The sequence below is a fragment of the Raoultibacter massiliensis genome, from assembly GCF_900199545.1.
GTDB lineage: Bacteria > Actinomycetota > Coriobacteriia > Coriobacteriales > Eggerthellaceae > Raoultibacter > Raoultibacter massiliensis.
Genome location: NZ_LT962670.1, coordinates 724,279 through 954,964 on the forward strand (window position 1 = coordinate 724,279; position 230,686 = coordinate 954,964).

Here is a 230,686-nt window from a genome sequence, read left to right on the forward strand (position 1 = left end):
GCGTTTCACGGAGGCCTTTCTCGCGTTGTCGTAGAGTTCGCAGTATACAGCCTAATGCGCGATGCGGTTGCGGATATATGGGTTCTGCCGTTCGCAAAAGCGGCCGAACGCGTGCAAAATGCACGGAACGCAATCCCTCACCTGCAATGTTGCAAAATTAGCATCAATTATATGTTTAATAATAATATATAAGTAAAAAGATGGTATAATTTCAACGGGTTTTACCTGTCCTCGTGTTTGTTGGTACGACGGATTGGGATCCTACCATGTGCACGGCGCGAACGGCATATCTGAAAACGTATGAGCGAATCGAAAACGGCTACCAGCTTAAGGTAAGAAAAGGCTGAGGATTCGGTGATACGTATGGGTATGTTTGAGGCATTCGGCAACGCAAAGAACACGGTACAGGGCAAGGCGCTCGCGGTTTTCATGTCGCTCGCACTGGCTTTGTCGTTCATCAGCGTTTCGGCGTTTGCAAGCGAAGGGGAATCCGATCATCCGGATGCGCCCGTCGTACAAGCCGAAAGCGCAGCCGATAAGCCAGCTGCCAATCCGGAGGCGGACGATGCGGCGGCCGGGGCCGAAGAGCCCGCGACTGCGACCGAGCCCGAGACGGCTCCGTCCGAGAAAGCCCCTCGGATTGAATCCGGTTCGGGGGGGGGCGCAATCACCGAAAGCGGTTCCTCCGATGCCAGCATTGCGCTCGAGCTGCAAAACGCTTCTATCGAATATCTCGACCAGCGCATCTCCCTTCCCGCCGATCGCGTCGATTATCCGCAGTCCAGGGAATTCAGGTTCAAGGCATTTGCCGACCAAGGTTACGAACTCGAATCCGTGGCGATGGCGGTCGATGGATTCGAGACCGTGCTCGAACCCGACGGTGAAGGTTTTTACACAATCGGAGCGCCCGCCGTCGCAAGCGGGCTTACCGTTAAGGTGAAGGCGGCCGCCGCCGAAGATTTCTCCGGTGCCGAATCCGAAGATCCGTCTGCAACTCCCATCGATTCCGAAACGGTTATCGAGCCCGAAGGCAATGCCGCCGCCTCAGGCGAGGTGGGCGGGAGGGCCGCCGAGGGTGAAACCGTTGCGGGCGAAGAGGCCGTTGCGGTCATCGCTGATGTGAGCAGCCCCGCATTCGAAGGATACGCGTACGTCGGAAACATCATCGTGAAGGTGACCGCCGGCGAAGGGGCGCTTCCCGAAGGAACTACCGTGCAGGCTTCCGAAGTCGAACGCGAGGATGTGGCCGAGGCCGTAGCTTCCGAAGTCGAAAGCCGGGGCAAGCAGCTGCAGGACATGGTTGCCATCGACGTCACGCTGCTTGATGAAGACGGCAATGCCATCCAGCCCGAAACCCCCGTCAACGTTTGCTTCTTCGACGCCAACGTGGAAGGCGAAGAGGTGGGCGTGTATCGCGTGTCCGACGACGCTTCGACGGTTGAGGCCATCGGGGCCCGTCAGGCCGACGCAGCCATCCAGAGCTTCGATGTGGACCACTTCAGCATTTATGTGGCTGCTGGCGAAGCGTCTCAGTTGGGCAGGGCTTCGCATGGAAACTCCCTGAGTGGTAACACCCTGACGATTGGCAATAACTATGCGAGCGGAACGACGACGTCGCTCGGCTCGTGGTCTCATGCGTTCAACGTCGATAGCGGAGCGGGACTTTCCGATGAGGCTTTGGCATCCGATTTGGCTGAGGAGTTCATCGATGATCTGGGCGGCGGCTACTTGTTCGAAGGGGCATATTATGGGGACATCCAAATCATGCGGTTATCCGTCGACGATTGGCGTGGCGCGCTATGGTACAGTACGCAGGACTCGGGCTATGACTGGAAGAGCATACCTGCATCTAGCGTGGCGAGCATCGCCTTCTACTACAGCGCAGCTGATTCAACGAATTCGCCGTCCGGGCCTTCGCTTACGCTTGACAAAAGCAGTTTGACCATTGCGGTCAACAGCACGGCAACGATCAAGGCGACTACTGTGCCGTCGGGCAAATCGGTATTGTGGAGTTCCAGCAACACGAGTGTTGCAACGGTATCCAGCAAAGGCGTGGTGACGGCAAAGGGCCTTGGAACCGCCGTTGTTACCGCGTCAATGACCGTGAACGGGACTAGATATACCGCTTCGGCGACTGTGAACGTCGTACGCGATAGCCAGGGCGACACTGTGCAGAATGCCTACTTCTATCTCTGGATTCCCGGAGCGATCGAGGGGGCGCAATATCAGGACACGTGGTTGTATGCGGGTTTGGGGCAGATCACGGCTCCGAGCAATCTTTTTCAATACGCGAGTCCCAACCAGATAACCAACCTCAATGGCGTGGTGACCGATTCGGGCGTTCCCGATTATTTCAAAACAAAGAAAATTCAATATGAGGGCCATCTGTATACCTATAGCGCATCGGGGGAGGGCGATTACACGTTCACGGTGGTTTGGGACTACGCCGTCGCCTCGAACGGTGCGAACGACGGCCGTAATTGGTATGGAGAAAACGGTCAAAACACGATAATTTACCCGTCGGGCCCGAATGTAAATTGCTGGCATGTGGATGGCCACGTGATCCTCAATACCCTGGAGAAGGTCACTGTTGATTTTCAGGTGCAGCAGCCCGGAAGCGATGGGTTCGCTTCTACGGGAAAGCCGTATCCTGCTACCATCAGCAAAGGTACGGCCTTGTCGTCTATTTCGATTCCCAATCAACCCGAGACCAAAATTTACAATGGCATCACCTATAACTTCGATGGGTGGTACTACGACCAGGCATGCACCAAACGCGTTGATTTCGCCACCGGAACCATAACCGACCATACGGTTTTCTATGCGCGCTATATTGCCCAGTTCGTGCAAACGATAAGCGTTGACGGTGCGGTGGTTGACACCCAGACAGTCGAGCAAGGCGGAAGCTGGGTTGAATATGAATATGAAGCACCTGATGGGCGTCATATAGCATCGGTTTCGATAAACGGCGTGGAGCAAAAGATCGAAGAGGGTCTTACTTCGTATACCACTGATGCTCTTAACAACGTCAAAGCCGGTCGGACCATCGAGATAGTCACGGAAGCCGATTCTTACGCCGTGTCCTACCGGTTCGCCTCCGACACCGCGGGCATGACCCTGCCCGCCGGGGTCACCGACCAGCTCGGCCAGGCGTCGGTCACGAGCGCCTACAAGTACTCCACGGTCGAAAACGAGTTCTGGGCCGAGGCCTACGAGCCCGTCGAGGTCACCGACCCCGACACCGGCGCGCTGCAGGGGACCTGGACCTTCGCGCCCGGCTGGGACAAGGAGCGCGCCTACCGGGTCGCCGGGGACGTGGCGTTCACCGGCCACTGGACCTACACCGAGGCCGAGGCGCCCATTCCTCTTCCGACGCCGACGCCGACGCCCACCGACACGCCGACACCGACGCCTGCTCCGGCGGCAACCCCTGCGCCGGGCGTGCTGCCCGCCGATGATCCGGTCGCGCCGATTGCCGGGGCTCTCGCTGATCTGGCTGAAACCGTCATAGGCGAAGACGAGACTCCGCTTGCCGAAAGCAATATCAACGATGACGAGACGCCGCTTGCAACGTTCGATTACGTTCACTGCTGGGTGCATTACTACTTGATTCTCGGAATCATCCTTACCGTTTTGTATGGCGCCGGCGTCCTGATTCGCCGGATACGCTTCACGAGCAAGCTCAAAGGATACGAAGACGATATTCTCGGCATCGACGAGGGCGGGGTAGCCGCACCTTCCGCCGCACCGGTGGCGACGGAAGGAAAGGAGGCTTAGCATGAAAAAGAGCAACTGGATCATATTGGCTGTTCTTGCCGTAGCATGTGGGTTCTTCTTGTGGCTGTGGTACTACCTGGATTTCAACCTTGTCGATGATCCGCTTGATTTGCTGGTGGCCATCGCGTGGTGGGCTGTCGTGGCAGCCCTCGTCTTTGGCATTCGCTTTGTCGAGAAAAGGCGCGAGGAGCGCATCCGCACGGCGTTCGTCGCGCCCAACGCGCTTTTCAACAGCGAGGCTGGGTTTGTAATGCTCGGTGGCGGGGAATCTCCCGTGATGGCTCTTCAGCAAGTGCTCAAAGAGTTGAAGTACCATTTCGATCGCGCCGATTTGCCCGAAGGGGAGCGCGCATCGTTCGTCTACATCGTTCGGACGAAGAAGTTCGCTGAGGGAGGCGATGCTTGGGAGGGCGAGGTAGTCGTCATCGATCGCTCCGACAGCGAACCTCTGCCGTTTGCCAACCGCGACGAGTTGCTCAACATCGTGGAAGGCGTGCCGCTGCCGAGCGACACGCCTTCGACTTCGTCGATGGGTTCGGGTTCTGCCGTGACTGTTCCCGTGGGAGTCTAAGGCGTTTGAGAGACCGATCGATAAACAAGAAAGCGAGCCGCGTCCGATGATGCGGCTCGCTTTCTTTGGCTTGGCCGAGCCGGCTAGTCGTCAACCCCGATCATGACGCTCGACGCCTTGATGACGGCGTAGACTTCTTTGCCGACCTCAAGCTCGAGATCCTTGAGGGATCCCATCGAGAGGGTCGAGGTGATCTGCTCGCCTCCTGCGAGCTCCATGATCACGATGGCGTTCACCGCTCCCGGATGAATTGCAACGATGGTGCCTTTGAGCTGGTTGCGTGCCGATAGCTTCATGTTTGATTCCCCTTTCAAACGCCTTGCATGAATCCATTGTAACGGTAAGCTGCGGTTTCTCAAGGAAGTCGTCGATTGTTTCTCAAAAAGCCGTCCCTTTCGCTGTTTTTAGCAAAACTTTACTCAGATTTGACGAACGCCGAACAGGCATTTGATCGAGGCGCGCGACTATGGTTGCAGCACGAAAGTTGCAGTACAAAACGAAAACACCAACGGTTCAACGGTTTGATAGGTTTGAAAGGAAAGAAATGAAAAAGAAGGTTATCGGGGTTTTGATGTGTGCGCTGCTTGCGTTCGGCGTCCTGGGCTTTGCGGGCTGCGCGGGCGGCGGCAGCGGCGATTCGGGCACGAGCGGCTCGGGCGAGGGCTCGTCGTCGGCGAGCGAAACGTCGCCTTCGGGTCAGATTTCGGTGTACTCCCGCGAAGACGGGTCGGGTACGCGCGGCGCTTTCGTCGAGCTGTTCGGCATCGAAGAGAAAGATGCGAGCGGCGAGAAGGTCGATATGACCACCACTTCCGCCTCCATCACCAACTCCACGTCGGTCATGATGACTTCGGTTTCCGGCGACGAGCGCGGCATCGGCTACATTTCGCTCGGCTCGCTGAACGACACCGTGAAGGCACTCAAGATCGACGGCGCTGAAGCCACTGCTGAAAACGTGAAGAGCGGCACCTACAAGATCGCACGTCCCTTCAACATCGCAACCAAAGACGATGTATCCGATGTCACCCAGGATTTCATCAATTTCATCATGAGCGCCGATGGCCAGAAGGTCATCGAGGACAACGGCTACATCGCGGTTGAGGATTCGGCGGCCTCCTACACCGCCTCGGGCAAGAGCGGAAAGATCGTCGTTGCCGGGTCTTCTTCGATCTCTCCGGTTATGGAGAAGCTCTCCGAAGCGTACAAGGCGCTTAATCCCGATGTGACCATCGAGGTGCAGACCTCCGACTCCACGACGGGCATGAACATGGCGACCGAGGGAACCTGCGATATCGGCATGGCTTCCCGCGAGCTCAAGGATTCCGAGATTTCGGGTGGCCTCAAGCCCACGGTCATCGCTCAGGACGGCATTGCGGTCATCGTCAACAAGGGTGCTTCGATCGACGAGCTTTCCAGCGAGCAGGTCAAGGCCATCTATACCGGCGAGGTTGCCAAGTGGGAAGACGCGCTCGCCTAGTGCGGGGCGTTTTCTCGGCCACCAGCAACGGAGCTTGACGCAATGGCGAAATTACACATAAAAGAAGGCGTGGCGAAGGCGTTCTTCATGGTTGCCGCAGGGGTTTCGATCCTTGCGGTTGCCCTTATCTGCATCTTCCTCTTCGCAAACGGCGTGCCTGCCATCGCCCAGATCGGATTGCCTGATTTCCTGTTCGGAACGACCTGGCGGCCTTCGAACGATATCTACGGAATCTTCCCCATGATCATCGGCAGCATTTACGTGACGGCTGGCGCGATGATCGTGGGCGTGCCGACGGGCATCCTGTGCGCCATCTTCCTATCCCGTTTCGCGAGCGGACGCATTGCCCGGGTTCTCAAGCCGGGCGTGGAACTGCTTGCGGGCATTCCCTCGGTCGTCTACGGCTTTTTCGGACTCGTGATCGTCGTGCCGTTCATTCGTGCGACGGCTCCCGACGGCAACGGGCTCTCGCTTCTCGCAGCCGCGATCATTTTGGGAATCATGATCCTTCCCACCATCATCACGGTTGCGCAAAGCGCGCTCGACGCCGTTCCCCAGAAATACTACGAAGGGGCTTTGGCTTTGGGCGCCGATCATGAGCGCGCAACGTTTCGCGTGCTCGTTCCCGCAGCGGCTTCGGGCATCGTCGCCGCGATCGTCCTCGGAGTGGGCAGGGCTATCGGTGAAACGATGGCGGTCATCATGATCGCGGGCAACCAGCCGGTCATCCCCGAGAGCATCTTTTCGGGCGTGCGCACCATGACGGCGAACATCGTGCTCGAAATGGGCTACGCAGCCGATCTGCACCGTGGTGCCCTGGTGGCAACCGGCGTCGTTTTGTTCGTGTTCATTCTGCTCATCACCATGCTGCTCAACGTGATCAAGAGAAGAGGCGAGGTGAAATGACGCCGAATACGAGTATTTCTTCCGAAGCGGTTTCCGAGGTTTCGCTGAATGCGGCGCTCTCGGGCGCCGATGTCTGCGAGCGCATCGAGGCCATGTTCGCCGAACGCGAGGCGGCGCATGCGAAAAACCGCGTGATCGTCTCGCTGCTGCTTCGCCTGCTCGTGTACTTGGGCGCCCTTCTGACTGCAGGCGTGCTCGCGTTCATCGTCGGGTACATCCTCGTCATGGGCGTGCCCTACATCACGCCGAGCCTGTTCGAATGGGAATACACCTCTGAAAACGTGTCGCTCATGCCGGCATTGGTGAACACGCTCATCATGGCGGGCCTTTCGCTTGCGATGGCCGTGCCTCTCGGTGTGGGATCTGCAATCTATCTGGTTGAATACGCGCCGCGCGGAAGCAGGTTCGTAGCCGTTGTGCGCACGACCACCGAAACGCTCCAGGGCATCCCCTCGATCATCTACGGCCTGTTCGGCATGCTGTTCTTCGTGACGGCGCTCAAGTGGAACCTCTCGCTGCTCGCCGGGGCGTGTACGCTCGCCATCATGATCTTGCCGGTGATCATGCGCACGAGCGAAGAGGCGCTGCTCGCGGTTCCTGATGCGTACCGGGAAGGCGGCTTTGGGTTGGGGGCAGGGCGTTTGCGCACCGTGTTTCGCTGCGTGCTGCCTTCGGCTGTGCCCAGTATCTTGGGCGGCGTGATCCTCGGCCTCGGCCGCGTGGTAGGGGAGGTTGCGGCGCTTCTTTTCACGGCGGGCTCGATCGCTCAGATTCCCGGCTTCGCCACCGAGGGCATCGCCGCGGTATTCGATTCGACGCGGACGCTCGCCGTCCATATGTACGTGCTTGCAAGCGAAGGGCTGCATATCAACGAAACGTATGCGACTGCCGTGGTGCTGCTTGTTCTGGTGGTGCTGCTCAACATGTTCGCAACGTTTGCCGCCCGCAGGATGAAAAAAGGAAACAGAGATGACTGAAGTATTGGTTGAAAAGAAGTCTGCAAACCAAGAGGTCCAGGTGGACGGCTCGATCGCCTACCGTCCGCATATCGAAGTCAGGCATGCGAGCGCTGCGAGCGTTTCGGATGCGAACGCCGCCCCGAAAATGGGCGTGTACGACCTCGATCTGTATTACAAAGATTTCAAAGCGCTCAAGCACATCAACCTCGAATTTCCCGAAAACCAGGTGACGGCTCTTATCGGGCCTTCGGGCTGCGGCAAGTCGACGCTGCTTAAAAGCCTTAACCGCATGAACGATCTGGTGGAAGGCTGCCGCATCGAGGGCAAGATAACGCTCGACGGCAAAAACGCCTACCGCGATGTCGACGTGAACGCGCTGCGCCGTCGCGTCGGCATGGTGTTCCAGCAGCCCAATCCCTTCCCGATGTCGGTGTACGACAACATCGCGTTCGGCCCGCGCACGCACGGCATCAAGAGACGCGAGGATCTCGATATCATCGTCGAGCAATCGCTTCGCGATGCGGCGATCTGGGATGAGCTCAAGGATCGCCTCAAGAAGAACGCGCTCGGCCTTTCCGGCGGGCAGCAGCAACGTTTGTGCATAGCGCGCGCCTTGGCGGTTCGGCCCGAGGTTCTGCTCATGGACGAGGCCACAAGCGCGCTCGACCCCATTTCCACGGGCAAGATCGAGGAACTCGTAGGCGAACTCAAGAGCAAGTACACGGTCATCATGGTCACGCACAACATGCTTCAAGCGCTCCGCGTTTCGGATAAAACCGCGTTTTTCCTGCTGGGCGAGATGGTGGAAGCGGGATCGACCGACGATATCTTCACGAGCCCGCACGATAAGCGCACTGAGGATTACGTATCGGGTCGTTTCGGGTAGAATAGCGATTATGATCTACTACGTTGAAGACGACACCAATATACGTGATCTGACGATCTACGCGCTCAAGCAGGCCGGGTTCGAAGCGGTCGGGTTCTCGTGCGCCTCGGAGTTCTTTTCCGCATGCGCAAACCGGGTTCCGCGGCTTGTATTGCTCGACATCATGCTGCCTGAAACCGACGGCATCGAGATACTCAAGATGCTGCGCGAAGATCCCGCCATCAAGCACGTGCCCGTCATGATGCTTACGGCCAAGGGCACCGAGTACGATACCGTGTGCGGGCTCGATGCGGGCGCTGACGATTACCTTGCCAAGCCATTCGGCATGATGGAGCTGGTATCGCGGGTGAACGCTCTCTTGCGCCGCGCAGGCGAGCCCTCAAGCAATACCCAAGATACGATCACCTGCGGAAAGCTGTCCCTTTCGGCTTCTGCGCATACCGTTGAAGCCGATGGGATCCCCGTGGAGCTTACCCTCAAGGAATTCGACCTTTTACGAGCTCTCATGCAGAACAACGGCCAAGTGCTATCGCGCAGTCAGCTGCTCGAAGACGTGTGGGGCATGACGTACGCGGGCGGAACCCGTACGGTCGACGTGCACGTGCAGACGTTGCGTCAGAAGCTTGCGGCCGCGGCGCCCGGCGTCGAAGCGTGCATCCAAACGGTGCGCGGCGTAGGCTACTGCGTGAAAACGCCCTCATGAGGCACCCGCGATGAGTCCAACCCATTTCAGCGTCAAGAGCCTTTCCGGAAAGATATTCAACACCGTCCTCGTTTTCACGATTGCCGTCATCCTGGCGTTCTCGGCGATCATCACGGTGCTGTTCTACTTCAGCTACGAACGGGAAGCCGAAGCGTCGTTGGCAGAGCAGGCTCGCGACGCGGCAACGTACCTCAACGAAACTCCCAGCGACGAGAACGTACCGGCTCTGCTCGCCCAATTCGCCGGCCAAGTTCGCTATACGCTGATAGCTTCCGACGGCGACGTGCTGTTCGATAGCGCCTCCGACGAGGGGGAGGCTGAAAACCACGGAAACCGACCCGAGGTGAAAGAGGCGCTCGCCGACGGGCACGGCAGCGTTTTCCGATATTCCGAAACCCTTAAAACCGATACGCTCTACTCGGCTGTCAAGCTCGACGATGGCAGCGTGATTCGACTGGCGGAGACCCGCCATTCGCTCGTGGCGTTTGCGGCGACCATGATCGGGCCGTTGGCGGTTGCCCTTGCGGTGGTCGTGCTGTCGGTATTCGTGCTCTCGCGATTGCTTACGCGCCGTATCATGAAACCCATCGATGCGCTCAACTTCACCGAGCCGCTTGAGAACGAGATCTACGAGGAGATGGATCCGCTGCTTGAGCGGATCGACGAACAGCAGCGGATGCTCAAGCAGCAAACGCGCGAGATCGCCCGGGCGGAAACGATGCGGCGCGATTTCTCATCGAATGTAAGCCACGAGATGAAAACGCCGCTGCAGGTTATTTCGGGTTACGCCGAGCTCATGAAGAACGGCTTGGTGGATCCGGAAGACAACAGGAAATTCGCCGGCCTCATTTACGAAGAAGCCCAGGCGATGCGTTCGCTGATCAACGACGTGCTCATCCTTTCGCGTTTGGACGAAGCTGCGGTAGGCGATCGCGATCAGGCGATCGATTTGTACGCTGTCGCCCAGTCGGTGGCGAATCGCCTGGTGTCGTTTTCCGATGCGGAGGGCGTGAGCGTGGTGATCGAAGGCGAGTCGGCTTGCATTGCGGGCACCGATACGCTTGTCGAGGAGATGCTCTACAACCTCATCGAGAACGGCATCCGCTACAACCACGAAGGCGGCAACGTTACGGTGAGGGTCGGCAACGATGGCGCCGGTCCGATCGTGCGGGTGTCCGATACGGGCGTGGGCATACCGGAAGAGATGCACGATAAGGTGTTCGAGCGCTTCTTCCGCGTCGATAAGAGCCGTTCGAAGGAAACGGGCGGCACGGGGCTCGGCCTTGCCATCGTGAAGCATGCCGTCATGTACCATGGCGGGTCGATCGAGGTCAAAAGCAAACTCGGCGAAGGAACCTCGTTCATTTTGAGGTTCCCCGAAATGGACGGGGGAGCGAGGGGCCGAAGCGCGGCAACCGGCCGCTGATCGAGCGAACGGATTGCGCACTGTCGGATCGAGACTGGCCGAAGGCCAGGTTCGGTCGAGAGCCGGCTGGGGCCGGGCCGATGCTGAAAGAGCCGGGTGGAAACAAGGCTCTCGGGGCGGAGCCTGCGGGTGGTTCTAAACTCCCTCGAGCAGATCTGCGAGCGCGATGCCGAGGGCCTTGGCTATGGCGAGCAGCTTGTTGATGGTCGCGTTGGCGATGCCTTTTTCGATTTCGCAGAGATAACCCTCGTTGATTTCGGCCATGAGCGCAAGTCTGCTCTGCGTCAGATTCTGACGCTTGCGCTCTTCGGCGATCGCGCGTCCGATCGCTTCTCTTTCGGCCAAAAATTCCATGGTGCGAGGCTACGGTAGGCTTCTGGGAGCAACTTTGGATATAACCGAATAATTCGGATATAATAGAAATTCTCTTAAGTGGCTTCGATCAGGACAGATGTCGAAAAGGAGTCGGCTATGGCGAAAAACGAGGTTGAGTTCACGCCGAACATGGCAACGGCCGTCATCGATGTGCACCACCGCATCACCATGCATCTCAAAGAGGAGCACGGGCTTCCGTTTCTGCCCTGCTGCGTGCTCGCGTCGCTGAGATCGCACGGCGGTACCATGCTGATCCCCGATTTTCCGTCCGCGATGATTTCGAACGAGAACACGGTCGTCGCTGCGGCGATAAGGCTCGAGCAGAGGGGCCTTGTGGAAAAGACCCGCAGGGAAAGCGACCGTCGGGTTGTTGTGCTGCATGAAACGCCCGAAGGCGCGGCGCTTGTCAAGCGCGCGTTCGACGGCGTGTATCGGCAGATGACGACGACGGTGTGGAGACGGTATTCCGATGGGTCGATCGACGAGGTGCTGCAAGCGTTTCATGCATCGGCGGCCGGACTCGGGATATCCGATATCGAGGTCAACCATGAGGTACACGAAACCCTGGCGCCCGCCTTCTTCATGGCGATCGCATCGTTGGTGCGGCAATGGACACAGGCGGCATCGATTGCCGGGAGCACGTCTTTGACGGAATACCGCTGCCTTGCGTTGCTTGAGGATCGGCGAAAGCCGCTGCCGTGTTCGGAGCTCGCCGACACGCTGCTGATCGATCGGAGCACGGTTTCCGCAGCAGTCAAATCGCTGCTTGCCAAGAGGCTCGTGCGGGTCAAGAGGGGGAAAGACGGGCGGCAGCGCATCGTTTCGGCCACCGAAAGCGGGAAGGCGAACGCGGCTCGCGCGAAGGCCGAACTTGAAAAGCGGACGGCAGCCTGCTATGCCGATGCGGCTCCGCAGCTCAGGGCGAAGGCCAACGAGGTCTATACGCGTATGTACATCGAACTTGTCGAGTGGACGGGCGTCGAAGGTTTGCTGATCGTCTGAAACCATGAGGGTCGTTCGCCTTGCTGTATCGTAGCCTCCATAACAATGTAAGAACTTATAATATTGGGGGAGATCCGTCAAATCAGCATGCGGCTCTCGCGTTGAGGGCGCAGTATTCGTCATGAGGGCAAACGCCCGCGCGGGCAGTTCGGCGCTTCGTCTTGCCGCGCGATGATAGCGGAATGCGCTTGACGGCAGAAAGGACCGACGCGCATGGAAGCCATCGGGGGGGCGCCTTGCCGTCGAGCCGCACCGCCCGGGCTGCAATCGAAAAGGCGCCCGTAAACGGACGCCTTCTATAAGCCCCACCCCTGGTCTAGGATGAACCCACCTCAAAAGGTGGGTGCTCGCAGCCGGCTTCCTGGCTTTCGCATCAACGGATGCGAATCTCCATTCCACCTGCTATCTTGAGCTCCCTAAAAGTTAGCATCGGTCCATCGCAAATGTGTGACCGAGGAGCAGAGCGTACCCTGAGTATATGGTTCCTTTTCAAGGAATAAAAGTCTTGACATGAACCTGTAATCTTGCATTCGGGATCTGCGCCATGCCATCTCCATAATGCGAACAAAAGTTTGTGTTTGCGGGCGTCTCACGCTACAATGGGCGGATGGATAATCTGTTCACCGAAATGGAAAACGATGTGAAACGGTCGGTCGCTCCGCTGGCGGTGCGCATGCGCCCGCGTTCTCTCGACGAACTTGTGGGGCAGGAGCAGGCCGTCGGTCCTGGAAGCTGGCTTCGCACGGCCATCGAGCACGATGCTCTGAGCTCGGTCATATTGTTCGGCCCCGCCGGTACGGGTAAAACCTCGCTTGCCCACGTCATCGCCGAAACTACGAGGGCCACGTTTGTGGAGGTGTCCGCCGTCGGCGGTACGGTTTCCGATCTGCGCCGAGAAATCGATGCGGCGGAAAAACGCCTTACGATGAGCAATCTGCGCACGATACTGTTCGTCGACGAGATCCACCGCTTCAATCGCAGCCAGCAGGATGCGCTGCTTCATGCGGTGGAGGATCGCATCGTGGTGCTCGTGGGGGCCACAACCGAGAATCCGTTCTTCGAAGTCAACTCCGCGCTCATCTCGCGTTCGCGCGTGGTCGAGCTCAAAGGCCTTTCCGATGACGATATCCGCGAGCTTTTGGGCCGGGCTCTTTCCGACGAGCGCGGTCTGGGAGGGCTCTACGAGCTCGAAGAGCTTGCCGAAGATGCAATCGTTCTGCTTGCGGGGGGCGATGGGCGCGGCGCGCTCACGACGCTCGAGCTTGCCGCCGGCATGGTGAAGCCCGGTACGAAGAAGAAACCCGCAGTCATCAAAGAGGAATCCGTGCGAGCCGCGACGCCGCACCGGTCGCTTCCTTACGACAAGAACAAGGATATGCACTACGACATCATATCCGCCTTCATCAAGTCGATGCGCGGAAGCGACCCCGATGCGACGCTGTACTGGCTCGCTCGCATGATCGACGGGGGAGAAGACCCCAAGTTCATCGCGCGCCGCATCTTCATCCTTGCTGCGGAAGACATCGGCAACGCCGATCCCCAGGCCCTGCTTGTAGCCGAAGCGGCTTTCAAGTCGGCTGAGGTTATCGGCTATCCCGAATGCCAGCTCATCCTGGCGCAGGCCGCCACCTACATGGCGCTTGCTCCCAAGTCGAATGCGGCGTGCGGTATATTCGACGCTTTGGCTGAAGTGCGCAACGGCCCCTTGCGCAACGTGCCGAACAACCTTCGCGACCGTCATCGCCCCGGATCGGAAGACTACGGCGAGTACAAGTACCCGCACAACTATCCCGGCGGCTGGGTCGATCAGCAGTATCTTCCCGATGGGCTCGAGCGGGGATCGTTCTACCGGCCCGGCGAGCGCGGCTGGGAGGCGTACCGCACCGAGGCGGTTTCGCGCGACCGCAAGCCGCGCGCGTAGCGAAAACGGGAGCTTGCGCGCCGCGTTTGGTTCTGCCTGCTCGCTCGCCTCGGTTTTCCATCCCTTGGCCCTGCGCTTTCTTCATGCAGGTAACATGACAGAAACGCACTATGAACGCACCATGAAAACGGCCTTCCTTACATATAGAATCTACTACCAACGTGGTATAGTTGTGAACTCGAACTGCGAGGAGGAGTTCAATGGATTTCGCTGAAATAGTACAAATCGCGCTTCCGGTCGTTTACGTCTTGGTGGGCGCCGCTCTCGTGTGGCTCGTCATCGAGCTTGTTCTTACGATCAGGAAAACGCGCAAAACCGTCGACGACGTGCAACGCCAGATCGAGCCTACGCTCGCCAACGTCGAGGAGATCACCGAATCCCTCAAGCCCGTTGTGGCGAAGGTCGATCCCCTTGTCGAGCGCGTGTCGCTGACGGTGGATGCGGCCAACCTCGAGATCATGCGCGTTGATCAGATTCTCGAGGACGTCAACGACATCACCGGCTCGCTCTCTTCGGCCGTCGATGCGGTCGACACGGCGGCAAACGCCCCTCTCGAACTTGTGAACAGCGTATCGAGCAAGGTTCGCAACGTATTCAAAACGCGCAAAGCCAGCACCGAATCGGTTACGCTCGGCCACGACAGGAAGGCTCCGGCGGCCGAGCCGAAGCACGGCGTTCACGAGGAGAAAACGGTTGTCGAAACCGCGCAGGATACCGTGAGGGCTGCAGGCGCCGTTGCCCAAGACGCGGTGCATGTTGCGCGCGACGTTGCGCAGGCGGCAAGCGACGGGGCCGACGAAGCCCACGAGCGCACCCAGGAGCGCAAGGCGGAACGCGAGGCTGCGGCCGCCGAGCGCAAAGCGGCGGCGGATAAGGCCAACGACGCCGCTTCCCAGATGGCCGATGCGGTGCATGCCGTTGTCGAGGCAGACGCTTCGGCTGCGAAGGAAAAGTACTTCACCTACGGCAACGACGCCGCTTCCGCGCCCGCGACCGAAGCGAAATAGCCGCTCCCATGCGCAAAGCAGACGCCGCGCTCGCCGACGATGCGAGCGAAGAGACGCCCGAGCGGGAGCGGATGCTGAAGGCCCGCAAGCGCTACTATCAGGTGTGGACCGTAGTCGCCGCTATCTTGCTCACCGGCGTTTTCGCCTATCTCATGAACGTGCTCTCGGTGCCCGTGGGCATCGTCGTGTGGACGTGCATAATAGTATTCTGCCTGCGCACGCCCGTAAACCGACTTGAAAAGCTCGGTTTGAACCGCGGCATAGGCACGACCATCGCCTACGTGCTCATGTTCGTCGTGCTCATAGGGCTCGGCGCGCTCATGTTCTCGCCGGTGTTCGGCGTGGGCGATCAGTTCATGAATCTCGTCCAGTCGATCCCTACGTACGTGCAGCAGATCACCGATTGGTACAACAGCGTCTATCCGCAGTACGAGCATTTGTTCCAAAACGATTTCGTGAAGAACTGGATCAACGATTTGACGAGCTCGCTCGGCGGCTGGGCAAGCGAAACGGCCAAGGTGAGCGCCGAGGGCATCGTTACCGTCGGCGGCACGATTGCGAACAGCTTCATGGTGTTCGGCTTCGCGATGGTCGTGGCGTTCTGGATACTCATGGAGTTGCCGGCCCTGGGGCGCGAGTGCCGCCGCCTCATCGGCACCAAGCACAAGGAAGACGCGGAGATGCTCCACATCACGTTCACGCGCGTGATGGGCGGCTACATCAAAGCGACGCTTGTGCAATGCTTTCTCATCGGATTGGCCTGCGGCATCGCGTTCGCCATCATCGGGGTCCCCAACTACGCGGCGCTCGGCGGCATCACGGGGCTTCTCAACATCATCCCCGTGGTCGGGCCGTGGCTCGGAGGCGCGCTTGCGGCGATCGCCTGCGTATTCGTGAGTCCGCTTGTGGCTCTGATCGCGGTTATCGTGACCATCGCCATCCAGCAGTTCGTGTACACGTTCGTATCGCCGAAGCTCATGTCGAACTCCGTCGACGTGCATCCGGCGCTTGTCATCATCGCCCTGCTTGCAGGATCTGCGATCGGCAGCGCAATGAGCGGTTTTATGGGAGGCCTTGTGGGAATGCTCGCTTCGATCCCCGCTGTGGCTGTTGCGAAGTCGGTTTTCGTGTACTATTTCGAAAAGAGAACCGGACGGCGTATCGTTGCGAAGGACGGGGTGTTCTTCAAAGGCACGCCGACCGAGAAGGAAGGCATGCTCGTCGATCCGCTTGCCGATATGTCCTCGCCGGAGGGTGCGGGCAGGAGGAGGGCTCATCGGCGCGAGCATGCAAGGGGACCGAAAGGTTCCGCCGAACGGGAGCAGGGTAGCCAAGACGGCGAGCCGCCTGCGAGCCAAGGCGAAAAGCCCGAGTCCTCGCAGGGCAGCGGGTCTGCCGGAAACGAAGACGACTGATATCGAGAAAGAGTACGAACGACAATGGAATACATGAGCACTGCTGACATCCGCGAAAAATACCTGCGCTTTTTCGAGGCGAAGGGCTGCAAACGCATGCCTTCTTCCTCGCTGATCCCCGACGATCCGTCGCTTCTGCTGACGAGTGCGGGCATGGTGCAGTTCAAGCCTTACTTCCTTCAGCAAAAGCATCTTGAAGCTCCCTATGTCGGAACGACGACGGCTCAGAAGTGCGTGCGTACCAACGATATCGATATCATCGGCACTACGGGCCGCCATCTGAGCTTTTTCGAGATGCTCGGCAACTTCAGCTTCGGCGATTACTTCAAAGAGGAAATGTGCGCGTGGGCACTCGAATTCTCGACCGAGGTTTTAGGCCTTCCGGTCGAGCGCCTCTACTTCACCGTATTCACCGATGACGATGAGACCATCGAAATCTGGAAATCGCTCGGCATCCCCGAGGAGCGCATTTCGCGCTTGGGCGAAGAGGACAACTTCTGGCGCGCCGGGCCTACCGGCCCGTGCGGCCCCTGCTCCGAGCTGTATTACGACCAGGGTCCTGAATTCGGCTGCGGCAGCCCCGATTGCGCCCCCGGATGCGATTGCGACCGTTATCTTGAGTACTGGAACCTCGTGTTCACGCAATACGACGGCCAGGAGGACGGCACGCTCGTCCCGCTTCCGAAAAAGAACATCGACACCGGCATGGGCCTCGAGCGCATCGCCGCCATCATGCAGGGCGTCCAATCGAATTACGAGATCGATCTCATGCGCGATCTTCTGGCGGTGGGCGAGCGCTTGACGGGCAAGACCTACGGCGAAAACGCCGAGGACGATCTGAGCCTGCGCATCATCGCTGACCACAGCCGATCGGTCACCTTCATGATTTCCGACGGGATCCTTCCCTCCAACGAGGGGCGCGGCTACGTGCTTCGCCGGCTTTTGCGCCGTGCGGTCATGAAGGGGCATCTGCTCGGCATCGAAGGCACGTTCCTGAACGAATACATCGACGAAGTCGTGAAGCTGATGGGCGACGTGTACCCCGAAATCGTAGAGAATCGCGAACTCACCCGTCGCGTCGTTCTTTCCGAGGAAGAGCGATTCGGCTCCACGCTGCGCCAGGGTCAAGCCTATCTCGACGAAGCGCTGTCCGAACTCGACGGCGACGTGCTGTCGGGAGAAACCGCATTCACCCTGCACGATACCTACGGATTCCCGATTGAGGTGACCGAGGAGATAACGAGCGCCCGCGGCATATCGGTGGATCTCGACGGGTTCGAGCGTTCCATGGCCGAGCAGCGCGCCCGCGCCCGCGCCAACGCCAAGGATGCCGACAAGGCATGGTCGACTTACGGCGGCGTCATGAGCGAGATTCTCGAAGAGGCGGGCCCGACCGAGTTTTTGGGCTATGCGAAAGATGCCTCCGACGTGACCGTGCTCGCGCTCGCCCAGGACGGCAAGCGCGTAAGCGAGCTTTCCGCTGGCGAATCGGGCGAGATCGTCTGCGATAAAACGCCGTTCTACGCCGAAAAGGGCGGGCAAGTCGGCGATGAGGGCACGATGGAGGCGCCGGGCGTTTCGGTGACGGTCGCCGATGCCCAGGAGCCCGAGAAGGGCCTGATCGCCCACTCGGTTACCATTGAGGAGGGCACGGTGCGCGCCGGGGATGTTCTGCACGCGGCCATCAACGTGCCGCGCCGCGAGCGCATCCGTCGCAACCATACGGCGACCCACATCCTGCATTGGGCGCTGCGCCAGGTGCTCGGCGAGCACGTGAAACAGGCCGGCAGCTACGTTGCCCCGAACAGGCTTCGCTTCGACTTCACGCATTTCGAGGGCATGACCGCCGAGCAGATCGCCGAGGTGGAGCGCTTGTCCAACGAAAAGATCATGGAAAACCACGCCGTGCGCGCATACGAGACCTCGATCACGTCGGCACGCGAGGCGGGCGTCATCGCGTTGTTCGGCGAGAAGTACGGCGAATTCGTGCGCGTGCTCGATATCGAGGGCGTCTCGCAGGAGCTATGCGGCGGCACCCACGTGTCCGCCACGAGCGAGATCGGCTTCGTGAAGGTGACAAGCGAATCGAGCGTGGGCGCGAATCTGCGACGCATCGAGGCGGTGACGAGCTTCGACGCCTTGGCGTACATGAACAAGGTGGAAGGCGAGCTCAAGGAAACCGCCGCCGAACTCAAGGTTCCGATATTCGATGTGAGCGAACGCACCGCCGCTAACCTTAAGACGATGAAGGAGCTTGCCGACAAGCGCAAGCATAACAAGCAGGCCGCGACTAACGGCGAAGTGCTCGCAGTGCTCGAAAACGTACTCGACGCCGGCTATCCGTTGGTCGTTGCCAACATGGGCACCGTCGATGCCGGCGGGTTGCGCAATGCGTGGGATATCATCCGCGCTCGCATGGCCGCGCCGGGGGCCGTCGTTTTGGCCGCCGATAACGACGGCACGCCGATCCTGCTCGCGGCGGGAACGCCCGAAGCGGTGGACGCCGGGTTCGATGCCGGCGCCGTCATCAAGGCGATATCGCCCGCCATCAAGGGCGGCGGCGGCGGGAAGGCCGCTATGGCGCAGGCAGGCGGAAAAGACGTCGCTGGGCTCGACGAGGCGCTTGACAAGGCCCGCGCCTTGCTGGTCAAGGCGTAAGAGGACGGTTTCCGAACGCGATGAGGGTCATGGCGCTTGATATCGGGCAGGTGCGCATCGGCGTGGCCATCAGCGATCCAGCTGAGAAGGTTGCCACGCCCGTTGCGGTGCTGCCCGCAGCCGAAGTCGTCGGCTATGCGACGCCGTTTCGCCGCCTGCTCGAAGATTGGGAGCCCGAGCTGTTCGTGTGCGGATTGCCCTATACGATGGGCGCCCAAGAGGGCCCGCAGGCGAAGGGCATAAAGGCCACGGCCGAGAAAATCACCGATGCAACGGGCATTCCCCACGTGTTCGCCGACGAGCGGCTAAGTTCGAAGGAAGCCAAACGGAGTTTGCGTGAAAAGGGTTTAGGCGAACGGGAAATGCGCGGAAAAGTGGATATGATAGCTGCGAGCTTATTCCTCCAAGCATGGCTCGATGCTCGCCGTGCTTAAGGCGCGCCCTTCCGGCGCTTTAGCCCAATAGAAAGGTTTTCGATGACCCCTCGTAAACAGGTCACGTATTCGAGCCGTCCGAACCATGCTGCACGCGCGGCGCATCGGGCGGGCGAACGCCAGTTCAAGACCTATGACACGAGCCACATTCGCCCCAAAAAGAGCAAGGCTCCCATCGTGTTCGCCATCATCCTCGCCATCATTGTGATCGGCGGACTGGGCTGGGGCGGCTATACGCTGTTCACCAGCTGCTCCGCTTCCCAAACGGCGGCCGAGACGCTTGCCGAGGGCGAAAGCGTTACGGTGACGATTCCCGAAGGCTCGGGTGCGCGCACCATTGCCGAGCTTTTGCTGGATAACAAGGTCATCGGCGATTCCACCGAATTCGTGAACCGCGTTACCGAGGGCGGGCATGATTCCGCTCTCAAGCCCGGCACCTATACGTTTACCGGGCCCCTCACGCTCGACGAGGTGATCGGGCAGTTGGTGGGCGGGCCGAACGCAAACGGCGTATCGCTGACGATTCCCGAGGGGTATACCATTGCGCGCACGGCCGAGGCCGTTGCCGAGGCGACGGGCGGTTCGGTGAGCGCCGAGGACTTCACGGCCGCTGCGAACAATGCGACGGCATATGAGGCCGATTACCCGTTCGTGGCGGGCGCCTACAACGGCTCGCTCGAGGGATTCCTGTTCCCCAAGACATACCCGATCGAGGGGGATGCGACGGCTGATTCGATCATTCGTCAGATGCTTTCCCAGTACCAGACCGAGGTCGCTTCACTCGATTATTCGCATGCGGAAGAAGCCGGCTTGTCTGAATACGACGTTCTCAAGCTCGCGTCCATCATCGAGAAGGAGGCGGCGGCCGATAACCGCGCAACGGTTTCGTCCGTGTTCTACAACCGCCTTGCGATCGACATGCCGCTGCAGTCCGATGCCACTACCGCCTACGAGGTGGGCAGGGAACCGACGGCCGACGATGTGGCGACCGACGGCCCGTTCAACACGTACACGAACAACGGGCTCACTCCATCGCCCATTTGCTCGCCCGGGCTCGAGAGCATCCAGGCTGCGCTTGCTCCCGAAACGACGAATTACCTGTACTTCTACTTCGTGCCCAACGATTCGGGCGGGTTGGATTACTACTTCAGCGAAACCTACGACGAGCATCTTGCCGCTATCGCCGGCGCGTAGGCTCTGCGGCGGATTCGGCGGTTGTCCATGTCCTTTGTCGAGCCTGAAAGGTACTTCTCCCGCATCTCGATGATCGATATCCAAAAGGATATCCTCGATGCGGGGTTTACCCATGTGCTGCTTGATATCGACAATACGATTCTCACGCGAGATACGCACGAGGTTCCGCGCGACGTGTCGTTTTGGCTGTCGAAGGCGCGCAGTGCCGGACTGACGTTTTGCCTGGTGTCGAACAACTGGCACGAAGGCGTCTACGATTTGGCCCGGCGGCTCGATCTTCCCATCGTCGCCAAGGCGGTGAAGCCTTTGCCGCCTGCGTTCCTCGTTGCCCTTCGCAAGATCGGCGCGAAGCGCAAGACCACGGTTATGATCGGCGATCAGCTGATCACCGATGTGCTCGGGGCGCATTTCCTCGGCATGACGGCTTACATGCTGCAGCCGCTTGTCGAGCAGGACCTCAAGCACACGCTGCTGCTTCGCAACGTCGAGCGGGCGTTCATGGGCGATCGCGAGCCCGAAGGCGCCTCGGTGCAGGCTGCAGAAGAGCTGTCTGACGAGTCGAGCGCACAGGCGATTAACCAAGGATAGGGCGAAAGGATCGCTATGGGCGAGAACCTGTATCTGCTCGGTCATCCGATCGGGCATTCGAAATCTCCGATCATGTACAACGCACTGTACGAAAAGCTCGGATTGCCGTGGGCCTACGAGCCGATGGACTGCGTCGATGCCGACGAAGCGCGCGCATTTCTCGACGCGCGGGAATTTTTCAGCATCAACATCACAACGCCCTACAAGCCCCTCGCGTTCGAGGCGGCAACCGTGCGCGCCGCTACGGCGAAGCTTGCGCGCGGAGCTAACGTGCTCGTGCAGAAGAACGGCGCGCTTATCGCCTACAACGTCGATGGCGAGGGGTGCGTGGATTACCTGGAGCGGGCCGGGGTTCGCTTCGCGGGCAGCCAGGTGGTCGTGTGCGGCACGGGTCCGACGGCTCTCTCGATCCTGCATGCCTGCGCCCTTGCGGGGGCCAAACGGGTTGTGCTCGTGGGCCGCGACAAGGAGCGGGCGCGCGCGACTCTCGAGGCGTATGTCGAGCAATACCGGACGCTCGCTTTCGCGACCGTCGATCCGCCGGCTGCGCGCGAGGGGCGGCTGAGCTTTCGCGCAGCCTACGAACAGGTTGATTTCGCTTTCGGGGGCTACGCTTCGGCGACACAGGTTTTTTCGGCGGCGGATGTTGTCATCAATGCAACGCCGCTCGGCATGACCGAGGGCGATCCTGCGCCGTTCGATACCGCCTTGCTCCGTGGGGGGCAGACTGTGTTCGATGCGGTGTACGGGCATGGAACCACGGCGCTTGTCGCGGGTGCGCAAAAAGCCGGGTGCGCCGTGTTCGACGGGCAGGGCATGCTCGTCGCGCAGGCGGTCGCCACGGCGGTCATGCTTCTGGAAATCGCGGGGGTGGAAACCGGTCTATCGCGTGAAGAGATGTTCGACATCATGGCCGACGCCGCGGGATTCGCTCTGTAGCGGTATAATCACCTTCGAAAGAACGCCGATCGGCGTCAAGGCGACCTGCATGATCGGGACCGAAGCCAGGAGAAGCATATGCACTACATTACAGCGGGAGAGAGCCATGGTCCGGCACTGACGGCTATCGTCGATGGCGTGCCGGCGGGATTGAAGGTATCGCTTCGCCAAATCGATAGCGACCTCGCACGGCGCCAGTCGGGTTACGGACGCGGCGGCAGGCAGGCTATCGAGAAGGACCACGCCGAAATACTGTCCGGCGTGCGTTTCGGAAAAACGCTCGGGACCCCCATTGCGCTGCAGATCAGAAACAGGGATTGGGAGAATTGGACCGAGCGGATGGCTCCGTTCGGCGACGTGCCCGACGAACTGGTGCGCGAGGTGACGCCGCGTCCGGGCCATGCCGATCTGGTGGGCGCGCTCAAGACGAACACCGACGACTGCCGCAACATCCTCGAGCGCGCGAGCGCCCGTGAGACGGCGGCGCGCGTTGCCGCTGCGGGAATCGCCCGCGAGTTTCTCGCTGATCTGGGGGTGGAGATATTCTCGTACGTTACGCGCATCGGTTCGGCAAGGTTCGTCGAGGACGAGCCGATGCTTGCCGCCCCCGACTACAAGCCGCTCGACATCGAGATGAGCGATGTGCGTTGCCCCGACGAAGAGGCGAGCGAAGCCATGAAGGCCGCCATCGATGCCGCGCGCGACGCGGGCGAGAGCCTTGGCGGCACGTTCCGCGTCGTTGTTCTAGGCCTTCTGCCGGGTATCGGGGGCTATGCGACGCCTTCGGAGCGCCTGACTTCGCGCATCGGAGCCGCACTGTTTTCCATCCCCGCCATCAAGGGCGTCGAATTCGGCAAAGGCTTCGCCACGGCATCCGAGGTGGGCTCGCGAGTGCACGATCCCATCATCCAATCTTCGAAGGACGGGTTCTCTCGTTCGAGCAACAACGCGGGCGGTCTCGAAGGCGGCATGACGACGGGCATGCCCCTCATCGTAACGGCGGCTATGAAGCCGATCCCCACGCTTGCGAATCCGCTCACGACCGTCAACATGGACACGCTCGAGGTCGAGGAGGCCTCGAAGGAGCGCAGCGACGTGTGCGCCGTTCCCGCCTGTGCGGTTGTGGCCGAAAGCGAAGTGGCGTTTGTGCTCGCCAACGCCTATCTCGAGCGGTTCGGCGATGCGAACATGACTGACATCAGGGCGGCGGTCAAAGCGTATCGCCAGCGCATCAAGACCATGTCGCGGTAGGCGGATACCCGCATGGCGAACAAGAGGCAACAGCGTCCGATCCATCAAGGGCCGCCTTCCGACCGAGGCAACGCGCAGGGCCCGCAAGGCAAAGGTTCGCCTGTTCAGACGGGCAAGCCGAACCGCCAAGCTCCGAGCCCGAAGGCTCAGGCGGGGCGCCCCAAGCAACGTACGCAGCCGGCGCAGAGGCCTCCCTGCACTCTTGGACGACCCGTGTTCTTCGTCGGTTTCATGGGCGCGGGCAAGACCTCGGTTTCGCGCCGTCTTGCGCGGATGTGCCGCATCTCGTCGATCGACCTCGATACTTATATCGAGAGGCGGGAGGACAAGAAGGTCAAAGAGATTTTCGCAGCGGTGGGCGAGGGGGGATTTCGCGCGATGGAAACAGAAGTGCTTCGCGAATTCACAGCTGCTGAACCCGCGCTGGTATCATGCGGCGGCGGCATCGTGAAAGCCGCTGAGAACCGCGAAATTCTCAAGCGCGGCGGATTCGTCGTGTACCTCAAGGTTTCCGCTGACGAGGCCCAGAGCCGCATCAGCGACCTTTCAACGCGCCCGCTGTTCAACGATCTGGCGCAGGCGCGCAAGACCAATGAGGAAAGGCTGCCCTTATACGAAGAAGTAGCCGATGTCGTGATCGACACGGCAGGCAAGAGCGTGGGCAGAATCGCCGCCGAAGTAAGAGACGTGTTGAAGAAAGAGGGAATCTTGTGGCAGTCGCACGAATAGTGGTCAACATCGCCAATGCCCCGAGCTACGACGTTCGCATAGGCGGCAACCTTGTCGAAAAGCTCGGCGGCTACCTGAGGGAGGTCAACCAGTCGGATACCGCCCTTGTCATCACCGATGAAAATGTCGGACCGCTCTACCTCGCCGCCGCGAAGGCGTCGCTTGTCGATGCGGGATACCGTACGCTTGACATCACCGTTCCGGCAGGCGAGGGGTCGAAGTCCGTTGCGGTTTCGAGCGAGATCTGGACGGCTATGGCCGACCTCAAGCTCGGGCGCGACGTGCTCGTCGTGGCGCTCGGCGGCGGCGTGGTAGGCGATCTTGCCGGATTCGTTGCGGCGACCTACATGCGCGGAGTCGCGTTCGCCCAGGTGCCGACAACGCTGCTCGCGATGGTGGATTCTTCGGTGGGCGGGAAAACGGGGATCAACCTCGAACAGGGAAAGAACCTGGTCGGATCGTTCAAACAGCCGATTCAGGTGTGTGCAAGCGCCTCGGTGCTCGCCACGCTTCCCGAACGCGAATGGGCGTGCGGGTGCGCTGAGATCGCCAAATCGGCGGTTATCGACTCCGACGAGTTCTTCTTCTGGCTTACCGATGCGGCGGAGGCGCTTGCTGCACGCGACGAGGGCGTGGTTGCCGAAGCAATCGCTCGCTCGGTCGTGTTCAAGGCGAACGTGGTTGCCGAAGACGAAACGGAAAGCAGGGGCGTGCGCGAATGCCTCAACTACGGGCATACGCTCGGTCACGCCATCGAGGCGCTTGCCGGGTTCGGCGCGTTCTCGCATGGCGCGGCCGTGGCCGAGGGCATGCGGTTCGCCGCGCGGCTCGGCGCGGCTTGCGTCGGCACTCCGACCGATCTGATCTTCGCGCAAGACGAACTGCTTGACGCGCTTGGGCTGCCTTCGCTCGACTGGTCGGCAAAGCCCGAAGAACTGCTTGCAGCTATGAAGGGCGACAAGAAGGTGCGCGGCGGACATCTGCGCTTCGTGCTTCCGCGAGAAGTGGGGCTGTGGGAAGTGGTCGAGGTCGATGACGAAACGGTGCTCGAGCATCTTGGCGCCTGGGTCCGCTCGAAGGAGACGCAGATCGTGCAGTAACGCATCGATCTTGCCCTGCTTCCGGTCGGGCCAAGCGCTGCCTCTGGATGCCATCTCCGAAGCGCTACCCCGAAGGGCGGCTCTCGAAGGGCGGCTCCCAAAAGGCCGTCTCCGAAGTGCCATCCCAAAGGGCTCCTCCCAAAGGGCCGCCTCTGAAATGCACGCTTTTGCCCGAAATGTTGCGTTTTTTCGGTTTCGCGGGCTGGCCGGCGACCCTCAAGGCGGGAATCGCGGAAACGGCGAATTGCTGAAAGCGATTGACCTGGTTTTATGCCGAGCATGAGTGCGGGCGGTTTTGTCAGCGCGCTTCGGAGCGCAACATTTCGAGCAAAAGCGTGCATCTTACGCGCCGCCCTGCATCCGTAGCGGCGCGTAAGATTCTTCGTGATATACTCGCCCGTGCCGGTGCGTGGCGGGCTGCGGCAGGCTGTTGTTGCGATCGAGATGCAAAGGAGTTTCTGGTGAACAAAATCCTTCTGTTGAACGGGCCGAACCTCAACATGCTCGGAGTTCGCGAACCCGAGGTGTACGGCCGCGATACGCTCGAGTCGATCGAAGCCGAGGTAAGCGCGTATGGAGCCGAAAGGGGCGTTGCCGTCGATTGCTTTCAGTCGAACCACGAAGGAGCACTCATCGATAAGCTCCACGAGGCGCATACGGCTTACGACGGCGTTATCTACAATCCCGGTGCCCATACGCATTACTCGTATGCGTTGCGTGACGCGATCGGGTCAATCGGCACGCCGGTTGTCGAGGTGCATCTTTCCGATATCGAAGCGCGTGAGGAGTTCAGGCGCATTTCGGTGATTGCGCCGGTGTGCGTCGCGCAGATCAAGGGCAAGGGAAAGCTCGGATACAAGGAGGCGCTCGATGTCTTGCTCGAACTCGAGAATCGGTAGGCTTCGCGACCGCATGGCCGACTTGAAGGCCGATGCGATCTACGTCCGCGACCAGTCGAATCTAAGATGGCTGACCGCTTTCGACGGCGTGTTCGATGACGAAGACGCCCATGCGATGGTTGTAACGCCAGGTTGTGCCGTGCTTCACACCGATTCGCGCTACGACGAGGCATTCGGCCGCGCGGCGAAGGGTACCGAGGTGCGGATCGACGGCTCGAGGAAGACCCATGCGGCGTTTGCGAAAGCGGCCATCGGCGATGCGGCTGCGACGCTGGCCATCGAAACGTCGATCGAATTGGGCGAATACCGAAGCCTTGAAAAAGAGTTCGCCGATGCGCCCATCCGCATGCTCGAAACGAGCGGCGTGATCGTCGGCCTGCGCGAGGTGAAAGACGCCGACGAGGTCGCCCGCATGAAAGCAGCCCAGGCTATCACCGATGCCGCATTCGCTCATATCGCCGCATTCGCGAAGCCGGGCATGACCGAGCGCGAAGTGCAGATCGAGCTCGAGGATTTCATGCTGCGCCATGGGGCCGAGGGCCTGGCGTTTTCCTCGATCGTGGCGACGGGCGCCAACGGCGCATCGCCCCATGCCATCCCCGGCGAGACGATGCTCGAGGCGGGGCAGTGCGTCGTGCTCGATTTCGGAGCGCGAGCGCGGGGATACTGTTCCGATATGACGCGCATGCTTTTTCTGGGCGAACCCGACGAGCGCATGAGACGCGCTTACGAGATCATCCGCGAAGCGAACGAACGCGTGGAAGACGCTTTGAGGCCCGGCGTGATCGGTGCCGACATGCATCAACTTGCCGAAGACGTGCTTGTCCAAGGCGGCTTTGGCAACAAGATGGGTCACGGCCTCGGGCACGGCGTGGGCATCGACATCCATGAAGAGCCGGTTTTATCGCCTCGAAACAAGAAGCCGCTTGCGCCGGGTAACGTGGTCACCGTCGAACCGGGCATCTACGTGGCGGGCGAGTTCGGCATGCGTTTGGAGGATTTCGGCGTTGTCACGCATGACGGATTCGAGGTTTTTACGCAATCCACTCATGAGATGGTTATAATATAGCGGCTTTAAGTTACGTGTGGGATGCAGGGCATATGATCCTCGTGTCCTGAATCTGAAAGGATTTGATAGATGGCAATTTCAACCGCCGATTTCAAAAACGGCATCTGCATCGAGTACAACGGAAGACTTTGCACGATCGTCGAGTTTCAGCATGTGAAACCCGGAAAGGGCGGCGCATTCGTGCGCACGAAGCTTCGCGACATCAAAACCGGACGCGTGATCGACAACACGTTCAACGCCGGCGTTAAGGTCGAGCAGGTTCGTCTTGACAACAAGAAGATGCAGTACCTCTACAACGACGGCTCCGATTACTATTTCATGGACAACGACACCTTCGAGCAGATGTCCGTTCCCTCCGAGATCATCGGCGACAATTCGCAGTGGCTCAAGGAAAACGACGAAGCTTCGATCCTCTATGCGGGCGACGAGCTCATCAGCATCGAACCCCAGATGTTCGTCGAGCTCGAGGTTACCGAAACCGAGCCCGGCTTCAAGGGCGACACCGCCACGAACACCACCAAGCCCGCAACGCTCGAGACCGGTGCGACCATCCAGGTCCCCACGTTCGTCGAGATCGGCGACGTGCTGCAGATCGACACGCGTGACGGGCGCTTCATCAAGCGCGTGTAAGCGCAGGGCAAGGCAAGCAAATCATAGAAAAAGGAACGGGTCGTCGGCCCGTTCCTTTTTCTAAGGTGCATGGCTGTACGACATGCACCTCGCATGCTCGGCAGACGGTTGTCAGCCGACTCGAGCGAGGAGAATCGAATCCGACGGTCGAAACGCTCGAGGCGATTGCGCACGGGCTTGGAAGAAGACTCATCATCGCGCTGCAGTAGGGAAGAGGCGACGGGCGCAGCTTTTGCATTGTGCAGTCCCGCCTGCGCCTTCCACCCCTCGAATATGTTACTTGTCCACGAAATCCGAGCCTCCCTGATGGATTCAGTCCGCATTCTTATATAATGCTCTAATGCCTGAATGGCGCGTTGCCGTATGGTTCGGGAAAACCACCGCATAACGAGGCTTTGTGGGTGCCGTTCAGGTCCGTTCTTTGACTATTACCAAGAAGGGGGTGTGAGTTCATGCCAAGACTTCAGATTATGGATACCACCATCCGCGACGGCCAGCAGAGCCTGTGGGCTACCCGCATGCAGATCGGCGATATGCTTCCGATTCTGCCGAAGATGGACCGTGTTGGATATTGGGCCATCGAGGCGTGGGGCGGTGCGACGTTCGATACCTGCCTGCGCTTTTTGGACGAGAACCCGTGGGAGCGTTTGCGTTCTATCAAGGCCAAGACGCCTAATACGCCGCTTTCGATGCTTTCTCGCGGCCAGAACTTGGTAGGGTACAAACATTATTCGCGCGAGATATGCAACCGCTTCATCAAGGCGGCTCACCGCAACGGCGTCGAGGTGTTCCGCGTATTCGATGCCTTGAACGACATTCGCAACGTCGTCGATAACGCCGAAGCCATCAAGGAAAGCGGCGCTCATTTCGAAGGCGCTATCTCGTATACGATGTCCCCGGTTCACACGCTCGACAGTTTTCTCGAGTACGGCCAGGCCATGAAAGATCTCGGAGCCGATTCCATCGCCATCAAGGATATGGCCGGCATGCTGACTCCGTATCGCACCGAGCGCATGGTCAAGGCGTTCAATGCCGAAATCGGCCTGCCGGTTCACATCCATTGCCATTACGTCGGCGGCATGGCTCCCGCAAATATCATCAAAGCGGCCGAAGCGGGTGCGGCGATCGCCGATACCGCTCATGCGCCGCTCGCGTTCGGCAACAGCCATCCGGCGGTCGAGATGATCGTGGCCGCCCTGCAAGAGAGCCGCTACGATACGGGGCTCGATCTCGATCTGCTGTTCGAAATCGCCGAGTACTGGGAAGAGGTTCGCAAGCGCGGCCACTACAAGCGCGGAGTCTCTTCGCTCATCCACATGCAGGTGTACTCCCATCAGGTGCCCGGCGGCATGATGTCGAACCTCGTTTCGCAGCTCGAGATTCAAAACGCCGGCGACCGTTTGGCCGAAGTCATGAAAGAGATTCCGAAGGTGCGCGCCGAGGTAGGCTATCCGCCGCTCGTAACGCCGCTTTCGCAGATCGTCGGCACCCAGGCGGTGTTCAACGTGCTTACGGGCAAGCGCTGGAGCGTTGTGTCCAAGGAGATGAAAGACTACATCTGCGGATACTACGGCAAAGCTCCCGGTCCTATGGACAAGGAGATCGTCAAGAAGGTCGTCGGCGATTCCGAGATCCTGCCTCCCGAGGTGGCTCCCGGGTCTCTTGTTACGACGACGTACGACGAGGTTGCCGAAGAGATAGGCGATCTCGCAAAAACCGAGGAAGATGTTCTGATGTACGCGTTGTTCCCCAATGAGGCGCGTACGTATTTGAGCAAGCACCGTACATCCGAAAAAGTCGATTTTCTGCTGGAGCAGGAATCGAGCGGTACCAAGGAGGACGATTACGTGGATATCAATCAGATTCGCGAGCTGGTTCGCGTGGCCGAGGAGAGCGGCGTCGGCGAGATCGTCGTCGAAGAAGAGGGCACGCGCATTGCCGTTCGCATGCCCGGCGCCGCCCCCGCCGAAGCGGCCGCGCCTGCGGCAGCACCGGTTGCTGCGGTAGCCGCCGCCGATCAGGCTGCCAGCCAGGCTCCCGCATCCGCCGCAGCCGATAACGTCGACCGACCTGCCACCTGGAAGCCCGTTATCGCGCCTATGGTGGGTACGTTCTACGTGGCCCCTGGCCCCAACGAGCCTCCGTTCGTCCAGGTTGGCGATGAGGTAGCGGCCAATCAAACGCTGTGCATCGTCGAGGCCATGAAGCTCATGAACGAGATCGGGGCCGACGAGATGGGTACGGTGCGCGAGGTTTGCCTCGAGGACGCAAGCCCGGTCGAGTTCGGAACCGTGATGTTCTACATCGAGCCTTTGGGAACCCCCGCTCCCGCACCGGAGACTGCCTAATGTTTAGCAAGATATTGATCGCAAACCGCGGCGAAGTGGCGCTGCGGATCATGCGTGCGTGCAAAGAGCTTGGCGTGAAAACCGTGGCGGTTTACTCCACCGAGGATGCCGATACCTATCCGGTGCAGTATGCCGACGAGGCAGTCTGCATCGGGCCTGCCCCCGCAAACAAGAGCTACCTCATACAGTCGAGCATCATCGCTGCGGCGATAAACTCCGGGGCCGAAGCAATACACCCCGGATACGGATTCTTGGCTGAAAACGCCGATTTCGCCCGCGCCTGCGGCGACAACGGCATCGTGTTCATCGGCCCGAGCCCCGAATGCATCGAGCGCATGGGCGATAAGAGCGAAGCCCGCGAAACCATGAAGATGTGCGGCGTGCCCACGGTGCCCGGCTCCGATGGGTGCATCGATACCGTCGAGGAGGCGCAGGAGTTCGCCCGCCGTGTCGGGTATCCTGTTCTCATCAAGGCCACTGCGGGCGGCGGCGGCAAGGGCATGCGCGAAGTGCATCATCCCAACGATCTCGAGGCCCAGTACAAGGCGGCTCGCAACGAGGCGGGTGCGGCGTTCGGCAACGACGGCGTGTACCTCGAGAAGCTCGTTCTGAGGCCCCGCCATGTCGAGATTCAGGTGCTGGCAGACGATTTCGGCAATCGCGTGGCCCTGTGCGAGCGCGATTGCTCCATCCAGCGGCGTCACCAGAAGCTGCTCGAAGAGGCTCCGAGCCCGGCTCTGACCGATGAGATCCGCCGGTCTATGGGCGTTGCCGCACTGAAAGCCGTACGGGCGGTGGATTATAAGAATGCCGGCACGATCGAGTTTCTGCTCGATCAAGACGGGCGCTTCTATTTCATGGAAATGAATACGCGCGTACAGGTCGAGCATCCGGTAACCGAGCAGATCACGGGAACCGATATCATCAAAGAGCAGCTTCGCATAGCTGCGGGCGAGCCGATGAGCTGCGCCGATCGTGCGCCGTTCACGCCGATGGGCCATGCGATAGAGTTTCGCATCAACGCCGAGGACCCCGATCACGATTTCCGTCCGTGCCCGGGTACCGTTACGGTATTCGACATGCCGGCGGGCCCTGGTGTTCGTGTGGAGAGTTACGTTCGTGCGGGCACGAAGATTTCCCCGTATTATGATTCGTTGGTAGCGAAGCTCATTGTATACGGACAGGATCGCGAAGAGGCGATCGCCCGTGGCAAGCGAGCGCTTGACGAGTTTGTAATCGAAGGAATCAAGACGACCATTCCCTTCCACAAGAAGGTGCTGGAAAACGAAGCGTTTGTAAAGGGCGACTTCTCGACTGATTTCTTGGAAACGCAGATGGGAGATGCTAGCAATGGCTGATCTGAACGTTGACGGCATGGCGCTTGCGCCTGGTGTCGTGGAAACCATAATCTCGATTGCTGCGAAAGAGGTGCAGGGCGTTGCCTCCGTCGGTCCTTCCGGCGTGGGCGGCCTGCGTTCCGTTTTCGGATCGAAGCCTTCGACGCAGGGCATCGAAGTCGATGTCGACGACAACGACGCGCTGCATGTTTCGGTGCGGGTCGACGTGTACTACGGCCACGTGCTCCCCGAGGTCGCCGATGCGTTGCGCACCGCTATCTCGGATGCCGTTGCAAGCCAGATCGGTATTCCCGTCGGCAGCGTCGACGTGTACATCGACGGCATCCAGTTCGCCGAATAAGCAATTCATTAAAAAGGTAGTGATGCATGTCTGCTAAGCGACACGAAAGGACCCTCGCGCGCCGCGCGGCGCTGCAGGTCCTTTACCAGGGTGAGATCCTCGACGAATCGGCGGCGGCAATCGTCGCCGATGATCGTTATTTGGCCGACGACGGTCCGCTTCCCGCCTATGCGTGCGATCTGCTCCGCGCGATCGAAGAGCATAAAAGCGATATCGACAGTCATCTCAAGGCGACTTCGGAGAACTGGGCGCTTGAGCGCATGCCGGTTGTCGACCGCTCGATTCTGCGACTGGCAACCTGTGAGATGATGTATGTGGACGATGTGCCGCTTTCGGTTTCGATCAACGAAGCGGTCGAGCTTGCGAAAGATTTCGGGGGCGAAGATGATTCGCCCCGGTTCGTCAACGGCGTGCTCGGTCGCATTGCGACGTCGTTGGAAGAGGAATGCGATGGCAAGTGAGACGAATATCACGTTCGAAAACGTGAAGGAGCGCCTTGACGAGATCGTCGATGCTGTCAACGACGAGAGCATTTCGCTTGACGACGCGCTCGATCTGTACGAAGAGGCCGTCAAGCTCGGCATGCAGGCAAGCACGCTGCTCGAAGAGGGCCTCGCCCAACAGGATGCCGAGGCGGAAGCCGACGGCGGTTCGATCGACGAGGCGAACGCGGCGTCCGTTTCCGGTACGGAGCAAAGCGCCGTGTCGGAAGACGCAGGCGCGGCGGATGCAGACGAGCGGGCGGAAGATGCCGTCTCCCGACTTCAGTAGGTGAGCGTATGGACGACCGTATTCTCGACATAATCAGCTCTCCGAGCGATCTCAAGCTTCTCACCGATGAGGAGCTTGCGCTTTTGGCGACCGAGATCCGCGAGGAAATCGTAACCGTGACGTCCCAGACCGGCGGCCATGTCGCATCGAGTCTCGGCGCGGTGGAGATCATCCTCGCCGCCCATTCGCTGCTCGATTGCCCAACCGACAAGCTTGTTTTCGATGTGGGCCATCAGGCTTATGCGCACAAGCTTTTGACGGGTCGTCAGGATGCGTTTGACACGCTGCGCTGTTACGGCGGCGTATCGGGCTTCCCGAAGCCCGGAGAAAGCGAATACGACGTGCATCCCTCGGGGCATGCCTCCGACTCCCTTTCAACGGCGCTCGGCCTTGCGCTGGCCCGCGATCTGAGGGGAACCCATGAGCGCATCGTCGCCGTGATCGGCGATGCAGCGCTTTCGGGCGGCATGGCGTTCGAAGCCCTCAACCATATCGGCCAAGCGCAGACGCCCATGGTCATCATTCTCAACGATAACGAGATGTCGATTTCGCGCAATGTCGGCGCCCTCATGAAGCACTTGGGCTACATGCGCGCATCGAGCCAGTACAGGCAGACGCGCGATTCGGTTCAAGAAAAGCTCGAGAGCAGCGGTTGGCTCGGCAACGCCATGGCGAACTTCGGACGCAACATGAAGGAATCGATGAAGCAATTCGTGATTCCCCGTTCGATGATTTTCGAGCAGCTGGGCATTCTGTGCACCGCCCCGATCGACGGACACGATATACCGCTGCTCAGGGAAACGCTCGCCAACGTGGTTGACACCGATGTGCCGGTTTTGGTGCATGTGGTTACGAAGAAGGGCATCGGCTACGGTCCGGCGGAGCGCTCGCCCGAGGTATTCCACGGCGTGGCGCCGTTCGACATCGAAACGGGCGCAGTTAAGAAGAAATCGGCCAAAGCGCCCTCGTACACATCGGTGTTCTCGAAGGCCCTCGTCGCCGAGGCGGCAAAGGACGACGACATAGTTGCCATTACGGCGGCGATGAAGGACGGGACCGGCTTGGCCGAATTCGCGGAGCTGTTCCCCGATCGGTTCATCGATGCGGGCATCGCCGAAGAGCACGCCGTCGGGCTCGCGTCGGGCTTGGCGGTTGGCGGCAAGAAGCCGGTCGTCGCCATCTACTCGACGTTCTTGCAGCGTGCGATCGATCAGATGATCATCAACAACGCGCTTCCCGAACTCAACGTGGTGTTCGCCATCGATCGGGCGGGGATTGTCGGCGAAGACGGGCCGACGCATCACGGCATGTTCGATATCGCGTATACGCGCATGATTCCCCACATGAAAGTGCTCGCGCCCTCGAACGAGGCAGAGCTCGTGCGCTCGCTGCGGACGGCGCTCGCTTTCGGAGGTCCGTTTGCGATCCGCTACCCACGCGGTGAAGCCGAAGGCGTCGAGATACCTGCGGAGTCCGAGCCGTTCGATCTGGGAAAAAGCAGGCTTGTGCGCGAAGGGTCCGATGCCGCTGTTCTCGCATTTGGGCGTATGGTGGGCAAAGCGGAGGAAGCTGCGTGCATCCTTGCCCGGGAAGGCATCGAAGTGCGGGTCGTCGACATGCGTTGGGTCAAACCGCTCGATACGGAGGCCATCCGCGAGGCTGCGAAGCTGCCGCTTGTCGTTACGGTCGAAGGCGGCGTGATCGCCGGGGGAGCGGGCGAAGGGGTTCTCGGCGAACTCGCGAGGCTGCAGGCGAGCGTTCCCTCGCTGACGCTCGGCATCGACGACACGTTCGTGAGCCAGGGCAAAACCGATCTGCTACTGCATGATCTTGGCCTCGATGGCGAAGGCATTGCGAAGTCGGTGAGGAAAGCGCTCGGGCGGTAGGAGCCTCCGCGTTCGCTGCCGATGACGTGTGCCGCTTCGTTTGGCTATCCGACGAGGTGGATTGTTTCGTCGAACGTTTCGGCGAGCTTCCAGGGACCGAAGAGATCGGCTGATGCAAACGATGCTTTAGCCGTTCCCGAATTGCCTTGTCCGAGGGTCATCAGATACCAACCGTCTTCGTAAGCGAGGCTGTCGATGGTGGAGAGGTATTGCACCTTCGGCGGCAGATCGCCATAGGGCAGCTGCACGCTATGCCAGGTATCGCCCGTGTCGGAAGTTGCATACAGTACAGGATACGATCCGTCCATCCCGTCGTTGAGTGCGACGATGCCGTTTCTCTCATCGGCCATGGCGATGTCTGCGAGCGTGCTGCTCGTCATGGTGAGGGGAAGCTCTTTTTCCGTCCAGCTCGTTCCTCCGTCGAAGGAGAAATAGCACAGCTTGTGCTCTCCGGCGCCCATCGACCAATCGGTTCCGAGCGCCGCGTAGGCGAAGTCGGGCGAGGTGAACCCGATAGCGCGCTTCGTGATGGCTCGTCCGAATTCCGCGGCAGACGAGAGCGGCACGGTTGTCCACGACGCTCCGTCATCGAAGGTCATCTTCAAAGTGGGTGCCCCGCCAAAGAAAAACGCGATCGGCAATTCGGCGTCGGTCGACACGAATACGCTCTCCGGTGGGAGAAGCAGGCCGTTTCGGTAGAATTCGAGGGTTTCCGCAAGCTCTTCTTCGGTGAGGTCGGACTCGATCCAGCTCTGCCCGTAGTCTTTTGTGAATCGCAGGGTTTCGCCGCTGATCGCATAGTCGCATTGCATGGTCGATTGCTGGTTTCCCGTTGCCGTTTCGGCTTCTGCGGGGTCGAACGCGTACAGGTACTGCTGTCCTTCAATCGTGCTCATCCCATCGAAGAGGCGGATTACGACGTTCGTGTTGCCGTCGCTGACCCCACCTCTTCCTGCATTGTATGCTTGCTGGTCGAGTACGGGAAAGGCCGCGTTGTTTCTGCCGTCGAAGATGGGCGTGCCTTCCGGGATTACCGTATGAGGTTGGTAGCTGACGACGAAGCGGTCGAGTCCGCTGACCTTGATTTGGTCGGCTAAGGGGATTTTCCCGAGTTGCTCGTCCAAGTAATCGAGCGTGCTGTTCGGGTTGGCGGTGTGCACGATGTTCGAGCTGTCGGGCTGCATGCGCTCGTATGAAAGGACGATGCCCGAATAAACGTATTGCGCCATCCCTCGGTAGTTCCCGTTTTCAAACACGTCGAGCGAAAGAGTGAAGCTTTCGACGAAGCCGTTTTCGTCGACCGTAGCTTCAAAGGCGGCAACGGTGCAATCTTGCGGCGTTTCTCCCGATTGCTCGATCAGGTCCTGAAAACCCGATAATCCCTTTTCGGAAAGGGGATAGGAGTTAAGCGAATAGAAGTTATCGCCGCGAACGATGACGCCTGGGTGGATGACCGCAAGAACGAACGCAACGGCTATCGCGATGCAGGTTAGCGCGATAGCCGCGATGATGATCGGTGCCTTTCGCCTCGAATTCGCGGGGCTTTTGCTTTCGCGAGCGTGTCGGGGCTTTGCGGGATGGGCGTCCGTCAGTCGGCCTTTCTCTCCATGATGTAGTCATCCATGACGAATCCGCCTCCGATATCGGTTTCGGCGGCTTCGATCGTTTCGAAGCCCTTCGCCTCGTATGCGCGAATCGCGATGTCGTTTTGCTTGTTGACGGTCAGGTACATGGCGCTGAGGCCGCGCATGCCGCACAGGCGATTGTAGAAGCGGATGACGCGGGTTGCGTAGCCCTTGCCCCGTTCCGATTCGTAGAGGTAGATCTTCGATATGAAGAACCGTTTGGTTTCGGGTTCGACCTTGCCTCCGGTGTAGCCTACAATGCGCTCTTCATCTGCTTCGTCGTCGACGAGAAACCAGTACTCGTATTCGCCGTTTCTGATATCGCGGATGAGCGCTTCGAAGCTTTGGAACTGGTCCACCATGTAGTCGGTCTGGTCTTTCCCTATACGCGGCGGCCAATACTCGTGCCAGATCTCATCTGCCATGGCGGCAAGCTGCTTTATCTGCTCTTCGGTTCCCACGGGTTCGAATCTCATATGCATCCTCCTTGGCGCATGCCCCGGTGTATCGTCGTGTTTCCGTATTGTAACGCGGGGGCTTCCCGTTTGTTAAAAGACTTTTCCGAATCCGTTAACAGTCCCGTTCGAGCCGCTCGCGGCAAAGGTGGCGTGCAATTATCGAGATGTAAAACAACTGATCGGCGAAAACAGAGGAGGCAAGGAAATGTTCGATACAGGTTCGACGGGCTTCATGATCGCTTGCGCGATGCTCGTTCTCCTGATGACGCCTGGTTTGGCGTTTTTCTACGGGGGATTGAGTCGTCGTAAGAACGTCGTGAATGCCATGATCATGGTGTTTGCGGTGATCGGGATCGTCGCTATCACGTGGACGCTTTTCGGATGGTCGTTCGCATACGGCGGCGACGGGTCGATTCCCTTTTTCGGAGGCTTTGACCAGATCGGGTGCTTCGGAGTGGTTCAGGGTGTGCTCGCCGAGGCGCAGGCAGTTCCCGAAGGGGCGGTTTATCCGAGTATCGTCGACATCGTATTTCAGATGGCGTTCTGCATGATAACTACGGCGATCATCACCGGCGCGGTGGCGGGTCGCATCAAGTTCGGCGCGATCTGCGCGTTTCTGGCGGTTTGGACCATCGTGGTGTATCCGCCGCTTGCCCATATGGTGTGGGGCGGCGAGGGCAGCCTGATCGGCGATGCCATCGGTGCGCTTGACTTTGCGGGCGGCGATGTCGTCCATATCTCATCGGGCCTTACGGGGCTGATCCTGTGCCTCATTGCGGGCAAGCGCAAGGGCTTCGGCATGATGAGTTACCGCCCCCACAACGTTCCGTTCGTGGCTTTGGGTGCGACGCTTCTGTGGTTCGGGTGGTTCGGCTTCAACGCAGGATCCGAGTTCGCGGCTGATGGCATCGCCGCTCTTGCGCTGGTCAACACTGTGGTTGCATCGGGCTCGGCGCTCGTGTCGTGGATGGTGGTCGAGCGGTTGAAGGTCGGCAAGCCAACGCTTGTCGGCGCGGCGACCGGCTTGGTGGCGGGACTTGTGGTGATTACGCCTGCGGCAGGGTTCGTCGAGCCGTGGGCGGCGATCGTCATGGGACTCATAGTTTCCCCTGTTTGCTACTTTGCCATCTCGTTCTGCAAAAAGAAACTCGGCTACGACGATGCGCTCGATGCGTTTGGCTGCCACTGCGTCGGCGGCATCGTGGGCGGTGTGCTCACGGGCCTGTTCTGCGTTCCCGGGCTCTCATGGACCGAATTCGGCGGCCTGCTGTATACCGGCGATCCTTCGCTGCTCGCGAGCCAGGTCCTCGGCATTCTCATCACTGTGGTGTTTGTGGGGGTGGCCGACGTCGTTCTCGGGCTCATTGTCAAGGCGGCATTCGGGGGAAGCCTGCGGGTGAGCGAAGATAAGGAAGCGGCCGGCCTTGACGTTGCGGAGCACGGCGAGAGCGCGTATCCGGCATACATCGGCCTCGATTAGAGTAGGGAGGATTACGTATGAAAAAGATTTCGGCGATCGTTCGCCCTGAAAAGCTCGAACCCCTCAAAGACGCCCTCTTTGCGGCGAAGGTTTCGGGGATGACCATATCGCAGGTGCATGGCTGCGGAAACCAGCATGGATGGAAAGAATACTATCGCGGTACCGAGGTTATGCTCAACATGGTTCCGAAGGTGAAGTTCGAGATCATCGTCGACGACGACCTCGTCGACGCTGTTGTCGATCTTATCTGCCGAACCGCGAAGACCGGCGAAGTGGGAGATGGCAAGATATTCATTTTCCCCGTCGATGAGGTCGTGCGCATCAGAACGGGCGAGCGGGGGGATGCTGCGATTTAGGGCAGGAAGATTTTCGGGCTGTACGCAGGCGGGTTGGACTCGGGAGAGTTCTTCAAGGATAACTACAATCACGGCTTTTCCGGCGGTTGCTCGGGTTACTCTTACTTCACCGGGTTCTATGCCGCGGACCAGGCTAAGGAGTATGTTGAATCGCTGTAGGGCTTCGACGCTTCGCGCAGGGGATCGGCCGAATTGCGGCCGACCCCCATTTTGGAGCGGTTCTGTTGATTGCTCTTTTCTGCACCATGGGGCATCATTATCTCAGGATGCTGCCCGCGCATCGTCGCGAGCGGTTATGCATGCAGCGCTCAAAGGAGGCACGTATGGCGAACCTCGGTGATGGATTCAAAGACATTTTCTTGGCCGGAGTCGGCGCGATGGCGATCACAGGCGAAAAGGCCCAGGATCTTATCGGTCAGCTTATCGAAAAAGGCGAGATCACCGTCGATCAGGGAAAGCAGATCAACAGCGAGCTCAAGCACAAAGCCGAAGATGTTGCGGCAACGCTTCGCTACGATGCGCTCGAAGCGCGCATGGCGGTTATGACGCCCGAAGAGCGTACCGCATTTGCCGCACGGGCTGCCGAGCTGGCTGCGAAGGCGAACGCCGAATCGACGGCGCAGGATGCTGCCGTGGGAGATGCTTCCGAGGCGTCTGCGGCCGATACGCCCTCTGAAACCGCAAAGGCTGCGGGGAATGCTCCCGAGGCGGATGACGATGCTTCCGCTCCGACGGCATAGCCTCGGCGCAACCGAACAGAAGCCATGGCAGGCAATACCCTTCTCCGGTACTTTTTCAGCTCCGATGCGGGTATCGATCCCGAGAATCGCTTCCACCTGAATCGCAAGACGAGGGCAAGAAGGCTTCGGGAAATTTCGAGCATCCTTCGGAAGCATAAATTTTTGCGTGGTTTTTCGCCTGAAGAATTCCGCGCCATGCTCGAAGATCTTGGTCCGAGTTTCGTGAAGATAGGCCAAACGCTTTCAACGCGTTCGGAGATACTGCCGAAGGCCTTTTGCGACGAGCTCGAAAAGCTGCAGATGGCATGCGAGCCGTTGCCGTTCGACGAGATGCTCGCGGCGCTTGACGCGCAGTTCGGAAGCCGGCGTGAGGAGATATTCGTTACGATCGATCCAACGCCGCTTGGCAGCGCATCGCTTGCACAAGTCCATCGGGCCGTTCTCGAAACGGGCGATATCGTGGCCGTGAAGATCCAGCGTCCCGGCGTCAAGGAAACGATGGCGCTCGATATAGACATCATGCGCATGTTCGCCCGTCAGGCTTCGCGCTTCATGAAGGACGAGCAGATGCTCGATTTGCGCGACGTGGTCGAAGAGCTGTGGGCGACGTTTCTCGAGGAAACCGACTTTCGGCGGGAAGCGGAAAATCTTTCGGAGTTTGCAAGCCTCAACAAAGACGTGGCGTTCATCGACTGCCCGAAGGTGTACCCCGAACTATGCAGCGAATACGTTCTCGTAATGGAGTACATCGACGGCATTCCCATCTACAGCGCCGATAAGCTGATCGAGCAGGACTACGATCTCAAGGAGATCGGCAGCAAGATGCTCGACAACTACGCAACGCAGATACTCGACCATGGGTTCTTTCACGCCGATCCGCATCCTGGCAACGTGTTGATACGCGCAGGCAAGATCGTTTACATCGATCTTGGCAATATGGGCAAGCTTTCCGCGCGCGATCGTGCAGGGTTCGGCGATATCATCGAGGCTGTGGGCAAGTTGGACGCATCCGAGTTGAAGGATGCCCTCATGCGATTCGCCATCTCCAAGGACAACGCGGTCATCGACCATACGCGCTTTCTCGCCGATCTCGACCTGCTCCTTGCCGATTACGGCTCGTGCGACGTCGCGGAGATCGACATAGGTGCATTCCTCAACGATATCCTTGCTCTGACGCGGCAGTGCAAAGTAACGCTGCCCTCGTCGATCACGAGCGTATCGCGGGGAATCGTTACGATCGAGGGCACGGTGGGGCCGTTCATTCCCAATCTCAACATCGTCGCCATCATAAACGACCATATCCGCCACAGCAAAAGCGAACGCGACGAGCTGATAGCGGCGTTTCAGGACCTTGCGCGGTCTTTGCGGTCGTCTGCGAGCGGCTCGCTCGATGCAGCCGCGTATTCCGGCGACGCTCTGAAGATGCTCACGCGCGGACAGCTGAAGATGAACATGGAGGTGCTGGGGTCGGAAGCGCCGCTCACGCGCATTTCGAAGATAGTCAACCGCCTGACGATCGCTCTCATCATCGCCGGATTGTTCATCGGATCGAGCATGCTTTCTCTTTCGACCATGGAGCCGCGTTTGCTCGGGGTTCCCGTGCTGGCTTTCTTCGGCTATCTGGGTGCTGCCATCCTTTCCCTGTGGGTCGTTTTCGACATTGCGCGGAGAAAGTGAACCGCAGCAATCGGGGGCGAAGCCTTGCATAGCTCTCTGATCTGCGGATCAGCCAGATCGGGTCATCCTGTATGCAGCCGCTCGCGATGCGCTTCTGCGCGCACTTGCGTTGCGTTGCTCCACGTGTTATCTTAACGATATAGAATCCTAATAGGATGCATGTCTAATTTGATTCCGCGCGGTCGAAAACAACAGCGAGCGTTTGCATCGGGAACCGGCCGGCGGATTTTGAGAGAAAGAAGCTGTTATGGCTACGGTTACCAATCAGGTTGAGGAGCGCAAGCCGGTTACGCGCAACACCATTCAACGGGCTCTCGTCCTCGAAGCGGTTCAATCCCTTCACGAGCACCCGACGTCAGCCGATGTGTACGAGGCGGTGCGTGCGAAGCATCCGAACATTTCGCGGGCGACGGTCTATCGCAACCTCGGAGTGCTTGCCGATAAGGGCGAAGTGCTGCGCGTTGAGGTGGCCGGCGGAGCCGATCGCTACGATTTCTTCAACGAGCCCCATTACCATGCACGGTGCAGGCAATGCGGAATGATATTCGATGTGGATATGCCGTATCGGTCTGATTTGACCGAGGACGTCATCGATTCCCACGGTTTCAAAATCGAAGGCCATCAGATCATGTTCGATGGCGTTTGCCCTGATTGTCAAAAGAAATAGGAAAACGGAAGAGCTTCGCATAAATCTTTATACAATAGTTAAAGATATGCTATACACTAATATATAACTGTTAGAGGGACTTCTTCCAGCGGGAGGCTGCTGGGGGGGGGTTCTATGCGAGGTTATATGCCCAATCCGTTTGATATTTTCGATGCGCTATCGGAACTCGTCTATGTAAGCGATATAGAAACACACGATCTCCTCTATGTGAACGAGTCGACCTCCTGCATGATCGAAGGCTCTTGGCGGGGGCGCAAGTGCTACGATGCCCTGCAGGGGTTCGATGCCCCGTGCGATTTCTGCAACAACGACAAGCTGACGGCGGATGGCTTCTTCTCCTGGTCTCGCTATAACGCCCAGTTCGGAAAGCATTATGCGTTGAAGGATAAGCTCATCGATTGGGATGGGCGTCCTGCGCGTTTCGAGGTTGCGTTCGACGTAACCGATGACGTGCGGCAAAAGGCCGTTCTGGAAAACCAGCTGGGCCTCGAGACGCTGTTGGTCGATTGCATCATGGGGTTTCGCCGCTCCGATGGGTTCGAGGGCGATCTCATGCCTGCGTTCGAGAGGATGGGCCGGTTCTTCAAGGCCGATCGCGTTTACATCATCGAGGTTTACGAGAACGGGCGCATGAAAAACACTACCGAGTGGTGTGCAGAGGGCGTCGAATCGGAAATCGACGAGCTGCAGGACGTCCCTATCGAATGCATCGAGCGATGGCTTCCGCATTTCGAGCGTCGCGACTGCGTGATAATCGAAGACATCGAAGGCCTTCGTAGCGTTTCGCCCGCCGAATACGGCATCCTCAAGCCGCAGGGCATCTCCTGTCTCGTGGTCGCTCCCATTTTCGACGGCGACGATCTGTGCGGCTATATCGGCGTCGATAACCCTGAAATCGAACGCCTCGATCTGAGCGCTTCGTTTTTCAAGACGGTGGGGATGTTTCTTTCGATGGAGGTCGAGCAGGGCAAGATTCGGGAGAAGCTGCGCCGCATGAGCTTCGAGGATTCGCTTACGGGCGTGTGGAACCGAAACCGATTCATCGAGGATATACAGCAGATCGACGATGAGGGTCCCCGCGATCGGTTCGGCGTCATGTACATCGATTTGAACGGATTGAAAGACGTCAATGATAGGGAAGGCCATGCCGTAGGAGATCGCTCCTTGGTGGAAGCGGCCGATATCCTCACTCAAACGTTCAAACGTTCCAGCGTTTACCGGCTGGGCGGCGACGAGTTCCTCGTTCTATCGCTCGATAAGGATAAGGATACGTTTGAGAGGCGCGTCGAGGAGGCATCGCGAAAGCTGAGCGCACGGGCGTGCCCCTCGGCTATCGGCACGCACTATGCCGTGGAGGCCTGCACGATCGACGAGGCGGTCAAGCTGGCTGATGGGCGCATGTATCAAGACAAGCGCATGTTCTACAGCGAAGCCCCCGAATTGAGCCGCCATCGCAACATGTACAGAACGGCCGAGTAGGCCGTCTTTCGCATTCGCTTTACGTCTCGGGTTGCGGTTCGATCGAGCCGTGATCGAGCAACTCGCTCACGGTGCTTTGCGGGACGGGTCGAGAATACAGGTATCCTTGGGCGATGCTGCGGGGATCCATCGCTTCGATGACCTGGGCGTGTTCTAGGGTTTCGATGCCTTCGACCACGATTTCCGTGCCGAGTCTCTCGGCGATGTCGATGATGCCTTCGAGGATCGTTTTGCTACGCGAGCCGTTGCTGGACGACGAGAGCAGGAAAGATTGATCGATCTTCAGGATGTCGACCGGCAGGTTCTGCAGGGCTCCGAGTGACGAGTATCCGCTTCCGAAATCGTCGATGGCAATGCGAAACCCGAGATCGCTCAGGCGCTGGCACATGGCTTCGGCTCTTGACAGGTCTTCCATGACGATGCTCTCGGTCAGTTCGAGTTCGAGCATGTCGACGGGCACCCGATGGGCGTCGACGATGGTCTTGAGCGTGTTTGGGAACCGATCGTCGAGCAGGTGGAGACGGGAGAAGTTGCAGGCGATGGGGACGATCGTGCGATTTTCGTCAATGCGTGCTCGGATGAAGGCGCAAGCCTGATCGAACATCTCGAAATCGATTTCGGTGATGAATCCGTTGCGTTCGAACAGGCTGACGAAATCTGCCGGACTGCGCATGCCCCGTTTGGGCGCGATCCATCGAACGAGCGCTTCAAGGCCGACGATCTCTCCTGTTTCTATGGCGACTTTCGGCTGGTAGTATGCGACAAACTCGCCGTTTGCGAGAGCTTCGACCGCCTCGATTTGCAAAGCTCTCTGCGCTATGTCGTTTTCCCTCATACTGTCCGTGTAGCAGGCTGTTATGCTGTGGGACGAATCCCCTATGCTTTCGCGCGCATAGCGGGCCTGGTCGATAAGGTCCGAAATGGAGTCGTCGGCACCTTTCGTTCCCGCTTCGAGCAGCGCGACGCCGCCGAACAAAAGCACGCGGTAACTCCTCTTTTTGAGGATGTCGAGATCGTTCAGGTTGTCGTCGAACTGGGAGAACCTTTGTTTGAAATCCTCCATTCCGTTCCACCGAAGGAGGGCGACGAACTGATCGGCGCTGATCCGGGCATGGCATTCTTTGTCGCGACAGAAAGAATCGAGCAGCTTGCTCAAGGCGAGCAGAAGGCGGTCTCCCTCAGCGTAGCCGAACGCCGCATTGAAGCTCTTGAAACGGCTGATGTCGAAGAACAGCATCGCGTGATCGCGCGTCGCATCCTCGTTGATGGCTTTGGCTGCTTCCACCTGGAAACGATTGAGGTTCCATCCTTCGGTGAGCGCGTCGGTGTAGACGAGGTGCGTGATGCGCGCGGCGTTGCGCACCTTGCTGCGGTAGATATAGGCGAAGACGGCGATAACGCAGAGCAGCAGGGCAATCAGTCCGCCGACGATCTGCAAGGGGTATTGGCGCAGAATATCGGTGACCGTGGCGGGGTGCGAGGCGAGCGCCGTTTCGGTGATCCACCGAGTTATCGTCGAATCGGAGGTGAACTGCACGCACCGATCGAGGATGCTTGCGAGGAGGGGGTCGGCGGACGAGGACACGCCGATCGCCATGTTGTTGGTGTAGTCGGTCAGGGCGAGCAGGCTGAGGGATTCGTACTGCGGTTCGGAAAGGAGGTAGTCGGCCACATGGATGTCGGCATAGGCGATATCGGCCTTTCCGTCGAGTATCGCATCGAAGCAATCCTTTGGCGTGTCGTAATACGCCACCTCGTTGCCTTTGGCGTCTTCCGCCATGACCGCTGCAAGCGAGAACCCTTCGGGCAGGGCGACGCGGGAGCCGGTGGGGTTGCTGCCGACCACCTGTGCCATGGGGTCTCTCAGATACGATCCCGTTGCCCGAATCAAGCCGTCGGGCGAAAGCTCGATCGAATGGTCGACGGCGTACACGATGTCCGCTTCGCCCGCTTCGACCATGGAGATCCCGCCTGCATGATCGTCCGTTGGGATGAACTCGAACTGCAACCCTGTGATGCGGGTGATGTCTTCGAACAGCAGCGCAGCAACGCCGGCGAACTCGCCCGTTGCCGGATCGGTGTAGGAAAGCGGGGTTCTGAACGAGTCGTATACGACGCGAAGGGTCGGCGCGCTTTCCATGTAATCGTATTCCTCGCGCGTGAAGACGGGGTCTTGGTTCGTGTTGATGCTGAAATACGTTTTGTAGAGATCGGTGAAGAAGTCGGGGTTGCGAATGGACAGGCTGTCGATGGCGTCGTCGATGTCTTCCTTGAGCTCGGGTTTGTTTTTCGCGACGGTGATGTAGAGGGGCTCGGGGGAGAATTGGGCTACGGTTTTGAACTCCGTGTTGCCTCCCAGGTAGGTTATCGCTATGGCGTCGAGGGTTCCGTTTCGCAGGTCGTCGATCAGGTTGGTGGTTTCTCCGTATGGTATCGTTTCGACGGCGAGACCGTGCTTTTCGCAATACGCAGCGAACGCTTCGGCATCGAGGCCTCCCTCGATAACGCCGGCTTTCATCCCCTGGAACGCATCGAAATCGTCGTAGGCGAAGCGCGAATCGTCGGTTCGGGTGCTGATGGTTGTGTAGATGCTGCAAACCGATGCCTTCGAGAACAGGAAATCTCGCTCGCGTTCTTCGGAATGGTAGACCGACGGAAGGATGTCGACTTCGCCTGAGGCTACGGCGGCGTACGCCTCTTCCCATGTTGCATATTCGACGAACCTGTACGCCCAATCCGTGTACGCGGTGATCTGATCGAGGTAGTCGACGTTGAATCCCGAGTACGTTCCGTTTGCATCGCGCTTCATGTAGTCGCCGTCTTCGTAGTAGGCGACGGTGACGGTTCTTTCGGCTTGCGAGCCGGCGGCGTTCTGCTCTTCGGCCAAGGCCGGGGTGGCGCACGCTCCCAGCATGATGCAGGCGGCAAAAACGATGGCCTCGAGGAGGCGTCGGGCGGACCGTGCGATAGGTGCCGTTGTCTGGATGATGGTGATCTCGCTTTGTTCTCGCTCTAACGCGTGTCGCTTTTTGCCACGTGTGCAGCAAAAGGCTGCGCCGTCTATAATAATATAAGTAGATTGATCATACTACGGCGTTTGCGGATTTCGATGGGCATCTGCCGAGACGAAGCGGTTTGGGGGCGAGTACCGTATGGGCGGCTCACGCGTTGATGCAACGGGAAGACTCGATGAATTTCCCGTTGCGCTGTCCGTTGCGCCGTATTGCGCGGCAGCGGGCGGCGCAATACGGCGCAGTGTCGGGGGTTTAGGCGGACTGTGTTCTGGACCTCTTTACCAAATCGGCTTGTCGGGGTCGGACAGCTCCATGCCTTCGGGCAACGATTGGAAGCTCACCTCCGATAATCCGTAGGCGTTCGAAACGTAATCAACGGCATTCAATGCGGCCATGCGGCCTCCCGTCTGATTCCATCCGGCGGCGATCGCGGGGAAGACGGTATAGTTTTGATTCGGGTTGAGCAGATTGCCGAGCGAGTCGCACCCGAATGCGTAAAGACCGTTTATGGGAGTCTTGTCGTCGGTTTTGCATACTCTGATTTCGGAGTCGACGGTGAGGCCTCCGCAGGTTGCGAAAATGACGTTATTCAGCTTGATCGCATAAAAGGGGCCTTCGACGAGAGGGTCGAGCAGTTCGGCCTCTTTGCCGTACTCTTCATCGGATCCGTCATTGCAGAAGCCGTTGTATGCATCGACGGTGCTTCGTACCGTGCTTGGATCGAGGCCGATTTGCGAGGCCAGGTCTTCGATTGTATCGGACTTCCAGGCCATGCCTTCGTCGATGCACGCGTCGAGGCATTCGAATATCTCGGGAACGGGCATCTCTCGGGGAACGCCGCCCTGACATTGGTACACCTCCCATCGCGATACTTTGTTCAGCCCCTGCTCCGCCACTTCGTCGAGCATTTTCTTCGACCAGATCGAATAGAAGTAGTGGCCGCATTTGAATGAGGGCCATGAGGATACGTGAACACCCGTGGAGAAAAGCTGCATGAGGGTGTTCTCGTTGGCGAAGCGCTTGCCGTCTGGCCCGATGGCAAGCTGGTTGCCGCTAAGGCCCAATCCGAGGGGAGCGTCGTTGATGGTCCACGTCTCGTATCGTCCGGTGAAATTGTTCAGCGCTTCCTTGTTGACGTTGATCGGGTATTTCGTGAGGAAATGGGGAAGGCCGATATGCATGACGATGGGGGACATGCCGATGTTGCGGGTTCCGGCGCCGATGTCGATGGCCGCTTGCACCATGAGCCCCGTGTCGGTTCCCACTCCGAGGAACGGGTAGGGTCCATTGTAGGGTTCGCTGAGCAGGTTCGTGAGCATTTCGCCGTTGGCCCCAAAGCCGCCTGTTCCCATGACTACGGCACCGGCGTTGATGACGTATTGTTTTCCCGTTGCGGTGTTCCGCGCTTTGACGCCCTTGACGGTGCTTGTCGCCTCATCGTAAATGAACTCGTACCCTTCCGTTTCGAGCTCAACTCGGGCTCCTTGGGCGACCGCACCTGCAACGAAGCTCTTGAGGTAGCCGTCGACGATGACGCGGCGATCTTCGAATGTGCCGGGATCATGCATGGGGGCGGGGTTGGTATGAAAGGAGACCGGTCCATCTTGGCATCCTTCGGGGTCGGCGCTGCTTATACGCCACCCGTTTCCTATTTGCCAGTCGAGGGTGTCTCCCGAATTGTCGATGAACATGCGGATGACTTCCGGATCGGCAAGGGGGGTGCCGTCCTCTCCCGTAATCCATTCCATCCAAAGGTTGTAGTAGTCGTCAGGATCAATGAATCGCTCGCCATTGTTCAGATGGTCTACGGGCCATTGGGGATTGACGGATTGGACCATGTGCGTCAGGCACGAGCGGCCTCCGATTTTGCCGGCGCGATCGATTGCCATCAGGCTTACCCGCTTGTTGCCATTCAGCTCCTGCATTTTTTCCGTTGCCGCCTTGAGCGCGAAGCAGCCGCCGATGCTTAAACCGACAATCAGCACATCGACATCGACTTCCTCGGTGGTGCCCTCTTCTGGTTTGTCAACCGATTTATGAAATGCGGAAACGTCTTTTTCGTCCGATCCCCCCGCAACGAGCGCCTGTTTCAAGGCATCTTCGACGGCGTTTTTTACCGTCATGCTTGAGCTGGTCGCCCCGGTGATGGAGTCGACGTCAAGAGATTGGCTGGCTAGTATTCGGGGAATCATGTTATCGCGCACGCTGTGAAGGATGGGCGTTGTTTCTCCGTGTTCGAACCGGTTTTCGGGAATTTCGATATCGAGGATGGCGTTTTCGCTTACCGTTACGGTGACGGGAAGCTCGAAAAGCCCTTTATGTCCAAGGGCCTTCCCGACGTAAGCCCCCGGCGCCATAGTTATCTCTGAGTTCGAAGAGGCGTCCGCTTGGTCTTTTGCCGCACAGCCGCCGAGCGCTGCGGCGCCCACTGCGCCCAGCGCGGTGACCGCCCCCAGCTTAAGGGCGTCGCGCCGATTGATAACTCCCTTGGGTTTGTTGTCCATGACAATCCTTTCGATTCGTTGAACTCCGAGTGGTGATCCGCCATCTCTTCGATGATTTCGATGGCATGAACCGAGCATGGCCGAAGCGCCTGTTTTTCTCTTCGGCAAAAAGATGCGAATGGCAGATGGCGTATCGGCAGAAAGGTGTGGTTTTTCGAATCGGACAGATTTCGTCTGTGTTTGAGGGGACCTTGTAGTAGCATGTGCCCAAGGGATGGGTTTTCAATGTGGGGGCGGTAGTGGATTTCCTTGGAAAGCAGATGAGCAAGCCCTGGCGGCTTCTGGGCTTCGGATACTTTCAAACATGGGTTTATCTGATTGCCTTGAGTCCTGCGCTGATGGTTCCCGAGGGCATGTACGAGGCGGATCCCTCCGTGGTCGGCATGATGCTTTCGGGCTTTCTGTTTGCCAGTGCGCTGGCTGTCGTGGTTGCGAACGCGTTGAGGAGCTTGCTGGAAAACAGCTTCGTGCTTATCGGAGCGTGTCTTGTGGGGGGAGCCGGAACGCTCTTGATGATCTGGGCGCCCGGCGGTGATGCGGCGCGTGTTCTCGGCATAGTTCTAGCCGACGCGGGATCGGTGGTCTTGAGCCTTTGGTGGGGAAAGTTTTGGTCGGTCGCAGATACCGAACGGATGAGCTGGCACCTTGTCGTTTCGAGCTTGTTCTCCTGCGTCCTGTACCTCCTGCTCGTATCGCTGCCTCCCTTTGTCTTGGCATTTATCGTGCCGGTCCTTCCGTTGTTTTCAGCCGGGGTGCTTCTGCTCAGCAAAGACGAACCGCGCAGAATCGTTGTTCCATCCGACATCACGATTCTCCCATCGCGATGGAAGCTTGTAGCCGCCTTTCTCGTGATTCCCATTGCATATAGCTTGATCAGGGCGTTTTTTGCCCAGGGAAACCTTGCGGTTTTCGGTGCCTCCCATAGCATGGTTATGGTGTCGTTCGCGGTTTTCGCTCTCATCATGGCCGCTATCGTTGCTGCGAGTGGCAAGCGCCGAGCCATCGCCCGGCTCTACCGTACGGTCATGACGCTCATGCTGCTCGGATTCATATCCCTTATGGTTCTGCCGCTTGATCTGAGATGGGTGGCGCTTGGTGCGGTTATGCTGTGCTACCCTATTTTCGAAGAGCTGATTTGGCTCATGAACCCCAATGTTAGGGTATCGGTAGGGGATCGCGTTCTCGATATCTTCGGGTGGGGGAAGATCGTTTTTCGTGCAGCCGCCTTTTTCGGCGTGTTGCTCGGTAGCTGGCTTCTCCACCAGACGTGGATCCCGGGGGAGGCGACAACGGTTGCGTGCATGCTTATGACCGGCCTCGTTGTAATACTGTCTGCCAATGTGCTGACCGAAAAGGACTTTACGCTGTTCCTCGATCCCATCAAAGTCGAGAATACCGAGAGGAGATCCCTTCTATCGGAGAGGTCTGTCGAGCAGAGCTGTCTTATCTTAGCCGATGAGTACGGGCTCTCGAAACGCGAGTCGGAAGTGTTTCAATTGCTGGCTCGCGGAAGATCGCTTTCGTTTATAGAGGGGCAATTGTTCATATCCAATTCCACGGCTCGAACCCACACGAGAAGCATTTACCGCAAGCTCGATGTTCACACCAAGCAAGCTCTTATCGACCTCGTTGAGGAAAAGTGCCGTGAAATAGAAGCTTCCGCATAATCGAGCGAAATCGCTATCGGGTGCGTTGAAGGCCAGTCGGATGCGAGTGCTTCCGCGCGATTTGTGAAATACCGCATCGGAGGAGCGAATCTGAGCATCGGGCGAAAACCCCTGTGCTATACTAATTCAGCTTATATCGAAGAGCGGTGTAAGCGTGAAAACTGTAGGCCCCCGAGACATGTTTGTAGCACGGTGATAAGCCAGGCTTCATTGCATAAGCGAACATGGTGAATGTAGCAAGCAATCATGACGAAGGGTCCCCGATTTTTGTTTTGAAAGGGGTCCGTTTTGACCGAAATCAAGAACACGTCCGTTATCGAGTTCGATGACATCTCCGATGAGCAGATGAACCAGATGATCGACGGAACTCTGACCGAGTTCGACGAGGGCGATCTGGTCGGTGGCACGGTCGTTAAGATCGAGCATGACGAAGTGCTCGTGGACATCGGCTTCAAGAGCGAGGGCGTCATTCCCTCTCGCGAGCTGTCCATCCGCAAGGATGCCGATCCTGCCGATATCGTTAACTTGGGCGATGAGATCGAAGCTCTTGTTCTCCAGAAGGAAGACAAGGACGGCCGTCTCATCCTCTCGAAGAAGCGTGCCGAGTACGAGCGTGCTTGGATTCAGGTCGAAGATAAGTTCAAGGCTGGCGAAGTTGTTACCGGCGAGGTTATCGAAGTCGTCAAGGGCGGCCTCATCCTCGATATCGGCCTGCGTGGCTTCCTGCCTGCGTCTTTGGTCGACCTTCGCCGTGTGAAGGATCTCGACATGTACCTCGGCACCGAAATCGAAGCTCGCGTCATCGAGATGGACCGCAACCGCAACAACGTTGTTCTGTCTCGCCGCGTGCTCCTCGAAGAGGGCCGCAAGAACGAGCGCGCCGAGATTCTCGAGAAGCTCAGCAAGGGCATGCGCCTCAAGGGTACCGTTTCCTCGATCGTCGACTTCGGCGCATTCGTCGATCTTGGCGGCATCGACGGCCTGGTTCACATCTCCGAGCTCTCTTGGAACCATGTCAACCATCCTTCCGAAGTCGTCAAGGTTGGCGATGAGGTGGAGGTTGAGGTTCTCGATGTCGATCTGCAGCGCGAGCGCATCTCGCTCGGCCTCAAGCAGACCACCGAGGATCCGTGGATCAAACTCGTCGAGGCTTATCCGCTGGGCACCATCGTCGATGGCAAGGTTACCAAGATCGTTCCGTTCGGCGCATTCGTCGAGCTGGGTGAAAACGTCGAGGGTCTCGTGCACATTTCCGAGATGTCGCTGAAGCACATCGACTCGCCGGCTCAGGTCGTGCATGCCGGTGACGAAGTGAAGGTCAAGGTCATGGAGATCAACCCCGAGCGTCGCCGCATCTCCCTGTCCATGAAGGCCGCCGCCGAAGAGCTCGGTTTCGAGATCGAGGTCGACGAAAGCGTTGTCGTCGAGGAGAAGCCTGCCAAGAAGAAGGCCGAGAAGACCGAAGAGGCTCCGAAGGCCGACGCCGAGGCCGAGGCTCCCGCAGCCGAATAGCGTGCGATAGCATAAACGCAGCAAGGGACGTCCGAGAGGGCGTCCCTTTTTCATATGAGCAGGACATTGTCGAGAGGCATAATCGGGCCTGGCTCCGCGAACACGAGGCTAGGCTTCTCTATCTCAACCCTCCTGCGACGGCCTCAGCGTGTCTTTCCGACGTTGTTCGAAAGGCACGTTTCATCGTGGTGCATTTCATGGGTTGGCGCGCTGTGACGTTTGACGGCGTTGCGGTGTTGCGGTGTTGCGCGGCAACGCTGGGTGTTTCGGGGGCGCCCTCTGTCGGGCGGAATCAAAAATGGGAACATAGCACCATGCACACTTTTTCTCGATGTGTTGCGTTCGCCCGCTTTTTTCTGGCCTTGAACGGCCACTTTGTGCTCCAACACCTGGGGAAATGCTTGTGATTTGCGCGAGTCGATCCTTTTGACGGTGGATTAGGATGCGAAAACGCAACACTTCGTGGAAAAACGTGCGTTTTGGCTCGGGTTATCGCTGGAATTGGATGGGGAACTCCGAACGAGCAACGTCGAGCAGCTCTTGTTGCGAGTGGATATCGAGCTTCGCAAACGCATTCTTGATGTGGGTGTTCACCGTGTTGAGGGAGATGAACAGCGCATCGCGAATGTAGGGACGGTTCCTTCCCGCAAGAAGGTAGGCGATGATCTCTTCTTCGCGAGGCGACAGCTTGTAGACTTCCGCTATGCGACGAGCCTGGTCTTTTAGCGCTGTATCGAGCATATCTTCAGGGGTGCCGCTCTCTGTGCTGTCGGCGATGGGGGTTGCTGCTTTGTCGTCGGAGCCGAAGCGTCGCGCTCTGCCTTCGAGCGCCATGGTCGCCGCTACCAGAGCACAGCCGACAAAGGGAAGTGCTTGCCATGCGCTTTCAGGGCTGAGCGCCGACAGCATTCCGAGCCCGACGGAGACGCCGATTGCCATGCCGAGGCATAGGCCCACCAGGTAGCATGAGAAGAAGAACGTACCGCTCCCCGGTCTTTTATGCGCCGCTTTGGCGAGAATGATCCAGAAGAAGGCTTGCAGGATCATCGAGGCAATGGAGTTCGCTGCGCGCGCGTACTGGTGTCCGACTTCGCCGTCGACGGGAAGGAGGGCGAGCGCTAAGAGGAGGATCGGAAGCATCCACCTCGTCACAAGTGAGGTTGTAAGCGAGCGAGCCGCCGTGAGTGCAAGAACGACGAATATGCCGAATACGGCGATCGGCAGGACGAATACGGAAAGGAAGTACCAGATACCCTCAGAGCTCGATCCCGCCTCGATTGCGCGAATGATCCCGTAGCCTATGCGGAAGACGAGCAGAACCATTGTCGCGGCGACAACGCCTTTGATGCGGATGAGAGGCGTTGCTGCGAGGGGGCTGTTCGTTTCTGGTTCGCGCAGGGGATCTTGGGCGTTGCCCGAGCGAGCCGCGGCGAAGAGCTTCGTGCCGCCTCCGAGAAACAGGATCGATACGAGAGGGAGAAGTGCCACGAGCGCAAAGGAGATCGAGGGATCGGTTAGCCCGATGAGAGCGAACACGATGCGCGCGATGATGAACGACATGGGAACCGAGAACTCGATCATGGCGTCGTTGCATTCGGATATGCGGTTGCCCCAGGCAAGCGTGAGCGCCGAGAACCCGACCGCCGCGAAGGCGGCGCCGACTGCTACGAGGATGGGCGAGGGGTTGTCGGCACGCGAGCAGCTTGCTACCGCGATGGTGCCGATGGCGCACGCTACGGCGGCGCCGGCGAAAGCCCACGGGCGAGTTCGTATGGGCTGCGGTGCCTTCAAGCCGAGGGCGAGGCACCCTGCAATGCCGATCAAACCCGATGTCGCCATCGAGATGATCCAGGGGTATTCGCTCGCAATCCCCTGGGATTCACCTACCCATATTAGCGTCGAATAGAACGTCGCGTAGATCCACGCCATGAAAAACGAAAGTCCGAAAGGCCCTTCGAAGTATTCCCGCACAAGGGACACTATGCTGTCGGATTCAAGCTTAGTCACGTACAGTCCTAATCGTTATCCCAGTTCAATTCATGGTGTCACCAGGTTGTGGTGAGGGTTTCCTTCTGCGATTGCCCCCGATTTCACCGCATCGCAGCGATGGGCTGAACCGTCTTGCCCGATTATAACAGACTCGCAATCGATGCTGATCCAGTCGCATCTACCGAGAATCGAGGTGGGCTTGCGGTTGCTGGAATGCGGATGTTCGCCGAACCGTCGAACGGGGAGGTGCACGGATGCGGCATCGGCTTTTCGAACAAGATTCAAGGAGGCAACACATGGTTGGAAGAGAAAAAGAAGCGGCGATCGTGTCTCGCCGTAGCTTCTTGGCTGGAGCGGCGGCGCTGGGAGCGGTTTCCGCTTTGGGGTTCGCAGGATGCGCACCCGCATCCGAGAAGGGCTCGGATGCGGGTGCAAGCGTCGAGGGCGACGCGGTCGTGGCGACCGGGTCGGGTGCGGGACGCATGGGCGACATCATGGTGAAGATGAGCCTTGTGGGAAGCACTATCACCGGCATCGAAGTGATCAAGCAGCATGAGACTCCGATGATCGCGAACTCCGCTCTGTCGAGGATTCCCGAGCTCGTCATCAGGAACCAATCGCTTGACGTCGATGCCGTAGCGGGTGCCACGATAACGAGCTTCGGGCTCAAGGCGGCGATCGAGGATGCTTTGGCGAACGCGGGGCTCAGCAAATCCGACCTTGCGAAGACCGGCTCCGACAGCGGCATCCTGGTCGAAGAGCCCATCGAGGCGGATATCGCCGTCGTCGGCGGCGGCCTGACGGGGCTGGTTGCAACCGCGCGTGCGTTGCAGAACGGCAAGAAGGTCGTCTTGTTCGAGGAGACGGCGCACCTCGGGGGATCGTCGTGCGTTTCGGACGGTTGGATAACGGGAGCCGACACCATCATGGAGCGGGCCGAGGGTGTCGAGGACTCGGCGGAGCAGTTCTACGCGTTTTTGACCCAGGGAAGCGATGATCCCGCGATCGTGCCCTATCCCGAGAACACGCGCAAGTACGCCGAAATGGCTGGCCCCGTGCTCGATTGGCTCGACACGTACGCGAACGTCGACTTCGGCGACCGAGCTGGCGGCTACGGATTGTACACGCCGCCGGATCAGCCGCGAATCTACGGCGTGAACAACGGCGGCGGGGCGCTCGATATGGCTCTGATTCAGCTTATCCAAGACGGGATAAGAGACGGGAACGCCTCGGTCGTCCTCGAGGCGCGGGCGACGAGCATCCTGAAAGACGAGTCGGGCGCGGTGTCCGGCCTGGAGATCACCTATGCGGACTCGACGGTGAGGGAGTACGCCTTCAAGGCGGTCGTTCTCGCTACGGGCGGCTATAGCCACAACGAGGAAATGATGCCGTACGAGAACTGCGGCACGTGCTCGCCCTCGACGGCTTCCGGCCACGGATTCGAGCTCGCTGAAGCCGCTGGGGCGAACATGCTGCCTCCGGAGATCTACGCTCCCTATGCGGGCGGCATTCCCAACGCGGGTTTCGAGATGCGGTACCAGGCGAACCTCAAGCTGCCGGGCGAGATCTGGGTCAACCAGGAAGGTGCGCGCATGGCGAACGAGGACTACCCGCTTCTGGCGAAAGCCGCATGGGGGAAGGCATCAGGCAACATCGGCTTCGTGGTGTTTTCGGAGGCTCAGCTTGTCGAAGGCCTTCGCCCCATCGTGATGACCAGCTACCTCGAGGGCGAGCTCACCCCGTGGCAGAGCCGCGATCTCCTCGACGAGCTGGTTGCCGAAGGAGACGTCGCGTGGAAGGCCGACTCGGCTTCGGAGCTTGCGAAAGCCGCGGGCATCGACGGCGCGCTCGCCGAAACCCTCGAGGCGTATGCCGGCTATTGCGATGCGGGCGAGGACCCCGACTTCGGACGCACCAAGATGCAGAAGTTCGAAGGCGCGCTGTACGCCATCAAAACCATCCCGTACCAACTGCAATGCACGGGTGGCGCGCGCGTCGATCCGAGCGCGGCGGTGCTTGACGAGAAGGACGAGCCGATTGCCGGCTTGTTCGCCGGTGGCGAGGCTATCGGCATGCGCCAAAGCTCCGCCGGGGGACAGGGCGGCTGCGGCTTGGGCAACGCTGCTACATGGGGCTACATCGCAGCCGATTCCGCAAGCGAGTACGTTTCCTGAGGCTTGCGGCGCCGATAGGGACGCCGAGAAGGAAGGAGTCCGGACGAATCGCCGTCCGGGCTCCTTGTTCGCTTCAGGCCTGTCTCAGTAGCCGAGAACTTCTTTGATCATGTCGACGTAGACCTGCGCGGCTTCTTCGGTAAGATGGGTGCCGTCCCCATCGAAATACTGCTCCTGTCCCGCGCTTATCGCCGCCCAATCGATGATGCTCACGTTTTCATAGCGACTCGAAGCCGACCAGAGGGCGGTGTTGGTGGCATCGATCCACGACTCGGGGGCGCGGGCGGTGATGAAGTAGATCTGCCGCTCGCTTCCGACTGCGGCTACAAGATCATCGATCTGATCATCGGTTGCCACGCCGTTGGTTCCGAGTGCGAATATGACGGTCTTTCCGACGACGCCGAGCTCCTCGTAGTAGGAAAACACGTCGATTCCCGTATAGAACTGACGGCTGACCTGGGCATCGATGAGGCCGTCGGGAAACGCTTCCTCGAAGTAGGGGATGATGCGAACCGAGACGGAATCGCCTATCATCACCGGGTTGTATTTTTTGACCACGGGATCGGGCTTCGGCAGCTCGATCACATCGCCCACATGGCGGCTTCCGATAAGGGGCATGAGGGAGACGTCGAGCCCGTTTTGCTTCTGTATCAGGGAGGCGCGGCTCTGCACGGGTTCCTTCATCTCGTCGATGCCCCCCACTGCCGAGGTGGGCGGAACGATTGCGATTCCCCCGATTGCGACAACGGCGACGATGCCGCATCCGGCGATGGGCACAACGTACTTCTGGGCGAAGGCATGTATGTTGATTTCGCCCGACATGACGCCTTTGACGAACTTCCCGATGGCTCCTTTTCGAATGGGGTCCTCGATGAACTTGTACGAAAACGCCGATACGGCGAAGATGGCAACGAGTTGCAGGAGGCAGGAAAGCAGATCGATCTCCCCGGTGGCGTTGCGAGGGTTCATGAGGAGCAGGATGGGATAGTGCCAAAGGTACATGCCGTACGAGCGCTTGCCGATCCAGACGAGCGGCCGCGCCGAGGCGAGCAATCCGAACCTGCTGCGCGGATTCGCTATGACGGCAATGACTGCTGCGGTGAGAACCGACGCGATAACGAGGCCACCCCAGTACAAAAACGGGGAGAACCCGTCGGTGAACGCAACCATGAGCACGAGTCCGACGAATGCGGCTATGCCGATGCCATCCATGGCCATGCGTCCCTGTTTGGTAAGGCGAACGCCTACTTTTCCCATTCGGCTTGCAGGCATTTTGAACGCGAGCCAGGCACCTATGAGCAGAGAAAACGCGCGCGTATCCGTACCGTAGTAGACACGGCTCGGATCGTCGATCGGGTTGTAGAGCAGCGCCATGGCGAGTGCGGAAGCGGCTGCGAGCACGATGGCGATGCGGCGCAGGAGCGGGCGTTTGGCACCGAGCTTGAACGCGATGAGCAGCGCGATCGGCCAGACGAGGTAGAACTGCTCTTCTATGGCCAGCGACCAAAAATGGTTGAGAGGCGAGGGCGCGCCGAGCGCCTCGAAGTAGGAAAGGTCGTGGAATATGTACCACCAGTTGCTGAAAAACAGCAGGGCGGGGGGAATGTCGGGACGCATTTTGGTGAGAAGCTCGTGGTTGAAGATCGTGCAGAGCGCAGCGACCGCAACGATCACGAATACGATGGCGGGCACGAGCCTGCGAATGCGGCGGAGCCAGAAGTTCTTCAGATCGATCGTTTTCGTTTGAGCCCATTCGGTTACCAGCAATCCGGTGATCAGGTAACCGGACAGAACGAAGAAAACCGTGACGCCCAAAAGGCCGCCTTTTGCCCAAGAGAAATTCATGTGATAGGCGATGACGGCGAGTACGGCGAATGCGCGCAGGCCGTCCAAGGCGGGAATGTATCGCGATTTGGAGCCTGCCATGCCTCGGTTCTTCCTTGCTTCGGGGTTTGCTTGCTTCCCGTAAAAACGGGAGCCGATGCATTATATCACCAGAGCGCAAAGGCGATGGGCATCCGAGCCGTTTTCCCCTACGGGAGATCATGCCGAGACGGCAGGCGCATTGCCCTCTGGACGGGCTTGTCGACTGCCGAGCACGGGTTCGGCAATTCTCAACTGATTCGATGCCGTTTTTCCATCGAAGGCGGGCGGCGTCCGCGAAATCGCGCATGTGACGAGCCCTCTCTTGCACGAAAATCGCCGGAGTACTACATGTGGAAAGCCCGAAGGCGCTTTCGCCGCCCGCCTTTGCATGCGAGGTGCAGCATATGCCCAGCTCGCTGAAACCAGATGTCGATACGGTGGCGTGTGCGGGGCCAGGGGAGGCTCGAGCTTGTAATAATCTGACGAAAACCGTGCAGAATAAGGGCTTGGAGCTTCTCGGGCGTCCGTGCGCACAGATATCTTCCCCAACCCCCTTGACAGTTCGCTCTCTGTCCTTATACTTATGAACAGTTGTTCATATGTTTGAAAGGTGGAGCCGTGGAACAGGAGACCGATCGCATGCCTGCGTCCGAAGATGCGCCCGCGTGCGGCTGCGGTGCCGCGCGCACAGAGGAAGCGCCCGAATGCATGCCCGATGAGGAGCTGCTGTACGATTTGGCGGACCTCTTCAAGGTGTTTGGCGATACGACGCGGATCAAGATTTTGTATGCCCTGATGGGCAATGAGCTGTGCGTGGCCGACATTGCGGAAACGATCGGGGCGACGCAGAGCGCCGTATCCCATCAGCTGCGCACGCTCAAGCAATCGCGGCTCGTGCGGGCCAAGCGCGACGGGAAGAACGTCATCTACTCGCTTTCGGACGATCATGTATACACGATGCTCGCTCAGGGCATGACGCATATTTGCGAATAAAGGGAACAATCGGGTGGGCCTGCACGCGTGGGTGCGAGGCGAAGCCCGGATCTGCATACCGTTTCAACGAAGGGATTTCACATGCGTAAGACATTCAAGCTTCAAGACCTCGATTGCGCGAACTGCGCGGCGAAGATGGAGAACGGCATTAAGAAGATCGACGGCGTAAACGATGCCGCGATGAACTTCATGACGCAGAAACTCATGCTCGATGCCGACGATTCCCGCTTCAGCGAGATTCTCGACGAGGTTGTAAGCGTGTGCAAGAAGGTAGAACCTGACATGGTGATCCTTCGCTAGCGAGTAAACCGCATTGCCGCAGGGATTGAAAGACGGGCCTGCGGCTCATCGATTAAGACGCTTTCGCCGAGAGCGAGGTTTGCTCGCGCACCCGAATCTCTTGGCGAACGGAGGAGAGAATCCATGAACAAGAAACAGAAACGAACGCTTGCGCGCATAGTCGTTGCGCTCGTGCTGTTCGCTATCATCTATCCATTGCCGCTTGAAGACTGGTTCGGAAGCCCGATGGGGCTCTACGTCGAGTTCGCGCTGTTCCTGGTGCCGTATCTCATTGCCGGCTACGATGTGCTGCTCAAGGCCGCCCGCAACATAGGGCATGGCCAGATATTCGACGAGAACTTTCTGATGAGCGTGGCGACGATCGGCGCATTTGCGCTCGTGTTGTTTCCCGATTCTGACCCGCATATGGCCGAAGGTGCCGCGGTTATGCTGTTTTACCAGGTAGGAGAGTTGTTCCAGAGCTATGCGGTCGGTAAGTCGCGCAAGTCGATCGCCGATATGATGGATATCGCGCCCGATTACGCCAACGTCATGCGCGAAGGCGAGCTTGTGCAGGTTGATCCGTACGAGGTTGCCGTTGGCGACGAGATAGTCGTGAAGCCTGGCGAGCGCGTTCCACTCGATGGCGTGGTGCTCGACGGCACGTCGCAGCTTGACACCGCTGCGCTTACCGGCGAATCGGTGCCGCGCCATGTGGAGGCGGGAGCCGAGGTTATCTCGGGGTGCGTTAACATGACGGGTGTTTTGACCGTGCGCGTGAGCAAGCCCTTCGGCGAGTCGACCGTTTCCCGCATCCTCGAGCTTGTGGAAAACGCAAGCGAGAAGAAGGCCCGCACTGAAAATTTCATCACCCGCTTCGCGCGCTATTACACGCCTGCGGTCGTGATCATCGCCGTGCTTTTGGCGATTGTGCCGCCGCTCTTCTTCGGTCAAAGCTGGTCTGATTGGGTGCAGCGCGGGCTTATCTTCCTGGTGGTCTCGTGCCCGTGCGCACTTGTCATCTCCGTGCCCCTCTCGTTCTTCGGCGGCATCGGCGGCGCGTCAAGGCTCGGCATTCTGGTGAAGGGGAGCAACTACCTCGAAGCGCTCGGCGATACCGAAACGGTGGTGTTCGACAAGACCGGCACGCTCACCGACGGCACGTTCAGCGTGGTGGCGGTTCATCCCGAGGCCGATGTCGATCCCGATCTCATTCTCTCGATCGCCGCGCATGCCGAAGCGTACTCCGATCATCCGATCGCTCTGTCGGTCAAGGAGGCCTACTCGGGGCAGATCGATCGCGCGCGCATCGCGGATGTGGAAGAGAAGGGCGGTCACGGCGTGCGGGCTACGATCGACGAACGCGTTGTGCTCGTAGGCAACGACAAGCTGATGGCCGAAGGCGGCGTGGATTATCACGATTGCAGCCTGACTGGCACGATTCTCCATGTATCGCTTGGCGGTGAATACATCGGGCACATCGTGATCGCGGATGTCGTGAAGGAAGATGCGGCTCAGGCCATCGCTGATTTGCACGCGGCTGGCGTCAAGCGTACCGTCATGCTGACGGGCGACCGCAAAGAGGTGGCTGCAGCCGTAGCCGAGCAGCTGGGAATAGACGAGTACCGAGCGCAGCTGCTGCCGCAGGACAAGGTGTCGGAGGTCGAGAAGCTGTTGGCCGAGGCAACCGGCAAGGGCAAGCTCGCCTTCGTGGGCGACGGCATCAACGACGCGCCGGTGCTCACCCGTGCCGACATCGGCATCGCGATGGGAGCCATGGGGTCGGATGCGGCGATCGAGGCGGCCGACATCGTGCTGATGGACGACCGGCCGACCAACATTGCGAAGGCCATCCATGTTGCCCGCAAGACCATGCGCATCGTGCGCCAGAACATCGTGTTCGCGCTTGCCGTGAAGTTCCTTGTGCTGATTCTGGCGGCTGTGGGCGTAGCCAACATGTGGCTTGCGGTGTTTGCCGACGTGGGCGTGGCTGTGCTTGCGATCTTGAATGCCATGCGCGCCATGAACGTGAAAAAGGATTAGCTTGCGGGCGCTTGTACCGTAGGCTCTGGTTTTACAGGTGTTCGAAGCGCGGCCGGGCGGAAAACGCTGCTTGGCCGCAGGAGGCCGGCGAGATCCGTGCGATCGTCGGGATCGGCGTTGCCTGCATCGCCTTCGCCCGCATCGCTGCTGCCGTTGCCCGGGCCGCTTCCGGCTAGACTGCCGCGATGCCGCGATCGAACGCGAGGAGCTGCCGATAGCGGGAGCTTTTCTCTTCGAGTTCGGCGGGAGATCCCGAAAGGGCGAGCTTCCCGTCCTCTACGAACACGACGCGGTCCATCATGGCGACGCCCTGAAGGTGATGGGTGACCATGATGAGCGTCTTGTCCCTCGTTGTTTCGAAGAACGTTTCGAGCAGCGCTTTCTCGGTTGCGGGATCGAGGCCGACCGTCGGCTCGTCGAGCATGATGATGGGAACGTTTTGCAGCAGCACGCGAGCGAGTGCGATCCGGTGCCTCTCTCCGCCTGAGAAGCGCATGCCCGCTTCATCGACGAGCGTGTCGAGCCCTTCGGGCAGCCGCTCGACCATGGGTTTGAGTCCCACTTTGTCGAGAACGTCCCATATCTCGGCATCCGAGGCATCGCCTCTGCCGATCTGCAGGTTTTCGCGCAGGGTTCTGTTGAACAGGTATGTTTGCTGTTGGATGACGCCGATGTAGCGCGCCATGGCATCGCCGAGCAGATGGGCGGGCACGCCGCCGAGGGCGACGCTGCCGCTCGATGGCACGAGATCCCCTCTGATAAGCGAGGTGAGAGTGCTTTTTCCCGATCCGCTTTTCCCAAGGATCGCAAGGCGTTCGCCATGCTTTACGGAAAGGGTTACGCTGTCGAGCACGTCTTTTTCGGTACCTGGGTAGCGAAACGCGAGATTCTCGATTACGATGTCCAGGCTTTCGGCCGGCTCGGGCGCGGCGGCGCCGGTTTGCTTTTCAACGGGAAGCGCGTTGAGCCGGACAACCGAGTCGCGATATGCGCTCGCCTCGGTGGCGGCGGCCGGAAGGGGAGCGAAGGCGTCGATAAGCGGGAAGAAGCCGAGCACGAACGCCGCGATCCAGTTTGCGGCACCTCCGTGGGCGCCGCCGAACAGGCTTCCGGCCCAAACGAGCAGCATGACGGCGACCGTTGCGTACAGCACGCTTGCGACGAGATCGCGCCTGCGGGCGAACCGCTCCATCGATTCGTCAAGCGCGCGCATGGCCTGCTCTGTGGCCTTGTAGCGCTTGAGGTACTCGTCGCCGCGATGCGAGAAGATCCAATCCGATACGCCGAGCACGTTGTCGGTCAACTCGCTGTAAAGCTCGTTCTTCATGGCTTTGCGCCTCATCAGACGCGCCCCGTTGGCGAGTGCCGAGACGAGGGGAACCAGGAACACGATCACGCCCAGCACGAGCAGTACGGCAAGGGCGAACCACAGCGAGAAGAAGCCGAGTCCGATGACTATGACGATGTAGAGCAGATAGGCGACGATCGTCGGGAACACCGTGCGAAGATACAGGTTTTGGATATGTCCGATATCCTCGGCCAAAAGCCCGAGCACATCGCCGGTGCGGCGCGAGCGCTTGAAGAACACCGCATCGCCTTCGAGGGAGGCGTACAGCTTGAGCCTGAGGCTCGAGGTCATGCGCAACACCCAGTCGTGGCTTGTGAGCCGCTCGAAATACTGGAAGATCGGCTTGCCGATGCCGAACACGCGCACGAAGATGACGGGCAGATGGATCATCAGAATGTTGCCTGGCATTTCGGCTGCGCGGCTGATGAGGTAGCCGGAGGTGAACATGAGAGCGCCGGCGAACACGAAGGTGGCAAGCCCCAGCACCAGCGCCAGCACCAGCGCACGCCGATACTGCTTGAAGAACGGTTTGATCCACCGGTCCGTTTTGAGGGTCGTTGTCCAGCTGCCGCTCATCGCTTGTCCGTCCATTCGGATAGGGCGGCAAGCGCCGCGAAGCTTTCGTTGTTCGAGCGCAGGTCTTCAAGCGTTCCCGTGCCAGCGATGCGGCCGTGGTCCACGACGAGGACCTGGTCCATGTTGTGCATCCAGTGCAACCGATGCGTCGCGAAGAAGACGAGGCGGCCTTCCATAAGGGGAAGCATGCGCTCTTTCAGATCCATTTCCGTTTCTATATCGAGATGGGCGGTGGGCTCGTCGAACAGCAGGATCTTCCGCGAGTCGTCGAGAAACGCCCGCGCGAGCGCGATGCGCTGCGCCTGTCCGCCCGAAAGCGGGCGGGCTCCTTCGCCGACCACGGTATCGAGGCCTTGGTCCAGCTCTTTGACGAGATCGTCCAGGCCGACGATCTTGACGGCTCGGGCGATGTCTTCTGCCGAGGCGTCCGGGTGGTAGAACGCGATGTTGTCGCGCAGGGTGGCGTGAAATATGTAGGGGTCTTGGGGAATGTAGATGACCTGCTTCTGCCAATCGGACTGTCGTAGATCGGAGACCGCCTTCCCGTCGATGTCGATGCTGCCCGTATCGGGAGTGCAGAAGCCGCCGAGCACGTTGACGAGCGTGCTCTTGCCGGCGCCGCTCGCGCCGACGATGCCGTACTTCTTGAAGCCGCATGCCTGCAGCGAGATGTTGTCGAGCGTGGGGTGTTCGGCGTAGGCAAAGCCGATGTTGCGCAACGAAAGCTTCGAGGTCTCCGACCAAGGCGCAAGGGGTGTTTCGGCTGGAGCATCGTCGGACTTGCCGACGAGGTTGAGGATGGAGGAAAGCGCGTTCTTTCCGTCGAGCGATGCGTGGTAATCGGAAGCGAAGTTCCTGATGGGGCGGAAGTACTCCGGTGCAAGAACGAGTATGGCCAGTGCCGGGAACAGCACGAGCGTTCCATCGAGCAGCCTCATGCCCAGCATGAAGGCGACAGCTGCGATCGACAGGGTCGAAAAGAGGTCGAGCACGAAGCTCGAGAGGGTGGCTACGCCGAGGGTTTTCATGGTGGCAATACGGAACCGCTCGCTTACTTCGAAAATCGTTTTGCCGTAGCCTTGGCTCGCGCCGAACAGCTTGAGCGTATCGATGCCGCGCAGCGTATCGATGAAGTGGTTCGACATGAGCTGGAAGGTGCGGTGCTGCTTCGAGGCCTTTTCCTTGGCGGTGCGTCCGAGAATGGCCATGTAGAGGATGATGAACGGGAAGGCGACGAGCATGATGACGCCCGATACCCAGTCGAGCGGAAACGCCACGATAAGCAACATGACGGGGATGACGACGAGCGCGCACATCTTGGGCAGAATGAGGCGGAAGTACGTTTCAACCTGGTCGATGCCTTCGAGCACCGCCGCCGTTACGCTTCCCGTGCCGTTTTCCTGCACGAGCTTGGCCTTCGAGGTGAATATCTTGCGCAAAAGCTTGGAGCGCAGCGCATCGGCCTGTTCGTAGGCGTAGCGGTCCATGAAGCCGTCCTGCGCATACGTCAGAGCCTGCTTGCCGACGAAGCAAGCGAAGAACAGTGCGATCCAGAGCGCTTGGTCGGGCAGGGCGCCTCCGTACCAGAGGTTCGTGATCGCGCTTGAGAGCGACCATGCTTCGCCGATAACGCAGAGCGCTTGGCCTGCGGAAAGAGCCGACAAGACGCTGAAGACGCGCTTGATGCCCGGCAGCTCGAAAACCGCTTTGTCGATCATCCCCGCCATGCCAGTTCGTACGACCCCCGGTTGCTCGCGTTTTTCCGAAATCAAAGTGTAGCACGGTATATGCCGCCGCGCCCCGATGATGCTTTGCTGAAACCATTAATGATATTTATATAGTAGCATTTAGAGGGGGAGGGCGCTACCGATTTGTCGGGCTTCATTCGGTTTCGCTGTCGAAGCACGCGGTTCCAAGCTTTTTTTGCTCGGCATACCATAAGCTTGGGGCGACGGCCCAAGCGCGCTCAGTACCCCATAAGCTTGGGAACAACAACGACGCAGAACAAATACACGCAGAGGATAACCAGAAGCACGATGGTAGCCCTGCGGTCGAGTCTGACGTTTTCGCTTTGCGAAGGATCCTTTGCCATGAGTTCGTTTTCGGCGTTGCGGCGCTCCCTGCTCATCGCGACGAACATCAAGACGATGTACGCGATGAGGGCAACCGTGCTCGCTCCGCACAAGGTCGCCCCAAGGGTGTAGAGCGTTTCGTTGCCGAGAAAACCGCCGAAGCCGATCATCGGGATGGTCGCCGACATTGCGCAGGCGATGATCATGGCAACCGAAACCTGCCGTCCGAGCTTCCGCTGCTCGGGGCTTGCGTATTCCTCTTCGGGGACGAAGTTGTTGCCTGCGATGGATCGAAGCCACTGCCCGTGCCAGTATTTCCACGCCAAGACTGCGAAGAGGGCTGCAAGCGCAACGGAGATAACGAGTCCGATCGCGAGTGCGCCGACGTCTCCTTCGTTTTTCATGATGCTCCTTCTGGACGCGCGACTGACCCATGGCGGTGGTCTGGGATTACGCAGTTCGCCTGGTTTGCAGTATAGCAAAGGGGCAGAGGTTTTTCGGGCGCGGTTCCGCTCTCGCCGCTGGGGGTTTCTCATGGTTGGCGTTGCCGGGTTTCTGGGAAGGGCATCCCTGTTGAAAAAGGGCCCGAAAATGGCGGTCAAGGCAAGCTTCTGTCGCTATTATGGGCGGCTGATGGACGTTTCGGGCGTCTTTTAAGCGAGGGCGCAAGCGTTTCCCCAGATCACAGATTGGAAACAGGTTACTAATCTGGTTCGAAATTGACGGAAGCGTCCCTTGACCGCCATTTTGCCAGAGCTGTGCGCGATTGCGATGCCGCGCTAACCGGCGGCGATCCGTAATTTAGCTGCCGAAGTTGGGAAGCGGTTGCCGAATTGACACTTGACTATACCTGTAGGGGGTATATAGTATCAAAAGGAATTATACCCCCTGGGGGCATATGAAGCGAAGCGGCAAAGGATGCGACATGAGCGAACGCGAAACGATCGATATCACAGCCGATGCACGGCGAGACTCGCGCGCGGCGGAAGGCTGCTGCCACCATAAAGAAACGCCGCGCAGCACCGAATTTCAAGCCGATCTGCAAAAGCGGCTCAACCGGGCTATCGGGCAGCTCAACGGTGTGAAGGGCATGCTCGACGACAATCGCTATTGCGGCGATGTCCTCGTGCAGCTTGCAGCGGTCGAAAGCGCCATCCGCAGCATATCGGCCATGTTGCTGCAAGACCACCTCGAAACCTGCGTGGTCGAACAGGTTAGACAGGGAAACGACGAGGTGATTGACGAAGTAATGCAGCTGATGAAGCGGTTTTCTCGTCTCTAGCGCGGGTTGGAAACCGAGAAGGACCCTTCTCCGAGAGCGCCGAGCGGCATGGTCGGCTCGCAGGGCGCGGCGAGCCAAGGCGATTCGGCGAATAAGGCAAGGAGCGAATCTATGAAACAGACATTCGACGTGACGGGCATGACGTGCGCAGCGTGTTCGTCGCGTGTGGAAAAAACGGCAAACGGGGTTCCCGGGGTCGAGAGGGCCACCGTGAACCTGCTCAAGAATTCGATGGAAGTCGATTACGACGGCGCACCTGAAACGCTTGCCGCCGTCAGCGCCGCCGTGGGCAAGGCGGGCTACGGTGCTCAGCCGCGCGTCGAGACGTCAGTCGGCGGCTCGGCTGCTTCGCGAGCGTCCGCGGCGCCGGTCAATGTGGCAGCCGAAGAGGCCAAAGCGGTCAAGACGCGGCTTATCGTCTCATTCATCTTCACCATCCCGTTGTTCTATCTGTCGATGGGCCACATGTTCGGATGGCCCCTGCCGAACGTGTTTTTGGGCGATGAAAACGTGCTCGTGTTCGCATTTACGCAGTTCTTGCTGCTTTTGCCGGTTATCTTCGTAAACTTCAAGTTTTTCCGCGTGGGTTTCAAATCGCTTTTCCACGGTTCCCCCAATATGGATTCGCTCATCGCGCTCGGCTCGACGGCCTCGGCCGTGTACGGCATCTACGCGATCTACAAGATCGGGTGGGCGCTCGGTGCGGGCGATATGCACGTGGCGCATGCAGCGGCGATGGACCTGTATTTCGAATCGGCGGCGATGATCCTCACGCTTATCACCCTCGGAAAGTATTTCGAGGCAAGGGCGAAGGGCAAAACCACCGATGCCATCGCCAAGCTCATGGATCTTTCGCCGAAAACCGCGACGCGGCTCGTCGACGGTGCAGAGGAGGTCGTTCCCGCCGATAGCGTGCGCGCAGGCGACATCCTTGTCGTGAAGGCAGGGGAGGGCGTGCCGGCCGACGGCGTTCTCGTCGAAGGGGCGGGTGAGCTCGGCGGATCGGGGGTCAACGGCTGGCCTTTTTTCACATTCAGATTTGTATTAGAGCATAAGGGGGGGTCGAAGAGGGGTGTGNCGGCGTTCTCGTCGAAGGGGCGGGTACGCTCGACGAATCGGTGATCACCGGCGAAAGCGTTCCTGTCGAGAAAGGCCCGGGCGATCCGGTTACGGGGGCGACGGTCAACCGGTCGGGCTGGTTCACCATGCGAGCCGAGAAGGTTGGCGAGGAAACGGCGCTTGCGAACATCATTCGCCTGGTCGATGAGGCGACGAGCTCGAAGGCACCCATTGAGAAGATGGCCGATAGGATCTCCGGCGTGTTCGTGCCCGTGGTCATCGTGATTGCCATCGTCACGTTCATCGTGTGGATGGTCATCGGCGGCACGCTCGAAGCGGCGCTTTCGCATGCCGTTACCGTGCTCGTGATTTCGTGTCCGTGCGCGCTCGGCCTTGCCACGCCGACGGCCATCATGGTGGGTACCGGGCGCGGCGCGGCAAGCGGCATTCTCGTGAAGTCGGCCGAAGCGCTTGAGACGGCGCACGACATCGGCACGGTTGTGCTTGACAAGACGGGTACGATCACGCAGGGGAAACCCGAAGTGACCGATGTGATCGAGGTTGGGCTTGACGAGGCGTCGTCGAGCGGCGGCATCGGCGCGAAGGGCGCGAGCGGTCCCGCATCGTTCCTGTCGTTTGCGGCGGGCATCGAAAAGCGCTCGGAGCATCCGCTTGCGCAGGCCATCGTGAGCTACGCCGATGCGCAGGGTGTCGAGGGCGTTGCGGTCGAAGGTTTCGAGCAGGTGCCCGGCGAGGGCATTGCGGCGACGGTCGATGGCGAGGAGTGCCTTGCCGGGAACCTGCGCATGATGGAGGCGCGCAGCATCGACGCCTCTGCATATGCCGATCGCGCTCAGGCGTTCGCCGACGACGGCAAGACCGTGCTCTACTTCGCGCGGGCTGGACGCCTGGCGGGTCTTATCGCTGTTGCCGATGTGGTGAAGCCTACGAGCAAACTTGCGATCGGCGAGTTGCGGCGCATGGGCATCTCGACGGTTATGCTCACCGGTGACAATGAGCGCACGGCAAAGGCCATCCAGCGGCGCGTAGGGGTCGACACCGTGATTGCGGGCGTGTTGCCGCAGGATAAGGAAAAGACGGTGCGCGATCTCTCCTCTCAAGGCACGGTTGCCATGGTGGGCGACGGCATCAACGATGCGCCGGCCCTTGCGCGCGCCGATGTGGGCATCGCAATCGGGGCGGGTACCGACATCGCCATCGAGAGCGCCGACATCGTGCTCATGCACAGCGATCTGGCCGACGTACCCGCCGCGATCGGGCTTTCGCGGGCGACCATGCGCAACATCAAACAGAATCTGTTTTGGGCGCTGTTCTACAACGTCATCTGCATACCCGTTGCAGCGGGCGTGCTTGTGGGAATCGGCATCAACCTCAACCCCATGATCGCGGCTGCGGCCATGAGCTTGAGTTCGGTGTGCGTGGTGTCCAATGCGCTTCGCCTGCGCACGTGGAAGCCCGCATTCGCATCGAGCGGCGAGGTCGAAGCTCCGGTCGCTGGTTTGGCTGGCGGATCGGACGGTGCGGTTAGCGCGAAGCAGGATGTCGGCACCGAAGCGAAAGGCAATACCGAGAATACGGAAGAAACAGGAAAGGACGTCATCATGGAGAAAACTCTAAGCGTTGAAGGCATGATGTGCCAGCATTGCGTGGCGCATGTGAAGAAGGCCCTTGAGGGAATCGACGGCGTCGAGGCTGCCGAGGTGGATCTCGATGCGGGCACGGCTACGGCGAGGCTCTCGGCCGACGTTGCCGACGATGCGCTTATCGCCGCTGTGGTCGATGCGGGTTACGAAGCGAAAATCGCCTAACGGGCTGGATTCAAGAGGCTCAGGCAAAAGCGGATGTTCGGCAGGGGCTTGCTTCGATGGCATTGGCGGCCAGGTGGTGCATGTGGAGCATGGGCGTGCTTGACCGGAGGTCTCGATAGCGAGCGTGCGTGAGCGAGAATGCGACCGCGGATACAAGTGCGGTTACGAAGGCCGTCGGCAACGCGGGCGCCGCAATCGGGCTTGCGCGGAACGGAAAACCGAGGAGAACGCAGCGAAGCGGCTGCTTTTTGGAAGACTCCGATGGCGTGCGCAGCCGTGAGCTCCTTCCGTTCCCCATCGAAGGATTCGGCTGCGTGCGAAGCCGAATCCCGCTCCGTGGAAAACCGTTCGCTTCCGCCTTGAAACTCCAATTCGCTGTCAGGGCTGCGCCGCGGGGCGGCAGGTTGGGGTTGGGCCGCGGAGCAGGGCGGGAGCTTGGGAGCAGCCAACGAGCCGAAAAGTCGTATAAGCCACAATTGTCACGCGTCACGTTACATGGTACAATTACGTTGTCGAAAGGATGCCTCGCGGTGATTAAGACGTTTGCCGACAGGGAAACGGAGTCGCTGTTCTGCGACGGCTGCGCGCGTAAGCTTCCGCGCGACATATGGTCGCGTGCTCTGCGCAAGCTCGATATGATCGACAACGCGTATGCAGTCGATGATTTACGGGTGCCGCCCGGCAACCGTCTCCATCGACTGCAGGGCGACCGGTTCGGACTCTACTCGATCTCGATCAACGATCAGTGGCGAATATGTTTCTCCTTCCGCGAAGAAAATGCTTACGACGTAGAGATATGCGATTACCATTGAGAGTAGGGAAAAGGTCATGAATGCCAAGGAAATGCTTCTCATCGCCCGCAGGCCCACGCATCCGGGCGAAATGCTGCGCGAGGAATTCATGCCCGATTTCGGCTTGAGCGTGGCGGCGCTTGCGAAGCGGTTGGCGGTATCGCGCCAGTCGGTCAACGAACTGGTGCACGAGCGTCGGGCGGTGAGCGCCGATATGGCCTTGCGTTTGGCGCGGGTGTTCGGTACGACTCCCCAGTACTGGTCGAATATGCAGCGCAATGTGGATCTTTGGGATTCGCTTGAGCTGCACTCTGAAGAAATCGAAGCGCTTGAACCGCTGTCGGGGGTGGCGGCGCAGTAGGGCGGCGACGAAACGGGTGTCTGGCGGCTTTCTCGGCGGCAGGGTCGAACTGTCGGTTAATCCTTCTGAACGGCTGAAAGGCTTTTGCCAAGCGGATTTGACAGAGTTCCCAAGGGATTTGCTTTCTTCCGCAATGCGCTTGCCTCACAATGGAGACCGTCGAAAGGAGAGAGCGTGCTCGGAGAGAAGCTTATGAGGCTGCGCCGGAAACAGGGGTTGAGCCAGCAGGAGGTTGCCGATCTGCTCGGCGTGACGCGGCAGACGATATCGAATTGGGAATGCGGTCAGGGCTCGCCTGCGCTCGATAAAGCCGCAGAGCTCGCGCGTTTGTATCATCTCGGTCTCGACGACCTGGTGGCTGACGAGGTGGAAGTGGTGATGGCACCTGAATCTGCGCCCAAGGATCTGCACGTTGCGCGAACGCTTGTGGGTAAGATCTGCAGGATTTCCTTCACCGATGACATGCTGATGGTAGTGGTTGGGTCGGGCGATCCTCGTATGACGGTGCTCGATGTGAGCGACCAGTGGCTGCGCGTCGAATACGAGCGAACAAATGCGATGCTGAAGAAAGAGACCGTGGTGCAGCTGATCGACATCGATGCGATCGGCAGCATCAGGATATGCGGTGATGCGTCATGACCGAAATCCTACTGCTGGTCATCGCCATCACGCTGCTCTACATTGCATGGAAGATACCCAAGAACCCCGAGCGGAAGAAAGAGGAGGCGGATACGGCTTCGAGGAAGGAAGCGCTGATCGTGCAGCAGTTGCCCGCCCTTAAAGGCAAGTTCTGCGAATTCACGGCGAAGGATTTGAATTCAGCGTTCGACTACGGACTGTCAGGCAAGGGGACCGTCGTCGACTTCGACGACGTGTGGGTGCTCCTTGCCACCAATCGGAAAAACGAAGTCGGGCGCATGGTGCGAATCGCCGACCTGAGCGAAGTGATCGAGGTGCGCGAGCACTGAGGCTGTCGTGCGGCGCGCGGCAGGTGTCCGACCGCGTGGAGCGCTTCCGATTTGTCGGTATTGTGCATAAATGCGGCGCAAGATGCCAGACCCCCTGTTTTTTTGGGGGGGGGTGCTTCGCGCGGCGCCAGTGCGAAGTTTTCCGATACGGTGTGCCCCGCGTGCGGAGCGGATCTGCCGGCGGGGGCGGGAGTTCCCGGCGCCCCTGGAGCGCCTGGCGCCCCGAAGGCTCCAGGGGCGCCTGGGGCTCCCGGAGCCCCGAAGGCTCCCGGCGCCCCTGGAGCGGCGCAATCGGAAAAGTAAAAGATCGAACCGCGTGAAAAAATGCTTCCTGAAAACGTCGGCCTGATGAGGGCTGGCGTTTTTGCTTTTGTCCGCGAACTCGATTCGGCATGCCAGCCTTCCGGCGGCAGCTGCGGATGCTTTTCGGGAAAGCTCTGCACGATGCACCTGCGCATGCTATTGGATGGCGGGATGCGATCTCGGGGCCGTGAGTCTCGACCGGCATAAGAAGGGCATCATAGCAATTTCAACAGGTAATATGGAGAACTCTTCATAAAATAAACGGTACCTGTTAGAAATGTTAGGAGCACGCTCATGGAACCAACGATGAACGTCAATATGCACTTGTATGAAAAACTGGCAACCTTGCAGCATCTTTTGATGCGCCGTCGGTTCGCCCGTAAAGGCGCCAGCCCCCTTGCCGATCCCATGCGGGGGCAGGGGCGGATCCTCGCCCTCCTGAAGATAAAGGACGGGGTGAGCACCAAAGACATGTCAAGCGTATTGGGCATCCGCACATCTTCCCTCAACGAGCTTCTCTCCAAGCTTGAATCCAAGGGGTACATTGTGCGGGAACAGTCGGAAGAGGATAAGCGCGTAATGGTGGTTAAGCTGACCGAAAAGGGCCGTGAAGTCGAGCAGCCGTCGGGTGCCGCGGGAGGAGCCGACATGTTCGATTGCCTGAGCGATGATGAGAAAAACGCCCTTGGCGAGTATCTCGATCGCATGATTGCCCATGTCAGTGCCGAGATTGGCGATTGCAGCGAGGATTTTGAGGCAATGGCCCGCAATCGCGAGAAGGCGTTCAGGAAGTTCTTCGCCGACGGTGGATGCACGACCGACGAGGGCGGCTTCCCCCCGTTTGAGGCATTCGGGCCGCATGCGGGATTCGGGGGTTTCGATCCTCGCGGCGGTGGACGGCACGGCGGCGGACGGCATCAGGGCGGTTTCGGACGCGAATAGCGAAACCGGCGACGTTTCAGCGTAGCATGATGATTATGGAATCCGGTGCGGCTGCACCGAGGCGGGCAGGAGGCTGGCGTGGAAGACAACATGAGCGAGTTGCAGCAGGCGAACGGCGCGGGAAAAGCATCCGTCGGCTTGCAGGAAGAGGATGGCTACTCTCGGGAGATCAGAGATTTGGCGTTGAATCTCGTCATTCGGGTTCCCTCCGCCCCGGCGGCGCTGCGCGCGGCTTCCAACGATGATCGTCTGGCAGCGGTCGGCGAGGCGACCATCCGACTCGCCGAGGCCAAGGACATCGAGACGATTTGCGCGTTTCGTTGCGCTCAATCGATGGAGTGCTGGGGCCTCTCGGCGACGGAGGAATCGCATCGTTTGTTTCGTGCTGAAACGGAGGCGTATGTACGTCGCAACCTCGACAAGGTCGTGCATTTCGCCCTTGTCGAGGTTGCCGGCGAAGCGGTTTCGATGTCGGGACTTGAAATCGTCGATCGGATGCCTGCCATCGGCGTTCGCGGTGGGGCGGAGCAGGGTGCGACGGTGGTTGCGTGCTATACGCTTCCCCAGCACCGAGGAAAGGGCTATATGAGCCAGATGCTGTCGATGTGGTCGGCGCTTGCTCCGATGCTCGGTGTCGATGCCGTGTACCTCGAAAGCCATAATCCGTCGATGCAGATGCTTGCGCTTGATGAAGGCTACGACTACGTTTCCGAGAAGTACCGGCTCGACCTTGCGTCGCTTCGCCGGGCAGATAGCGCCGTGCAGCTGGGGGCCGTGAGCTCGGTCCCGGAACCTGCGTACTTGCCGGCCGGATAGATGGCGACCCAACGGGATATCGAATCCAAAAGCGTCAGCGCGGTACGGGAATGACGACATTGAGCGTGAATGTTCCGCCCTCGGCGTCAAAGCTCATGGCTCCGCCGTGTTTCCTGGCTATCGCGTCGATGCTCTCCATGCCGAACCCATGCCTTTCGCTGTTCGGCTTCGTCGTTGCAAGGCGGCCGTCTTTTTTCGGGAGGTCGCCTGCGTATCGGTTCGCGAGGCGCATGACCATAAGGTCGTGATCGTAGGATACTTTGAGCGAGATCTCGCGCAGCGATTCGTCATCAAGGGGGATTGTCGCTTCGATGGCGTTGTCGAGCGCGTTGCCGAACAGCGCGCAAAGCTCGAAGCTGCTCATGAAATTCAGGCGGCTTGCGTCGACGTAGGGAACGAGCCTGATGCGCTCACGTTGGCATAGCCCCGCTTTATCGGCAAGGATGATGTCGACTGCTTCGTTGCCGGTTTCGACGAATGCTTCGAAGGGGGAGATGGTTTGACTCATGCCCTCGACAAAAGCCCGGACCTGCCTGATGTCGCGACTCTCTTCAAGGGTCCCCAGATAATGCTTCAGGTCGTGGTACTGCCTGCGCACCGCATCGACGGCGCTTTTTTTCATCGCGTAGTGCTGGTGCTGCTCGTTGAGCAGCGCCTCCATCTGCAGCAGATCCGCTTTCTTCACCACCGAAGACAGATTGGCTGCGTTGACTACGATGATGACGATAATCGAGCCTATAAGCATGAGCAGGATGAGCACCATATCTTGATAGAGGGGCTGATCGGGATTCTCGTAAGCGTAGCTGCGCGAGCGAAGGAACATGAAGGGGATGATGGGCAGCAGAATGGAAACGCATTGAGTCCATGAAAGATTCTCTGCGCCGCTGTCGAACAGCCAACGGCTTGCGATGAATGCGACGATGGAGAGCACTGCGAAGGTGAGCCCGAAATTCAGGAGCGTGACGGCGAGGGGGGACCATTGCGACAGCGCGCCTACGATCGGTTGCATGAGCAGGTCGAGGGCGACGATTTTGCCTGCTTCGACACAGAGCAGGAACACGCAGCTCACATAGAGGTTCTGCTGTCTGCTCGAGCATTTTTCATATGTGAGGTAGACGAAGTAGCCGGCAAGGCAAAGCACGAAATCGAGGTAGAACTGCTGATGCAGGTACGTTATCAGCATTTGATAGGCGATCAGGGCGATTGCGGCGGCGGCATCTTTCCATCCGAAGGGGTTCTTGCTGCCCAGAGGCTTGATGAGAAAGAAGAACACGAGGCATTCGAGCAGGCAGGGCACGTACCAGATGATGCCCGTCGTTTCCAGGAAGTATGCGGTTATCACAGAAACCGTCCTTTGTAATCGGCAAGCACCTTCATGAAGAAGCGCTTGCGGTGCTTGCTTATGGGAATGGCCGTGCCCCGCACGATGACGTCTTTGGGCGTGACCGTATCGACGTAGGCCAGGTTTACGAGAAAGGACGCATGCACGCGGAAGAATTGACCGGAATCAAGCTTTTTCTCGATCGCTTGCAGCGCTTCCGAACAAAAGATGCTGTTCGCATCGGTGTGGACGAGCGATCTTTTCTGGGACGTCTCGACGTACATGATCTTGTTGCTGTTCACGAACACTTGCTCGCGACCGCTTCGCAGTGTGACGAAATGCTCTTTCCTGTGTTCGATTGCCTGGACGGCTCGTGCCATGTGGGCGCTGAAAAGGGGATAACGAAGGGGCTTGACGATGTAGGCGGTTGCGTTGACGGTATAGCCTTCGAGAGCGAATTGGATCATGTTGGTAACGAAGAAGATGATGACCTCTTCGTCGCGGGCGCGGATGGCGCGCGCTGCGGAGAGCCCGTCGAGTCCGCCCATTTCGATATCGAGGAATACTATATCGAGATCGGGAGGGTAGTTATCGACTATTTCCGCGCCGTCGCGCAGCACTATGGCATCGATGCTCGCATCGTTCTCGTCTGCGAACCGATCGAGCGCTTGCTGCAATATCAGCGCATCGCGCTCATCGTCCTCAACTATGCAGATGCGAATGGAATCCATGATCCTCCCGAGCCGCGACGGCGTTTGGGAAGCCGTCATCGTCTGAGCAAAGTATAGCAAGTCGGCGAAACGCCCTTTGGCCCAATCGTTCCTTTCTCGCGCCCAAACATCCGATATCCGTTGAACCGCGTGGGGTCGCTTGTCATGATGGGCGCGCAACGGGGTCGGCATGCGGTTTTGCTGCGCGTTTGCTCAGACGCATGCGCGTCCTGGTTTGGGAACTGCGATGAGCGTGTCGACCGAAAACAAGAGAAGGGGTTTAGATATGGGCAATTCCGAATTCAAGCAGAGTGCGGGGCTATCGCGTCGGTCGTTTTTGATGGGCTTGGCGGTTACGGGCACGGCGGCTGTGGGCGCCGGTCTTGTGGGCTGCAGCCCCAGCAGCACGGGTGCTTCTGGGGCGGAAGAGGCGCCGGCGGGCAGTGCGGCGAGTCCCGCTGCATCGGCGTCGAACGTGGGCGCCGATGCGAACGGCAACACGGTGTACTACTCCATGCGCCGCGATTGGCTTGGGGAGGCGCCGAGCATTTCGGACGATGAGATAACCGAAACCCATGAAGCCGATGTAGTCATCGTGGGTGCGGGTTACGCGGGATCGCAGTGCTTTCGCATGGCGTGCGAGAAGGGCCTTACCTGCATCGTTATCGACGCGCAGCAAAAAGACGGGTTCGAAACGTACGGCGGTCAGCTCGGCCACTTTAATTCGACCTGGCAGGAAGAGGTGCTGGGCGTTCCGAAGGATACGTTCGATCCGGTTGATTTCATCGATAGCTACCAGCTCCAATCCGCCGGCCGCGCCCATCCCGATCTCATCAAGCAGTTCGCTCACCGCAATGGTGAGATGGTCGATTGGATGATGGAGCTGCAGCCTGACCTTTCGGCGGTGACGGGAGTCAACTCGCTCAATTCGAGCGGCACCTACGATTACAAGAAAGGGTACTTCTGGACGTATCCGGCGGTTATCAACCTTGGCTCGGGAGCATTCGAGACTTCAGGCGCCTTCTGTACCGCATCGGTTGACAAGGGGATCGAAGCGAGCCCCGATTCGCAGGCGTTTTACGGGTACAGTGCCAAGGTGCTTGTCAAAGACGGCGAGGCTGTGACGGGCGTCATCGCCCAAAACGATGCCGACGAGACGTATGGCAAGTTCACGGCCAGAAAGGGCGTTGTGCTGGCAACGGGCGATTTCAGCTCCAATTCTGAAATGTACAGCGCTCTGTGCACCGAGGTCCAGGAATCGAATCCCTATACCGAGCTCGTGGGATCGGGCCGCGATGGCTACGGCATCCGCATGGGCATGTGGGCGGGTGGCGTGATGGAGCTCGGTCCGCGTGCGGCGATGGGCGGCTGCACGTCGGCGCTTCCCATGGGCACGTTCGGGGCTGCTTCGGGTTTGTGGATTAACAAATACGGAAAACGATACTGCAACGAGGCGTTCGGCGTGCCGTTCGTTGCCGGCGTTCAGTCTGCGCGCCAGCCCATCGACAGCAATATCATCCAGGTATGGGACAACGGCCATTGGCGCGAGTTCGTGCAGAACCAAGCCCTTGGTCATTTCAACCTGAGCGACATAAGCGACGCGAAGATGGACGAGCTCGCCGCTACGCTGCAATCCGCCGTCGATGCGGGATCTGCCGGTGTGAACGAGAGCTTGTTTGCTGCCGATACGCTTGAGGAGCTTGCCGGATATCTGGGATTCGAGGGAGAAGCCGCCGACAACTTCGTCGAAGCCGTGCAGACGTACGATTCGTATGCCGCTGCCGGCAAAGACGAGGATTATGCCAAGCCTGCCGATATGATGTTCCGCATCAGCGAGCCTCCGTATTACGCCGAGAAGCTTCAGCGCAATGCCAACATCGTGCTTGTTACGCTTGCGGGTTTGTTCATCGACGGCGACGGTCGGTGCCTCGATCAGAACTTCGAGCCGATCGAAGGCCTTTACGCGACCGGCAATGCGTCGGGCGGCCGCTTCCCCTTGCAGTACACCGCTCCGATGAACGGGATCAGCATCGGATTTGCCACTGTGTTCGGCGCGCTTTTGGGCGAACATCTGGCCGAACAGGCGTAAAACTCGGTTCGTTCGGTGCATTTGCGATGATCGGGTGCTGTGGCGCGCCCGATCATCGCTTTTGCCGATGACCGCTTTTCGGATACGCTGTGAAATGAAGAGAGGATGCGGCATGGCTGCTGACAAGAGGGCGATTGCGTTGCGCCTGAACATTCCGTTTCGACCGGCTCCTTGTTCCTATCGCGGCGGCGTCACGCTTCCTGCGGGGGATGCGCGGCATCGGCGCGCCTACTTCGAAGCGCTGCATCGCGAAGTCGAGGCAGCCGCCCCTGATTTCGACGATTGCATCGTTTCTGCCGTATGGGTGGGCGAGGGGATCGCAGGCCATATGTGCGATGAGGGTCTTGCCGAGCTTCTGCGCGCGCTGCCGCGGATGTTTGCGATGGCGGATGATGCGGAAATCACCGTGACGGCGCATCCCGGCATGGTGAGCGTCGAGACTCTCAACGCATGCAAGCGCGGGCGAGTTACGAGGCTTGCCATAGAGTACGATACGGCAAGCCCCTCCGAATGGATGGCGCTCGGGCGCTTTCTTGATCCATCGGCTATGGATACGACTTCTATGGTGCTGGGAAGGTCGGCCCGCGAAACGCTGGCTCTTGATTTCAGCATTGCGATCGGAGCGCCGGGGCAAACGTACGCATCGCTTCGCCGCAGCATCGAAAAGGCGATCGGCTTCGGGGCCTCGCACGTGACGTTGCAGATGATCGGCCAAGATCGGCTGGACGGAGCAGCTTCGGCACGTGCGTCTCGAAACGAAACGCACGTGCAATTGCTCGGTTATGCCACAGCCTTCTTGACCGCGCGCGGCTTCGATCAGTACCTTCCGCGGCTTTTCGCTCGGAAGGGTGCATCGTGTTGCTATGCGATGATGGAATCGGGGGGCAGCGATATTTTGGGCTTCGGTCTCGGGGCAAAGACACGATTTCTGGGGGCGCTTGCCGAAAACACTTCCGACCTGGGTGTTTACCAGGCGTACTCAGCTGTTCCCGAAAGGTGCATAGCGTGGGTGATGCAGCCTTCTACCGCTTCGTAGGGCATCGCCGCCGCCCATCGCTGTAGGTATCTCTCGCATGTAAAGTATTCTCCGTTAAGCGAAATCCCAGCCAAGACGCAAAGAAGTAATGGATAATACTCACGATACGCTTTATTATGGTAAAGCGATTGCTCAGTAGTACGAAACGCATGTGGAGCATGCAAAGAGGGAGGGATACCTATGAACATCAAGAAAATGGGCGTGTTCGCCGTTGCCGGCGCACTCGTCGCGGCTCTTGCGCTGTTCGGCTGCTCGTCGGGTGACGGTGGTCAGGCGAAGACCGAAGGCGGAGATTCTGCGGGAACCGCCGAGTCGGGCTATGCGCTCATCAACGACGGCAAGCTGACCGTTGCCGCATCGCTCGATTTTCCGCCGTTCGAAAACCTCAACGGCGATCAGCCCGAGGGTTTCGAAGTCGAGCTTATGCAGGCGCTCGCTGAAGAAATGGGCATCGAGTGCGAATACCTGCCGTCCACGAAGTTCGACACCATCGTGCCGCTTATCCAGACCGGCGGCAAAGCCGATGTGGGCGTGTCCGGTATCACCATCAACGATGAGCGTCTCGAGCAGGTTGATTTCACCGATCCGATCTGCGATGTGAACCAGGGCATCACGGTTCTCAAAGAATCCGGCATCACCGAGGTCGACCAGCTTGAGGGCAAGAAGGTCGGTGCCCAAACCGGCACGACCGGCTACGAGTGGGCCGCCGAGAACATCAAAGATGTCGAGATGGCCGGCTTCGACGAGATGACCGCTGTTTACGCGGCGCTGCAGTCGGGTCAGATCGACGCCATCGCCGTCGATCTTCCGGTCACGAACTACTATGTGAAGACGGCTTACACCGATTGCGAAGTCATCGCCGAGATTCCGACGGGCGAACAGTACGGCATCGCTGTCAGCAAGGAAAACCCCGAGCTCACCAAGGCGCTCAACGATGCGCTCAAGGCAGTGCGCGATAGCGGCAAGTACGACGAAATCGCCGCTAAATGGCTTCAGTAACCAACGGATAGGGTGACGATGCAGACCGCTATTCAATTTGCGCGGAAACACATTCTTGGCGCCGCGGCGATTCTCTTCGCCGCGGCGCTCGCCCTTTCGTTCGCCTTGCCGGTCCAGGCGCATGCCCTTGATGTGGAGCGCTGGACCGCCAAGCCGAACAAAGACGGCGACAGCACGACCGTTCTGGGCGCAACGGCTACGCGTGTTACATGGCAGGGTCAGTCTGCCGAAGACGAATCGGTTACGGGTGTGGTTCTCGAACTGCCCGAAGGCTCGACGGTCGAGGCCGAAAACGTCAAGGTGACGGTGCTCGCCGGGCTCGACCGCCTGGATGTCGAGGCCGAAGCCAACGTCGACGGCTCCTCGGTTGCGGTGGCGTTTCCCGAGCCGACACCGGCTGGCTCGCTTGTCATGATCGAGTGCAACCGAACGCTTCTGCCCGCCGAGGGCGGGACGTACGGGGTGGCTGGCAGTTACACGACGGCCGATGGCCAGCAGCACGAGATGCCTGCAACCGATCAGATCATCACCGTTTCGAGCACCTCGCCGGTCGAGCAGGCTTCCTCGTGGCTTAACGAGCAGGAGTGGGTCAAGGCGTGGAACTCCAACAAGTTCCTCCACCTCTTCTTCGATCCCGCGCTTATCGTCACGTCGGTTCCCGCGCTGTTCTCGGGCTGGCTCATGTCTTTGGGCCTTGTCATCGTCAGCTTCCCCTTGGCTATTCCGCTCGGTCTCATCTGGTCGTTTCTTCGCATGGCGAAACATCGCCTGCCGCGCGCCATCGGGGCGACCTATATCAACATAGTCCGTGGCACGCCGCTGTTCCTGCAGCTCTACATCGCGTTTTTCGGATTGCCTCTCATGGGCGTGCAAATGGATCCGTTTATGATGGGCGCCATCGTTCTTATCATGAACTCGAGCGCGTATTTGGCTGAGATATTCCGTGCGGGCATCCAGTCCATCAACAAGGGGCAGTCGGAGGCCGCCCGCTCGCTGGGCATGAGCGGCATGCAGACCATGTTCTTCGTGATCATTCCGCAGACGGTGCGTCGCGTCATTCCGACGATGACGAGCGAATTCATCCTCATGTACAAGGACACGTCGCTTCTGGCCGCCGTAGGCGTCATGGAGTTGATGATGTACGCGAAGACCATCACCGCAGCTACGGGCAACGTGACTCCCTACATCGTTGCGGCGGGATTCTACCTTGTCGTGACCATTCCCATGACCAAATTCATCAACTCGATGGAAGCGCGCATGGCGAACGGCCGCCGCAAGCACAAGAAGGCCGAGGCCGCTGCCGACGGCTCGACGGGCGCGGTGTTCGAGCCGGGCACCGAGGCCGCCGTTGCGCGGTCCATCCGCATGTCCGAAACGTTTGCCGGTCCGACCGAGGCCGATGCTGCAGCGCGCATCAAGGAAGACGCGCGGCGCAATGGCAACCATGTCAGTCGTTAGAGGTGAGCGGATATGAGCGATCAGAATAACGAAATAGTCGTCCGCATCGAAGGACTGCGCAAGAGCTTCGACGACAACGAGGTGTTGCGCGGCATTGATTTGGAAGTGCGCCGCGGCGAGGTGGTCGTCATCCTCGGACCTTCGGGTTCGGGCAAATCGACTATGCTGCGGTGCGTGAACCTTTTGGAGAAGCCCACGGGCGGGCGTATATTCTTCGAGGACACCGAGATCACCGCGAAGAAAACCGACATCAACGCCGTGCGCGCCAAGGTGGGCATGGTGTTCCAGAGCTTCAACCTCTTCCCTCATTTGACCGCGAAGAAAAACGTCATGCTGGCGCAGCAGAAGGTTTTGAAGCGCAACAAAGAGGAGGCGGAGCGCATTGCGATCGAGCAGCTGACCAAGGTCGGCCTCGGCGACCGCGTCGATTACAAGCCTGCGGAGCTTTCAGGCGGTCAACAGCAGCGCGTGGCCATCGCCCGCGCGCTTGCTATGGATCCGCACGTCATGTTGTTCGACGAGGCTACGAGCGCGCTCGATCCCGAGCTCGTGCGCGATGTGCTCGGCGTTATGAAAGAGCTTGCGCGCGGTGGCATGACCATGATGGTCGTCACGCACGAGATGGGCTTTGCCCGCGATGTTGCCGATCGCGTCATCTTCATGGATGGCGGCGTGATCGTGGAGCAGGGCACCCCCGAAGAGGTGTTCGACAACCCGCAATCCGAGCGCACCCAAGATTTCCTCGGGCATATTTCCTAGGCGAGCAAATACGCTTTCTGCAGGCGGCGACTGTCCATGCGGCAGCCGCCGTCTTTGCTTAGGGCGGATTCGCACGCCGAGCGGGCGGTGGCCGCCGGACGGCGGCGGTCGTTGCTGCGGTTTTTGGTTGCAAGGCGATGGCCGGGTGGTATGGGCGATGCTTGCGAGGGGCCGGTTGGCTTCGAGAATTCCGGGTGCGGCGTATCGGTAAAAACCGTGCGTTTTGAGATCGCGGAACGCTTCGCAGGCTCGCCAAGAGTTTAAAGTGCTAGAATCGGCCCATTCAGAGCCAATGCAGGTGCCCTTTGCTCTGCAAAGCGGTCCACTGGGAAACGGTGCCCTCGTTTCCTTTACCATGCTTGCAAGATCCTCTTAAACAAAGGGTAGGGAGGATCCATGTCTATTTCATCTGCGCATGCACCGATATCCGCTTCGCATTCATGCTCGTCGGAGGTTTTCGGTATCTATTTCGGATACAAAACGGCATTGCAGATAGTGCGAGCAGCGAGGGGCCGGCCGCTTGCCAAATTGAGCGGGGCCCGCCATGCGGTTCCCGAGCGGGCGCTTGGGAAAAGCCGGATAGAGGAAGCGATCAGGCGGGTGGAATCGGCTTATCTCGATGTCCCCCTCGAAAGACCCGCTCATGTTCTCGTCGGCAGTCCATCGAGATGCAGGGCGTCAGGCGAGTACGCGCTGCATGTGTGTACTTCTCGCTTCAAGGGCGATTCGTTTCTGCGTCTTGGCGATGGCATTTGCGCGAGCGCTCCCGCTCTTGCCTTTATTCAGGAGGCGGCTCGTTGCGAGGACGAGATATCCCTCATCGAACTTGGTTTTGAGCTGTGCGGAACGTATCAGAGTTGGCGAACGGGGGTGCCGACGCGCTATCGGGCGAAGCCTCTTGCCTCGGTTCGCGCGCTGAGCGATTACGTATCCGATAATCCGTCCGTGAGGGGTTCGGGAAAGGCCGCGCGTGCGCTTCGCTATCTTGCCGACGGATCGGCGTCTCCGCGCGAAACGAAGCAGGCTCTCGTTTTGGGGTTGCCTATGGGATACGGGGGCCATGGGCTCGGGATCCCCCGTATGAACTACGAAGTTCGCGCGAACGCTGCGGCGCGGGCGATATCGGGGAGGTCGAGCTTTCGCTGCGATCTGTGTTGGCCGGAACACAAGATCGACGTGGAGTACCAGAGCAGGGAGTGGCACGAAGGGGAGGCCAGCAGACTAGCCGATTCGAGGAGGACGAATGCCTTGATGGCTATGGGTTGGACGGTGATTGGCGTTACCAACGATGAGTTGGAAAGCTTTGCTGCGACGGAGGGGATAGCGCAGACGATTCGCCGACATCTTGGGAAACGTTTGCAGGTTCGTGTTTCTGATTACCACGCAAGGAAGCTGAAGCTTAGGCGGCAACTGTGCCTTCCTTCGAACGAATGAGGTGGTTCGAGCTTTCGAAGCGCGCCCTAGAACTTTTGAAATGCACACTTTTTGTCGAAGTGTTGCGTTTGAGGTCGTGGGTTTGCGGGTTGGGATCTGATTCAATATTACCGGAGATGCGTTTTCCCAGGTGGCGAAAATCAAGTGGTCGGCAGGGATGCATGCATAGGTGCGCCGAGTGTGATTGAGCGCAACACTTCGACGAAAAGTGTGCATATTAATATATTACCTGTTTTGTCGGAGGTGTTGCGATGGCGTAACAGTCCGATGATGCGGCATGGGGCGGCGCTACGGCATGGGACGGCGCTGCGGCATGGGGCGACGCTGCGGCATGGGGGGCGACGATGCGGCGAATGGCCCGAACCGCCGCTTGTCTGGCTGTGGGAGAGATTCTTACGCCAGGGCATATAATGGACGCTTGAGGATGCGAAAGGACGGTTGCCCGGTGGCACGAAAAATTCTCATTGTCGAAGACGATCCGGACATCAACGCTTTGCTCGCAAGGATCATGCAGCAGCAAGGTTACGAAATCGTCCAGGCGTATTCGGGTACCGAGGGGCTGCTTCGCGTCGAGGGCGATGCGTTCGATCTCGTGCTGCTCGACATGATGCTGCCGGGCGCAGACGGTACGGCGTTCGTGTCGCGGCTGCGCGGCGAGCTGCGATCGGGTACGCCCGTCATCGTCGTGTCGGCGAAGGCGGGTCTTTCCGACAAGGTGGACATGCTTTCCCTTGGAGCCGACGACTACATCGTGAAGCCGTTCGAGCCCGAGGAGGTTGCCGTGCGCGTGCAGGCGGTCCTGCGACGCAGCGAGGGCACATCGCACGCCGCCGCGGAATCCGGTGATGGCGAAGAACGCTACGTCTTCAAGGATCTGGAGCTGAACGCGGCGACGCGCAGGGTGACGCTCGGCGGATGCGAGATCGTGCTCACCGCATCGGAGTTCGATATTCTTCGGGTGCTCATTCAGGCTCCCGACAAGGTGTTCTCTCGAGAACGGCTTTACGAGATGGTGTGGCGGAGCGGCTATTACGGGGAAGACAACGCCATCAACGTTCACGTGAGCAACATTCGCAAGAAGCTCGCAGCGGTGTGCCCTGGCGAAGAGTACATCAAGACGGTGTGGGGCATCGGGTTCAAGCTTTCGTGATGCACCGCGTGCTCGCTTTCGCGATGCACCGCACACCCGCTTTAGTGCGCAGTGCCCTCGCTTTCGCACGCAGCGTCCATTGCGAGCCGACGGCCTCTCGGTGGCTCGCCCTGGCTGCGCGCTCGCATCTTTACGATTTCCTTAGACTTCTTTGAGGACTTATTAATTGCTCGAACGGTACAGTTCTCCCATGCAATCGGAGTACGGAAGAAAGGAAGAACCGACCATATGGATGCAGTGATAGAAACACGGGGTCTGACGAAGCGCTACGGTGATTTCGCCGCCTTGGACGGCGTTGGCGTTTCGGTGCGTCGCGGCGAAATATTCGGGCTTATCGGCGATAACGGGGCCGGCAAGACAACGCTGTTCAAGCTGTTGTGCGGGCTGTCGTTTCCGAGTGCCGGCGAAGTGCGCCTCTTCGGCGTAACGGAACAAGCCGAGCTCGAAAGACAGCGGTCGCGCATAGGGGCCATCGTAGAGCAGCCGGGGTTCTACCCGAATCTGAGCGTAGAGAAAAACCTCGAGTACTATCGGATACAAAAGGGTGTTCCGGGCCAAGGGGTGGTTTCGGAACTGCTGGATCTCATGCGGCTCACCCATGCGAAAAGCCGGGCCTGCAAAGACCTTTCGATGGGAATGAAGCAGCGGCTGGGGATTGCGATGGCTCTTTTAGGCGAACCGGAGATCCTCATCTTAGACGAACCGATCACGGGGCTCGATCCGAGCGGCATCGTCGAGGTTCGAGCGCTTTTGCAGCGCCTTAACCGCGAGCGCGGCATCACCGTCATGCTTTCGAGTCACAACCTCGCCGAGCTCGAGCAGCTGGCGACCACATATGCGTTCATGAGCCATGGACGCATATTGGAGCAGGTGAGCGCTGAGCGTCTTGTTGCGCGGTGCGCCGATTGCATCGATATCGCGGTGAGCGATGCCGAGCGCTACACGGCGTTGCTTGAGAAAGATCTCGGGCAGGAGCATTATCAGGTGCTTCCCGACAAGACGGTGCGCATCTTCGACCCGCAGCTCGGCATAGAGGCGTATAGCGCGTTGGCGAGCGAGCAGGGGATGGGCATCTTCAAGCTCGAACGGCATCGTACCTCGCTCGAGCAGTACTACTTGAGCCTGAAGGAAAGGGGCGCCGCGTAATGATGAACTATCTGAAAAGCGAGTGGTATCGCGTTATCCACGGCAGCGAGCTGTACCGCATGACGGGCATTCTGTGCGCGGTTGTGCTCGCGATGAACGTTCTTCTGTATGCCATGACGTTTACAGACGATACGTTTCCCTATGCGACGGTGCGGTTCTCGCTCAGCAACCTTATGTATACGCTGACTGCGCTGTTCGTGCTCGGGAGCGTGCTCGCCGCCATGCTGTACGCCGATGACCGAAAGAACGGCACGATGAAAAACGCGATCGTCCACGGTTGTTCCCGAACGAGCCTGTTCATCGGCAAGTGCATCGTTTCGCTGGCGGCTGGGTTTATCTGCATGGTGGTCGTGTTGGTCGTCTATATTGGGAGCGCAGCGCTTTTGCTCGAGGGCCCTGCCGTAGAGCCTTCGGTCGATTTGCTGGTTGCCATCGTGGCGGCACTTCCCTCGACTGCGGCGATCGTGGTTCTTGCGGTGGCGCTCGACGGGTTCTTTTCGAAGACGACCAGCGCTGTGGTCGCGTTCGTGGCCATCGTGTTCGTCATTCCGCAGGCAATTGCCATCGTCGGCATGCGTTACGAGCCGATTGCGGAGTTGGCCAGCTGGTTGCCGTCGGTTTTGCACGGTTACAACGTGGGCGTCTTTCCTTTGGATTTCGCCAAGCCGTGGGAGCAGGCGTTCGGATGGGCAAAATGCATGATCGTCGGATTCGGGTGGTTGGCGGTGTTCGCGGGCATCGGTCTTTGGCGGGCTCGCCGGATCGAGCTGTAGAAAGGAAGGCGTATGGTCGAAGGGATTCTGATCGGTGCTCTTGTGGCGGCCCTTGCGGCTGCGGGATACTTCTTCCTGCGGTACTCCCTGTTGCGCCGGTCGCTTCGGGATGCCGATCGCGAGCTGAGCGAGATCGTGGAGGATTTGGGAGAGAACCGCATCGTCAAGCTGGCAGCACCCGATCGTGATCTGGAGGCGCTTCTCGGGACCGTCAACCGGGCGCTTGCGCGCATCCGAAGCGAAGCGGTGCGTTATGCGCGGCGGGAAGCCGATCTGAAATCCCAGATCGAGCGCATCAGCCACGACCTGCGCACGCCTTTGACTTCAATTCTCGGTTACTTGGCGCTTGTGGACGAGCGCGGTTTGAGCGAAGAGACGCGCGAATCCCTTGCGATCGTGCGACGCAAGGCCGATTCTCTGCAGCGGCTGATCGGACAGTTTTACGAACTTTCCTGCGTGAGGGGCGAGGATTATCTCCTTGACTTGGGCGAGGTCGAGGTTGGGCGGCTGGTGAAGGAATCGATTGCAGGGCAGTACCGCCTGCTTTCCGAAACCGGGCTCGATGTGTCTGTGTCTGTTCCCCCCGATGCGGTGATCGCATGGGCGAACGATGCCGCCGTCGAACGCGTGGTTGCGAACTTGGTGCACAATGCGGGCAGGTATGCAAAGACGACGTTCGAGGTACGGGTCTTCGGGGATTCAGATGAAGGCATCGTGCTGCTTTCGTTTGCGAACGACGTCGAGTCGCTCGACGAAGGAGATGTCTCGCGTCTGTTCGAGCCGTTCTACATGGTCGATGGTTCGCGCACGCAGGAAAGCTCGGGACTGGGCTTGACCATAGCGCAGCATCTCGTCGAGCGTATGGGCGGCACCCTGACGGCTCAAACCGAGGTGCGCGACGGCGCGCAATGGCTGCGATTCGAGGTTGCGCTCGCCTTGGCCGCCTCGACAGGCGTGAAGGAATAGATGGTGCGCTTTGTCGCGGAGTGCGTGTACGTGCGCGATCTGGCAGGTCGCGCACGTACGTGACGGCTGTGCTGCTAGCGCAGATCGACTGTCGTGCCTTCGATGCTCAGGGCGACCACGTCGTCGAAGTTCTCGATGGGGCTCACGAAGTAGAGGGTTCCCTCCTTCGTGTCCTCGTTAAGGGAAGAACCGCCGCTTATCGTTTTGCCGACTTCACTGGTCGAGCCGTTGCGGTACACGAGCTGCACCGCGGCTTGGACGTCGTGCGGGTCGGTCGCCGATTCGTAGGTGAAAGAGAGGATGACGCTGAGCGGCGACACTTCGACGGTGTTGACGACGAAGCCTTCTCCCGGACCGGGCAGCGCCGCTCGCGTTTCGGCCGTGAGAATTTCGACGCTGTCGGGCACGGTGAAGGAAACTTCCCAATCCCCCTCGATCAGGGTGTCGAAGGAGTGCCCGAAGACGTGCAACCGGAGGTACGGCAGGTCGGCGGCATCGACGCGGAAAACTTCTTCTTGATAGTCGCCAACTGCCTGAGCTGAGCCGTCGACCTGGCGTGATCCGTACCGTGCTCCGTAGTAACTGCCAACCTCTTTGCCTGTTCGAGTGTCGATGAGGTCGTACAACTGCGCCGACGCCCAGCCGCTGCTTACTGAATCGGCGGGGTTCATCTGAATATGGAGGAAGCCGTCGCGATAGGCGATGTTGGAGATGTAGCTGGTGTCGAGTCCGGGAATCTCGATGTGCATCTGGTCGCGGACCAGCACCTCCTCGATGTCTTCGGGCGCGGCAAGCCCGTCGCTGAGGAACTCCGTGCTCACGCCCCCGCTGAAACCGCGTTCGGCGTTCCAATCGATCGGCTCGAATGTGCCGCCACGGTCGAGCAGGTCAGCGAGGTTCAAATCGTCGGCGACGAGGTCGTGGTCGGTCTTGTTCGTGTAGATCTGCGAGAGGGACAACGTGGCGGTTTCGCCGGATGCGAGTCCTTCGCCTGTCACCATAAGCGTTGCGGTTCTGGTTTCGGGGTCGAAAGCGAGAGTCTCTTCGCCGTAACCGTATGGACCATCGGCATTCTCGCCGATCAAACGCATACCGCTCAAGGGCGAATCGCCGAAGAACAAATCCTCGGTCAGGCGATCGCCGGTTGCGTCCACAAGATCGACGATCAGGTAGACGGTGTCGCCGTCGTTGATCGCCGAGACCGTGTCGAGGCGAATGCCCTGATCGGTAGCTGTCGCGCCGACGGGCTGCGCCTGTTTTGCCACGTTGGAACCTCCTCCGAAGTACGAGACGAACAGCTCTTGGATGCGGTCGGCGTAGGTGAAGCCCGCCAGTACGACAAGCGCGGCGGCCGCAAGCAGCGCAACGAGGCGCCCGGTTCTGCGATGCGTGGTCTCGGAAGCCCGATCCTCTGCTCCCGCGGTTGCTGCTAGCGCTGCGGTCGGGGCGGCCGGCATGGTGCTTCGCTCGGTTCGGTCGCAAGCGCCATCGCGCTGCGCCGTCTTTGCAGTGGCGATTTTGCCGGCGAAGCGCGCGGCGATGCGAGCGGTAGCTCCTTCGTCGAAAGCGTGCTCGTAGGCCGCAAGGTCGGCGAGGGCTTCTGCTGACAGGTTTTCGAGGGGGTTCTTCATGGATGTCATCGTCGGTCCTCCTGATCGCCGGACAGTAAGATGGAGAGGGTTTTCTTTGCGCGGTACAGCCGGTTCTCCACTTCTTTCTTCGGAATCCCCATCGCTTCGGCGATAGCGGCCGGCTTTTGCTCGTAGAAGTAGCGGCGCGCAAGGATTTCGCGGGAAGGTTCGGGGAGATCGGCAAGCGCTTCGTAGAGTTCCTGGTAGTCAATCGGCTCTTCGGGCGGCTGAGCGAAGGTTTGCGCAAGTGCGTCATCGAAGCTTACGGCAACGGTGCCTGATCGTTTGCGGAACAGGTCGACGGCGAGGTTTTTCGTTATCGTGCACAGGTAGGTTTTCAGGCTGGCCTTTTCCGGGTCGAAGCGCTCGGGGTGTTGCCAGAAGCGGAAGAACGCCTCGCTCACGCACTCTTCGACGTCTTCGGTCGAAAACCCAGCGGATTTCGCCAGATGGCGCCCTGCGACCGTCCAGAGCAACCGGGAGTATTCGCCGATGATTTCTTCGTATGCGCGTTGGTCGCGGCGTCGCAGCCGCTCGATGAGCTCTTGCGAGTTCAATCGTCCTCCTTCGGTATGCTGCTTTGCGCGCCGCATTCGGTCGCGCTGCCGGCCTTTCGTAAGCTTACATACCCGTATTCGCAGCGATGGGGTGAAAACACTCGCCGTTTCGAGGATTCGACAGAAAATGTGCAAAGGGGCCAAGGAAAGAGCAGGTGCGGGAGACGGAGTGCGGTTCGTGGCGGTCCCGAGTCGCTGACGCTGCCAGTTCGATGCGGCTCACGCATCGAAAAGCATACGGTGGAGCTCCCTTCTTTTTTCGAGGGTTTCCTCATCGGCTTCGGGAAGTTCGACGCCGAGATGGCTGGCGACCGTTCGAGCGATCTCGTCGAGGCTCTCGAGGTTCTCGAGGTCTTCTTGTGTGACGGAAAGCACGGTGGCATCCGGATGGGCTGCAGCATCGAAGGGATTGCGGTTCGGGTCGTCGACGATATCGATTGCGATGTTGCCTTCGGGCCAATAGAGGCTCATGGGTTTCCCTTTCGTCGTTTTTTCTGTTGACGAGAAGCATAGCAGCACCGTTATAGCCAATCGAACTGATATTTTGCCCAGAAATCCAGCACGGAGCGAAGGTGCGCACGACTTCGCTCCAACCGATTTTCTGCTCATGGGGATACGGATCTGACGCCGATTGCCTGCAAACCTTATACGGATTGCGCTGAAGCGCGGGCGAGGTCGGTTGAGGAAGAGGGCGTGGCCGAACGCGGCAGTTTCATCGTGAACCCCGAGGGAAAAATCGTGTGTTACGAGGTGAACGCAGGCAACATCGGCCGCAACGCCGCGGAGCTTCTGCGTCGCGTACAGGCGAGCCAGTTCGTCGCCGCACGCGGCGACGCGGTGTGCCCGGCTCGCTGGATGCCGGGTGCTGAAGTACTCCATCCGGGTATCGATCTGGTTGGCAAGCTGTAGGCGCGCATCCAATCGGATAAGCGGTAAATCGCGGTGCCGGGGAACCCGGGGCCGCGGTACAATGGCTGCGAGAGAAAAGGATACGCGCATGTACGACGGAATAACGCAGCCCGGTCGCAACGGCGAGTGCTGGTGCGGCAGCGGCAGGAAATACAAGAAGTGCCATCTCGGCTTCGACGAGCGGCTTCAAGGACTTTACGATCAAGGGTTCGAGGTTCCCTTCCGCAGTTTGATCAAGACGCCCGAGGATATCGAGGGAATCAAGCGAAGCGCGAAGGTGAACGTCGGTGTGCTCGACTACGTGGCAGAACGCATCGGACCGGGCGTGACGACGGGCGAAATCGACCGCTGGGTGCACGACTACACGGTCGAACGCGGGGCGATACCGGCCCCGCTTGATTACGAAGGCTACCCGAAAAGCGTCTGCACATCGATCAACGAGGTCGTCTGCCACGGCATTCCATCCGATGACGAGGTGCTTGTCGAGGGCGATATCGTCAACATCGACTGCTCGACCATTTTGGACGGCTATTTCTCCGATTCGTCGCGCATGTTCTGCATCGGCGAGGTCGATGCAGAGAAAAAGCGGCTCGTCGATGTAACGAAGGAAGCAGTCGACAGGGCGCTTGCGCAGGTGAGGCCCTGGGGCTTGCTTGGCGATGTGGGGCATGTCGTGAACAAGTTCGCGAAAGAGAACGGCTACACGGTCGTGCGCGAGTTCGGCGGGCACGGCATCGGTCTCGAGTTCCATGAGGATCCGTTCGTGAGCTTCGTGGCCGAGGCTAACTCGGGTATGGTGCTCGTTCCCGGACTCGTGTTCACCATCGAGCCGATGATCAACATGGGTGCGCAGGAAATCGATATGAGCGATCCGAACGGATGGACCGTGCGCACGCTCGACCGCCAGCCGACCGCCCAGTGGGAGGTCCAGATCGTCGTAACCGAGGACGGCTACGAGCTTTTGTCCTGGTAGGGCGATCGATCGCGGTTGATCGGCGCTGGCTGCGGATAAAGCTCACTCTATCTTGTCGAGCAGATCGATGAGCTCGTCGCGCGAATGGACTCCTGCTTTCTGGTAGATGTGGCTGACATGGGTCTTCACGGTGTTGTACGAAAGGAACGTTTCGTTGGCGATCGATTGCAGCGTTCGTCCTTTCAGCAGGTATTCGAGCACATCCTGCTCGCGTGCGGAAAGCCCGTACATCCTCGCGACAACGCCGCATCGTCCTTCTATGTCGTGCAAAGGGTTGCCGCCCGACGCTCCGCTTCCGCCTACTCCGCTTCGCAGTTTTAAAACGGCCGCCTTGTCGCGCTCGCGGTTCTCCACGCTTTCGAACACCTTCGGGAAAAGCAAAATGCCAACGAGCAGCAATAGGTAGACGACGCCGAATGTGATTCCTATGGCCCATGTGCTCGAAAAATGCTGGATGGCTGAAACGAGTGCGGTTCCGGCGATGAGCCCTATGTCGATGGCGCTTGTTCCCCATGCAAACACGCGATGCGCCGGCACCCGTGCTTCCGATGCAAGCAACCCGAATTCGGTATAGGCGTAAACCAAAAACAAGTGGTATCCCGTAAGGGTCAGCACGCCCGCCCAAGATTCGAAACCGGAGAGGGAGGTGCTTTTGCCGGACGCAAGCGAGGGGATGATGAGCAGTCCTCCCGCAATAAGGGGTATGACCAGTCGGGAGAATACGAAGGTGCTGCGTTTTTCCATGAAGTAGTAGTCAAGGCAAATCGCAATCACTATCAGCATGCAGACACAAGAGAGGATGGTGTTCCATCCCGACGGGTTTCCTCCTGCCTCTGTGTAAGTGTGCCAGTTTTGAAACAGCCCCGTAGGGAGGGCTAGGATAAAGCAGCAGATGAAAAGGATCGCAACGTTGCGCTTTCCCTGTTGGAATATCGTTTTGAAAAATGGCGAACCCGCTTCGGCGCGGCGGTTTTCCTTGTGCGCGACGGTTGGTTCAGGTGCGGATCGAAGGGAGGCCGCGTCGCTTTTCGAGTCGAGGCTTTCGACGTGTTTCACGCAAAGCGATGTTACGGCGGGCAGCAACAGCGTCGTGCCGATGGCGGCGAGATCGGGAAGGTTGGGGATAAGCAGCGCGATGAGCATGCCCGCCACTATCGAGCCGCCCAGGATGAGCCGTTGCTCGCTGACTTGATTCAATCGGGCGTAGGGCTCGCACCCTAGCATCAGCATGCCCGCCGTTCCGATTCCCGATACAGCTGATCCGGCAAACACCAGTGCTGTGAAATCTCCATTCGCGTAGCCGATGGAAAGAAGCGCGGTTCCCCCGATGACGATCGCAGGGAACAAGGTTGTCGCTGTTCGACCGTGAAAGCCGATCGGGGTCTTCGCGCTGAGGGCGGCGAAAGCCAGCAGACTTACGCAATGCGCCACTACGTTTACGAGCCATGAAGCGTGGCTGAGGTCGGCGGATCCCGTTTGCCATAGGGATGCTGTGACCATGGACACGCTTGCCCAGGCCCAGTAGGAGCCGATGCCGATAAGGAGGCTAATCCCTTTTTCGAACCCTAAACCTTTTGCCATGAAGTTTGCCCATGCCCATCCGTGATCGATCCCAGCGATTCCCTCATACGCCATTATCTCAGAATCTCTCTCAAGTGCCCGCATCGCTGTGTGCGGCAACCTCACCCGTATCAGGTGATTATCAAGTGCACCCGATTCTTCCGATGACTTTCTTCTCCGATCGCCCCATTGTAAAAGTCGACTTGCCGGCCAAGCGATTTGCGCGGTATGGCGAGGTGCAGCAACGGATAGCGATTGAGAGGGGTCACTATGGAAAAGAATTTGTCGCGAAGGGGTTTTCTCGGATTGACGGCAGCGGGCGTCGCCCTTGCGGGAGCGGGGCTTGCCGGATGCAGTCCTGCCAATACGGGGGGCAACGCTGCGGCGAAGGAGGACGGCGGGGATTCGCCTTCTTACGAACCGGGCGAGATCGTCGAGACCATCGATGCCGATATCGTCGTCGTGGGCCTTGGCATGTCGGGGCTTGCTGCGGCGGTGCAGGCCGCCAACAACGGAGATGCGGTCGTTGGGATCGAGGCGACGAACACGACGGGCGGAAACGGCATCGGCGTAGAGGGCATCTTCGCTGTGGGCACGAAGCTGCAGAAAGATGCCGGCATCGAAGTCACTCCGGTTGAGATCATCCAAACGGAGATGGAAGAAGCCCAGATGGCAACAAACGGCGCTTTGTGGAACCGGTTTATAAACGCATCGGGCGACAACGTGGAATGGCTGATCGAGCAAGGCGTGCAGTTCTCTGGAATGGTCGACGACTACTTGGGGTCGGGCGTCGTGAGCTGCTTTCATTGGTTCGAGGGCGATGTTGCAAGCGTTGGCTATGTCCCTCAGATGACGGCCCGAGCCAAAGAGCTCGGCGTCGACATGCGCTTGGAGACTTCTGCGAAGCAGCTTATCATGTCCGACGGGAAGGTCGCCGGTCTTTACGCTGAGGATTCGGGTGGCAATACGCTGCAGATCAACGCGAAAGCCGTCATTCTCGCAACCGGCGGTTACGCGCAGAATCAGGAGCTCATGGAGGAGCGCGGATGGAATTGGGACAACATCATCTACGGTGGAACGCCCGGACATAACGGCGATGGGCTGAAGATGGCGTTCGACGTAGGCGCACGTAGCTTTGTGAGCAGCTCAACATTCAACTGCACGAACATTTGCGGTCGCGGCGACACCTTCGCATGGAAGGCCGATACGTTCACCTCGGTGTTCTGCGGTGCGGGGATGTTCGGAACGGGCGGCGCCCAGCTGTGGGTGAACGAAGACGGCGAGCGCTTTATCTGCGAGGATTTCGCGAAAGACAACTTCGAGATGCAGAGCGTGCCTGCCATGACGCACCGTGCCATGTACTCGGTGTTCGACCGCGCCATTCTCGAGGCGGGGTTGGCCGGGGATCCCGATATGCTGGAATTCGTAGACACCGATCCCGAAGACGATCTGTGCAAAGCCGACAGCATCGCCGAGCTTGCCGAATACTTCGGCATGGATGCCGCTGCACTGCAGGCGAGCGTGGATCGGTACAACGAACTGTGCGAGCAGGGTGCCGATGCTGATTTTGGGAAGCCCGCCGAATCCATGGTCCCCATTTCCACGCCCCCGTTTTACATGGCGAAGCTGAACCAGTACTACCTGATGTCGGTCGGCGGCATCGAGTGCAATATAGACGCGCAGGTGGTCAACCAGACCAAGGAGCCCATCGCCGGCCTGTACGCCGTCGGCACGGACGGCTGCATGCTGTATCGCAACATCTACACCATCAACGTGGGCGGTACGTGCAACGGCAACAACGTGAACTCCGGCCGCACGGCGGCCAATCACGCGCACGGCTATATCGCCGGCTAATGCTTCGCCGATTCGCATGGCGTACCGGCGCTCGCGACCTGCTTTGACAAAAGCCGCGGGTGGCACCGATCATGGGGCTCCGAGCCCACGCGATTGCCATCCCGGCTACTATGCGGCGTTCGTGTGCGATCTCGAGGGCAACAACATCGAAGCCGTCATTCGCGACTACGCGGAGTAGCCGAACCCGTTATCCTGGCGCCCGTCGTTTTTCGGCGGGCGCTTTCCTTCTCGAACGATCTTCAATTTCCCCCGGAAAGCGACCAATATGCCAACTTTAGGGCGCTATCGCCATTTTCGCGAGCAGGATGCGGTTTTGCGATTATACGCCCATGTCGAAGCAAGCGCATCAGGCTGAAAACAGCTTGCGTATTTCATCGACGAGCTGCTTTCGCGTGAACACGAGCAACCCGAGAAGAAACACGCTCGCGGTCAGGGCGCTGATGTTGGCGAGTACGTTCCACGTTGTGAGGCCGAGCGCAACGAGCGCGAGCGGAGCCAGCCCGAGCAGCACGTCGAAAAGCAGGTATTTTGCGTATCCCGAGACGAACGTCCCTCGGAATACGGCGAGGAGAACCGTGTCGAACACGAGGGCAACCAAGCATATGCCAGGGATGACGAACGTCGTTACGGCGAGGTTGCGCGTTACGAGGAACCATACGGCGGCGATGGCGAGCAGAACGAGGAAGTAGCGGACGACCATGCGCAGAAAGTCGGTCGTATGCATGAGTATGTTTCGTACGAACAGATAGTTTGCCAGAAGCGCTATGCAAACGGAGAGCACGATATCTCCCGGCAGCGAAAACAGGTTGCCGAAAAACACCATGAGCAAAAGGCAGGCGCCGGTGGCGAATGCCAGAACCTTGAGCGCGATGACCCCCGACTTCTTGATTTCGTTGCGCGGGTATACCGAAGGCTCGGCTTTTCCCGTGAGCTCCGTCTGGCACAGGGGGCATACGTCGAGGTCGCCGCTAAAATCAACAGCGCATTTATCGCATCGCTTCACAGACGGCCCCCGTTCTTCCTTCGTCCGGAAACCTTAGGTTCCTGGCTGCGCTTCATCGCGCGGGCGCCGTCGGCCTTGTTCCGCCTCGTTCTTCGCGCACCGCCCTCTTTGCCGCTCTTTTTCCCATGCGATGCCTCGGCGTCTTCGCTTAAAGGCGCCGTTTGGGAGCCGTCTTCGACATCGTTGCGAGCGGGGGCTTGGCCGCCGAGACGTTTGACCGATGTTTCGAACTTGACTTCGAGCCGATCCTCGGCAACCTCCTCGCTCGTTTTGTTGATGTTGACGCGGCCCGGTATTCCTTGGTCCGAGAAGTACCGGATGAAGTTCTTGACGACATCGAGGTTCGAATAGACCGTGGAAATGCCGATGCTCAGATCGTCGCCGAAGGAGCAGAGCGTGAAATTAAGCCCGACGGTGGACGTGAGTATGTTGACGTCGCGGATGTAGGGGGCAAGCCTTTCGTCGATGCGGATTTGGCCGAGATTGGAAACGGTCGTCGTGGTATCCCGTGCAGCCAGGCGGTTTGCGATGGCGAGGATGATGTCCTTCACGAACAGCGGGGCCAGGCGCAAAAGCGGGTTTTTCTCCAGCGCTATCATGCGGTTCATGCGAGATTTAAGCTGCTCGGCTTGAGTGGCTTCTTTGAGCTGGGCGTGTATGGCTTGGGCGATGCTTTCGACCGATTCGTCGTTTTCGCCGGGAGCATAGGAAACGAAGGCGAGTCCGAAGAAGTTCTTGACTGTCGTCGATTCGAAGAACTGGCGCAGGTCGACGGGGATGTCGATGCGAATGGCCCGGCTTCGATCGCGGCGCGGCATCTCCATGCGGATGGAACGCATGATCACGGCGATGAGCAGCGAGGTCATGCTCACGCCGTACGAGCGGGCAAGCTCGAGCATCTTGGCTGCCGAGGCGTGGTACTCCATGTACGTCGGATCCGCTTCGTCGCGCCAGCCTGTGAGGCGGTACACTTTGGGCGCATGGGTTGCGGCGGCCTTATTGCGCTCGTAGTACTTATCGAAGCTATTCTCCGACTTCTGGCTGTCCGAACCGTCGTATTCGAGGGCAACGCCCTGTATGCCGTATCGTTCCTGCACGTACGCATAGATAAGCGCCTTGAAGAAGTTCAGGGAGCCGCGCCCGTCGGACACCATGTGGGACACCTCGAAGTTGATGCGTTCCCGATAGTAGCTGACGCGGAACAGCACGCTTTTTGCGTTGACATGCAGGCCGAAGCAGATCGGCAGATTCTCGGGGCCTGCGGAGGGAGGCTCGCTTGCCTGTTCCAGATAGTGCCAGAACATGCCGCTGCGCAAGCATACGTTGAAATTCGGGAATACCGCGACCGTCTTTTCGAGAGCGCGCTGCAGCGCTTCGGGGTCGATGTCATCTGCAATCGTCGCCGAATAGCGGAATACCGTCTGGTTCGAACTGCCCGCCTGCGACGAGTAGAACTTTCCGACGTTGTCTAATCGGTACCAAGTATTCCGAGCCAAGCCTGTTCATCTCCCTCGGCGAGCTCTTCGCCATCCAAGAAATGCTTGATTATACGATACGTGTCCTTGACGAATCTGAACACGGAAGGGTACAGCAGATACCCGTGAACCGCATCGAGTACACGGTAGCACGCAACGTCGCTGCCTTCCAGATCCAACCGTCCTGCGAACGCTTCTCCCTCATCGCGCAGCGGACAGTATTCGGCCGTGATCACGAGCGTGCGGGGCTGCGCGGAGAGATCGGGCTCAAGAAGCGGCGCGAAGTAGGGGTTGTGCAAATCGTCGGGAGAAGATCGGTAGAGCTCCATGTATCCGACTATATCCTGAGAAGTGAGCAGGTAGTCCTCGCCGTTTTCCCGTACGGAATCGAACCACGACGTCGCGGGGTTGTGGTCGTTGTAGGTTGCGGGGTAGAGCAGCATCTGCGTGCGCGGCATGAATTCGCCGCGATCGCGCGCCATGAGCGATACCGCAGCGGCGAGGTTTCCGCCCGCGCTGTCGCCGAACAGCACGATGTTGTGAGCATCGGCATCGGCAAGCAACGTGCCCGCGTGGAGCTGCCTGGCTACTTCGTAGCAATCTTCGGGCGCTTGGGGAAACCGATGCTCGGGAGCGCGGCGGTAGTCGACCGACACCACGCGCCGTTCGAGTTTGAGCGCCGTGGTCGTGCAGGCGTCGATGTAGAAATCGACGCTTCCGTTGACCCAGCCTCCGCCATGGAAGAACAGGATCGTGCCGCGCGAGTCTTCGGTTACCTTGAGTCCCGAGCCGAGCGAGAAATCGATGTCGAGCGGAGTGAATACGCGCAGCGGAACCTCAAAGCCGTCCGCCATGGTGGCGGTTGCCTCGTCGATGCGGCAACGGGGATCGGGCAGGGTGAGCTTGCCGATGACATCTTCGGCCACACGCTGCGCTTCGTAGGATTTCCTGATATCGGGCTTGATCCGCGAGGCAGCCTTGAAAGCGGCGAGAACCGCCTTGTTGATGGGCATGGTCGTGCCGTCCTTTCGAGAAGGCGGAAGAGGTATCGATCCTCGGGATCCAACGTACCGCGCCGCGCAGGCATCTGCGCCGTCTTTCGATTGTATCGTAGCACAGGGAACCGCTCGAGCGGATGACGGTGCCCTTACGATAACTTCACGTCGGCCGCTCGTGCCGCTCGCCCGCGCGGCCGGGCGAGTGGGCGGCACGCCGCCTCGGACGGTCGGCTTTGGGCGGTGCTACTCGCCGTGCGCGGGGCAGGTGACCTCCATGGTGGCGAATGCGGCTGCCACGCGCTCGTATCGGTCGGCGTCGTAGCCGATTCGGTCGATCTCGGCGATATCGGCCCGGTCCTTCTCCCGTTCGGTTGCGACTTTCGAGGCGCGCACGGCCTCTATCGTGGACATGCCGACGATAGAGTGATCGGGCAGTTCGCGCATCTCGACGAAATCGGCCTCGTCAAGCCCTTCGATCGTGGCCAGGAACAGCGCATCGTATCCGGCGAACGAGGCGTGGACCGCGTTTCTCTGAGCGAGCTTTCCGCCCTCGATTCGAAACGGCGCGAAACTGACCATGACGCCGTCGATGATCGCGTGGACGCCGAAGTCGGTTTTTTCGGAGTTGCAGTCCAGCTCGAGGGAATCGAGTGCGGCATCGTAGAGCCCTTGCTCCTTCAGCCATGCGCGCACCGCAGGCATATCGTGGGCATGGGCTGAGAAGTCGACGTCGTCGTGGCAGCGTCCCGAATCGTTGCCCGAGACGATCCACGGGGCTATTCCTCCTTCGAGAAACGCTTTCCCGGAGAGCTCGGGTGCGTGCAGCACCTTGAGGGCAACCGCCTTCGCATCGGCAAAACTCGTTGTTTCCATACGCTCTCCCGTCTTTGCGGATTGTTGCGCGCCCGAAGCTGGGATGCGATTGGGCGGCGTATCAACCTGGCTTTATCGCTTGCGCACAGATTTTGCACGTAAGCGTTTCACCCCTGTTCGTCTGTTGGGGTGGATAGTCGCATGAGATAGTCGGCCTTCTTCGCCACCTCGTCTGCGGTGAGATCCGGCTCTTCGAACAGCCAAAGCCGAATGATGCCGACCAGCCCCGAGACCACGTAGTGAAACAAAAACGTCACGTCCTGTTTGGACATATGCGGGTTCGCGCGCTCCCAATCGTCGTGGTAGGCATGGTAGAGATAGGCGATTACCCGATCGATGAAATTGCCGTCCCCTCGGTTTTCGAACGCGCTTCGGATGATCACGCGATGATCCGAAGCGAACGAGACAAGCGCCGGCGCCATGTCGAACACGTTGGGGGGAAGCTGTTCGACGTAGCGTTCGAACCCGGCGAACAGATCGTCTTGCATGGCGAGGAGGAGTGCGAACTGATCGGAGTAGTACTTGTAGAACGTTTTTCGCGAGATGCCCGCCTGATCGCAGATCTCGCTTACGGTGATCTCCGAAACGGGCTTGATCTCGAGGGCTTGGAGAAACGAATCGAAGAGGCATTGCTTGGTGTAGCGCCGTCGCGAGTCTTTCGGTTCGATGTACATCGGATCTCCTTGCCGTACCGATTGCAGCGATCGGGTCGTCAAGCCGCTCGATCGCCTTCCATTATAAGCGCATATGCGGATTCGAGAAGCGTGGCGTTTTCAAAAAAATCGGTTTGCGATCGGGCTCTTCCATTGCTTTCGGGTCTATCGTTTCGTTTTGTGCGGGCGCCCGATTCCGCGAAGCAGCCGCGTCTGGGAAACGAGGAGGCGCGCTTCGCCGTGTGCAGCCCAAAGCAGGTATCTGAGCATCCGCTCCCGCTCGACGATTTTGAGGGTGGTCGCCGCTGGGAGCCTGCCTGCTTCGAGCCGCCTGCCGTATTCGGCTATCGAGTAAGCGTTTATGCGGAACTTGGCACCCATGAGCGTGGTTGCGGCGCATCCGAACTCTACGATAGGCGCCGTTTCGACCTTGCTCTTCCTTTCGATCCGCTTTGCCTCCCGGCTGTTGAATGGCCTGATGGCGATATGGTTCACCCCGCTTGAGAACGCGATGTCGACGCTGCATTGCAGCTGTTGGGATGTCTGGCCGGGCTGCGCGAACGCGAAGGCGAGCGATACGGTTTCGAAAGCGGCTTCTTTGAGCGCGGCGAGCGGAACGAGGTTTTCTACGGCGGGCTTTGCGGCAGATCTCGTGTTGCAAGGAGGGGGATCTGCCGCAATGGAAAGGTGCGCGATTCCCGCTTCGCGCAGCATGCGGAGCCTCTCGACCGTGACATCCGCCGCGGCGAGTTCGAACCCCACGCCATGCGTAACGGCAAACCGCCTGCGGACCGCCTGCATGATCGAGGCGATCGCCTGTTCGTCGAGAAGGGAGGTGTTTCCTTTGATGAACAGCGTGGTGATTGTTTTGCGATCGCGTTCGGCGGATGCGCCGATGGCGGTTCTCCAAGGAGCGGCGCCTGCCGCATCGACGGCGCCGACGACTGCGTGGACGACGGCCGCGTTGCCGGTTGCCGCGCCAGGCTGCGGCTGCGCGAGGATGCCGTGCTCTTCGCATGCATCTGCTGCGGGGACATGGATGTACATTCCCAGGTTGGATGCTTCTGCGTAGTCGAAGTACGAACCTCGCTCGCTTGAGAAGCGAAGAGGCCGGATCGAGCTGAGTTTCGTCGAACGCGCCAGGCATGCTTTGGCAAGCGAGGATACGGTACCCATGGTGCCTCCCATGATCGGTCTGTTCCTGATGTCTATATTGTAGACAAATGTTACCTAAGATACAATAGGCTATAAAAATAAATATATGATGATACGGAAAAACGATTGGCGATCGGCTCTGCATCGGGCCGCGCTGCGCTATGACGGGGTATACTTACTGTTCGCACGCTGGCTTCGGATCGGCGTGGTCGTAGGTGCGCGCGACGCGGAAAGGATCAGGGCGATGCGGGCATGGGGGCGACTTGCCGCGTGCGCGGTGCGGATCGACGGGCCGATGAGCCGGGAAGGCAGGGTGGTTATGGACAGTGCGGATGACGGGATTGCGAAGCGCGTTGCGCTCGGCATGAGCGGGGGAGTTGACAGCGCCGTTTCGGCCGCTGTGCTCATGCGCGCAGGATACGAGGTCGTCGGAGTCACCTGCCTGTTCACCGATGACGATAAATCTCGCGATGCGGCGGCCGATGCCGCAGACGTTTGCCGCATCCTCGGCATCGAGCATGCGGTTTGGGAATGCTCGGCGGCGTTCGAGCGCGAGGTCATCGGTTCGTTCGTAGACGATTACGCACACGGGCTCACGCCGAGTCCATGCGTTTCATGCAATGCCCGGTGCAAGATCCCGCAGTTGCTGGCTGCGGCCGACGGGCTTGGATGCGCGAAAGCGGCCACGGGGCATTACGCGCGCATCGCACGCCTTGATGAAACCGGTCGTTTCGTTGTCAAAACCGCGCTCGACGCCGCTAAAGATCAAAGCTACATGCTTTCGCAGTTGACGCAGGAGCAGCTTTCGCGTCTCGTGCTTCCTTTGGGCGGCGCGACGAAGGCGGATGTTCGTCTTCTCGCATCCGATCTTGCGCTGCCTGTCGCCGATAAGCCCGAAAGCCAGGATATTTGCTTTATCGAGGGCGATCACCTGACGTTTCTCGAAGAGCGCGGCGTCAACGACGAGCCGGGCAAGATCGTCGATGCGACGGGGAACGTCCTTGGCCGTCATGCCGGTTTGTTCCGCTACACCATCGGTCAGCGCAAGGGGATAGGCATCGCGGCGCCCGAGCCGTATTACGTGATAGGGAAGCGCTTCAAGCAAAACGAGCTTGTCGTGGGTTTCAAAGACGAGGCGCTCATCAGCTATGCGAAGATTGCAAGCCCCAACTGGCAGGCGTTCGAGGTGCTGGCCGAGCCGCTCGAGTGCATGGTGAAGCTCCGCTACCGGAGCACACGGGTTGCCTGCACGGTGGGGCCTTGCGACGACGGATCGGTCGACGTGCGCCTTGTCAGCCCGCAGCCGACAACGGCGCCGGGGCAGCATGCGGTCTTCTACATGGGAGAAACCGTGCTCGGAGGCGGCATGATCGAAGAGGTGTAGCTTTTTGCAGTCGCATGTCGCCGATGCGGATTCTCGAGGCGGATGAAATCCGCCTGCGCTGCGGCGTCGCCGACGAAACGGTTCGGCGACGCCGTGGAACGCCTTTATCTGTTCGGGGCTGCTGTGCTATGATGCGCGATATGATGCAGGTCGGAATACAAGGAGGTCGCAAGGCATGAAAAAGGTTTTCATCATCGGTGGTATGGGAGCCGGAAAGTCGATGGCGACCCAAGCGCTCGCGGAGCAAGGATTGCCTTCCATCGATCTCGACGAAGTCGGCCATGAGGTTCTGACGCGCGATTACGTAAAAGCCGATCTGGTCGAGGCGTTCGGCGACGGCATTCTCGATGAAACGGGAGAGGTTAACCGCCCGGCTCTTGCGGCTAAGGCCTTCGTGGACGAGGTGCATACGAGCCTGCTTAACAGCATCACGATGCCGCGCATCGAAGAGACGTTCGCCGATCGCGTTGACGAGCTCGAAAAGAGCGGAAGCGAAGCGGTGGTCATCGAGTACTCGGCATTCAGAAACAAGGATGTCTCTTTGGCCGCGAAAGCGGATTGCATCATTGCGGTGCTCGCTCCGCTCGACGTGCGCATTGCGCGTGCGGTGGCTGCGGGTTGGGATGAGGACGACGTGAGGCGCCGCATCGCCCGGCAGATCACCGACGCCGAGCGCATCGACGCCGCCGATGTGGTGTTCCATAACGATTCGACCCCCGATGAGCTGAAGTGCCAGGTGGTCGAATGGTGGAACGGCTTCAAGGGCGAAAACTAACGGTTCGGTACAATTTTCACGAACATCTGTTCACTACTCGTAGCTTGTGCTACGCTTATCCTCTTATGCATTTATTCGTCCGAAACGGACAACCGACATGAGAAAGGAGAAGCGATGGCTCATCTTTCGAATATAGAGGGAATGGAAATGGCGGGCAAGCCCCAGGAGGTTCGCCTCGCGTCAACCCCGTTTCGGGCGGTTTCGCCTTTCGAGCCCGCAGGCGATCAGCCGCAGGCGATCGAGCGGCTTGCGAGCAACGTCGAAAGCGGCATGCGCTACCAGACGCTTCTGGGCGTGACGGGGTCGGGCAAGACCTTCACGATGGCGAAGGTCATCGAGAAAACGCAGAAGCCCACGCTCGTCATGGCGCCGAACAAGACGCTTGCGGCGCAGCTTGCATCCGAATTGAAGGAGTTCTTCCCCGATAACTCGGTCGTCTACTTCGTCAGCTACTACGATTACTACCAGCCCGAGGCGTACGTGCCCTCGAGCGATACGTTCATCGAAAAAGACGCCTCCATCAACGAAGAGGTTGAGAAGCTGCGCCACGCCGCAACCTCGGCGCTGCTTTCGCGGCGCGATTGCATCGTCGTCGCTTCGGTTTCGTGCATTTACGGCATCGGCTCTCCGATGGATTACGCGGGGATGGCGGTATTCGTCGATAAAGACAAGGAGATGGATCGCGATACGGTCATCCATGATCTCATCGACATCCAGTACGACCGCAACGACTACGAGCTCAAGCGCGGAACCTTTCGCGTGCGCGGTGACAACCTCGACGTGTTCCCCCCGTATGCCGATAACCCCATCCGCATCGAGTTTTGGGGTGATGAGATCGAACGCATCGCCGAAGTCGATAACGTGACCGGCGAAGTGCTGAACGATTTCGAGGCTCTGCCGCTGTGGCCCGCCTCGCACTACGTGACGGCGCGGCCGAAAATGGACAAGGCTCTGAAAACCATCGGCGAAGAGCTGCGCGATCGCTTGCAGCAGTTCAAGGAAGAGGGCAAACTGCTCGAAGCCCAGCGTCTCGAAATGCGCGTCAACTACGATCTCGAGATGCTCGAAACGATGGGGTTCTGCTCGGGCATCGAGAATTATTCGCGCCATATGGATGGCCGCGAACCGGGTGAGCCTCCCTATACGCTCATCGATTACTTTCCGAAGGATTTCCTCTGCATCATCGATGAAAGCCATGTAACGGTACCGCAGATCCGAGGCATGCACGAGGGTGACCGCAGCCGCAAGATCACGCTTGCCGAGCACGGTTTTCGTCTGCCCAGCTGTCTGGACAACCGCCCGCTGCGCTTCGACGAGTTCGAGGACCGCGTTCCGCAGTTCATCTACGTATCGGCGACTCCCGGCGATTACGAGGAGAAGGTATCGCAGGACAAGGTCGAGCAGATCATTCGGCCGACGGGGCTTCTCGATCCCGAGATCATCGTGCGCACCTCGGCTTCGCAGATCGACGACATCATCGACGAGGCGAAGGAGCGCGCTGCTCGCAACGAGCGCGTGCTCATCACCACGCTCACGAAGAAGATGGCCGAAGACCTGACCGACCATCTGCTTGATCAGGGTGTGAAGGCGCGCTACATGCATTCCGACATTGCTACGCTCGAACGCGTCGAGATCCTGCGCGATCTGCGCCGCGGCGAATTCGACGTGCTCGTGGGCATCAACCTGCTGCGCGAGGGCCTCGATTTGCCCGAGGTTTCGCTCGTGGCGATCCTCGATGCCGATAAGGAAGGGTTCTTGCGCAACCATCGCTCGCTCATCCAGACGATCGGCCGCGCGGCCCGCAACGTTTCGGGGCAGGTGATCATGTATGCCGACAAAATCACCGATTCGATGCGGCTCGCCATTGACGAGACCCGCCGCCGTCGTGAAATCCAGATGCAGTACAACGAGGATCACGGCATCGAACCGCAGACCATCCGCAAGGCCATCAACGATATCATGAGCTACGTGAAGGACGAGGTTGGCAATACTACGGCCGAGCAAGTGAACCTTGAGCTCGCAGCTCTTTCGCGCGAAGAGGTGCTGCGCATCATCTCTTCGATGGAAGACGACATGGCGTCGGCGTCCAAGAACATGGATTTCGAAGAAGCGGCTCGTCTGCGCGACCAGGTGGTCAAACTGCGCGCCCAGGTCGAGGGGGCGACTGAGGACGATGTGCTCAAGCGGCTCAAGAAGGACGCCCGCAAGGGCAGTGCGTTCGGCAATCGCAAGCATGCCGCCTATGGCTCGAGCCAACGGGCGTAGGGCCGCAGATCGGCGCAGCGGGCCGACCGGTTGAACAGGCGAAACGAGAACCCGGCAGCCGCTTGGTGTGGGCTGCCGGGTAGTTGGCGCCAAGCGTGCTCGCCAGTAAGACGCGCACGCTGGAGGCTAGGCGGTCTCGGAAAGCGAGGCTGCTTTTTCGCGGTTCGATCCGCTTGCTTGGGCGCGCATTGCACGGGCATCGTCGAAAGCGACCCGCTTCGGCAGCTCCGCGAATTCGGAAAGGAGATACCGCACGAGATCGGAGCGGCTTACCGTGCCAGCGAGCTTCCCGTCGGCAACGACGGGTAGCTTCTTAATGCGCGGGTCCGAAAGTGCAAGGCAGACGTTTTCCACCGAGGCGTCCTTCTCGATGCAGATGACCTTTTTCGTTGCGAGCTCCATGACGTTTGTCGAAAGGAGCTTCGGCACGCGCTGGGCAAGCTCGCCCCGTTCGGCGATCGACATGTAGGCGTAGAGCGGGTCCATCGCCTTGCGTTCGCCTCCAGCGAGGTAGCGCATGATGTCTCCATCGGTGATGAAACCGACGACTTCGTTGCGGGGGTCGACGACGGGGATGCCGCCTGTTTGGGTTTTCACCAGGGTGTCGACGGCTTCGAGCACGGTGGCCGAGCTGCTCACCCGGTAGGCATCGGCTTTCCCGATAAGCGAGAGGATAGATGCGTTTTGGACGGGGGCGGGAGCGGTTTGGTTTCCTCCGGAGGATTCAAGTGCGCCTTTGCGCGCGTAGTACACCGAGACCAAGAATCCTATCACCGCGCAAACGGCCGCCGCGAACACCGCGCTCGAGAATCCTGCTGCTTGAGCGAGGGCTGGCGCCGTTCCCGCTTGGGTTTCGGCACCGACGCGCGTCGAGAAGATGCCGACGAACAGGGCGGGCCCGACGCAAGCTGCGATCTGGATGAACAGGTTCATGATCGTTACGCCGTTGCCGTTCTGGCTGCGATCGAGACTGGCGAGCCCAGCCGTTTGGGAAGGGGAGAAGATGAGCCCCACGCCCGCGTATACAAGCACCGAACCGGCGAGCACGGGCACGAGCGCCGCCTCCATCGAGACGAATGCGATTCCGATTTGCCCGATGGCGATTATGCCGAACCCGATGGGCAAGAGCGGCCATGCGCCGATCCTGTCCATGATGCGTCCCCCGAAGATGGCGGTAGCGGAGTTGACGAGCACGGGTACGAGGATGAGCAGCCCGGCCACAAGCGCCGAAGCCTCGAGCGATCCCTGGTAGTAAAGCGGCAGCAGCACGCTCATAGAGAACGTGGTCATCATGGCCACGATCACAAGCGGGCATGCGAGGGCGAATCGGGGATTTGCGAGGGGAGAGAGGTCGATCAGCGGATCGTCGAGCTTTTTCTGCCGCAGCGCGAACGCCGCAATAATCGCCACGCCGACGATGAGGCCGGCAAAGCCGACGACGATATCGGATGTGAACGACGAGAGCCCGTAGACGAAGGCGGTCAAACCGATGGCGGCAAGGGCAACCGAGGGCGCATCGAGGGCGGCCCGTTTGGTTTCGAGGATGTTCTTCACGGCGAAGATGCCGACGATTGCGATGACGGCGATGGCAACGGTGGGCAGCAGAAAGACCGATCGCCAGCCCAAATACGTTACCATCAGGCCCGAAACGACGGGCGCGAAGGCGGGGCCGAGCGTGATGCAGCAGCTTCCGATGGAAAGGTAGGTGCCGAGCCGCTGCTTGGGCGCCACTGCGAGCACCGAAGTCATCATCAGGGGAATGAAGATGCCGGTTCCTACGGCCTGGAGCAGACGGAATGCGAGAAGCAGGGGGAAAGTGGGAGCAACAAGGCACGCCGCCGAGCCGGCTACGAGGAACGCTGACCCGATGAAGAACAGCGTGCGAAGCGTGAAGCGTCGGGATAGATACGCCATGCAGGCGACGACGATGGCCGTCACTATCATGTAGCCGGTAACGAGCCACTGCGCGAGCCCCGGATCAACCGAGAACGCGGCGATGATATCGACGAGTGCTACGTTGACGATGTTTTCGTTGAAGGCGGCGACGAATGCTGCGCCGTAGAGCACTGCCAGCATAGGCAGCTGGTTTTTCTTATTCAATTGAGCATGATCCTTTCTGTGGCTCGACGGAATTCGAGAGTAACGCCTCTCGCATCGAGCTTGAGCGAGCGCTTATTCTAGCGGAGAGCCCATGCCCTTCGTAAGCGTTATTTTGTGGAGATTTGAACAGGGGTTGTGGGATTCTGGCAAAGCGGGCCGTCGCGGGTTGGCTCGTTGCGGGTCGCGCATTTCGTGGAGCATCGCCTTTGTGTTGTGTTCCCTGAAGTCGAGAACCTGGCACAAAATTGGACCTGTGGCAATTTTCCAATTTATTACTCTATTGTTTTTGGAATAATTATCACTAAAATGCCTGGTGGTGAAAAATGTGAATTGCCTATTTCAAATTATTAGTATATTACATTTTGCCACAGGTCCAATTTTGTGCCCAGTTTGAGGATATTTGGAACGCGGAGTCGCGTTCCGAGGTACCGCAGCCCTCCATGCTGTTTTCGGCGAGCTTTGATGCGGCGTCGCCAAAACAGAGCGATCGTGAGTCCGAGCGCAGGGCGATTGCATCACCCGATAAGGTTGCAGGTGCAACGCGCAGCAAAAGCAACGCCCATGCTCGAAAGCGATGGGCGTTGCCGGTTGGAAGGTGCCTTGTCGGCGTGTTTGCCGAGGTTGTTCTGTCGGGGAAAGCCGCTAACGCTGCTCAACGGGAAGTGCTGCGGGCTGTTCGGCCGCCTCGGCGGCCTGTTCCGAAGCCTGTAGGGCCGAAGCCTCCGTTGGCGGGTTGTTCGAAGTGCCGAGTCCGCCCGCTGCAGTCGTCCTATCGAGGGCGCGCACGCTTTTCGGCAGATAGATCAAGAGCCCAAGCGCCAAGCACAGGATGCCGTCGACCAAGAAAAACGGTGCGATGCCGATGGCTTCGGCCGTCACGCCGCCGATGGCGACGCCGATGGGCGAAGCGAGTCCGATGGCCGCCGTGGTGAATCCGAGCGCGCGCCCGTTTTTCTCGGGTGGCACGTTTTTTTGGACGAGCGTGATGAGCGGACCGTTGAACCAGCCGCATCCGACGGCCATCACGGCGCATAGCGCCACGAAGACCCAGTACATGTTCGGTGAAAGCAGGCCGCAGGCCGCCGTTGCCGCACCTACGATGATGGCGGCGACCGCCATGAGCCCCGCGAGACGCTTGCCTCCGCCCCAAACCATGAGGATGATCGATCCGACCACCATGCCGATGCCGAAAGCCGCTTCGACGATGGAGGCCGCATAGCCGTCGCCTCCGAAGTGGCTGTACGTCATGAGCGGGAATACGGCGCCGAGGGGCGCGAAGGCCATCATGCCGATTGTGATGCCCACGATGAGGATCATCAGGCCGCGGTTTGCCGAAAGCGCCATCCAGCCATCTTTCATATTGGCCAATACGTGTTGGTTGTCGGTCGTTTCGTCGTGGATGGTCGGGATCTTCGCAAGCGCAAGGCCGGCTACGGCAACGCATGCTCCCAGAAAATCGAGGAACATGACCGAGTAGAAGCCGATTGCGGTATAAAGGAAGATGCCGAACGCAGGTGCGCCGATGCTCGCCAGACTCATGAGCAGCTGGTCGAGCGTGTTGATGCGCAGCAGGTGCTTCTCGGGCACAAGCAGGGGCATTGCGGCCATCATGGCGGGACCGTGGAAGGCCTGTCCGATGCTGCGCACGATGATCATGACGATGATGAGCGCAAACGATGCCTTGCCCAGCAGAATGAAGATGCCGAGGATGAGGGAGACGACGCCGACGCTCATATCGGCGACTATCATGACGATTTTCCGGTTGTACTTATCGGCTATGACTCCTCCGAAGGGGGATAGCAGCCCCTGGGGCAGGTAGGCGCAAATGGTCGCCGCGGCAAGCATGAGCGCGCTGCCGGTGGTTTCGGTGATGTACCACACGGCGGCGTATCCGGCCGCGTAGCTCGTTATCATCGACACGGCCTGGCCGGCCCATATGGTCGCGATGATCACGAGCCAGCGTTTCGGGAGCGGTTGTCCCGCAGCGCTGAGTATGGTTGTCGATTCCGTCATATGATGAAACTCCTTGTTCTTGATGGTGTCGGGCGGTATGCTTCCCGGCGGTTTCCGGTAGCACGTTTCAATTGAGTGTGGGGTTGCGGAAGCTTGTTTGCCAGCTATTCCGGTTGGAATTTTGCGCAACTATCGGGTGCGGATACGAAGCAACTGCGCTGATCGGGCGGCGGTCGACCGAGATATGCACTGAAAGCGCGTAAGCCGGTGAGGCGAGCGGGGAGCAGACGGTGCGATAAGCGTGGAACGGCACAGGCGATTCGCATCCGCACGACGAAGCGTGTGCGATTGCGCAGACAAGTCTCATGAAACCCAGGGGGTTAACGAAACATGTGATGAATCCCTGCCATAATCTCCTCGATCCGCTTGGTTTTGGCGTCGACCAGTTGGTCGCTGCAGCCGAAATGTGAAATGAGTATCGAGTTTACCATGACAAAGTCCGAACGAAACCGAGAATCGCCAAGAAATGCTCGGTAAAAGAATGGAAAGTAAGCTTTACATCTTCTAAAAAGCGACGTATACTGAATGGAAAGTAAGCTTTACATTATCGCAAAGGATGCGAGCGCGGTGTTCGGAAGGGGTTCTGATGAACGAAGGAAAATCCAGCGGAGGGCAGGTGCGGAAGGCCAATAAGAGGACAGGGGCCGTTACCCTTTCGATCGGTGTTGCCTGCCTCCTCATCGCGCTTGCGCTTGGCTTCAACGTGGGGGGATTGGCCGATGCCGTTCCAACGGTAGCCAAAGCCGTTTGGGGTTTTGCCGGGTGCGCAGCGGCGCTTCTGGTATGCGGAATAGCGGCGTTGCTGCATAAGCCGACGCCGCAGGAGCTTGTCAGTCAGGGCGACGAGCGCAACAAGACCATCGGCGCGCTCGCTTCGACAAGGGCCTTCGAGCTTTTTTCGATCCTCATCCCAATCGTCGCTTTGGGGTTGTACTCGTTTGATCAGATTACGCTTGTCGGCATGCTTGTGTTGATAGGCGTCGAAGTTGTCGCATTCGTCGCATATTTGATATGGATAGCAAGGATACAGCGGAGCATGTAGCGCCGGGTCTGGAATTGCGTGCCGGCATGCCAGCGCGTCGCCTCGATGCCACGAGGCGACGCGCTGGTTCGTTCTATCTATCGAAACCGCCTTGGCTGGAATGATCGATCTCTCGGTCGCGCTCTTCAGGCGAGCTCGAGTTCGCGCTCGTGCTCCGACTCGTGCTCATGGATATCGGTTTTGGGTTTCTCGAGTCCTTCGATCACGATGCCTTTGCGCTCGGCGTAATCCCAGAGCGCCGCATGTATCGCCTCTTCGGCGAGAAGCGAGCAGTGCACTTTGACGGGTGGCAGGCCGTCGAGCGCTTCCATGACGGCCTTGTTCGTAACCTCGAGCGCTTCCTGGATCGTCTTGCCCTTTACGAGTTCGGTGGCCATCGAAGAGGTGGCGATGGCGGCTCCGCAGCCGAAAGTTTTGAACTTGACGTCTCTGATGCGGCTATCCTCGTCGATATCGAGATAGACGCGCATGATATCGCCGCATTGGGCGTTGCCGACGGTGCCGCAGCCGCTGCAATTCTCTATTTCTCCGACGTTGCGGGGGTTGGTGAAGTGGTCCATTACCTTTTCGCTGTATGCAAAAGCCATGAGAGGCTCCTTTCTTGGTGGTCGTCTTGTGCCGTTCTAACTCGCCTGCTTATGCGCTTTGAGGAAGTCTTCGTATAACGGGCTCATGGCGCGGAGGTTGTCGATTGTTCCCTTGAGGGAGTCGATGGCGAAATCGATGTCGTCTCGCGTCGTCTCGCGTCCGAGCGTCAGGCGCAGCGACCCGTGGGCGATCTCATGGGGCAGCCCGATCGCCAGAAGCACGTGGCTCGGATCGAGCGAACCCGAGGTGCATGCCGACCCGCTTGAGGCGCTGATGCCTTTGAACGCCAGTTGGAGCAGCATTCCCTCCCCTTCGATGAATTCGAACGAGAAGTTCACGTTGTTGGGCAGCCGTTCGGTCCGGTGACCGTTCAGACGGCTGTACGGAATCTCGCGCTCGATGCGGCCGATGGCGTAATCGCGCAGTTTGGCAAGGCGGGCGGCTTCCTCCTCCTGCTCGGCGAGCGCAAGCTCGGTTGCGCTCGCGAAGCCGACGATGCCGGCGACGTTTTCCGTGCCGGCGCGAAGCCCCCGTTCCTGCCGTCCGCCGTGGATGAACGCCTTGGTCTTGACGCCTTTCCTGATGTAGAGCAACCCCGTGCCCTTCGGTCCGTATACCTTATGGGCCGAGGCAGAGAGCAGATCGATGCCCATCTCCTTGACGTCGATCGGAATGTGTCCAAACGCCTGCACGGCATCGGTATGGAAAAGCGCGCCGTGGTCGTGGGCGACCTTCGCGAGTTCGGCGATGGGCTCGATGGTTCCGATCTCGTTGTTGGCAAACATGATCGACACGAGAATCGTATCGGGGCGCATGGCTGCCTCGAGATCGGTGGGGGAGACCCTGCCGTCTTCATCGACGGGAAGATAGGTTATTTCAAATCCGCGTTTTTCAAGGTATTCGGCGGTATGGAGGATCGCGTGGTGCTCGATCGCGCTCGTGACGATATGGCGTCCCTTCGATTCGTAGGCTTCGGCCGTGGCGATGAGCGCCCAGTTATCCGATTCGCTGCCGCCGGAAGTGAAGAGCACTTCGCGGTCCTGCGCGTTGATGGCTTGCGCGACGGTGCGGCGCGCTTCGGCAAGCGCGGATGCGGCTTCTTCGCCTAAGGGGTAGATGGAGCTTGCGTTCCCGTACGCTTCGGAGAGGTGGGGCATCATCGCTTCGAGTGCTTCGGGGCGCATGCGCGTTGTAGCTGCGTTATCGAGGTAGATCTGTTTCATTGCGGTGCTCCTTGTGCTATTCGGGGTTGAACATGGAAAGGTATCGTTCCCCCGTATCGGGAAGTACGACTACGATGGTTTTGTTTTCAAATCCGGAGCGCCCCGCCAGCTTTCGCGCTGCGGCAACCGCCGCACCCGATGAGATGCCGACAAGTACGCCGAGCTTCTTCGCGAGTTCGGCTTGGACCTCGAACGCTTCGGCGGTGGGGATGCGCACGATTTCGTCGTACACGGACGTATCGAGCGTATCGGGTACGAAGCCGGCCCCGATCCCCTGGATTTTGTGCGGGCCCGCCGTGCCGCCTGAAAGAACGGGGGATTCGTCGGGTTCCACGGCTGTGATCAGGATGTTCGGATTCTTACTTTTGAGGTAAGCGCCCGCTCCCGAAATGGTGCCGCCCGTTCCGACCCCGGCAACCAGCGCGTCGACCTTTTCTTCGGCATCGCGCCAGATTTCGGGTCCCGTCGTTTCGAAGTGAATGCGCGGGTTGGCGGGGTTTTCGAACTGCCGGGGCATGAATGCCTTCGGATCGTCGGCAAGGAGCTCTTCGGCTTTGGCGATGGCTCCGGACATGCCTTTCGCGCCCTCGGTCAATACGAGATCGGCGCCGTAGACCGCCAAAAGCTTTCTGCGCTCGATGCTCATCGTCTCGGGCATGACGAGCGTAAGACTGTAGCCCCGAGCCGCTGCCAGCATGGCAAGGCCGATGCCCGTGTTGCCGCTTGTCGGTTCGATGATGCGGCTGCCGGGTCCGATAAGGCCCGAGGCCTCGGCATCGTCGAGCATGGCTTTCGCAATGCGGTCCTTTATGCTGCCGCCGGGGTTCGCGGCTTCGTATTTCCCGAGTATCCGCGCGCCCGAACCGCTTCCCGCTATGCCGGAAATGTCGAGCAGGGGGGTGTTGCCGATCAGTTTGTCGATGTTTCGTGCGTACATGGTTGCTGCTCCTCGTCGTATCCGATTCTCTCGTCACAAAATCCTAGTAATATACTAGGAATAAGATACTCCGATAGAGGAAAAAGTCAAGCGGCGTTGCCGAATGGTCGAAAAACATAGTAAATAAGTATGGAATATGGATTTGGTCGGCAAATCGCGCCGTATGCGCTCTTTGCGGTCGATGGGGTTCCCAAGGCGGTTACAATGGCATCATTCTGCTTGCGTTGGCTCCGTTCTCGTTCATGCACGAGCGGGGCAGGTGGCCGCTCGGTATGCAGCTGCTTGATTCGGGATCGAACAATGGAGGTTCGCAATGATGATTTCGACCAAAGGGCGCTATGCCCTTCGCTTGATGATCGACATCGCCGAACAGGGTGAGGATGCCCGTGTGCCGCTGCGCGAAGTGGCTGAACGTCAGGGCATTTCCATCAAATACCTCGAACAGCTCGCCGGTAGCCTCGTGCGCGCCGGATTGCTGAAAAGCACGAGGGGCGCCCGCGGGGGGTACGTCCTTACGCGATCTTCCGACGAGATGACGGCGGGCGATGTGCTGCGCGCCGCCGAGGGCAGCTGCGCGCCGGTTGCTTGCCTTGAAGATGATTTCGGCGTTTGCCCGCGACGGAGCGAATGCAACACGATCGCGTTTTGGGAAGGTCTCGATAAGACGATCGAGAATTACGTCGACGGCGTGACGCTTGGCGATCTGGTGAAGAAGCCGGGGTGCGTGGCGTAAGGCTGCAAAAGCGAACGGATGTTTCACGTGAAACATCCGTTCGGAAACTGGTTGGTAGAGGCTGTCGGAGGGCAGCGTGGGAGGCAACCAGGGCCATCTCTCGCGCTGAGAATCCCGCACCAGAGCACATCAGAAGAAATTCGCGAACCGTTCCATTACCTGTTCGGCGTAATCCTCTCCCACGCAGTAATCTTTGATCTCCCCGTTTGAGAACATGATGGACGTGGGGAACCACTTGGCATTGTAGAAGCGGGCCGATTCGGGGTTCTTCCACGCATCGATCTTCCCGATAGCCACCTTGTCTTGTGTGTCGGCCAGCTCCTCGATTACCTTGTCGAACTGATACTGCGTGTCCTCTTCACTGGAATAGAAGCACACGAGCACGGGCTTTTCTTGGCCTTCGATGAATTCGACGATGTTCTCGTCAGTGAGGATGGTTGCGCTTGCCATTGCCTTCTCCGTTCCGCCGTCAAGGACGGCACTCGTAGGTTACCGATGCAATAATTCCTTGATTGCGGAAGCATCCAGGGTTTCCCTGCTCGTGCAATCTTCGTCCGTTACGAGATATCGTACGGCGTTCTCGATATCAGCGAAGCGGCCGTTCGCCAGTTCGATGATGCATGCCACGGCGTCGTCGCTGAGCTCGGGGTGGGTTTCGGATCCGTATTCTGCCTCCGCTTTGCGCGCAAACGCGCGTTTCCCTTCTTCGTCGAGGGGCTCGATCGTGACAACCTCAAATGAATCGAGCGTCTCGCGCGATTCTTCGAGGGTGCATTCGGTAAGAGGGATCTGAGAAGTGATTACGGTGTGCAGTCCTTGGCGATCGCGCTCATGCAGCATCAGGGAAAGCAACTGGTCGCCCTTTTCGGTACGGAGCAGGGGTTCGAGGTCATCGATGATAAGCACGGGCGTTGAGCCTAGCTTCTCGAAGAAGGAATCGTCCGCTTCGAACTGCAATGCAATCGCGATATCGGCGCCCGAGCAGGCGAACACCGAGTCGCCCGCCCCGTTTTTCGCAGCGTCTTCGGCCCATCCTCTTACGAGTGCGCTTTTGCCTGCATGATGGGGGCCCTCGATGAACAGCCTGAGCGGAACGGGTCTGAGTCCGTTGATGCTTTCAAGCGCCTTGACTGCTGAAGCGTTGCCTTGGTTCTCTATGAACACGCCCATTGATTCTCTCACGTGCGCTCCTCTCGTCGACGGTTTGCCGGGTAAGCCGCAGCTACCGTCTCACCATACCTCTCGGGTTGCTGACGAGTGGAAACCGAGAGTATGCTTGTTCAAGCAAAGAAGGCGAAGCCGTATGCTTTTGCGCGCGGCAGCGCCGCATCTGCTGTGCATTTGCAGCCGCTTTGCCTGCGTCCGCCCGTCGCTCGGCGTTTCTATTTCGGATTGCGATCCAAATCGACTTCCATGACCAGCGTGATCAGATCCTGCTGAGTGTGCACGCCTACGCGCTTGTAGATTTGGAATACCTGTTTTTTCACGGTTCCTTCGGATAAATACAGGCGCTGCATGATGTACTTGGCGTTGCGCCCGCGCGATAGAGCGTCGAATATCTCGGTTTGGCGCGGTGTCAAATCGTGTTGCTTGGCAAGGGTCATGACCTTCTCGTGCCATGGATCGGTTATGTTCGCAGCGGGGATGCGCTCGCGTTTGCTCTCGAAGACACCTAGAGAAAGAAGGCTGACGAATGCCACGATGAGCGCTGCTGCTCCGAAAAACCCGAACGCCACGGCAGAAGGTGGCGCGGCGAACGCGAGTACGGCATAGCTGCTCGCATAGCCCAAGAGCATCCCGGCCGAATTGGTGGCGTGGCGAAAGCCGAACAGGTACACGTCGGAAAGCGTGAGATCCTTTTCTACGACGATATGCCGGATCGCGTTCGACAGCGCGCTTGTCACCATGAACGCGGATAGGACGCCTGCGCCGATTATCCGACCGATGTCGGGCGCGAGGGGGATGGCGATCAGTGCCGCGATGGATCCCAGCATGAAATACCCGCGCGTGGCCGATTTCGAAGGCTTCTTCTTCACCCGCTCGAGCAGAAGAACGGCTATGCCGCTTGCCAGCCAGACGGATCCCGCAACCGCCAAAGAGGTTTGGTAAGTGCACGTGTATACGAGCGCTCCGAAGGCGATACCGGTCATTGCCTTGGCAGTGGCGGCGAATACTCGCTGCGGTGCGGTAAGACCTTTGGCACGCATCGCTTCCTTGGGGACGAAAACCCAATCCCTGTACGTGGCTGCGGCCACGGCCAAAAACATGCACAGCGATATGACGAGCAGGATATGCAGCGAAAATTGGGTTGCCGATTCATCCAGAAGCGCCGAAAGCAGCAGCATGGCGCCGCAGAGCAGCGTAGCCGCCACCAGCGTGGTCGAATCGAAGGCCTTGTTCACCAAATGCAGTTTCCAGATCAGGCGGGCGATGGTGAACGCGGCCGCTAGCAGTACGGCTTCGGCGATGTCGCTTGGGATGCATAAGGCTGCAACGACGCAGAGGGCGGCTGTGGTCCACAGTGAGAAGAAATGCTTTTTCGCCGTGACCCGATTGGCGGATGCCATGAGCGCCAACCCGAATATGCAGCACAGAAGAAGGCAGAACGTCGCCGGCAGCACGCCGCTGAGCGAATCGAGCGGGGCAGGGAGGTTCGAGCACAGTGCAGCAAGGTCGCCTTGGGAAAACGCGCCGTTGAGCAGCAGGGAAGGAAGCCAGGCGACGGTTGCGGCATAGCCGATCTTCTCGCCCGTTTCAAACACTGTCTTTTCGGTGTCGGCACCATCGGCGCCCGTTTTCGATTGCTTGACGGCATGCGCATCCGGCTCGTCGTTTGTCATGGTTTCCCCCTGAGAACGCCTGTTACGCCGACGCAAAGCGGCGGTATTGCTGAAAAAGAATACGCTCAGATGCGTCTGTAAACGCGAACCATACTATTCGTTTCCCCCTTGGTTTTCAAGCTGGTCGTATGGTGGTGCCGTTCCGAATTCCGTAGCCGGCAGAAGACCCGTTTTTGGACGAGAAGCATCGAGGGCTGGTAGACGGGGCGTTTTCGGGAGAGGAAAGCAAAGGTTCTTGAGAAACGGAAGGAGAAGAGCATGGCTGACTACAAAGAGTTTCTCGACAGCATCAATCGTGATGCGTACCATGCGGGGGAGTACCAATGGGAGGAAGATGGATACACTGTAACACGTACGTATCACTATTCACCTCCGGGCTGTCATAGTTCATGCGGCCTGCTGTACTACGTGAAAGACGGAAAGGTCGAGTTCGTTGAGGGAGACCCCCTCGATCCCTGTGCTAACGGCCGCTTGTGCATGCGGTGCTTGAATCGCGTTGAGGCCATCAACCATCCGGATCGTCTCAAGTATCCCATGAAACGCGCAGGGGAGCGCGGTGAGAACAAATGGGAGCGCATTACGTGGGATGAAGCCTATGATATCGTCGAGCGTGAGACACGCAAGGTTTGGGAAGAATACGGCCCAGAATCGATTCTCTGCACAAAAGGTACGGCGCGCGGTACGGTGTGGCAGCTGCATTACTTTTTCCAAGCGGCTTTCAAGACCGCAAACGTCGCGCACATCGGTTTTACGGGATATGCTTGCTATCTGCCCCGTACGTGCGGCTGCATCGCCCCCATGGGCGATTTTCCCATCGTGGACGCGTCCCAGGCCCATCCCGATCGCTACATCGCCGACGAGTTCCGCCCGCCTGAGGTATTGGTGGTATGGGGCAACGAGCCGCTCGCTTCGAACGCCGACGGCTACATCGGCCACTGGCTGGTACAGTGCGTGCAGATGGGCTCGAAGATCATCTCGATCGACCCGCGTCTGACATGGTGGGGCGCCCGCGCCGAGTTCTGGCTGCCCGTTCGCCCTGGCACCGATGCTGCCCTTGCGTGCGCATGGTTGAACATCATCATCAACGAAGATCTGTACGACCACGAGTTCGTGGAGAAGTGGACGACCGGCTTCGATGTTATCAAGGAACATGTGCAGGAGTGGACGGCCGAGCGCGCTGCAGAAATCTGCCAGATTCCCGTTGAGGACGTCATTGGTTCGGCGCGCCTATTCGCTTCGGGTAACAGCTCGGCGATTCAGTGGGGTCTTGCATTCGACCAGAACATGTCGGCTATGGCTCTGAACCTTGCCGCCGTGGACCTCATGGCCATCTGCGGAAACATCGATACTCCCGGCGGTTGGCTGCTCGTTCACAACGCTTACAACGTATCGCGTGGTTCCGATAACGGCGTGAAATGGGTGGATCCCGAGGCTGCAAAGAAAAAGGCAACCATGCACTACGTCTTCAACACCGATGGCGAGGACTTCATCCATCAGGCGGCCTCCGAGGCGGTTCTCCATTGCATGGAAACAGGCGAGCCATACCCCATTAAAATGTGGTACGCCCAGTCCACCAATGAGCTTGCCTGCGCTGCCATGGATGCGCCCCGCCTGTACAAGGCACTGAAGGACATTCCGTTCATTGCGTACGCCGATCCCTTCCTAACGCCGACCGCTGTGGCGCTCGCCGATGTGGTCATGCCCGTTGCCATGAGCTGCGAGCGCAATTCCGCCCGTTCGTGGTGGACGCCTGTTCGCACGCTCTCAAAGGTAACCAGCTATTACGAGGCGAAATCCGATGAAGAGATCATCGTTGAACTGGGTCGACGCCTCAACCCGGATGCCTTCCCGTGGGAAACCGCAGAGGATTTCGTGAACTGGTTCTTGACGCCGCAGGCGGGCCTGGCTTCATTCGGGACAAAGGCGTCCGCAAACAACCAGCTCGATCAGAAGCGCTTTAGCGAGGAGTTCCCGTTTGCCGGCGATTTGGAGGGCTTGCAAAAGGCCGGCGGCCATGCATACGATAAGTTCAACGCAACCTATCGGAAATACGAAAAAGGCATGCTCCGTCCCGACGGGGAGCCGGGTTTTGCGACGCCAACTGGCCGCATCGAGCTTTCGCCGTTCACCTTCAAGGTGTGGGGCCTGACTCCGTGGCCGTACTTCAAGGAGCCCCCGACGGGCCCCGTGACCTCACCCGGCATGTTCAAGGAATACCCGCTTATTCTTACGTGCGGCGGCCGTTCGTTCGAATTCTTCCATTCCGAGGATCGCCAGGAGCCCACGATGCGCGAATTCCACCAGTGGCCGCTGCTCACCGTTCATCCCAACGATGCGGAGCGGTACGGCATCCGCGATGGCGAGTGGGTCTGGGTCGAGTCCGACCGCGGTCGTTTCCGTCAGGTCGCTTATGTTTGCGAAAAGGTTAAGGAAGGCGTTGTGCATGCCGAGCATGCGTGGTGGTATCCGGAGCAGAAAGCCGAGGCGCCGTATTTCTTCGGCACGTTCGACTCTAACGTGAACAACCTGACCCGCGCCTACGAGGCCGGTGAAGGCGGTGTCGGTTCGGCTATCAAGAACGGCATCTGCAAGATCTATCCCTACAGGGAAGGCGACGAGATGCCATACCAGGTTGTTGCCGATCGCGACAGCTGGAACGAGATCATCCCCGGTTCCGATCCCTACGAAGTCTATTAAGAGCCCTGCGAAAGGAGGCAAGCAATGAAAGGCATTTTGGTTAATTACGAATACTGCACCGGTTGTCACAGCTGCGAAGTGGCGTGCAAGAAGATACTGAACCTTCCCGAAGGCGAGTTCGGCATCAAGCTAACCGAGATTCTGCCGCATGCATACGAAGGTAAGAGCGGACCCGAGAAGTGGGAATGGACGTATATGCCCGTGCTCACCAAGGCATGCAACATGTGTGAAGACCGCGTTGAGGCGGGCAAGTTTCCCATGTGCGTCCAGCATTGCCAAGCGTGGTGCATGTATCACGGCGAAGTGGAGGATCTGATGAAGAAGATGGACGGCAAAACCCGGTGGGCTTTGCTGACCACAAAGAAGTAGACCAGGCGCCCGCTTGCGCCGGTTTCGGTCGGGCCGAGCGGGAGCATTGACGGATCGGGCCGCGTTCTGCCGAGCGCGGCCCGCGGAAAGGAGTAGCTATGTGCTTCAGACCAGCGAACTTGGTCTTGACCAAGACATGCCCCGATTGCGGAGAGATGAGCGATGCGACGGTAGCGCAATGTCCGAAATGCGGGCGAGATATGATTAACGTCGAACCCGACATGCCCGATCCGAATGCCCCTGGCGTGCCCGGTGCTGCGGTGTTCGATCCGTCCGACATCGGCAAGCCGCCGAGCGCTCCGAAAGCTCCTGGTGCACCGAGCTCACCCACTCCGCCGAAAGCGCCTGGCGCTCCTCGGTAAGGGTGTGGTCGGAATGCCGATCCGCAGGTTGTGAGCTGCTTTTTCGGCGTACCGGCTGGTGTGAACCGGTGGCGCTCGGGTTCGATCTGCAAGCGCGTAAGAAAGCGAATGCGTGATTTCCGAAAACGAATGAACGGTTTTCTGAAATGTAATATCGGCCAGAAAAAAGACGGAGGTTATTCAGCATTTCGCCGCAGTACTATGAGGTTGTGGTTGTGGATTCTGCGACAACTGCGAGAAAGGGGGAGTCGTCGGATGCGCTGACTCTCACACAGGATTCTTCTTACTTCGAGCGGGAGAAAAATCATGTGTGGGGACTGCATGTTAGGTATCGGGTGCGGCCTTGTGTTGTCTGGGATGAACAATAATTTTTTTAAGGAGGGTTTTGCTGATGTCTAGTGCAATAAGAAAACCAACTAGTACACAAATAGTTGCAAGCATTGGTTGCATCATTGTTATGGGCATGAATGTGTCCTACCAAGTAGTCATGACTTCTTTTCCGTATATCATCGAGGCTATGCAGATCACAAAAGTGGAAGCTTCCATGATGTCGACAGTGGTTTCTCTGGGTGTAGTGATCATGGCTCTCGTTGGCACAAAGCTTATCGATAAGTTAACGCCACGCTGGTCGATGTTGGTGGGCACCTGCTTAGTTACAGCTTTTCTGGTGGTGAATGCGATTGGCCTTCCGTACGTTCCCTGGGTGGCGTGTGGTTTGCTTGCGGGTTTCGGCTCTGCACTTGGATCGCTAGGGGCGGCATCTGGCTTAATGCGACAATATTGGGGAATGGATTCTGGCAGCAAGTTTACGGTTATCGCTGGTATTCAAACTCTTATCGTCTCTGGGTATACGGCGCTAATGGCCTGGCTATGGACCTTTATGGATTTCCAAGGCGCGTTTTGGGTTATTGCGGCCCTAACGATTGTTTTGGGCGGCGGTGCCAACTTGATCTGCTTCCGTAAGCCGGACTCGTTTGTTGCAGAGGAGCTTGCTGCTGCTGCGAAGGCTCAAATTGCTGCGGATTCTAAGAAGTCTCAAGAGGAAGCTGTCGGTTGGGGTTTCGGGGAAGCTTTTAAGCACTCTCCGATCTATTTATTTACGCTTGCATTTATTGCCGCTGCGGTCATCAATGGGGGCATCACGACTTTCTTGACGACGTTTTTGACGGAGGCGGGAATGGACAAGCCGCTCGCCGCTCTCTTCCAGAGTTATTTCACGGTTATCTGCGGTGTCCATATGCTCTATTCTGGATATTTTCATAAATTCTTTGGTAATAAGATTTATTTCGTTTTCTTCTTTGGTTTATCGGGTGTTGGGTTCATCTGCCTATCCCAGTGGCTCGGCATGGCTCCTGCAGGTATCGCGTTTGCAGTGTTCGCGCTTGCTCTCGTTGGTGCTATGAAGCCAATCATGACTACTGCAGCCGTTGTCGTTACGCAGCTTTTCGGAAACAAAGATTATGTTGCATACAACTCTTATAGTCAGGCGATATTGAACGTTGGCCGGTTGATCTCATCGTTTACCACTGCGAGCGTTTTGCAGTTTTTGGGTGCAGCGTTGATGTGCTATTTCTTTGCGGCTCTCGCCATTGTGTCTGCGGTTGGCTTCTGCATTGCCGATACGGTTTCGCCGTGGGCGCGCGCTGCCAACGAGAGGCGTAAAGAAGCAAAGGCGGGTAAGAAAGGCTAATTGTTTGTCGAATGACTATCGCAGTTGTTTCGCTTGACGAAAGTGAATGCTGGAGGTTTGTCATAGAGAATCGACGCTGCGTTGAAGGTTAAAATGCTAGGAAGGAGATCATACAAATGAATCCGTCGGAAGAATTTGCTGTCCATATAGTAAACGCCAAATTCGAAGATCTTCCAGACGCTATATTGCTTCGGGCGAAAGAGCGCCTTGCCGATTCGGTTGGGGTAATGAGCGCCGGAGCCCGAGGCGTGGGCGTTCTGGGTTCGATTCAGATGGTGAAGGCCTGGGGCGGAGCCGAGGAGTCATCAATTGTTAACTTTGGCGACATGGTTCCCGCTCATGCTGCGGCTTTCGTGAACAGTCTGCAGCTGAGATCCTTCGATTTCGAAGCCATAGACGCAGAGGGTTATATCACTCGTTGGCCTGCGCATGTGACAAGCACCACTATTCCTGTTGCTTTAGCCCTTGCCGAATGGAAGAGGCTGTCGGGCAAGGAGATGCTGCTCGCGATGCTGCTCGGTGATGATATGGCATGTCGATTGACCGAAGCAACCCGTTTTGATCCGTTGGGCTGCTTTGACGGTAACGGTACCGCGAACTGCCTTGGCGCCGCTGCTATTTCGGCAAAAGCGTTGGGGCTGGGCGAGGCGGAAACGCTTGCGGCTTTCGGCATTGCTCTCAATATGGCTGGTGGAACCATGCAGAACACACAGGGGTTCTGGACCTTCAAGCTTGGAAACGCGCTGTCTGCGTATCATGGAATCTTTGCCGCCGAGATGGCGCTTCGTGGCTTCGAGGCACTCGATGACCCCATTACAGGGCCAAAATGCTTTATGGATATGTTTGCCAAAAACGGAGATACTTCCGAGCTTGTTAAGGAGCTCGGTACGCGATATTTCAGCGATGCCGTAATCAAGCCTTGGGCGTGCTGTCGTGGAAACCATGTCGTTCTTGATGCTGCTCGGGAATGTTTGCAAGGGCGTATCCTCAGGGCCGAAGATGTGAAAAAGGTGCGGTTTGGCGCAACGAAAAGCCTTACGAATGGAGACTTCCCGTTTGGGAGCACGTGTGAATGCGACGGGCTTTTCAATCGTCGATTCACTCTGTCGACCTATATCCTTACTGGTCAGGTGGTGGCTGCCAGCTACGCTCCAGAATGGATGACGAGCACCGAACTGAAGGAGATGCTGGATAAGCTAGAGTTTTACGAGTGGAATCCTTTGGCTGGCGCTAAAGGATCGGGCGGTTTTGCTGCGTGCATTGATATCGAACTTGTAAATGGAGAGACAATGCATGGCGAAGTCAAGGGAGATATTCTCGGCGATGTCGAACGCAAGCCTTTACCGAAAGCTGATTTTGAAGCGAAATTCGAAACCAACGCAGCGTTTGGTGGCAAGGTTGATATGGGTAAACTGCGGGAAGCTTACGATGTTGCGTGGAGTATCGAGCAGATTGATGATATGGCTGAATTTGTGCAGCTTTTGGTCCCGTAGAAAACGTTAGGTGGCGGCCTAGAGTGGCGATTTGCCGCTCTAGGCTCAATTCGAGCTGTTTTGGAAAGCTTGCCGAGTGCGATGGCGGGCGAACCGGACATCAGCCTAAGTCGCTAATTCGTAGTAGCTTTAATGGTTTTGCCGCCTATTCTCTTGCTCGTGCTGGCGAATCTACTTAGACGTCGGGCCTCGGACTGGCGAGTCGCTGTACTGGACACTGCAATAGCTCAGAAGGCGCTTTATGGTAATCGGCCTCTGAGCGGAATGGCTTTTGAACGCCAGAGGTTCTTCGGCGCTTTTTGATTCGAAAAAGGGCGGTTGGGCTGTTTAAACATCCGTGCGAGCGATTCTGATTACGGCGGACCTTGGGATGGAAAATATTGTCCTCTTGCGCTTGTTCTGTATGAGCAGTATGGACATGCAAGCAAAATCAGACTTAACGGGTTCATATGGACAAGCGATCGTCGAATGCGCTGCTTCACGTATTGCTACCCTTGGATGACGTGGTAGTCGTAAAGGATTGAGACCTGCGAATACAGCGAGGCTTTAATCTTTCTATCGGGTATTATTCAGATGCATTTTCCTTTGGTATGCGAGTATTCGTACGGGTGCAAAGAGTATCCAGGCGTTGAGGGGTTTTAGCTCGGCATGTTGCTGGCTGCCGAATATGTCGGCAGTACGACGCCAGCGCCCGACGGGGGACTCTTGTTTGCGATTGCGATGCAATGGACTCATCTTCGAGAAAGTTTGCGTGACAGTGTTTGAAACAGAACCTTCTGGCATGCGATTACGTTTTGGATATGGAATCGGACGATTCTGTTGGGATAGAATCGTCCGATTCCTTCTTGCTAGCGGTTGAGCGCAGTGTCCAGGACCTGTCTGGAAATGACCCCCTGTGTTATGATCCTTGTTCAAGCAAAACCGCTTCTCTCTTGTTGATGGATTCCGTCTTCCCAGGTAAGCCGCCCCATGGTCTTGCGGGCGACTGCGACGAACACCGAGCCGAGCACGACGAGCGCGAGCGCGCCCACGAACGCAGGCGTATAGCTGCCGCTTGCATCGTAGCTCAATCCCACGAGGACGGCGGCAAACGATCCGAATATGCCCGCACCCATGCGGGTCCAAGAGAAGATCTCGGTATAGCTGCGGTTGCCGAACACGCGCCTCACCAGAAGGGGGAGCGATACGTTGGTGAACGAATCCTGCACACCGAAAAGGAACGTTGCCACCAACATGAGCATGGGGTCGCGCAAGATAAGAAGGCCGACGATTCCTACGACCACCATGACGAACTCGCACGCGATGCCGAACCAAACGCCGAAGCGATCGTTCACCCAGCCCATGACCAGCTTCTCGCAAAAACTGCCGAATGCTAGGGCCGATACCATGTAGGCGCCGTATTCGGCGCTCATGCCAAGCGAATCGGCGTATCCGGGCAAATGCGAATCGAAACCCGAACCAAGCATGGCGGCGATTCCGGCGAACAGAAACAGCATGACGAACGCCGTCGAGCGAAGCGCTCGCTTCAGGGGCACGCCGGGCGCTGAGCTAAAGTCGAGGTTCGTGCGCTCCTTCAGCTCCATCTCCGCTTCGTCGGTCATGCCATAGGCCGTTGCATTCCAATCGCGCGGTTCCCCACGAAAAACGAACAGCGTCCAAGGTAGTGTGAATACGAGTACGATTCCTGCCTCGATGAAATAGGCGTTCCGCCATCCGAACGTCGCAATGCACCATTGCAGAAACGGCGAGAGAACCACGATAGCCAAGGCGGAAACAGCCGTGGCTATGCCCATGGCAACGCCCGTGCGCGTATGAAACCAGTTTCCTATCATGGTGACGAGCGGAATGGTGAAAACGCAGCAGCCGAACGTTCCGAACACCAAGCCCGAGATGATCCACATCCAGGGCTCGGTGTAGGTGCCCATGAAGCCTGCAGCCAATCCTACGGCCACGGTGCTGACGGTGGTCACTTTCCGCATATCGCACCGGGACAGTATTCTTCCCGCAATGGGCAGGGCAGGTATCATGGACAGCCAGTAGGCCGTCATGAAAGCGGAGATCTCCGAACGGCCGCACCCCAGATCCTCGCAGATGGGTACAACGAAATTGCCTTGGCAACCCATGATGGGCGCCAAGGTTGCTGCTTGCAAAAAGCAGCAACCAATCAAGATAATCCATGCTTTATGCAGCTTGATGCTGCCGATATTCACATACGAATCATGTGTTGCGATCATAACTTCCACCTAACCCGAGGACTTTCGTCCTGAAGTTTGTTTTGCCAGTGATGGGCGAGGTTGTGGGCAAAGACAGCATGGTTGTATGCTTAGGTAGCCTAATCGGGGACAGTGAAAACCAGATCGAAACTACTCCGACCTACCGCCCACCGATCGAGCGACGTCGATGCGGCGGATGTCTTTGAAACGCTTGCGCCGATCGAGCGTGTCGACGAAAAGCGTTGGTTGTGGATCGTTTGATTATAGTAGGTTTCCGGAAAACGCACCAGCGCGTTTCCCGTGGTTTTCGCGAATACAAAAACAGGTATTCCATTTGCGAACGACCGCTATTCGCTTTTTTCCTTCTTTCACATCGTGACTTGCATAAACGGCTTTACTACTTCGGGGGACACGCGGGGCTGTTCGGCCCTTATGATGAAGGAGCCGTACCACCTGTATGCAGGTGAAGCCGAAGGAGCGCTCGGTATCCGCTCGATCCGAGTGCCGAGCGCCGAAACCCCAAACCGACTATGACGAAAGATAAGGAGAGCATCATGTGCTTCAGACCAGCTGATGCGGATACTGCAGGACCTCGCCCATGCCCCCATTGCGGAAAAATGGTGTTTCCGTCCGATGGAATCGTTCCTAAGAAATGTCCGTTCTGTCGCGAGGAACTTGCGGCAAAGGCGCCATCTCCGGCAGCCCCGAGTGCGCCAAATGCGCCGAGTGCACCGGCTGCTCCCGGAGCTCCGGCGGCCCCCAAGGCTCCGAGTGCCCCTATGGCCCCTTCGCCGTCGGACAAGTTGGGCGAATAGCGTAAGCGAGAAAGGCATTTTGCGAACGGTTGCGGGATGCTTCTGCGAAGATGGGTAATAAGAGAGGAGGCCTTTATGGCCGAGAATTGGAAAACGGGTACTGAAGACGACTACTGGGTGCGTTCGTGCGCATGGTCGGCGCCGGGTTGCCATCCTGTTGGTTGCGGCGTGAAGCTTCACGTGGTCGACGGAAAGCTCGTCGAGGTTAAGGGAGACGAGAATCATCCGATCACGCAGGGGCGTTTGTGCGTTCGCTGCCTGACGCTTCCCGAGTACGTGTATAATCCGGAGCGCATCGTGTATCCCATGAAACGCGCTTTCGAGGATCGCGGTCTCGATAGGTGGGAACGCATCACCTGGGACGAGGCTATCGATACGATTGTTGAGAAAACCCAGGAGATCCAGGCGAAGTACGGTAACGACAGCGTGATCGTATTCGGCGGAACAGGCCGCGAGGCGTGTTTGTACGGACCGGCCATCTCGTCTGCAGTGTTCCGTACCCCATACTATTTGTACTGTATGAGCGGTCAGGCTTGCTACGGGCCGCGCAACATGACGGCTGCCAGCGTTTTCGGCAACATCGGCTATCCTGAAATCGATTATGCCGCTTGGAGCCCCCTGCGTTACGATGACCCTGGCTTCACGCTCCCCGAGCTTATTGTGGTTTGGGGCAAGGAGCCTCTCGCCTCGAACCCCGACGGGTTGTTCGGGCATGCGATAGTCGACATGATGAAACGCGGTACCAAGCTTGCCGTCATCGACCCGCGCGTCACGTGGCTTGGATCCCGCGCCGAGCTGTGCCTCCAGGTGCGTCCGGGTACCGATGGCGCTTTGGCGATGGCCTGCTGCAACATCATCATCTCGGAAGAGCTCTACGACAAGGCTCTGGTAGAACAATGGGTCTACGGGTTCGATGAGTTCGCCGAGCGCGTGAAAACCATGTCGCCCGAGCGCGCTGCGGAGATATGCCAGATCGATGTCGAGGACATATACACGTTTGCACGCCTTTACGCAACGTCGAAGCCAGCGTCCATCGCGTGGGGTCTTGCGTTCGATCAGCAGTTCACGGGAACGCAGGCGGGCCAATGCGTTATGGACATGATCTTCATGACGGGCAATATGGACGTTCCTGGTGGCAATACCTGTGGAGCAAGCCACCGTGGGTTCCTAGGTAAATGGCGCGTAGATACACAATCGTGCCTTCAGCCCGGCGAGTTCGTGGGGCGTATCGGAAAGGACGAGTATCCGCTCTTCAACCACCGAATGTTCTCGGGGCAGCCCGATGCGTTCCTCGAGCATTTCGAAGCGGACGAACCCACGAAGTTCCGTATGGCGTACTTCAGCAATTCCAACCCCATCGCATGCAACGGAAACGAATCCGAGCGCTGGTACCGCGTGTTCAAAGAGCGCTTCGAATTCGGCGTTGCAACCGACCTCTTCATGAACCCCACGATCATGTGCTGCTGCGACATCTTCCTCCCGGTTTCGACCTTCGCCGAGCACAACGGCCTCGTTCAGCCCTATTACGGCGGCAACATGCAGTATCAGGGCACCATCAATAAGGCTGTCACCGTGGGCGAGGCGAAATCCGACTTGGAGATATCGCTTCTACTGGGCAAGCGATTGAATCCCGAGGCGTGGCCTTGGGAGACCGCCGAAGACTTCTACGAAGAGCATTGCTACAACAGCTTGGGCAAGCATTTCGACGAGCTCAAAGAAGAAGTGTGCTACCAGATTCCCTACGAGTACAAAAAATACGAGCGTGGGCTCATGCGCCCCGACGGCTATCCCGGGTGGAACAGCTCGACGGCGATGGTGGAGTTCCGATCGACCTACATCGAAGATTACGGCGAGGATCCGCTGCCGTATTTCAAGGAGTGCCCGTACGCACCGGTCGAGGATGCGCCGTTGCATGACGACCGTTACCCGCTTTCCCTTACGACGGGCATGCGAAAGTACACCTCGTTTCATTCGGAACACCGCCAAATCGAATCGCTTCGAGAGATCGACCCCTTGCCGTGGGCGACCATCAATCCGGCAGATGCCGAAAAATATGGCATCGTCGATGGGGAGTGGATAACTATCGAAAACATGTTCGGAAAGTGCAATATGAAAGTGGAGGTCAGGAACAACGTCAAGGAAGGCGTGGTTGTGGCGTCGCACGCATGGTGGTTCCCCGAGCAGGAGGGAAGCGAACCCCATCTGTACGGCTTATGGGATTCCGATGTAAACAAGCTGATCCCGAACAGGTTGTGCTCGCCGCTGGGCTTCGGCTCCATCCACGACAACATGTGTTGCACGATTTACCCGTGCAAGGGGCAAAGCGACGGTATCGAAGTTCCCTCGCCGCAGCTCGAAAAGCCGTTGATGCCGAAACACCTGGAGCTTGTACGGGATGCTACGAATATGGGAGACCCCGAAAAGATCGTTGTCAATGCCAAATACTACGCACAGCCTGCGACGGCAGAGAGCCAAGAGGTGAAGTAACCATGTCGAAGAACGCGCTTCTTTTCAATTACGAGTATTGCACGGGCTGCCATAGCTGCGAGATCGCATGCCGCAACCATCTGGGGATCGGCCTCGGTAAATGGGGAATCAAGGTGTGCGAGGTACAGCCGTTCAGAACCGATGACGGTGGACGTAACAACATGGAATGGATATACCAGCCCGTTCCCACCAGGCTGTGCGATACGTGCGAGGACTTGGTTGCGAATGGAGAAAAACCCGCGTGCGCCCATCACTGCCTTTCATTTTGCATCGAATACGGAACGCCGGAGGAAATGTATGCGCGCGCTTCTGAATTGGGGTCGCGAGTGAGCGTATTCCTTCCGTAGTTCGACAAGTCAACATGCCGGCCTTACGGTATCGGCCATTCGTTTCAAGGTGCGGCTTCGGTGCGTTCTGCTCGAGCCGCACCATTTGCTGGAGGTGAAGCCATGTGCTATTCGTGCAGTCCTGGATGCGATAATTGCTATGCGAAGTTTCTCGAATGCCCAGATTGCGGCCATATCGAGATGCTCGGACGTGACGAGTGCTCGCGGTGCGGCCGCGCGATCACGCAGGAAATGCGGGAGTCCGCAGAGACCGAGTGGCGGGCGGGTCGAAGGCTCTCGCGGGGCGGGAAGGGGAGAAACCTTGTGGTCGAACGCATGATCGCTGAAGGGACCTTGCCGGCAGCGTCCGCCTCAGCTGCGCTTTCTGGCGAATCGGGGGCACTCTAGCTTACTTCGGCAGTTTTGACGAGAGGCTCGAGGAAGCTGTAGTACGCGCCGCGCATATTGATCAACGCAACACCGCGGCACGGGATGGAGTCGTCGGCTATGGGTACGGCCCGCATATCGTTTCGGGACGTGAAGACTTCCTTGGTCGTATACGATTGGGGTAGAAGAAACACGCTGTTCTTATGGCCGCTGTAGTAATACTGCGCTGCGGAGCGTGCGGGCGATACGAATATCTTGGGCGAGTATCCCAAGATGGCGGGCAGTTCGGAGATGAGGGTGTTCATGGGGCTGGATGCGTCGCTCGATTGCATGATGGAAAGCTCTTTGAACCTCATGGGATCTAGCTTGTCGACCCCTTCGAGTACAAAGCGCTTGCCCCATACCGCAAGAGGCTCGATGGATATCTGCACAGCCAGGATATGCTGCTGTGCATACTGCTCCACTATGTTTTCGATATCATCGCAATGGTATTCGAGCAGCAGGTGCATCTCATCGCTCATGAGCAGGGCGGGGCGGTCTCTAAATTTCTCATGCACGAAATCGATGCTGACGGTTTTCGATGCGCGACGGATGTTGTTGACCAGTTCGTAAAACGCAGCGCAGGCGCGGTCTGAAAACGGCGGGTCTTGCAGCGTGAGCTTTGCGAATTCGTTTTTTTGAATCAGCTGGCATTCTTCGACCAGTTGATCGTAGTCGCAAAGCACCGACTGGATGCCGCTGAGAAAGTGGGAGCCCTCGTCGGTCAGATAAATCCGATTGCCTTTTTTGCATGTAAGGTTGAACCCCAGATCGCCTTCGAGCTGTTTGAGGTGCTTACTCAGATTCGATTGGCTGGTGAACAGTACGTCTGCTGCTTTGGAAATGTTGAGGTACTTTGCGAATGTCACGAATTCGCGCAGCTGTGGCAAATTAACCATGGAAATCCCCCTAGATGGCACCCGTTGCACAGCAATGGTAGCACACGGAAGCCATTCGTTGGGAGGTGTTGGGACGGTTTCGCATAGCTTGTCTCGATTGGATGGGGCGCGGTCGTATCGGCTGCGCCCCATCCGCGGACTGCTCTTGGTTTTCGTGAGCCTTTGCGCTAAAACTCCCGCTTCTCGTACAGCTTCACCGAAAGCATGCCCGACAGGACGTAGATGATTGCGCCTGCGGCAACGACGATCCCCGCAACGGCGAGCGTCCCCTGCAGCGATTCAAGCATAGCGACGAGGGAATTCAGTGCAGGCAGGAAAACGCCGTAATCGACGCCGGGAATGCTTCCGCTCGTGAATACGAGCATGACGATGACGAGGAAGAACACCGGTACGTAGCGAATCGCCTTCGTCATTCCGAAACGGGCGATGAGCGGCAGCGTGATCGAGAGCATGATGAAGATGATTCCGACGGGTGCGGCGGCGGAGAGAATCAGCCCCTGGGCGTCGAAATCGGCGATGAGCGCGTCGGCGATGTTCGGAACGAAGTGCGCGACGGCGTACACGATGCCGGTCGCGACGAGTCCGAGTACTATTCCCGCCACCATGACTATCGCCAGGCTGGCATAGCGCCCGGCGATGATGTTTTTCCGCGAGAGCGGCAGCACGAGACGGAACTGCTCCCAGTTGTTGCGCTCGTCGTATGCGAGAAGGGTGAATGCGAGGGAGAACGGCATCATCACGCCGAGGAAGGGCGCGATCATGTAGATGTTTTCTATGAACAGCGAGATGGCTACAACAACCACCATGTAGAGCAGCGCCTGGGATTTGAAATACTTCCTGATGGTTAGCAGGTCGGAGAGGATCATCGCTTTCATCGGGCATCTCCTTTCAGCATCAAACCCATGTAGGTATCGATGTCCGCCTTGTCCAGCGCGATGGTTTTGAAGTTTTCGGCAAAGGCGAAGCGGTCGGGAACGAGGACGGCTGTGCCGTAGGTGTGCTTGAGGTAGCGCATTTCGCCCGGCTCGAAGAAGCCGCTTTCCGCAAGCGCATCGAACTCGGCTTGGCGGCAGTGCGCAACGCCGGCGATATCGGTGATCTCATCCTTCTCGACGGCGAAGACGATGCGCCCCTTGTCGATGCACACGATGTAGTCGGCGATCTTTTCGAGGTCCGAGGTGATATGGCTCGACATGAGGATGCCGTGTTTGTCGTTGCGCATGAACTCGCGAAGCACGTCAAGCGTCTCGTCGCGGGCGATCGGGTCGAGGCCCGCCGTTGCTTCGTCGAGAATGAGCAGCTCGGAGTTGTGCGCAAGCGCGCAGGCAAGGGAGAGCTTCATGCCCATTCCCCGCGAAAGCTCCTTCACGGTCTTGTTGCGGGGTAGCCCGAAAGCGGCAAGAAGATCGTCGAACCGTGCGCTGTCCCAGGAGCTGTAGCAGTATCCCATGAGGCTGCCGACGCTGGCAACGCTCATTTCCTCTGGAAACGAGCACGTGTCGAATACGACGCCGATCCGTTGCTTCATCGCGGTGGTCTGCTTCGATCCGGCGCGCCCGGCGATATGCTGGCCGAACATCTCGATCTCGCCTGCATCGGTGCCGATGAGGCCGAGCGCCGCCTTGATGGTAGTGGTTTTCCCGGCGCCGTTTGATCCGATGAATCCGACGACGCTTCCGGCGGGGACGGTCAAGTTGATGTCCTGCAAGTCGAAGCCGTCGTAGTGCTTCGACAGGTTCCGTATGTCAAGCAAGTTGTTCATGGTCGTTGCTTTCTATCAAGAGGGTGAGCATGTCGATGAGATCGGTGGCCTCGATGTCGGCGCTGCGCGCCTCGTCGATCGCCTGGGAGAGAAGCTCTTCAACCCGACGGAGCCTCTCCTCACGCAGAAGCTCGAGGTTGCCGCCGGCGACGAAGCTGCCCTTTCCCTGCACGGTCTCTATGAAGCCCTGGGCTTCGAGATCGGCGTATGCGCGCTTGGTGGTGATTACGCTGATGCGCAGATCGCTTGCAAGCGCGCGGATGGAGGGGAGCTGTTGGCCTTCGGCGAGCACGCCGCTTAAGATGAGATCCTTCATCTGCGAAGTGATCTGCTCGTAGATGGGTTTGCCGCTCGAATTGGTGATGATGATGTCCAACGTATGCTCCTCGGGTTTCGTCACATGAGGCATTCGGCGTCCCGCATGCCTCGGTGGCCGGTTGCGGCGTCCCGCGCCCGACCCGGCGGGCCAAGCACGTTCCTTGGACCCACCAACGGGTATAGTGTATATACCCGATATGCACAGCATACCCACATTATGCACAGCCGTCAAGGGGTTTCCGAAAGAACGGGAGCCGCGCAGTGCCTAAGGCTTTGGAGCCTCGCGGTTTCTCCCGCAATCGACGAAGCGATTTCTTGACAAACGCGGTTGATTTGTTTCTAATGGGCGTACTCGATTCCAGAGCGCGCCTGCAGTCGATGCGCGCGGTTCCAGAGCGACACGGGGTTGGCGGCAAGGTTCGGGGTGGCCGTCTCTCGAGCGAATCAAGTGCCTGAAATAACAATAAGGGGGAGCTATGGCCGTTGTCGCAAGCGACGATCAGCAGCAGATGCTGCTCAGCAGGAGCGGGGTTACGCTCATCGCAGGCGTCCTTTCGCTCGCTGCCTACTGGGGGTGGATCTTTTCAACCTACTCGTCGACCGTCATCAATCCGTTCGGCTCGGCGGGGATAACCGAATACCTCGCACTGTGCGTCATTGCGGCGGGCTCGTCGGCTTTGTGCATGCTCGTTACAGCGTTGGCGCCCGACAGGATGGAGGCGTTTTTCCGTGGAACGGGCGGCACGATTCTGCTCGCTGCGCTCTCGCCGATCGGATGCCTCCCTGCGTTTCTCAATCGCATCGGCATGGACGTCTCCTTCGCGCAGACGCTGCTGCCGTGGGCCGTATCGACGTTCGTGTCGTCTCTGATATTCCTCAAGACCGGTGCGTTTTTCGTTTGGCTCAAAAGAGCGAAGCTGTCTCGCTGCATCGCGCTGAGTTTTTTGCTGGCTGCGATGTTCTACGTGTTCTCGTTGCTTCTCGCCCCGGTGGTGGGAGTGCTCATGGTTATGGCTCTCCCCGTGGTCTCCTGCATTTGCACGCTCGTTGCCGACCGCTACATGGCAAGCGCCAAACCGCCCATCGACAAGGGCGGCCATGCTGCGGTTGACAGGAGAAAGGAGTCGCTCGGGTCCCGTATTGCAGAACTCAAGCATTTCGCTCCGCTGACGCTCATCTACACCATTTCGTTCGGGATCGTGTCGCATGTGGTGCTGTACCTGGCATCCGCCCACGACCTGATCATCGTCATCGCCGTATCCATTCTTGTCTCCTCCGTGGTTGCCGTGATCGGATCGTTCGTGTTCCGCGCGAACTTCGAGGCGGAGCGCATCCGGCGTTTGCTGCTGCCCCTTATCGCTGTAGCACTGCTTCCGTTTCCCTACCTTTCGCCCGTCATGCAGATCGTGTTCTTGTCGGTGGCGGTGTTCGGCTTCACCTGTTTCGACGCCATCGGCTGGGGAGACCTTGCCGATGAGGTGCGCGATCGGGGCCTGAAGCTTTTCGGATACCTCAGCGCTGCATCGGCCGTAAACTTCACAGGCATCTTCGTGGGATGGGGAATCGGCTACCTTCTATTCGCCTTCCTTGGCGAAGGCGAATACGCCACGGGATTCGGCATCGTTTCGATCGTGCTCGTGATCCTGCTTATCCTGAATCTGGTTATGGACGGCATGGGGGAGAGCGAAGGCGGCGGCGTTGCCAACACCACCGAGTTTCGCGACACGTGGAAGGAGCGTTGCCTCAGCGTGGCCCAAAGCTACAAATTGACCAAGCAAGAAGAGCGCATCTTCATCATGCTGGCGCGAGGGAGGAACTACAAGCACATATCGGATGAGCTCTACATTTCGGTTCATACCGTCAAGACGCACGTGTACCACATCTACAAGAAGCTCGACATCCATTCGCAGCAAGAGCTTATCAACATGGTGGAAGCTGAACTGTGAAAACGGGTTCTCATACCCGATGTAATACCGCAGTTTGACGGGAAAATGGCGATGGCGGTTCGATGTGCCGCGCGCTCCGCGGGCGCAATACTTGCACTGCATGTATTGTTGCGGAAAGGGGGAGCATTATGCGTCGCAAAGCTTGGATTCCCGTGTGGGCAATCATCATCGCCAGCATCCTGATTGCCACACAATACGGGAAGGTTCCACCGTCACAACCGTCTATGATCGAGTCATTGGGCCTCTCGTACACCATGCAGGGGCTTTTGATGACCGCGTTCTCCGCATCTGCGCTTGTCATGGCGCTGTTCGGAGGTGTGCTTATCGATCGGTTCGGCGCACGCAGGGTGGTGAGCGTGGCGCTTACCGTGTCCGTGGTCGGAACGGTGATCGGCATGTTCATGACCAACGACGCCGGATTGCTTGCATCGCGCGTTTTGGAGGGAGCCGGGTACGGGGTAACCATGACGGCCGGGCCCGTGATCATCGCCGCTTGGTACGAGCCCGCGAAACGGGGGATCGTGTCGGGCGTATGGGGCGCGAACGTCGGCATAGGCATGCTCATCTCGCTCGGCGTTGCCAATCCGATCCTCTCGTCTGCCGACTGGACCGGCATGTGGGTGTTCTCGCTTGTCTCCACTGTACTGGCCGCCCTGCTCGTCGTCATATGCGTTCGTATGCCCGATCTGGCCGATCGTCGCGATCTCGATGAGATCGAGGCCGAGCGGGAGGGCAAGAAGCACGGGTTGCTGTGGGGGTATATGGCGCCCCTCGCCATGATCACGGCGTTCATGTTCTTTCTTGTGGGCGGGGCAACCGATGCCTTCAACAGCTTCACCATCACGTATCTGAACATCGATCTGGGGCATGCCTACGAAGATGCCAACATGGCATCGATGGTCGCGTCGTTCGGCATGCTGGTGGGCTCGCTCATCGTCGGCGTCATCTTCGCCCGCGTGCGCGATAAGGGCATGGTGCTCATCGTCAACATCGTGCTGTGCATCATCGTGCAGTTCGCATGGTTCAACCTCGATGCGTCCATGCCGGTCATGTTCATCGTGGCGTTTTTCGCCGGATGCGTGCTCGGCGCTGCGCCTACGATTTTCTTCGCCATACCGCCCTTTGTCGCCCGCTCGTCGACGACGGTGGGCGCGGCGGTTGCGCTTGTGGTGCTCGGCCAGAACCTGGGTACCCTCGCCATACCCACGCTCGTCGGATCGGTGCTCGACCACGCGAGCTATTCGGCTGCTGCGTGGGTCATGGGCGGGCTGTCCTGCGTGGCGCTTGTTGCGGCGTTCGTGTTCAGATCGCAGTTCCGCAAGCGCGAGCAAGCGGGCGAACTGAGCGATTAACAGGCGTTTCGCCAACCTAGTACCGTTGGTCATAGTGCTTGTTCCGTATGCGTTCAGCCTCTTCTTGCATCCCGAAATACGATAGCTGGCCGATTTCGGATGCGGCGCGCATGCGACAGAATTCCACCCATATGCAAGACCGAAAACTTAGAAGGAGGAGAAATGGAAGACAAAAGGGAGTACTCTCTTGTAGAACACGAGAAGCCGTTTCGCTACGATGAAGACGGCCTTCATGTGACTCGCGGGAGCGCATGGTCCGGCCCGGGCTGTCATCTGGGATGCGGTTTGCTCATGTACACCGATGACGAGGGGCGGCTCGTCAAGGTCGAAGGCGATCCGGAGAATCCTTTCAACGAGGGGCGGCTGTGCTGCCGCTGCCTGGCTCTGCCCGAGGTGATCTACCATGAGGATCGCATCCTGTACCCGATGAAGCGCGCGAAGGAAGATCGCGGCAAGGACAAGTGGGAGCGTATAACCTGGGATGAGGCTATGGATACCATTGCCGAGACGTTCCTCGATCTCAAAGAGAAGTACGGACCTGAGTGCATTGCGTTCTACTCGGGCACCGGTCGCGATATTGGGCAGTATATCACTCGACTGAGCTGGGGATTCGGCAGCCCGAACTTCGTGTTCGCAATGAGCGGGCAGTCGTGCTATTCGCCGCGCGTCGCCGGCTGCTTCGCCAATACGGGCGCTTTCTGGCTGGGCGATTACTCGCAGCAGTTCCCCGATCGCTACGACGATCCGCGCTGGGTTCTTCCCGAGTGCATCGTCGTGTGGGGCAACAACCCGCTCGTTTCGAACTCTGACGGATTGTACGGGCACTGGATCGTCGACTGCATGAAACGCGGATCGAAGCTCGTCACCATCGATCCGCGCCTTACGTGGCTTGCTGCCAAATCCGAATACTTCCTGCAGATCAGGCCCGGCACCGATGCGGCGCTTGCACTCGGCATGATCAACTACATCATCCAGGAAGATCTCTACGATCACGAATTCGTCGATCTGTGGTGTTACGGCTTCGACGAGCTGGCCGAGCGAGCCGCCGAATACCCGCTTGACAAAACCGCTGCGATTACCTGGGTGCCCGAAGAGGATATCGTAGCCGCCGCCCGATTCATCGCGACGGCGAACAATGCGATACTCCAGTGGGGCGTTGCGATCGATCAGACCAAGGAGACCATCCCGACTGCGCAAGCGCTGCTCGCCGTGTTCGAGATCACCGGCAACATCGACAAGCCGGGTGCGATGGTCAATCCTCCGAGCATCCTGTACTATGCTGCGGGGTGGGGCTCCGAATTCCTCACGCAGGAACAGTACAACAAGCGCATCGGCTTGCCCGAGTACCCGCTTTTGAACCTCGGCTTCCAGGAGTGCGCAACCGACGAGCTCATCAAGACCCTTGAAACGGGCAAGCCGTACAAGCTGCGCGCCGCTTGGCTGCAGACCACGAACATCCTCGCTTGCACGAGCCCCGATCCCGAGCGCACGCTTGCGGCCCACAACAACTACGATTTCATCGTGTGCGTCGACCTGTTCATGACGCCGACCGCCATGGCGCTCGCCGATATCTTCCTGCCTGCGAGCACCTTCCCCGAGCGCAACGGCTTGCGCATCGGCGATGGCATGCAGCGCGGCGAGACGATCAATCAGGTCATCGAGCCTTTGGGCGAATGCAAATCCGATATGGAGATCGATCTGGAGATCGGCAAGCGCATTTCCCCTGAGGTGTGGCCGTGGGAGACCGTCGAGGATATGTACACGAGCATCCTTGCGGAAACCGGCTACAGCTTCGAGGAGATGCAGGAGGTTGCTCCCGGGTTCCCGCCGTTCGAGTATGGCATGCACGAAAAGGGCACGCTGCGCGAAGACGGGCAGCCCGGCTTCCAGACGCCGACGGGACGCATAGAGCTGTGGTCGCATTATTACAGCCATGCAGACCTCGATCCGCTGCCGTACTTCGAGGAGCCTTCGCCCGGACCTGGCGCAACCCCCGAGCTGCTCGACGAGTACCCGCTCGTGCTCACCACCGGTGCGCGCATTTGGAGCATGTTCCACTCGGAGCATCGGCAGGTTCCTCATCTGCGCGCCTTGCATCCCGATGCGATCATCCAGATCAATCCGAAGACGGCTGCGAAGTACGGCGTGAAGCACGGAGACTGGGTATGGGTCGAGAACCAGCGCGGCCGCTGCAAGCGCCGAATCGTCGAAACGCCGGTGATGGACGAGCGCGTATGCAGCACCGACCATGCATGGTGGCTGCCCGAAGCGCCCGGCGAGCTCGAGGACGGGCTGTACGGGATGTTCGATCTCGACATCGGCAATCTCATCGAATACAAATGCGGAAAATCGGGATTCGGCGCCAATTACAAGACGCTGCTCTGCAAGATCTATCCCGTAGGAAGCGAGGAATAGACCATGAATGCATACGGTTTGCTTATCGACTACCAGTGGTGCACCGGTTGCCATACGTGCGAAGTCGCGTGCCAGATGGAGCACGGGCTCCCGGTGGATCAATGGGGGATAAAGCTTGTCGAGGTGGGTCCTTGGGAGTATGCTCCCAAGACGTGGCAGTACACATACCTGCCCGTACCGACCGATCAGTGCGATCTGTGCGCTGACCGCGTTTCGAAGGGCAAGACTCCGACATGCGTGCACCACTGCCAGGCGAAGTGCATCGAATACGGACCCGTTGACGAGCTCGCGCAGAAGCTTGCGGAAAAGCCCAAGCAGAGCATTTTTTGCCCAACCAAGACCAACTAAAGGAGCCGCCACATGAAGAAGCACGCCTGGATTCCCGTGTGGGCGATAATCATCGCCAGCATTCTCATCAGCTTCGAATACGGCAAAGTGCCGCCTTCGCAGCCGTCCATGATCGAGGTTCTCGGCCTGTCCTATACGATGCAGGGCCTTCTGATGACCGCGTTTTCCGTTGCGGCCATTGCCATGGGGCTCATCGGCGGCACGCTTATCGATCGTTTCGGCGCGCGCAAGATCGTCAGCATCGCGCTCGTCGTTTCGATCGTCGGCAACGTTTTGAGCTTGTTTTGGACGAGCGATGCGGGTTTGCTCGTGTCGCGCGTGATGGAGGGCTTCGGATACGGCGCCGTCATGACGGGCGGTCCCGTCATCATCTCCGCATGGTATGCACCCGCCAAACGCGGGTTGGCCTACGGCGTATGGGGCGCCAACGTCGGCGTCGGCATGCTTATCTGCACCGGTGCGGCAAATCCCATCCTGGCCGTTTCCGACTGGTCCGGCATGTGGGTCTTCGCCCTTATCGGCGCCGTCCTTGCGCTGCTCATGGTTGCGATCTGCGTTGGAATGCCCGCAGATGAGGATCGGCAGGACCTCTTCCTCGATGACGGGTCGAAAGCGGAAAAAGACGCGAAGCACGGCGTCCTGTGGGGCTACCTCGCTCCGCTTCCCATCCTGGCGGCCCTCATGTTCTTTTTGGTGGGCGGTGCAACCGATGCGTTCAACAGCTTTACGATCACGTATTTGAACGTTGAGCTGGGCTACGATTACGGTGCCGCGAATCTCTGCTCGTTCATCGCTTCGATCGGCTTGCTCGTCGGGGCGGTTATCATGGGCTTTGTCTTTGCCAAGGCGAAGGACAAGGGGCTCGTGCTGATCGTGAACATCGTGCTTGCGGCTATCGGCCTGTTCATCTGGTTCAGCATCGATCTTCCTCTCGAGGCGACCTATGTGATCGCCTTCTTCATCGGCTGCGTGCTTGGCGCCGCTCCCACTGCGTTCTTTGCGGTGGCGCCCATGACGGCTCGCTCGAAGGATACCGTGGGCTCTGCGAACGCCGTCATCGTGCTCGGACAGAACATGGGCACGCTCGTGATCCCGACGGTCGTCGGCATGGTGCTCGATGCCTCGTCGTTCATGATGGCGGCAATGGTCATGGGCGGTGTTTCCGTGGTGGCGCTTGGCATCTCGTTTGCCTGGCGCAGCCTGTATCGCAAGAAGATGGAGCTGGCGAAGTAACTCGCCGGTATCGCGCGCGGAGCCGTTCGCTCGCGTGTTCCGCGCGGCGTCTCGCAAGTGTGGGGCGTCATGCGATCTGTTGTTGGCGGGCGGGCCTCCTTGGAAGGCCCGCCCGCTTTCCATATGCCGCCGCAGCGCAATGTCTGCGGCGACGATAGGAGGTTTTCCGTGTGCTATCCCTGTAAGGGTTGCGGCAAATGTAGGCCGAAGTTCACCCAGCAAACCTGCCCCGAATGTTGGAAGGAAAACGAGCAAGGCGTTCTCGAGTGCGCATTCTGCGGCTACGTGTTTCCGCCGCGTGCGGGCGTGTCGGCTGCGGCGACGGGAAAACGTGCGGGCGTTGCGTACCGTGAAAAGCGAAGGTGATAAGGGACGCATCGGGCTTGCCCATTCGAGCGCTTTCACGAAGTGCCCCGAGGCATTCTTCGGCTGGGTCGGGAGAGTGCGGCGTGGAGCGTGGGAATTTCACCTCATTCGCCTGCGCTTTTCGTGCCCCCTCACCCCTTTCAGCTGATGCCGAGCCTGCCTTCCTGGGCCATCCTCATCCTGCTCCCGCCGATAAGCTCGGTGGGCCTTTGGGCAAAATAGACAAAGAAGGGGTAGCGATGAGTGAGAAAACCAATATGGACAGAAGATCTTTCCTTAAGGGAGCAGCGCTGGTGGGGGGAACAGCCGCCATCATGGGGGTCGCGGGGTGCCAAAGCGCTCCGTCGGAGGCGTCGGATGCAATCGAGTGGGATGAAGAGTATGATGTTGTGGTTTTAGGCTCTGGCACGGCTATCATGGCGGCGCTTACTGCAGCTCGAAACGAAGCAAAGGTGCTTGTCGTCGAGAAGGGCAGCGCAATCGGCGGCACCTCCATTCTTGCGGGGGCCTTCTGGCTTCCTTGCAATCCGCTCGAGAAGGAAAAGGGAATCGAAGACAAACGCGAAGATGCCGTCGCCTATGCGAAAGCATGCGCCGATGCGTGGGGCGGAAAATACGACGACGCCGTTATTGAATCGTATTTCGACAACGGTCTTGCGATGTATGACATGCTTTCCAACGAATTCGGCTACACTTTTACACTTGATTTGTACGCGAAGCCTGATTATTTCAACATCGACGGGCAGTTAGGGGAGGGTCGCTCTGTTGGCTTTTCGCAAGATGGCAAGCACATCAAGCATGCCGTTGTTTGGCCGATGCTCCAGCAGAAATGCGAGGAACTCGGGGTTGAGTTCAGGACCGGAGCCCCCGCCACCGAGCTAGTTACCGACGGAAGCGGGGCGGTCGTTGGCGTTAAGATAGAATCGAAGAGCTCTATCAAGGCCATCAAGGCGAACAAGGGCGTGGTTGTCGGCACGGGGGGCTTTGACTTCAGCGAGGATATGAAGTCTGCGTTCCTTCCCGCTCCGTTTTCCTACTCCATGGCCGTTCAGACGAACACCGGCGACGGTCAGCGCATGGGTGCTTCTATTGGAGCCAGCCTTGCGAATATGGGGTCTATCTGGGGATGCCCGAGCACCTTGCTCGACGAAGCGTCGGAATCCTACGAAGTGGACTGGGGCAGCTATCGTGGTAAGCCTGGAACGATCGTCGTCAATCGATACGGGGAGCGTTTCGGCAACGAATCATCGGCTTACCCGATTTTCAACAGGTCATTCGAGGTTTGGGATACCGGTAGGAACGATTATCGAAACATTCCCGCTTTCTTTATTTGCGACTCTTCGTACGCGCAGAGATATCCTTTTCCTGGATCGAATTATGAGGTAGGCAAGATTCCGGAAGGCGCGCTGGTGGCAGACACGGTTGAGGATCTTTGCGACCAAGCCGGCATCGATCGCGTAGGCTTTGCGGCGACTCTTTCCGCTTTCAACTCCAATGCGGTTGAGGGCGTTGATCCAACGTGGTGCCGTGGGACGAGTGTTTACGACCTTTCAGCTGTTTCTGGCGATATGAAGCGAGACGACATCGTCAACAGCTGCCTCGCTCCGATTAGCGAACCTCCATTTTATGCGATGCGTCTTATGCCCGGATCTATCGGTACAAACGGCGGCCTGGAGATCGACGGCAACGGTCAGGTGCTCGATCAGGGTGGGAGCCCTATCTCCGGTCTTTATGCCGTGGGCAACGCTTCCGGTTCTGTTTTCGGTGGTGCGTACCCGGGTGCTGGCGCGACCATAGGATCCGGATTCATCATGGGCTTCGCCGCCGCCAACCATATGACTCAGTCAGGTGTCGAATAACCTTTTCTTCGGCATGTATCCCAGGGGAAGGAACGCTATATGTCTTTCTTCCCCTGGACGAGGTCAATCAGCTCTTGCCTCGAATGAACCAGGGTCTTCCGATAGATGTTCTGCACGTGGGTTTTTGCAGTATTATGGCTTATGAAAATTGCCTTCTCGATAAACGGAAGACTCCTGCCTTGCGCCAAATATCCGAATACCTCTCGTTCTCTAGCGGTGAGTCCGTAACGATCCGCCACTTCGTCACAGCGCGAATCGAACGTCGCTTGGCCGTCTTTCGATGACTCCTCACCGTTTGCTTGCGGAATCGATCTCGCGTAGTCAACTTCCACGACGTTCCCGTCTGTCAGAATCAGGACGGGAACGAGTGTGATCAGGAGAATTCCCAGCGCAGAAACCGCCATATAGAAATAACCCTGTTCGGTTATGCCCGCTCCAAGGAATATCGACGCGCCGGCTCCGACCAGAAAACCCGCCGAGTCCGCAAAACGGCCCCAGCCGAACACCTTGCGCGCGGGCTGTCCTGACCGAAACATAATGTCGGAATAGGCGACAAGGCTGAACAGGAGATAATACACGTAGCCGCTATGAGCAACGGCGGCGACAATCGGGGCGTGTGAAGCATCGAGAAACGGAATGATAAGGCAGCCGAGGGCGATGATTGGGATAGTGGGGCGGTACGTAAAGCCTCGGTCGAGGTTTTTCCCGAAAACCAGCAAGCCCAGAAGGAGCAGCGCGCAAATCAAGAGGCGCGCTGCAATTGCGGCATCGTTGCTTTGTTGAAATGCGGCGGTATCGGTGAACGAGGTTGCATTTCTAACGAGGCTTCCGAGGATGCCGTACACGAAGCCACCGAGGACGAGTTTCCATGGAAGGGGGATCTCGATCTTCCAATTGCCGTACTTCCGATTGTCATTGTCGTTGACGGGCTCGACAAGAGCTGGGGCGGACATGCCCATTTTGCGAGCAAGAAAGAGGGATGCGCCGAGCAGTACGGCTACGCTGACCCCTTTGATGGGCGACGGAATGAGAAGGATGAGCCCGTAAAGGGCAATTCCCACGATAAAAGACGACGTAATTGCCAACCCCGCTTTTTTCGCGCCCAATGTGCCGAGCGATTCGCCCCAGAGAAGCAGCAACGATGCGCTTCCGATACCTGCGCAGAATGCGCCCGAAATACAGACGAGGATTCCAGAACTGGTTTGGGCGTCGGCGAAGGAGCTGAAAAGAAGGGCGATCACGAATACTGTAAAAATTGCTGGACCAAAAAGGCGATGCCTCGAAAACGGAAAGAACGAAGCTGGAGCATTTGCCGAAACGAGCATTGCCGCAGCGTTTCCGACCATGAATGCGATGCCTCCGTACTGACTGAGCAGGTTCGAGTCCGAAGACGATTGGTATAGAGCATCGCTAAAAGCGAATATGTTAATCCACGCCCAGTATAGGCTGAATCCAAACGCGATTGCCGTGATTTTCAATATACGGGACTTTCCCTTTTCGATTGCAACCACCTCCCCCTGAATCGTCCCAGAAGATCTCAGGATTCCGATAGCGTATTGTCACCGCATCTCCAACGATTCTCGCAGATTTTTCGCTCGAAGGAGGGGGCGTAAGATTGCTGGGCTTGGCTTCTGTCCAGCGGCTCGTCCTGTGCGGAGATCGACTCTGGCGGCACAGCGCATCTTGATGCTCATGCCGGCGACGTTCGCTTGCTCAGGCGGGCGGCCGTGGCCGCCTGATTGTACCACAGTCTTGCTGGCGTCTAGGGAAGGGTCTTCGACGTGGACGGCATCCGCGCTGCGCGGCGCAGATTTACGTTCAGGGCGGAAGGCGCCTGTTTTCCCGTGCCTACAGCGTATCGGTGTCGAGCCAGAGCGTGAACGGGCCTTCGTTCACGAGCTTCACATCCATCATGGCGGCGAATACGCCTGTAGCGACGTAGGGCACATCCCTGCGTGCCAGGTCGACGAAGTACCCGTACAGGCGGTTGGCCTCATCGGGGGCGCCCGCTTCGGTAAACGAGGGACGGTTGCCCTTCTTGCAGTTCGCGAAGAGCGTGAATTGAGATACGACGAGAACCTCGCCGTGCACATCGGAAAGGGAGAGGTTGGTCTTGCCGTTCTCGTCCTCGAATATGCGCAGCTTCGATATCTTCGTCCAAAGCTTGTCGGCTTGCGCTTTTCCGTCATCGTGTGCGACGCCGAGCAGGATGACGAGCCCCTTGCCGATCGAGCCGACCGTTTCGCCGCCGATATCCACCTGAGCTTGCGAAACCCTCTGGATGAGTGCTCTCACGGCGGCTCCCTACTGTCTGGCCAGCACGGGGTTCACGTAACGTCCGCGCGCCTCGGTTTTCTTGCCGTACTGAATGGAATGGAAGGGGCAACGGTGCAAGCACCCAAGGCACTGCGTGCAGCCCAGTTCCGCCCAGCGCGGTCTTCCGTCGATGATGGTGATGGTGTTCGTCGGGCAGTTGTCTGCGCACCGCCCGCAGCCGATGCAGGTTTCAAGCGTGTAGAACTCCGCTGTCGAGCGCGGTTTTTCCTCGCTTTCGGTAAACTTCGACAAGATCAGCCCGAGGGGGTTGCGCGCTTCCTTGTGCACGTCGGCGCGTTTCTTCACGTCTTCGGCAATACGGTACGATTTCGCGAGGGCGTCTTCGAGGATTCGTTCGCGCTTCCTGCCTTCGGCGGGTGCGTATAGATAGGTGCAGTTGCCAACCGATTTCACGCTGAACGATGCATCGACGTTGATGCCTTGCGTTCGCCGCAGCTCGTCGGCGAAGAATCCGGCGGCGTTGCCGACGAACGCGCCGCAGGTGAGCACGACGTAACAGTATCCGGGCATGAAGGGTTTTCCGTCCCGGCCGGTGAAGCGTGCTTTTTTCAGGAAGGCATCGATGATCGGGGGCGTGGTCCATGCGTATACGGGGAACACGAATCCGAGGTTTTGCCCCTGGATCATCGTGAAATCGAACTGCTTGTATTTGTATGCAGTGCCGATATCGACGATCGTATCGTTGGTTTCGTCGCCGAGGATCTGCGCCGTTGCGAGCGAGTTGCCCGTGCCGGTGAAGTAGAAGATCATGGTAGCCTCCTGGTTGGTTACTGGCATCCAGTATACGCAAACGGTTTGCGGATATGTGCCGATCAAGGCACTTGTTGATAACGCGTAAGGGGATCGATCGCCCCGCATCATGCGCAAGATGGCCTTTGCGGGCACGCAACCTCATTCGCGGGCGGACGGCTGCGGGTGTGCAACCTTTGCGCAGGCAGTGAAACTGCGGGCGCCCGGACTCCGCCTCAAGGAGCGTCTTTGCTATCATAGGGCGAAACGCGAAAGGAGGCCCGTATGGCCGATGTCACATTTATCTGGTATCCCAAATGCTCGACGAGCCGTAAGGCGAAGAAGTGGCTCGACGATCATGGCATTGCCTACGTCGAGCGCGATATCGTGATCGACAACCCCCAAGCGGCAGAGCTCGAAGAATGGCATGTGATGAGCGGGCTTCCCATCAGGAGGTTCTTCAATACAAGCGGCATGATCTACCGCGAGCAGAATATCAAAGCCAAACTTGACGCAGGTATGGCCGATAGCGAGGCATACGATCTTCTGGCGACGAACGGCATGCTCGTGAAGCGTCCGATCATCGTTGGCGATGGGTTCGTCCTGACGGGCTTTCGCGAGCCCGATTGGGAAAAGCTCCTCCTGTAGACGGTGTTTAGAAAGCGGTATGACCGAGCAAGCATACATAACCGTCGAGGGTAGGGCCTCGGCGGAAATCGTCGAAAAGAAGAGCCGCTTCATCTCTTCTATCGCTCACGTTGAAACCGAAGAGGAGGCACTCGCTTTCATCGACGAGGTGAGGGCCGCCAACCGCATGGCGCGGCACAACGTGTACGCCTACGTTTTGCGGGAAAGCGGGCGGGTTCGCTATTCCGATGACGGTGAGCCCCAGAAAACCGCCGGCTTGCCGACGCTTGACGCTATCCGGCACGCCGGGCTTACCGATGCGATTATCGTGACGACGCGCTATTTCGGGGGCATCCTGCTTGGCACGGGCGGTCTCGTTCGGGCGTACACGGCCTCGGCGCAGGCGGCCATTCAAAAGGCGGCGATCGTTACCGTATCGCGGTGCGTCGATGTGCAGGTGACGCTGCCGTATTCCCTCTACGATCAGGCGCTGCGTCTTGCCGAATCCTGTGGCGCGAAGGTGCGGCGCAGCGATTTCGCCGAAGAGGTCGCCTTGGTATTCCGCATGCTTGACAAAACGCAGGGGCCTCTTGAAGAGGGCTTTTCCGAGCTGTCGCGCGGCCAGATCCGCGTGCAGACAACCGAGCCGTTCGATGCGGTGTTCTGAGCATCGGGTTACGATTTGGAAAGCCCGTTTCTCCACGCGGGCAACACTGCTATGATGGCGGCGAAAGGATGAAGCCATGAAGTATCTCATCACCTTTGCCAGCACCACGGGCAACACGCAAAAACTTGCGCAGGCTGTGCGCGAAGTTCTGCCTGCCGATGAATGCGTGAACTTCGGTTCGACCATGATGATCGCGCAGCACGACGTGGTTGAAGCCAAACGCGCCTACGTCGGCTTTTGGACCAATCGGGGAACTTGCCCCGATGCGGTTGCCGAATTCCTCCAGGGCCTTGCGGGTAAGGAGATTTTCCTGTTCGGCACTGCGGGGTTCGGCGAAAGCCAGGATTATTTCGACGGTATCTTGGCTCGCGTGAAAGAAAACGTGCCCAAGAGCGCCCGCGTTATCGGAGCGTTCATGTGCCAGGGCAAAATGCCTCCAAGCGTGCGCGAGCGCTACGAAGCGACGCTGTCGAATCCGAACGAAGAAGCGAAGGCGCGGTTCCTCATCGAGAATTTCGACCGCGCGAGCAGCCATCCGGACGAAGGGGATCTCGCTGAACTCAAGCGGGCAATAGAAAGGGTGCGGTGAGCCGTGAGGCCGAGCGAACTTCCCAACGTGGGAGCCCATGCGGAACAGCAGCTGACCGAGGCCGGCATCGATTCGGCCGAGGCGTTGATCGATCTGGGCGCCGAACAGGCGTGGCTGCGGGTAAAGGCCATCGATCCAGGCGCGTGTCTGCACATGCTGTACGCGCTCGAGGGAGCAGTACAGGGCATTCCAAAGAAGGACATCGACCCTGAGCGAAAAGCCGAACTCAAGGCGTTTTTCGACGCCGAGAAGTAATGGTTTTCACGCGGTTGGCCATTGGCGCAGCGGGGCTTTCTCTGCATCGAAGCCGGCAGCGCAGATATTCCCGGCCGACCTGCGGGCTATCTCCCCCAAATAAGCTGGGCCAAGAAACGGCCCGCCACTACGCCGATAAGACAGAGCGCGAGGCTCAGTCCGATGTACACGACGCCGAGTCCGGTTGCGCCCGATTGCAGCAGATCGATGCTTTCGAGGCTGAACGTAGAAAACGTGGTGAAGCCTCCGAGCGTTCCCGTTATGCAGAAGAGCTTCCAAGCGCCGCTGCCGGGAAATTCGTTCTGCATGAAGAAATGCGAGGCGAAGCCGATGGCGAAGCAGCCGACGACGTTGACGAAAATCGTTGCGATGGGGAAGCCCGCAAGAGCGTGTTCGGCAGGTATGGCGGCTTGGGCTGCCAGCGCGATCAGGTATCGGCCAACAGCCCCGATGGCACCGCCTGCGGCGACGGCCAATATATTGAGAAACATGGTATCGGCTTTCTTTCGTGGTGTACGATAGATGCAGCAAAGGTATTGTACGCCATGTCGATGCGTTGCATCGTTTCACCGAAAGGGGCAATCGTGAAAATTGCGCTCCTCGCAGAAGAAGCCCGTACGGAAGCTATGATCGGCGCGCTCGTCCAGCTTTGGGAGGCATCGGTTCGCCCGACCCATCTGTTTCTTTCGGAAAGCGATATCGTTGAGCTTCGCCCGCAGGTTTCACAGGCTCTTCGGGGCGTGCGCGCGCTCGCCGTTGCGCTTGGCGAAGGCGGTGCGCCCGAAGGGTTTTTGGGCGTTGAAGACGGTAAAGTGGAAATGCTGTTCGTTTCGCCTGCATCGTTTGGGCAGGGGGTCGGTGGGCTGCTCCTCGATTACGCGGTAGAGGCTCTCGGCGCCCGCGGACTTGATGTGAACGAGCAGAACCCTCGCGCCCGCGACTTTTACGAACACAAGGGGTTTGCGGTGGTGGATCGCTCGGACTTCGACGATCAGGGCAGGCCGTTCCCCCTTCTGCACATGGAGCTGAAGCGTTAAGGGAGCATCGTGCAGGTGCGCTGCCCATGTTCGGGATGCCTGTCGCTATTGTCTTTCCCTTGGAGGCGATGGTGGGGTGCCGGCTCGAGAAAATCTTTACTTGCAGCTAACGCTTGACTTCGGCTAGTTCGACGGGGGTACGAGGTTCTGTGCGGAATCCGTTTCCCGTTCGAAAAGGTCGGCCATCTCCTTTTTTGAATGAACGTCGAGCTTTCGGTAGATGTTGGTGATATGCGTTTTCACGGTTCCTTCCGAAAGCCCGTATTCGTCTTCGATCGCCTTTCGCCTCTTTCCCAGGAGAAGCGATTCGAAAATCTGGGATTCCCTGGCCGATAGCCCCCATCGATCTTCGAACGCGCTTATCTCCTCGCCGGAAGCGCTTACCAGCCTGTCGCCTCGGCGCCCCTGTGCCAAAGCGTCTTTAGCCACCTTCTCGCGCAAAAGCAGTAGGACCACAACCGTGATGAACAGCCCGTAAACGACCACCATCACAAATGTGCTCGTCACGAACTCCAGCGTTTCAAAGCAGTTGATCCATGCGAGGGAGAAGATGGCGTAGATCGGCCCCGACATGCTTGCGACCCTGAAAGGCGGTATGTCCGTCTGGCGTATGCATTCGATGACGATCATCCATTTGGCCAGATGGGAGAACAGCTCGATGGCTGTGGTTACCGTATCGAACGAGTACCGGAACTGGAGGTCGCTGGTGAGAGCGAGGATCTGAAGCCCGGCGACCATTACCACCAGGCTGATGATGCACCGATAGAACAACGTGAGCCTCTTGCGCGGAAGGATGAACACGAGGTACGCCATGGCGAAAACGGCGAGTGCGATGGCGACCAGCTCCCCGACTGAGAGCTCCATCATTCCGATGTAGTTCGTCCTCGATTTGCCCCATATGCCGGTATTGCTCAGAGCTCGGATGAGCACCATCACGACGGTGAAGAGGATTACTTCGGCAACAAGCATGTTCTTTTCGAACCCCTGGGCTTTGGCCTTAGGCTCGATTTCGGGGTTGTACAATATGGGGAAACGCGTGGCGAGAAAGTAGAAGAGAGCGGCTGCCAGCGGTGCGAGCCAAACGATGCAGGCCTGTGCGGCAGGCGGTAGGAAAAGGCTGACAATGACCGAAAGGACCGTTTCGAGGACCAGGCTGACGGCTATGCATGCGACGGCATGTTCGGTCTTTGCCTTCTGCGCGAAATAGATGTAGAAAATGGACACGATGAAGATGTAGCCGCAGCTCGATACGAATATTCCGATAGATGCGAACAGATCCATGTCGAGAAGGGTTTGATGATAGGACAAAACGATCGCTCCGGTAGCCGTGCTCATCGTCAGCGACACGGCAACGATGAGGGTGGCCTGGATCGGGGGAATGCGCCTTGCGAACAGTATGATCAGGGCGCAGGAGATCATCCTTCCCCACAGAAAAGCGTTCCGATTGAAAGAATGCGCAGGAGCATCGAGTGCATCGGCCGGCAAAAGGTTGACGCTGTATCCGACGACGTTCGACCAAACGCCCGCGGCGGTCAGCCCCAGCGCCAAGAAGAGCAGCGCCAGAGCCGTTGACCTGTCTAATCGCATCCGCACCCTCTTCCCGATCCAATCGTACGAGGCTGATTATATACCGTGGCGCAATTTACGCCATCATCCACACCTCATCCGTTTTGCCGAAACCCCATCATCCGAAATAAATCCGATGGCCGATTGGAAAGCTCCGATGGCTTGGCCGATGGCGTTTCTGGCTTGGCGGTTGTTCAATGGCGTCGCGGTATCCGTGCTGCAAAAGCCAGGTATCGCGAGCGTTACCGATAAAGGATGGAGGAGTTGAAAATGGGTGGATCTTCTACCGATCTGACAAGGCGTAAGTTTATGAAAGGGGTCGCCGTTGGTGCCGCGTCGCTTGCCGGCGCGGCTGCGCTGTCGTCATGCGCGAACGGTGAGCCCGCAGGGGGCGAAGCCAAAGGGGGCTCTTCGGATGTTACGTGGGACGAATCCTACGACATCGTCGTCATAGGGGCCGGTGCTGCGGGCTTCGCGGCTGCCTTGACGGCTGCGGAGGCGGATGCGGATGCGAGCATCGTCGTTTTCGAAAAGGCCGGACAGGTCGGCGGAAATTCGGCGGTGTCGGGCGGAAATTACGGCGCTCCGGGAACGCCGCTACAGCTCAAACAGGGCGAAACGGACGAGGCCTTCAAGGGAGATTCACCTGACCTCTATTACAACGAGAAACGTAAGCTGGGCGAGTACCGCTCCGATCCTAAGCTCACGCGGGTGTTCGCGGACAACGCCCTCGAGGGATACGAATGGCTTACGTCCTTGGGCATCGAGTTCAACAAGGTCGGCACCTACGAGAAGCCCATCGCGCTTCCCGAGAACCCGCAGGGCATGTACTTCCATAGCATATACAACATGAGATTCGCCGACGGCCAGTGGATCGGCGCGATGACCAAGGGGCGACACCACAAGGGCAGCGTATACAAGGAGATGACCGAGGGAGGCGCCAACATCGCCGCGATGAGCGACGCGGCGGATAGCCATCCGAACATAACCATCAGAACCAATTCGGAGGTTACCGAGATATTACGTGAAGGCGTTTTGGCCGGCGACGTCATCGGCGTTGTCGTCGGAGGGAAAAACATCGAGGCGAAGCGCGGTGTCGTTCTCGCATCGGGCGGGTACTCTGCGAATGCGGAGATGTGCGCGAAGTACGACTCGCGACTGAGCGTGGACGGGCGCAATACCGGCGTCGACAGCGTCACGGGCGACTCCCTTATCTGCGCGGTCGATATCGGCGCCGACACGATGAACATGGATTTCATCCAGATCCGCATGGCGCGCTCGGGCATCAACTATGGTTGCGAGCTTCTTCTCGAAAAGCAGGGCACCTACATCGACATCGATCCGGACGGCAACCGATTCTGGAAAGAAGTTACAGATTCGCAGGCGTACCGCAGCGCCCGTTTGACGGAGTTGTACGAACTCGGGTTTATCGACTGGTGGTCGATTTCTGATTCGTCTGCCATCGAGGCGAACGAGGTCGAGCAGGAAGCGCTCGAAAAAGCATTCAAAGAGGGCTCCGTCGTTCAATGCGACACGTTGGACGATCTCGCGAAAACCGTCGGGGTTTCGGTCGACAAGCTTCAGGAAACCATCGACCGGTTCAACGGGTTCGTAGATTCTGGGATCGATGACGATTTCGGCCAAGAGAGCAAGTTCTTGAAATGGAAGATCGAAACACCGCCGTACTATGCCGTCCCGCGGACGTATTATCGGCAGCATACGTGCGGCGGCGTATGCACCGATGAAAACGCCCAGGTAATCGATCGCCGCGGGGAGCCGATTCCTCGGTTTTACGCGGCGGGCGAAGCGATGGGCGGAGTTCACGGCACCGAACGAAACGGCGGCTGCGGATGGACGGAATGCATCGTGTTCGGTCGTTTGGCCGGGAAGGCGCTCGCGCAGGCCGAGCCAAGAAGCTAACTGCCTCGCAGGATCGTTCTAGATTTGCCGCATCGGGGGCGCTGAAACACGACGCCTCCGATGCCGTTTGCGGTCACGGCGGGCACGGCTTGTCTCTCGCTTCCGGATCTCGTTTTTTCACCGGAGGCCGGTTGACGGGCGGTGCGTAGCCTTAAAGGAACATCGCCACGCATGCGAGCAGCACGACGCCGAGCGATGCGGCAACGGAATCGGCGCGCCTGATGCGCGTGGACCGAAGGTGGGTGCGTGCGCCGCCGGCGTAGCAACGCGCGTCCATGGCGCAAGCGAGCGTTTCGGCTCGGCGAAAAAGGCTGATGAACAGCGGAACGATAACGGGAATCCAGGCTTTCGCCCGTTTGACGAGACCCCCCTCGTCGAGGCGCAGGCCGCGCGCTTGCTGTGCTTTCGTTACGCGTTCGGCCTCTTCGACGGTCGAGGGAACGAACCTCAGCGTGAGGGCGCAGACTATTGCGATGTCTTCGACGGGTGCATTGAAGCGGGCGAGCGGGCTTGCAAGCGAGCGGATCGCATCGACGATGTCGACGAGCGTGCTCGTGTAGGTGAGAAGCGATGTTGCTGCAACGAAGAGCGCGATGCGCAGCGCGAAGAAAAGCCCGGTTGCCGCACCGTGCGCGCTGATGCCGAACGATCCGATCAATGCGATGGTTCCCCCGCTTGCATCGGAGGCGTCGTTTGCAGAAAACGTGAAAGAGTTGACTACGATGGTGAAAGCCAGAATGTACAGGATCGGCTTAAGCCCCCGCAGAGCAAGTCCGAACGGTATGCGCGCAGCGCCGTATCCTGCGACAAGAAGCGCCCCGCAAACGCCAACGCCGAGCCACCCTGCTGCAAGGAAGAGGGCAACCGCATACGCGACGACGAGGACTATCTTCGCACGCGCGTCCAGACGGTGGACGATGCTCGCCTTTGAAACGTACTGTCCTAGACTGAAGGCTGCGGCCATGGCAAAGCCTTAAGATCGCTTTGCCGCAATGGCGGCTGCGTGCCTTTGTGCGAGCCGATCGTCAGCGTGACCGCCCTGGGCGGCAGTGCTCTTCAGCGGAGACAGGGCCTTGAGCACGCCGAGTGCGACGGCGCCGGTTGCAACGCCGGTAATGCAGGCGGCGATGATCATGACGGGAAGATTGACGAGCAAAGCGGGCGTTTGCATGATCGCGATGGCGGCGCAGATTTGGCCGACGTTGTGGAGCAGCGCGGCGATGACGCTTACCGCAACGAGCGAAAGCCTGCCGAAACTCCACGCGGCGTACATTCCGAGATAGGCCAGCGAGCTTCCCGCCAGACTGTAGAGGGCCATCGAGGGAGCGCCGATGATCAGCGAGGTAACCGCAACCTTGAGGAGCATGACTGCGAGCGCCCAGCGGGGGCCCATCAGATACAGAGCTATGAGCACGGCGATGTTCGCCAAGCCGAGCTTTACGCCGGGGATCGTCACGGGGACGGGGATCGTCGCCTCGAGGTATCCGAGCACTAAAGTGAGCGCTGCGAACAGGGCGATGTAGGCGAGGTGTTTCGTTTTCTGGCTCATGGGGATTCCTTTCCGCTGCGCTGTCGCTAGCTTGCCATGCTGTCGACGGCGGCCGATTCGCCGCCCTCGATGCTCACGATGAGCTTATGGGGAAGGCAGACGATGATTTCGCCGGAACCGCTGATCGCACCCTGGTCGATGCAATCGTGGCCGGGACAATCGGCCGAGGCCATGCTCGCTTGGCCGTTGGCAACTTCGACGATGTTCTGCCCGAGCTCGGTTTCGATTGTGTACATGCCGTCTTGGCTGAGGGGGATTCGCTGCGTTTCCCCTTTGCCGTCGGTTATGACGGCCACCCGATCGTCGGCATCGGATGCGAAGGCGAACTGCATGCACCCCCATGCTGCAAACGCTGCGAGCAGCAAGCCGGCTACGAGCAGCAGGGCGCTCCGCGTGCCCTTCTTCCGAGGATTGCCGGACGGCTGAGGCGCGGGGGTTGCCTCCCGATGCCCGGCTGTTGTCTGCGGTGCGGCGTTCGTGTTGACGATCGACATGGCGTTTCCTCTTTCAGACTATTCTTTCGTGCGAAGCGGTTCGGTTTTCATTCCCGATGATGCGATGGACGAGCCGTCGACGGCGATGAAAAGCGCTTCGAGTCCTGCGTGGTTTTCAACGAACTGCATGCCCGCGCTCGCGCCGAGCAGAAAAGCGGTCGTCGTGCACGCATCGCCGTCAAGCGACGAATCGCTTACGACGGTGACGCTCGCGAGCCCGTTGTCGGCGGGCATGCCGGTTGCAGGGTCGAGCAGGTGGTGGTAGATGCGCCCGGCGCTTTCGAAGGACCGCTCGTTGATACCGCTTGCCACCACTGATTTATCGATAACGGGTGCGGCGGCGAATGCCGTGCCGCGCGCCTCGTTGGGATCCTGCAAACCGACCTGCCACGGCGAGCCGTCGGGTCTTGCGCCGAGTGCGTAGGTGTTGCCGCCGAGGTTGATAAGCGCGCTTTCGCAGCCGTTCTCTCTCAGCAGGCTCGCGATGTCATCGGCGATGTAGCCCTTCGCTATTCCTCCCAGATCGATGCTCGCTGCGGGATCGAGCAGCTGCACCGTCGTGCCATCGAGTCGGATGGTGCGATAGTCGACGTGGGAGAGCGCTCGATCGAGGTCTTCTCGGTTCGGCGCGATTCCCTCTTTGAAGTCCCAGAGCGAAACGACGCCCCCGATGGTGATGTCGAACAATCCGTTCGACTCCTCGCTGTAGCGGATTGACTGCGCGATGACGTCGGCTGTTTCGGGGTGGATTTCGACGGGGACTCCCATTGCGTTGTTGATGGTGTCGACGTCGCTTCCGGGTACGGTTTTCGAAAAGATGTTTTCGAAGTAGACGAGGCGCTTCTCGACTTGCTCGAGCACGCTTTCGGGGCACGTCGCCTCGATGGTGATCAGCGTGTCGAACAGGAATGCCGAAAGAGTGGCAGGGCCGTTGTCCGTTGCCGCGCCGCCTGCAGCGCCTTCGCCGCTTCGGGGTTCGAGCCCCGCGGCGCTGGCAGCTGCGGATGTGCAGCCGCCAAGCGCTGGTGCGAGACTCGCCCCAAGGAGGGAAAGGGTGGCAAGCGAGATGAAGTGTCTGCGGGTCAGCATGTCTGCACCTCAGCTTACTCGAATGGATCCTATTGCTCTGCGATGGCTTCGGCGGCAAGCTTGCCGGAAGTCAATGCCCAGCCGTTGTTCGCGCCAGAGGGGGAGTTCGATCCCATGACGCCGCCGACGACTTCGCCCGAAGCGTACAGGCCCTTGATGGGCTCGCCGCTCTTGTTCATGACCTGCAGCGAATCGTTGACCACAAGCCCGCCCATGGTGGTTGCGTAGCGGGGTTTCTGCTCGACCAGGTAGTAGGGGCCTTCGCCGATCTTCATTTTCAGGTAGTCGCCCGAGCGCCCGAACTCGTCGGTTCCCGCATCGACGCCGGCGTTGTAATCGTCGACCGTCGCCTGCAGCGTTGCCGGATCCATGCCGAGCACGCCTGCGAGCTCCTCGATCGTGTCGCCGTGCGCGAAGATGGGGGTGGTGGATCCGTTTGCCTCGAGGTATCCCTCGACGGCCTGCGTGTTGAAGCCGGTGTCCTTGAGCTTGGTACTCCACGCGTCGAAGTTCTCCTGATCCATCAAGAGGTAGAGCATCGAATCGGTCTGCTCGAGCTCGACTTCGAGGATCTCGTGGTTGGAGGCCTTCTCGTTCACGACGCGCTCGCCCTCGGCGTTCACGAGGATCGTGCTCATCGGCCATACGAGCAGGTTGCCGTCGATCGTCGACTTGGCGCGGCCGGGAGATACCTCGGCGCCGTTGGGGTACTGCTTCGCGTACTCCATGAGGCGCGTGTCGGCATCGATGCCCGCGGCGGTCGCCATGGTCAGACCGTCGCCGGTCGATCCCATGAGGCCGTAGTACAGCGAGTTCTGGAGCTCTTCGGTCAGATATTCGTCGCTGTTGCCGTAACCGCCCGTGGCGAGCACGACCGAATCGGCTTTGAGGGTGTAGGTGGTGCCGTCTTTGCCGACTGCGTTCACGCCGATCACGGCGCCGTTTTCCTCGATGAGGCTTTCGGCGGTCGTGTCGAGCAGCACTTCGGCTCCGGAATCTTTCACGGCTTGGCGCAGCGATTCGGTGGCACCTGCTCCGCCGCCCGCGTAGGCGAGTTCGCGGTTGTGCGAGTACTCTGCCAGGTCGTGCAGGCCGCCTTCCATGTTGTACTCGACTCCGCAGGATTCGTTCACCCAGTCGGTGGTTTCGCCGACGTTGTTCGCGTAGAGCTCGATCAGCTCGGGAACGCAGATGTCCTCTCCGTTCTTCTGGAAGTCTTCGACCATGGATTCGGCACTGTCGTCGGTGACGCCCGCTTCGGCTTGAAGCTTGCTTCCCGTGACGACCTGGTTGCCGCCGCTCACGGAAATCGAACCGCCGAGGCGATAGGTTTTTTCCACGAGGATGACGTTCTTGCCGAGCTCCTGCAAGCGGATGGCTGCGGCCATGCCCGCTCCGCCGCCGCCGACGACGATGGCGTCAGCCTGCTTCTCGACGGTCTCGGTCGATTTTTCCTGCGCAGGCACCTTCTTGAGCTGGCTTGCATTGCCGCCCGCCTGCTCGACGCAGTCGGTGATGGCGGCCATGAGGCCGAGGCTCGACATGGTGGCGCCGGACATCGTGTCGACGCCGAGGCTCTGGTACTCGATGACGGCTGCCGGAATGGTTTCAAGCGCTTCTGCGGCAACGGTCTCGGTTTCGGATTGCGATACAACCTTGATGTCGGTGATGGCGTCTTCGCTGAACGTCACCTCGACGGTGATATCCCCGCCGTTGCCCGTGCCGGTGCCTGTGTAGGTTCCGGGGGTGTATTGCGTCTGTGCGGACGAACCCGACCCTTCGGTGCCGCTATTGTTCGGGCTGCATGCAATCAGCCCCGAGAATACCAGCATCATGCTGAGCGCAAGAGCGAAGACGCGTGCGAGGGTTGCTTTTTTGGCGCCCCCGATCGGCTTCGGCATATGCGCCGTTCCCTGTTCGGTTTTCATCGTACCTCCTTGTAGGTTCTTCTTTTGTGCTTGGTTCTTCTTATTCTCTGCGGCTGTATTAACCGCACGCCCATCGTATGGAGCGCGGCTGGCTTCGATAAGAGCCCCAAACGGGTCGAATGCGGTTTTCATGCCACCCGAAACGGGTCTTATTGCACGTCGAGGCGTATTGCCGGCGGTTCGCTCGGTTGTTTGCAGCCTGCCGCAAGCGCTGCGTCGAAGCCGTTTCGCGGCATTTGCCGCAGCGCGGTTTTTCGCAGCGCTGCAATGCGCGGTTCGCCGTGGCGGCATCGATAGTGCGGGGGAAATGGTACAATCGGACATGTTGTTTTTTGCGGCGAGGCGGGAGCTTCATGCGGTTCTTCAAGACGATTCAGCCGTGCAACCTCGGCTTGATGTGCATCCATATATGGATCTACTGCTCCACGCACCGCGCCCTTCCCACTGACGGCATGCCGCTCATGACGGTGATGTACCTCGTGTTGTCCGTGTCTTTGGTTGCCATGGTGCTTGCCGATCGCACACGGCCGCTTCCCGAAAGCGCAAAGCGGCGTATTGATGCGGCATCGGCCGCCTTCATGATGGGCTCGGCGTTTTTCCTGGCGTTTCCGTTGCCTCTTTCCGGCGCATTGACCACGTTTGCGGGGGCTGTTCTCGGAGGAGTCGGCGTGGGGTGGACGTATGCGCGCTGGGCGGAGTTTTACTCCCAGCTCGACATACATTACGCGGCTCCGCTGGTGCTTCTGACGATGGCGCTCGGCTCTCTCGCGAAGACCGTGGTGGATCTTCTGCCGCCTGTTCCCGCGACGATCGTGCTCGTGTGCATGCCCGCCATCGCGTATGCGACGCTCTATCGCTCGACTGCTTCGGTGCGTCCGGCTCCCGAGGCGTATCGCTACTACAACAGCCGCACGGTGACTTCGCTTTGGCGCGTCGGGTTCGGCATCGCCGTCTACAGCTTTACGGTAGGGGTCATCCAATCGACGCCGCTCGCGCAGCTGGCGTCAACCGGCGCGGTGGCTATCGTCGCCAAGCATGCGGGCGAGATAATCGTTGCCTTGGCGCTGCTCGCATGGGTCGTCGCCCTCAAAAGGGGGTTGTCGTTCGGTCGCATATGGAATCTCGTGCTCGTGCTTATGGCTACGGCGCTCATATTCGCGCCGTATCTCGAAGATGTGATGGGCGGCTATCTCTTCACGTTCGTGGGCGTTGCCCAGACGTTTGTCATCATCATCTTGTTTCTCGCGCTCGCCGACATCGCGCGCCATAGCTCGTATCGGGCCATCACGGTGTTCGCGGCGGGATGGCTTGCGTACACCCTGCCCTTTGCGGTGGGAGATATCCTCGGCGAGTCGCTGCAGGCCGTCACTCCCGATGCGTCGATGGTCATGGCGGCCATCGTATGGCTGCTCGTCATCGTTACGCTGTTCTTCTTCGACGAATCGTCGGCGGGCAAGAGCCTCATCTTCACCGAGCTGAACGACGAGGGCGATGAGGATACGTCGGCGAAGCGGTTCGGTGCTCAGCAGCAGGCGCTCAACGAGGAGAAGGCCGCCGACATGCTTTCGCTTCGCTGCACGGCGCTCGCCCAAAAGCTCAAGCTCACGCCGCGCGAGCACGAGATCCTCGAGCTCATGGCGCGTGGACGCAGCAAAACCTACATCGCCGAGGCGTTCTTCATTTCCGAGAACACGGTGCGCGGCCATGTGAAGCACCTTTACGCGAAGCTTGACGTGCACAGCAAGCAAGAGCTTGTCGACCGTGTGGAGCAGACCGAAGTACGGGGGTAGGGTTTGACCAGGGGGTGTCGAGCACTGCCCTTCGATCGGTTTTTCTCTCCAGGTTCTTTTGTTTGGGTCTGGATGCTCCCTTACCCGCTCTGCCGCCCTTGAACCTCGCGTTCATTGCCGACCATCGCCAAGGATTAACAAATAGAAAGAGCTGTTTCGAAATCTCAACCCCGCATTAATCTTTCAGAATGGAATCAGCTTGCGGTTCTGCATATGCTGGGTGTGCGAAGATCTGAAAGGGGAGAACATGATAGACGATATGGAGACTCGCAGGTCCCAGAGCGGCACGGCGTTGACGCGCCGTGGTTTCGTTAAGGGAGCGGCATTTGCCGGCGCACTGGTTGCGGCAACGGCGGCAACGGGATGCGCTCCGAAATCAACCGAGGGCGAGGGCGCGACAACACAGCCGCAGGCGCCCGAAGAGCAGGTTTACCTTAACAGCTGCCATGGAAACTGCGGCAGAAGCTGCGCATGGGACGTTACGGTGCGGGACGGCTATATAGTCAATGCCGAACCTCATTCGTATGATGATGATCCAGAAGACATTCATCGTGGCGGATGTAATCGCGGATTGCTCAATATTCAGCGAATCTACGATGCCGATAGGCTGAAATATCCGATGAAAAGAGTCAATGCCAAAACGGAGGAAGTGCCCGAGTGGGAGCAAATCTCATGGGATGAGGCAATCGACCTTATCGTTGAAAAATGGAAGGCGGTCATTGACGAGGTCGGCCCAACGGGAATGGGTCTCTGGCATGTATACGGCTCGTCTGCGTTTCTGAGCGGCAACGGATTTGGCACGTGGGGCCGGCTTCAGCATGCCCTCGGTGCGGATATGGTTGTTACGGGAGCCGATATGGCTACGATTTACACTATGACGCTCAACAGCGCCGTTAATACAATCGCTCCCGATTCGCTTCGCGAGGCGGAGGCGTTTGTTTTCTGGGGTGCAAACATCGCCGAAACAAAATGGCCGGCTTGGCGATGCGCTCACGATGCACGAGAAGGCAAGGGCGCTCTCTTTTACACGATTGATCCCCAATCAACGATTACGGCGTTGAGAAGCGACAAGCATATAACAATCAAGCCCGGTACCGACGGAGCTTTGGCCCTATCCATCATGAACGTCATATTCGAAAACGGGTGGGAAGATTCGGAGTTTCTCCAAAGCAAGACATGCGCTCCCTATCTCGTCAAAGAAGATTGGACGTGCTTGCGCGAGAGCGATTTGGGTATAGAGATCGAGGATGGCGAACCTGACCGCGTGTACGTTTGGGATGTCTCGAGCAATTCCGCGAAGCCGATAACCGAAGTCGAAAACCCCCAGAATATGGCTATGAGCGGAGAATTCGAGGTAGAAGGGCGGAAGGTACGCACGACGCTCGATCTTTTGAAGGAAAGGGCCGCATCGTATCCTCTCGATGTTTGCGAACGGATTACCTCGGTTGCCCCTGAGGCTGTAAAGGAACTTGCTGAGGTGATTTCGACAAAGCGCACGATGATTCAAAAAGATAACGGGCATGCCCATTATAAGAATTCACCGCAGACGGCGTTGGCTCTTGATGCGTTGATAATGATTTCTGGAAACATGGGGAAGCCAGGCTGTGGAATATACGCTATGTATGCCTCGGGCCCGACAAACCCCGATTTTGCGAAGACGGGAACGCCTGGGATCTCTATTCCCGATAACAAGATCCTCGAAGTCGTCGAAACAGGCAAACTCGGAGAAAAAGACGTGCCGTTGAGGGGGCTTATCACGTATGCGGGGAATATCGTTGGAAGCGGTGCCGATCGAAACGCCATTGAAAAAGCCCTCCAAGAACTTGACTTTGTGGCCGTCGCCGAAGTGCGCATGACGGATACCTGCAAGTACGCAGATTTGCTCTTGCCGGTTTCTCACTGGTGGGAGCGCGATGACGTGATGAACTCCGGCGCGAATCTGCCATATTTTCGCATTGCGGAAAAGGCGGTCGATCCTCCGTTTGAGTGTTTATCCGACTATGAAATTACGCGGAGAATCGCTGAAAAGATGGGTGTTGGGGAGTTCTTCCAGGGAAGCGATCAGGATCAGCTTGCTCAGGCCCTCGATAGCGATGCCAATCGTGAATTGGGTTGCACGTACGCCGACCTGCAGGAGAAGAAGACGGTCAGGGTGATTCCCGATGGTTTCAACGAAGCTGCTAATGGTGTGTTCGGCACCGAGAACGGACGAGTTAATTTCTTCCTCGATCGACCCAAGCCCTATGTCGATTATGGTCAGGAAATCGACCCCTTTGAGTACAGCCTGCCTGATTTTGCTGAGACGGCTGAGGTGCTTGAGAGCAGTCCTCTCGCGGAGCAATACCCGCTCATCTTCCTTACACCTCACACGAAATACGGAACGCAGACGACGTTCCATCATGCCCCGTGGTTGCATGAGATCATCTCCGAACCCGAGATCCACATCAACCCAGTCGATGCTGAGGCGCGTGGTGTCGCCGACGGCGATTACATGCGGATATTCAACGATCGATCTGAACTTGTGGCGAAAGCGAAGTTCAACAGCGGAATAATGCCAGGCGTCACTGTTTTGTACCACGGGTGGGCAGAGGAGTACTTCAAAAAGGGACATTACCAGAGCATGAGCTCCTCTTTCAATAGCGATGATTTCACGAACAACTCAAGCTACTTCGACGTTCGCGTTCAAGCGGAAGTTTATAAGGAGGCATAGCAAATGCAGTACGGAATGGCTATCGACACACATCGCTGCTACGGGTGCAACGCATGCGCTATCGCCTGCAAGTTGAGCAACAATCTCTCCAAGGGCGTGTGGTGGAACGCTGTCGTCACCGAAGGAGGGGCAACGCGCGACACGGCTTCGGGGGAATGGCCGAACAACGTCATGCGTTTCTTCCCTAAAGCGTGCCAGCATTGCCGCAAGCCGCTGTGCGTGGCCTCGTGCCCGACGGGAGCAAGCCAGAAAGGCGACGATGGCATCGTATTCATTGACCAGGAGCTTTGTATCGGCTGCGGGACGTGCCTGACGGCATGCCCTTATGAAGTCCGTACGGTCATGCAGGATGATCCGGAATACTACCAAGATGTTGCCCTCGGTCAATGGGACGCGCCCGAGCATAAGGCAGGCAAGGCCGAGAAGTGCACGTTGTGCTCGAATCTTTTAGAGCGCGATAAGGAGCCGGCTTGCGTTCGGGCCTGCAGCATGCGTGCTCGCATCTTCGGCGATCTCGACGATCCCGAGAGCGAGGTCAGCAAGGTCATCGAGTCGGGCAGGGAGTACCTGCAACTCCATGAGGAGAGCGGAGCGGAGCCTTCGGTGTATTACCTGCTGTAAGGAACTCTGCTTTGCGATATGACGGTATTGGAAAAGACGCCCCGAGAGCGCGCTGCTCTCGGGGTGGAATCGATTGGGGCGCTATGGATGCCATGAATGGCGGGAGATGGGAATCACGGGCAATGCTGTTTCGCATGCTTGCGCGCGGACTTACTTGTCCCGATAAGGATATGTGCGAAGCGATTGCCGATGGCTCGTTCGCCGTGGAAGCGCAAGGGTTGTTCGGCGCCGGTGCGGGTTCGCACGAGAACGGCCAGGATTTCGAAGAACTGCTCGAAGAGCTGGCTCGAACAGCGGAAACTCCCGGTTTGCTTGAGACTTTGAGAAGGGAGTACACGCGTCTTTTCACGGCGCCTCAAGGTGCTTTGATCCCCATTTGGGAGACGATCTTCCTTGATCCGGATAAAACCCAGAACGAGTTCGGAGCGATCCTCATTCGCTCGAGAGAGGCGGCCGATGCTCGGAGCAGATACGAGGCGGCCAGCGTCAGCATGGCAACACGGGAGTCCGCTGATCATATGCGTATCGAATGCGAATTCACGGGTTACCTATGCCAGCGCGTGCAGCTTGCAGCGAACGAAAGCGAGCGAGATAGCTGGGCAGAGCACTTAGACGGCTTCGTTTCGGTTCATCTCGATCGGTGGTTCAAACCCTTTTTTGATACACTTGCAACATGTGCTCGGCATCCGTTTTACCGAGCGGTCGCCGTCCTCGGTCAATTGGTCGACGTGGGCAAGCTGAGAAAATGATGGCGCATGCGGCGCAGCGCTTTGCGTAGTCGCCGATCGACCGGATGGAGGTGGAAAGCGATGGGGGAACGGTTGAGGAGGCTGCGGATCGGTACGCTTTTCGTTCTCGTGCTGCTCAGCGTTATTCTCGTTGCGCTGGTCTGCTACGTGGCTTTCTCTTCCCAGCAGCACTCCCAGCAAGCTGAAAGCCAATTGCTCGCTCAAGCTCAAGCGTTTACGAAAGAAATGGATGCCGTATGGCAATTCTTCGATGTCAACCAGGACACCATCAACTATGACGAAGAGGGCAACTTCGAATTCAAGGGTCTGTACTGCTCGATTGTGGGCAAAGGCGTCGGGGCGATCTTTTCGGCGGGTAGCGACTATACGGTTCGATATACAAACGTCGAAGTGAGAAACAAATTTGATAGGCCGGATGAGTTTGAGTCGGCAGCTCTGGCGGCATTTGCCGATGGGTCGGGCACGACTGAATACTACGAGATGACGGTGTATGAAGGAAAGCCGGTTTTCAGGTACGTTTCCGCGATCCCCCTCAAGAAGAGCTGCCTGCAATGCCACGGCGAGCCCAAGGGGGAGCTCGATATAACCGGCTACCCGAAAGAGGGACTCAAAGAAGGCGATCTGGCTGGAGCAATCAGCATTATTATTCCAGCTGGCTCCTATATCGAAGATCAGCAGCAGACGCTTTTTGTGACGGTGTGTTTCTTTGCAATTCTCATTGCCTTGATTGCGGTAACCATGTTTGCCGTGATCAGTCGGGTTGTGACCAAGCCTCTCGAAAAACTCGCTTTGGCGGCGACCGATATGAGCGACGGGAAACTCGATGTTTCCCTTGACTCGATAAGAGCCCAAGGAGAGATCGGTGATTTGACGATGCGATTCGCGTCGATGGCTCGGCAGCTCGAGGAGGCATATACGGGTCTGGAGGAGAAAGTTGCCGATAAAACCGAGGAGATCCAGCATGCAAACAAAATACTCGAACAGCAGCGTAAGCAGCTGGAGTTGAGCAATGAGCTGCTTCAGCAGGCAAACAAGCAGCTTGTTATCGACAATCAATACAAAGACGATTTTCTTGCAGTGATGAGCCACGAATTGAGAACCCCGCTTACGGCTATCCTGACGTTTATAGAGGTGCTCGAGCATGAGAGACCGAAGTCGGCAAAGGAGAAGGATGCTCTGCGCGAGCTGAAGAGCAATACGGTTGTGCTCTTGAACATGATCAACGATACGCTGGAGATGGCGGCCATACAATCAGGGCATGGAGGCCTTGTGGTTGACGAAATCGATCTTATGGATATCGTCAACTACGTGCACGATTCGGTATCCTCCCTGGCGAATCGTAAAAACATTGCCGTTAGGAGTTCTGTCGATCGAAACGTTCCGATAATCATGGGAGACTGGGAGCGGCTTCGTCATGTGCTTGAGAACCTCTTGACCAATGCTATCAAGTTTACGGATGAGGGAGGAGAAGTCGATATTTCGGTATCCTTTGACGAGCAGGGCGAGATGGTGATTGTAAGAGTTCGCGACTCGGGCATAGGGATAAAAAGCGAAGATCTGCCGCGCGTGTTCGAGCGGTTTACGCAGATCGAGAATTCGACAACTCGGGGATACAACGGCAGCGGGCTGGGGCTGAGCGTCGTTAAGGAAATTGTGGAGATGCATGGGGGAAGCGTGTTCGTCAAAAGCGAGCCAGGGGTGGGGTCCGAGTTCGGATTCTCCATTCCCGTTGTTGCTGAAGGCTGCGAAAGGGGGAGCATTGATGAGTGAGCTCGTGCTGGTCGTCGATGACGAGAAGTCGATTGTGAGCGGCATCACGAGTCTTCTCGAGGAGGAGGGCTATGAGTTCTGCTCGGCTGGCGATGGGATCGAGGCACTGGACGTTTTCAATGCGCAGCACCCTGATATCGTGATTCTCGATATCATGATGCCGCGAATGAACGGATTCCAGGTATGTACGGAGATTCGGGTTTTGGATAAGAGAACTCCCATACTTATGCTTTCGGCAAAAGGGGACATCGTCGACAAAAGCGTCGGGTTCAAGGCGGGTGCCGACGACTATCTTACGAAGCCTTTCGTCAAAGAGGAGCTGATGTTGCGCATAGAGGCCTTGCTGCGAAGAAGCAGGGATGCCGATTCCCATCCAAGGGGTGGAAAGGCGGTCATACACGTTGGCGGCTTGGAGATCCATCTCAAACGCCAACGCGTATTACTCGAAGGGGAGCCGGTTGATCTTACCCCGAAAGAGTTTCTTATTCTGTCTTTGATGGCCAACAGACTCGGTCAGGTTTTTACGACTCAGGAGATCATCGAACATGTATGGGGCGAGGATTATGTGGGCGAGATAACGAGTGTTGCCGTGTTTATCCGGAGGATCAGGGAGAAAATCGAGGACGATCCTTCGAAGCCGGTGTATCTCACAACGGTTTGGCGTGTTGGCTATCGTCTGAGCGACCCCCATCGAGAAGACGGGGAAAGGCAATTCGGGGCGCATGGGAGCCAGCGGTGAGCCGCTCTTTTCCTTCCAGGTTCGAAGGCGCGTTCACTCCGCCTGAGCTTGCAGCCCGGCTACGGTTTTACGATGAGGCGTACGATGATTTCATCAGGCAGCTCGAAGCAAGGGGGATTCTCTTTGCGGATCGCTTTGAGGATGCGGATGAGATCGCCCGGTTGCGCAGTCGACTGATGGAAAGCGGAATCGAAGGCTGGTACCGGGGGGCGAGTTTGAGGAGAGGGTGCATTTCTCCTGCGTGCCGTGATTGCGTAACCGCTTTGAGGAGCAAGACATTCGAGCTGACTACACAATGCCATCGGAAATGCTTTTTCTGCTTGAACTCCGAGGCGATGGGTGCTTCCGACCTCGGAAGTTCATGGCGTGACGACATGGACGACCTTTGCGTCCGCGGTATTCAGCTCGATCACGTCGGACTGTCGGGCGGTGAGCCTCTCCTGCTTAAGCAGGAGACGTTCGAGTTTTTCGAGCACGCAAGAGAACGGTTTCCCCGAGCATGGCTCCGTTTGTATACGAGTGGCGACCTCCTTTCCGACGGCGACCTCGAACGCTTCGGTGCATGCGGACTCGATGAGATACGGTTTAGCTTCAAGCAAGAGGATTCTTCTGAGATCGGGAAACGCCTGTTTAGCAGGGTGGCCGAAGCAAAACGGCACCTCTCGTTTGTTGCGGTTGAGATGCCCGTCTTCCCCGGAAGCTTTCCATATATGCGAGATCTCATGGAAACCCTTGCTGGGCTTGGTGTTGATTCGATCAACCTGTTGGAATTCTGCTTTCCCTTGGCGAATTGGGGCGAGTTTGCCAAGCGGGGATTTCGGATAGCGAATCCTCCTTTCGATGTGCTCTATCGGTACGACTATGCCGGGGGTCTTCCTGTTGCAGGAAGCGAGCTCGAGTGTCTTCGGCTGCTGGATTTCGCGCAAGAATCCGATCTGGGCATGGGGGTTCACTACTGTTCGCTCGAAAACAAGCATCGGGCTGAGATGTTCTCTCTCAACGCGGCATCCGCATGGCTTTCGGACGCCTATATTTTCGATGAGGGTGATTTTTTCCTTAAAACCTGTAAGATTTTCGGGGATGAGGTTCTGCGGGCACGATATTTGCTTGATGGAATCGATGCCGCCTGCATCGAACATGAGGCTGCGGGTTTTATCGAGTGCCATCCCGACTGCAAGCAAATGCTTGACAAAGAGGGAATCCATGCTGTTATTTCGTATAACGTTTTGGAACAGCGCGACGGACGGGCGGTTTTGAGGGAGCTTGCCCTGAGATAGACCGATGCGGCGGTGTCGCCTGCGTTGGTCCAGGCTATCTTGCATCAGCTTGTTACATGACCTCGCGTAACGAACAAGCGGTTTCGAGAACAAATCCAGGCATCACCTCATTCTCGGGTATCTTTTCGGCTTCGCCATTTGCGCCAATTTTCTTCCCAATAGCCTCTTGACCCTCACGTAACGTTATAGTTTATGCTGCGTTATGCAAGGGGCGAGTGGCCGAAAGCCTGCAGGCGCGTTACTTGCAAACACGCTGTTTGATAGTGGAAGGAGGTGCTGCAATGGCGAAGCGATCTGGATCTCGCGGCGAGCAACCAAGAGGTTGGAGCCGTGGCGATACGCCGAGGGCGGCGAAGCGCGATACGCGCGAAACGGGGAAACCCGATGCTTTCGCAACGGGCCGAGCCGATAGTCGGAAAGATGGTCGGAAAACGAGCTATTCGGTTCACGCACTCGCCGAGCTTTCGGGGGTGAGCGTGCGAACGCTGCACCACTACGATGCGATCGGGCTTTTGAACCCGAAACGTGCCGATAACAACTATCGCATCTACGGAGCCGACGAGGTCGATCGGTTGCAGCAGATCCTTCTGTACCGGGAGGTCGGGATGAGCCTGTCCGAAATCGGGCATGTGCTCGATGGCGATGCGTTCGATGCCGAGCGCGCGCTCGAAGAGCACCTCGTCCGCCTTGTGGAGCAGCGCGAGAGAACCAACACGCTTATCGCGAGCGTCGAGAAGACGCTTGCGGCTCAGAAAGGAATAACGAAGATGGAAGATGGAGAGAAGTTCGAGGGTTTCAAGACGAAACTCGTCGAGGAAAACGAAAAGCAGTACGGCAAGGAAATCCGCGAGGCGTACGGAGACGATGCGGTGGAAGCGAGCAACGCGAAGCTGATGGGCATGACCGAAGCGCAGTACCAAAGCGTGCAGGATACCGAAACGGCCATGAAGGAAGCGTTGCTGGCGGGCATGGAGGCCAGCGATCCTGCGGGGGCCGATGCGCAGCGGGCCGCCGAGCTTCATCGGCAATGGCTCTGCGCGTTCTGGAAGGATGGAACGTATAGCAAAGATGCCCATAGGGGAATCACTGAAATGTACGTTGCCGACGATCGCTTCAAGAAGTACTACGAGGCCATCGCGCCCGGCGCGGCGGAGTTTCTTCGCGATGCCGTTGCCGTGTACTGCTCGTAATCAAGTTCGATGGCCGCTGGATCGGATCGCGCCGGTCCAGCGGCTTTCCGCTTGCCGTCCCGATCGCCTCGCCGAACGGGCGATGATCGCTTCTGAGCCGCTTTCGGCTCTATTCCGCTTCTTCCTGATCGGATAATTTCAGCTGCTCGATCGAGGTGGTGGGAATCCTGAAGCACATGAGGTACAGAAGCCACAGGGCTACGAGCCCGAGCACGAGCCAAATGTACCAGCGCTGCACAAGGAAGGCGCTGATGCCCATGAGCACGTAGGATACGGCGAGGATGCGCACTTTGACCGAAGCGGGTATGCCGCCGTTTTCCTTGAAGGGCACGACGTATTTTCGGTACACGCCGGTCGATTGTATCCAGGCGTGGCAGCGGGGCGACGATTTCGCGAACAGAAACGTTGCCAACAGCAGAAACGGCGTCGTCGGCAATACGGGGACGAATACACCGATGAAACCGGCGATGCAGGCGATCCATGCGCAGACGAGGAGAAGGTATCGCTTCATAGGTCCCTTTCGTTGGGGCTTATGCGGGTCTGTCGGGACATCGAGTATAGCAAATGCCCCGTGAATTCTCATCGGGGAAACCCCGCGAACGGTTTCATCCTGTTAAACTCCCATATATCTGGAAACATCGGCAGTCGCGCGATCGGGTGAAGTCCGTATGCGCGGCCAAGTCGTTTTCGGTGCGGCATTTCGGTGCGGTGCTGTTTGGAGCTGAAGAGGAGTCGTGCGATGATCGACGAGATACATGCGCAAAACGTCGCGTTGATACGGGAAGCCCATCTCGTGCCCGCTCGAGGCCTGACGGTGCTGACCGGCGAAACCGGTGCGGGCAAAACCGCCTTGCTTTCGGCATTGAAGCTCCTCTGCGGCGAGCGGGCCGATGCGGCGTATGTGAGGGAGGATGCGGGGTCTCTGCTCGTCGAGGGCAGGCTGTTCTGCGACGGCGATCTCGATGGGGTGGTCGTATCCCGCAAGGTCGGATCGGATGGGCGCTCGCGCGTTTCCATCAACGGGGCGATGGCGAGCGTGGGCGAGCTGGCCGCCCGGGTCGGTTCGACGGTTGATCTGTGCGGCCAGCACGAGCACCAGCGACTTCTCAAGCAGCAAACCCATGTGGGAATGCTCGATGCGTGGGCGTCCGAGACGGTCGAACCCGCATTGTCGGCCTATCGCGAGGCGTTTGCGGCAGCTCAGGCCGCCGCAGAAGAGCTCGCCCGCATCGAAGAGGCGGGACAAGCTTCATCGGCGAAGCTCGATGAGGCGCGGTTCGTGCTCAAGCGAATCGACGAGGTCGACCCGATGGAGGGGGAATACGAGGAGCTTGTCGGCGTGCTTGCCCGCGCCGAGCACGCCGAGGCGCTTGCCCGCGCGGCCGATACCGCGCATGCCGCGCTTGCGGGAGAGTCGGGCGCGATCGATGCGGTGAACGTCGCCGCTTCCGCGCTCGATTCCATGAGCGGCGTCGATGAGCAGTTCGGCGCTCAGGCTGAAAGCCTGAGGGAGGCCGCATACGTGCTCGAAGACGTTGCCCGCGAAGCGCTTCGCTACCGCGATTCGATCGAATACGATCCCGAGACGCTGGCGGAAAACCAAGATCGTATGGGCGCTCTGCAGGGGATCATGCGCTCTTACGGCCCCCGTATCGAAGATGTGATCGCGCGCCGCAGCGAGGCGGCCGATCTCGTGTCGCTCGTCGACGATTCTGCTGAGTGCATCCGCGTGGCTCGAAAGGAGCGGGACCGAGCCGAAGAAGCGCTCGCATCGGCGGCCGAAGCGCTTGACGCGGCACGGCGCGAGGCGGCTCCGCGATTCGCCGAGGCGGTGTCTCGGCAGATGGCGCGGCTCGAAATGGGCGGTGCATCCATAGAGTGCAGCATCGAGCCGCTTGCGCGCGATCAGTGGACGAAGGCGGGGCCGTCTCGGTTCGAGTTTCTCTTCAGGCCTGCCGAGGGCCTGAGCGCCCGTCCGCTTGCCCGCATCGCTTCGGGGGGCGAGGTGAGCCGCGTCATGCTTGCCATCAAGGTTGTTCTGGGGGAAACCGACGAGGTCGAGACGCTTGTGTTCGACGAGGTCGATGCGGGTGTGGGCGGCGCGACCGCCGTCGCTTTGGCTTCGGTGCTCTCCGATCTCGCCCGAACCCATCAGGTGATCGTCGTTACCCACCTGCCGCAGGTTGCCGTGGTGGGCGAGACGCACTATCTGGTAGCTAAGCGGGAGGAACCCGCTTCGGCTGGCAAGGGGGAGGAGGTGAAGTCGACGGAAGCCGCCTTTGCGCCCGAAACCGTGCTTGCTTTGCTGGAAGGCGAGGAGCGCATTGCCGAGGTTGCCCGCATGCTTTCGGGCGACGCTTCGGAAGCGTCGCTTGCCCACGCAGCCGAGATGCTCGCCCGCGCGGCCCGGTAGCGCCTGAATAGCAGATGTTCGAAAACCCGCCTTGCTGCGCCTTCTCGCGTTCGGCGGCGGTGGCAGTTGCGGTTGTTTTGTGCAGGAGGGCAGCTTTGCCCGTCGCGGCAGTGCGGTCCTGCCATCTCGGCCTTCGGTTTCCGAACTCGATTTTCCTTGTGCATTTGCTCAAAACCTGAGTTTTCGAGCATACATTTCCCGAAGTATGTAAGGTAAAAGATTATATATACGTTATGAACTGATAAAAAGTTCTTGTCGCAGGTCGCTTCATGTATTATGATACCAATCAGTGACGTAATGACTTACCATTAGAGACCCGAAGGAGCATCATGAAAGATAGCGACCACGCATCCGAATACAGCCCTGATTACCTTATGCTGAGAATGCTTGTCGGCTTCGGCAATAAGCTCGGAACCATCGATCGGATGACGTTCCGCGAATTGACCGGCCGCCAGTGTACGCTCATCGCATCGATCGGTACGTTCGACGAGCCCCCGACGCTCGGGCAGCTTGCCGAATGCGAGGGGAGCTCGCACCAGAACATCAAGCAAATGGCATTGAAACTGCAGGAAAAAGGCTATGTGAAGCTTCTTTCCGACTCGAGCGACGCGCGTAAGATTCGCGTGACTGCCACGAAGAAGGGCCATGAGTTCTGCAAAAAGCATCACGAGAAGGAGCAGAGGTTCCTCGAGATCTTGTTCGATGGCATCGGAGACAAGGAAGTTGCAAACGTTTCGAAGGTCATGGACAAACTCAACGAGAATCTCGATACCATGATCTGCAACGGCCTCGACCTCTAAAGGCTCTTTTTCTTGATCAACTGATCAACGGGCACCCCGCGTGTTTCGGATGCGCTGGGTGCCCTCTGTGTTTCGCTGCATAAAAAACGTTGACAGCATCGGGTGAACGTGTGCTATAGTACCCTCACAATTGAATACCTCAAACCGATGAGGCGAGAGTCAAGCCATCATGAGCACTCACAGAGAGCGGGCGTAGCTGGGATTCCCGTAGGAAGCTGGATGGTAAATGGTTCGCCGAGGGAAAGGGGAAAGGGCTGTACGCAGCCTGAGTATCTGGACCGTGAGCCTGCGTTAAGGGCAGAAAATGTGTTGGCATTTTCGTGAGAGGGCTCTTTTCAGAGTCAAAAAAGGTGGCACCGCAGGTACAAGACCTGTCCTTTTTCTCAAAGGACAGGTCTTTTTTGTTGCTGCGGCACCGCACATGCCGATGAAGCCGTACGTCCTGCGTGCGATTTTGTCGAGCGAGCCGCCTGGTTTGATTGCCGAAAACCTCATCCGAGTTCGTGCCGGCCGAAACAGAAGTCCGGGGACGGACGAAAACCGCGGGAGGAACCCGCAGGAAAGGACTGAGGAACATGGCAGATCAGATCAAACGCGAGATTGCACCTGAAGCGGCATCGGGCAAAGAGAAGGATGTGCGCAAGCGCAGCCTCGACGTTGAGCAGAAGAAGGGCTTCGACATTTCGGCGCTCATCCTCGTAGCGGTTCTGCTCGCGGCCGGCGCGGTGCTCAAGATGACCGTGGGCAGCTTCGTAAACTTCTTCGGCATGAAGCCGAACTTCATCATCGCGATGTACTGCCTTGCGATCCTGCTCGTCAGGCCCAACCTCGGACAGGCCGCCATCATCGGTTTGATAGCCGGCGCGGTATGCCAGCTGCTTCCCGGCACCCCCTACATCAACTTCATTTCTGAATTCCTCGGGGCGGTTGCCATGGCGGCGCTCGTTCGCATCCCGATGAAGATCGGTCGCGCCAACCTGCAGACCATCGTGAGCACCTTCGTGGCAACCGTCGTTTCGGGAGGCGCATTCACCGTGTGCCTGTTCTTGTTCCTGGGCGCCGATGCGTCGAGCCTTGTGGCATACGTGCCGATCGTGCTGTGCACTGCGCTCATCAACTGCGTGATCGTTCAGGCGCTCTACGTGCCGCTCGCCAAGGTGCTCAAGAAGGAAGCGCCGAAAAAGGCCATCGCGTAGGCGCGTTTCGGTAGTGAGACGGAAGGAAGTCGACATGACCGCGGAGTCGAAACCCATAATCGACGTGCAGAACGTGAGCTTCACTTACGATGGCGCAAGCAGGCCGGCGCTCTCGTCGGTCGGCCTCACGGTACGCGAAGGCGATTTTCTGGGGATAATCGGGCCTTCGGGAGCGGGGAAATCCACGCTTATCTACAGCATGAACGGAATCATTCCCCATTACTGCAAGGGCGATTTCTTCGGATCGGTGCTGCTTGGCGGAAACGACACGTTCGAAACGAGCCTTACCGATCTATCGCGCATCGCGGCGACGGTGTTCCAGGATATCGATGCGCAGATGGTGGCGTCGATGGTGGAAGACGAGATTCTGTTCGGGCTCGAGAACTTCGGCGTTTCCCGGGCCGAGATAGAACCGCGCATGGCAGAGGCGCTCGAGAGCGTGGGGATTTCCGATTTGCGCCATCGCGCCATCTCGTCTCTTTCGGGCGGACAGAAGCAGAAGGTTGCCGTTGCCGCGGTGCTGGCGCTCAAGCCGCGCGTTCTGCTGCTCGACGAGCCGACGGGTGCGCTCGACCCCGCAAGCTCGCGCCAGATATTCGAGCTTTTGCGCGAACTGAACGAGAGCTGCGGGATCACGGTTGTGGTGGTCGAGCAGAAGATCGGCCTGCTTGCCGAATTCACTCGGCATCTTGCGGTGTTGAGCGACGGGGCGGTGCGCTACTGCGGCGAGACGCGTTCGGTGCTGCGCAATGCCGCCGAGCTGCTCGCCATCGGAGTGAACGTCCCACGCGTGACCACGCTCTCGCTGTTGCTTCATGAAGAGGGCTATGCGGTCGATCGGTTCGCGGTTAACGTGGAGGAAGCGAAATCGCTGATCGAAGGGATCGTCGCATGAAAACGATGCTTGAATTCCAGGGTGTAAGCTACGCCTACGAGGCCCAGGCCGACGGCAATGCGGTTGTGTCGGACCTCTCGTTTTCGGTTTGCAAAGGCGAATTCGTCGCTTTGATCGGCAGCAACGGCGCGGGAAAAACCACAACCTCTAAGCTCATGAACGGCCTTCTGAAGCCGACTGCGGGAACGGTGCTGGTTGAAGGCGTGCCGACGACCGATCTTAAAACAAGCGCCGTCGCGCGCAAAGTCGGCATGCTTTTCCAAGACCCCGATCGTCAGATTTGCCAGAACACGGTATCCGACGAGCTGGCCTTCGGATTGGGCTTGCGCGACGTGCCCGAGGAGGAAATCGAACGACGCGTCGGCGAGGTGCTGTCGGATTTCGGGTTCGACGGCCAGTCGGCGCCGTTCATGCTTTCGCGAGGAGAACGCCAGCTGCTTGCGCTCGCCTCGGTCGTGGTGTGCGAACCCGAGGTCCTCATCCTCGACGAACCCACGACGGGGCTCGACTACTGCGAGTGCATGCATATCATGGACCGCATCAAGAAGCTCAATGGCGCGGGAACGACCGTCGTCATGGTATCGCACGATATGGAACTCGTGTTCGACTTCGCCGATCGCGTGATCGCCATGGGCGGCGGCCGACTCGTTGCCGACGGAGCTCCCGAAGCGGTGTTTCGCGACGGGGCCGTCATGGGGGAGGCATCGCTTATGCCCCCGCAGATCATCGAGCTCTCTATGCGGCTTTCATCATCGCGCTTCGGCGGCCTGTTCGATCGGGCTGCAACGTCGTCTGCGATGCTCGAAGCTTTGCGGACGGCTGGTTTCGAGGGAAGGAAGGTGTCGTAATGGCGGGATTGCTCGATTACTCCGCAGGCTCATCGGTGTTGCACAGGCTGAACCCGGTTGCGAAGATCGCACTTGCGCTGGGCGTGTGCATCGCTGCGTTTCTAAGCGATAGCTTCGTGTACCTGCTCGTCCTTTTGGCGTTCAACGTGTGCATCGGGTTGGTCGGCGGCATTCGGCGAAAGACGTTCTCGCTTCTGTTCGGCTTGGTGAAGATCTGCGCATTCCTTTTCGTGCTGCAGGTTCTGTTCATCCGTGCGGGAACGCCGGTGTTCCTCTTCGTGACCGACGAAGGGCTGCGCATCGCCGCGCTTGTGGTTTTACGCCTGATCGATGCCACCATGCCGCTTGCGCTCATGCTCGCCCTGACGCAGATGAGCGATTTGTCCAACGCACTTGTGAAGGTGCTGCATGTGCCGTACAAGTACGCGTTCACGGTTACGACTGCACTCAAGTTCATCCCTGTTTTTACCGACGAGATGTCTTCGATCATCGAGGCTCAAACGGCGCGCGGCGTGGATTTCGATACGAAGAACCCGGTCAGAAAACTCAGGCTCGTACTTCCCCTGTGCGCTCCGTTGCTCATCACATCGGTCGGGCGGACGGAACAAGCTGCGATGGCGGCCGAGGTACGCGGGTTTTACCTTCGCGACAGGATGTCGGGCAGCAAAGATTATCCGTTCGGTCTGATCGATGGCGGGGCGCTCGCGATCATCATAGCGCTTATCGCGCTCGCCGTGCTGGTGTAGGGGCGCGCCCTGCGAGCACGCGAAGCAGATTGCGTGCGGTTCGTCGCGGACGTGCGAAGTGCGCGTCTCTTTGGTAGAGTGGTTGCGATCGCAAAAGAAAGAGAGTGCGCATGCTGACTATCGGATGCCATCTGTCGAGCTCGAAGGGCTACCTTGCCATGGCGAAGGACGCCGTATCGATCGACGCGAACACGTTTCAGTTCTTCACGCGCAATCCGCGCGGGGGCAAGGCGAAGGCCATCGATGCCGCTGATGTGGCGGCGTTCTACGCATATGCTGAAAGCCAGGGCATCGTGCAGATCCTCGCGCATGCACCCTATACGCTCAACCCCGCTGCCGCCGACGACCGCGTGCGGGAGTTCGCCCTCATGACGTTCAAAGACGATTTGGCCCGCATGGAAAACACCCCTCATCAGATGTACAATTTCCATCCCGGCAGCCATGTGAAGCAGGGGATGGATGTCGGGGTGGAGAAAACCGCCAACGTGCTGAACGAGGTTCTCAACAGCAGTCAGACGACCACCGTGCTGCTTGAAACGATGTCGGGAAAGGGGACCGAAGTGGGCGGTCGGTTCGAGGAGCTTGCGGCTATCATGGGGCTCGTGGAGCTTTCAGATCGGCTCGGCGTATGCCTCGACACCTGCCATGTATGGGATGCGGGCTACGACATCGCGGGCGATCTCGACGGCGTTCTCGATGAGTTCGACCGGGTTGTCGGCATCGATCGCCTGAGGGCCATCCATCTCAATGATTCGCTCAACCCCTGCGGCTCCCGCAAAGATCGGCATGCTACGATCGGGGCGGGCGAGATCGGCTTCGACGCGCTCGTTGCGGTGATGAACCACCCGTTGTTGTGCGAGCTGCCGTTTTTTCTGGAAACACCCAACGATCTTGAGGGACACGGCAAGGAGATCGCGCAGCTGCGGGCGGCGTATACGCACCGAGCCGGCTGTTCCGATGCGTCCGATCTTGTGAGAGAATGAAGCAATGGAATCCGAAACCGTCCGATAGGCATACATGGCAGCGCATATACTCATCATCGAAGACGACGCCGATATCAACGAGGTCATGGCCACCCATCTGAGCCGCAACGCCTGCGCCTGCACGCAGGCTTATTCGGGAAGCGAAGCCCGCATGCTGCTCGAATCGTCGCAGCGGAGCGGTTTGGCGTACGATCTGGTGATCACCGATCTGATGCTTCCCGGCATCCGAGGCGAGAAGCTCGTCGAGCTCATTCGCGGTTACGGCGATGTTCCCGTCATCGTCGTCTCGGCGCTTGGCGAGCCTGCGGGCAAGGCCGAGCTTTTGCGCTGCGGCGCCGATGACTACCTGGTGAAGCCGTTCGATCTCGACGAGCTGCTCGCCCGCGTTACCGTGCAGCTGCGTCACGCCGCGCGGGCGGAAGGACGCTTGGCGATTTCGGGATCGCAGGAAAAAGCCGAGGGCGACGGCCGGCTGAGATACAAGGATTGGGTCATCGATTCCTCCGCCCGCACGTTCAGGGTTGCGGGCGAGCCGATAAAGCTTACGCGTATCGAATACAACATCGTGGAAGCTCTCGTCCGCCGTCCGAAAAAAGTGTTCACCAAGCAGGAGCTATTCGAGGTGGCGTGGAACGAGGAATGCTTCATCGAGGAGAAGGCGATCAACGTGCATGTCAGTAACATTCGCGGCAAATTGAAGCCCTCCGGAACCGATTCGTATATCGAAACGGTATGGGGCATCGGGTTCAAGCTTGCGGAATGACTCGATGGATTCATCCCGCTTGCAGCGATTCGAACCATCTTTAATCTTTCTTAACGGTTTCAAGGCGATTGCTGAAACCCCCTTTCGTATCGTGGATGCATACCGAAACGAAAAGCGATGGAAAGGAGCGGATTGTGAACGTAATTGAAACCTACGGGCTCGAAAAATCCTACGGCGGCAAACGTGCCGTCGATCATTTCGATATGCACGTGGCAAAAGGCGATATCTACGGATTCGTCGGCCTCAACGGCGCCGGCAAATCGACGGTCATGAAAATGCTGGCAGGATTGTCGAAGCCGACGGGAGGCGATATCAGGCTGTTTGGCGAAGACGCCGACGGCGAGGCGATTCGTCGCATGGGGGTGCTTATCGAGGCGCCTGGCCTGTACGGCGGCATGACGGCTTACGACAACATGATGCTGAAGGCGCTCTGCCTGGGCCTTGTCGACCCGAAACGCAAGGTGGACGAACTGCTGGGGTTCGTCGGCCTCGGAGGCGTCGGCAAGAAGAAGACCAAGCAGTTCTCGATGGGCATGAAGCAGCGCCTCGGGCTCGGTCTCGCGCTTTTGGGCGATCCCGACCTGCTGCTGCTCGACGAGCCGCTCAACGGGCTTGATCCCGAGGGCGCCCGTGGAATCCGCGAGCTCATCGTTCGCCTGAACGGCGAGCGGGGCATCACGGTCGTCATCAGCTCCCACGTGCTCGAGCAGCTCGGGCGCATGGCGACGCGCTACGGAGTTATTCGCAACGGGCGGATGGTCCGCGAGCTCACTGCGGCGGAGGTCGATCAGGAATGCAGCGATTGTTTGCAGCTTTCAGCGGCCGACCCGACGCGTTCGCTCGCCTTGCTGCAAGAGCATTTCCCGCAGGCGCGGTTCCAGGTCATGCCCGACAATTCCATCAGGGTCTTCGGCATCGCCGATGCGGCCGTTATCGGCAGTGCGCTCAACGATGCCGGAATCGCCGTTCAGGGGCTCTATGCCCACAGGCGCGATCTCGAAGAATTTTTCGTTGGCTTGATGGGAGATGAGTACCGTGGCTAATATCTTGAGAATGGATTTCTACCGTGCCGTTCGCAGCAAATCGTTGTGGATACTGCTCGGCTCTCTGGTCGTCCTCGGCATCGTAGCCATGGGATCGCTCAATTACATGCTCTCCCCCGAATTCATGGAGACGATGCAGAATGCCGGCAACGTGGCATCGGGTTCGGGTTTTCGATTCGGCGTAACGACGCCCGGCGGCGATCAGATCGATATGAACGAGATCAGTCAGAGCATCGCGCAGGCTCAGTATGCGGTTTCGGGTCTTACTCCCATGGCCCTTGTCGGCAACATCTTCATGAACGGGGGAGGGCTGGCGTGTTTGTTCGTGGTGTTCATCGCCATCTTCTTCGCAGCCGAGTTCGAGAACGGGTTCAGCAAGAACGTGTTCACCGCCTCCCCGAGCCGCACGGTCTTTCTTGTTGCGCGGGTTGTCGAGACGGTGCTGCTCGCTGTGGTGTTCACGCTTGTTACCGTGGGGGCGACGCTTGCAGGTGCGGCTGTCTTCGGGATAGAAATGCAGGCCGCCCCCGCGGGGGATATGGCCCTGTGGTTTGCGCTGGTGGTGCTTGTGCTGTCGGGTATGGGAATGCTCACGGCCCTGTTCGTTTGGTTGACGCGCAAGATGGCCGCGGGCATCGCCATCGGCATCGTCGTCGGAAGCGGTCTTGTCGTTGCCCTTGTCGAAGCCGTTCTTTCGCTCTTCCCGAGCGTTGCGGATCTGGGTGATTTCACGCTGTACGGCTGCATGCGCTCGCTCGGATACGGCATAGGCGTCGATGGCGGCTTGAGCAGCGTGCACATTGCGGCAGTGTGCCTCGTGTTCTTGGCCGGTTATGCGGTTTTGAGCCTGCTCATCCTTAAGAAGAAGGATATCTAGATCATGGAATCCCTGGTAGCGATCGTTGTCATCCTCGCTGTTGCGGTTGCCGTGCTCTGCGTGCAGCTCGTTCGCTCCGAGCGAGAGCTGCGCGCACTCGCTCGGTACCTGAGCCAGCGGGATTCGTCGAGCAACACGAGAGTCACCGTGTCGATGCACTCGCGCGGTTTCGTTCGGCTTGGACAGGCGATCAACCGTCAGCTCGATCGCCATCAGGGAGAACGCGCCGCTGCCGAAGAGCATGCAAGCGAGATGCGCAGGGGGCTGACGTATCTTTCGCACGATATCAGAACGCCCCTTGCGGGAGCGAAGGGATATGCGCAGCTGCTTGAGGCGGAAACCGATCCAGCGGTTCAGAGGCGCTACCTTACGGCGATCGGGCGGCGCATCGACGATGCATCGAAGCTGCTCGATCAGCTCTTCGCGTATGCGCAGGTGCAGGATCCCGATTACCGCCTCGAGCGCGGCCCGGTCGAGGCGAATGCGGTTTTGGCCGAAACGCTTCTTGCGCTGTATCCGCAGTTCCAGGAAAAGGGATGGACTCCGCGAATCGAGCTTGAGAGCGATCGGTTCGTTGTGATGGCTGACGGCGAAGCGCTCGTCCGGGTGTTTCGCAACCTCGCCGCAAACGCGTTGCGCTATGGGGCGGATGCGCCGACGATCGAGCAACGCGCTTCGACGATTTCGTTCTCGAACCGCGTTGCGCAACCCGAGATGATCGACCCGGCGCGATTGTTCGAGCGGTTCTATCAGGGAAGCGATTCGCGCTCGGATGGCAACGGGGGCTTGGGCCTTGCCATCGTCTCGCAGCTTTGCCACGCGATGGGCGCGTCAGTCGAGGCCGAGCTTGTCGGCGACATGCTGACGATTGCCATTGGGTTCGAAGAGGCGACCGGGACGCGGTAAGCGAGTTTCAACGACGCCCGAATGGCTAAGGATTGCACTTGCTGCAGGCCCCGTATCCGCGGGCGATTGCATCCGATTTGGATATGGGTATCTTGCTTTTCTTGAGATATCGGCATCCGTCGGCGTGGTATTTTTCTCCCGTTTCGGTTATATAGACGGTGTAGCCCCCGTTGTCGGGCGCGCTGGCCGCAGCGGCTGCGGCCGCCGCTTCGGCTTCCGCCGCAGCTTTGGCTTCCGCTTCGGCGGCTGCTTCCGCTGCAGCCGCTTCTTCCGCGGCTTGTTTTTCCGCAGCCTCCTTTTCGGCCTGGATACGTGCCATCGCCTCGGTGTCTTTCTTCAGGGATAGCTTGACCGTATGGCTTTTCTTCAGATCGAATACGTACGAGACCGGATCGGATGCGTAGATCGTCGCGTCGTCGGACAGGGCCGCCGCATCGATCGCAAACGTGTAGGATCCATCTTGGAAGTCGAGTTCGTACACTTTTCCCGGTTTTGCGTCATGGAGCTCGGATAAGCCCTTGCTCGCTCCTTCCGTGCACGTTATGAGCACGGGAACCGTTTTGCCCGATTCCCATTCGCTCGCAGAAACGGAGAAGGAGAGTACGGCGGCTTCCTCCTTCTCGGCGGCCCCGTTCTGCTCGGCGCGTTGCGGGGATTCTGCTACGGTGGTTGACGGATTGCTGGAATCGGGTGCAGCTGGCGGAGATCCCGCTCCGAAAGCAACGGAAACGCCGAGGAAGAGCGATAACACCGACAGGGCTATCGAGGCTTTCGGGGCCTTGATGCCTATCTGAGTGTTTTTCGATAGGAGGAACAACGCTATCGAAGCAATGCCGCAGAGCACCCCTAAGGGGGCGAGCGGCTTTATGCAGCACAGGACGATTGCGACGAGGGCCAAGACGAGCGGCAGCATTGGAGGCGTTTTCCTCGTCTGCCGATTCGCCTTCGGGAGCTCTACGAAAGAAAAAGGCGTGTTGCCGGGGGAAGCTTCGGCGGCCTGCCTCCCTTTCGCCGGTTCGCGGTCCGCTACGCGATAGGGGGTTGATGGGCCGATGTCGGAAGCGGATTCGGGTTTCTTTTTGGCGGGCTCTTCGGCATGGCGTTCTTTTTCGCCAGCGGCTTCAAGGTAGGCGAGTCCTGCCTCGGTGAGCTTCAGCTTGCCAAGGGAGGGGCGGTCGATCAGGCCCCGTCCGTAGAGTTCAGATTGGGATTTCTTGAAGCGGTTTTCAAAAAGCGCTGTACTGCTGTGCCCGATCTTGTACGCCTTCTCGGCTCTGCTGAGCCCAAGGGCGGTTGCTACCTCTTTTTCAACAGCGGAGCTTGATCGCGGTCGACCGCTCTTCAAGGCTTCGATGATCGCTTTTCCTATGGCCTCTTCATCGGGAATGGTTTTTCTCGTGATAGGTTTTTCGTCCATCGATGTCCTTTCGCCGGCTGAGGCGCGATATGCTCTTACGTACTCAGATGTTCAGTTAAATCCCCTGATGAGCTAATTGTATCAAACTATAAGTAAAACGATAAACATTAATTGGCATGAGGGGAGACCCGTCGAGCGCGCGAACCCGATCGACGGGCGCTGCCGTGTTTTGGGCAATCTCCCGGGGGCTGTGGGGTTTCAGGAATGCAACAGGAGGCGAAAAAGCGACGATGACGGTCGTTTCGGGCGTATACTTCAGATCTTGCAATGCAAGATAAACGAATTGGCAAGGATCCGATGCAGATGGCAAACCAGGGAGCAGCGCAGGTTGGTTCGAGCGAGCCTCATGGCGCGACAGGAAAGAAACGGCACGTAGCTCGGTGGGTGGCGGTTGCGCTGGCGGTGATCGTGCTGGTGTGCGCCGTGGGATTCGCCGTTTACGTAAACGACTACTACCGTGCCTCTTCGGGAAACGAGGTTTACCTGGCATCGACCACCGATCTCGAGGTGCACCGATCCGAAGGGATCGTCGCTTTCGGCAACCCTGATGCATCGGTGGGCGTCATCGTCTATCCGGGTGCCAAGGTCGCATACGACGCCTATGCGCCTCTCGCCCGGGAGCTTGCGGAGCGCGGGGTGTTCTGCGCCGTCGTCGAGGTTCCGTTCAACATAGCATTCTTCGACTCCAACGCCGCGTCACGTGTGATTGAGCTGTATCCGGATATCGAAACATGGTATGTGGCGGGCCATTCGCTCGGGGGCGTTGTGGCATCGGGGTGGGCTGCCGATCATGTCGATGAGCTAAGCGGCGTGGTACTGCTTGCCTCGTACTCAACCGCCGATCTTTCTCAGAGCGGCCTGTCGGTGCTCTCGCTTTACGGGAGCGAGGACGAGGTGCTCAACCGCGATGCTTACGAAGATGCGCTTTCAAACCTGCCGAGCGATTTTGAAGAGGGAGTTATCGTCGGCGGCAACCATGCGCAGTTCGGCAACTACGGCGAGCAGGCGGGCGACGGCGCAGCGGCGATCTCCCCGAAAGACCAGTGGGAAGAGACCGCCGACGCCATCGTGAGCTTTGCGGGCATAGCGGGCTAGGCGGGCTAAGCGGGTTATGCCGGCTAAGTGGACGCGGCGATCGCTCGACTGCGTTGCGATGCGACGCTGATGCTGCACGTTGGCTCTCTTGGGATTGCATGCAGCCCGTGCTTGCCGACACGCCCTTGCGTGCACGCCGAAATCGAAAATATGGCAAAATTCGCCTTTTCACGCGCAGGGGATTGCCTGCGCGTGCGATGCGTCTGGCTCGTGGCTCGGCGCGACGGTTGGATCTTTTCCGCATGGATTAGCCTGTTGCAGCCGTCAATGGTTTTCGCCCTTTATCCGCACCTGCGCTATACTGAGTACTGCGAAGATAAAAACACGATCCGGCCGGTAGTCCGGATGCGGAGTCGATAAGCCGCCGCCCTTCGATGAACAAGTTCGAACCAGGCGAGCAGATCGACCCGTCAGTAACCTGCCTCCTTGGTTGTCCCTTCTTCGCGCGGTACAACGACATAGGAGGATTCATGCAGGTCAATTCATCATCGACATTGACGATACTTCACGACGGCCAATTTTGGGTTGGAATTTGCGAACATGAAGACGGCGGCGCGTACGAGGCGCGCCGCATCGTGTTCGGACCCCATGAGCCGACTGACGAGGTCGTTCTCGCATTTGTGTGCGAGCAATGGGGCAAGCTGGGATTCGGCGCGAACATGCGTCCCTCTCTTTCCGATGACAGGGAAGCGAGGGAGACGGAGCTGTTAAAACGTCCAACGAAAATCAATCCTAAGCGGATGCAGCGAACGATACACCGCGAAATCGAGCGACGCGGCGTCAGCACGAAAGCCCAACAGGCCATACGCGATGGATACGAGGCGGGCAAATCCGATCGAAGGAAGCAAGGACGAGAGGAGCGGCTTCTCGCTGAGGAGCGCCGCTACGAGTTCAGACGGCAAAAGCGCAAAGAGAAGAAGCGCGGGCACTGAGAGCTGCATTGGCTTGCTTGCGCAGTGGCGTCGGGCTTCGATCGCGTGCGAGCAGCGGCGTTAAAACAGTCCCATCTGATTCGGCTCTCTTTTCTTGTATGCATCGATGATATCGGGCATGCGGTAAAGCAGACCTGCCTCCTTGCAGAGCTTCCGCAGCAGGGCAAGGGCTTCGCGCTTTCGCGGGGAGTTGCACAGGTAGCGATCCCCGAATTCCTCACGGTAGCATTGGGGCAGGCTGGGTGAGACGGCCTTGAGGCGGTCAAGGAAGTATTCCTTCTGCCCCGTCCTCATGGTTACGCCTCCCATGCTGTATATGAACCGCGCTCCTGCCTGATGCGCGGCCTCCACTATCGATTCGATCGAAGCGTCGTCATCGGTGATGTGCGGCAGCAAGGGTGTGAAGAGGATGCCGCAGAACAGGTTGGCGTCGGCTAGCTCGCGTAGGGCGGCAAGCCGCCTCGAGGGAGATGGCGCGCCCGGTTCGATGATGCTCGCAAGCGCGTCGTCGGTTGTCGTGACGGTGAGTTTGACGATTGCCGAGTGTTGCTGGCTTATGCGCTGCAGCACATCGATGTCGCGCGTGACGAGCGATCCTTTCGTGTCAATCGATACGCCGAATCCGTATTGGTCGATGAGCTGAAGCGCCCCGCGTGTTATCTCGAGCTCCCGCTCGAACGGGTTGTATGTATCGGACATGGCGCCGATGCCCACGACACCCTTGTTTCGTCGGGAGCGCAGCTCTCGATTGAGGATGGCGAGCGCGTCGAACTTGACGCGCACTTCATCGAACTTATCGATGCGGTAGCAATCGCTGCGGCTATCGCAGTAGATGCAGCCGTGGCAGCATCCTTTGTACAGGTTCATGTTGTAATCGATGCCGAACCACTGCGCGTTGTCGTAGCGGACTTTCTGGAGGATCGATTTTGCTTTGATTGTTTTCATGCGCCCATCATAGCAGGGCAAAGCGGACAGGGTGCGTCCGCTTTGCCCTGCTGCTTCACTTCCGCTGTTTTGGAAAGAATTCGAACGGCTTGTTTTCGAGCGACTGTGCTTCGATGACCTCGGAGAGAATCCTTCCGAAGTTCGGAGCGGTTTTCTCTGTGATTGCCGGGTGCCCGATCCTTTCCTCAGATGCTTTCCGCACGATGCCGACGACCTCGCCGCCGGCCTTCGCGACCTCGCGATGCGCGGGGCGCGTTTCGGAATCAGTTGACCGGGTGATTCCGGCAGCCGTCGTTTCTGCGAGCGTTGTGAGGGCGGGCTCCATATCGCCCGTGTTGTCGCGTAAGCTTTCCTTGGTGAGGCCCTTGAAATTCCGGTATTCGCGTGCCGGCATTTCCGACCAAGCGCGATAAATGTCGTTGGTGAGTATGGCGTATTCGAAGTCGCGTGCCGCTCCACGGACTTCCTCTTCGCGTGCAAGGGTGCCTGGTGCGTGCGCGGGGCAAAGCCGTTGGCTTATCCACTCTTCGTTATAGCCTTTTTGGCGGTAGTATCCGATCGCCCTTTCTATGGCGAGTTCGGGATCGAACGTCTCATCGATGCGCTCTTTGCCTACTTTGGCAAGCCAAAGCTTGAAAGGCTCCGCCTTGGGCGAGGGGATTATCTGCACGAGCCGCAGAATCTGCTCGGTTGTGCCGACGTCGGTAATGCGCATTTTGCCGTCGGGGGCCTTCATCTTCAAACCGTTACAATTTGTAACGGTTTGATTTCCCTCGTCGAAAAGCCTTTTCTTCAGTACTCTCCAATATGCTTGCGGGTTTTTGCTTTCTGTCAGAACCGCGATGACGTCGACGATGGAAAAATACCAATCCTCATCTTCAGCGCTCCAGAGCAATCTGATTTCGCAACCTTCGAAAAGCTGCATTTCGTTGCGGAGCGTTCTTTCTGCTTCGGTTTGGTGCACGGTGCGTGCGCGATCGACCTCGGTTTGGTGCATAGCTTCGCCATCCTTTCCTTCGAAAGCCTTGATAGTGCATTGGTTTGGATTGGCGGACTGGATGGGATGCCAAAACAGCGTAGGGCGCCGGCCTGAATTCGGAAAGGCATGTCCGCTTCGATGAGTCGATTATACCGAACAAACGTTCTTATAACAAGAGGGGTTCGAGAACTTTTCAGCCGTATTGCATAAAAGGCCGGCCTGGCGAGCCGACCCTATGCAAATCTTCCAGGCTGATTCTGCGCCGATTGTGCGGGATCAGCCTGTACCGGGTAAATCGTCGGCGAGCTGCGCGTTACGCCGGACGAATCACCATTTCCTGGATGAGGCTGTTATCGAGAGCGCAGCTGCCGTCGTTGCAGTTCTCGATTGTTGCAACCGCATGGACGACAACGCCGTTGTAGTCGGCGTAGAAATTGACGGTGCGTTCGTCGATGATGCGCGGATCGAGCATCGAAAACCCGCTCAGGACGAACTGGTTGTGATAGAACATGTCGATCGCTCGTTTTCCGTAGGTGTAGAAGTTCTCGAGGCCGATAAGCTGCGGGCAGTAATCGAACAGGCGACAGGTTTCGGTGAAGCACTCCGAGAGCGCCTTGTGATCTTTGTTCTGCATGGATTCGACGAAAGCTTGAATGATCATCGGGGCCTCCTAGTAGACTTTCTCGGAATGCAAGAGCGCATCGGTGCCGCCGTCGACGAAGAGCACGACGCCGTTAACGCCGCGTGCTTCGGGCGAGGACAGAAAGGCGATCGCGTTTGCGATTTCGGCGGGATCCATAAGCGGATCGCCGCCGTAGTTGGTGGGAACGGGCAGCGCCCGCACGGCAACGAGCATCTCGTCGGTAAGCTGGTCGGTCATGGCGGTGCGCACGTTGCCGGGCGCAACGGCGTTCACCCGGACGCCGCGTGCGCCCCAATCGGCGCTCATGCGGCGGGCCCAGCGGGCAAGCGCATATTTCGTGGCCGCGTAGAATGCATGGGCGCTCGCGGGGTCGTAGTTTTTGACGAGCTCGAGGATGCGGTCCTCGTCGGCTTGGTTGTTGAGCATGCCGACGACGTCCATGCGCGCAGCTCCCTGCGCGATGGTGTTGGACGAGATGACCACGCAGTTGCCGCCCTTCTTCTCAAGCAGGTCGCGCACGCCGATCGCCATTTCGGTTGCCCCGAAGTAGTTGAGCGAGATGATGAGCGGAATGCTGCCGTTGGCTGCTGAGACGCCGGCGTTGCATATGATCGCATCGATGCCCTCGGGATATCGTTCGTGTAGCTCGGCTATCGCAGCTGCGCGTCCTTCTTTGGAGGCGAGGTTCGCGTCGATATCGCCGCCCTTGAGGTCGATGTTCACAACTTCGTGTCCATGCTCCTTCAATATCGAAGCAGTTTTAGCACCGATGCCGCTGCTGGCTCCGGTGATCACGTAGATACCCATCGGCAAATCCTTATCTCGTTGATCCGTTCGCATCCATGGGATGCATCGTAAAAGCCTGCGCATCATACCACGGCCGCGAGCAGGCTTTGTTTTCGATCTGCTAACGACGGGCGAGCAGCCCGTGTTGGTCGGGGGTCGGTAAGCTCTCCCGTATCGGTTTCTAATTGACAAACAAATGTTCGTATAGTAGTATGGCGCGAACGAACGAGGGCGTCACGGCCGGCTGCCGAGGAGCCGGCCGTGCGGGTGCTGGTTGCGAGAGGGCGGCCCAGGCGGCTGCCGAAGGGCGCGCAGGCGGCTGCATGCAAAGCCTGCGGCCTGGTCGCACGTTGCGAAGGCGCGGCTTGCGAAGGTCGCCGGAATAAAGGAGGCGTTATGGCATCAAGCCGAGAATTCGTCGATTACGTGTGCGACCGGCTGGCGTCTGCGGGGCATATCCACGCACGCAAAATGTTCGGCGAGTACGGCATTTACTGCGAGGGGAAGTACTTCGGGCTTGTATGCGACGATCGCTTTCTGGTGAAAATCACCGAGGGGGGAGAGCGGCTTATGCCCGATTGTCCGCGCGGTATACCCTATGAAGGCGCTCGCGAGGCGTTTTTGATCGAAGATCTCGAAGATGCGGAATTCCTCGCCCAGCTTGTGCGCATCACGTGCGCCGAGTTGCCCGAGCCGAAACCGAGGAAGAGAAAGGCACGTCCATGAGGGACGTCGAGCAAACCATCGGGAATCTGATAGACAGCCAGAACACGTCGTTTCTCGGCTCGGTTGGCGAAGACGGGTTTCCAGGCGTCAAAGCCATGCTGCCCCCGCGCAAGCGGGAGGGCATCCGCACGTTCTACTTCACCACCAACACCTCGTCACGGCGCGTCGCCGATTATCGGCGCGACCCCAAGGCGTGCGTGTACTTCGTCGATCGTCGGTTCTTTCGGGGAGTCATGCTTCAGGGAGCCATGGAGGTCCTCGAAGATGCCTCCTCGAAAGAGATGATCTGGGAAGAGGGGGATACGCTTTACTACCCTCTCGGGGTCGCCGATCCCGACTACTGCGTGCTTCGGTTCACCGCCCTGCGCGGCCGCTTCTATCGGGATTTCTCGTCGGAAGATTTCGCCGTCGCCGAGTAGGGCTGTGGCGGATTTTCGCACCCACCGCGCCGCCAGCGCTTTTTCTTCGCGTTCCGCCCGTTAAAACAGGCTTGCCTGCTCTTGCTCGACATGGTTTTGGCTTGCCCTGATGATGTCGTCCATGCGGTAGAGCATGCCGGCTTTTTCGCAACGCGCTCTGAGCAGATCGAGGATGTCGTTCAGTTCGAGGCTGTAACAGAAATACGACGTCCCGTAGGTGTTGCTGAAGCGCTTTGCGAGTTTGGGGGACATGGCTTTCAGCTTGCGCATGAAGTATTCCTTCTGCCCATCGCGGATGGAGATGCCGCCGAGCGTGTAGATGAACCGCGCGCCGTTTTCGTGGGCGAGCTCGACGATCTCCTCGATGTTTTCGCGCGTATCGGTGACGAAGGGAATGAGAGGCGTGAGCATGACGCCCGTGAACAGCCCGCAGCTGCTCACCTCCTTCATGGCTGCGAAGCGTTCGCTCGGAGCGGGCGCGCAAGGCTCGAGCGTTCGTGCCAGATCGTCGTCTGCGGTGGTAATGGTGAACCGTATGTTTGCCGAGCGCGCCCGGGCAACCCGCGTGAGCACGTCGATGTCGCGGGTGACAAGGGGGCTTTTCGTGTTGATGTCGGCTCCGAAGCGGCAGTCTGCGATGATTTCAAGCGCACGCCTTGTCAGCCCGAGCTCTTCTTCGCAGGGGTTGTAGCAATCGGAGACGACCCCGGTGCTGATGACCCCTGCCGCTCTCTTCGCATGAAGGGATTTGGCAAGCAGGATGTCGGTGTCTTCCTTAGCCTGCACCTCGTTGAAATTCTTGATGCCGTAGCAGTTGCTGCGGTTGTCGCAATAGATGCAACCATGGGGGCAGCCCCTGTACAGGTTTATGATGTAGTCGATTCCGAACCATTCGGAAGGCTCGTAGCGAGACCTCTGGAGGATGGTTTTCGCGGGAATCATCCGAACCATGTACTTCGCTCCTTTTCGGTCGATGCTGCGTTGCGTCGCAGCGTACATAAGTAATTACCGAAATAGTATAGCGAAGCGCATCCGCATACCTGTGGGCATCGTGAGGATTCGGAATGGCGAAGTTGCGCGCGGCTTTTCTCAAGCGCGGCGCACGGGGTGCCGAAGTACCGTTCTCATGTTCTCCGGCTTTGATTTGCGCGGGTCGCCGAGGTAGATCTCGTGGTGCCTCCGCGCAACGGGGAACGGTTCCTGCGCATCCGAGATCTCGTTTTCGAAACCCTGCTCTTCGACGAACCGTTCAAGCAGCGCGATGGAGGCGGGTTCGTCGTCATAAGGGCCTTTGTGCATTATCTGGGCGCACAGCCCTTCTTCGTAGATTTCGAATCGGGCGGGCGAGGGGTCGATTTCCGGTTTCTTCCGAGCGACTTGCGCGACGGCCCATTCGAACACCTCCGAGGTGACGAATTCGGGTTGCCTTATCATCGCGATCCAGGAGAACGCGCTTTTGTCCTTCACTGCGATGCCGTCGAAAGGAGCGCCTTCGTTCCACCACAGCCCTTCGAGCGGAGGAACCACGTAGTCGAAGTATCCCTCGGGCTGGTCGCCTGACATCTTCGACATCTTGATGGTGAATGCGATGGCGTACAGGATACCGACGGCGCGCTGATACTGTCCGCCCCCCTCGTTGGGATCGCCTTTGCCGGCGACCATAATGAACCCCATGGCCGGCACGTCGACGATTGAGGGTTTGGTCTTTGGGAGGTACAGATCGCGGTACTCCTTTTTAAAGTCGAACTTCGCCTCTGCCATGGGATTCCTTTCGATTCGTCTTGTCGGCGACTATGCCTTGATTGCTATGTAGAGATCGATATCGGTATCGTTTTGGTCCTCCGAGGGCGGGTACGCCTCGAAGTCGACAGTCCAGGCTCGCTTTGCCGCCAGATCCTCCATGGCCCAGATTTCATCCCATGCTTTGATAACCGTGTTGACGCAATCGCCGTGGACGGTGAACTTAGCATAAGTTCCCGCCGGGATCACAAGCTCTTCCATTTCCTCGGGCAGCGCACCCTGCGCGCTTTCGCATCCGACCATCATGGCGTAGGACTCGTCCGCCATGTCGTAATCGTAATACAAACCATAGCATGCATAGGGTTCGACCGAAGCGTTCGGCACCGATTCGGCCATGCCGTCGCTCATGAACGATTGCCACACTCCGCCGATCTTTTCGGCGCAGTCGGGGGCGCTGTTGGAGGTGCGGATGGTCGGCCCGACGATGCGGCGCTCGGGAAGTTCGACGATGGTGTATTCCATGTTTTTCCTTTCGATTGTGATTGTCTTAGCCAGAATACCGAGCATTAGAGGACAGGGCATGTCCTCTAATCGCAAAGAATTGAAAATTCGATGGGATGGGGTTCTTCGAACCGGCTTTCAGAGCTATCGATATGTATCGGCCACCTGTTGCGCCTGTTCGCGTAGCCAGTTGCGCAGGTCGGCCGGCTCGATCGCCTCGAGATGCGATCCGAATGACAAGAGGTAGAAACGGGTGCGCTCGTCGAGGGAGCACGTGAGCGTTACCTCGAGCCTTCCATCGTCGAGGTATCCGATCATGTCGGGCGCAAACTCTTCGCGCACCCGTTCTTTCGACGAAGCGTCGAAGCGCAGCACGAGTTTGTCGGGTCCGTGGGGGCGGCTTCCCGATTCGCCAAGCGATTCGGGAAGGGCTCGCATGGCGAACTGCTCGGAAAGCATCTCCATCTCCTCCCATCGGATGCGAAACAGCTTGAACGTGCGCCACGCCTGCCTTTCGAGGCAAAACGCTCTCACGTACCAGCATGATTCCTTGAATACGAGGCGTGCCGGCTCCACGGTGCGTACCGATGCGTTGCCCGCGGCGTCGTAGTAGGGGAACCGCAGCAGATGCCGTGTGCATATCGCGCGCCGGATGATGTCGAAGGCGTGTTTGTACTCCGGGGGAGCGCCCCAGAACGAGAAGTCCATATCGAGCCAGTCGACGGGTTCGCGCTGAAATACGCGCGCGAGCTTGTCGCGAACCGCGTCGTCGTCGACGGCGCCGGTTCTGCCGAGCGCCGAAAGCGCTGCGAGGATCTCTTCCTGCTCCGATTCCGATACGAGCGATTTGTTGAGCACGTAATTATCGAGCAGGTGGACTCCGCCGCCTTTCCCCCTGGTCATGTAAACAGGAATTCCCGCACCCGAGAGGGCCTCGACATCGCGCCTGATCGTACGGGCTGAAACTTCGAGTTCGCGCGCGAGCTCTTCGGTGGTCATCCGCCGTCTTTCCATCAGGAGGTAGACTATTTCGAAGAGGCGCCCCGTCTGCATGGCGCTACCTGTTCGTTTCGGTACGGTGCGTCGGGTCGATGCGCCGCAGGCTCGCATCGAGATCGTCTGCTGGGCGGCGCGTCTGCGGGTTCGCTTCGGGGGCGCCTGTTTGGGGGGGAGTTCGCAGGACCGCTTCGACGAGATGCCCGTCGAGCTGAGAGGCTGCGACAAGAGGGCTCGGCTCGCCTGCGAAATCTCCGATCTGCTTTTGGTACCACGCAACGTCGTGCCAGGCTCCGCATTTGAATCCCGCTTGCCGCTGAGTCCCCATAAGCGAGAAACCTAGGGAGCAATGCAGGCCGACACTTGCTTCATTGGGTATTGTGATCAGGCTGAATACGTTGCGAACACCCTGGGCTGCCAGCAGATCGATGACCGACTCGCACAGTCTGCGGCCTATGCCCGCACCCTGTTTTTTCGGATCGAGGTAAACCGACAGCTCGGCATTCCACGCATACGCCGCACGCTCGCCGATGCGGTGGGCGTAGGCGTATCCCGCGAGCTCGCCTCCTGCTTCGGCGACGATGTAGGGGTAGCATTCCATGGTATCGCGCATTCTCTGCTCGAATTCCGCCTTCGAGGGCGTCTGGGTTTCGAACGTGACGGGGGAGGCTTCGACATAAGGGGCGTAGATGGCGAGAATGCCTTCTGCGTCGTCGATGCGGGCGGGTCTCAAAACTATGCCTCCGGCTGGCGCGGTCATGCGGGCTCCTTGAAATTGGGAAAGCGAAACGATATGCGGTTCGAACGAATCCCATCCTAGCAGAACGGGCTCGTGGTAGGCTTGGTGCCATGTAAAATACCGAGTCGCTGCGAACGGTTGCGACGGGGATTGCTTGCGAGGAGGCGTGTAATGGAACGGTTGACGGCAAAGCGCGACGAGGGCGGCTACGAGGTCGATGCCGGCTTGATCGAGTGCGGCGAAGGAACCTGCCGCGGTCGGGCGATCGATCGCCTGGCGGCTTACGAAGACATGCAGGAGATGCTGGAAGCCCAGTATGAGAAAACAGCCGAGCGGCTCGAAGTGCTCAAGGCGCAGGGAAAGCTCAAAACGGCGCAAGCCCAGCAGCTGCTTGCGCAGAAACTCACGTACTCGAACATGCTCGGTCTCATAGGGGTTCATTCCGATTGATCGGCTGGGATCGGCCCATTCGATGAAAGCTCGATTTATGTGGAGATTCGAATAATGCGTCTTCGCGGATCGGGCTTTTTTGTCACAATAAGACACGCGTCCGATCGCATCGGATCGGGCAGATCGTATCCAAAAACGCGGGCCTGCCGATCGACGGGCCTTTAACTTCGGAATATCGGTGGAATGCGGCATGGCTAAACAGATCTATGTGGGACATAAACCGCGATGGTACGAGAGCCTGCCCGTATCGCCTGCCGTGCTTGCCGTTGTGCTCGCCGTGCTTGTGATCGGGGGAGGGGTTTGGGCCCTGTCGGGGTTGTTCGCCTCTTCGGGCGAGCCCGCCGAGCCCGAAGCGGAGTTAGGCGATGCAACCGAGGCGGTTNTCGGGCGAGCCCGCCGAGCCCGAAGCGGAGTTAGGCGATGCAACCGAGGCGGTTGTCGATATGCCGCCGACAGAGCATTCCGACCCTGTTTTCTCCGCAACGGCGGTCGATGCTGCGTCGGGCGACTACGAGATCAACCTCTTCTCGGCGCTCGACGGCACTTCCGAGATCCTTGAAGAATCTCAAGCGGCCGAAATACAGGAGGCCATCGAAAACTTTGCGACATCCGGATACCAAACCGGATTCGTGGTGCTCGACCTGCATACGGGCAAAGGCATCGGCTACAACGCCGACGAGGAATTCTTCTGCGCGAGCACGATCAAGGCGCCATTCGTGACGTTTCTGTGGCAGGAGCTCATCGATAGCGGGAAGGCCGATCCGGCCGATCGGCTTGAGAAGGATATCGTGATCGGCGGCACGGGCGTTATGGCCTCTGAGACCAAGCAGGAATACTCGCTCGAGGAGGTTATCGCCGACACCATCGTATATTCGGATAACACCGGATACGCCGTGCTCCGCGAGAATTACGAAGGCTCGGATTGGGATGAATGGACGATTGCCGCGGGTATTCCCCAGGCCGTAAGCGCCGAGGGCTGGTACCCGTTCTGCAGCGCGAAGGACCTGGCCCGTTACTGGATTGCGATCGATTCCTATCTCGATACCGAAAGCGAAGGCGCGACAAGCGTCAAGAACCTTTTCGGCACGACGGAGATATCGTTTCTGCGAACCGCCCTCGGTTCGCATTCCGAGGTGTACGCCAAGGCGGGCTTCGAGGTCGATTCCGAAAACGGCGATCTGGGTGCGATGAACGATGCGGGCATCGTGTCGGGACCTTCAGGCGATTACCTGGTGGCCATCGTGTCCAATGCCGATTACGACCCGGATTGGCTGGCGGATACGTCTTCGCTCATCACCGATCTCATCACGGCGCTCGATTCCGCCCATACGGATCTGCTCGCCGAATAGCGTCGCGTTTTCCACAGGGTCTGCGAATTTCGGCTCGTAACCGAAAAACGCCGTGGACGAATCCAGATATATTAGTACTATACGTATATATGAAAGACAGGGATATATACGAAGATGGACAGCGCTTTCGCGGCGGCAGCGCGCGGGCCGATTGCGGCAATTCCCGTTCCCGCCATACGGTGGAGCGGGGATCGGTGTCGTTCGGGTCGGGGCGCTCGGCACCCGGGGGCCTCGACCGTGAAGAGGCGGGCGGTGCTTCGCATGCGGCCGGTTCGCGGGAGCGGAGGCCTTCTGGCCAGGCTTCGCGCGAGCGCCGTCGGGCAGATGCGGTTGCGGTGCAGGGCGGGAGGGGCCGCCGGCCCGAGCGCGGTGACGGCTTCGGCGGCGTCGATGCCCGATCGCGCCAGGGATCTTCGTTCCCCCGAACTTCGCGACGGTCATCCGAGCGCTCTTTGGATCGCGATTATCGCGAAACCGCCCCGCTCGGCTACGTCGGGGGCTTCGGTCCGAGAAGCAGGTCGTATGGCATTTCTTTTGTCCGCGTCCTCGTTGCGGCGGCGGTCGTCTGTTGCGTGATCGGGGGAGGTACGGCAGCGCTCGGTGCGCTGACCTCCGGTTTCGACCGCGGTGACGCTTCCGGGGAGACGTCGCATGCCACCGTTGCGATCAACGGCGCTTTTGCGAAGGCCCTTGAGGAAAAGCCCCATCTTGCTTTTGATTCGTCGGATCTAGACGTCGTTTCGGACGGAAACGGGATCACCGTGTTTTCGGCGCTCAAGGGTACCTCGGAGCCTCTGGGCGAAGGGGATTCCGCCGCCATCGAGGATGCGTTGGCGGCATTCGCCGACTGCGGATACCATGCGGGTTTCGTGGTTCTTGATTTGAGCACGGGAAGGGGTCTCAGCTATAACGCTCACACCGATTTCTTTTCGGCGAGCACCATAAAGGCCCCCTTCGTCGCATTTCTGTGGCAGGAGTTCATCGAAGACGGCGAAATCGAGCTTGCCGATACCCTTGTGAAAGATGCGTCATACGGGGGGACGGGCGTTATGGCTTCGGAAGAAGACAAGGACGAGTACGCTCTCGAGGAAGTGATCGCCGACACCATCGTGTATTCGGACAACACGGGTTACGCCATGCTGCGCAGCCACTACGCAGGCGCAAGCTGGGATGAATGGACGGCACGGGCGGGCGTTCCGCAGGCGGAAAGCGATTCGGGCTGGTATCTCAATTACTGCGCATGCGATCTGGCTCGATATTGGCTGGCAATAGATTCGTTTCTCGAAACCGAGAGCGAGGGCGCACAAAGCGTCAAAGATCTCCTCGGGTCGACCGAAGTGTCGTTTCTTCGCCAAGCGCTCGGAGCCGAATGCAAGGTATACGCGAAGGCCGGATTCGAATCCAACGATTCCGATAGCGGTCTTTCGGCGCTTAATGACGCGGGGATCGTCGAGAGCCCGTCGGGCGACTACCTTGTCGCCGTCATGTCGGATGCCGATTACTCCGATCCCTATCTGACGGAGAACGCCTACCTCATCGTCGACCTCATCAAAGCACTCGATTCGGCCCACGCCGATCTTCTTTCCGCGTAGAAGCCCGCCTGGGCGCGTCGGCTATCCGCGCCGTTCGCTTCGGCCGCAAGAAGCCCGCATGCCGCACCGGCAGCGACTTCGCGCCGCACCTGGGCGTCTTGCGGCCGCTCTTCGATGCGTCTCGCAAAAAAATCTTTTACACAAAGCCTGGCGAAAAGCTTGCGATGGGCTATACTAACGCGTTACAACGGAATACGTAAATGCAATGACGAAGACGGCATCGCGGCACCATGGCGCCACCAGAGAAGAGCCCCTCGGCTGAAAAGGCTCGACGGCATGCGCGATGATTCACTTTACCAGCAGCGGAATTGAACGGTCGGGCTTGTCCGATGCCAGTAGGTTTCGCCGGGTGCTCCCGTTATCGAGCAGACGAGCGGGCAACCCCGATCGGGCGCAGTGTGCGAACCTGGTCGAGCGGGTTGTCAACCGAGGTGGTACCGCGAGAGTCTTATCTCGTCCTTGGATGCAAGGATGGATAGGGCTCTTTTTTATTGCCCGCATGGGTTCGGCGCCCGACGGCGGTTCGATGCGTGCGGCATGAAGACGGAAAGGCAGGAACATGGCACTGACAGAGGAGTTGGCGGCGCTTCGCACCGAGACGCTTGCCGCCATCGAGCAAGCTGCCGATTCTACGGCACTCGAGCAGGTGCGCATCGGCGTGCTCGGTAAATCGGGGACGCTTACGGGGTATCTGCGCTCGATGGGCAGCGTGCCCAAGGAGGAGCGCGCGGCCGTGGGCAAAGCGGCCAACGAGGTTCGCGTGGCAATCGAGGGGGCGCTTGAGGCGCGCAAGGCCGAGCTTTCGGCTGCAGAACTCGCGGCGAAGATCGATGCGAGTGCGGTTGACGTGACTCTTCCCGGGCGCGCGCAGCAAATCGGAACGCGTCATCTTATCAGCAGGATCACCGATGAGGTTGCCGAGATATTCCTCGGCATCGGATACACGGTTGCCACGGGTCCCGAGGTTGAAACCGATTACTACAACTTCGAAGCGTTGAACGCTCCGGCAGATCATCCCTCTCGCGGCTTGGCCGACACGTTTTACGTGCGCGATCTTTCGGGCGACGTTGCCACCGTGCGCGGAGAATCCGACGTGCTCCTTCGCACCCAGACTTCGGGCGTTCAGGTGCACGCCATGGAAGATCAGGAGCTTCCCATCTTCGTCATCGCGCCGGGCAAGGTGTATCGCCGCGATGTTGCCGACCCGAGCCATCTGCCCCAGTTCACGCAGGTTGAGGGCCTTGTGGTCGACAAGGGCATCACGTTCGGCGATCTGAAGGGCACGCTCGACTATTTCTGCAAGCAGATGTTCGGCCCCGAGCGCAAAACGCGTTTCCGCGCACATTACTTCCCGTTTACCGAACCTTCCGCCGAAGTCGATGTGAGCTGCGGCATCTGCCACGGAGAGGGCTGCCGTTTCTGCAAGGGGACGGGTTGGCTTGAGATCCTCGGATGCGGCATGGTCGATCCGAACGTGCTTTCCATGTCGGGTATCGACCCGGAGGAGTATTCGGGCTTCGCGTTCGGCATGGGCGTCGAGCGCATCGCATGCCTCAAATACAACGTACCCGATCTTCGCATGCTGCTCGAAGGCGACATGCGATTCTTGCGTCAGTTCTAGCGGAAGGCATGGCAATGAAAGTATCTCTAAAATGGCTGAGCGAATACGTTGAAGTGCCCACCGATGTGAAGGCGCTTTGCGATCGGCTCGATTTGACCGGAACGGGCGTCGAGGGCATCGAGACGATCGGCGCCGCGTTCGACAACGTCGTGACGGGACGGATCGTCACGAAGGAGAAGCATCCCGATTCCGACCATATGTGGGTGACGACGGTCGATGTGGGCGATAAGAACATCGGAGCCGACGGAAACCCCGAACCGCTGCAGATCGTGTGCGGCGCGCAGAATTTCAACGCGGGCGACCATATCGTGGTTGCCATGGTCGGGGCGGAGCTTCCCGGCGGCATCAAGATCAAGAAGTCGAAGTTGCGCGGCGTTGCGAGCTGCGGTATGAACTGTTCCGAACGCGAGCTGGGGCTTGGCGGCGATCACGACGGCATCATGATCCTTCCGGAGGATGCGCCCATCGGCGTACCCTTCGCAGAGTATCGGGGTCTTGTCGATACGGTGCTCGATCTCGAGATCACGCCGAACCGTCCCGATTGCCTCTCGATGACGGGCATGGCGCGCGAGCTGGGCGCCATGTACCAGCGCGATTGGAGCGACCCTCTTGCCGACATGGCTTCCGGGATGCGGATCGACTCGAACGTCGAACCCGTTGACGAGGCGGTGCGCGTGACCATCGACGATGCGGTGCGCTGCCCGCGCTATACGGTGCGGGTCATTCGCGGATGCAAAGTGGGGCCGAGTCCCGATTGGATGGTCGAGCGGCTTGCGGCTATCGGGCAGCGCTCCATCAACAACATCGTAGACGTGACGAACTACATTTTGTTTCTGCTCGGCCAGCCCCTGCATGCGTTCGACTTGGATAAGCTCAAGGGAGAATCGGGCCAGGCACACATCGTGATTCGCGCCGCCGAAGAAGGCGAAAGGCTCGTTACGCTCGACGGCGTCGAGCGCGAACTCACATCCGACATGACGGTCATCGCCACGCCCGAGCAAGGCGCGGTGGCGCTTGCCGGCGTCATGGGCGGCCTTGATACCGAAGTCACCGATCAAACGGTCGATATCATGTTGGAAGCCGCTACCTTCGAGGCGGGGCGCACGAGCCGCACGAGCCGCAACCTGGGGCTTATCAGCGAAAGCTCGATGCGCTACGAGCGCGGGGTTGACGATCATGGAATCGAGCTGCGCTCGGCTGCTGCTGCTGCGCTCATTGCGGAAGTATCCGGCGGCACGGTGAGCTATGCTGCGCGCAACGATGCGGGCATCGTGGACGAGTGGCCGCTCGTGTCCGAGGTGCGCGAGCTCGCCTTCCGCGTTCCGCGCTTCTGCTCCATGATGGGCGCCGATATTCCGCGCGATTTCATCGAGGATGCCCTGAGGCGGTTGGGATGTGAAGTCGCCGATGCCGACGAGGCGGGTGCGCTGCCCGTCGTCGCGCCGACGTTTCGCCCCGATCTCGAACGCGAGATCGATCTGTACGAGGAGGTTTTGCGTCTGTACGGGATGGATCGCATCCCCGCAACGCTGCCTGGCGGCCGCGGCCGTATCGGGTCGCGCAGCGAAACCGAGCAGAAAGTGTCCGCTATCCACGCGGCAATGCGCGCGAGCGGCCTGAACGAGACGATGACCTATTCGTTCGCCGAGCCTGCCGAGCTCGAACGCTTGCGCATGAAGACCGATGGCCTGGGCGTTGCAGTCGAGCTTATCAATCCGATGAACTCCGATCAGTCGATCATGCGCCAGAGCATCATCCCCGGGCTTTTGCGCTCGGTTGCCTACAATCAGAGCCATGGCGTCAAGAACATTCAGCTCTACGAGATGGGCGTTGTGTTCTTTGGCGCAGAGGGAAGGAAGAAGCCCAAGGAGAAGCAGAAGCTCGCCGGCGTGCTGGCGGGAGCGATGGGCGAGGCGGGTTGGAATGCCGATCCTGCTCCGTTTGATTTCTTCGATGGCAAAGGCGTAATCGAGAACCTGATGCGCGAGCTCGCCATCGCCAAGGTGCGTTTCAAGGCGCTCGAGGCGGATGAGGCTCCGCATTTGCAGCCGGGTCGCGCCGCCGAGGTGCTTGCGGGCGGTGCCGTGCTCGGCTGGGTGGGCGAGATACACCCGCTCGCGGCAGATGCATACGAGGCCACGGCACCTGTCGTTGCTTTCGAGTTCGATATCGATGCGCTCGTAAAGGCGAGCCGCCCGGCGCGCGATTACATCGATGTGCCCGTGTTTCCAGCGGTTTCGATGGATGTTGCCTTCGTGGTCGATGAGAGTGTGACGAACGAGCGCCTGGTTCAATGCATGACTTCGGCTGGAGGCAAGCTGCTCGAAAAAGCGGAGCTTTTCGACGTGTACCGCGATGAGGAGCGGGTGGGAGCCGGCAAGAAGTCGATGGCTTATGCGCTCACCTACCGAGCAGAGGACCGTACGCTGACGAGCGATGAGGCCGACAGGGCGCACGAGCGCCTTGTCAAGAAGGTGTCAGCTGCTACCGGCGCGGAGGTGCGCGGATAGGCGGTCGCCAAGTCCCCTGCGGCAAAGATTCGAACAGCGCTCCGGTTGCCGATGCGGCCGGAGCGCTTCTTTTTGACGCGAATGCTTGCGATCGGGCTGTACATGCGGGTCTTCTGTGCATATGTATGCAATATGTAGCATGTTGACAATAATAATAAACATAATCATAATACGTTTATGAAATACAAAATGAACGAAGCATATTGCGCACGAATGGAGTACACGCATGGATTACGGAACATTGACTATCGACGAGATTCGCAACGGATACCGATACGACGAATCCGAGAAGGCCCACGTATGCAATTACTGTGGACGGAGGTTTCCCGCAGGGCAGGTGTTTCCGATGGGGGATCGTTATTTCGAGCCGGAGTTTGCCGCGCGCGAGCATATTGCCGCAGAGCACGACGGTTCCTTTTGCAAGCTCATCGAAGGTGGCGCCAAGTACAATACGTTCACCGACACCCAAAAAGAGCTGCTCGGATTGTTCGCGCAAGGCCTATCCGATAACGAGATCGCTTCGAAGCTCGGCATCAAGGCTTCGACGGTCAGGCATCAGAAGTTCACGTTTCGCGAGAAGGCCAAGCAGGCGAAGTACTACCTTGCCGTTTACGAAGAGGTCTTCGGCGAGGATGGAAGCCGGCGCAAGGCCGAGGATATCGTCGACATCCCCAACACGGCAACCATGATGGACGATCGGTATGTGATTACTGAAAAGGAACGTGAGCGCATTCTGAAGAGCGAGTTCGAAACCATGGAGCCCTTGCGACTGCGCCACTATCCGCTCAAAGCGAAGCGGCAGGTCGTCGTGCTGAGCGAAGTCGCGAAGCTATTCGACCTCGGACGCACCTATTCGGAATCGGAAACGCGCGAGATGCTTTCGGCGGTGTACGAGGATTACAGCATGCTTCGACGCTACCTGGTCGACTACGGCTTCATGGGTCGTAAAAAAGATGGTTCCGAGTACTGGTTGAAGTAAGCGGCTGCGCAAAACGCGCTGTTGTTCGGAGGCGGCTTGGCCGCCTCCCTTTGCTTGTTCCCCGGGTTCGGCAAGGGCGAACGTCTTCCATCGAAGGGAGCTCTTCCGAAGTTCATCGCTCTTCGGGGGCGTTGGCCTCAAGGAAGCCAGGCAAGCAGGTTCAGTCCGAACGTAAGGGAAAACCCGTAGAGTGCGGCAACCGTGCCCACAGCAATGACGATGAATCTGAGCGGCGAGCGTTTTCTCTCGACGGGGGCGCCATTCGCCTGGGCGACGTCGGCGAGGTATCGAACGTCGTCGAACATGCAGGCGAGGCGATAGAGAAGCCAAATGAAGATGGCTGCCGCGCAGCTGCAGACAAAGAAGCTGATTGCTATCTGAACGTAGAATAGGCCCATGCCGAACACCTTCCTTCCGCTCGGCCAAGTATAGCAGCCCAAAAGCTGATTAAACAAGTAATCGATAAAGGGGCTGATTCGGGCTGATTCGCGGTGCCGATCGCCCGCTCGGGCGGATTGCGGTCTCTGCGAATATCGTCGGTGGACATCAGTGCGGTCGACGGTGATAATGCACTGAATATGCGAACGAGAGAAAGAGACGCTATGGACGTCGATGCCATCGTTGCCGAGATGACGCTCGAAGAAAAGTGCGCGTGCCTCACCGGTGTCGATTACTGGACCCTTGGCGGCTGCCCGAGGCTCGGCGTCGAGCCGATCCTCGTTGCCGACGGCCCTCATGGCTTGCGCAGGCAGTCGGGCCCTTTCGACAATCTGGGAATCGCCGAAAGCGATCCTGCCGTGTGCTTTCCTACGGCGAGCGCCTCGGCGTGCTCGTTCGACGTCGACATGGTGCGCAAGATGGGTGAAGCCATTGCCGAAGAAGCTCGCGATCAGGGAGTTTCGATTGTGCTCGGACCTGGGGTCAACATGAAGCGCAGTCCTTTGTGCGGACGTAATTTCGAATACTTCAGCGAAGATCCCTTTCTCGCTGGAGAGCTTGCGGCGGCCTACATCGAAGGGGTTCAAAGCCATGGAGTCGGTACATCCCTCAAGCACTTTGCGGCCAACAACCAAGAAACGAATCGCTTGATCGTCGATTCGGTGGTGGATGATCGCGCGCTGCACGAGCTGTACCTCGAACCGTTCAGGATCGCAGTCGAGCGCGCGCAACCTTGGACCGTCATGACGGCGTACAACCTGCTGAACGGAACGTATTGCTCGGAAAACCGGTACCTGATGGAGGAACTCGCCCGCGAAGCATGGGGTTTCGAGGGTGCGTTCGTGACCGATTGGGGGGCCGAAAACGACAATGGGAAAAGCCTTCAGGCGGGACTCGATCTTGTCATGCCCGGTCCCCGCCCTGATTATCGAAGGAGCATCCGATCTGCGGTCGAAGCGGGCGATTTCGAGCGCGACCAGCTTGACGATGCGGTTCGCCGTGTGCTCATGCTGCACGTCCGGCACATCGAGGGAAAGAAAAAGCAGCATCGCCGGCTCAATCCCTCAGAGCGGCTTGCGATCGCCCAAGAGGTGGCGGAGGCATCGGCGGTTCTGCTGAAAAACGAAGGCGCTCTTCCGATTTCCCGCAGCGATTCGGTCGCCCTCATCGGAGCGTTTGCCTGCGAGCCGCGCTACCAAGGGGCGGGATCCTCGAAAATCAATCCCGTCTCTTTGGCGTGCTCCCGTGATGCTTTTGCCGAGTGCGGTGTATCCTGCCAATACGCGGCAGGATACGATCATCGCACGGGGGCGACAAGCGAAGCCCTGCTTGCGGAAGCCGCCGCGGCAGCACGAGCTGCCGAAGTTGCGGTCGTGTTCGTGGGCCTGACCGATGCTGCGGAGGCGGAAGGATTCGATCGGACGGACATGGCGCTTCCCGAAGGCCACAACCAGTTGGTTTCCCGCGTTTGCGCAGCGAATCCTCGGACCGTGGTGGTCGTTCAGGGCGGGGCGCCCGTTGAGATGCCGTGGAGATTCGAACCCCAGGCGATCCTGCTGAGCTATCTGGCGGGGTGCCAGGGCGGTGCGGCGACCGCATCGATATTGCTCGGCGATGTCAATCCGTCGGGAAAACTCGCGGAAACATGGCCGATGAAACTCGGCGATGTCCAAAACGCCTCTTCGTATCCATCTTCCGGACGTCAGGCGCTTTACCGCGAGAGCATCTATGCCGGCTACAGGTACTTCGATGCTGCGGAAGTCGAGCCGGCCTATCCGTTCGGCTTCGGGCTATCGTACACCTCGTTCGAGTACTCCCGCTTGCTCGTCGAGCGCGATGGCGAGGGGTTCGCGATTGCCTGCGCGATTCGCAACAGCGGGGGTCGTGCGGGAAAAGAGGCTGTTCAGCTCTACGTCGCCCCCGTGTCGCCCGGCGTGTTCAAAGCGCCTCAGCAGCTTAAGGGGTTCGCGAAGGTTTTTATCGATCCAGGGGAGGAGCGCACGGTTTCCTTCTTTCTCCCGCGGCGTGCGTTTGCGCACTACGATGCCCGCACGAAAAGGTGGGATGTCGAAGCGGGCGAGTATGAGATTCGGGTATCGGCATCGAGCCGTGACGTTCGCCTGCGCAAGCGCATCGTCGTTTCAGGGTCGGCGAAGCGTTTCGACCACGCGCCCGAATCCTACCGCGACGTTGCGGCTGCCTCTTTTTCCGACGAGGCTTTCCGGGAGCTTTACGCGCGGCCGCTTCCGAAGGTTCTCACCGCCATGCGGCCTTATACGGTCAATGCGACGGTCGGGGATTTGAAATCGTCTCTTATCGGGCGCATCGTGCAGTGGGCGTTGCGCCGCGAGCTCAAGTTCCTCGTTCCCGACGATGAGGAAACGCGTGCCGCGTTCGACCGGGCGGCCATGGACACCCCGCTGCGTGCTGTTGCCATGTCGGGCATCGATATGGGCGTTGTCGAAGGAGTGGTCGATATCCTTAATTACCGCTTCATCCGGGGGGCGAGGCGGCTGCGCGCTGTTAACCACGCCGCGAAAAAGGCTGGTAGCCAACATTTTGGACGCAAAGCCTGAACGGGGTGAAACGGAGTCGCGATGGCGGGTCCCGCATGCGTTGCGGTAGGTCGGTGGGTTTTCTGGAGCGTTCTCCGTTGTCGGAATGCGGGCTATATTCCAAGCGGTTCCGCAAATGGCGGTTGCCGTCGGCGTCGCCCGCTCGATGGGCGCGGGTGCAGCCAGGTGCATGCGCGTCGACTTGGGTGCGCGCGTGGGGATCGGGGAATTGACGTACGCGTGCGGAGGCGTCCTGGGTTGGCGTGCATGAGGGGATGGAGCGCCAAGGAGGGTGCATGCTGCAGGCGTGACAGCGGAAACGGCGAAAATGGTTGAAAAATTGACTTTGGGCAGTGATAATCGCGATAATCGGTAGCCGGTTTCGCCGAGCCGATGAAAACGCGCAGGTCATGTGAATCCGTGTCGCTCGCCTTATTGCCCAAACTGTATTTTTCAGCCAGTTTGACGAAATCCTCTGTCAAAGCCTTGCCTCCATCTCGTCCACCTTCCGTTGCCCGCTTTCTGCCCGCCATTCTGCCCCCGTCATCCGTCTCGGGCGTTTCGCTGGCTGCGGGCGCATCTGCATGCTCGGCGCATCAAAACCTGATATCTCGGCGTATACTGGTAGCTCCTGGATGGAGGATAGTGGCGGAAACGATGATCGGGGGTAGGGAGTGTGCCGTAGCAACAGGCCGAAAAGCGGGGGCAGGCTGCTTGCTTTTTTCGGATTGGGCTTTTGGCAGGCGTGGTGGATGATCGCCATGTGCACCGATGCCCTGCTTCCCGATCCCTTCGAAACGCCGTTTCCAGTCAGTTTGACCGTTTTGCTGCTTGTTCTCAGCTGTCTCGGCTATCTGGCGGTAGTGCTTGCACGGGAAGCGGGCCTTGATCGGCTGCTCGGCAAACGAGGCATCCTCGCCCTGACGGCTGCGCTTGCCGTCGGCGGTTCGCTCGGAATGGGCATCGTCGCTCACTCCGAGCTGCTCGGTGCGCTCGGGGGGCTTCCGTTCGTCGTGACGGCCGCCGCATTCTCTCTGGGCAATGCGCTTCTGCTCATTACGTGGGGATCGCTTTGGAGTACCCTTGCAACCGGATACGTCGGAAGGCTGCTCTGTGCGTCGTATACGGCGGCGTTTGCGATCTTCTTCGCCGTGCGCGCGTTGCCGCTCGGCGCGGCTGTTGCGGTAAGCGCGTTGCTTCCGCTTGCTTCGCTGGCGGGTTACCTGTTCGCCTGCGCCGCGCCCCGGCGCAGGCCCCTTGTGCGCAAGCCCCCTTCGTGGTCTGAGCTTCCCGTCGGGAAGGCTCTCGTAGCGCTCGTTGCGGCAAACTTCGTATGGGGCATTTCGCAGAAATACCTTTACGCGGGGGCGGGCGGCGAGGCGGATCTTTCGTTTGCGTTTGCCGCCTTATGCCTGTTGGTTTTCACGGCGTACATGTTCGTCGTGTCTCCGACCGACGAGCCGTCGGCCCTTCTGCGTCCGATCGTTCCCGCGCTTGTGTGCGGCATAGCGCTTATGCAGGTGTTTCCTCCCGAAGACATGTTTCTTGGGGAAGGCATCATGATCTACGGCGGCTACTGCCTCGATATGCTCGTCATGCTTGCGGCATCCGATATCGCGTTCAGGATGCGGGGTTCGGTGGTCCGCATCTTCGGCATCGCATTGTTCGCCGCCCGCCTCGGATCGCTTGCCGGAACCGTGGTGGGCGAGTGGTGTTTTGTGCTGGATCCCTCTGACGTTTCGGTTGCCATGCTCTGCATCGTCGTGCTCGTTGCGGCAGGGATGCTGCTGTTTCCGCAAGGCGAGTTCAGCCGGTTCTATCATGTGCGGGCCGAGCCCGCAGCCGACAGCTTGTTCGATCGGAAGTGCGTGGCGCTCGCCGAAATCTACGGACTGACCGAACGCGAGCAGGAGGTACTCGGTCTGCTCGCCCGAGGGCGAAGTGCGCCGTTCATCGCCCAGGAACTTTCGATTGCGCTTGGCACGGCAAAGAACCATATCAGCAACATCTACCGAAAGATCGGCGTGAACGATCGCCAAAGCCTTCATAACGTAATTGAGCGAGAGAGGGGCTGAGGGCGCCCGTTGGGAAAGGATGGCGTCTCTCGTTTTCCGCAATCCCCTTGCCGGAAGGCGAACAAAATCTGCGAGTATGCGTAGGCTGTCCTCAAGCCCCCAGTTCAAAGGCACTGTGACGTTTCGCACTAGAGTCGTTTTCCCCGATTCGTGACGAAACGGTGCATGTGCGCGCATCCTCCCGATGCTATGTATAGACGAAGACGGGGCAAGATAAGGGAATCCCCGTCGGACGGCTGCCGTTTCGTCCACGGCCGGCCGCCCCAACGTCAAGGAGGGCATGAAATATGGGCAATCAGGAAACAAGCGGTATTTCCAGGAGAAGCTTTATCGCGGGAGCTGCAGCTACGGGCGCTTTTGCGGCTGCTGCCGGATTGATGGGATGTTCGCCTCAGGCGACATCGGGTCAGGATTCGGCATCTGCGGCCGATGCGAACGCGGGCTCGGGATCGCAGGGAGCCGCTTCTGCGGGGCATTCGTGGGATGTCAAACCCGATCCCATCCCCGAATCGGATATCGCCGAGACCGTCGACGTGGAAGTTCTGGTTATCGGTGCGGGCAACGCGGGTGTCGCGGCGGCCTGCTCGTCGGTCGAGAAGGGCCTTAAGGTAACCGTCATCGAGAAGACCACGACGGTGAACGGTCGCGGTGGCGGCATGGGGGCGTGCAACTCCCGCCTCAACAAGGAGCTCGGCTTCGAGATCGAGCCCGTGGCTGCGCAATACCGCTGGAATCGCACCTGCGGCAACCGCAACAACGAGCGGCTCGTGACTCAGTGGTTCAAGAATTCGGGGCCCGCAATGGACTGGCTGCTCGACAAGGCCGACGAGTACGGCGCTTCCTACACGCTTTACGCTGGGTACTCCCGTAGCCAGATTCTGCCCGAAGAGCCCGATTTTCATACCTTCCAGGCAGGGGATTTCGCCATGCCGGAAGAGGCTGGGTACTTCGTTCCGACGGGTCTTCTGTACCAATCGTGTCTCGATCAGGGCGTCGAGTTCCTCTTCGAACATACTGCCGAGCAGCTCGTGCAGGATTCGAGCGGCAGGGTCACGGGTGCTGTGGTGAAGGACGCCGATGGCGCCTACAAACAGTTCAATGCTTCAAAGGGCGTTGTTCTCGCTACGGGCGACATCGCGGGCGATCAGGAAATGCGCGAGGCGTATTTTGAGCCGCTGTTCGTCAACATGCGCAGCGATTACATGCCGCAGGGCGCCAACACCGGCGATGGCCATAAGATGGGCATGTGGGCAGGCGGCGTTATGCAGGACGGTCCGCTTCCCAATGCGCTGCACCCACAGGGCGGCACTATGTTCCACGGCCCTTTCATGTTCGTAAACAAGAACGGACAGCGCTACTTCAACGAGGCGAACTGGGTGCAGGCGAAATCAATTCAGACGCTCAAGCAGCCTGATCAGGTTGGATTCTCGATCTTTGACAGGAACTTCGGAGAGAACAACAAGGATAGCCTGAACTACGGGGGCGGCATGTTCTGGGACACCATGAGCCGCAGCGTGACCCAGGAGTTCGATCCCGCCGAAATAGAGGCAACCGTCGAGGCTGAAGTCGAGAAGGGCAATACCGCTTGGAAGGCTGATACCCTCGAAGAGCTTGCCGAAAAGATCGGTGTGAACAAGGAGAACTTCCTTGCCGAGGTGGAGCGTTACAACGAGATGTGCGAAGCGGGCGAAGACACCGATTTCGAAAAAGAAGCCGTATTCCTCTATCCCATCAAAGAGCCGCCTTTCTACGCCACGAAGATCGAGGCGGTCATCCTCGTATGCGTCGGCGGCTTGAAGATCAACACCGATTTGCAAGTGCTCAAGGAGGACGGCACGCCCATCGAGGGACTCTATGCGACCGGCAACACCTCGGGAGACCTGTATGCGGTCGACTATCCCATCAACATGCCCGGGAACTCGAATGGCCGATGCCTGACATGGGGGTATATGCTCGGCGACATTTTAGCGAAGAATTAAAGCCAGCTCGGAATTCTCGTTGAAAGGGTGCTTTGCGGCGCGCATGGGGTATTCGCATGCGCGCCGCGGCATTTGATGCTTTTTTGACATTCGTCTGCTATCGTTTCAACAACTGGCGATCGCGTGCGGGATCAGACGAAAGCGGGATGCATGGAAGAAAAACCCCTCATATTGATAGCGGACGACGAGCGCGATATCGTAGCCATGCTCAAGAGCTATTTCGAGCTCAAGGGGTATCTGGTTGCGACTGCTTTCGATGGCGCGCAGGTGCTCGAGCGCGTTGCCCGGCAGCGTCCCGATGCCATCCTGCTCGATGTCAATATGCCGGCGCTCGACGGGATGGAGGCGTGTCGAGCGATTCGCGATTCGGTGTCGTGCCCGATCATCTTCCTCACGGCGCGCGTCGAGGACATGGATAAGATAGACGGCTTCGCCGCCGGGGGAGACGATTACGTGACCAAGCCGTTTTCGCTCGATGTGCTCGGCGCGCGCGTTGCGGCGCATCTGGCGCGCGATCGGCGCAGGCAGGTTGCGAGCACGGTTCGCATCGACGAGCGTCTAAGCATCGATTTCGGCCGCAGGGCGGTGCTCGCCGACGGCGAGGAGGTATCGCTGACGCGCAAGGAGTACGAGATTTGCGAATTGCTCGTCAAGCATCCGAACCAGACGTTCGATCGCGACCGCATCTACGAGCTTGTATGGAAAGAGCCCGGTGACGGTTCGGTTGTAACCGAGCACATTCGAAGGCTACGGCGCGCTCTCGCCGATGCGGGCGGCGAGAAGGATCGCATCAAGACGGTTTGGGGCGTGGGATACCGATGGCAGGCGTAGGCGTGCCAAAGCGGAATGGCGCTTCCAAAGTGGTTGGAAAGCCGGGGTTGCTCCACCCGATGCAACATGTGCGGGTTTTCATGCGGTCGTGCTCCCTCAAGACGGCGTTCGTCGTCTATGCCATTATCGCCACGATCGTCGCCCTTGTCGTATCGGTGCTGGCGTCGAGCTATCTTGCGAACAGCGCGTCGACGCTTTGGAGCGAATCGCATATGCGCTCGGGCATGTACATCTACCTTGCCGAATCGGAAAAGCTCGTTCCCGCCGAATCTCTTTCCTGGTATCGGGAGGATGGCAAACCTCTGTACGTCGAGGTTTCGCCAGGCGATTCGGCCGAACCCGTTTCGGTGCGGGGGGCGGGCGAGGGGGGAGAGAACCCCGTTGTATACGACGGCCGTATTCTGACGGATGACGACATGGCTGCTGGCGCCACGGAGGATCCGATCGCTCTTTCGGATGTTCCCGAATACGATGCGCGGCAAAAAGGCCGCGAAAAGGAATCGGCGGCTTCGATGTGGCTGCCGCCGAACGAATACGGCGAAACCCCAGCCACTTCGACAGTGGCCTACTATGTGGTGTTTCGGCCGCAGGGCGCCACCTACGACGTGCTGCAACTGCTCTCCATTTTCGTGTTCCCCCTCGTGTTCGCGCTCGTGTTCATCGTCGCCGCTCGCTTGTTCTACCGAAATCACATGGGGGGCTCCATCGCATTGATGAACGATGCCGCCAACCGCATTGCCGAAAACGATCTTGATTTTCATCTTGAGTCCGACAGTGGAAACGAGCTCGGGCGCCTGGTCGTGAGCTTCGAGGACATGAGGGCCTCGCTGCTTGCGAACAGTCGGGAGCTGTGGCGAGTTATGGAGGCGCGCAGAGAGGCAAACGCGGCGTTCGCCCATGATCTGCGAACTCCGCTGACGGTTCTCAAAGGACAGCTCGAAATGCTCGTATCGTTCACCGCGTCCGGCGCTCTTTCAGCCGATCAGATCGAGGCGATGGCCCGAGCGTCGCAGAGGCAGGCCGAACGCATCGAACGCTATGTTGAAAACATGCGCGATTTGGCTCGGCTGGACGATTGCGAGATCGAGGCTGTGGATGTCGATGTATCGGAGCTTGCAGCGCGGTTGGCTGAATCGGCGCGCGCTTTGGCGGCGGAATGCGGAAAGCGCGCCGATACCGTTGCGAACGGTTTGCCTGCAACGGTCCGCGTCGATCCGAACGTTGTCGAGAGATGCGTCGGCAATCTGCTGGCGAACGCGGCTCGCTACGCGCGGTCTTCGATCGTTCTGACGATCGAAATCGAAGGAGCGTGCCTTGCGGCGATCGTCGAGGATGACGGTCCGGGCTTTTCGGATGAGGCGCTCAGGCACGGACTCGAACCCTATTTCCGCGACACGTCGCGCGATGACTCTTCGGAGCATTTCGGCTTGGGACTTGGCATCTGCGCTGCCCTGAGCGCAAAATGCGGCGGCTCGGTTTCTCTTTCGAACCGGCCGTCGGGGGAAGGCGCGCGGGTGGAAATCCGTTTTCCTTCGGTTTCCAGCCGTTGATTCTTATTTGTGATTTGCCGTTCATGATGGTTCTAGCGGAATCTCGAAAGGACGATCATGGAATACGATGGCACCCGCGGGGCACAGCGTGAAGAAGCACTTGCGGAGCATACAGCGGCGATTGCCCGATGTGCGGCGGGGCAAGCGGTCGGCAGAAGCCTTCGGGCGAAGCGCGTCGCAGTCATCGCCGTCGCGGTGATTGCGCTCGGGGCGACGATCGCATGGCTCATCTTGTACGGCGGCGATGCTTTTTCTCTGTTCACCGATGGACAGCGGCTTCAAGCTTGGGTCGATGAGCGCGGCGTGTTTGCGCCCGTGATCATGGTTTTTCTGGTAGTCGTCCAGATCGTTGTCGCCGTGATCCCCGGCGAGCCGCTTGAGCTGGGTGCGGGGTACGCGTTTGGGTTTTGGGAGGGAACGGCGCTCTGTCTTGTTGGGAGCCTCGTCGGGACCATCGTTGTCGTTGCGCTTGCGCGTACGGCTGGCATGCGAGTCTGCGAGCTGTTCTTCTCACGCGAGAAGATAGCGTCTCTTTCGTGGCTGCAGTCATCGTCTCGCTTCGAATTGCTGCTGTTCGTGTGCTTTCTCATTCCCGGCACGCCGAAGGATATCATGACCTACATTGCGGGCCTGACGCCATGCAGCGTCGGGCGCATTGCGGCGATCACGACTGTCGGACGCATTCCCTCGATCATTTCCTCGACGCTGGCTTCCGCTTTCGCGGCGCAGGGCGATTGGACGGCGACCGCCGTGGTTGCGGCGGCGACGCTTGCGCTTGTCGGCATCGGCGTTGCCGTTTACGCTGTTATCTCGAAACGCGAAAAGCAGCGGGAAGAATCCCGTGCATCGTAGCCTTCTGCCGCGGGGCTCGAAAGCGCTTCTTGCGGCCAAGTGCCTTGCAGGTGCGATCCCGAACGTAACAGACCCGAAACACGGCGCATACCGGCCCGAAACAAACCATCCGTAAACTCGAAGAACCACAGAATGCGGTGCTCTGCATCCGGCGGCATCCCGTACTGCTCCGCAAAGCCCGTCCGATCGGCGCCCGAGGAGCGATGCCTTCGGATCGGCGCGGCTGATTGGAATCGGCTTCGAGGCGCCTTCGGCGGCGCACGGCGCCAAAACGGAGCCTTCCGCATTTCGCGCGACGAGGAAAGACGAGGTGTTTTGACCCATGCGTTTAAGAGAAGGCGATATCAGGATACCCTCCGGGTGCGCCATTGCCGGGATCATGGATAGAAGTGGCGGGCTGCATGACGGAAGCGATATCCTGAAGGCCATCGCCTTGATGCACGATCGGAGCAACGGCCTCGGCGGAGGATTCGCCGCCTATGGCATCTATCCCGAATACAAAGAGCTCTATGCGTTTCATATCATGTACGAAAGCAAAGAGGCGCGAAGCGCGGCCGAATCGTACCTGGATCAGCATTTCATCAGCGAAAAGCAGGAGCGCATACCTACCGAATCGGTGCGCGGCATTCAGGATCCTCCCGACATCTGGCGGTATTTCGTTGCGCCGCATCCCGTCAAGCTCAACATGAGCGGCCTTGATGAAGCCGAGTACACGATGCAGCACGTATTCCATATCAACGCATCCATCCACGGGGCGTTCGTCGCATCGTCAGGCAAGAACATGGGAGCCTTCAAAGGCGTCGGCTATCCCGAGGACATCGGCGAGTTCTACCGCATCTGCGATTACAGGGCGTGGCTCTGGACCGCGCACGGGCGCTTCCCCACCAACACGCCCGGCTGGTGGGGCGGGGCTCATCCGTTCACGTTGCTCAACTGGTCGATCGTTCACAACGGCGAGATATCGAGCTACGATGCCAATCGCCGCTACGTCGAGCAGTTCGGCTACGAGTGCACGCTCATGACCGATACCGAGGTCATCACATATCTGTTCGACCTGCTCATTCGGCGCCATGGGTTCTCTCAGGAAATGGCGGCCCATATCATGTGCGCGCCGATGTGGGATGAAATCGACAGGATGGAGCCCGAGCGGGCGGCTTGCGAGGCGGCGCTTCGGTGCGTGTATTCGAGCGCGCTCGTAAACGGTCCCATGTCGGTGATCCTCGGCTCCGACGAGGGCTTGCTCGCACTCAACGACCGTTTGAAGCTGCGCGCGCTTATGGCGGGCGAGAAGGGCAGCATGGTCTACCTTGCAAGCGAGCAGGCCGCCATCGAGATCGTGTGCCCCGATGTGGAAAACGTCGCGCCCATCGACGGGGGAGTCCCGTTCGTGGTGCAGCTCGACGAAGTTGCGGCTCGCAAAGCGAAAGAGTCGCACGAGAACGTCCCCGCGAAAGACAGGCCGCAGGAGCACCTGACAGGCGTCATGCCCGCATCGAGCAAGAGGGAGGCCCATCATGCTTGATTGCCTGCTTCCCCGCTACAAGGTGCTGCGCGATCCCGATTTATGCACTGCGTGCGGAGTGTGCGAACGCTCGTGTGCGAATGAAGTCCATCGTATCGATGGGGAGCTCGGCCGGGTGACGGCCGATCATGCGAAATGCGTCAACTGCCAGCGCTGCGTGGTGATGTGCCCGACCCGGGCCCTCGCCATCGCCCGGTGGCCTCAGGTTGGCAACGGTTCGAACAACTGGACGCTTGCAGCCATGCAGGATATCGCCAAACAGGCGCAGACCGGAGCCGTGCTCCTCTCGTCGATGGGCAATCCGCAGCACTATCCCATCTACTGGGATCATCTGCTCTTGAATGCAAGCCAGGTGACCAATCCCCCCATCGATCCGTTGCGCGAGCCGATGGAAACGCGCGTGTTTTTGGGCAGCCGCCCCGATAAGCTCGTGGTCAACGAGCGCGAGCGCCGCATAGTCTCGCCGATGCCCCCGCAGCTCAAACTCGACATCCCCGTGATGTTTTCCGCGATGAGCTTCGGCTCCATATCGTTCAACGCGCAGAAGTCGCTTGCGATGGCCGCCGAAGAGCTCGGCACGTATTTCAATACCGGGGAGGGCGGTCTGCACAAAGACCTCGAACGATACGGCGATCATGCGGTCGTTCAGGTTGCCTCGGGCCGATTCGGCGTCGACATGCACTACCTTAATGCGGGCTCGATGATCGAGATCAAGATAGGCCAGGGCGCCAAGCCCGGCATCGGCGGCCATTTGCCGGGAGAGAAGATCAACGAAGAGGTTTCGCGAACGCGCATGATTCCGCAGGGAACCGACGCCATCTCTCCCGCGCCGCATCACGACATCTACTCGATCGAGGATTTGCGTCAGCTCGTATTCTCGTTGAAGGAGGCTACGCGCTACACGAAGCCGGTAGCGGTCAAAATCGCCGCCGTCCACAACGTTGCGGCCATCGCAAGCGGCATCGCGCGGGCAGGTGCCGATGTGATCGTGCTCGACGGGTTTCGGGGAGGCACGGGTGCTGCGCCGACGCGCATTCGCGACAGCGTGGGCATCCCCATCGAACTTGCACTTGCAGCGGTTGACCAGCGCCTGCGCGACGAGGGAATCCGCTCGAAGGTCAGCATCGTGGCCGCGGGTTCGATCCGCTCGTCGGCTGATGTCGTGCGCGCGGTCGCGCTCGGGGCCGATGCGGTGTACAGCGCGACGGCCGCGCTGATCGCGCTCGGGTGCCACCAGTGCCAGGATTGCGCAAGCGGCATGTGCAACTGGGGCATCGCGACCCAGCGCCCCGAACTCGCGAAGCGCCTCAACCCTGAAATCGGCGCAGAGCGCGTGGTGAACCTCATGCGGGCGTGGAACCACGAGATTGAAGAGATGATGGGCGGCATGGGCATCAACGCCATCGACAGTCTTCGCGGCAACCGGCTGATGCTGCGCGCCGTCGGCCTGAACGATAAGGAACTTGAGATACTCGGCGTGAAGTACGCAGGGGAGTGATGGACATGAATCGATCTTACGAAACGGTGCCACGGCGCAAAGTCTCCGACGTTTCGGTGACCTTGGGAACCGAGCATTTTACCGAAGCGAACGCGCTCGTGCGCGAAGCCCTCGGGAAAGCTGCAACCGTTGAGATACGCGAGGCTTTCGCGCAGCGCTATTTGGGCTGCGGTATGCAGGCGGGCAAGACGCTGCTGATCCACGGCGTACCCGGCAACGATATGGCGTGCTACATGGACGGTGGCGAAATCGAGGTGTTCGGCAACGCGCAAGACCAGATCGGCAACACGATGAACGACGGGCTCGTCATCGTGCACGGTCGCTGCGGCGATGCAGCTGGCTACGGCATGCGCGGCGGCAAGATATTCGTGCGCGACGGGTGCGGGTGGCGCGTGGGGATCCATATGAAGCAGTTCGAGGACAAGCGCCCCGCCATCGTCATCGGTGGCGATGCGGGCAGCTTCCTCGGGGAGTACATGGCTGGCGGCGTCATCGTGCTTTTGGGCAAACCGGGACGCTATCTTGCGACCGGCATGCATGGAGGCGTCATCTACCTGAGGCACGAGCTTGCTTTGGAAGAGGTGCCGAAAGGCCTTGTTCAAGGGGCGGTCGATGACGCCGACAAAGCGATTGTCCGTTCGCTGCTCATCGAATACAATGCGCATTTTTCAGACGACCTCGGCTACGGGGTCGATACGAGCGGCGAGGGCTTTTTCCGCCTAAGGCCCGCTTCGTTTCGCCCTTACGCGAGCATGTACGCCAACTGATTCGCGCTGCGCGTTCGCGTGCGCGATGGTATGACCCGCTGCCTTGTACGGGGGCCGCGCGGTTCGGGCCGGGTTGCGTCTGTGGCAACCCGGCCTTTTTTCGAATTTCCGAAGCGGCGATGTTGCCGAATTGGCAACGGAGAGCTGATCACGTTGCTCGGACCGAACGGGTCGGGCAAATCGACCTTGCTCAACTGCATCATGAATCTGCTTGAACCCCAGGCCGGCAGCATCGTGCTCGATGGGCTGCCGGTTGGCCGGATGGGGCATCGCGATATTGCCCAGCGAGTGGCCTACGTGCCGCAATCGACGAATGTGAGCTTTGCCTATACCGTACGGGATTACGTTGCCCTGGGGCGTGCTCCGTTTCTCAAAATGTATTCATCGCCTTCGCCCGAAGACTACGCGAAAGTCGATCGGGCGCTCGACCGATTGGGCGTGTCCGATTTGGCTGCGCGCTCGTATAACGAGCTTTCGGGTGGGCAGCGGCAGCTCGTCGATGTCGCCCGAGCTCTTGCGCAGGATCCGCGTTTGATCCTTTTCGACGAGCCGACAAGCGCCCTTGACTACGGCAATCAGATCAAGGTGCTCAGGATGGTGAAGGAGCTCTCTTGCGAAGGCTACGCCATTGTGATGACCACGCACAACCCCGATCATCCCATTCTGCTTGACAGCTCGGTGTGCCTGCTCGATCGCGGTGGCCGTTTGACGAAAGGGACCGTCGACGAGATCATGCAAGAAGATCGTCTTGAAACCGTGTACCAATCGGAGATGGTTATCCGCTACGTGGAAGATGCGAGACGCCGTGTTTGCATGACGGCTAGATTCTGAAATGCGGTATCGGGCGAGCGCCGCCGCACCGTCTCGGCTGGCGGCGGCTGACTGGCGAGTTCGACATGCGGCGTTCCCCTGTTCCTATGCGAGGGCGAGTACCATGAGGCGGTGCTCTACCAAGCGATCAATCTCATCAAGCGCTTCGAGATGCTTAACATCGCCAGTGACGTTGCCAGGCGTGTTGTATCAACGATGTTGCAGCGCGGGGTTATTGCCTGTTGGACTTCCGTGCATTCAGGCAGATCAAAAAAACGAGCCCTGTAGGGCTCGTTTGCTTTACGTATGTGCCGTCCGATGTTAGTCGGTGCACTCGACAAGCGTAATCTCGAAGTTGAGATCTTTGCCGGCAAGCTCGTGATTCATATCGAACGTGGCAACGCCGTCGGTGATTTCTTTCACGAAAACCGGGAAAGGCTGGCCGCCGGGGCCCTGCATGTAGATGGTCTGGCCGACGGGAAGCTGGTCGCCGTTGGGTATCTGGGAAACAGGGATCTTCTGGATCAGCTCTTCGTTGTACTCGCCGTAGGCTTCCGCCGCGGGAATGTGAACGGTTTTGGTCTCGCCGACAGCGAGGTCTTTGACGGCGGCATCGAAGCCAGGGATCATCTGGCCCACCATGCAGGTGAACTCGATGGGCTCGCCGCGGTCCACGGAAGAATCGAACTTGGTACCGTCGTCAAGCGTTCCGGTGTAGTGGACCTTGACCTTTTTGCCTTCGTTGCTCATAAAAGAGCTCCTTTCAAAAGAAAACAGTGGATTCAGTCTACCTGAATAGGCAAGCGCAGCCGGCCCGCAACGGCGAAGCGCCGCAGCTTCGTCACAATTCTGTAGGATATGCGTCGACTTCGGCGCGGCTTTCCGCTCGATCTCGTATCGGATTGCCGACCCGCCCGTCTTGGCTGCGATGGATCAGCATCGGTCGAGGTCGGTGACTGCGATCAGGGTTATCGTGAAATTGAGCGCCTTTGCTATGGCGTCGTGGTTCGTATCGAAAACAACCGAATCGCCGGTTGCTTCGATCACGCGTGCCGGATAGGTTTGGCCCGAGGGGTCCTCGAGGTTGATCATTTCGCCAAGGGGGAGCTTGAGGTTGGCGGGAATCTTATCGCGCGGGATTTCGATGATGCGCTCGTCGGTTCGCTGCTCGTACGCTTCGTCTGCTCCTACGCGCACCGATCTCGTTTCCCCAATCGCCATGGTGCGAACGGTTTCGATGAACGCGGGCGGCATCCACCCGTCGATGCAGGGAAACTCGATCGGCTGCTCGGTCTGATCGATAAACACATGGCCGTCATCGAAACGTCCCGTGTACGATACCGTGACCATCTTGTTGCTGTTGTCCATGGCGTGTCCTTGCTGATCCGATTTGCGTACCGGGCGCTTCTGGTCGGTCGGCGCCTCGTGGCTTGACGGTTACCCCTCGAGAAACCACTCGATGCGGCCGCAGTTCTTGCATATGAGGATCGTCGCGCTGCGATTCGCCCAGTCGAGACCAAGAAACGTGAGGCCTACCGTATTGAGCTGTGCATCGCTTTTTTCGAAATCCCGAGAGCCGCAGTGCGGGCAAACGACGGGTTCGCCTGCGATCTCGTACGAATAGTCACCGCTCAATCCTCGCTTGAAGCTGCTGATGAATCCCATCACGTCCTCCTTCTCGCATGCTGAAATGCGCTGTCGAGACATCGCGAACGAGTTGCGGCGCTGACGCGCGCTCTCGAATGCGACCATCCTATTGTATCCGTTTTGCGGGGTTGTCGGCTGGGCGTACATTGCCGGAGCATGGGTTCGGCTGAGTCTCCTCCGAAAAAAACGCCCGAAAATGGCGGCCAAGGCAAGCTTCTGTAGGAAATCCAGGCTGTGACGGGTGCTTTCGATGCTTTTCGGCACTGTTTCTGCTGTTTGGGTTTTTGCGACCAGGGCAAATGCCGGCAGGTGTGGCGCGCGGACGCGATCGCGGTGACGGAAGCTTGCCTTGGCCGCCATTTCAGGTGCAATTTTCGAAAGGAACGATTCTCGGGGGGAGGGTTGGGGGCAGATCGGTTTCGCGAGCGTCTTTTGCGAAGGGCGCGAAAAGCGCACTGGGCATGCCGCGTCGCAACGATCGGCGTACCGTGCTATGCAGATAGAATGCGGTTTCTGCGACACGGCTCTACTTTGCTCGGCGTATTGCCGCATCATGTCCGACGGCGATCGGGGAGGTGCGGCTTCGGGGCATCGGCCATCGTGGATCGCTTGCGTTTCGGCTGGTTTTTCCTCAATGGTTTTCTTCCTGAAACGCGTCGAACAGGTCAAGCAGCTCCATTTTCGTATGGATGCCCATCTTCTTATAGATGTTGTAGGTATGGGTCTTTACAGTTCCGATGGCGATGAAAAGGTTTTGAGATATATAGAGAGTTGTTCGGCCCTTTAGCAGCGGGTCGAGCACGTCTATTTCCCGCTTGGATAATTGCCACGCCTTGCCGAATTGGCGTATGCTTTCGTCGGGCGTGTGATTCGGATTGTTGTTCCTCACAACCTTTTCCTCGAAGCTGCGTTCTTCGGCTATGCCGCTGAGGGAGAACACTTCTTTTTCGGTGAACACCAACGTCGAAGCAGCTACGGTTATCGTCATGCCGACTCCCACGGCAACGGCAAGCGGGGGCAGGAACTCGGGAAGGTTCGTTGTCGCGATGCCGATAAGCCAGCCTAAAAGCATTCCGGCCGTGATCGCAAAGCGCGCGATGCCGAATGTTCTCAGGGGAGGCAGGTCGTTCATTTTTATCGCATTGCAGAAGTCATTGAGGATGAGGATTTCGAATGTCAAGTAGGCCGTCATGATGAAGGCATCTGCGGCGAAGAACACATGCTGGCTGATAAACAGTAAAACCGCCAACCCAATTGAAAAGGCGAGCGGAACAAAACGGTAGAGATAGTAAATGCCGCGCGCTTTCTTTTTGGAGTTGTATATCAAAGCAATGGCAATGCCGAGGCCGATGCAGCAAGGGGCTTCGATGTAGGGCCCGGCGATGTCCCCGCTGAACCCGTTGCAAACGGCAGTGCTGGTTATCAGGCTGAAGAGCAGGGCGTACAAGCCCAGTGCCGCGGTCATTCTGGTTATGTAGGGAAATATTGGCGCTTCCCGATTCCCGTTCGTTCTCATTTCGCTCAAAAAAGTGGTGCTCGACGAGCCCGCTTCGTGCTCATAGAGCTTATTGGAGTAGAGGAAAGTGATGCCCGAAAGAAATGGGAGCACGATAGCGCAGATGCGGGCCGCTTCGTCGCCGATTCCCATGATGCATACGAAGAGCAGCGATCCAACTGCATAGGAGAGGGTCATATAGAGTGCGGTTTCACCGAGTTTCATATGCCCGAAGAAGCTGAGCCACAGCATGAAGATGGAAGCGTCGGCGCACGCAACCAGCGCGATTGTGATCGGGGTTGCCTCGAAGCCGACCAGGAGTGCCGAAGACATCGAGCCGACAATGCTTCCGACGCACAGCAGGAACATGCGCCCTTTCACCGACGAAAGCCATGCGGAGAAAACAATGATGAGCGCTATGCCCATCAATCTGAACAGGAGCTCCATGGCCTCGAGGGGAAAGGTGGGTTCGGCTTCGATGTCGAGTATCGGTGTCGGGGACACGCCGACGAGGAACAGCCAAGCCCAGTAGAGTCCGAACCCCAACATTCGAATCGGAAAAAGCGTTTCAACCTTCATGGTTCCCCCTGACATGATCGGCTAGCTTTGCAATTCGACGATTTCGTCGTCCACCCCTAGTCAGTGTAATGGGTTTAGGGGCTGCACGACATAAACCAATAGTCATAAAGATCCTTTATGACCTTTAGATGATTTGAAAACATGCGCTCGGTGTCTAGGATTTCGCGTCAAGCGTATCCCGCTAGTGCACGACAGAATCGTGCTGCAAGAAGAAGGAGATGGGTGCTTATGGGTGTCGAAACGAGGGGTGAGACGGTCTATCGCGGTATAGCATGGTCGGCGTTTGCGTGCAGCGCAAATACCGCAGCAGTCGATGTTAAGGATGGGAAGATCATTCGCATTCGTCCGTTGCACTACGACGAGGTGTCAACCGAAGAGCAACGAAGGCCGTGGCGCATAGAGGCGCGCGGCAAGGTTTTCGAGCCAGGCGAAAAAACTCTCCTCCCGCCATTGTCGCTGACATACAAAAAGCGCATCTATTCGAAAAATCGCGTGCTGTATCCCCTGAAGCGCGTTGACTGGGACCCGAATGGAGAGCGCAACCCGCGCAACCGCGGCGTATCCAAATACGAGCGAATCAGCTGGGATGAGGCTACCTCCATCATCGCTTCGGAAATCAAGCGTATTCATGATAGCTATGGACCCTTGGCCGTAATGTGCCAGGCTGACGGTCACGGCGAGACGAAGGTGGTACATGCTCCGCATGGAGCACAGGCGATGATGCTCGAGTTATGCGGCGGGTATACGCTGCAAGCGCGCCAACCCGACAGCTGGGAAGGATGGTATTGGGGCGCTAAGCATGTTTGGGGGATGGATCCCGTCGGCATGCAAGTTAATCAGCGGAATCTGTACAAAGACGTTTGCGAACACGGCGATGCTGTTCTTTATTGGGGTTGCGATCTTGAAACCACCCCTTGGGGCTGGGGCGGCCAGCAGCCAAGTCGCATGGCGTACTTCTTGGAGGAGCTGGGTCTGAGATCCTTCTTCATTTCTCCCGATTTGAACTACACGGGCGCCTGCCATAAGGGGAAGTGGATTCCCGTGCTTCCCAATACCGATGCGGCCTTGCAGCTTGCCGTTGCGTATGTGTGGATCACTGAGAACACGTATTACAAAGAGTACGTCGAAAGCCATACGGTGGGCTTCGATTGGTTCGAATACTACGTTCTCGGCAAGGAAGACGGCGTGCCGAAAAGCCCTAAATGGGCTGAGGAGAAATGCGGCGTGCCAAGCTATACGATCAAAGCGTTTGCGCGATATTGGGCCAAACATGCTGTTTCGATTGCCCATGCGGATGGCGGCGGCATGATTCGATCCCCGTTTTCTCATGAGCCGGCTCGCCTGGAGATCGTCTTGCTCGCCATGCAGGGATTGGGTCGTCCCGGTACCGGTCAGTTGCATATGATCGAATTTGGGCAATTCGGGTTCGACGAGTGGAATCCCATGCCGCGATCGGAAAAATATTTCGAGGTTCCTGGTGCTTACCATGGATGGATGGAGACAATCGGACGCCAAAATTTCTTTCCGAAAACCATGACTCCCCAGGCGCTGACCCTTCCGGAAGGAGAAAAACTGCGCTGGTACGGGCATGTTGTATGCACAGCGCCTCGCGCCGATCAATTCATCCCCTTCGAGTTTCCTGCGGACGGTGCACCTATGATCCATATGGTCATTTCCGATTCACCGAGTTGGACGACGTGCTGGAACGGCGGCTACTCGATGCAAGACGCTTTGCGCAACGAACGGGTCGAGACCATCGTCATGCAACATCCGTGGTTTGAAAACGATACGGTTTTCGCGGACATCATCTTGCCCGTTAATACCATGTTCGAAGAGAAGGACGTTGCTGTGGACAACTGGTCCGGACAGTTCAACATGATGTACATCCAAGATGATTGCATCGAGCCGCTCGGAGAGTCGAAATCGGATTATGAGTGCGCAATCGAGGTCGCGAAGAAGCTGGAGCGGTATGGCGGACCATACGAGAATCTTGTTGAACGCTATACGCAGGGCAAATCCGTGGATGAGTGGATAGAGGCGGGGTTCGAAAGCGCACAGGCAAGCGAATTGATGTCGTACGACGAGTTTGCCGAAAAGAAAATATGCTTGGCTCCGACAGCCGAGGGCTGGGAAGACGATCCTGTGGCGTTAAGCGCTTGGTACGAAGATCCGGCAGCGCAGCCGTTGTCTACGCCAACCCAAAAGATCGAAATATACTCGACTGGTTTGGCGGAGCATTTTCCCGACGACACAGAGCGTCCCATCGTGCCACATTGGATCGAAGAAACAGCAGAGCACAAAGAGCGCATTTCGAGTGATCGCGCGGTGAATTACCCGTTTCTCATGGTGACGAACCATCCGCGTTGGCGTGTGCATTCCGAGCATGATGACGTTACATGGATGAGGGAAATCCGCACCTGCAAGGTAGAGGGTCCCGACGGCTATCTGTACGAACCTGTCTGGATGAACCCCGTCGACGCAGGAAAACTTGGCCTCAAAGATGGCGATGTCGTTCGCATCTACAACGAGAGAGGCTCTGTTTTGGGCGGCATGTATGTGAACGAGCGTATTATGCCCGGTGCGGTCTATCAGGACCATGGCGCACGCGTCGATGCGATCGTGACGGGTAAGTGCGGACTCGATCGGGGCGGTGCAAACAACCTCATCTGCCCAACGGCGACCACGTCGAAGAATGCCGCCGGAGAAGCGACCAACGGCTTTCTTGTCAATGTCGAGAAGGTCGATGTGTTTGCGCTTGCCGAGCAGTATCCCGAACAATTTGGACGCGAATACGATCCTGCAGATGGTTTGCGGGTATCGGCTTGGATGGTAGACGACCGATAGGGCATGTTGCCGAACGTGCGGCGCGCCGATCCCGAAATGGTGCGCCGCAATTGCGAGCAGCAATCAGCGAAAACGGAGATGCGCATGAAAGTATTTGTTTTTGATCTCGATAAGTGTAATGGATGTCACAACTGTCAGGTTGCCTGCAAAGACGAGCATTGCGATACAAGCTGGCTTCCTTATGCGGCGGAACAGCCCGATACGGGGCAGTTTTGGTGCAAAGTGGACGAGGAGGTGTGCGGGAAGGTACCCCATGTCCGCGTCCATTATCTCCCGCATCTGTGCAACCACTGCGATAACGCTCCTTGCATCGCCGCCGCTCCCGATGCGGTGAGTAAACGCGAGGACGGCATTGTGCTGATCGATCCGAAATCTGCTCATAATTCTGAAGCGCTGGTCGCCTCGTGTCCGTATGGTGCGATCTTCTGGAACGAAGAATTGGGAATCGCCCAAAAGTGTACGGGCTGCGCGCATCTGCTTGATGACGGATGGAAGGAGCCTCGATGCGTGGATGCCTGTTGCACGGGAGCTCTTCGGTTCGGAGAAGAGGAAGAGTTCGAGTCCGCGATCGCTCAGGCAGAGGTGCTGATGCCTGAGGCCGGTACGGCTCCCCGTGTGTATTACCTGAACAAGCCCAAACGTTTTATTGCGATGACTGTCGTTGACATTGAGGCTGATGAAGTGGTCGAAGGTGCGGATATCGTGTTGCAGCGCATCTCCGACGAGGAGGTGGTTGCGCGGTCGATGACTGACGAGTTTGGCGATGTGTGGCTTGAGGGGTTGGAGCCCGATCGCTATCACATGTGGATTCGAAAGGGGGGTTATCTCGATCTATCTGCGGAGTTCGATCTATCGGAGAAAGATTGCTCAGTGCCTGAAATGCGTTTTTATCGGGTGCCGACTGCAGTGTAAGCGCTGCGGTTTCTACAGTGGCGCCTTATATGTCGGGACCCTTTGAAAGAGGTTTCGGGGAACTGATATCGAGGCGATTCGGATTGTTCACACAAGGAGGTTCTCATGGGTACTGGTAAGAAAGGAAAGGGAGCGAATGCCCTCAAAAGGGGTTATGGGATGAATGAGGTGCCACGGGCCGGCGAACTCGGGGCTTTCGGATTGCAGCATGCGCTGCTCATCCTGTTTCAGACGCTGCCCGCCCCTCTTCTCATAGCGGGCGGATTGGGCATGGGCCCGGTGGAGACATCCATTTTGATTGCATCTGCCCTGTTCGTCAGCGGTATCTGCACGTTCGTGCAGAGTTTCGGCGTTGGCCCCTTGGGGGCGAAGATCCCCATGGTTATGGTTGGGAGTTTTGTGTTTATAGCACCCGCTCTCTTGATCATTCCGCAAGCGGGATTCGGCGGATACATGGGCGCATGCATCGTTGCCGCCATCATATGCGGAATCGTGTTCGTGCTTTTTTCGGATTGGCTGAAAGTGATTTTCCCGTCGTTCATTTCCGGCGCGGTGCTTTTGGTGCTGGGAACCGGTCTCATCGGAAACGCACTTGCAAACTGTGCAGGCGGTAGCGGTGCTGCAACGTTCGGCGACCCGATCAACCTCGCGTTGGCGGCTGTGACGTTCCTCATCACTCTCGTGCTGAGCGTTTTCGGCAAGGGGTTTATCCAAGGCGCCGCTCCGCTGATCGGCATGGCAGCCGGTTTCATCGTGGCCATTTTCCTCGGTATGGTCGACTTCGCTTCGGTTTCGGAAGCGGCCTGGTTCGGCTTGCCGCAACCTTTGCATTGGGGCATTTCGTTTCCGATCGACGCATGTTTGGTTATGACCCTGATAGCGGTGTGCGGAGTCGTTGAGATTCTCGGGACCACTGCTGCGACGACCACGGTTGCAGATAGGCGCATGGCTACTCCGAAAGAAACCAAGAAGACCGTTTTCACCCAGGCCGTTACGAGCGTTTTCGCTGGACTGTTCAATGCGGTTCCTACCATTTCCGGCAGTGCGAACATCGGGCTCATGGATGTAACGAAGGTCTATACGCGCTATGCGGTTTCCGTTGCGGGCGGGCTTGTTTTGCTGATGGGCTTGTGTCCGAAATTCTCTGCGATATTCTCCGTAATCCCGAATCCTGTGTTCGGTGGAGCGGTGCTCATGCTGTTCGGTTCCATTCTCGTCAACGGCATGAAGATAATCATGGATTCCGAACAAACGTCTCGCACGCAGACCATCCTCGCCGTTTCGCTTGCTGTGGGCATTGGTTTCAACTCGGTTGCAGGTGCCCTTGATCAGTTCCCGTTCTGGGTGTCTACCATGCTGTGCGGCGTTCCCGGAACCGCTTTCGTCGCGGTTATTCTGAATATCATTTTGCCTGGGCGCAATCTGAAGAAGCAATCCGTGTATGCGGGCACCGAATCCTTGAAGGAAGTCGAGGATTTCGGGGGTGTCGAGTTGTCTGCTGACGAAGAGGAAGAGGTCAAGGCAGGCGCGCAGGGAGGTTCGGCGTTTGCGGTAAACGCGCCTATGGCCGATGGCTCTGCCTCTCGAAAGGCTTGACGTTCTTATGGGGTGCGGCGGCGCATTGCGGACGCCGCACTCTGCTTTTCGTTCGACTGCAAACTCCGACGCATTTGATCGTAGGTGCGTTTTTGCAGCCGATCGCGTATCAATGGCGCCTCAACGCCCTTTGTCCCGCCTTCAGCGGCTTGAGGCTATCGAATCATCGGTCATAGGGCCGATGCTAAGGGGGATACAATGAAATCGCAAGGCTATGGGATGAACGAGCGTCCTCCCGTGCATGAGCTGATTCCTTTCGGTGTGCAGCATGCTCTTCTGGTGGCTTTTCAGGCGCTGCCCGCACCGCTGCTCATCGCTGCGGGTTTGGGTTTTGACCCTGCTCAAACAACTATTTTGGTTGCATGCGCTCTGTTCGTGGCAGGAATCTCTACCATAGTTCAAACGTTGGGTATCGGTTCGGTCGGAGGAAAGCTTCCGATCGCAATGGTTTGCAGTATCGTGTTCGTTTCGCCCGCGCTCGTCATCGCGCCGCAGGTTGGATATGCCGGGTATGTTGGCGCCTGCCTTGTCGGCAGCATCGTGTGCGGCGTGGTTTTCGTTGCCTTTTCAGACAAGCTTAAAATCATCGTTCCTACGTTTGTGTCGGGAGCGGTGGTCTTTGTTTTAGGCACGACTTTGTTGGGTGTTGCGCTTGGCTATTGCGCGGGAGGGTCGGGAAGCGTCGGCTTCGGCGACCCTGCGAACTATCTTCTTGCGGGCATAACGCTGTTGACCGTTCTGCTCTTCAACGTTTTCGGAAAGGGCTTTTTACACGGTGCCGCGCCGCTGATCGGGTTGGCGGTTGGGTTTTCGGTGGCGGCTTTTCTCGGTAAGGTCGACTTCGCTCCCGTTGCGGAGGCGGCGTGGTTTGCATTTCCCGAACCTCTTCATTGGGGAATCGAGTTCCCCGTCGATGCGTGCATCACGATTGCCTTTCTGGCGATTTGCGGAATTGCGGAGCTTTTGGGGGATACATCGGCTACGACGATGATCGCGGAAAACCGAATGCCCACCAAAAGGGAAACCCGGGGCGCAATCTTCACGCAGGCGGTTACGAGTGCGTTTTCGGCCGTGTTCAACAATGGTCCTACTATTTCAGCAAGCGCAGATGTGGGTCTCCTCGGTATCACGAAGGTGTGCAGCCGTTACGTGGTCGCCGTGGCAGGCGTCATCATGGTGTTTGCGGGCTTGTGTCCGAAAGTCAGCGCTCTTTGCTCGGTCATTCCGACTCCCGTATTCGGTGGGGCGGTTATCTTGACATTCGGCATTGTAATGGTCAGCGGCATGCAGATAATCATGAGGGTGAAACCCGACACGAGGACCATGACCATTTTGGCCGTTTCTCTGGCTGTGGGCTTGGGCTTTAGCGCCCAACCTGAAGCCCTGGCGAGTTTTCCTCTCTGGGTTTCCATGTTTTTAAGCGGCGTTCCCGGCACGGCGCTTACGGCAGTAGCCCTGAATCTGATTCTTCCTGGAAGAAAAAAGGTTGCAGAGGGCGATTTCCAAGAAGAATCGAGCGAAGGCATGTAAAGTAGCGCATGCCGGGAGGCGTGGTTGCTGCGTTCCGACGATACGGCATTTCATCGGCGGCGAAAGCCAATCGGCGCCCAGCTTGCAGTCGTTGCCTTCCGATGCTGCGATCGATCTTCCGCTGCGAAGATTGATCGCAGCTGCGCTTGGGTTTGCGCGACGGTGGATCGATCGCTCGGGTCGGTGGCATATGCGCGTGGTCTGAACTCGCGGCGGTGCTTCGGTTAGCCTCGCTCTGCGATGTCGGCGAGCGTTGTGCGGTCGGCGACGAGAGCGGCAAGCGGATCGAGGTAGCGTTGCTCGTCGGGCGATAAGCCCGCCCGGCCTATCTCGATCACCCGATCGGCCAGTTCGGCAACCGGACGCCCGTAAACCTCGGCTTCGTAGCCTCTTTCCATGAGCGTCTCTTTTGCGGCATCGATGTCCGCTCCCGTCACGCCGTCGAACAGCGCTTCGAGGGCATCGAGGTTTTCCGGCGTGGCGAACAGCCCCTTGACCAGGCCCGCGTAGGCGATTGCGTAAGGGATGGGCAGGGCATCGGCCGGACGGATCTCGATGTAGGTTTTAAGTCGAACGTCGTTGAAGAACATCGACAGGGCGTGCTCGACATCGCTTCTGTCCATGACGGTGTCAGCGTAGAGCTCGCCGAACGTCTTTTCGGAATAACACCATCCGTGTTTGGCGCATGCGACGAGGATGGCGGGTTTGTCGAGCACGTATTCGGCATAGGCGCGCATGTCGAACCCTTCGTCCATAACGCCGGGAACGAGGCCGCAGCGATCGGGATCGCAGTACTTCCAGATTTCGGTGCGCATGAGCTCGTGCGGGCGTTTTTCGCCTTCGAAGACAGGCGAGTTGTCGCACATGAGCGAAAACAGCGGCACGAGCGCGTAGGCGAGCTTGAGCTTGCGCAGGCAGTCTTCGGCCGACGCGTAGTCAACCGACACCTGCGTCGACGCGCTGCCCCTCATCATGCGCGGACCCCACGGACCGATCTCTCCCAAGTAGAGGTTCATGAACTTGTAGCGACGCTTAGGGATGAGCTCGAGCTCTTCGGCGCGCGCCGTCGGGTGGTAGCCGATGGTCAAAGCCTTCAGGCCGACGGGGGAGAGGATCTTTTCCAGGCGCTCTTCGAAAGAGAGAAAGCACGCTTCGGCGCTTGCGAGGTCCTTGAAGGGGCCGGCGGAGAGCTCGAGCTGTGCGGCCGGTTCGAGCGTGACCGCCTCGCGAGGCCGGCTCAGGCCGAGCAGATCGCCGTCTTCGGCAAACATCGCTTCCGAGAAGTCTCCGCGAAGCTGTTCGAGCAGCCAGTGCACGCCGTGCTCTTCGCTGTAGGATACGGGTTTTCCGTCTGCCGCTTCGACTATCGTATGTTCGAGTTCGATGCCGATTTCCCCGGTCGCCGATTTGATCCCGCTCTCGTAATACGCGATGATCGCCGCTATGTTCTGCTCGCGGGCGGGCTGCGAACCGGGGTTGCCGCAAGCGGCTGAACCGTGCCGCTCTGCCGCAGGTTGCGTGGCTGTAGTATTCATGTAGTGAACTCCTGAAACCGTTCCGATAGCTTTCCATGGTAATCGATTTGTGTACAATACTCCTTCAGCGGCAAAAACCTGTAGCTATTCTGAAACCAAACACATTTTTCGCTGAAAGCAAGGCGCAATGGATCTCCATATCACCAAACGAACAGCACTTTTGCTGTTCTTCGATATAGCGGCGACGTATGCCGCGTACTGGCTTGCGTCCCTTCTGACCGATGTGGTGGGCGAGGTTTTCCACAACAACGAGATATATTTCATGCTCGGCATCCTCGCTCTCATCAACGTGCTCGTTCTCGGCGTTTTTCATCTGTACAACAACCTTTGGGAGTACGCGAGCGTCGACGAGGCCATCCAGATCGTGTTGGCCGTTGCGCTCTCGACGCTGGTTGGCGCGGTGTTTCTTTGGATCATCGATGTCCGTCTGCCCATCCGCGTGTTCTTCGTCGCGCTGTTCCTCCTCATATTCTTCTGCGGTGGCATGCGCATGGTCTACCGCGTCGCGCGCCGCAAGAAGCGGGCGTTCTCGAGCCCAACCCACGCCTGCGACAGGCCGCGCACGCTGATCGTCGGTGCGGGCGAAACAGGCTCCCTCACGATCGACCGCATGGCGAGCAAAGACCCGCTTATGCCCGGCATCCCGATCGTCGCCGTCGACGACGATCCCGCGAAGCGGGGCTTGCGCATACACGGCGTCAAGGTGGGGGGCACAAGCGACGATATCATCGATCTCGTCGACAAGTACGATATCGAGCAGATCGTCGTCGCCATACCGTCTTCTACGCTTGAGGCGCGCAGGCGCATCTTCGGAATCTGCACCAAGACCGATTGCAGGTTGCGTACGCTGCCCAACATCCGCGAACTGCGCATCGACGAGCTCGGCGACGTCTCCCTGCGCGACGTCGATGTGGCCGATCTGCTCGGCCGCGAAGAGATCGTGCTCAACACGCGCACGGTTTCGGGTTACATCGCCGGCGAAACGGTGCTCGTCACCGGCGGCGGCGGTTCGATCGGCAGCGAGCTCGCCCGCCAGCTCTGCAAGGTTGCACCCGCGCGCATCGTCATCTTCGACATCTACGAGAACGATGCCTACATGCTCAGAAACGAGCTCCTTGCCGAATACGACGATATCGAGATCGATATCGAGATCGGAAGCGTGTGCGATGTAGCGCGCATCAACGAGGTGTTCGCGAAGTACCGCCCCGGAGCGGTGTTCCACGCGGCCGCCCACAAGCACGTGCCGCTCATGGAGATATGCCCGCGCGAAGCCATGCAGAACAACGTGTTCGGCACGCTAAACGCAGTGCGTGCGGCCGATGCCTACGGGGTTGGCAGGTTCATCTTCATCTCAACCGATAAGGCAGTGAACCCGACGTCGGTCATGGGGGCTACCAAACGCCTTGGGGAAATGGTCGTCCAGTACTACGCCCGAACTTCGAAGACCGTGTTCTCGGCGGTTCGCTTCGGCAACGTGCTCGGTTCCAACGGCAGCGTCATCCCCGTGTTCAAGCGCCAGATCGCCGCAGGCGGCCCGGTGACGGTTACCCATCCCGATATCGAGCGCTACTTCATGACCATCCCTGAAGCCTCGCGTCTCGTCATCCAGGCGGGCGGCCTCGCCAAGGGCGGCGAGATCTTCATCCTCGACATGGGCGAGCCGGTGAAGATCGTCGAGTTGGCGAAAAGCCTCATCCAGCTTTCGGGGCTTACGCCCGATGCGGATATCGAGATCACGTTCACGGGGCTGCGCGAGGGCGAGAAGCTCTACGAAGAGCTTTTGATGGACGAGGAGTCCACGCTTCCAACCACGAACTCGTCGATCATGGTTTCGACGGGGCAGGAGATCAGCTACGACGAGGTGGCTGCGAAGCTTGATGAGATCGAGGCCGCCATCGCCAAGACCGACGAAGAGGCCATCGCGATTCTCGAAGAAGCCGTTCCCACCTACACCCACACGACGAACCGAAGCTAGGCTGTTCGGGGTTGCCGAGCGACCCCGGTCGATTCGGGGCGGGGAAGGCGCGCGTGCCGCCGAGCTTTGCTTGCAGCGCCTGATTTAACCTTGATGTTCGAGGTCATGGTATGTTACCGAATAGTGACTTTTCGCGAACGAGTTCATGGTTTCCTTGCAAAGCGCGGTTTGTTTCCCTTAGGATAGACGGCACGAAACACAGAGATCGTATGCATGAGCCAAGGAGCAGACATGTCGATAAAAGCGGGAATCGTTGGGGCGGCCGGATTCGCCGGCATCGAGCTTGTGCGGATTCTGACCGAGCACCCCATCTTCGAGCTGAACGTCGTAACCTCCGATTCTTTGGCCGGCACGCCGGTAACCGATTTGTACCCCGCGCTTCTGGGCCATACCGATCTTGCTTTCGAACCGCACGGACTCGATGCGCTGGCCGAATGCGATGCAGTCTTTTTGGCGGTGCCCCACACCGCAGCCATGTCCCAGGTGCCCGCGCTTCTCGAGGCGGGCATTTCCGTGTTCGATCTGTCGGCCGACTACCGGCTTAAAGATGCCGATGTCTACGAGCGTTGGTATGCGACCAGGCATACGTCGCCGGGGCTGTTGGAAAAGGCCGCATTCGGCTTGCCCGAGCTTTTCGCCTCGGATCTGGTCCGCGCGGCGGGCGAGCGGAAGGCGGGGCACCCGGCGCTCGTTGCGTGCGCCGGGTGCTATCCGACCGCCACATCGCTTGCGGCGGCTCCCGCCGTTCGCGCGCGCCTCGTCTCGGGGACGGTCATCGTCGATGCCGTTTCGGGCGTCACGGGCGCCGGCAAGAAGGCCACGGAGCGCACTCATTTCTGCTTCGCGAACGAGAGCGTCGAAGCATACGGCGTCGGCACGCATCGGCATACGCCCGAGATCGAGCAGATCCTCGGACTGCCCGGCCGCATCGTGTTCACGCCGCATCTGGCTCCGCTCAACCGCGGCATTCTGTCTACGGTGTATCTGCCGCTTGACGCCGAACACGCGAAAGGTTCGAGCATCGAGGATATCCATGCCCTCTACGAAGGGTTCTACGCGGATGACGGCTTCGCGCAGGTGCTTCCGATCGGCTCCATGCCGAAAACGGGCTCGGTGGCGGGCAGCAATTCGTGCCATATCGGGCTTGCGCTTTCGCAGGCGGGCGATATGCTCATCGCCGTCAGCGCGATCGACAACCTGTGCAAAGGAGCGGCCGGTCAGGCCGTTCAGTGCGCGAACATCGTATTCGGACTACCCGAGGCGACGGGGCTTTCCGCTTCGGCGCTGCCGGTTTGATTCTGCGAGAGGAAGCATTATGGAACAAGGATGCATACGGCTTGCGCCGCCGCCCGGCCTTGAGGCTATCGAGGGGGGTGGCGTCACGAGCGCACGCGGGTTCAGGGCGTGCGGCATGCATGCGGGCATTCGGAAGAATCGCAACGAACTCGACCTGGCTCTCGTCGCAGCCGATGAACCGTGCGCCGCTGCGGGCATGTTCACCCAAAACGTATTCTGCTCGGCTCCGGTGATCGTGTCGCGCGAGCATCTCGACGACGTGTCGTACGGGATGGCCCGTGCGGTGCTCGTCAATTCCGGCAATGCCAATGCGGCAACGGGAAGCATCGGCCTCGAGGCGGCTCGCGAAACGGCAAGCATGGCGGCTGAAGAAATAGGCTGTCCCGAAGACGAGGTGCTCGTTGCTTCGACGGGCGTGATCGGTGTCCATCTGCCCATCGCGCCGTTCGAGGAGCACCTGCCCGATGCGGTGGGCTCCCTGTCCGTTTCGGGCGGCCACGATGCCGCCGCCGCCATCATGACGACCGATACGTTTCCCAAAGAGTACGCCGTAACCTACGAGAGCGAAGCGGAGGGCTTTTCGGGCATGCGCGTTACGATCGGCGGCATGGCGAAGGGCTCGGGCATGATC

At 58.8% G+C, this 230,686-nt stretch carries 197 protein-coding genes, 1 other RNA gene and 1 pseudogene (1 of these 199 cut by a window edge); 135 read left to right on the top strand and 64 right to left on the bottom strand.

The features are described from left to right. The first annotated feature begins 363 nt into the window (after positions 1–363). Both C1719_RS02965 and C1719_RS02970 read left to right on the top strand, forming a co-directional pair. A complete protein-coding gene (locus C1719_RS02965; protein WP_102373723.1) occupies positions 364–3,777 on the top strand; it encodes an Ig-like domain-containing protein in 3,414 nt (1,137 codons plus the stop codon). A 1-nt stretch (position 3,778) separates the two neighbouring features. Further along, positions 3,779–4,348, top strand: a complete 570-nt coding sequence (locus C1719_RS02970) for a hypothetical protein (RefSeq protein WP_102373724.1) — start codon at positions 3,779–3,781, stop codon at positions 4,346–4,348. A gap of 83 nt (positions 4,349–4,431) precedes the next feature. Here C1719_RS02970 and C1719_RS02975 read toward each other — a convergent pair whose 3' ends face one another. Beyond that, positions 4,432–4,644 carry a TOBE domain-containing protein gene (locus C1719_RS02975; RefSeq protein ID WP_102373725.1) on the bottom strand — a complete coding sequence of 71 codons (213 nt, stop codon included), beginning with the start codon at positions 4,642–4,644 and terminating at the stop codon, positions 4,432–4,434. Positions 4,645–4,892: 248 nt separating this feature from the next. Between C1719_RS02975 and C1719_RS02980 the strand changes: the two genes are divergently transcribed. From C1719_RS02980 to C1719_RS03005, 6 genes are read left to right on the top strand one after another with little or no spacing between them, the layout of a single operon-like run. Continuing rightward, entirely contained in the window at positions 4,893–5,825 is a 933-nt protein-coding gene (locus C1719_RS02980; RefSeq protein ID WP_102373726.1) for a substrate-binding domain-containing protein, read from the top strand. A 42-nt stretch (positions 5,826–5,867) separates the two neighbouring features. Beyond that, a complete protein-coding gene (gene pstC / locus C1719_RS02985) occupies positions 5,868–6,731 on the top strand; it encodes a phosphate ABC transporter permease subunit PstC (protein WP_102373727.1) in 864 nt (287 codons plus the stop codon). Continuing rightward, complete coding sequence (gene pstA / locus C1719_RS02990) at positions 6,728–7,708, top strand: phosphate ABC transporter permease PstA (protein WP_102373728.1); 981 nt, start codon at positions 6,728–6,730, stop codon at positions 7,706–7,708. Before pstC ends, pstA begins: the two co-directional genes overlap by 4 nt. Continuing rightward, positions 7,701–8,576, top strand: coding sequence for a phosphate ABC transporter ATP-binding protein PstB (gene pstB, locus C1719_RS02995; RefSeq protein ID WP_102373729.1), 876 nt, complete (start codon positions 7,701–7,703; stop codon positions 8,574–8,576). The genes pstA and pstB overlap by 8 nt, the downstream gene beginning before the upstream one ends. Positions 8,577–8,586: 10 nt before the next feature. Then, positions 8,587–9,279: a response regulator transcription factor gene (locus C1719_RS03000; RefSeq protein WP_102373730.1), complete on the top strand. Its 693-nt coding sequence runs from the start codon at positions 8,587–8,589 to the stop codon at positions 9,277–9,279. A gap of 10 nt (positions 9,280–9,289) precedes the next feature. Further along, positions 9,290–10,705: a sensor histidine kinase gene (locus C1719_RS03005; protein ID WP_102373731.1), complete on the top strand. Its 1,416-nt coding sequence runs from the start codon at positions 9,290–9,292 to the stop codon at positions 10,703–10,705. 135 nt (positions 10,706–10,840) lie between these two features. On the opposite strand, the gene C1719_RS03010 is transcribed toward C1719_RS03005, so the two are convergent. Further along, the gene (locus C1719_RS03010; protein WP_180963437.1) at positions 10,841–11,050 is read right to left on the bottom strand and encodes a helix-turn-helix domain-containing protein; all 210 of its coding nucleotides are present in this window, start codon (positions 11,048–11,050) and stop codon (positions 10,841–10,843) included. Positions 11,051–11,176: 126 nt separating this feature from the next. Between C1719_RS03010 and C1719_RS03015 the strand changes: the two genes are divergently transcribed. Next, on the top strand, positions 11,177–12,082 hold the full coding sequence (locus C1719_RS03015) for a MarR family transcriptional regulator (RefSeq protein ID WP_102373733.1): 906 nt from the start codon (positions 11,177–11,179) through the stop codon (positions 12,080–12,082). Between the two features lie 298 nt (positions 12,083–12,380). Here the strand turns inward: C1719_RS03015 and ssrS are convergent. After that, a non-coding RNA gene (gene ssrS / locus C1719_RS03020) (6S RNA) lies at positions 12,381–12,550 on the bottom strand. A gap of 139 nt (positions 12,551–12,689) precedes the next feature. On the opposite strand from ssrS, the gene C1719_RS03025 reads away from it, so the two are divergent. The 21 genes from C1719_RS03025 (at position 12,690) to dxs (ending at position 34,619) form a co-directional block, all read left to right on the top strand. After that, entirely contained in the window at positions 12,690–14,003 is a 1,314-nt protein-coding gene (locus tag C1719_RS03025; RefSeq protein WP_102373734.1) for a replication-associated recombination protein A, read from the top strand. A 200-nt stretch (positions 14,004–14,203) separates the two neighbouring features. Beyond that, complete coding sequence (locus C1719_RS03030; protein ID WP_102373735.1) at positions 14,204–15,010, top strand: DUF948 domain-containing protein; 807 nt, start codon at positions 14,204–14,206, stop codon at positions 15,008–15,010. Positions 15,011–15,018: 8 nt separating this feature from the next. Then, the gene (locus tag C1719_RS03035; protein ID WP_245874299.1) at positions 15,019–16,425 is read left to right on the top strand and encodes an AI-2E family transporter; all 1,407 of its coding nucleotides are present in this window, start codon (positions 15,019–15,021) and stop codon (positions 16,423–16,425) included. A 24-nt stretch (positions 16,426–16,449) separates the two neighbouring features. After that, a complete protein-coding gene (gene alaS / locus C1719_RS03040; RefSeq protein WP_102373736.1) occupies positions 16,450–19,083 on the top strand; it encodes an alanine--tRNA ligase in 2,634 nt (877 codons plus the stop codon). Positions 19,084–19,103: 20 nt separating this feature from the next. Continuing rightward, positions 19,104–19,517 carry a Holliday junction resolvase RuvX gene (ruvX, locus tag C1719_RS03045; protein ID WP_102373737.1) on the top strand — a complete coding sequence of 138 codons (414 nt, stop codon included), beginning with the start codon at positions 19,104–19,106 and terminating at the stop codon, positions 19,515–19,517. Between the two features lie 42 nt (positions 19,518–19,559). Continuing rightward, positions 19,560–20,711, top strand: coding sequence for an endolytic transglycosylase MltG (gene mltG / locus C1719_RS03050; protein ID WP_102373738.1), 1,152 nt, complete (start codon positions 19,560–19,562; stop codon positions 20,709–20,711). A gap of 27 nt (positions 20,712–20,738) precedes the next feature. Continuing rightward, on the top strand, positions 20,739–21,299 hold the full coding sequence (locus C1719_RS03055) for a YqeG family HAD IIIA-type phosphatase (protein WP_102373739.1): 561 nt from the start codon (positions 20,739–20,741) through the stop codon (positions 21,297–21,299). 15 nt (positions 21,300–21,314) lie between these two features. Then, positions 21,315–22,238 carry a shikimate dehydrogenase family protein gene (locus C1719_RS03060; RefSeq protein ID WP_102373740.1) on the top strand — a complete coding sequence of 308 codons (924 nt, stop codon included), beginning with the start codon at positions 21,315–21,317 and terminating at the stop codon, positions 22,236–22,238. Between the two features lie 78 nt (positions 22,239–22,316). Next, entirely contained in the window at positions 22,317–23,489 is a 1,173-nt protein-coding gene (gene aroC / locus C1719_RS03065; RefSeq protein WP_102373741.1) for a chorismate synthase, read from the top strand. A 213-nt stretch (positions 23,490–23,702) separates the two neighbouring features. After that, positions 23,703–24,218 carry a shikimate kinase gene (locus C1719_RS03070; protein WP_245874300.1) on the top strand — a complete coding sequence of 172 codons (516 nt, stop codon included), beginning with the start codon at positions 23,703–23,705 and terminating at the stop codon, positions 24,216–24,218. Further along, positions 24,200–25,318: a 3-dehydroquinate synthase gene (gene aroB / locus C1719_RS03075; protein WP_102373742.1), complete on the top strand. Its 1,119-nt coding sequence runs from the start codon at positions 24,200–24,202 to the stop codon at positions 25,316–25,318. The genes C1719_RS03070 and aroB overlap by 19 nt, the downstream gene beginning before the upstream one ends. Before the next feature lie 461 nt (positions 25,319–25,779). Further along, positions 25,780–26,217, top strand: coding sequence for a type II 3-dehydroquinate dehydratase (aroQ, locus tag C1719_RS03085; protein ID WP_102373989.1), 438 nt, complete (start codon positions 25,780–25,782; stop codon positions 26,215–26,217). Continuing rightward, on the top strand, positions 26,189–27,286 hold the full coding sequence (locus C1719_RS03090; RefSeq protein ID WP_102373744.1) for a M24 family metallopeptidase: 1,098 nt from the start codon (positions 26,189–26,191) through the stop codon (positions 27,284–27,286). Before aroQ ends, C1719_RS03090 begins: the two co-directional genes overlap by 29 nt. A gap of 69 nt (positions 27,287–27,355) precedes the next feature. Beyond that, the gene (efp, locus tag C1719_RS03095; RefSeq protein WP_102373745.1) at positions 27,356–27,916 is read left to right on the top strand and encodes an elongation factor P; all 561 of its coding nucleotides are present in this window, start codon (positions 27,356–27,358) and stop codon (positions 27,914–27,916) included. Between the two features lie 65 nt (positions 27,917–27,981). After that, on the top strand, positions 27,982–28,125 hold the full coding sequence (locus tag C1719_RS16305) for a helix-turn-helix domain-containing protein (RefSeq protein ID WP_180963438.1): 144 nt from the start codon (positions 27,982–27,984) through the stop codon (positions 28,123–28,125). Positions 28,126–28,368: 243 nt separating this feature from the next. Beyond that, entirely contained in the window at positions 28,369–30,264 is a 1,896-nt protein-coding gene (gene accB / locus C1719_RS03105; protein WP_102373747.1) for an acetyl-CoA carboxylase biotin carboxyl carrier protein, read from the top strand. Continuing rightward, a complete protein-coding gene (accC, locus tag C1719_RS03110; RefSeq protein ID WP_102373748.1) occupies positions 30,264–31,622 on the top strand; it encodes an acetyl-CoA carboxylase biotin carboxylase subunit in 1,359 nt (452 codons plus the stop codon). The genes accB and accC overlap by 1 nt, the downstream gene beginning before the upstream one ends. Further along, complete coding sequence (locus C1719_RS03115) at positions 31,615–31,962, top strand: Asp23/Gls24 family envelope stress response protein (protein WP_102373749.1); 348 nt, start codon at positions 31,615–31,617, stop codon at positions 31,960–31,962. Before accC ends, C1719_RS03115 begins: the two co-directional genes overlap by 8 nt. A gap of 26 nt (positions 31,963–31,988) precedes the next feature. After that, positions 31,989–32,423: a transcription antitermination factor NusB gene (nusB, locus tag C1719_RS03120; protein WP_102373750.1), complete on the top strand. Its 435-nt coding sequence runs from the start codon at positions 31,989–31,991 to the stop codon at positions 32,421–32,423. Further along, positions 32,413–32,733: an exodeoxyribonuclease VII small subunit gene (xseB, locus tag C1719_RS03125; protein WP_102373751.1), complete on the top strand. Its 321-nt coding sequence runs from the start codon at positions 32,413–32,415 to the stop codon at positions 32,731–32,733. Before nusB ends, xseB begins: the two co-directional genes overlap by 11 nt. An 8-nt stretch (positions 32,734–32,741) precedes the next feature. Continuing rightward, entirely contained in the window at positions 32,742–34,619 is a 1,878-nt protein-coding gene (dxs, locus tag C1719_RS03130; protein ID WP_102373752.1) for a 1-deoxy-D-xylulose-5-phosphate synthase, read from the top strand. A gap of 44 nt (positions 34,620–34,663) precedes the next feature. Here dxs and C1719_RS03135 read toward each other — a convergent pair whose 3' ends face one another. Further along, positions 34,664–35,848 carry a WD40/YVTN/BNR-like repeat-containing protein gene (locus C1719_RS03135; protein WP_102373753.1) on the bottom strand — a complete coding sequence of 395 codons (1,185 nt, stop codon included), beginning with the start codon at positions 35,846–35,848 and terminating at the stop codon, positions 34,664–34,666. A gap of 359 nt (positions 35,849–36,207) precedes the next feature. Next, positions 36,208–36,720, bottom strand: coding sequence for a GNAT family N-acetyltransferase (locus C1719_RS03140; RefSeq protein WP_342745892.1), 513 nt, complete (start codon positions 36,718–36,720; stop codon positions 36,208–36,210). A 187-nt stretch (positions 36,721–36,907) separates the two neighbouring features. Here C1719_RS03140 and C1719_RS03145 point away from each other — a divergent pair, with 187 nt between their 5' ends. From C1719_RS03145 to C1719_RS03170, 6 genes are all read left to right on the top strand, one after another. Further along, positions 36,908–38,182 carry an ammonium transporter gene (locus C1719_RS03145; protein ID WP_102373755.1) on the top strand — a complete coding sequence of 425 codons (1,275 nt, stop codon included), beginning with the start codon at positions 36,908–36,910 and terminating at the stop codon, positions 38,180–38,182. 17 nt (positions 38,183–38,199) lie between these two features. Next, positions 38,200–38,538 (top strand): P-II family nitrogen regulator, encoded by a 339-nt coding sequence (locus C1719_RS03150; RefSeq protein ID WP_102373756.1) that lies wholly within the window; start codon positions 38,200–38,202, stop codon positions 38,536–38,538. Positions 38,539–38,861: 323 nt separating this feature from the next. Then, entirely contained in the window at positions 38,862–39,278 is a 417-nt protein-coding gene (locus C1719_RS03155) for a phasin family protein (protein ID WP_102373757.1), read from the top strand. A 195-nt stretch (positions 39,279–39,473) separates the two neighbouring features. Next, positions 39,474–40,955, top strand: coding sequence for an ABC1 kinase family protein (locus C1719_RS03160; protein ID WP_245874302.1), 1,482 nt, complete (start codon positions 39,474–39,476; stop codon positions 40,953–40,955). A 247-nt stretch (positions 40,956–41,202) separates the two neighbouring features. Then, complete coding sequence (locus C1719_RS03165) at positions 41,203–41,622, top strand: Fur family transcriptional regulator (protein ID WP_102373759.1); 420 nt, start codon at positions 41,203–41,205, stop codon at positions 41,620–41,622. A 114-nt stretch (positions 41,623–41,736) separates the two neighbouring features. Beyond that, positions 41,737–43,101, top strand: a complete 1,365-nt coding sequence (locus C1719_RS03170; protein ID WP_102373760.1) for a GGDEF domain-containing protein — start codon at positions 41,737–41,739, stop codon at positions 43,099–43,101. Positions 43,102–43,120: 19 nt separating this feature from the next. Here the strand turns inward: C1719_RS03170 and C1719_RS03175 are convergent, their stop codons facing one another. Both C1719_RS03175 and C1719_RS03180 read right to left on the bottom strand, forming a co-directional pair. Further along, positions 43,121–46,015 (bottom strand): EAL domain-containing protein, encoded by a 2,895-nt coding sequence (locus C1719_RS03175; protein WP_102373761.1) that lies wholly within the window; start codon positions 46,013–46,015, stop codon positions 43,121–43,123. A 378-nt stretch (positions 46,016–46,393) separates the two neighbouring features. Further along, positions 46,394–48,619 carry an FAD-binding protein gene (locus C1719_RS03180; protein ID WP_180963439.1) on the bottom strand — a complete coding sequence of 742 codons (2,226 nt, stop codon included), beginning with the start codon at positions 48,617–48,619 and terminating at the stop codon, positions 46,394–46,396. A 239-nt stretch (positions 48,620–48,858) separates the two neighbouring features. On the opposite strand from C1719_RS03180, the gene C1719_RS03185 reads away from it, so the two are divergent. Both C1719_RS03185 and rpsA read left to right on the top strand, forming a co-directional pair. Beyond that, entirely contained in the window at positions 48,859–50,286 is a 1,428-nt protein-coding gene (locus C1719_RS03185; protein WP_146007832.1) for a response regulator transcription factor, read from the top strand. Positions 50,287–50,574: 288 nt separating this feature from the next. After that, the gene (gene rpsA / locus C1719_RS03190; RefSeq protein ID WP_102373764.1) at positions 50,575–51,798 is read left to right on the top strand and encodes a 30S ribosomal protein S1; all 1,224 of its coding nucleotides are present in this window, start codon (positions 50,575–50,577) and stop codon (positions 51,796–51,798) included. A 489-nt stretch (positions 51,799–52,287) separates the two neighbouring features. Here the strand turns inward: rpsA and C1719_RS03195 are convergent, their stop codons facing one another. Beyond that, complete coding sequence (locus tag C1719_RS03195) at positions 52,288–53,805, bottom strand: helix-turn-helix transcriptional regulator (RefSeq protein ID WP_146007833.1); 1,518 nt, start codon at positions 53,803–53,805, stop codon at positions 52,288–52,290. 278 nt (positions 53,806–54,083) lie between these two features. On the opposite strand from C1719_RS03195, the gene C1719_RS03200 reads away from it, so the two are divergent. Then, the gene (locus C1719_RS03200; protein ID WP_180963441.1) at positions 54,084–55,961 is read left to right on the top strand and encodes an FAD-dependent oxidoreductase; all 1,878 of its coding nucleotides are present in this window, start codon (positions 54,084–54,086) and stop codon (positions 55,959–55,961) included. 84 nt (positions 55,962–56,045) lie between these two features. Here C1719_RS03200 and C1719_RS03205 read toward each other — a convergent pair whose 3' ends face one another. After that, entirely contained in the window at positions 56,046–57,887 is a 1,842-nt protein-coding gene (locus C1719_RS03205; protein WP_102373767.1) for an acyltransferase family protein, read from the bottom strand. A gap of 579 nt (positions 57,888–58,466) precedes the next feature. Between C1719_RS03205 and C1719_RS03210 the strand changes: the two genes are divergently transcribed. The 3 genes from C1719_RS03210 to C1719_RS03220 all read left to right on the top strand — a co-directional run bounded on the left by C1719_RS03210 (position 58,467) and on the right by C1719_RS03220 (position 61,142). Next, on the top strand, positions 58,467–58,820 hold the full coding sequence (locus C1719_RS03210; RefSeq protein WP_102373990.1) for an ArsR/SmtB family transcription factor: 354 nt from the start codon (positions 58,467–58,469) through the stop codon (positions 58,818–58,820). Positions 58,821–58,901: 81 nt separating this feature from the next. Further along, positions 58,902–59,120, top strand: coding sequence for a cation transporter (locus C1719_RS03215; RefSeq protein WP_102373768.1), 219 nt, complete (start codon positions 58,902–58,904; stop codon positions 59,118–59,120). 123 nt (positions 59,121–59,243) lie between these two features. Further along, entirely contained in the window at positions 59,244–61,142 is a 1,899-nt protein-coding gene (locus C1719_RS03220) for a heavy metal translocating P-type ATPase (RefSeq protein WP_102373769.1), read from the top strand. A 172-nt stretch (positions 61,143–61,314) separates the two neighbouring features. Here C1719_RS03220 and cydC read toward each other — a convergent pair whose 3' ends face one another. The 3 genes from cydC to C1719_RS03235 form a co-directional block, all read right to left on the bottom strand. Further along, positions 61,315–63,066: a thiol reductant ABC exporter subunit CydC gene (gene cydC / locus C1719_RS03225; protein ID WP_102373991.1), complete on the bottom strand. Its 1,752-nt coding sequence runs from the start codon at positions 63,064–63,066 to the stop codon at positions 61,315–61,317. Continuing rightward, the gene (gene cydD, locus C1719_RS03230; RefSeq protein WP_245874304.1) at positions 63,063–64,793 is read right to left on the bottom strand and encodes a thiol reductant ABC exporter subunit CydD; all 1,731 of its coding nucleotides are present in this window, start codon (positions 64,791–64,793) and stop codon (positions 63,063–63,065) included. Before cydD ends, cydC begins: the two co-directional genes overlap by 4 nt. A gap of 239 nt (positions 64,794–65,032) precedes the next feature. Further along, the gene (locus tag C1719_RS03235; protein WP_180963442.1) at positions 65,033–65,542 is read right to left on the bottom strand and encodes a DUF3784 domain-containing protein; all 510 of its coding nucleotides are present in this window, start codon (positions 65,540–65,542) and stop codon (positions 65,033–65,035) included. Between the two features lie 521 nt (positions 65,543–66,063). Here C1719_RS03235 and C1719_RS03240 point away from each other — a divergent pair. The 9 genes from C1719_RS03240 (at position 66,064) to C1719_RS03280 (ending at position 73,489) form a co-directional block, all read left to right on the top strand. After that, positions 66,064–66,420 (top strand): metal-sensing transcriptional repressor, encoded by a 357-nt coding sequence (locus C1719_RS03240; protein WP_102373993.1) that lies wholly within the window; start codon positions 66,064–66,066, stop codon positions 66,418–66,420. Between the two features lie 111 nt (positions 66,421–66,531). After that, positions 66,532–67,542 (top strand): cation transporter, encoded by a 1,011-nt coding sequence (locus tag C1719_RS16310; protein WP_102373994.1) that lies wholly within the window; start codon positions 66,532–66,534, stop codon positions 67,540–67,542. Further along, on the top strand, positions 67,539–69,308 hold the full coding sequence (locus C1719_RS16315) for a metal-transporting ATPase (RefSeq protein WP_102373771.1): 1,770 nt from the start codon (positions 67,539–67,541) through the stop codon (positions 69,306–69,308). Before C1719_RS16310 ends, C1719_RS16315 begins: the two co-directional genes overlap by 4 nt. A 530-nt stretch (positions 69,309–69,838) precedes the next feature. Beyond that, positions 69,839–70,120 carry a type II toxin-antitoxin system RelE/ParE family toxin gene (locus C1719_RS03255; protein WP_102373772.1) on the top strand — a complete coding sequence of 94 codons (282 nt, stop codon included), beginning with the start codon at positions 69,839–69,841 and terminating at the stop codon, positions 70,118–70,120. 16 nt (positions 70,121–70,136) lie between these two features. Continuing rightward, a complete protein-coding gene (locus tag C1719_RS03260; RefSeq protein WP_102373773.1) occupies positions 70,137–70,460 on the top strand; it encodes a HigA family addiction module antitoxin in 324 nt (107 codons plus the stop codon). A gap of 174 nt (positions 70,461–70,634) precedes the next feature. Next, entirely contained in the window at positions 70,635–71,099 is a 465-nt protein-coding gene (locus C1719_RS03265) for a helix-turn-helix transcriptional regulator (protein ID WP_102373774.1), read from the top strand. Then, complete coding sequence (locus C1719_RS15650; RefSeq protein WP_180963443.1) at positions 71,096–71,428, top strand: hypothetical protein; 333 nt, start codon at positions 71,096–71,098, stop codon at positions 71,426–71,428. Before C1719_RS03265 ends, C1719_RS15650 begins: the two co-directional genes overlap by 4 nt. Positions 71,429–72,025: 597 nt before the next feature. Then, entirely contained in the window at positions 72,026–72,673 is a 648-nt protein-coding gene (locus C1719_RS03275; RefSeq protein WP_102373776.1) for a MarR family winged helix-turn-helix transcriptional regulator, read from the top strand. Positions 72,674–72,751: 78 nt separating this feature from the next. Beyond that, positions 72,752–73,489, top strand: a complete 738-nt coding sequence (locus C1719_RS03280) for a GNAT family N-acetyltransferase (RefSeq protein WP_102373777.1) — start codon at positions 72,752–72,754, stop codon at positions 73,487–73,489. A gap of 34 nt (positions 73,490–73,523) precedes the next feature. Here C1719_RS03280 and C1719_RS03285 read toward each other — a convergent pair whose 3' ends face one another. Together C1719_RS03285 and C1719_RS03290 are read right to left on the bottom strand one after the other, a co-directional pair. Then, on the bottom strand, positions 73,524–74,831 hold the full coding sequence (locus tag C1719_RS03285) for an ATP-binding protein (protein ID WP_102373778.1): 1,308 nt from the start codon (positions 74,829–74,831) through the stop codon (positions 73,524–73,526). Then, positions 74,828–75,541, bottom strand: coding sequence for a LytR/AlgR family response regulator transcription factor (locus tag C1719_RS03290; protein WP_180963444.1), 714 nt, complete (start codon positions 75,539–75,541; stop codon positions 74,828–74,830). Before C1719_RS03290 ends, C1719_RS03285 begins: the two co-directional genes overlap by 4 nt. Positions 75,542–75,806: 265 nt before the next feature. On the opposite strand from C1719_RS03290, the gene C1719_RS03295 reads away from it, so the two are divergent. From C1719_RS03295 to C1719_RS03340, 10 genes are all read left to right on the top strand, one after another. Then, positions 75,807–77,609, top strand: coding sequence for an FAD-binding protein (locus C1719_RS03295; RefSeq protein WP_180963445.1), 1,803 nt, complete (start codon positions 75,807–75,809; stop codon positions 77,607–77,609). A 112-nt stretch (positions 77,610–77,721) separates the two neighbouring features. Further along, on the top strand, positions 77,722–78,645 hold the full coding sequence (locus C1719_RS03300; RefSeq protein WP_102373781.1) for a hypothetical protein: 924 nt from the start codon (positions 77,722–77,724) through the stop codon (positions 78,643–78,645). A 180-nt stretch (positions 78,646–78,825) separates the two neighbouring features. Then, positions 78,826–79,644: an ABC transporter substrate-binding protein gene (locus C1719_RS03305; protein ID WP_102373782.1), complete on the top strand. Its 819-nt coding sequence runs from the start codon at positions 78,826–78,828 to the stop codon at positions 79,642–79,644. A gap of 18 nt (positions 79,645–79,662) precedes the next feature. Next, positions 79,663–81,102: an ABC transporter permease subunit gene (locus C1719_RS03310; RefSeq protein WP_102373783.1), complete on the top strand. Its 1,440-nt coding sequence runs from the start codon at positions 79,663–79,665 to the stop codon at positions 81,100–81,102. A gap of 12 nt (positions 81,103–81,114) precedes the next feature. Further along, positions 81,115–81,861: an amino acid ABC transporter ATP-binding protein gene (locus tag C1719_RS03315; RefSeq protein WP_102373784.1), complete on the top strand. Its 747-nt coding sequence runs from the start codon at positions 81,115–81,117 to the stop codon at positions 81,859–81,861. Between the two features lie 699 nt (positions 81,862–82,560). Continuing rightward, positions 82,561–83,295 (top strand): endonuclease domain-containing protein, encoded by a 735-nt coding sequence (locus C1719_RS03320; RefSeq protein WP_245874306.1) that lies wholly within the window; start codon positions 82,561–82,563, stop codon positions 83,293–83,295. 445 nt (positions 83,296–83,740) lie between these two features. Continuing rightward, positions 83,741–84,445 carry a response regulator transcription factor gene (locus tag C1719_RS03325; RefSeq protein ID WP_245874308.1) on the top strand — a complete coding sequence of 235 codons (705 nt, stop codon included), beginning with the start codon at positions 83,741–83,743 and terminating at the stop codon, positions 84,443–84,445. 228 nt (positions 84,446–84,673) lie between these two features. After that, positions 84,674–85,591, top strand: coding sequence for an ABC transporter ATP-binding protein (locus C1719_RS03330; RefSeq protein ID WP_102373786.1), 918 nt, complete (start codon positions 84,674–84,676; stop codon positions 85,589–85,591). Further along, a complete protein-coding gene (locus tag C1719_RS03335; RefSeq protein ID WP_102373787.1) occupies positions 85,591–86,364 on the top strand; it encodes an ABC transporter permease in 774 nt (257 codons plus the stop codon). Before C1719_RS03330 ends, C1719_RS03335 begins: the two co-directional genes overlap by 1 nt. A gap of 12 nt (positions 86,365–86,376) precedes the next feature. Beyond that, complete coding sequence (locus C1719_RS03340) at positions 86,377–87,330, top strand: sensor histidine kinase (RefSeq protein ID WP_102373788.1); 954 nt, start codon at positions 86,377–86,379, stop codon at positions 87,328–87,330. Between the two features lie 74 nt (positions 87,331–87,404). On the opposite strand, the gene C1719_RS03345 is transcribed toward C1719_RS03340, so the two are convergent. The 3 genes from C1719_RS03345 to C1719_RS03355 form a co-directional block, all read right to left on the bottom strand. Beyond that, a complete protein-coding gene (locus tag C1719_RS03345; RefSeq protein ID WP_102373789.1) occupies positions 87,405–88,970 on the bottom strand; it encodes a hypothetical protein in 1,566 nt (521 codons plus the stop codon). After that, the gene (locus C1719_RS03350) at positions 88,967–89,518 is read right to left on the bottom strand and encodes an RNA polymerase sigma factor (RefSeq protein WP_180963446.1); all 552 of its coding nucleotides are present in this window, start codon (positions 89,516–89,518) and stop codon (positions 88,967–88,969) included. The genes C1719_RS03345 and C1719_RS03350 overlap by 4 nt, the downstream gene beginning before the upstream one ends. Positions 89,519–89,737: 219 nt before the next feature. Continuing rightward, positions 89,738–89,989, bottom strand: a complete 252-nt coding sequence (locus tag C1719_RS03355; RefSeq protein WP_102373791.1) for a hypothetical protein — start codon at positions 89,987–89,989, stop codon at positions 89,738–89,740. Between the two features lie 207 nt (positions 89,990–90,196). Between C1719_RS03355 and C1719_RS03360 the strand changes: the two are divergent. Together C1719_RS03360 and C1719_RS03365 are read left to right on the top strand one after the other, a co-directional pair. Next, positions 90,197–90,427, top strand: a pseudogene (locus C1719_RS03360) (peroxiredoxin); the annotation flags it as partial. An 88-nt stretch (positions 90,428–90,515) separates the two neighbouring features. Continuing rightward, positions 90,516–91,400: a methionyl aminopeptidase gene (locus C1719_RS03365; RefSeq protein ID WP_102373792.1), complete on the top strand. Its 885-nt coding sequence runs from the start codon at positions 90,516–90,518 to the stop codon at positions 91,398–91,400. A 42-nt stretch (positions 91,401–91,442) separates the two neighbouring features. On the opposite strand, the gene C1719_RS03370 is transcribed toward C1719_RS03365, so the two are convergent. After that, positions 91,443–92,981, bottom strand: a complete 1,539-nt coding sequence (locus tag C1719_RS03370; protein ID WP_180963447.1) for a helix-turn-helix transcriptional regulator — start codon at positions 92,979–92,981, stop codon at positions 91,443–91,445. 249 nt (positions 92,982–93,230) lie between these two features. Here C1719_RS03370 and C1719_RS03375 point away from each other — a divergent pair, with 249 nt between their 5' ends. Both C1719_RS03375 and C1719_RS16175 read left to right on the top strand, forming a co-directional pair. Further along, complete coding sequence (locus C1719_RS03375; RefSeq protein WP_102373996.1) at positions 93,231–94,814, top strand: FAD-dependent oxidoreductase; 1,584 nt, start codon at positions 93,231–93,233, stop codon at positions 94,812–94,814. 43 nt (positions 94,815–94,857) lie between these two features. Further along, a complete protein-coding gene (locus C1719_RS16175) occupies positions 94,858–94,992 on the top strand; it encodes a VOC family protein (RefSeq protein WP_281255967.1) in 135 nt (44 codons plus the stop codon). A gap of 168 nt (positions 94,993–95,160) precedes the next feature. Here C1719_RS16175 and C1719_RS03385 read toward each other — a convergent pair whose 3' ends face one another. The 6 genes from C1719_RS03385 to C1719_RS03410 all read right to left on the bottom strand — a co-directional run bounded on the left by C1719_RS03385 (position 95,161) and on the right by C1719_RS03410 (position 100,992). Beyond that, positions 95,161–95,817, bottom strand: a complete 657-nt coding sequence (locus tag C1719_RS03385; RefSeq protein WP_102373794.1) for a DUF6320 domain-containing protein — start codon at positions 95,815–95,817, stop codon at positions 95,161–95,163. After that, on the bottom strand, positions 95,814–97,313 hold the full coding sequence (locus C1719_RS03390) for a phthiocerol/phthiodiolone dimycocerosyl transferase family protein (protein ID WP_245874310.1): 1,500 nt from the start codon (positions 97,311–97,313) through the stop codon (positions 95,814–95,816). Before C1719_RS03390 ends, C1719_RS03385 begins: the two co-directional genes overlap by 4 nt. Further along, the gene (locus C1719_RS03395; protein WP_102373795.1) at positions 97,286–98,305 is read right to left on the bottom strand and encodes an alpha/beta hydrolase; all 1,020 of its coding nucleotides are present in this window, start codon (positions 98,303–98,305) and stop codon (positions 97,286–97,288) included. The genes C1719_RS03390 and C1719_RS03395 overlap by 28 nt, the downstream gene beginning before the upstream one ends. 228 nt (positions 98,306–98,533) lie before the next feature. After that, positions 98,534–99,163 carry a hypothetical protein gene (locus tag C1719_RS03400; protein WP_102373796.1) on the bottom strand — a complete coding sequence of 210 codons (630 nt, stop codon included), beginning with the start codon at positions 99,161–99,163 and terminating at the stop codon, positions 98,534–98,536. Between the two features lie 107 nt (positions 99,164–99,270). Then, a complete protein-coding gene (locus tag C1719_RS03405) occupies positions 99,271–99,837 on the bottom strand; it encodes a TetR/AcrR family transcriptional regulator (RefSeq protein WP_102373797.1) in 567 nt (188 codons plus the stop codon). Positions 99,838–99,981: 144 nt separating this feature from the next. After that, the gene (locus tag C1719_RS03410) at positions 99,982–100,992 is read right to left on the bottom strand and encodes a hypothetical protein (protein WP_219717781.1); all 1,011 of its coding nucleotides are present in this window, start codon (positions 100,990–100,992) and stop codon (positions 99,982–99,984) included. Between the two features lie 298 nt (positions 100,993–101,290). Here C1719_RS03410 and mnmA point away from each other — a divergent pair, with 298 nt between their 5' ends. From mnmA to uvrB, 3 genes are all read left to right on the top strand, one after another. After that, positions 101,291–102,355, top strand: a complete 1,065-nt coding sequence (gene mnmA / locus C1719_RS03415) for a tRNA 2-thiouridine(34) synthase MnmA (RefSeq protein WP_102373997.1) — start codon at positions 101,291–101,293, stop codon at positions 102,353–102,355. Between the two features lie 175 nt (positions 102,356–102,530). Further along, positions 102,531–103,130 carry a dephospho-CoA kinase gene (gene coaE, locus C1719_RS03420; RefSeq protein WP_102373799.1) on the top strand — a complete coding sequence of 200 codons (600 nt, stop codon included), beginning with the start codon at positions 102,531–102,533 and terminating at the stop codon, positions 103,128–103,130. A 114-nt stretch (positions 103,131–103,244) separates the two neighbouring features. Then, positions 103,245–105,395 carry an excinuclease ABC subunit UvrB gene (gene uvrB / locus C1719_RS03425; protein WP_102373800.1) on the top strand — a complete coding sequence of 717 codons (2,151 nt, stop codon included), beginning with the start codon at positions 103,245–103,247 and terminating at the stop codon, positions 105,393–105,395. Positions 105,396–105,521: 126 nt separating this feature from the next. On the opposite strand, the gene C1719_RS03430 is transcribed toward uvrB, so the two are convergent. Both C1719_RS03430 and C1719_RS03435 read right to left on the bottom strand, forming a co-directional pair. After that, on the bottom strand, positions 105,522–107,495 hold the full coding sequence (locus tag C1719_RS03430; RefSeq protein WP_245874312.1) for an MFS transporter: 1,974 nt from the start codon (positions 107,493–107,495) through the stop codon (positions 105,522–105,524). A 642-nt stretch (positions 107,496–108,137) separates the two neighbouring features. Further along, on the bottom strand, positions 108,138–109,508 hold the full coding sequence (locus C1719_RS03435) for an MFS transporter (RefSeq protein WP_102373802.1): 1,371 nt from the start codon (positions 109,506–109,508) through the stop codon (positions 108,138–108,140). 586 nt (positions 109,509–110,094) lie between these two features. Between C1719_RS03435 and C1719_RS03440 the strand changes: the two genes are divergently transcribed. After that, complete coding sequence (locus C1719_RS03440; RefSeq protein ID WP_102373803.1) at positions 110,095–110,550, top strand: hypothetical protein; 456 nt, start codon at positions 110,095–110,097, stop codon at positions 110,548–110,550. Between the two features lie 125 nt (positions 110,551–110,675). Here the strand turns inward: C1719_RS03440 and nifU are convergent, their stop codons facing one another. From nifU to cysK, 3 genes are read right to left on the bottom strand one after another with little or no spacing between them, the layout of a single operon-like run. Further along, the gene (nifU, locus tag C1719_RS03445; protein WP_102373804.1) at positions 110,676–111,137 is read right to left on the bottom strand and encodes a Fe-S cluster assembly scaffold protein NifU; all 462 of its coding nucleotides are present in this window, start codon (positions 111,135–111,137) and stop codon (positions 110,676–110,678) included. A 36-nt stretch (positions 111,138–111,173) separates the two neighbouring features. Continuing rightward, on the bottom strand, positions 111,174–112,361 hold the full coding sequence (nifS, locus tag C1719_RS03450) for a cysteine desulfurase NifS (RefSeq protein WP_102373805.1): 1,188 nt from the start codon (positions 112,359–112,361) through the stop codon (positions 111,174–111,176). Between the two features lie 16 nt (positions 112,362–112,377). After that, a complete protein-coding gene (gene cysK, locus C1719_RS03455) occupies positions 112,378–113,298 on the bottom strand; it encodes a cysteine synthase A (RefSeq protein ID WP_102373806.1) in 921 nt (306 codons plus the stop codon). Between the two features lie 313 nt (positions 113,299–113,611). Here cysK and C1719_RS03460 point away from each other — a divergent pair, with 313 nt between their 5' ends. Next, positions 113,612–114,031, top strand: coding sequence for an RrF2 family transcriptional regulator (locus C1719_RS03460; RefSeq protein WP_102373807.1), 420 nt, complete (start codon positions 113,612–113,614; stop codon positions 114,029–114,031). Positions 114,032–114,160: 129 nt separating this feature from the next. Here C1719_RS03460 and C1719_RS03465 read toward each other — a convergent pair whose 3' ends face one another. From C1719_RS03465 to C1719_RS03475, 3 genes are all read right to left on the bottom strand, one after another. Continuing rightward, complete coding sequence (locus C1719_RS03465; RefSeq protein WP_102373808.1) at positions 114,161–114,481, bottom strand: thioredoxin family protein; 321 nt, start codon at positions 114,479–114,481, stop codon at positions 114,161–114,163. A 39-nt stretch (positions 114,482–114,520) separates the two neighbouring features. Continuing rightward, positions 114,521–115,213: a hypothetical protein gene (locus C1719_RS03470; protein ID WP_146007834.1), complete on the bottom strand. Its 693-nt coding sequence runs from the start codon at positions 115,211–115,213 to the stop codon at positions 114,521–114,523. 200 nt (positions 115,214–115,413) lie between these two features. After that, positions 115,414–116,871, bottom strand: a complete 1,458-nt coding sequence (locus C1719_RS03475) for a helix-turn-helix transcriptional regulator (RefSeq protein WP_102373810.1) — start codon at positions 116,869–116,871, stop codon at positions 115,414–115,416. A 258-nt stretch (positions 116,872–117,129) separates the two neighbouring features. Between C1719_RS03475 and C1719_RS03480 the strand changes: the two genes are divergently transcribed. The 5 genes from C1719_RS03480 (at position 117,130) to C1719_RS03500 (ending at position 123,482) form a co-directional block, all read left to right on the top strand. Continuing rightward, positions 117,130–119,568, top strand: coding sequence for a molybdopterin-dependent oxidoreductase (locus tag C1719_RS03480; protein ID WP_102373811.1), 2,439 nt, complete (start codon positions 117,130–117,132; stop codon positions 119,566–119,568). Between the two features lie 24 nt (positions 119,569–119,592). Further along, complete coding sequence (locus C1719_RS03485) at positions 119,593–119,937, top strand: 4Fe-4S dicluster domain-containing protein (protein ID WP_102373812.1); 345 nt, start codon at positions 119,593–119,595, stop codon at positions 119,935–119,937. Positions 119,938–120,035: 98 nt separating this feature from the next. After that, positions 120,036–120,299, top strand: a complete 264-nt coding sequence (locus C1719_RS03490) for a hypothetical protein (RefSeq protein WP_102373813.1) — start codon at positions 120,036–120,038, stop codon at positions 120,297–120,299. A 391-nt stretch (positions 120,300–120,690) separates the two neighbouring features. Continuing rightward, positions 120,691–121,989, top strand: a complete 1,299-nt coding sequence (locus C1719_RS03495; RefSeq protein ID WP_102373814.1) for an MFS transporter — start codon at positions 120,691–120,693, stop codon at positions 121,987–121,989. A 116-nt stretch (positions 121,990–122,105) separates the two neighbouring features. Beyond that, entirely contained in the window at positions 122,106–123,482 is a 1,377-nt protein-coding gene (locus C1719_RS03500; protein ID WP_102373815.1) for an MmgE/PrpD family protein, read from the top strand. Between the two features lie 911 nt (positions 123,483–124,393). On the opposite strand, the gene C1719_RS03505 is transcribed toward C1719_RS03500, so the two are convergent. Further along, positions 124,394–125,617 carry an MFS transporter gene (locus C1719_RS03505; RefSeq protein ID WP_180963448.1) on the bottom strand — a complete coding sequence of 408 codons (1,224 nt, stop codon included), beginning with the start codon at positions 125,615–125,617 and terminating at the stop codon, positions 124,394–124,396. Positions 125,618–126,585: 968 nt separating this feature from the next. On the opposite strand from C1719_RS03505, the gene C1719_RS03515 reads away from it, so the two are divergent. Continuing rightward, a complete protein-coding gene (locus tag C1719_RS03515; RefSeq protein ID WP_102373817.1) occupies positions 126,586–128,997 on the top strand; it encodes a molybdopterin-dependent oxidoreductase in 2,412 nt (803 codons plus the stop codon). Positions 128,998–128,999: 2 nt separating this feature from the next. After that, complete coding sequence (locus C1719_RS03520; protein WP_102373818.1) at positions 129,000–129,344, top strand: 4Fe-4S dicluster domain-containing protein; 345 nt, start codon at positions 129,000–129,002, stop codon at positions 129,342–129,344. A gap of 383 nt (positions 129,345–129,727) precedes the next feature. On the opposite strand, the gene C1719_RS03530 is transcribed toward C1719_RS03520, so the two are convergent. The 4 genes from C1719_RS03530 to C1719_RS03545 form a co-directional block, all read right to left on the bottom strand. Then, positions 129,728–130,648: a LysR family transcriptional regulator gene (locus C1719_RS03530; RefSeq protein ID WP_180963449.1), complete on the bottom strand. Its 921-nt coding sequence runs from the start codon at positions 130,646–130,648 to the stop codon at positions 129,728–129,730. Positions 130,649–130,815: 167 nt separating this feature from the next. Next, positions 130,816–131,523: an ABC-2 transporter permease gene (locus tag C1719_RS03535; RefSeq protein ID WP_102373821.1), complete on the bottom strand. Its 708-nt coding sequence runs from the start codon at positions 131,521–131,523 to the stop codon at positions 130,816–130,818. Next, on the bottom strand, positions 131,520–132,410 hold the full coding sequence (locus C1719_RS03540; RefSeq protein WP_102373822.1) for an ABC transporter ATP-binding protein: 891 nt from the start codon (positions 132,408–132,410) through the stop codon (positions 131,520–131,522). The genes C1719_RS03535 and C1719_RS03540 overlap by 4 nt, the downstream gene beginning before the upstream one ends. Next, positions 132,394–132,786 carry a GntR family transcriptional regulator gene (locus tag C1719_RS03545; protein WP_102373998.1) on the bottom strand — a complete coding sequence of 131 codons (393 nt, stop codon included), beginning with the start codon at positions 132,784–132,786 and terminating at the stop codon, positions 132,394–132,396. The genes C1719_RS03540 and C1719_RS03545 overlap by 17 nt, the downstream gene beginning before the upstream one ends. 418 nt (positions 132,787–133,204) lie before the next feature. Between C1719_RS03545 and C1719_RS03550 the strand changes: the two genes are divergently transcribed. From C1719_RS03550 to C1719_RS03580, 6 genes are all read left to right on the top strand, one after another. Next, positions 133,205–134,674, top strand: a complete 1,470-nt coding sequence (locus C1719_RS03550) for a response regulator transcription factor (RefSeq protein ID WP_102373823.1) — start codon at positions 133,205–133,207, stop codon at positions 134,672–134,674. Positions 134,675–134,802: 128 nt separating this feature from the next. Beyond that, positions 134,803–136,026, top strand: a complete 1,224-nt coding sequence (locus C1719_RS03555; protein ID WP_180963450.1) for an MFS transporter — start codon at positions 134,803–134,805, stop codon at positions 136,024–136,026. 162 nt (positions 136,027–136,188) lie between these two features. Then, positions 136,189–138,441: a molybdopterin-dependent oxidoreductase gene (locus C1719_RS03560; RefSeq protein ID WP_102373825.1), complete on the top strand. Its 2,253-nt coding sequence runs from the start codon at positions 136,189–136,191 to the stop codon at positions 138,439–138,441. A 3-nt stretch (positions 138,442–138,444) separates the two neighbouring features. After that, entirely contained in the window at positions 138,445–138,789 is a 345-nt protein-coding gene (locus tag C1719_RS03565) for a 4Fe-4S dicluster domain-containing protein (protein WP_102373826.1), read from the top strand. 12 nt (positions 138,790–138,801) lie between these two features. Continuing rightward, positions 138,802–140,022 carry an MFS transporter gene (locus C1719_RS03570; RefSeq protein WP_102373827.1) on the top strand — a complete coding sequence of 407 codons (1,221 nt, stop codon included), beginning with the start codon at positions 138,802–138,804 and terminating at the stop codon, positions 140,020–140,022. A 605-nt stretch (positions 140,023–140,627) separates the two neighbouring features. Next, positions 140,628–142,247, top strand: coding sequence for an FAD-dependent oxidoreductase (locus C1719_RS03580; protein WP_102373829.1), 1,620 nt, complete (start codon positions 140,628–140,630; stop codon positions 142,245–142,247). Between the two features lie 35 nt (positions 142,248–142,282). Here C1719_RS03580 and C1719_RS03585 read toward each other — a convergent pair whose 3' ends face one another. The 3 genes from C1719_RS03585 to C1719_RS03595 form a co-directional block, all read right to left on the bottom strand. Further along, positions 142,283–143,488, bottom strand: a complete 1,206-nt coding sequence (locus C1719_RS03585) for a helix-turn-helix transcriptional regulator (RefSeq protein WP_180963451.1) — start codon at positions 143,486–143,488, stop codon at positions 142,283–142,285. Between the two features lie 607 nt (positions 143,489–144,095). Further along, positions 144,096–144,542, bottom strand: coding sequence for a D-aminoacyl-tRNA deacylase (gene dtd / locus C1719_RS03590; RefSeq protein ID WP_102373831.1), 447 nt, complete (start codon positions 144,540–144,542; stop codon positions 144,096–144,098). Between the two features lie 9 nt (positions 144,543–144,551). Continuing rightward, complete coding sequence (locus tag C1719_RS03595) at positions 144,552–145,334, bottom strand: EFR1 family ferrodoxin (RefSeq protein ID WP_102373832.1); 783 nt, start codon at positions 145,332–145,334, stop codon at positions 144,552–144,554. A 264-nt stretch (positions 145,335–145,598) separates the two neighbouring features. Here C1719_RS03595 and C1719_RS03600 point away from each other — a divergent pair, with 264 nt between their 5' ends. The 4 genes from C1719_RS03600 (at position 145,599) to C1719_RS03615 (ending at position 147,451) form a co-directional block, all read left to right on the top strand. Beyond that, positions 145,599–145,961 carry an arsenate reductase family protein gene (locus tag C1719_RS03600; RefSeq protein ID WP_102373833.1) on the top strand — a complete coding sequence of 121 codons (363 nt, stop codon included), beginning with the start codon at positions 145,599–145,601 and terminating at the stop codon, positions 145,959–145,961. Between the two features lie 19 nt (positions 145,962–145,980). Then, a complete protein-coding gene (locus tag C1719_RS03605) occupies positions 145,981–146,607 on the top strand; it encodes an IMPACT family protein (protein ID WP_102373834.1) in 627 nt (208 codons plus the stop codon). Between the two features lie 76 nt (positions 146,608–146,683). Beyond that, positions 146,684–147,196, top strand: coding sequence for a flavodoxin family protein BilS (gene bilS / locus C1719_RS03610; protein WP_102373835.1), 513 nt, complete (start codon positions 146,684–146,686; stop codon positions 147,194–147,196). A gap of 3 nt (positions 147,197–147,199) precedes the next feature. Continuing rightward, positions 147,200–147,451 carry a TfoX/Sxy family protein gene (locus tag C1719_RS03615; protein WP_102373836.1) on the top strand — a complete coding sequence of 84 codons (252 nt, stop codon included), beginning with the start codon at positions 147,200–147,202 and terminating at the stop codon, positions 147,449–147,451. An 86-nt stretch (positions 147,452–147,537) separates the two neighbouring features. On the opposite strand, the gene crcB is transcribed toward C1719_RS03615, so the two are convergent. Next, complete coding sequence (gene crcB / locus C1719_RS03620; protein ID WP_102373837.1) at positions 147,538–147,942, bottom strand: fluoride efflux transporter CrcB; 405 nt, start codon at positions 147,940–147,942, stop codon at positions 147,538–147,540. 93 nt (positions 147,943–148,035) lie between these two features. Between crcB and C1719_RS03625 the strand changes: the two genes are divergently transcribed. Beyond that, the gene (locus C1719_RS03625) at positions 148,036–148,488 is read left to right on the top strand and encodes a GNAT family N-acetyltransferase (RefSeq protein WP_245874315.1); all 453 of its coding nucleotides are present in this window, start codon (positions 148,036–148,038) and stop codon (positions 148,486–148,488) included. Between the two features lie 123 nt (positions 148,489–148,611). Here C1719_RS03625 and C1719_RS03630 read toward each other — a convergent pair whose 3' ends face one another. Then, positions 148,612–150,075 carry a LuxR family transcriptional regulator gene (locus C1719_RS03630; RefSeq protein ID WP_102373838.1) on the bottom strand — a complete coding sequence of 488 codons (1,464 nt, stop codon included), beginning with the start codon at positions 150,073–150,075 and terminating at the stop codon, positions 148,612–148,614. 249 nt (positions 150,076–150,324) lie between these two features. Here C1719_RS03630 and C1719_RS03635 point away from each other — a divergent pair, with 249 nt between their 5' ends. Continuing rightward, the gene (locus C1719_RS03635) at positions 150,325–151,974 is read left to right on the top strand and encodes an FAD-dependent oxidoreductase (RefSeq protein WP_281255968.1); all 1,650 of its coding nucleotides are present in this window, start codon (positions 150,325–150,327) and stop codon (positions 151,972–151,974) included. A 151-nt stretch (positions 151,975–152,125) separates the two neighbouring features. Here the strand turns inward: C1719_RS03635 and C1719_RS03640 are convergent, their stop codons facing one another. Genes C1719_RS03640 through C1719_RS03660 form a run of 5 tightly spaced genes read right to left on the bottom strand, consistent with a single transcriptional unit; the run spans position 152,126 to position 157,034 of the window. Beyond that, entirely contained in the window at positions 152,126–152,938 is an 813-nt protein-coding gene (locus C1719_RS03640; RefSeq protein WP_102373839.1) for an energy-coupling factor transporter transmembrane component T family protein, read from the bottom strand. Between the two features lie 9 nt (positions 152,939–152,947). Continuing rightward, positions 152,948–153,523, bottom strand: coding sequence for a Gx transporter family protein (locus tag C1719_RS03645; RefSeq protein WP_102373840.1), 576 nt, complete (start codon positions 153,521–153,523; stop codon positions 152,948–152,950). A 26-nt stretch (positions 153,524–153,549) separates the two neighbouring features. Then, positions 153,550–154,017: a NusG domain II-containing protein gene (locus C1719_RS03650; protein ID WP_102373841.1), complete on the bottom strand. Its 468-nt coding sequence runs from the start codon at positions 154,015–154,017 to the stop codon at positions 153,550–153,552. An 18-nt stretch (positions 154,018–154,035) separates the two neighbouring features. Further along, positions 154,036–155,106, bottom strand: coding sequence for an FAD:protein FMN transferase (locus tag C1719_RS03655; protein WP_102373842.1), 1,071 nt, complete (start codon positions 155,104–155,106; stop codon positions 154,036–154,038). 29 nt (positions 155,107–155,135) lie between these two features. Continuing rightward, positions 155,136–157,034, bottom strand: coding sequence for an FAD-dependent oxidoreductase (locus C1719_RS03660; RefSeq protein WP_219717782.1), 1,899 nt, complete (start codon positions 157,032–157,034; stop codon positions 155,136–155,138). Between the two features lie 353 nt (positions 157,035–157,387). Between C1719_RS03660 and C1719_RS03665 the strand changes: the two genes are divergently transcribed. The 8 genes from C1719_RS03665 (at position 157,388) to C1719_RS03700 (ending at position 167,880) form a co-directional block, all read left to right on the top strand. Then, on the top strand, positions 157,388–158,824 hold the full coding sequence (locus tag C1719_RS03665; protein WP_180963452.1) for a helix-turn-helix transcriptional regulator: 1,437 nt from the start codon (positions 157,388–157,390) through the stop codon (positions 158,822–158,824). A gap of 247 nt (positions 158,825–159,071) precedes the next feature. Continuing rightward, positions 159,072–161,534 (top strand): molybdopterin-containing oxidoreductase family protein, encoded by a 2,463-nt coding sequence (locus C1719_RS03670; RefSeq protein ID WP_102373844.1) that lies wholly within the window; start codon positions 159,072–159,074, stop codon positions 161,532–161,534. 3 nt (positions 161,535–161,537) lie between these two features. Then, positions 161,538–162,155 (top strand): 4Fe-4S dicluster domain-containing protein, encoded by a 618-nt coding sequence (locus tag C1719_RS03675; protein ID WP_102373845.1) that lies wholly within the window; start codon positions 161,538–161,540, stop codon positions 162,153–162,155. An 83-nt stretch (positions 162,156–162,238) separates the two neighbouring features. Continuing rightward, entirely contained in the window at positions 162,239–162,904 is a 666-nt protein-coding gene (locus tag C1719_RS03680; protein WP_102373846.1) for a TorD/DmsD family molecular chaperone, read from the top strand. A 60-nt stretch (positions 162,905–162,964) separates the two neighbouring features. Beyond that, complete coding sequence (locus tag C1719_RS03685) at positions 162,965–164,674, top strand: ATP-binding protein (RefSeq protein ID WP_180963453.1); 1,710 nt, start codon at positions 162,965–162,967, stop codon at positions 164,672–164,674. Continuing rightward, positions 164,667–165,413: a response regulator transcription factor gene (locus C1719_RS03690; RefSeq protein WP_102373848.1), complete on the top strand. Its 747-nt coding sequence runs from the start codon at positions 164,667–164,669 to the stop codon at positions 165,411–165,413. Before C1719_RS03685 ends, C1719_RS03690 begins: the two co-directional genes overlap by 8 nt. Before the next feature lie 335 nt (positions 165,414–165,748). Next, positions 165,749–166,690: a radical SAM protein gene (locus C1719_RS16320; protein ID WP_425439797.1), complete on the top strand. Its 942-nt coding sequence runs from the start codon at positions 165,749–165,751 to the stop codon at positions 166,688–166,690. Positions 166,691–166,971: 281 nt separating this feature from the next. Continuing rightward, positions 166,972–167,880, top strand: coding sequence for a MerR family transcriptional regulator (locus tag C1719_RS03700; RefSeq protein WP_102373850.1), 909 nt, complete (start codon positions 166,972–166,974; stop codon positions 167,878–167,880). A 109-nt stretch (positions 167,881–167,989) separates the two neighbouring features. On the opposite strand, the gene C1719_RS03705 is transcribed toward C1719_RS03700, so the two are convergent. Then, positions 167,990–168,391, bottom strand: coding sequence for a YbaN family protein (locus C1719_RS03705; RefSeq protein ID WP_102373851.1), 402 nt, complete (start codon positions 168,389–168,391; stop codon positions 167,990–167,992). A gap of 228 nt (positions 168,392–168,619) precedes the next feature. On the opposite strand from C1719_RS03705, the gene C1719_RS03710 reads away from it, so the two are divergent. From C1719_RS03710 to C1719_RS03760, 11 genes are all read left to right on the top strand, one after another. Next, on the top strand, positions 168,620–170,293 hold the full coding sequence (locus C1719_RS03710) for a DNA repair protein RecN (protein WP_102373852.1): 1,674 nt from the start codon (positions 168,620–168,622) through the stop codon (positions 170,291–170,293). A gap of 329 nt (positions 170,294–170,622) precedes the next feature. Then, a complete protein-coding gene (locus tag C1719_RS03715; RefSeq protein WP_102373853.1) occupies positions 170,623–171,093 on the top strand; it encodes a MarR family winged helix-turn-helix transcriptional regulator in 471 nt (156 codons plus the stop codon). A gap of 575 nt (positions 171,094–171,668) precedes the next feature. After that, the gene (locus tag C1719_RS03720) at positions 171,669–172,289 is read left to right on the top strand and encodes a tryptophan transporter (protein WP_102373854.1); all 621 of its coding nucleotides are present in this window, start codon (positions 171,669–171,671) and stop codon (positions 172,287–172,289) included. Between the two features lie 34 nt (positions 172,290–172,323). Next, positions 172,324–173,184, top strand: coding sequence for an energy-coupling factor ABC transporter ATP-binding protein (locus tag C1719_RS03725; RefSeq protein ID WP_245874318.1), 861 nt, complete (start codon positions 172,324–172,326; stop codon positions 173,182–173,184). Continuing rightward, complete coding sequence (locus C1719_RS03730) at positions 173,181–174,032, top strand: energy-coupling factor ABC transporter ATP-binding protein (RefSeq protein ID WP_219717783.1); 852 nt, start codon at positions 173,181–173,183, stop codon at positions 174,030–174,032. Before C1719_RS03725 ends, C1719_RS03730 begins: the two co-directional genes overlap by 4 nt. Then, positions 174,032–174,778, top strand: coding sequence for an energy-coupling factor transporter transmembrane component T family protein (locus C1719_RS03735; protein ID WP_102373855.1), 747 nt, complete (start codon positions 174,032–174,034; stop codon positions 174,776–174,778). Before C1719_RS03730 ends, C1719_RS03735 begins: the two co-directional genes overlap by 1 nt. 110 nt (positions 174,779–174,888) lie before the next feature. After that, the gene (locus tag C1719_RS03740; RefSeq protein ID WP_102373856.1) at positions 174,889–175,761 is read left to right on the top strand and encodes a deoxyribonuclease IV; all 873 of its coding nucleotides are present in this window, start codon (positions 174,889–174,891) and stop codon (positions 175,759–175,761) included. A 34-nt stretch (positions 175,762–175,795) separates the two neighbouring features. After that, positions 175,796–176,524 (top strand): response regulator transcription factor, encoded by a 729-nt coding sequence (locus tag C1719_RS03745; protein WP_102373857.1) that lies wholly within the window; start codon positions 175,796–175,798, stop codon positions 176,522–176,524. A 134-nt stretch (positions 176,525–176,658) separates the two neighbouring features. Next, positions 176,659–177,567, top strand: coding sequence for an ATP-binding cassette domain-containing protein (locus tag C1719_RS03750; RefSeq protein ID WP_102374004.1), 909 nt, complete (start codon positions 176,659–176,661; stop codon positions 177,565–177,567). Beyond that, a complete protein-coding gene (locus C1719_RS03755) occupies positions 177,560–178,444 on the top strand; it encodes an ABC-2 transporter permease (protein ID WP_146007835.1) in 885 nt (294 codons plus the stop codon). Before C1719_RS03750 ends, C1719_RS03755 begins: the two co-directional genes overlap by 8 nt. A 3-nt stretch (positions 178,445–178,447) precedes the next feature. Continuing rightward, a complete protein-coding gene (locus C1719_RS03760; RefSeq protein WP_102373859.1) occupies positions 178,448–179,350 on the top strand; it encodes a sensor histidine kinase in 903 nt (300 codons plus the stop codon). Positions 179,351–179,375: 25 nt separating this feature from the next. On the opposite strand, the gene C1719_RS03765 is transcribed toward C1719_RS03760, so the two are convergent. Beyond that, the gene (locus tag C1719_RS03765; RefSeq protein WP_102373860.1) at positions 179,376–180,767 is read right to left on the bottom strand and encodes a winged helix-turn-helix domain-containing protein; all 1,392 of its coding nucleotides are present in this window, start codon (positions 180,765–180,767) and stop codon (positions 179,376–179,378) included. 303 nt (positions 180,768–181,070) lie between these two features. Here C1719_RS03765 and C1719_RS03770 point away from each other — a divergent pair, with 303 nt between their 5' ends. Next, the gene (locus C1719_RS03770) at positions 181,071–181,862 is read left to right on the top strand and encodes an alpha/beta hydrolase (protein WP_180963455.1); all 792 of its coding nucleotides are present in this window, start codon (positions 181,071–181,073) and stop codon (positions 181,860–181,862) included. Between the two features lie 470 nt (positions 181,863–182,332). Continuing rightward, positions 182,333–182,794, top strand: coding sequence for a YjdF family protein (locus tag C1719_RS03775; RefSeq protein WP_102374005.1), 462 nt, complete (start codon positions 182,333–182,335; stop codon positions 182,792–182,794). Between the two features lie 60 nt (positions 182,795–182,854). Here C1719_RS03775 and C1719_RS03780 read toward each other — a convergent pair whose 3' ends face one another. The 4 genes from C1719_RS03780 to C1719_RS03795 form a co-directional block, all read right to left on the bottom strand. After that, on the bottom strand, positions 182,855–183,739 hold the full coding sequence (locus tag C1719_RS03780) for an SPL family radical SAM protein (RefSeq protein ID WP_102373862.1): 885 nt from the start codon (positions 183,737–183,739) through the stop codon (positions 182,855–182,857). 55 nt (positions 183,740–183,794) lie between these two features. Next, positions 183,795–184,736, bottom strand: a complete 942-nt coding sequence (locus C1719_RS03785) for a BRO-N domain-containing protein (protein WP_102373863.1) — start codon at positions 184,734–184,736, stop codon at positions 183,795–183,797. A gap of 295 nt (positions 184,737–185,031) precedes the next feature. Next, entirely contained in the window at positions 185,032–185,379 is a 348-nt protein-coding gene (locus C1719_RS03790; protein ID WP_102373864.1) for a hypothetical protein, read from the bottom strand. A 9-nt stretch (positions 185,380–185,388) separates the two neighbouring features. Next, positions 185,389–186,168 (bottom strand): SDR family oxidoreductase, encoded by a 780-nt coding sequence (locus tag C1719_RS03795; RefSeq protein WP_102373865.1) that lies wholly within the window; start codon positions 186,166–186,168, stop codon positions 185,389–185,391. Positions 186,169–186,543: 375 nt separating this feature from the next. Here C1719_RS03795 and C1719_RS03800 point away from each other — a divergent pair, with 375 nt between their 5' ends. After that, the gene (locus C1719_RS03800) at positions 186,544–186,873 is read left to right on the top strand and encodes a TfoX/Sxy family protein (protein ID WP_102373866.1); all 330 of its coding nucleotides are present in this window, start codon (positions 186,544–186,546) and stop codon (positions 186,871–186,873) included. Continuing rightward, positions 186,870–187,292, top strand: a complete 423-nt coding sequence (locus C1719_RS03805) for a pyridoxamine 5'-phosphate oxidase family protein (protein ID WP_102373867.1) — start codon at positions 186,870–186,872, stop codon at positions 187,290–187,292. The genes C1719_RS03800 and C1719_RS03805 overlap by 4 nt, the downstream gene beginning before the upstream one ends. Positions 187,293–187,352: 60 nt before the next feature. Here C1719_RS03805 and C1719_RS03810 read toward each other — a convergent pair whose 3' ends face one another. The 5 genes from C1719_RS03810 to C1719_RS03830 all read right to left on the bottom strand — a co-directional run bounded on the left by C1719_RS03810 (position 187,353) and on the right by C1719_RS03830 (position 191,289). Next, entirely contained in the window at positions 187,353–188,243 is an 891-nt protein-coding gene (locus C1719_RS03810; protein ID WP_180963456.1) for an SPL family radical SAM protein, read from the bottom strand. A gap of 138 nt (positions 188,244–188,381) precedes the next feature. After that, positions 188,382–189,053: a GyrI-like domain-containing protein gene (locus C1719_RS03815; RefSeq protein WP_102373869.1), complete on the bottom strand. Its 672-nt coding sequence runs from the start codon at positions 189,051–189,053 to the stop codon at positions 188,382–188,384. A 30-nt stretch (positions 189,054–189,083) separates the two neighbouring features. Next, positions 189,084–189,554: a GyrI-like domain-containing protein gene (locus tag C1719_RS03820; RefSeq protein ID WP_102373870.1), complete on the bottom strand. Its 471-nt coding sequence runs from the start codon at positions 189,552–189,554 to the stop codon at positions 189,084–189,086. Between the two features lie 123 nt (positions 189,555–189,677). Further along, on the bottom strand, positions 189,678–190,586 hold the full coding sequence (locus C1719_RS03825) for a helix-turn-helix transcriptional regulator (RefSeq protein ID WP_102373871.1): 909 nt from the start codon (positions 190,584–190,586) through the stop codon (positions 189,678–189,680). Between the two features lie 4 nt (positions 190,587–190,590). Beyond that, entirely contained in the window at positions 190,591–191,289 is a 699-nt protein-coding gene (locus C1719_RS03830) for a GNAT family N-acetyltransferase (RefSeq protein ID WP_102373872.1), read from the bottom strand. 150 nt (positions 191,290–191,439) lie between these two features. Here C1719_RS03830 and C1719_RS03835 point away from each other — a divergent pair, with 150 nt between their 5' ends. The 6 genes from C1719_RS03835 to C1719_RS03860 all read left to right on the top strand — a co-directional run bounded on the left by C1719_RS03835 (position 191,440) and on the right by C1719_RS03860 (position 199,769). After that, positions 191,440–191,718 carry a hypothetical protein gene (locus C1719_RS03835; RefSeq protein ID WP_102373873.1) on the top strand — a complete coding sequence of 93 codons (279 nt, stop codon included), beginning with the start codon at positions 191,440–191,442 and terminating at the stop codon, positions 191,716–191,718. Between the two features lie 443 nt (positions 191,719–192,161). Continuing rightward, positions 192,162–193,067 (top strand): serine hydrolase, encoded by a 906-nt coding sequence (locus C1719_RS03840; protein ID WP_425439803.1) that lies wholly within the window; start codon positions 192,162–192,164, stop codon positions 193,065–193,067. Between the two features lie 89 nt (positions 193,068–193,156). Further along, entirely contained in the window at positions 193,157–194,659 is a 1,503-nt protein-coding gene (locus tag C1719_RS03845; RefSeq protein ID WP_102373875.1) for a serine hydrolase, read from the top strand. Between the two features lie 559 nt (positions 194,660–195,218). Then, positions 195,219–196,280 carry a phenylalanine--tRNA ligase subunit alpha gene (gene pheS, locus C1719_RS03850; RefSeq protein ID WP_102373876.1) on the top strand — a complete coding sequence of 354 codons (1,062 nt, stop codon included), beginning with the start codon at positions 195,219–195,221 and terminating at the stop codon, positions 196,278–196,280. A gap of 14 nt (positions 196,281–196,294) precedes the next feature. After that, positions 196,295–198,790 carry a phenylalanine--tRNA ligase subunit beta gene (gene pheT / locus C1719_RS03855; RefSeq protein WP_102373877.1) on the top strand — a complete coding sequence of 832 codons (2,496 nt, stop codon included), beginning with the start codon at positions 196,295–196,297 and terminating at the stop codon, positions 198,788–198,790. A 226-nt stretch (positions 198,791–199,016) separates the two neighbouring features. Further along, positions 199,017–199,769 (top strand): DUF2087 domain-containing protein, encoded by a 753-nt coding sequence (locus C1719_RS03860; RefSeq protein ID WP_102373878.1) that lies wholly within the window; start codon positions 199,017–199,019, stop codon positions 199,767–199,769. A 137-nt stretch (positions 199,770–199,906) separates the two neighbouring features. Here the strand turns inward: C1719_RS03860 and C1719_RS03865 are convergent, their stop codons facing one another. Further along, positions 199,907–200,167 carry a hypothetical protein gene (locus tag C1719_RS03865; protein WP_102373879.1) on the bottom strand — a complete coding sequence of 87 codons (261 nt, stop codon included), beginning with the start codon at positions 200,165–200,167 and terminating at the stop codon, positions 199,907–199,909. A 204-nt stretch (positions 200,168–200,371) separates the two neighbouring features. Between C1719_RS03865 and C1719_RS03870 the strand changes: the two genes are divergently transcribed. The 10 genes from C1719_RS03870 to C1719_RS03920 all read left to right on the top strand — a co-directional run bounded on the left by C1719_RS03870 (position 200,372) and on the right by C1719_RS03920 (position 214,667). Further along, complete coding sequence (locus C1719_RS03870) at positions 200,372–202,783, top strand: glycoside hydrolase family 3 C-terminal domain-containing protein (protein ID WP_102373880.1); 2,412 nt, start codon at positions 200,372–200,374, stop codon at positions 202,781–202,783. A gap of 731 nt (positions 202,784–203,514) precedes the next feature. Then, the gene (locus C1719_RS03880) at positions 203,515–204,837 is read left to right on the top strand and encodes a helix-turn-helix transcriptional regulator (RefSeq protein WP_102373882.1); all 1,323 of its coding nucleotides are present in this window, start codon (positions 203,515–203,517) and stop codon (positions 204,835–204,837) included. A gap of 287 nt (positions 204,838–205,124) precedes the next feature. Then, entirely contained in the window at positions 205,125–206,816 is a 1,692-nt protein-coding gene (locus C1719_RS03885) for an FAD-dependent oxidoreductase (RefSeq protein ID WP_102373883.1), read from the top strand. 150 nt (positions 206,817–206,966) lie between these two features. Then, complete coding sequence (locus tag C1719_RS03890) at positions 206,967–207,647, top strand: response regulator transcription factor (RefSeq protein ID WP_102373884.1); 681 nt, start codon at positions 206,967–206,969, stop codon at positions 207,645–207,647. 80 nt (positions 207,648–207,727) lie between these two features. Beyond that, complete coding sequence (locus C1719_RS03895) at positions 207,728–209,197, top strand: HAMP domain-containing sensor histidine kinase (protein ID WP_180963457.1); 1,470 nt, start codon at positions 207,728–207,730, stop codon at positions 209,195–209,197. A 57-nt stretch (positions 209,198–209,254) separates the two neighbouring features. Further along, the gene (locus tag C1719_RS03900) at positions 209,255–210,049 is read left to right on the top strand and encodes a TVP38/TMEM64 family protein (protein WP_102373886.1); all 795 of its coding nucleotides are present in this window, start codon (positions 209,255–209,257) and stop codon (positions 210,047–210,049) included. A gap of 322 nt (positions 210,050–210,371) precedes the next feature. After that, positions 210,372–211,571 carry a class II glutamine amidotransferase gene (locus C1719_RS03905; protein ID WP_102373887.1) on the top strand — a complete coding sequence of 400 codons (1,200 nt, stop codon included), beginning with the start codon at positions 210,372–210,374 and terminating at the stop codon, positions 211,569–211,571. Then, a complete protein-coding gene (locus tag C1719_RS03910; RefSeq protein WP_102373888.1) occupies positions 211,564–213,069 on the top strand; it encodes a glutamate synthase-related protein in 1,506 nt (501 codons plus the stop codon). The genes C1719_RS03905 and C1719_RS03910 overlap by 8 nt, the downstream gene beginning before the upstream one ends. Before the next feature lie 5 nt (positions 213,070–213,074). Beyond that, the gene (locus C1719_RS03915) at positions 213,075–213,836 is read left to right on the top strand and encodes a GltB/FmdC/FwdC-like GXGXG domain-containing protein (protein WP_102374006.1); all 762 of its coding nucleotides are present in this window, start codon (positions 213,075–213,077) and stop codon (positions 213,834–213,836) included. Between the two features lie 30 nt (positions 213,837–213,866). Next, positions 213,867–214,667 carry an ABC transporter ATP-binding protein gene (locus tag C1719_RS03920; RefSeq protein WP_102373889.1) on the top strand — a complete coding sequence of 267 codons (801 nt, stop codon included), beginning with the start codon at positions 213,867–213,869 and terminating at the stop codon, positions 214,665–214,667. 300 nt (positions 214,668–214,967) lie between these two features. On the opposite strand, the gene C1719_RS03925 is transcribed toward C1719_RS03920, so the two are convergent. The 4 genes from C1719_RS03925 to C1719_RS03940 form a co-directional block, all read right to left on the bottom strand. Continuing rightward, on the bottom strand, positions 214,968–215,396 hold the full coding sequence (locus C1719_RS03925) for an FKBP-type peptidyl-prolyl cis-trans isomerase (protein ID WP_102373890.1): 429 nt from the start codon (positions 215,394–215,396) through the stop codon (positions 214,968–214,970). A 183-nt stretch (positions 215,397–215,579) separates the two neighbouring features. Further along, entirely contained in the window at positions 215,580–216,014 is a 435-nt protein-coding gene (locus C1719_RS03930) for an FKBP-type peptidyl-prolyl cis-trans isomerase (protein WP_102373891.1), read from the bottom strand. 69 nt (positions 216,015–216,083) lie between these two features. Continuing rightward, positions 216,084–216,311, bottom strand: a complete 228-nt coding sequence (locus tag C1719_RS03935; protein WP_102374007.1) for a zinc ribbon domain-containing protein — start codon at positions 216,309–216,311, stop codon at positions 216,084–216,086. A gap of 613 nt (positions 216,312–216,924) precedes the next feature. After that, positions 216,925–218,367: a helix-turn-helix transcriptional regulator gene (locus C1719_RS03940; protein WP_180963459.1), complete on the bottom strand. Its 1,443-nt coding sequence runs from the start codon at positions 218,365–218,367 to the stop codon at positions 216,925–216,927. Between the two features lie 228 nt (positions 218,368–218,595). On the opposite strand from C1719_RS03940, the gene C1719_RS03945 reads away from it, so the two are divergent. From C1719_RS03945 to C1719_RS03960, 4 genes are all read left to right on the top strand, one after another. Further along, the gene (locus C1719_RS03945; protein WP_102373893.1) at positions 218,596–221,211 is read left to right on the top strand and encodes a molybdopterin-dependent oxidoreductase; all 2,616 of its coding nucleotides are present in this window, start codon (positions 218,596–218,598) and stop codon (positions 221,209–221,211) included. 15 nt (positions 221,212–221,226) lie between these two features. Next, on the top strand, positions 221,227–222,123 hold the full coding sequence (locus C1719_RS03950; protein ID WP_245874320.1) for a 4Fe-4S dicluster domain-containing protein: 897 nt from the start codon (positions 221,227–221,229) through the stop codon (positions 222,121–222,123). A gap of 159 nt (positions 222,124–222,282) precedes the next feature. Further along, a complete protein-coding gene (locus C1719_RS03955; RefSeq protein WP_245874322.1) occupies positions 222,283–223,719 on the top strand; it encodes a uracil-xanthine permease family protein in 1,437 nt (478 codons plus the stop codon). A gap of 198 nt (positions 223,720–223,917) precedes the next feature. Continuing rightward, positions 223,918–225,249 carry a uracil-xanthine permease family protein gene (locus C1719_RS03960; RefSeq protein ID WP_245874323.1) on the top strand — a complete coding sequence of 444 codons (1,332 nt, stop codon included), beginning with the start codon at positions 223,918–223,920 and terminating at the stop codon, positions 225,247–225,249. Positions 225,250–225,473: 224 nt separating this feature from the next. Here C1719_RS03960 and C1719_RS03965 read toward each other — a convergent pair whose 3' ends face one another. After that, positions 225,474–226,784 carry a glutamate-cysteine ligase family protein gene (locus tag C1719_RS03965; RefSeq protein ID WP_102373896.1) on the bottom strand — a complete coding sequence of 437 codons (1,311 nt, stop codon included), beginning with the start codon at positions 226,782–226,784 and terminating at the stop codon, positions 225,474–225,476. A gap of 127 nt (positions 226,785–226,911) precedes the next feature. Here C1719_RS03965 and C1719_RS03970 point away from each other — a divergent pair, with 127 nt between their 5' ends. The 3 genes from C1719_RS03970 to argJ form a co-directional block, all read left to right on the top strand. Next, complete coding sequence (locus tag C1719_RS03970) at positions 226,912–228,759, top strand: nucleoside-diphosphate sugar epimerase/dehydratase (RefSeq protein ID WP_102373897.1); 1,848 nt, start codon at positions 226,912–226,914, stop codon at positions 228,757–228,759. 231 nt (positions 228,760–228,990) lie between these two features. After that, a complete protein-coding gene (argC, locus tag C1719_RS03975) occupies positions 228,991–230,055 on the top strand; it encodes an N-acetyl-gamma-glutamyl-phosphate reductase (RefSeq protein ID WP_102373898.1) in 1,065 nt (354 codons plus the stop codon). Between the two features lie 19 nt (positions 230,056–230,074). Beyond that, on the top strand, positions 230,075–230,686 hold the start of the coding sequence (gene argJ, locus C1719_RS03980; protein WP_102373899.1) for a bifunctional glutamate N-acetyltransferase/amino-acid acetyltransferase ArgJ. Its footprint extends 663 nt past the window's final position; the window shows 612 of its 1,275 coding nt (coding positions 1–612); its start codon is at positions 230,075–230,077; its stop codon lies beyond the right edge, outside the window.

Coding starts and splice junctions, on each gene's coding strand:
- C1719_RS02965 (WP_102373723.1), top strand. CDS start 364: ATGGGTATGTTTGAGGCATTCGGCAACGCAAAGAACACGGTACAGGGC.
- C1719_RS02970 (WP_102373724.1), top strand. CDS start 3,779: ATGAAAAAGAGCAACTGGATCATATTGGCTGTTCTTGCCGTAGCATGT.
- C1719_RS02975 (WP_102373725.1), bottom strand. CDS start 4,644: ATGAAGCTATCGGCACGCAACCAGCTCAAAGGCACCATCGTTGCAATT.
- C1719_RS02980 (WP_102373726.1), top strand. CDS start 4,893: ATGAAAAAGAAGGTTATCGGGGTTTTGATGTGTGCGCTGCTTGCGTTC.
- pstC (WP_102373727.1), top strand. CDS start 5,868: ATGGCGAAATTACACATAAAAGAAGGCGTGGCGAAGGCGTTCTTCATG.
- pstA (WP_102373728.1), top strand. CDS start 6,728: ATGACGCCGAATACGAGTATTTCTTCCGAAGCGGTTTCCGAGGTTTCG.
- pstB (WP_102373729.1), top strand. CDS start 7,701: ATGACTGAAGTATTGGTTGAAAAGAAGTCTGCAAACCAAGAGGTCCAG.
- C1719_RS03000 (WP_102373730.1), top strand. CDS start 8,587: ATGATCTACTACGTTGAAGACGACACCAATATACGTGATCTGACGATC.
- C1719_RS03005 (WP_102373731.1), top strand. CDS start 9,290: ATGAGTCCAACCCATTTCAGCGTCAAGAGCCTTTCCGGAAAGATATTC.
- C1719_RS03015 (WP_102373733.1), top strand. CDS start 11,177: ATGGCGAAAAACGAGGTTGAGTTCACGCCGAACATGGCAACGGCCGTC.
- C1719_RS03025 (WP_102373734.1), top strand. CDS start 12,690: ATGGATAATCTGTTCACCGAAATGGAAAACGATGTGAAACGGTCGGTC.
- C1719_RS03030 (WP_102373735.1), top strand. CDS start 14,204: ATGGATTTCGCTGAAATAGTACAAATCGCGCTTCCGGTCGTTTACGTC.
- C1719_RS03035 (WP_245874299.1), top strand. CDS start 15,019: ATGCGCAAAGCAGACGCCGCGCTCGCCGACGATGCGAGCGAAGAGACG.
- alaS (WP_102373736.1), top strand. CDS start 16,450: ATGGAATACATGAGCACTGCTGACATCCGCGAAAAATACCTGCGCTTT.
- ruvX (WP_102373737.1), top strand. CDS start 19,104: ATGAGGGTCATGGCGCTTGATATCGGGCAGGTGCGCATCGGCGTGGCC.
- mltG (WP_102373738.1), top strand. CDS start 19,560: ATGACCCCTCGTAAACAGGTCACGTATTCGAGCCGTCCGAACCATGCT.
- C1719_RS03055 (WP_102373739.1), top strand. CDS start 20,739: ATGTCCTTTGTCGAGCCTGAAAGGTACTTCTCCCGCATCTCGATGATC.
- C1719_RS03060 (WP_102373740.1), top strand. CDS start 21,315: ATGGGCGAGAACCTGTATCTGCTCGGTCATCCGATCGGGCATTCGAAA.
- aroC (WP_102373741.1), top strand. CDS start 22,317: ATGCACTACATTACAGCGGGAGAGAGCCATGGTCCGGCACTGACGGCT.
- C1719_RS03090 (WP_102373744.1), top strand. CDS start 26,189: ATGTCTTGCTCGAACTCGAGAATCGGTAGGCTTCGCGACCGCATGGCC.
- efp (WP_102373745.1), top strand. CDS start 27,356: ATGGCAATTTCAACCGCCGATTTCAAAAACGGCATCTGCATCGAGTAC.
- accB (WP_102373747.1), top strand. CDS start 28,369: ATGCCAAGACTTCAGATTATGGATACCACCATCCGCGACGGCCAGCAG.
- accC (WP_102373748.1), top strand. CDS start 30,264: ATGTTTAGCAAGATATTGATCGCAAACCGCGGCGAAGTGGCGCTGCGG.
- C1719_RS03115 (WP_102373749.1), top strand. CDS start 31,615: ATGGCTGATCTGAACGTTGACGGCATGGCGCTTGCGCCTGGTGTCGTG.
- nusB (WP_102373750.1), top strand. CDS start 31,989: ATGTCTGCTAAGCGACACGAAAGGACCCTCGCGCGCCGCGCGGCGCTG.
- xseB (WP_102373751.1), top strand. CDS start 32,413: ATGGCAAGTGAGACGAATATCACGTTCGAAAACGTGAAGGAGCGCCTT.
- dxs (WP_102373752.1), top strand. CDS start 32,742: ATGGACGACCGTATTCTCGACATAATCAGCTCTCCGAGCGATCTCAAG.
- C1719_RS03135 (WP_102373753.1), bottom strand. CDS start 35,848: ATGGCGCAATACGTTTATTCGGGCATCGTCCTTTCATACGAGCGCATG.
- C1719_RS03140 (WP_342745892.1), bottom strand. CDS start 36,720: ATGAGATTCGAACCCGTGGGAACCGAAGAGCAGATAAAGCAGCTTGCC.
- C1719_RS03145 (WP_102373755.1), top strand. CDS start 36,908: ATGTTCGATACAGGTTCGACGGGCTTCATGATCGCTTGCGCGATGCTC.
- C1719_RS03150 (WP_102373756.1), top strand. CDS start 38,200: ATGAAAAAGATTTCGGCGATCGTTCGCCCTGAAAAGCTCGAACCCCTC.
- C1719_RS03155 (WP_102373757.1), top strand. CDS start 38,862: ATGGCGAACCTCGGTGATGGATTCAAAGACATTTTCTTGGCCGGAGTC.
- C1719_RS03160 (WP_245874302.1), top strand. CDS start 39,474: ATGCTCGAAGATCTTGGTCCGAGTTTCGTGAAGATAGGCCAAACGCTT.
- C1719_RS03165 (WP_102373759.1), top strand. CDS start 41,203: ATGGCTACGGTTACCAATCAGGTTGAGGAGCGCAAGCCGGTTACGCGC.
- C1719_RS03170 (WP_102373760.1), top strand. CDS start 41,737: ATGCGAGGTTATATGCCCAATCCGTTTGATATTTTCGATGCGCTATCG.
- C1719_RS03175 (WP_102373761.1), bottom strand. CDS start 46,015: ATGCTGGGAGCGTGCGCCACCCCGGCCTTGGCCGAAGAGCAGAACGCC.
- C1719_RS03180 (WP_180963439.1), bottom strand. CDS start 48,619: ATGGACAACAAACCCAAGGGAGTTATCAATCGGCGCGACGCCCTTAAG.
- C1719_RS03200 (WP_180963441.1), top strand. CDS start 54,084: ATGGTTGGAAGAGAAAAAGAAGCGGCGATCGTGTCTCGCCGTAGCTTC.
- C1719_RS03205 (WP_102373767.1), bottom strand. CDS start 57,887: ATGGCAGGCTCCAAATCGCGATACATTCCCGCCTTGGACGGCCTGCGC.
- C1719_RS03210 (WP_102373990.1), top strand. CDS start 58,467: ATGCCTGCGTCCGAAGATGCGCCCGCGTGCGGCTGCGGTGCCGCGCGC.
- C1719_RS03215 (WP_102373768.1), top strand. CDS start 58,902: ATGCGTAAGACATTCAAGCTTCAAGACCTCGATTGCGCGAACTGCGCG.
- C1719_RS03220 (WP_102373769.1), top strand. CDS start 59,244: ATGAACAAGAAACAGAAACGAACGCTTGCGCGCATAGTCGTTGCGCTC.
- cydC (WP_102373991.1), bottom strand. CDS start 63,066: ATGAGCGGCAGCTGGACAACGACCCTCAAAACGGACCGGTGGATCAAA.
- cydD (WP_245874304.1), bottom strand. CDS start 64,793: ATGGCGGGGATGATCGACAAAGCGGTTTTCGAGCTGCCGGGCATCAAG.
- C1719_RS03235 (WP_180963442.1), bottom strand. CDS start 65,542: ATGAAAAACGAAGGAGACGTCGGCGCACTCGCGATCGGACTCGTTATC.
- C1719_RS03240 (WP_102373993.1), top strand. CDS start 66,064: ATGAGCGAACGCGAAACGATCGATATCACAGCCGATGCACGGCGAGAC.
- C1719_RS03260 (WP_102373773.1), top strand. CDS start 70,137: ATGAATGCCAAGGAAATGCTTCTCATCGCCCGCAGGCCCACGCATCCG.
- C1719_RS15650 (WP_180963443.1), top strand. CDS start 71,096: ATGACCGAAATCCTACTGCTGGTCATCGCCATCACGCTGCTCTACATT.
- C1719_RS03275 (WP_102373776.1), top strand. CDS start 72,026: ATGGAACCAACGATGAACGTCAATATGCACTTGTATGAAAAACTGGCA.
- C1719_RS03290 (WP_180963444.1), bottom strand. CDS start 75,541: ATGGATTCCATTCGCATCTGCATAGTTGAGGACGATGAGCGCGATGCG.
- C1719_RS03295 (WP_180963445.1), top strand. CDS start 75,807: ATGGGCAATTCCGAATTCAAGCAGAGTGCGGGGCTATCGCGTCGGTCG.
- C1719_RS03300 (WP_102373781.1), top strand. CDS start 77,722: ATGGCTGCTGACAAGAGGGCGATTGCGTTGCGCCTGAACATTCCGTTT.
- C1719_RS03305 (WP_102373782.1), top strand. CDS start 78,826: ATGAACATCAAGAAAATGGGCGTGTTCGCCGTTGCCGGCGCACTCGTC.
- C1719_RS03310 (WP_102373783.1), top strand. CDS start 79,663: ATGCAGACCGCTATTCAATTTGCGCGGAAACACATTCTTGGCGCCGCG.
- C1719_RS03315 (WP_102373784.1), top strand. CDS start 81,115: ATGAGCGATCAGAATAACGAAATAGTCGTCCGCATCGAAGGACTGCGC.
- C1719_RS03330 (WP_102373786.1), top strand. CDS start 84,674: ATGGATGCAGTGATAGAAACACGGGGTCTGACGAAGCGCTACGGTGAT.
- C1719_RS03335 (WP_102373787.1), top strand. CDS start 85,591: ATGATGAACTATCTGAAAAGCGAGTGGTATCGCGTTATCCACGGCAGC.
- C1719_RS03340 (WP_102373788.1), top strand. CDS start 86,377: ATGGTCGAAGGGATTCTGATCGGTGCTCTTGTGGCGGCCCTTGCGGCT.
- C1719_RS03345 (WP_102373789.1), bottom strand. CDS start 88,970: ATGACATCCATGAAGAACCCCCTCGAAAACCTGTCAGCAGAAGCCCTC.
- C1719_RS03355 (WP_102373791.1), bottom strand. CDS start 89,989: ATGAGCCTCTATTGGCCCGAAGGCAACATCGCAATCGATATCGTCGAC.
- C1719_RS03365 (WP_102373792.1), top strand. CDS start 90,516: ATGTACGACGGAATAACGCAGCCCGGTCGCAACGGCGAGTGCTGGTGC.
- C1719_RS03370 (WP_180963447.1), bottom strand. CDS start 92,981: ATGGCAAAAGGTTTAGGGTTCGAAAAAGGGATTAGCCTCCTTATCGGC.
- C1719_RS03375 (WP_102373996.1), top strand. CDS start 93,231: ATGGAAAAGAATTTGTCGCGAAGGGGTTTTCTCGGATTGACGGCAGCG.
- C1719_RS03395 (WP_102373795.1), bottom strand. CDS start 98,305: ATGCCCATCAACAAGGCGGTTCTCGCCGCTTTCAAGGCTGCCTCGCGG.
- C1719_RS03400 (WP_102373796.1), bottom strand. CDS start 99,163: ATGGAAACAACGAGTTTTGCCGATGCGAAGGCGGTTGCCCTCAAGGTG.
- C1719_RS03405 (WP_102373797.1), bottom strand. CDS start 99,837: ATGTACATCGAACCGAAAGACTCGCGACGGCGCTACACCAAGCAATGC.
- C1719_RS03410 (WP_219717781.1), bottom strand. CDS start 100,992: ATGGGTACCGTATCCTCGCTTGCCAAAGCATGCCTGGCGCGTTCGACG.
- mnmA (WP_102373997.1), top strand. CDS start 101,291: ATGGACAGTGCGGATGACGGGATTGCGAAGCGCGTTGCGCTCGGCATG.
- coaE (WP_102373799.1), top strand. CDS start 102,531: ATGAAAAAGGTTTTCATCATCGGTGGTATGGGAGCCGGAAAGTCGATG.
- uvrB (WP_102373800.1), top strand. CDS start 103,245: ATGGCTCATCTTTCGAATATAGAGGGAATGGAAATGGCGGGCAAGCCC.
- C1719_RS03435 (WP_102373802.1), bottom strand. CDS start 109,508: ATGACGGAATCGACAACCATACTCAGCGCTGCGGGACAACCGCTCCCG.
- C1719_RS03440 (WP_102373803.1), top strand. CDS start 110,095: ATGAACGAAGGAAAATCCAGCGGAGGGCAGGTGCGGAAGGCCAATAAG.
- nifU (WP_102373804.1), bottom strand. CDS start 111,137: ATGGCTTTTGCATACAGCGAAAAGGTAATGGACCACTTCACCAACCCC.
- nifS (WP_102373805.1), bottom strand. CDS start 112,361: ATGAAACAGATCTACCTCGATAACGCAGCTACAACGCGCATGCGCCCC.
- cysK (WP_102373806.1), bottom strand. CDS start 113,298: ATGTACGCACGAAACATCGACAAACTGATCGGCAACACCCCCCTGCTC.
- C1719_RS03460 (WP_102373807.1), top strand. CDS start 113,612: ATGATGATTTCGACCAAAGGGCGCTATGCCCTTCGCTTGATGATCGAC.
- C1719_RS03465 (WP_102373808.1), bottom strand. CDS start 114,481: ATGGCAAGCGCAACCATCCTCACTGACGAGAACATCGTCGAATTCATC.
- C1719_RS03475 (WP_102373810.1), bottom strand. CDS start 116,871: ATGACAAACGACGAGCCGGATGCGCATGCCGTCAAGCAATCGAAAACG.
- C1719_RS03480 (WP_102373811.1), top strand. CDS start 117,130: ATGGCTGACTACAAAGAGTTTCTCGACAGCATCAATCGTGATGCGTAC.
- C1719_RS03485 (WP_102373812.1), top strand. CDS start 119,593: ATGAAAGGCATTTTGGTTAATTACGAATACTGCACCGGTTGTCACAGC.
- C1719_RS03490 (WP_102373813.1), top strand. CDS start 120,036: ATGTGCTTCAGACCAGCGAACTTGGTCTTGACCAAGACATGCCCCGAT.
- C1719_RS03495 (WP_102373814.1), top strand. CDS start 120,691: ATGTCTAGTGCAATAAGAAAACCAACTAGTACACAAATAGTTGCAAGC.
- C1719_RS03500 (WP_102373815.1), top strand. CDS start 122,106: ATGAATCCGTCGGAAGAATTTGCTGTCCATATAGTAAACGCCAAATTC.
- C1719_RS03515 (WP_102373817.1), top strand. CDS start 126,586: ATGGCCGAGAATTGGAAAACGGGTACTGAAGACGACTACTGGGTGCGT.
- C1719_RS03520 (WP_102373818.1), top strand. CDS start 129,000: ATGTCGAAGAACGCGCTTCTTTTCAATTACGAGTATTGCACGGGCTGC.
- C1719_RS03530 (WP_180963449.1), bottom strand. CDS start 130,648: ATGGTTAATTTGCCACAGCTGCGCGAATTCGTGACATTCGCAAAGTAC.
- C1719_RS03535 (WP_102373821.1), bottom strand. CDS start 131,523: ATGAAAGCGATGATCCTCTCCGACCTGCTAACCATCAGGAAGTATTTC.
- C1719_RS03540 (WP_102373822.1), bottom strand. CDS start 132,410: ATGAACAACTTGCTTGACATACGGAACCTGTCGAAGCACTACGACGGC.
- C1719_RS03550 (WP_102373823.1), top strand. CDS start 133,205: ATGGCCGTTGTCGCAAGCGACGATCAGCAGCAGATGCTGCTCAGCAGG.
- C1719_RS03555 (WP_180963450.1), top strand. CDS start 134,803: ATGCGTCGCAAAGCTTGGATTCCCGTGTGGGCAATCATCATCGCCAGC.
- C1719_RS03560 (WP_102373825.1), top strand. CDS start 136,189: ATGGAAGACAAAAGGGAGTACTCTCTTGTAGAACACGAGAAGCCGTTT.
- C1719_RS03565 (WP_102373826.1), top strand. CDS start 138,445: ATGAATGCATACGGTTTGCTTATCGACTACCAGTGGTGCACCGGTTGC.
- C1719_RS03570 (WP_102373827.1), top strand. CDS start 138,802: ATGAAGAAGCACGCCTGGATTCCCGTGTGGGCGATAATCATCGCCAGC.
- C1719_RS03580 (WP_102373829.1), top strand. CDS start 140,628: ATGAGTGAGAAAACCAATATGGACAGAAGATCTTTCCTTAAGGGAGCA.
- C1719_RS03595 (WP_102373832.1), bottom strand. CDS start 145,334: ATGATCTTCTACTTCACCGGCACGGGCAACTCGCTCGCAACGGCGCAG.
- C1719_RS03600 (WP_102373833.1), top strand. CDS start 145,599: ATGGCCGATGTCACATTTATCTGGTATCCCAAATGCTCGACGAGCCGT.
- C1719_RS03605 (WP_102373834.1), top strand. CDS start 145,981: ATGACCGAGCAAGCATACATAACCGTCGAGGGTAGGGCCTCGGCGGAA.
- bilS (WP_102373835.1), top strand. CDS start 146,684: ATGAAGTATCTCATCACCTTTGCCAGCACCACGGGCAACACGCAAAAA.
- crcB (WP_102373837.1), bottom strand. CDS start 147,942: ATGTTTCTCAATATATTGGCCGTCGCCGCAGGCGGTGCCATCGGGGCT.
- C1719_RS03630 (WP_102373838.1), bottom strand. CDS start 150,075: ATGCGATTAGACAGGTCAACGGCTCTGGCGCTGCTCTTCTTGGCGCTG.
- C1719_RS03635 (WP_281255968.1), top strand. CDS start 150,325: ATGGGTGGATCTTCTACCGATCTGACAAGGCGTAAGTTTATGAAAGGG.
- C1719_RS03640 (WP_102373839.1), bottom strand. CDS start 152,938: ATGGCCGCAGCCTTCAGTCTAGGACAGTACGTTTCAAAGGCGAGCATC.
- C1719_RS03645 (WP_102373840.1), bottom strand. CDS start 153,523: ATGAGCCAGAAAACGAAACACCTCGCCTACATCGCCCTGTTCGCAGCG.
- C1719_RS03650 (WP_102373841.1), bottom strand. CDS start 154,017: ATGTCGATCGTCAACACGAACGCCGCACCGCAGACAACAGCCGGGCAT.
- C1719_RS03655 (WP_102373842.1), bottom strand. CDS start 155,106: ATGCTGACCCGCAGACACTTCATCTCGCTTGCCACCCTTTCCCTCCTT.
- C1719_RS03660 (WP_219717782.1), bottom strand. CDS start 157,034: ATGAAAACCGAACAGGGAACGGCGCATATGCCGAAGCCGATCGGGGGC.
- C1719_RS03665 (WP_180963452.1), top strand. CDS start 157,388: ATGCGGTTCTTCAAGACGATTCAGCCGTGCAACCTCGGCTTGATGTGC.
- C1719_RS03670 (WP_102373844.1), top strand. CDS start 159,072: ATGATAGACGATATGGAGACTCGCAGGTCCCAGAGCGGCACGGCGTTG.
- C1719_RS03675 (WP_102373845.1), top strand. CDS start 161,538: ATGCAGTACGGAATGGCTATCGACACACATCGCTGCTACGGGTGCAAC.
- C1719_RS03680 (WP_102373846.1), top strand. CDS start 162,239: ATGGATGCCATGAATGGCGGGAGATGGGAATCACGGGCAATGCTGTTT.
- C1719_RS03685 (WP_180963453.1), top strand. CDS start 162,965: ATGGGGGAACGGTTGAGGAGGCTGCGGATCGGTACGCTTTTCGTTCTC.
- C1719_RS03690 (WP_102373848.1), top strand. CDS start 164,667: ATGAGTGAGCTCGTGCTGGTCGTCGATGACGAGAAGTCGATTGTGAGC.
- C1719_RS16320 (WP_425439797.1), top strand. CDS start 165,749: ATGGGTGCTTCCGACCTCGGAAGTTCATGGCGTGACGACATGGACGAC.
- C1719_RS03700 (WP_102373850.1), top strand. CDS start 166,972: ATGGCGAAGCGATCTGGATCTCGCGGCGAGCAACCAAGAGGTTGGAGC.
- C1719_RS03705 (WP_102373851.1), bottom strand. CDS start 168,391: ATGAAGCGATACCTTCTCCTCGTCTGCGCATGGATCGCCTGCATCGCC.
- C1719_RS03710 (WP_102373852.1), top strand. CDS start 168,620: ATGATCGACGAGATACATGCGCAAAACGTCGCGTTGATACGGGAAGCC.
- C1719_RS03715 (WP_102373853.1), top strand. CDS start 170,623: ATGAAAGATAGCGACCACGCATCCGAATACAGCCCTGATTACCTTATG.
- C1719_RS03720 (WP_102373854.1), top strand. CDS start 171,669: ATGGCAGATCAGATCAAACGCGAGATTGCACCTGAAGCGGCATCGGGC.
- C1719_RS03725 (WP_245874318.1), top strand. CDS start 172,324: ATGACCGCGGAGTCGAAACCCATAATCGACGTGCAGAACGTGAGCTTC.
- C1719_RS03730 (WP_219717783.1), top strand. CDS start 173,181: ATGAAAACGATGCTTGAATTCCAGGGTGTAAGCTACGCCTACGAGGCC.
- C1719_RS03735 (WP_102373855.1), top strand. CDS start 174,032: ATGGCGGGATTGCTCGATTACTCCGCAGGCTCATCGGTGTTGCACAGG.
- C1719_RS03740 (WP_102373856.1), top strand. CDS start 174,889: ATGCTGACTATCGGATGCCATCTGTCGAGCTCGAAGGGCTACCTTGCC.
- C1719_RS03745 (WP_102373857.1), top strand. CDS start 175,796: ATGGCAGCGCATATACTCATCATCGAAGACGACGCCGATATCAACGAG.
- C1719_RS03760 (WP_102373859.1), top strand. CDS start 178,448: ATGGAATCCCTGGTAGCGATCGTTGTCATCCTCGCTGTTGCGGTTGCC.
- C1719_RS03765 (WP_102373860.1), bottom strand. CDS start 180,767: ATGGACGAAAAACCTATCACGAGAAAAACCATTCCCGATGAAGAGGCC.
- C1719_RS03770 (WP_180963455.1), top strand. CDS start 181,071: ATGGCAAACCAGGGAGCAGCGCAGGTTGGTTCGAGCGAGCCTCATGGC.
- C1719_RS03775 (WP_102374005.1), top strand. CDS start 182,333: ATGCAGGTCAATTCATCATCGACATTGACGATACTTCACGACGGCCAA.
- C1719_RS03780 (WP_102373862.1), bottom strand. CDS start 183,739: ATGAAAACAATCAAAGCAAAATCGATCCTCCAGAAAGTCCGCTACGAC.
- C1719_RS03785 (WP_102373863.1), bottom strand. CDS start 184,736: ATGCACCAAACCGAGGTCGATCGCGCACGCACCGTGCACCAAACCGAA.
- C1719_RS03790 (WP_102373864.1), bottom strand. CDS start 185,379: ATGATCATTCAAGCTTTCGTCGAATCCATGCAGAACAAAGATCACAAG.
- C1719_RS03795 (WP_102373865.1), bottom strand. CDS start 186,168: ATGGGTATCTACGTGATCACCGGAGCCAGCAGCGGCATCGGTGCTAAA.
- C1719_RS03800 (WP_102373866.1), top strand. CDS start 186,544: ATGGCATCAAGCCGAGAATTCGTCGATTACGTGTGCGACCGGCTGGCG.
- C1719_RS03805 (WP_102373867.1), top strand. CDS start 186,870: ATGAGGGACGTCGAGCAAACCATCGGGAATCTGATAGACAGCCAGAAC.
- C1719_RS03810 (WP_180963456.1), bottom strand. CDS start 188,243: ATGGTTCGGATGATTCCCGCGAAAACCATCCTCCAGAGGTCTCGCTAC.
- C1719_RS03815 (WP_102373869.1), bottom strand. CDS start 189,053: ATGGCAGAGGCGAAGTTCGACTTTAAAAAGGAGTACCGCGATCTGTAC.
- C1719_RS03820 (WP_102373870.1), bottom strand. CDS start 189,554: ATGGAATACACCATCGTCGAACTTCCCGAGCGCCGCATCGTCGGGCCG.
- C1719_RS03825 (WP_102373871.1), bottom strand. CDS start 190,586: ATGCAGACGGGGCGCCTCTTCGAAATAGTCTACCTCCTGATGGAAAGA.
- C1719_RS03830 (WP_102373872.1), bottom strand. CDS start 191,289: ATGACCGCGCCAGCCGGAGGCATAGTTTTGAGACCCGCCCGCATCGAC.
- C1719_RS03835 (WP_102373873.1), top strand. CDS start 191,440: ATGGAACGGTTGACGGCAAAGCGCGACGAGGGCGGCTACGAGGTCGAT.
- C1719_RS03840 (WP_425439803.1), top strand. CDS start 192,162: ATGCCGCCGACAGAGCATTCCGACCCTGTTTTCTCCGCAACGGCGGTC.
- C1719_RS03845 (WP_102373875.1), top strand. CDS start 193,157: ATGAAAGACAGGGATATATACGAAGATGGACAGCGCTTTCGCGGCGGC.
- pheS (WP_102373876.1), top strand. CDS start 195,219: ATGGCACTGACAGAGGAGTTGGCGGCGCTTCGCACCGAGACGCTTGCC.
- pheT (WP_102373877.1), top strand. CDS start 196,295: ATGAAAGTATCTCTAAAATGGCTGAGCGAATACGTTGAAGTGCCCACC.
- C1719_RS03860 (WP_102373878.1), top strand. CDS start 199,017: ATGGATTACGGAACATTGACTATCGACGAGATTCGCAACGGATACCGA.
- C1719_RS03865 (WP_102373879.1), bottom strand. CDS start 200,167: ATGGGCCTATTCTACGTTCAGATAGCAATCAGCTTCTTTGTCTGCAGC.
- C1719_RS03870 (WP_102373880.1), top strand. CDS start 200,372: ATGGACGTCGATGCCATCGTTGCCGAGATGACGCTCGAAGAAAAGTGC.
- C1719_RS03880 (WP_102373882.1), top strand. CDS start 203,515: ATGATCGCCATGTGCACCGATGCCCTGCTTCCCGATCCCTTCGAAACG.
- C1719_RS03885 (WP_102373883.1), top strand. CDS start 205,125: ATGGGCAATCAGGAAACAAGCGGTATTTCCAGGAGAAGCTTTATCGCG.
- C1719_RS03890 (WP_102373884.1), top strand. CDS start 206,967: ATGGAAGAAAAACCCCTCATATTGATAGCGGACGACGAGCGCGATATC.
- C1719_RS03895 (WP_180963457.1), top strand. CDS start 207,728: ATGCGGTCGTGCTCCCTCAAGACGGCGTTCGTCGTCTATGCCATTATC.
- C1719_RS03900 (WP_102373886.1), top strand. CDS start 209,255: ATGGAATACGATGGCACCCGCGGGGCACAGCGTGAAGAAGCACTTGCG.
- C1719_RS03905 (WP_102373887.1), top strand. CDS start 210,372: ATGCGTTTAAGAGAAGGCGATATCAGGATACCCTCCGGGTGCGCCATT.
- C1719_RS03910 (WP_102373888.1), top strand. CDS start 211,564: ATGCTTGATTGCCTGCTTCCCCGCTACAAGGTGCTGCGCGATCCCGAT.
- C1719_RS03915 (WP_102374006.1), top strand. CDS start 213,075: ATGAATCGATCTTACGAAACGGTGCCACGGCGCAAAGTCTCCGACGTT.
- C1719_RS03920 (WP_102373889.1), top strand. CDS start 213,867: ATGACCCGCTGCCTTGTACGGGGGCCGCGCGGTTCGGGCCGGGTTGCG.
- C1719_RS03925 (WP_102373890.1), bottom strand. CDS start 215,396: ATGAGCAACGAAGGCAAAAAGGTCAAGGTCCACTACACCGGAACGCTT.
- C1719_RS03930 (WP_102373891.1), bottom strand. CDS start 216,014: ATGGACAACAGCAACAAGATGGTCACGGTATCGTACACGGGACGTTTC.
- C1719_RS03935 (WP_102374007.1), bottom strand. CDS start 216,311: ATGGGATTCATCAGCAGCTTCAAGCGAGGATTGAGCGGTGACTATTCG.
- C1719_RS03940 (WP_180963459.1), bottom strand. CDS start 218,367: ATGAAGGTTGAAACGCTTTTTCCGATTCGAATGTTGGGGTTCGGACTC.
- C1719_RS03945 (WP_102373893.1), top strand. CDS start 218,596: ATGGGTGTCGAAACGAGGGGTGAGACGGTCTATCGCGGTATAGCATGG.
- C1719_RS03955 (WP_245874322.1), top strand. CDS start 222,283: ATGAATGAGGTGCCACGGGCCGGCGAACTCGGGGCTTTCGGATTGCAG.
- C1719_RS03960 (WP_245874323.1), top strand. CDS start 223,918: ATGAAATCGCAAGGCTATGGGATGAACGAGCGTCCTCCCGTGCATGAG.
- C1719_RS03965 (WP_102373896.1), bottom strand. CDS start 226,784: ATGAATACTACAGCCACGCAACCTGCGGCAGAGCGGCACGGTTCAGCC.
- C1719_RS03970 (WP_102373897.1), top strand. CDS start 226,912: ATGGATCTCCATATCACCAAACGAACAGCACTTTTGCTGTTCTTCGAT.
- argC (WP_102373898.1), top strand. CDS start 228,991: ATGTCGATAAAAGCGGGAATCGTTGGGGCGGCCGGATTCGCCGGCATC.